The 227630-nt window shown below is 66.4% G+C and carries 201 protein-coding genes and 8 tRNA genes (2 of these 209 cut by a window edge); 77 read left to right on the forward strand and 132 right to left on the reverse strand.

What is annotated here, in order from left to right:
- Together arsC and arsH are read right to left on the reverse strand one after the other, a co-directional pair.
- Positions 1 to 160 carry the 5' portion of an arsenate reductase (glutaredoxin) gene (gene arsC, locus AC3IPM_RS12510; protein WP_489300200.1) on the reverse strand. The gene continues 266 nt to the left of window position 1, outside the view, so only the first 160 of its 426 coding nucleotides appear in the window; the start codon lies at positions 158 to 160; its stop codon lies off the left edge, out of view.
- The gene (gene arsH, locus AC3IPM_RS12515; protein WP_489300201.1) at positions 157 to 897 is read right to left on the reverse strand and encodes an arsenical resistance protein ArsH; all 741 of its coding nucleotides are present in this window, start codon (positions 895 to 897) and stop codon (positions 157 to 159) included. Before arsH ends, arsC begins: the two co-directional genes overlap by 4 nt.
- 39 nt (positions 898 to 936) lie before the next feature.
- Between arsH and AC3IPM_RS12520 the strand changes: the two genes are divergently transcribed.
- The 5 genes from AC3IPM_RS12520 to AC3IPM_RS12540 all read left to right on the forward strand — a co-directional run bounded on the left by AC3IPM_RS12520 (position 937) and on the right by AC3IPM_RS12540 (position 4953).
- Complete coding sequence (locus tag AC3IPM_RS12520) at positions 937 to 1251, forward strand: ArsR/SmtB family transcription factor (RefSeq protein WP_489304131.1); 315 nt, start codon at positions 937 to 939, stop codon at positions 1249 to 1251.
- 8 nt (positions 1252 to 1259) lie between these two features.
- Positions 1260 to 2303 (forward strand): ACR3 family arsenite efflux transporter, encoded by a 1044-nt coding sequence (gene arsB, locus AC3IPM_RS12525; protein WP_489304133.1) that lies wholly within the window; start codon positions 1260 to 1262, stop codon positions 2301 to 2303.
- Positions 2304 to 2582: 279 nt separating this feature from the next.
- Entirely contained in the window at positions 2583 to 3725 is a 1143-nt protein-coding gene (locus AC3IPM_RS12530; protein WP_489300202.1) for a nuclear transport factor 2 family protein, read from the forward strand.
- A 152-nt stretch (positions 3726 to 3877) separates the two neighbouring features.
- A complete protein-coding gene (locus AC3IPM_RS12535; protein WP_489300203.1) occupies positions 3878 to 4147 on the forward strand; it encodes a hypothetical protein in 270 nt (89 codons plus the stop codon).
- A 125-nt stretch (positions 4148 to 4272) separates the two neighbouring features.
- Complete coding sequence (locus AC3IPM_RS12540; RefSeq protein ID WP_489300204.1) at positions 4273 to 4953, forward strand: hypothetical protein; 681 nt, start codon at positions 4273 to 4275, stop codon at positions 4951 to 4953.
- Between the two features lie 66 nt (positions 4954 to 5019).
- On the opposite strand, the gene cydC is transcribed toward AC3IPM_RS12540, so the two are convergent.
- Positions 5020 to 6690: a thiol reductant ABC exporter subunit CydC gene (gene cydC / locus AC3IPM_RS12545; protein WP_489300205.1), complete on the reverse strand. Its 1671-nt coding sequence runs from the start codon at positions 6688 to 6690 to the stop codon at positions 5020 to 5022.
- Positions 6687 to 8417, reverse strand: a complete 1731-nt coding sequence (cydD, locus tag AC3IPM_RS12550; RefSeq protein WP_489300206.1) for a thiol reductant ABC exporter subunit CydD — start codon at positions 8415 to 8417, stop codon at positions 6687 to 6689. The genes cydC and cydD overlap by 4 nt, the downstream gene beginning before the upstream one ends.
- 229 nt (positions 8418 to 8646) lie before the next feature.
- Here cydD and AC3IPM_RS12555 point away from each other — a divergent pair, with 229 nt between their 5' ends.
- From AC3IPM_RS12555 to pgaD, 10 genes are all read left to right on the forward strand, one after another.
- Entirely contained in the window at positions 8647 to 10230 is a 1584-nt protein-coding gene (locus tag AC3IPM_RS12555) for a cytochrome ubiquinol oxidase subunit I (protein ID WP_489300208.1), read from the forward strand.
- A 15-nt stretch (positions 10231 to 10245) separates the two neighbouring features.
- Complete coding sequence (cydB, locus tag AC3IPM_RS12560; RefSeq protein ID WP_489300209.1) at positions 10246 to 11400, forward strand: cytochrome d ubiquinol oxidase subunit II; 1155 nt, start codon at positions 10246 to 10248, stop codon at positions 11398 to 11400.
- 55 nt (positions 11401 to 11455) lie between these two features.
- Positions 11456 to 11569, forward strand: coding sequence for a cytochrome bd-I oxidase subunit CydX (gene cydX / locus AC3IPM_RS12565; protein WP_489300211.1), 114 nt, complete (start codon positions 11456 to 11458; stop codon positions 11567 to 11569).
- 66 nt (positions 11570 to 11635) lie between these two features.
- Positions 11636 to 11712, forward strand: a tRNA-Pro gene (locus tag AC3IPM_RS12570).
- 138 nt (positions 11713 to 11850) lie between these two features.
- Positions 11851 to 11927, forward strand: a tRNA-Pro gene (locus AC3IPM_RS12575).
- A gap of 237 nt (positions 11928 to 12164) precedes the next feature.
- Complete coding sequence (locus AC3IPM_RS12580) at positions 12165 to 13376, forward strand: CynX/NimT family MFS transporter (protein WP_489300212.1); 1212 nt, start codon at positions 12165 to 12167, stop codon at positions 13374 to 13376.
- A gap of 338 nt (positions 13377 to 13714) precedes the next feature.
- Positions 13715 to 15751 carry a poly-beta-1,6 N-acetyl-D-glucosamine export porin PgaA gene (gene pgaA, locus AC3IPM_RS12585; protein WP_489300214.1) on the forward strand — a complete coding sequence of 679 codons (2037 nt, stop codon included), beginning with the start codon at positions 13715 to 13717 and terminating at the stop codon, positions 15749 to 15751.
- 16 nt (positions 15752 to 15767) lie between these two features.
- A complete protein-coding gene (gene pgaB, locus AC3IPM_RS12590; RefSeq protein WP_489304135.1) occupies positions 15768 to 17654 on the forward strand; it encodes a poly-beta-1,6-N-acetyl-D-glucosamine N-deacetylase PgaB in 1887 nt (628 codons plus the stop codon).
- A 7-nt stretch (positions 17655 to 17661) separates the two neighbouring features.
- Positions 17662 to 18909 (forward strand): poly-beta-1,6-N-acetyl-D-glucosamine synthase, encoded by a 1248-nt coding sequence (gene pgaC, locus AC3IPM_RS12595; protein WP_489300215.1) that lies wholly within the window; start codon positions 17662 to 17664, stop codon positions 18907 to 18909.
- Entirely contained in the window at positions 18906 to 19382 is a 477-nt protein-coding gene (pgaD, locus tag AC3IPM_RS12600) for a poly-beta-1,6-N-acetyl-D-glucosamine biosynthesis protein PgaD (protein WP_489300216.1), read from the forward strand. Before pgaC ends, pgaD begins: the two co-directional genes overlap by 4 nt.
- A 151-nt stretch (positions 19383 to 19533) precedes the next feature.
- On the opposite strand, the gene AC3IPM_RS12605 is transcribed toward pgaD, so the two are convergent.
- The 12 genes from AC3IPM_RS12605 to AC3IPM_RS12660 all read right to left on the reverse strand — a co-directional run bounded on the left by AC3IPM_RS12605 (position 19534) and on the right by AC3IPM_RS12660 (position 31417).
- On the reverse strand, positions 19534 to 20781 hold the full coding sequence (locus AC3IPM_RS12605) for a glutamate-5-semialdehyde dehydrogenase (RefSeq protein WP_489300218.1): 1248 nt from the start codon (positions 20779 to 20781) through the stop codon (positions 19534 to 19536).
- 23 nt (positions 20782 to 20804) lie between these two features.
- Entirely contained in the window at positions 20805 to 21953 is a 1149-nt protein-coding gene (gene proB, locus AC3IPM_RS12610; protein ID WP_489300219.1) for a glutamate 5-kinase, read from the reverse strand.
- Positions 21954 to 21964: 11 nt separating this feature from the next.
- The gene (locus tag AC3IPM_RS12615; protein ID WP_489300221.1) at positions 21965 to 22225 is read right to left on the reverse strand and encodes a YciI family protein; all 261 of its coding nucleotides are present in this window, start codon (positions 22223 to 22225) and stop codon (positions 21965 to 21967) included.
- A gap of 63 nt (positions 22226 to 22288) precedes the next feature.
- The gene (gene argH / locus AC3IPM_RS12620; protein ID WP_489300222.1) at positions 22289 to 23584 is read right to left on the reverse strand and encodes an argininosuccinate lyase; all 1296 of its coding nucleotides are present in this window, start codon (positions 23582 to 23584) and stop codon (positions 22289 to 22291) included.
- Positions 23585 to 23656: 72 nt separating this feature from the next.
- Positions 23657 to 24613 carry an N-acetyl-gamma-glutamyl-phosphate reductase gene (gene argC / locus AC3IPM_RS12625; RefSeq protein ID WP_489300224.1) on the reverse strand — a complete coding sequence of 319 codons (957 nt, stop codon included), beginning with the start codon at positions 24611 to 24613 and terminating at the stop codon, positions 23657 to 23659.
- Positions 24610 to 25209: a GNAT family N-acetyltransferase gene (locus tag AC3IPM_RS12630; protein WP_489300226.1), complete on the reverse strand. Its 600-nt coding sequence runs from the start codon at positions 25207 to 25209 to the stop codon at positions 24610 to 24612. The genes argC and AC3IPM_RS12630 overlap by 4 nt, the downstream gene beginning before the upstream one ends.
- A gap of 5 nt (positions 25210 to 25214) precedes the next feature.
- Positions 25215 to 26543 (reverse strand): acetylglutamate kinase, encoded by a 1329-nt coding sequence (locus AC3IPM_RS12635; RefSeq protein ID WP_489300228.1) that lies wholly within the window; start codon positions 26541 to 26543, stop codon positions 25215 to 25217.
- A gap of 73 nt (positions 26544 to 26616) precedes the next feature.
- Positions 26617 to 27705: an acetylornithine deacetylase gene (locus AC3IPM_RS12640; RefSeq protein WP_489300230.1), complete on the reverse strand. Its 1089-nt coding sequence runs from the start codon at positions 27703 to 27705 to the stop codon at positions 26617 to 26619.
- A 5-nt stretch (positions 27706 to 27710) separates the two neighbouring features.
- Positions 27711 to 28160, reverse strand: coding sequence for a GNAT family N-acetyltransferase (locus tag AC3IPM_RS12645; protein WP_489300231.1), 450 nt, complete (start codon positions 28158 to 28160; stop codon positions 27711 to 27713).
- Between the two features lie 63 nt (positions 28161 to 28223).
- The gene (locus AC3IPM_RS12650) at positions 28224 to 29417 is read right to left on the reverse strand and encodes an argininosuccinate synthase (RefSeq protein ID WP_489300233.1); all 1194 of its coding nucleotides are present in this window, start codon (positions 29415 to 29417) and stop codon (positions 28224 to 28226) included.
- Positions 29418 to 29510: 93 nt separating this feature from the next.
- Positions 29511 to 30521 carry an N-acetylornithine carbamoyltransferase gene (locus tag AC3IPM_RS12655; protein WP_489300234.1) on the reverse strand — a complete coding sequence of 337 codons (1011 nt, stop codon included), beginning with the start codon at positions 30519 to 30521 and terminating at the stop codon, positions 29511 to 29513.
- 329 nt (positions 30522 to 30850) lie between these two features.
- Entirely contained in the window at positions 30851 to 31417 is a 567-nt protein-coding gene (locus tag AC3IPM_RS12660; protein WP_489300235.1) for a hypothetical protein, read from the reverse strand.
- A 191-nt stretch (positions 31418 to 31608) separates the two neighbouring features.
- Here AC3IPM_RS12660 and cysS point away from each other — a divergent pair, with 191 nt between their 5' ends.
- From cysS to AC3IPM_RS12675, 3 genes are all read left to right on the forward strand, one after another.
- Positions 31609 to 32979 (forward strand): cysteine--tRNA ligase, encoded by a 1371-nt coding sequence (cysS, locus tag AC3IPM_RS12665; RefSeq protein WP_489300236.1) that lies wholly within the window; start codon positions 31609 to 31611, stop codon positions 32977 to 32979.
- 95 nt (positions 32980 to 33074) lie between these two features.
- Positions 33075 to 33524: a SufE family protein gene (locus tag AC3IPM_RS12670; RefSeq protein ID WP_489300237.1), complete on the forward strand. Its 450-nt coding sequence runs from the start codon at positions 33075 to 33077 to the stop codon at positions 33522 to 33524.
- Complete coding sequence (locus AC3IPM_RS12675) at positions 33521 to 34774, forward strand: MFS transporter (protein WP_489300238.1); 1254 nt, start codon at positions 33521 to 33523, stop codon at positions 34772 to 34774. Before AC3IPM_RS12670 ends, AC3IPM_RS12675 begins: the two co-directional genes overlap by 4 nt.
- 79 nt (positions 34775 to 34853) lie before the next feature.
- On the opposite strand, the gene dksA is transcribed toward AC3IPM_RS12675, so the two are convergent.
- Entirely contained in the window at positions 34854 to 36098 is a 1245-nt protein-coding gene (gene dksA, locus AC3IPM_RS12680; RefSeq protein WP_489300239.1) for an RNA polymerase-binding protein DksA, read from the reverse strand.
- 272 nt (positions 36099 to 36370) lie between these two features.
- On the opposite strand from dksA, the gene yidD reads away from it, so the two are divergent.
- From yidD to AC3IPM_RS12695, 3 genes are read left to right on the forward strand one after another with little or no spacing between them, the layout of a single operon-like run.
- The gene (gene yidD / locus AC3IPM_RS12685) at positions 36371 to 36628 is read left to right on the forward strand and encodes a membrane protein insertion efficiency factor YidD (protein ID WP_489300240.1); all 258 of its coding nucleotides are present in this window, start codon (positions 36371 to 36373) and stop codon (positions 36626 to 36628) included.
- A 1-nt stretch (position 36629) separates the two neighbouring features.
- Entirely contained in the window at positions 36630 to 37976 is a 1347-nt protein-coding gene (locus AC3IPM_RS12690; RefSeq protein WP_489300241.1) for a dihydroorotase, read from the forward strand.
- Positions 37976 to 38821 carry a M23 family metallopeptidase gene (locus AC3IPM_RS12695; protein ID WP_489300242.1) on the forward strand — a complete coding sequence of 282 codons (846 nt, stop codon included), beginning with the start codon at positions 37976 to 37978 and terminating at the stop codon, positions 38819 to 38821. The genes AC3IPM_RS12690 and AC3IPM_RS12695 overlap by 1 nt, the downstream gene beginning before the upstream one ends.
- A gap of 69 nt (positions 38822 to 38890) precedes the next feature.
- Here the strand turns inward: AC3IPM_RS12695 and AC3IPM_RS12700 are convergent, their stop codons facing one another.
- The 5 genes from AC3IPM_RS12700 to efp form a co-directional block, all read right to left on the reverse strand.
- Entirely contained in the window at positions 38891 to 39598 is a 708-nt protein-coding gene (locus tag AC3IPM_RS12700) for a squalene/phytoene synthase family protein (RefSeq protein WP_489300243.1), read from the reverse strand.
- 55 nt (positions 39599 to 39653) lie between these two features.
- A complete protein-coding gene (locus AC3IPM_RS12705) occupies positions 39654 to 40343 on the reverse strand; it encodes a phosphoglycolate phosphatase (RefSeq protein ID WP_489300244.1) in 690 nt (229 codons plus the stop codon).
- Positions 40336 to 41067 carry a bifunctional 2-polyprenyl-6-hydroxyphenol methylase/3-demethylubiquinol 3-O-methyltransferase UbiG gene (ubiG, locus tag AC3IPM_RS12710; RefSeq protein WP_489300246.1) on the reverse strand — a complete coding sequence of 244 codons (732 nt, stop codon included), beginning with the start codon at positions 41065 to 41067 and terminating at the stop codon, positions 40336 to 40338. Before ubiG ends, AC3IPM_RS12705 begins: the two co-directional genes overlap by 8 nt.
- Before the next feature lie 16 nt (positions 41068 to 41083).
- Positions 41084 to 42427: a TRZ/ATZ family hydrolase gene (locus AC3IPM_RS12715; RefSeq protein WP_489300247.1), complete on the reverse strand. Its 1344-nt coding sequence runs from the start codon at positions 42425 to 42427 to the stop codon at positions 41084 to 41086.
- 156 nt (positions 42428 to 42583) lie between these two features.
- Positions 42584 to 43150, reverse strand: coding sequence for an elongation factor P (gene efp, locus AC3IPM_RS12720; RefSeq protein ID WP_489300248.1), 567 nt, complete (start codon positions 43148 to 43150; stop codon positions 42584 to 42586).
- 124 nt (positions 43151 to 43274) lie between these two features.
- Here efp and epmB point away from each other — a divergent pair, with 124 nt between their 5' ends.
- Positions 43275 to 44279: an EF-P beta-lysylation protein EpmB gene (gene epmB, locus AC3IPM_RS12725; protein ID WP_489300249.1), complete on the forward strand. Its 1005-nt coding sequence runs from the start codon at positions 43275 to 43277 to the stop codon at positions 44277 to 44279.
- Between the two features lie 10 nt (positions 44280 to 44289).
- On the opposite strand, the gene AC3IPM_RS12730 is transcribed toward epmB, so the two are convergent.
- Genes AC3IPM_RS12730 through AC3IPM_RS12740 form a run of 3 tightly spaced genes read right to left on the reverse strand, consistent with a single transcriptional unit; the run spans position 44290 to position 48164 of the window.
- Positions 44290 to 46416: a putative bifunctional diguanylate cyclase/phosphodiesterase gene (locus AC3IPM_RS12730; RefSeq protein WP_489300250.1), complete on the reverse strand. Its 2127-nt coding sequence runs from the start codon at positions 46414 to 46416 to the stop codon at positions 44290 to 44292.
- The gene (locus AC3IPM_RS12735; protein ID WP_489300252.1) at positions 46413 to 47345 is read right to left on the reverse strand and encodes a phosphate/phosphite/phosphonate ABC transporter substrate-binding protein; all 933 of its coding nucleotides are present in this window, start codon (positions 47343 to 47345) and stop codon (positions 46413 to 46415) included. Before AC3IPM_RS12735 ends, AC3IPM_RS12730 begins: the two co-directional genes overlap by 4 nt.
- Before the next feature lie 51 nt (positions 47346 to 47396).
- Complete coding sequence (locus tag AC3IPM_RS12740; protein ID WP_489300253.1) at positions 47397 to 48164, reverse strand: RNA methyltransferase; 768 nt, start codon at positions 48162 to 48164, stop codon at positions 47397 to 47399.
- A gap of 119 nt (positions 48165 to 48283) precedes the next feature.
- Here AC3IPM_RS12740 and AC3IPM_RS12745 point away from each other — a divergent pair, with 119 nt between their 5' ends.
- Complete coding sequence (locus AC3IPM_RS12745) at positions 48284 to 49111, forward strand: inositol monophosphatase family protein (RefSeq protein WP_489300254.1); 828 nt, start codon at positions 48284 to 48286, stop codon at positions 49109 to 49111.
- 710 nt (positions 49112 to 49821) lie between these two features.
- Here the strand turns inward: AC3IPM_RS12745 and htpX are convergent.
- Entirely contained in the window at positions 49822 to 50694 is an 873-nt protein-coding gene (htpX, locus tag AC3IPM_RS12750) for a protease HtpX (protein ID WP_489300255.1), read from the reverse strand.
- A 93-nt stretch (positions 50695 to 50787) separates the two neighbouring features.
- Between htpX and gluQRS the strand changes: the two genes are divergently transcribed.
- From gluQRS to phaR, 3 genes are all read left to right on the forward strand, one after another.
- Entirely contained in the window at positions 50788 to 51672 is an 885-nt protein-coding gene (gene gluQRS / locus AC3IPM_RS12755; RefSeq protein ID WP_489300256.1) for a tRNA glutamyl-Q(34) synthetase GluQRS, read from the forward strand.
- Positions 51673 to 51747: 75 nt separating this feature from the next.
- Complete coding sequence (gene phbB / locus AC3IPM_RS12760; RefSeq protein WP_489300257.1) at positions 51748 to 52488, forward strand: acetoacetyl-CoA reductase; 741 nt, start codon at positions 51748 to 51750, stop codon at positions 52486 to 52488.
- Between the two features lie 133 nt (positions 52489 to 52621).
- Positions 52622 to 53158, forward strand: coding sequence for a polyhydroxyalkanoate synthesis repressor PhaR (gene phaR / locus AC3IPM_RS12765; RefSeq protein ID WP_489300259.1), 537 nt, complete (start codon positions 52622 to 52624; stop codon positions 53156 to 53158).
- Between the two features lie 87 nt (positions 53159 to 53245).
- On the opposite strand, the gene AC3IPM_RS12770 is transcribed toward phaR, so the two are convergent.
- From AC3IPM_RS12770 to AC3IPM_RS12795, 6 genes are all read right to left on the reverse strand, one after another.
- On the reverse strand, positions 53246 to 54199 hold the full coding sequence (locus AC3IPM_RS12770; protein ID WP_489300260.1) for a TraB/GumN family protein: 954 nt from the start codon (positions 54197 to 54199) through the stop codon (positions 53246 to 53248).
- A gap of 3 nt (positions 54200 to 54202) precedes the next feature.
- Positions 54203 to 55141: a DUF1684 domain-containing protein gene (locus AC3IPM_RS12775; RefSeq protein ID WP_489300261.1), complete on the reverse strand. Its 939-nt coding sequence runs from the start codon at positions 55139 to 55141 to the stop codon at positions 54203 to 54205.
- Between the two features lie 10 nt (positions 55142 to 55151).
- Positions 55152 to 57029, reverse strand: coding sequence for a DNA mismatch repair endonuclease MutL (gene mutL, locus AC3IPM_RS12780; RefSeq protein ID WP_489300262.1), 1878 nt, complete (start codon positions 57027 to 57029; stop codon positions 55152 to 55154).
- 93 nt (positions 57030 to 57122) lie between these two features.
- Complete coding sequence (locus tag AC3IPM_RS12785; RefSeq protein WP_489300263.1) at positions 57123 to 58697, reverse strand: N-acetylmuramoyl-L-alanine amidase; 1575 nt, start codon at positions 58695 to 58697, stop codon at positions 57123 to 57125.
- 82 nt (positions 58698 to 58779) lie between these two features.
- Positions 58780 to 59262 carry a tRNA (adenosine(37)-N6)-threonylcarbamoyltransferase complex ATPase subunit type 1 TsaE gene (tsaE, locus tag AC3IPM_RS12790; protein ID WP_489300264.1) on the reverse strand — a complete coding sequence of 161 codons (483 nt, stop codon included), beginning with the start codon at positions 59260 to 59262 and terminating at the stop codon, positions 58780 to 58782.
- 2 nt (positions 59263 to 59264) lie between these two features.
- Positions 59265 to 60743, reverse strand: coding sequence for an NAD(P)H-hydrate dehydratase (locus tag AC3IPM_RS12795; protein ID WP_489300266.1), 1479 nt, complete (start codon positions 60741 to 60743; stop codon positions 59265 to 59267).
- Positions 60744 to 60814: 71 nt separating this feature from the next.
- On the opposite strand from AC3IPM_RS12795, the gene queG reads away from it, so the two are divergent.
- Both queG and xseA read left to right on the forward strand, forming a co-directional pair.
- On the forward strand, positions 60815 to 61903 hold the full coding sequence (gene queG / locus AC3IPM_RS12800; protein WP_489300267.1) for a tRNA epoxyqueuosine(34) reductase QueG: 1089 nt from the start codon (positions 60815 to 60817) through the stop codon (positions 61901 to 61903).
- Between the two features lie 55 nt (positions 61904 to 61958).
- A complete protein-coding gene (xseA, locus tag AC3IPM_RS12805) occupies positions 61959 to 63305 on the forward strand; it encodes an exodeoxyribonuclease VII large subunit (RefSeq protein WP_489300269.1) in 1347 nt (448 codons plus the stop codon).
- Positions 63306 to 63314: 9 nt separating this feature from the next.
- Here xseA and AC3IPM_RS12810 read toward each other — a convergent pair whose 3' ends face one another.
- Positions 63315 to 64217, reverse strand: coding sequence for a M48 family metallopeptidase (locus AC3IPM_RS12810; RefSeq protein WP_489300270.1), 903 nt, complete (start codon positions 64215 to 64217; stop codon positions 63315 to 63317).
- A 92-nt stretch (positions 64218 to 64309) separates the two neighbouring features.
- Entirely contained in the window at positions 64310 to 66220 is a 1911-nt protein-coding gene (locus tag AC3IPM_RS12815) for a formylglycine-generating enzyme family protein (protein WP_489300271.1), read from the reverse strand.
- 91 nt (positions 66221 to 66311) lie between these two features.
- Between AC3IPM_RS12815 and rnd the strand changes: the two genes are divergently transcribed.
- The 5 genes from rnd to AC3IPM_RS12840 all read left to right on the forward strand — a co-directional run bounded on the left by rnd (position 66312) and on the right by AC3IPM_RS12840 (position 72114).
- Positions 66312 to 67391, forward strand: a complete 1080-nt coding sequence (gene rnd / locus AC3IPM_RS12820; RefSeq protein ID WP_489300273.1) for a ribonuclease D — start codon at positions 66312 to 66314, stop codon at positions 67389 to 67391.
- A 94-nt stretch (positions 67392 to 67485) separates the two neighbouring features.
- Positions 67486 to 69552 (forward strand): DUF4034 domain-containing protein, encoded by a 2067-nt coding sequence (locus AC3IPM_RS12825; RefSeq protein ID WP_489300274.1) that lies wholly within the window; start codon positions 67486 to 67488, stop codon positions 69550 to 69552.
- 15 nt (positions 69553 to 69567) lie between these two features.
- Positions 69568 to 70320, forward strand: coding sequence for a hypothetical protein (locus AC3IPM_RS12830; RefSeq protein ID WP_489300275.1), 753 nt, complete (start codon positions 69568 to 69570; stop codon positions 70318 to 70320).
- A 13-nt stretch (positions 70321 to 70333) separates the two neighbouring features.
- The gene (locus AC3IPM_RS12835; protein WP_489300276.1) at positions 70334 to 70819 is read left to right on the forward strand and encodes a hypothetical protein; all 486 of its coding nucleotides are present in this window, start codon (positions 70334 to 70336) and stop codon (positions 70817 to 70819) included.
- A 125-nt stretch (positions 70820 to 70944) separates the two neighbouring features.
- Positions 70945 to 72114 (forward strand): serine hydrolase domain-containing protein, encoded by a 1170-nt coding sequence (locus AC3IPM_RS12840; RefSeq protein ID WP_489300277.1) that lies wholly within the window; start codon positions 70945 to 70947, stop codon positions 72112 to 72114.
- 95 nt (positions 72115 to 72209) lie between these two features.
- Here AC3IPM_RS12840 and AC3IPM_RS12845 read toward each other — a convergent pair whose 3' ends face one another.
- Complete coding sequence (locus AC3IPM_RS12845) at positions 72210 to 74555, reverse strand: TonB-dependent receptor (protein ID WP_489300278.1); 2346 nt, start codon at positions 74553 to 74555, stop codon at positions 72210 to 72212.
- Positions 74556 to 74884: 329 nt separating this feature from the next.
- Here AC3IPM_RS12845 and AC3IPM_RS12850 point away from each other — a divergent pair, with 329 nt between their 5' ends.
- The 3 genes from AC3IPM_RS12850 to AC3IPM_RS12860 all read left to right on the forward strand — a co-directional run bounded on the left by AC3IPM_RS12850 (position 74885) and on the right by AC3IPM_RS12860 (position 76908).
- Complete coding sequence (locus AC3IPM_RS12850; protein WP_489300280.1) at positions 74885 to 76204, forward strand: acetamidase/formamidase family protein; 1320 nt, start codon at positions 74885 to 74887, stop codon at positions 76202 to 76204.
- A gap of 57 nt (positions 76205 to 76261) precedes the next feature.
- Positions 76262 to 76337: transfer RNA gene (locus AC3IPM_RS12855), tRNA-Ala, on the forward strand.
- A gap of 205 nt (positions 76338 to 76542) precedes the next feature.
- Complete coding sequence (locus tag AC3IPM_RS12860; protein ID WP_489300281.1) at positions 76543 to 76908, forward strand: DUF6713 family protein; 366 nt, start codon at positions 76543 to 76545, stop codon at positions 76906 to 76908.
- A gap of 98 nt (positions 76909 to 77006) precedes the next feature.
- Here the strand turns inward: AC3IPM_RS12860 and AC3IPM_RS12865 are convergent, their stop codons facing one another.
- The 10 genes from AC3IPM_RS12865 to AC3IPM_RS12910 form a co-directional block, all read right to left on the reverse strand.
- On the reverse strand, positions 77007 to 77276 hold the full coding sequence (locus AC3IPM_RS12865) for a hypothetical protein (protein ID WP_489300283.1): 270 nt from the start codon (positions 77274 to 77276) through the stop codon (positions 77007 to 77009).
- A gap of 199 nt (positions 77277 to 77475) precedes the next feature.
- Positions 77476 to 78666, reverse strand: coding sequence for a CaiB/BaiF CoA transferase family protein (locus tag AC3IPM_RS12870; RefSeq protein ID WP_489304137.1), 1191 nt, complete (start codon positions 78664 to 78666; stop codon positions 77476 to 77478).
- A gap of 116 nt (positions 78667 to 78782) precedes the next feature.
- Positions 78783 to 80648: a glycoside hydrolase family 127 protein gene (locus AC3IPM_RS12875; protein ID WP_489300285.1), complete on the reverse strand. Its 1866-nt coding sequence runs from the start codon at positions 80646 to 80648 to the stop codon at positions 78783 to 78785.
- A complete protein-coding gene (locus tag AC3IPM_RS12880) occupies positions 80645 to 82834 on the reverse strand; it encodes a formylglycine-generating enzyme family protein (protein WP_489300286.1) in 2190 nt (729 codons plus the stop codon). Before AC3IPM_RS12880 ends, AC3IPM_RS12875 begins: the two co-directional genes overlap by 4 nt.
- 37 nt (positions 82835 to 82871) lie before the next feature.
- Positions 82872 to 83825: a ribokinase gene (locus AC3IPM_RS12885; protein ID WP_489300287.1), complete on the reverse strand. Its 954-nt coding sequence runs from the start codon at positions 83823 to 83825 to the stop codon at positions 82872 to 82874.
- On the reverse strand, positions 83822 to 85039 hold the full coding sequence (locus tag AC3IPM_RS12890) for a serine hydrolase domain-containing protein (protein ID WP_489300289.1): 1218 nt from the start codon (positions 85037 to 85039) through the stop codon (positions 83822 to 83824). The genes AC3IPM_RS12885 and AC3IPM_RS12890 overlap by 4 nt, the downstream gene beginning before the upstream one ends.
- A 146-nt stretch (positions 85040 to 85185) precedes the next feature.
- Positions 85186 to 87360: a TonB-dependent receptor gene (locus AC3IPM_RS12895; protein ID WP_489300291.1), complete on the reverse strand. Its 2175-nt coding sequence runs from the start codon at positions 87358 to 87360 to the stop codon at positions 85186 to 85188.
- Positions 87361 to 87601: 241 nt separating this feature from the next.
- Positions 87602 to 88468, reverse strand: coding sequence for a LysR family transcriptional regulator (locus tag AC3IPM_RS12900; RefSeq protein WP_489300292.1), 867 nt, complete (start codon positions 88466 to 88468; stop codon positions 87602 to 87604).
- A 108-nt stretch (positions 88469 to 88576) separates the two neighbouring features.
- Positions 88577 to 91027 (reverse strand): sodium:solute symporter, encoded by a 2451-nt coding sequence (locus tag AC3IPM_RS12905; RefSeq protein WP_489300293.1) that lies wholly within the window; start codon positions 91025 to 91027, stop codon positions 88577 to 88579.
- 85 nt (positions 91028 to 91112) lie between these two features.
- Positions 91113 to 91970: an HpcH/HpaI aldolase/citrate lyase family protein gene (locus AC3IPM_RS12910; RefSeq protein WP_489300295.1), complete on the reverse strand. Its 858-nt coding sequence runs from the start codon at positions 91968 to 91970 to the stop codon at positions 91113 to 91115.
- A gap of 370 nt (positions 91971 to 92340) precedes the next feature.
- Here AC3IPM_RS12910 and AC3IPM_RS12915 point away from each other — a divergent pair, with 370 nt between their 5' ends.
- Entirely contained in the window at positions 92341 to 92868 is a 528-nt protein-coding gene (locus AC3IPM_RS12915) for a DUF3011 domain-containing protein (protein WP_489300296.1), read from the forward strand.
- 55 nt (positions 92869 to 92923) lie between these two features.
- Here the strand turns inward: AC3IPM_RS12915 and AC3IPM_RS12920 are convergent, their stop codons facing one another.
- On the reverse strand, positions 92924 to 93946 hold the full coding sequence (locus tag AC3IPM_RS12920; protein ID WP_489300297.1) for an NADP-dependent oxidoreductase: 1023 nt from the start codon (positions 93944 to 93946) through the stop codon (positions 92924 to 92926).
- A gap of 216 nt (positions 93947 to 94162) precedes the next feature.
- On the opposite strand from AC3IPM_RS12920, the gene AC3IPM_RS12925 reads away from it, so the two are divergent.
- Positions 94163 to 94561 (forward strand): hypothetical protein, encoded by a 399-nt coding sequence (locus AC3IPM_RS12925; protein ID WP_489300298.1) that lies wholly within the window; start codon positions 94163 to 94165, stop codon positions 94559 to 94561.
- A 25-nt stretch (positions 94562 to 94586) separates the two neighbouring features.
- On the opposite strand, the gene AC3IPM_RS12930 is transcribed toward AC3IPM_RS12925, so the two are convergent.
- Complete coding sequence (locus tag AC3IPM_RS12930; RefSeq protein WP_489300299.1) at positions 94587 to 95423, reverse strand: AraC family transcriptional regulator; 837 nt, start codon at positions 95421 to 95423, stop codon at positions 94587 to 94589.
- 75 nt (positions 95424 to 95498) lie between these two features.
- Here AC3IPM_RS12930 and AC3IPM_RS12935 point away from each other — a divergent pair, with 75 nt between their 5' ends.
- The 4 genes from AC3IPM_RS12935 to AC3IPM_RS12950 all read left to right on the forward strand — a co-directional run bounded on the left by AC3IPM_RS12935 (position 95499) and on the right by AC3IPM_RS12950 (position 98079).
- Positions 95499 to 96686 carry a YbfB/YjiJ family MFS transporter gene (locus AC3IPM_RS12935; RefSeq protein ID WP_489300300.1) on the forward strand — a complete coding sequence of 396 codons (1188 nt, stop codon included), beginning with the start codon at positions 95499 to 95501 and terminating at the stop codon, positions 96684 to 96686.
- Between the two features lie 198 nt (positions 96687 to 96884).
- A tRNA-Phe gene (locus AC3IPM_RS12940) sits at positions 96885 to 96960 on the forward strand.
- A gap of 177 nt (positions 96961 to 97137) precedes the next feature.
- A complete protein-coding gene (locus tag AC3IPM_RS12945; RefSeq protein ID WP_489300301.1) occupies positions 97138 to 97473 on the forward strand; it encodes a hypothetical protein in 336 nt (111 codons plus the stop codon).
- Positions 97474 to 97545: 72 nt separating this feature from the next.
- Positions 97546 to 98079, forward strand: a complete 534-nt coding sequence (locus AC3IPM_RS12950) for a lipocalin family protein (RefSeq protein ID WP_489304139.1) — start codon at positions 97546 to 97548, stop codon at positions 98077 to 98079.
- Positions 98080 to 98095: 16 nt separating this feature from the next.
- Here AC3IPM_RS12950 and AC3IPM_RS12955 read toward each other — a convergent pair whose 3' ends face one another.
- Genes AC3IPM_RS12955 through AC3IPM_RS12975 form a run of 5 tightly spaced genes read right to left on the reverse strand, consistent with a single transcriptional unit; the run spans position 98096 to position 106394 of the window.
- On the reverse strand, positions 98096 to 99544 hold the full coding sequence (locus tag AC3IPM_RS12955) for an amidohydrolase (RefSeq protein WP_489300303.1): 1449 nt from the start codon (positions 99542 to 99544) through the stop codon (positions 98096 to 98098).
- A 24-nt stretch (positions 99545 to 99568) separates the two neighbouring features.
- A complete protein-coding gene (locus AC3IPM_RS12960; RefSeq protein ID WP_489300304.1) occupies positions 99569 to 101392 on the reverse strand; it encodes an amidohydrolase family protein in 1824 nt (607 codons plus the stop codon).
- Positions 101393 to 101406: 14 nt separating this feature from the next.
- Positions 101407 to 102408 (reverse strand): FecR family protein, encoded by a 1002-nt coding sequence (locus AC3IPM_RS12965; protein WP_489300305.1) that lies wholly within the window; start codon positions 102406 to 102408, stop codon positions 101407 to 101409.
- On the reverse strand, positions 102392 to 102976 hold the full coding sequence (locus AC3IPM_RS12970) for an RNA polymerase sigma factor (protein WP_489300307.1): 585 nt from the start codon (positions 102974 to 102976) through the stop codon (positions 102392 to 102394). Before AC3IPM_RS12970 ends, AC3IPM_RS12965 begins: the two co-directional genes overlap by 17 nt.
- Positions 102977 to 103034: 58 nt before the next feature.
- A complete protein-coding gene (locus AC3IPM_RS12975) occupies positions 103035 to 106394 on the reverse strand; it encodes a TonB-dependent receptor (RefSeq protein ID WP_489300308.1) in 3360 nt (1119 codons plus the stop codon).
- Positions 106395 to 107170: 776 nt separating this feature from the next.
- On the opposite strand from AC3IPM_RS12975, the gene AC3IPM_RS12980 reads away from it, so the two are divergent.
- The 4 genes from AC3IPM_RS12980 (at position 107171) to dxs (ending at position 112386) form a co-directional block, all read left to right on the forward strand.
- Complete coding sequence (locus AC3IPM_RS12980) at positions 107171 to 107659, forward strand: hypothetical protein (RefSeq protein WP_489300309.1); 489 nt, start codon at positions 107171 to 107173, stop codon at positions 107657 to 107659.
- Positions 107660 to 107704: 45 nt separating this feature from the next.
- Positions 107705 to 109492, forward strand: coding sequence for an acyl-CoA dehydrogenase C-terminal domain-containing protein (locus AC3IPM_RS12985; protein WP_489300310.1), 1788 nt, complete (start codon positions 107705 to 107707; stop codon positions 109490 to 109492).
- A 212-nt stretch (positions 109493 to 109704) separates the two neighbouring features.
- Positions 109705 to 110364 (forward strand): HNH endonuclease, encoded by a 660-nt coding sequence (locus tag AC3IPM_RS12990; RefSeq protein ID WP_489300311.1) that lies wholly within the window; start codon positions 109705 to 109707, stop codon positions 110362 to 110364.
- Positions 110365 to 110475: 111 nt separating this feature from the next.
- Entirely contained in the window at positions 110476 to 112386 is a 1911-nt protein-coding gene (dxs, locus tag AC3IPM_RS12995; protein WP_489300312.1) for a 1-deoxy-D-xylulose-5-phosphate synthase, read from the forward strand.
- 71 nt (positions 112387 to 112457) lie between these two features.
- Here the strand turns inward: dxs and AC3IPM_RS13000 are convergent, their stop codons facing one another.
- Positions 112458 to 112661 (reverse strand): hypothetical protein, encoded by a 204-nt coding sequence (locus tag AC3IPM_RS13000; RefSeq protein WP_489300314.1) that lies wholly within the window; start codon positions 112659 to 112661, stop codon positions 112458 to 112460.
- A gap of 97 nt (positions 112662 to 112758) precedes the next feature.
- Positions 112759 to 113325, reverse strand: coding sequence for a DUF3011 domain-containing protein (locus tag AC3IPM_RS13005; protein WP_489300316.1), 567 nt, complete (start codon positions 113323 to 113325; stop codon positions 112759 to 112761).
- A gap of 328 nt (positions 113326 to 113653) precedes the next feature.
- Between AC3IPM_RS13005 and AC3IPM_RS13010 the strand changes: the two genes are divergently transcribed.
- Positions 113654 to 114130: a MarR family winged helix-turn-helix transcriptional regulator gene (locus AC3IPM_RS13010; protein WP_489300317.1), complete on the forward strand. Its 477-nt coding sequence runs from the start codon at positions 113654 to 113656 to the stop codon at positions 114128 to 114130.
- Here the strand turns inward: AC3IPM_RS13010 and AC3IPM_RS13015 are convergent.
- Entirely contained in the window at positions 114121 to 114324 is a 204-nt protein-coding gene (locus AC3IPM_RS13015; protein WP_489300319.1) for a hypothetical protein, read from the reverse strand. The genes AC3IPM_RS13010 and AC3IPM_RS13015 overlap by 10 nt on opposite strands.
- Positions 114325 to 114598: 274 nt before the next feature.
- Between AC3IPM_RS13015 and AC3IPM_RS13020 the strand changes: the two genes are divergently transcribed.
- Positions 114599 to 115024, forward strand: a complete 426-nt coding sequence (locus AC3IPM_RS13020) for an NUDIX hydrolase (RefSeq protein WP_489300320.1) — start codon at positions 114599 to 114601, stop codon at positions 115022 to 115024.
- A gap of 15 nt (positions 115025 to 115039) precedes the next feature.
- On the opposite strand, the gene AC3IPM_RS13025 is transcribed toward AC3IPM_RS13020, so the two are convergent.
- Both AC3IPM_RS13025 and AC3IPM_RS13030 read right to left on the reverse strand, forming a co-directional pair.
- Complete coding sequence (locus AC3IPM_RS13025) at positions 115040 to 116101, reverse strand: linear amide C-N hydrolase (RefSeq protein WP_489300322.1); 1062 nt, start codon at positions 116099 to 116101, stop codon at positions 115040 to 115042.
- A gap of 101 nt (positions 116102 to 116202) precedes the next feature.
- Positions 116203 to 117090 carry a LysR substrate-binding domain-containing protein gene (locus AC3IPM_RS13030; protein WP_489300323.1) on the reverse strand — a complete coding sequence of 296 codons (888 nt, stop codon included), beginning with the start codon at positions 117088 to 117090 and terminating at the stop codon, positions 116203 to 116205.
- 131 nt (positions 117091 to 117221) lie between these two features.
- Between AC3IPM_RS13030 and AC3IPM_RS13035 the strand changes: the two genes are divergently transcribed.
- The 3 genes from AC3IPM_RS13035 (at position 117222) to AC3IPM_RS13045 (ending at position 119207) form a co-directional block, all read left to right on the forward strand.
- Entirely contained in the window at positions 117222 to 117842 is a 621-nt protein-coding gene (locus AC3IPM_RS13035; protein WP_489300324.1) for a glutathione S-transferase family protein, read from the forward strand.
- A complete protein-coding gene (locus AC3IPM_RS13040; RefSeq protein ID WP_489300325.1) occupies positions 117832 to 118857 on the forward strand; it encodes an LLM class oxidoreductase in 1026 nt (341 codons plus the stop codon). The genes AC3IPM_RS13035 and AC3IPM_RS13040 overlap by 11 nt, the downstream gene beginning before the upstream one ends.
- A gap of 77 nt (positions 118858 to 118934) precedes the next feature.
- Positions 118935 to 119207, forward strand: a complete 273-nt coding sequence (locus AC3IPM_RS13045; protein WP_489300327.1) for a peptidase — start codon at positions 118935 to 118937, stop codon at positions 119205 to 119207.
- Positions 119208 to 119231: 24 nt separating this feature from the next.
- Here the strand turns inward: AC3IPM_RS13045 and AC3IPM_RS13050 are convergent, their stop codons facing one another.
- From AC3IPM_RS13050 to AC3IPM_RS13065, 4 genes are all read right to left on the reverse strand, one after another.
- Positions 119232 to 119483, reverse strand: a complete 252-nt coding sequence (locus AC3IPM_RS13050; protein WP_489300329.1) for a hypothetical protein — start codon at positions 119481 to 119483, stop codon at positions 119232 to 119234.
- A gap of 89 nt (positions 119484 to 119572) precedes the next feature.
- Positions 119573 to 119722 carry a hypothetical protein gene (locus AC3IPM_RS13055; protein WP_489300330.1) on the reverse strand — a complete coding sequence of 50 codons (150 nt, stop codon included), beginning with the start codon at positions 119720 to 119722 and terminating at the stop codon, positions 119573 to 119575.
- A gap of 50 nt (positions 119723 to 119772) precedes the next feature.
- Positions 119773 to 121128, reverse strand: a complete 1356-nt coding sequence (locus AC3IPM_RS13060; RefSeq protein ID WP_489300331.1) for a sensor histidine kinase — start codon at positions 121126 to 121128, stop codon at positions 119773 to 119775.
- Positions 121125 to 121799, reverse strand: coding sequence for a response regulator transcription factor (locus AC3IPM_RS13065; protein WP_489300332.1), 675 nt, complete (start codon positions 121797 to 121799; stop codon positions 121125 to 121127). The genes AC3IPM_RS13060 and AC3IPM_RS13065 overlap by 4 nt, the downstream gene beginning before the upstream one ends.
- Before the next feature lie 226 nt (positions 121800 to 122025).
- Here AC3IPM_RS13065 and AC3IPM_RS13070 point away from each other — a divergent pair, with 226 nt between their 5' ends.
- The 4 genes from AC3IPM_RS13070 to AC3IPM_RS13085 all read left to right on the forward strand — a co-directional run bounded on the left by AC3IPM_RS13070 (position 122026) and on the right by AC3IPM_RS13085 (position 124323).
- Complete coding sequence (locus AC3IPM_RS13070; protein ID WP_489300333.1) at positions 122026 to 122748, forward strand: MipA/OmpV family protein; 723 nt, start codon at positions 122026 to 122028, stop codon at positions 122746 to 122748.
- A 2-nt stretch (positions 122749 to 122750) separates the two neighbouring features.
- Entirely contained in the window at positions 122751 to 122984 is a 234-nt protein-coding gene (locus AC3IPM_RS13075) for a hypothetical protein (RefSeq protein WP_489300334.1), read from the forward strand.
- A gap of 46 nt (positions 122985 to 123030) precedes the next feature.
- Entirely contained in the window at positions 123031 to 123468 is a 438-nt protein-coding gene (locus AC3IPM_RS13080) for a hypothetical protein (RefSeq protein ID WP_489300335.1), read from the forward strand.
- 84 nt (positions 123469 to 123552) lie between these two features.
- Entirely contained in the window at positions 123553 to 124323 is a 771-nt protein-coding gene (locus AC3IPM_RS13085) for a transporter (protein WP_489300336.1), read from the forward strand.
- A 59-nt stretch (positions 124324 to 124382) separates the two neighbouring features.
- Here the strand turns inward: AC3IPM_RS13085 and AC3IPM_RS13090 are convergent, their stop codons facing one another.
- Both AC3IPM_RS13090 and AC3IPM_RS13095 read right to left on the reverse strand, forming a co-directional pair.
- Complete coding sequence (locus AC3IPM_RS13090; RefSeq protein WP_489300338.1) at positions 124383 to 124556, reverse strand: DUF1328 family protein; 174 nt, start codon at positions 124554 to 124556, stop codon at positions 124383 to 124385.
- 118 nt (positions 124557 to 124674) lie between these two features.
- Positions 124675 to 125139 (reverse strand): GNAT family N-acetyltransferase, encoded by a 465-nt coding sequence (locus tag AC3IPM_RS13095; protein WP_489300339.1) that lies wholly within the window; start codon positions 125137 to 125139, stop codon positions 124675 to 124677.
- A gap of 135 nt (positions 125140 to 125274) precedes the next feature.
- On the opposite strand from AC3IPM_RS13095, the gene AC3IPM_RS13100 reads away from it, so the two are divergent.
- Positions 125275 to 125727, forward strand: coding sequence for a hypothetical protein (locus tag AC3IPM_RS13100; protein ID WP_489300341.1), 453 nt, complete (start codon positions 125275 to 125277; stop codon positions 125725 to 125727).
- A gap of 370 nt (positions 125728 to 126097) precedes the next feature.
- Here the strand turns inward: AC3IPM_RS13100 and panB are convergent, their stop codons facing one another.
- Entirely contained in the window at positions 126098 to 126949 is an 852-nt protein-coding gene (gene panB, locus AC3IPM_RS13105) for a 3-methyl-2-oxobutanoate hydroxymethyltransferase (RefSeq protein WP_489300342.1), read from the reverse strand.
- Positions 126950 to 127149: 200 nt separating this feature from the next.
- Here panB and AC3IPM_RS13110 point away from each other — a divergent pair, with 200 nt between their 5' ends.
- A complete protein-coding gene (locus tag AC3IPM_RS13110; protein ID WP_489300343.1) occupies positions 127150 to 128130 on the forward strand; it encodes a DUF2268 domain-containing putative Zn-dependent protease in 981 nt (326 codons plus the stop codon).
- A 61-nt stretch (positions 128131 to 128191) separates the two neighbouring features.
- On the opposite strand, the gene AC3IPM_RS13115 is transcribed toward AC3IPM_RS13110, so the two are convergent.
- Complete coding sequence (locus AC3IPM_RS13115) at positions 128192 to 129064, reverse strand: alpha/beta hydrolase (RefSeq protein ID WP_489300344.1); 873 nt, start codon at positions 129062 to 129064, stop codon at positions 128192 to 128194.
- 208 nt (positions 129065 to 129272) lie between these two features.
- On the opposite strand from AC3IPM_RS13115, the gene AC3IPM_RS13120 reads away from it, so the two are divergent.
- On the forward strand, positions 129273 to 129944 hold the full coding sequence (locus tag AC3IPM_RS13120) for an ArsR/SmtB family transcription factor (protein ID WP_489300346.1): 672 nt from the start codon (positions 129273 to 129275) through the stop codon (positions 129942 to 129944).
- A gap of 33 nt (positions 129945 to 129977) precedes the next feature.
- Here the strand turns inward: AC3IPM_RS13120 and AC3IPM_RS13125 are convergent, their stop codons facing one another.
- The 10 genes from AC3IPM_RS13125 to thrS form a co-directional block, all read right to left on the reverse strand.
- On the reverse strand, positions 129978 to 130649 hold the full coding sequence (locus AC3IPM_RS13125; RefSeq protein WP_489300347.1) for a hypothetical protein: 672 nt from the start codon (positions 130647 to 130649) through the stop codon (positions 129978 to 129980).
- A 307-nt stretch (positions 130650 to 130956) separates the two neighbouring features.
- Positions 130957 to 131033 (reverse strand) — tRNA-Pro (locus tag AC3IPM_RS13130).
- A gap of 67 nt (positions 131034 to 131100) precedes the next feature.
- The gene (locus tag AC3IPM_RS13135; RefSeq protein WP_125361692.1) at positions 131101 to 131457 is read right to left on the reverse strand and encodes a MerR family transcriptional regulator; all 357 of its coding nucleotides are present in this window, start codon (positions 131455 to 131457) and stop codon (positions 131101 to 131103) included.
- Positions 131438 to 131737: an integration host factor subunit alpha gene (locus AC3IPM_RS13140; protein ID WP_005410432.1), complete on the reverse strand. Its 300-nt coding sequence runs from the start codon at positions 131735 to 131737 to the stop codon at positions 131438 to 131440. Before AC3IPM_RS13140 ends, AC3IPM_RS13135 begins: the two co-directional genes overlap by 20 nt.
- Before the next feature lie 26 nt (positions 131738 to 131763).
- Complete coding sequence (gene pheT, locus AC3IPM_RS13145; RefSeq protein WP_489300348.1) at positions 131764 to 134145, reverse strand: phenylalanine--tRNA ligase subunit beta; 2382 nt, start codon at positions 134143 to 134145, stop codon at positions 131764 to 131766.
- Between the two features lie 103 nt (positions 134146 to 134248).
- Positions 134249 to 135244 (reverse strand): phenylalanine--tRNA ligase subunit alpha, encoded by a 996-nt coding sequence (gene pheS, locus AC3IPM_RS13150; RefSeq protein ID WP_489300349.1) that lies wholly within the window; start codon positions 135242 to 135244, stop codon positions 134249 to 134251.
- Positions 135245 to 135440: 196 nt separating this feature from the next.
- Entirely contained in the window at positions 135441 to 135800 is a 360-nt protein-coding gene (rplT, locus tag AC3IPM_RS13155) for a 50S ribosomal protein L20 (RefSeq protein WP_011037598.1), read from the reverse strand.
- 10 nt (positions 135801 to 135810) lie between these two features.
- Complete coding sequence (gene rpmI, locus AC3IPM_RS13160; RefSeq protein WP_017355265.1) at positions 135811 to 136008, reverse strand: 50S ribosomal protein L35; 198 nt, start codon at positions 136006 to 136008, stop codon at positions 135811 to 135813.
- Between the two features lie 347 nt (positions 136009 to 136355).
- A complete protein-coding gene (gene infC, locus AC3IPM_RS13165) occupies positions 136356 to 136895 on the reverse strand; it encodes a translation initiation factor IF-3 (RefSeq protein ID WP_172407481.1) in 540 nt (179 codons plus the stop codon).
- A 48-nt stretch (positions 136896 to 136943) separates the two neighbouring features.
- Positions 136944 to 138848, reverse strand: a complete 1905-nt coding sequence (gene thrS, locus AC3IPM_RS13170; RefSeq protein ID WP_489300350.1) for a threonine--tRNA ligase — start codon at positions 138846 to 138848, stop codon at positions 136944 to 136946.
- 367 nt (positions 138849 to 139215) lie between these two features.
- Here thrS and AC3IPM_RS13175 point away from each other — a divergent pair, with 367 nt between their 5' ends.
- The 5 genes from AC3IPM_RS13175 to AC3IPM_RS13195 all read left to right on the forward strand — a co-directional run bounded on the left by AC3IPM_RS13175 (position 139216) and on the right by AC3IPM_RS13195 (position 144683).
- A complete protein-coding gene (locus tag AC3IPM_RS13175) occupies positions 139216 to 141342 on the forward strand; it encodes a TonB-dependent siderophore receptor (RefSeq protein ID WP_489300351.1) in 2127 nt (708 codons plus the stop codon).
- A complete protein-coding gene (locus AC3IPM_RS13180) occupies positions 141339 to 141635 on the forward strand; it encodes a hypothetical protein (RefSeq protein WP_489300352.1) in 297 nt (98 codons plus the stop codon). The genes AC3IPM_RS13175 and AC3IPM_RS13180 overlap by 4 nt, the downstream gene beginning before the upstream one ends.
- Positions 141635 to 141898 carry a hypothetical protein gene (locus AC3IPM_RS13185; RefSeq protein WP_489300353.1) on the forward strand — a complete coding sequence of 88 codons (264 nt, stop codon included), beginning with the start codon at positions 141635 to 141637 and terminating at the stop codon, positions 141896 to 141898. The genes AC3IPM_RS13180 and AC3IPM_RS13185 overlap by 1 nt, the downstream gene beginning before the upstream one ends.
- A gap of 10 nt (positions 141899 to 141908) precedes the next feature.
- Positions 141909 to 143489, forward strand: a complete 1581-nt coding sequence (locus tag AC3IPM_RS13190; protein WP_489300354.1) for a PepSY-associated TM helix domain-containing protein — start codon at positions 141909 to 141911, stop codon at positions 143487 to 143489.
- 117 nt (positions 143490 to 143606) lie between these two features.
- Complete coding sequence (locus tag AC3IPM_RS13195) at positions 143607 to 144683, forward strand: serine hydrolase domain-containing protein (protein WP_489300355.1); 1077 nt, start codon at positions 143607 to 143609, stop codon at positions 144681 to 144683.
- Here the strand turns inward: AC3IPM_RS13195 and AC3IPM_RS13200 are convergent.
- The 32 genes from AC3IPM_RS13200 to AC3IPM_RS13355 form a co-directional block, all read right to left on the reverse strand.
- The gene (locus tag AC3IPM_RS13200; RefSeq protein ID WP_489300357.1) at positions 144652 to 146223 is read right to left on the reverse strand and encodes a winged helix-turn-helix domain-containing protein; all 1572 of its coding nucleotides are present in this window, start codon (positions 146221 to 146223) and stop codon (positions 144652 to 144654) included. The two genes, AC3IPM_RS13195 and AC3IPM_RS13200, sit on opposite strands and share 32 nt — an antisense overlap.
- A 34-nt stretch (positions 146224 to 146257) precedes the next feature.
- Positions 146258 to 147436 carry a glycoside hydrolase family 18 protein gene (locus AC3IPM_RS13205; protein WP_489300359.1) on the reverse strand — a complete coding sequence of 393 codons (1179 nt, stop codon included), beginning with the start codon at positions 147434 to 147436 and terminating at the stop codon, positions 146258 to 146260.
- Positions 147437 to 147609: 173 nt separating this feature from the next.
- Positions 147610 to 148521: an alpha/beta fold hydrolase gene (locus AC3IPM_RS13210; protein ID WP_489300360.1), complete on the reverse strand. Its 912-nt coding sequence runs from the start codon at positions 148519 to 148521 to the stop codon at positions 147610 to 147612.
- 2 nt (positions 148522 to 148523) lie between these two features.
- Entirely contained in the window at positions 148524 to 149156 is a 633-nt protein-coding gene (locus tag AC3IPM_RS13215) for a DUF2239 family protein (protein ID WP_489300361.1), read from the reverse strand.
- A gap of 107 nt (positions 149157 to 149263) precedes the next feature.
- Complete coding sequence (locus AC3IPM_RS13220; RefSeq protein ID WP_489300363.1) at positions 149264 to 149614, reverse strand: GIY-YIG nuclease family protein; 351 nt, start codon at positions 149612 to 149614, stop codon at positions 149264 to 149266.
- Positions 149615 to 149879: 265 nt separating this feature from the next.
- Positions 149880 to 151991, reverse strand: coding sequence for a polyribonucleotide nucleotidyltransferase (gene pnp / locus AC3IPM_RS13225; RefSeq protein ID WP_489300364.1), 2112 nt, complete (start codon positions 151989 to 151991; stop codon positions 149880 to 149882).
- 149 nt (positions 151992 to 152140) lie between these two features.
- Positions 152141 to 152401 carry a 30S ribosomal protein S15 gene (rpsO, locus tag AC3IPM_RS13230; RefSeq protein WP_017355941.1) on the reverse strand — a complete coding sequence of 87 codons (261 nt, stop codon included), beginning with the start codon at positions 152399 to 152401 and terminating at the stop codon, positions 152141 to 152143.
- A 151-nt stretch (positions 152402 to 152552) separates the two neighbouring features.
- Positions 152553 to 153476 carry a tRNA pseudouridine(55) synthase TruB gene (truB, locus tag AC3IPM_RS13235; protein ID WP_489300366.1) on the reverse strand — a complete coding sequence of 308 codons (924 nt, stop codon included), beginning with the start codon at positions 153474 to 153476 and terminating at the stop codon, positions 152553 to 152555.
- Positions 153477 to 153595: 119 nt separating this feature from the next.
- The gene (rbfA, locus tag AC3IPM_RS13240) at positions 153596 to 154018 is read right to left on the reverse strand and encodes a 30S ribosome-binding factor RbfA (RefSeq protein WP_489300367.1); all 423 of its coding nucleotides are present in this window, start codon (positions 154016 to 154018) and stop codon (positions 153596 to 153598) included.
- Between the two features lie 123 nt (positions 154019 to 154141).
- Complete coding sequence (gene infB / locus AC3IPM_RS13245; RefSeq protein ID WP_489300369.1) at positions 154142 to 156775, reverse strand: translation initiation factor IF-2; 2634 nt, start codon at positions 156773 to 156775, stop codon at positions 154142 to 154144.
- Positions 156776 to 156870: 95 nt separating this feature from the next.
- On the reverse strand, positions 156871 to 158382 hold the full coding sequence (nusA, locus tag AC3IPM_RS13250; protein WP_489300370.1) for a transcription termination factor NusA: 1512 nt from the start codon (positions 158380 to 158382) through the stop codon (positions 156871 to 156873).
- 4 nt (positions 158383 to 158386) lie between these two features.
- Positions 158387 to 158977, reverse strand: coding sequence for a ribosome maturation factor RimP (rimP, locus tag AC3IPM_RS13255; protein ID WP_489300372.1), 591 nt, complete (start codon positions 158975 to 158977; stop codon positions 158387 to 158389).
- Positions 158978 to 159367: 390 nt separating this feature from the next.
- A tRNA-Met gene (locus AC3IPM_RS13260) sits at positions 159368 to 159444 on the reverse strand.
- A 174-nt stretch (positions 159445 to 159618) separates the two neighbouring features.
- A tRNA-Met gene (locus AC3IPM_RS13265) sits at positions 159619 to 159695 on the reverse strand.
- Positions 159696 to 159821: 126 nt separating this feature from the next.
- Entirely contained in the window at positions 159822 to 161282 is a 1461-nt protein-coding gene (gene nuoN / locus AC3IPM_RS13270) for an NADH-quinone oxidoreductase subunit NuoN (RefSeq protein ID WP_489300374.1), read from the reverse strand.
- A 36-nt stretch (positions 161283 to 161318) separates the two neighbouring features.
- A complete protein-coding gene (locus tag AC3IPM_RS13275) occupies positions 161319 to 162827 on the reverse strand; it encodes an NADH-quinone oxidoreductase subunit M (protein WP_489300375.1) in 1509 nt (502 codons plus the stop codon).
- A gap of 23 nt (positions 162828 to 162850) precedes the next feature.
- The gene (gene nuoL, locus AC3IPM_RS13280) at positions 162851 to 165040 is read right to left on the reverse strand and encodes an NADH-quinone oxidoreductase subunit L (protein WP_489300376.1); all 2190 of its coding nucleotides are present in this window, start codon (positions 165038 to 165040) and stop codon (positions 162851 to 162853) included.
- A 7-nt stretch (positions 165041 to 165047) separates the two neighbouring features.
- A complete protein-coding gene (gene nuoK / locus AC3IPM_RS13285; RefSeq protein ID WP_313344589.1) occupies positions 165048 to 165353 on the reverse strand; it encodes an NADH-quinone oxidoreductase subunit NuoK in 306 nt (101 codons plus the stop codon).
- Positions 165350 to 166009, reverse strand: a complete 660-nt coding sequence (locus AC3IPM_RS13290) for an NADH-quinone oxidoreductase subunit J (RefSeq protein WP_489300377.1) — start codon at positions 166007 to 166009, stop codon at positions 165350 to 165352. The genes nuoK and AC3IPM_RS13290 overlap by 4 nt, the downstream gene beginning before the upstream one ends.
- Positions 166010 to 166015: 6 nt before the next feature.
- Complete coding sequence (nuoI, locus tag AC3IPM_RS13295) at positions 166016 to 166504, reverse strand: NADH-quinone oxidoreductase subunit NuoI (protein ID WP_489300378.1); 489 nt, start codon at positions 166502 to 166504, stop codon at positions 166016 to 166018.
- A gap of 3 nt (positions 166505 to 166507) precedes the next feature.
- Positions 166508 to 167599 carry an NADH-quinone oxidoreductase subunit NuoH gene (nuoH, locus tag AC3IPM_RS13300; protein WP_489300380.1) on the reverse strand — a complete coding sequence of 364 codons (1092 nt, stop codon included), beginning with the start codon at positions 167597 to 167599 and terminating at the stop codon, positions 166508 to 166510.
- The gene (nuoG, locus tag AC3IPM_RS13305) at positions 167596 to 169839 is read right to left on the reverse strand and encodes an NADH-quinone oxidoreductase subunit NuoG (RefSeq protein ID WP_489300381.1); all 2244 of its coding nucleotides are present in this window, start codon (positions 169837 to 169839) and stop codon (positions 167596 to 167598) included. The genes nuoH and nuoG overlap by 4 nt, the downstream gene beginning before the upstream one ends.
- The gene (gene nuoF / locus AC3IPM_RS13310) at positions 169836 to 171176 is read right to left on the reverse strand and encodes an NADH-quinone oxidoreductase subunit NuoF (protein WP_489300383.1); all 1341 of its coding nucleotides are present in this window, start codon (positions 171174 to 171176) and stop codon (positions 169836 to 169838) included. Before nuoF ends, nuoG begins: the two co-directional genes overlap by 4 nt.
- Positions 171177 to 171179: 3 nt before the next feature.
- Positions 171180 to 171707 (reverse strand): NADH-quinone oxidoreductase subunit NuoE, encoded by a 528-nt coding sequence (gene nuoE / locus AC3IPM_RS13315; protein WP_121038421.1) that lies wholly within the window; start codon positions 171705 to 171707, stop codon positions 171180 to 171182.
- Positions 171708 to 171801: 94 nt separating this feature from the next.
- A complete protein-coding gene (locus AC3IPM_RS13320; RefSeq protein WP_489304141.1) occupies positions 171802 to 173031 on the reverse strand; it encodes an NADH-quinone oxidoreductase subunit D in 1230 nt (409 codons plus the stop codon).
- Positions 173032 to 173108: 77 nt separating this feature from the next.
- Positions 173109 to 173861: an NADH-quinone oxidoreductase subunit C gene (locus AC3IPM_RS13325; RefSeq protein WP_489300385.1), complete on the reverse strand. Its 753-nt coding sequence runs from the start codon at positions 173859 to 173861 to the stop codon at positions 173109 to 173111.
- 32 nt (positions 173862 to 173893) lie between these two features.
- Positions 173894 to 174448, reverse strand: coding sequence for a NuoB/complex I 20 kDa subunit family protein (locus tag AC3IPM_RS13330; RefSeq protein ID WP_019182677.1), 555 nt, complete (start codon positions 174446 to 174448; stop codon positions 173894 to 173896).
- On the reverse strand, positions 174439 to 174795 hold the full coding sequence (locus AC3IPM_RS13335; protein WP_038691968.1) for an NADH-quinone oxidoreductase subunit A: 357 nt from the start codon (positions 174793 to 174795) through the stop codon (positions 174439 to 174441). Before AC3IPM_RS13335 ends, AC3IPM_RS13330 begins: the two co-directional genes overlap by 10 nt.
- A gap of 112 nt (positions 174796 to 174907) precedes the next feature.
- Positions 174908 to 174992, reverse strand: a tRNA-Leu gene (locus AC3IPM_RS13340).
- Positions 174993 to 175041: 49 nt separating this feature from the next.
- Positions 175042 to 175482, reverse strand: a complete 441-nt coding sequence (secG, locus tag AC3IPM_RS13345) for a preprotein translocase subunit SecG (RefSeq protein WP_489300387.1) — start codon at positions 175480 to 175482, stop codon at positions 175042 to 175044.
- A 30-nt stretch (positions 175483 to 175512) separates the two neighbouring features.
- Positions 175513 to 176268: a triose-phosphate isomerase gene (tpiA, locus tag AC3IPM_RS13350; protein WP_489300388.1), complete on the reverse strand. Its 756-nt coding sequence runs from the start codon at positions 176266 to 176268 to the stop codon at positions 175513 to 175515.
- 169 nt (positions 176269 to 176437) lie between these two features.
- Complete coding sequence (locus tag AC3IPM_RS13355) at positions 176438 to 177373, reverse strand: isopenicillin N synthase family dioxygenase (protein ID WP_489300389.1); 936 nt, start codon at positions 177371 to 177373, stop codon at positions 176438 to 176440.
- Positions 177374 to 177570: 197 nt separating this feature from the next.
- On the opposite strand from AC3IPM_RS13355, the gene AC3IPM_RS13360 reads away from it, so the two are divergent.
- Genes AC3IPM_RS13360 through AC3IPM_RS13370 form a run of 3 tightly spaced genes read left to right on the forward strand, consistent with a single transcriptional unit; the run spans position 177571 to position 181463 of the window.
- Positions 177571 to 179436, forward strand: a complete 1866-nt coding sequence (locus AC3IPM_RS13360; RefSeq protein WP_489300390.1) for a DUF3413 domain-containing protein — start codon at positions 177571 to 177573, stop codon at positions 179434 to 179436.
- 34 nt (positions 179437 to 179470) lie between these two features.
- Positions 179471 to 180622 (forward strand): glycosyltransferase family 4 protein, encoded by a 1152-nt coding sequence (locus AC3IPM_RS13365; RefSeq protein WP_489300391.1) that lies wholly within the window; start codon positions 179471 to 179473, stop codon positions 180620 to 180622.
- Complete coding sequence (locus AC3IPM_RS13370; protein ID WP_489300392.1) at positions 180609 to 181463, forward strand: polysaccharide deacetylase family protein; 855 nt, start codon at positions 180609 to 180611, stop codon at positions 181461 to 181463. Before AC3IPM_RS13365 ends, AC3IPM_RS13370 begins: the two co-directional genes overlap by 14 nt.
- 68 nt (positions 181464 to 181531) lie before the next feature.
- Here AC3IPM_RS13370 and glmM read toward each other — a convergent pair whose 3' ends face one another.
- The 5 genes from glmM to trpB all read right to left on the reverse strand — a co-directional run bounded on the left by glmM (position 181532) and on the right by trpB (position 186657).
- Positions 181532 to 182899: a phosphoglucosamine mutase gene (gene glmM / locus AC3IPM_RS13375; RefSeq protein ID WP_489300393.1), complete on the reverse strand. Its 1368-nt coding sequence runs from the start codon at positions 182897 to 182899 to the stop codon at positions 181532 to 181534.
- Positions 182899 to 183783: an acetyl-CoA carboxylase, carboxyltransferase subunit beta gene (gene accD, locus AC3IPM_RS13380; protein WP_489300394.1), complete on the reverse strand. Its 885-nt coding sequence runs from the start codon at positions 183781 to 183783 to the stop codon at positions 182899 to 182901. The genes glmM and accD overlap by 1 nt, the downstream gene beginning before the upstream one ends.
- 138 nt (positions 183784 to 183921) lie before the next feature.
- Complete coding sequence (trpA, locus tag AC3IPM_RS13385) at positions 183922 to 184734, reverse strand: tryptophan synthase subunit alpha (RefSeq protein WP_489300395.1); 813 nt, start codon at positions 184732 to 184734, stop codon at positions 183922 to 183924.
- A 1-nt stretch (position 184735) separates the two neighbouring features.
- Complete coding sequence (locus AC3IPM_RS13390) at positions 184736 to 185425, reverse strand: hypothetical protein (RefSeq protein ID WP_489300396.1); 690 nt, start codon at positions 185423 to 185425, stop codon at positions 184736 to 184738.
- Entirely contained in the window at positions 185422 to 186657 is a 1236-nt protein-coding gene (trpB, locus tag AC3IPM_RS13395) for a tryptophan synthase subunit beta (protein WP_489300397.1), read from the reverse strand. Before trpB ends, AC3IPM_RS13390 begins: the two co-directional genes overlap by 4 nt.
- Positions 186658 to 186752: 95 nt before the next feature.
- Between trpB and AC3IPM_RS13400 the strand changes: the two genes are divergently transcribed.
- A complete protein-coding gene (locus AC3IPM_RS13400) occupies positions 186753 to 187640 on the forward strand; it encodes a LysR family transcriptional regulator (RefSeq protein WP_489300398.1) in 888 nt (295 codons plus the stop codon).
- Positions 187641 to 187705: 65 nt separating this feature from the next.
- Here the strand turns inward: AC3IPM_RS13400 and AC3IPM_RS13405 are convergent, their stop codons facing one another.
- The 13 genes from AC3IPM_RS13405 to prmB all read right to left on the reverse strand — a co-directional run bounded on the left by AC3IPM_RS13405 (position 187706) and on the right by prmB (position 206113).
- Entirely contained in the window at positions 187706 to 188812 is a 1107-nt protein-coding gene (locus AC3IPM_RS13405) for a toxic anion resistance protein (RefSeq protein ID WP_489300399.1), read from the reverse strand.
- A 43-nt stretch (positions 188813 to 188855) separates the two neighbouring features.
- Entirely contained in the window at positions 188856 to 189560 is a 705-nt protein-coding gene (locus AC3IPM_RS13410; RefSeq protein WP_489300401.1) for a hypothetical protein, read from the reverse strand.
- Entirely contained in the window at positions 189557 to 194926 is a 5370-nt protein-coding gene (locus AC3IPM_RS13415) for a DNA repair ATPase (RefSeq protein ID WP_489300403.1), read from the reverse strand. Before AC3IPM_RS13415 ends, AC3IPM_RS13410 begins: the two co-directional genes overlap by 4 nt.
- Positions 194927 to 195022: 96 nt before the next feature.
- Positions 195023 to 197041 carry a hypothetical protein gene (locus AC3IPM_RS13420; protein ID WP_489300405.1) on the reverse strand — a complete coding sequence of 673 codons (2019 nt, stop codon included), beginning with the start codon at positions 197039 to 197041 and terminating at the stop codon, positions 195023 to 195025.
- On the reverse strand, positions 197038 to 197718 hold the full coding sequence (locus tag AC3IPM_RS13425; RefSeq protein WP_489300406.1) for a hypothetical protein: 681 nt from the start codon (positions 197716 to 197718) through the stop codon (positions 197038 to 197040). The genes AC3IPM_RS13420 and AC3IPM_RS13425 overlap by 4 nt, the downstream gene beginning before the upstream one ends.
- 199 nt (positions 197719 to 197917) lie before the next feature.
- Positions 197918 to 198574 (reverse strand): phosphoribosylanthranilate isomerase, encoded by a 657-nt coding sequence (locus tag AC3IPM_RS13430; protein ID WP_489300408.1) that lies wholly within the window; start codon positions 198572 to 198574, stop codon positions 197918 to 197920.
- Positions 198571 to 199344, reverse strand: a complete 774-nt coding sequence (truA, locus tag AC3IPM_RS13435; protein WP_489300410.1) for a tRNA pseudouridine(38-40) synthase TruA — start codon at positions 199342 to 199344, stop codon at positions 198571 to 198573. The genes AC3IPM_RS13430 and truA overlap by 4 nt, the downstream gene beginning before the upstream one ends.
- A 34-nt stretch (positions 199345 to 199378) precedes the next feature.
- Positions 199379 to 201313, reverse strand: a complete 1935-nt coding sequence (locus AC3IPM_RS13440; protein ID WP_489300411.1) for a motility hub landmark protein FimV — start codon at positions 201311 to 201313, stop codon at positions 199379 to 199381.
- 87 nt (positions 201314 to 201400) lie between these two features.
- Positions 201401 to 202426, reverse strand: coding sequence for an aspartate-semialdehyde dehydrogenase (locus AC3IPM_RS13445; RefSeq protein ID WP_489300413.1), 1026 nt, complete (start codon positions 202424 to 202426; stop codon positions 201401 to 201403).
- A 150-nt stretch (positions 202427 to 202576) separates the two neighbouring features.
- Entirely contained in the window at positions 202577 to 203641 is a 1065-nt protein-coding gene (locus tag AC3IPM_RS13450; protein WP_489300415.1) for a 2-hydroxyacid dehydrogenase, read from the reverse strand.
- Positions 203595 to 204698 carry a chorismate synthase gene (aroC, locus tag AC3IPM_RS13455; RefSeq protein WP_489300417.1) on the reverse strand — a complete coding sequence of 368 codons (1104 nt, stop codon included), beginning with the start codon at positions 204696 to 204698 and terminating at the stop codon, positions 203595 to 203597. The genes AC3IPM_RS13450 and aroC overlap by 47 nt, the downstream gene beginning before the upstream one ends.
- On the reverse strand, positions 204688 to 205197 hold the full coding sequence (locus tag AC3IPM_RS13460) for a hypothetical protein (protein WP_489300419.1): 510 nt from the start codon (positions 205195 to 205197) through the stop codon (positions 204688 to 204690). Before AC3IPM_RS13460 ends, aroC begins: the two co-directional genes overlap by 11 nt.
- Positions 205187 to 206113, reverse strand: coding sequence for a 50S ribosomal protein L3 N(5)-glutamine methyltransferase (prmB, locus tag AC3IPM_RS13465; protein WP_489300421.1), 927 nt, complete (start codon positions 206111 to 206113; stop codon positions 205187 to 205189). The genes AC3IPM_RS13460 and prmB overlap by 11 nt, the downstream gene beginning before the upstream one ends.
- Before the next feature lie 420 nt (positions 206114 to 206533).
- Between prmB and AC3IPM_RS13470 the strand changes: the two genes are divergently transcribed.
- Together AC3IPM_RS13470 and asd are read left to right on the forward strand one after the other, a co-directional pair.
- On the forward strand, positions 206534 to 207184 hold the full coding sequence (locus tag AC3IPM_RS13470) for an SCO family protein (protein ID WP_489300423.1): 651 nt from the start codon (positions 206534 to 206536) through the stop codon (positions 207182 to 207184).
- The gene (gene asd, locus AC3IPM_RS13475) at positions 207181 to 208023 is read left to right on the forward strand and encodes an archaetidylserine decarboxylase (protein ID WP_489300425.1); all 843 of its coding nucleotides are present in this window, start codon (positions 207181 to 207183) and stop codon (positions 208021 to 208023) included. Before AC3IPM_RS13470 ends, asd begins: the two co-directional genes overlap by 4 nt.
- An 81-nt stretch (positions 208024 to 208104) precedes the next feature.
- On the opposite strand, the gene AC3IPM_RS13480 is transcribed toward asd, so the two are convergent.
- Entirely contained in the window at positions 208105 to 208446 is a 342-nt protein-coding gene (locus AC3IPM_RS13480; protein WP_489300427.1) for a ribonuclease E inhibitor RraB, read from the reverse strand.
- A 123-nt stretch (positions 208447 to 208569) separates the two neighbouring features.
- Positions 208570 to 210180, reverse strand: coding sequence for a transglycosylase SLT domain-containing protein (locus tag AC3IPM_RS13485; protein WP_489300428.1), 1611 nt, complete (start codon positions 210178 to 210180; stop codon positions 208570 to 208572).
- A gap of 136 nt (positions 210181 to 210316) precedes the next feature.
- Here AC3IPM_RS13485 and AC3IPM_RS13490 point away from each other — a divergent pair, with 136 nt between their 5' ends.
- Both AC3IPM_RS13490 and greB read left to right on the forward strand, forming a co-directional pair.
- The gene (locus tag AC3IPM_RS13490; RefSeq protein WP_489300430.1) at positions 210317 to 211822 is read left to right on the forward strand and encodes a helicase HerA-like domain-containing protein; all 1506 of its coding nucleotides are present in this window, start codon (positions 210317 to 210319) and stop codon (positions 211820 to 211822) included.
- A gap of 31 nt (positions 211823 to 211853) precedes the next feature.
- The gene (gene greB, locus AC3IPM_RS13495) at positions 211854 to 212360 is read left to right on the forward strand and encodes a transcription elongation factor GreB (protein ID WP_489300432.1); all 507 of its coding nucleotides are present in this window, start codon (positions 211854 to 211856) and stop codon (positions 212358 to 212360) included.
- 78 nt (positions 212361 to 212438) lie between these two features.
- Here greB and AC3IPM_RS13500 read toward each other — a convergent pair whose 3' ends face one another.
- Both AC3IPM_RS13500 and rimO read right to left on the reverse strand, forming a co-directional pair.
- A complete protein-coding gene (locus AC3IPM_RS13500; protein WP_489300433.1) occupies positions 212439 to 213278 on the reverse strand; it encodes a DUF3025 domain-containing protein in 840 nt (279 codons plus the stop codon).
- Complete coding sequence (rimO, locus tag AC3IPM_RS13505) at positions 213275 to 214636, reverse strand: 30S ribosomal protein S12 methylthiotransferase RimO (protein WP_489300434.1); 1362 nt, start codon at positions 214634 to 214636, stop codon at positions 213275 to 213277. The genes AC3IPM_RS13500 and rimO overlap by 4 nt, the downstream gene beginning before the upstream one ends.
- A 178-nt stretch (positions 214637 to 214814) precedes the next feature.
- On the opposite strand from rimO, the gene AC3IPM_RS13510 reads away from it, so the two are divergent.
- From AC3IPM_RS13510 to AC3IPM_RS13520, 3 genes are read left to right on the forward strand one after another with little or no spacing between them, the layout of a single operon-like run.
- Positions 214815 to 215489 carry a dienelactone hydrolase family protein gene (locus AC3IPM_RS13510; protein WP_489300435.1) on the forward strand — a complete coding sequence of 225 codons (675 nt, stop codon included), beginning with the start codon at positions 214815 to 214817 and terminating at the stop codon, positions 215487 to 215489.
- On the forward strand, positions 215486 to 215908 hold the full coding sequence (locus tag AC3IPM_RS13515; RefSeq protein ID WP_489300436.1) for an HIT domain-containing protein: 423 nt from the start codon (positions 215486 to 215488) through the stop codon (positions 215906 to 215908). The genes AC3IPM_RS13510 and AC3IPM_RS13515 overlap by 4 nt, the downstream gene beginning before the upstream one ends.
- A gap of 15 nt (positions 215909 to 215923) precedes the next feature.
- Positions 215924 to 216091 (forward strand): LiaI-LiaF-like domain-containing protein, encoded by a 168-nt coding sequence (locus tag AC3IPM_RS13520; protein ID WP_489300437.1) that lies wholly within the window; start codon positions 215924 to 215926, stop codon positions 216089 to 216091.
- 117 nt (positions 216092 to 216208) lie between these two features.
- Here the strand turns inward: AC3IPM_RS13520 and dcd are convergent, their stop codons facing one another.
- Both dcd and apbC read right to left on the reverse strand, forming a co-directional pair.
- Complete coding sequence (dcd, locus tag AC3IPM_RS13525; protein ID WP_489300439.1) at positions 216209 to 216781, reverse strand: dCTP deaminase; 573 nt, start codon at positions 216779 to 216781, stop codon at positions 216209 to 216211.
- Positions 216782 to 216868: 87 nt separating this feature from the next.
- Positions 216869 to 217726: an iron-sulfur cluster carrier protein ApbC gene (apbC, locus tag AC3IPM_RS13530; RefSeq protein ID WP_489300440.1), complete on the reverse strand. Its 858-nt coding sequence runs from the start codon at positions 217724 to 217726 to the stop codon at positions 216869 to 216871.
- Positions 217727 to 217937: 211 nt separating this feature from the next.
- Between apbC and AC3IPM_RS13535 the strand changes: the two genes are divergently transcribed.
- The 3 genes from AC3IPM_RS13535 to AC3IPM_RS13545 all read left to right on the forward strand — a co-directional run bounded on the left by AC3IPM_RS13535 (position 217938) and on the right by AC3IPM_RS13545 (position 226027).
- On the forward strand, positions 217938 to 220751 hold the full coding sequence (locus AC3IPM_RS13535; RefSeq protein WP_489300441.1) for a TonB-dependent receptor domain-containing protein: 2814 nt from the start codon (positions 217938 to 217940) through the stop codon (positions 220749 to 220751).
- A gap of 253 nt (positions 220752 to 221004) precedes the next feature.
- Complete coding sequence (locus AC3IPM_RS13540; RefSeq protein ID WP_489300442.1) at positions 221005 to 222966, forward strand: alpha/beta hydrolase family protein; 1962 nt, start codon at positions 221005 to 221007, stop codon at positions 222964 to 222966.
- A gap of 190 nt (positions 222967 to 223156) precedes the next feature.
- Positions 223157 to 226027 carry a TonB-dependent receptor plug domain-containing protein gene (locus tag AC3IPM_RS13545; protein WP_489300444.1) on the forward strand — a complete coding sequence of 957 codons (2871 nt, stop codon included), beginning with the start codon at positions 223157 to 223159 and terminating at the stop codon, positions 226025 to 226027.
- Positions 226028 to 226141: 114 nt separating this feature from the next.
- Here the strand turns inward: AC3IPM_RS13545 and AC3IPM_RS13550 are convergent, their stop codons facing one another.
- Positions 226142 to 227630: the 3' portion of a phytoene desaturase family protein gene (locus AC3IPM_RS13550; protein WP_489300446.1), read on the reverse strand. 110 nt of this gene lie beyond the right edge of the window; 1489 of the gene's 1599 nt are visible here — the last part of the coding sequence; its start codon lies off the right edge, out of view; its stop codon occupies positions 226142 to 226144.

Raw genomic sequence — 227630 nt, forward strand, 5'->3', positions numbered from 1 at the left:
CCGTCAATCCAGCCCTCTCAATCATGTCCAGCAGGCGTGCCTTGGTGGGGGTGTCGGTCAGGTAGTCGACGATCACCGGATCGATTCCCGCATGCCTGATCAGAGCCAGCACGTTCCTGGAGGTGCCGCAGTTGGGGTTGTGGTAGATCGTCGCCTTCATGATGTGGCTCCTGCGGCCGCTGGACGCGTGGTAGCGCCGGACGCCATCGCCAAGGCGGTGGCCTCAGCGTCGCCCTTGCGCTCGCTGTAGCGGTCAACCAGGTAGTCACTGCGATCGCGGACCAGCAGCGTGAACTTCACCAGTTCCTCCATGACATCAACGACCCGGTCGTAGTACGCCGAAGGCTTCATCCGCCCTTGCTCGTCGAACTCCTTCCAAGCCTTGGGCACCGACGATTGGTTCGGGATGGTGATCATGCGCATCCAGCGCCCGAGCACGCGCAACGCGTTCACCACATTGAAGGACTGCGAGCCCCCGCTGACCTGCATCACCGCGAGCGTGCGGCCCTGGGTGGGGCGCATGCCGGCGTCCTCCAGCGGCAGCCAGTCGATCTGGTTCTTCAGCACGGCGGTCAACGTCCCGTGCCGTTCCGGGCTGACCCACACCTGCCCTTCAGACCACATGGAAGCCTCGCGCAGTTCGCGGACCTTGGGATGATCAACAGGCACGGCGTCCAGCATCGGCAGGTCATGCGGGTCGAACAGCCGCGTCTCCGCACCGAAGTGCTCCAGTAAACGCTGTGCCTCCACCGCGAGCTTGCGGCTGAAGGATTGCGGCCGCAACGAGCCATACAGGATAAGGATGCGCGGCCGGTGTGCGGCCGGGTTGGCCACGTCCAGGTCCGCATGCGAAGGCAATTGGAGGGAGCCGGCGTGAATATTGGGGAGGTCGAGCATGGCGTTGTTTCCTTCTATCGTTTCGACTATTCTAGAATTATGGAACATAACACTGCAACGCGGGCGCTCGCCGCACTCGGCCATGCAACACGGCTTTCCATCTACCGACTGCTCGTCCAGGCAGGTCACGGCGGCAAGCTGGCTGGCGAGATCGCCCAGGCGCTGGAACTACCCGGTGCCACGCTGTCCTTCCATCTGAAGGAGCTGGCGGCAGCTGACCTGGTCACTGCCGAGCAGCGCGGCCGCACCATCTGCTACCGCGCCAACTTTGACGCCATGAATGGCCTGGTCGGCTACCTGACAGAGAACTGCTGTGCGGGCGACCCGTCCTGCGACACACCAGGGCGTTGTTGATGAACGACATGACGGTGGCGCCGCCTGCGCGCCTGTCCTTCCTGGATCGCTTCCTGACCCTCTGGATCTTCGTGGCCATGGCGGTTGGTGTAGCGCTTGGCGTCGCCTTTCCAGGCCTTCAGCGCCAAGTGGATGCGCTCAGCATAGGCACCACGAATGTGCCGATCGCGTTGGGCCTGATCCTGATGATGTTTCCCCCACTCGCCAAGGTGGACTACGCGCAGCTGGGCGTGGTGTTCAAGGACAAGCGCGTGTTGGTGCTGTCGCTGGTCCAGAACTGGGTGGTCGGGCCCTTCCTCATGTTCGCCCTGGCGATGATCTTCCTGCGTGACCAGCCAGGTTATATGACGGGCCTTATCCTGATCGGTCTGGCCCGCTGCATCGCGATGGTTCTGGTCTGGAACCAACTGGCAAAAGGTGACAACCAATACGTCGCCGGGCTGGTCGCATTCAACTCCATCTTCCAGATCGCGTTGTTCAGCGTGTACGCCTGGTTCTTCCTCTCCGTGTTGCCTACGGCCCTGGGACTACAGGGCGTGGTGCTCAACGTCGGATTCTGGCCGGTAGCCGAAGCGGTTCTGGTCTACCTCGGCATCCCCTTTGCTGCCGGATACCTGGTGCGCCGATTGCTGACCAGGTCGAAGGGAACTGATTGGTATGAGCAGCGATTTCTTCCTGCAATTGGACCGGTAACCCTCGTCGCACTGCTTTTTACCATCGTGGTGATGTTCGCGATGAAGGGCGCCGATGTGGTCAGGCTCCCGTTGGACGTTCTGCGAATCGCTGTCCCGCTGGCGATCTACTTCCTGGTCCAGTTCACCGTCAGCTTCTTCATGGGCAAGCTGATCGCCAAGGATTACCCCCGCACGACCGCCATCGCGTTCACCGCTGCGGGCAACAATTTCGAGTTGGCCATCGCCGTTGCCGTGGCAGCCTTCGGCATCAGCTCGCCTGTCGCGTTCGCAGCGGTTATTGGCCCACTGATCGAAGTGCCGGTCTTGATCCTCCTGGTAAACGTCGCGCTACGCCTGAAGCAACGCTATTTCGCGTAAGGACGCGAAGAAAGGCGGACATGCAGCCTTGCTGGCCCTGTTCACGCCGGCAAGTGGAACGAGCGACTCCCGCTGCATGCCAGCGCATCCAGTCGCACCTGGTCACCATCTCCTAAAAAACGTTCCAGCACTCCACGAATACGTCTCAGGAGATTGATTAACAAGGAAATCCACCAGACTTCGGGACACACACCCAACGGAGCCCCCTGCATGTCAGCAACGCGTTCCAAGCCGGCAACGGCCGCCGTCATATCGCTGCCAGCCCGCCTCATCAGAGGGGTGGCAGTCGCCTGCTTCGCGCTGCTGTTCGGCCAATCTGCCCATGCCGATCCGGCTACGGAAGGACGTGCGGTCTCCGCGGTGATCCAGGACTATCTGGACGGCAGTTCCTACAACCGGAGCGACCAGCTCAGGCGCGCCTTCCATCCCGATGCGCGCCTGTACCTGAGCCAGGGAACGGATGGCATGCGCGAGGTGGGCATCGCCGAGTACGCCGGGTGGTTCGGCAAGAACCCGGGGCAGTTCAATGGCCGTATGGGTCGCCTGCTCGGCGTCGAGGTCGATGGCACTATCGCCACCGCCAAGGCGGAGATTCTGATCGGCAAGGACCAGGCGCGCTTCGTCGATCTGTTCCTGCTCAAGAAGCTGGAGGGGCAATGGCAGATCATCAGCAAAACCGCCACCCGCGAGTCGGCACCTGCGCATGGCCGCCAGGTGCTGCTGGTGGTGTCGAATGTGGACACCATGCCCGGCACCCAGCTCAGCGCCGGCAACAGCTTCTCCGAACTGATCCACGCCTATGCCGGCTTCCGTGAGGCGGGCTATGGCGTGCAGTTCGTCAGCCCCGAAGGCGGCGCCGTACCGCTGGCCTATATCGACACCCGCAATGCCGAGCACAAGGCCAGGATCTACGACGGCGACTTCATGTGGGCGCTGGCCAACACGCGCCGGCCCGACGAGGTGAATCCCTCCGACTACGCCGCGCTGATGTACATCGGTGGCAGCGCCGCGATGTACGGCGTTGCCGAACACGCGGGCCTGCAGTCACTGGCGGTGCGCATCTACGAGCGGCCCGACGGCATCGTCTCGGCGGTGTGCCACGGCAGCGCCGGGCTGGTGAACCTGACCTTGTCCGATGGCGCCGCGCTGGTGGCCGGCAAGCGTGTCACCGGCTATCCCGACGCCTACGAGGACATGCAGGCGCCCTACTACAAGACCTTCCCGTTCTCGATCGAACAACGTCTGCGCGAAGGCAAGGGCCGCTTCAGTCACGGTGCCCGCGGCACCTCGCATGTGGAGGTCGACGGCCGGTTGATTACCGGCATGAACTGGGAATCCACCCGCGGCGTGGTGGCTGCGATCATCCAGCGCTTGGACGCCGAAAGCAGTGCGGCAGGCAATGGTGCGAACGCTGGCGGCTGAGTCGCTGGATCCTCACCGGAGGGCCTGATTCTGTGATGGCCGGCATCATCTTCACGCTCTCTCTACCTTCTCCAACTCCAGCTGAAAGCCCTTCATGACTACGGCGAAAAGGCCGCTATAGTCCGGGTTCCCCAGACAAAGGAGGGAGTGCAATGTTACTGACCAAACAACATATGACCATCGCGCGTACGCTTGCTGTGGCGATCGTCGCCACCGTGGGTTTGAGCTCCTGCGCCACCTATAAAGACGAATTTGCAACGATCAACTCACGCCTCGATCAACTCGACGTGAAGGTGCAGGGTGCAGCCCAGAGCGCCGAGTCCGCCAACCAGTCCGCACAGCAGGCCAACCAGCGTCTGGATCAGATCGAAGGCCGCGTCCAGCAGCTCGAACAGGCACCCCGCCGCAAGCCGCGCGGTTGATTGCCCGGTAGCCGGTGGCCGTCTCGGCCACCGGCTGCTTTGATCACAACACCTTCACTTCAGGGAGCTACCCCATCCAAACGCACCCATCCCCTGCACTCCGGGCCGCCGGTGCCGCGCTGGCAATGGTGCTTGCGCTCACGAGTATCAGCGTGGCCAGCGCAAAGGATGACGTCGCCCAGCCGGTAGCCGCCGTCGATGAGCTGCCACAGGGCCAGGAAGTGTCCGACACCGTGATTGAACTGGCCGGCTGGGTGGTCGCAAGCAAGGACAGCCAAGGCTATCCGTTCGCGATCATGGACAAGGCCGCTGCACAGATACTGGTATTCGGCGGCGATGGCCGGCTTCGCGGCGCGGCGCCGGCGCTGTTTGGCTCAGCGATCGGCGATCATTCGGCCCCCGGCGTTGCCGGTCTCGCGCTTCACGCGATTCCGGGCCGCGATCGCACCACCCCCGCCGGTCGCTTCGTGGGCGGCTACGGCCCGTCCATCGACGCGGGGCGCGTGCTGTGGGTGGACTACGAGACCGCCGTTTCCATCCACCCCACCCCGCCTGGCACCCCGGCCGAGAAGCGCGCCGAACGGCTTGCATCGGCTACGCCGGACGACAACCGCGTCACCCACGGTTGCATCAACGTTTCATCCGATTTCTACGAGCAGATCATCCACGCCACGTTCGAGCGCGGCGGGGTGTTCTACGTGTTGCCGGACAAAGCATCGATAGCAGAGACCTTCCCGGAGTTCGCGAAGAGTCGCGCGGCTACGCAGCACGACGATGAAAAAGACGCACGTCCCGCCCGCAAGTAAAGGGCCTGCCAGCGCAGCGGATGACGCTGCGCGTGGCCCGGCTTTCCATGCCGACGATCGCATCCGCTACTGCAACCGCCCATCACGCAACCGATAGCTGCGATGCACGATGCCGTCCGGCAGTTCGTCATGGGTAATCATCAGCAAACTGCGTTCACCCAGCGCGGCCACCATGTCCTGCAGCAGCGCATGGGCGGTGTCCACATCCAGGCCTTCGGTGGGCTCGTCCAATACCAGCAGCGGCGCGTTGCGCAGCAGCGCGCGCGCCAGCGCCAGTCGGCGCGCCTGGCCAGCCGACATGGTCGCGCCATTCTCGCCCACCCACGCTGACAACCCGCCGATCTGCTCGGCCCAGCCCTGCAGCCGTACGTCGGCCAATACCTGCCACAACTGCGCATCGCTGGCCGCCGGATCGCCCAGGCGCAGGTTGTCAGCCACGGTGCCCGCAAATACCGGTGCATGCTGCGGCAGCCACGCGATCTGCCGATGCCACTGTGCCTGCGCGATGTCACGCAGGTCGACACCGCCGTAGCGCACCGCCCCCGATTCGGGGTCCCACAGGCGCAGCAGCAAGGACGACAGCGTGGTCTTGCCACTGCCGCTGTCGCCACGGATCGCGATGCGCTCGCCCGGCTGCAGCTGCAGATCCACACCATCGAGCAGCGCACGCGCCTGGCCCGGCCAACGGAAGGTCACCGCCTCGAACGACAGCGTGGCTGCCGTGTCCGGCACCGCCAGCGGTGCCGATGCTTCAACTACGCCCGGGGCTTGGTCAACGATGGCTTCCAGCCGCACCGCCGCCACCCGTCCGGACAACCACGACTGCCAGGCCAGCCCGATCGCCGCCCACAGTTCCAGCAGCGCCACGGTCAGGAACACCAGCGCGGCAGCCAGCGCGGCATCGATTGCACCGCGTTGGAAGCCGTGCAACGCCAGCCACAGCATCGCTACCAAACCCACCGCCGCGCACAGGCCATGCACGGTATTGCCGCCAATCAAGCGCCAGCGGCGGCGACGGTCGCGCGATTTCAGCTGTTTGGCTGCCACCAGCACGCGCTGGTTCCAGTGTTCGCGCGCCTGCAATGCGGTAAGGTCAGCCGCGCCTTCCAATCCTTCGAAGGACTGCGTGCGCAGCTGCGCGCGATGCAGCGCGCGGTCGCGTTCCTGCTCACCGGCACCGCGCACGGTCAGCCACGGCACACCCACACCGATCACCACCGCGAGCAGCGCCAACAGCACCGCGGCCGGCGGGTAGATGATCGCGGCCGACAGCACGCCCACCAGCGACACGCCGCCCAGCGCCAGCAGCGGGCCGATCGCGCGGACCAGCAGGCCATCGACCTCGCCGATGTCGGACATCAGCCGCGCCAGCAGTTCACCGGTGCGTACCCCGGCCAACCGCGCCGGGGCCAGCGGCAATGCGCGGCGGAAGAACCACACGCGCAGATCGCGGGCGATGCGCAGGGTGACGTCGTGGCCGACGAGCTTTTCGAAATAGCGCGAGACGATCCGCGCCATGGTCAGCCCACGGATGCCGGCCGAGGGCGAGAAGAAGTTGAAGCCGCTGCCCAGCCCGGCCGCACCGGCCAGCGCGGCGGCGGTCAGGAAACCACCGGACAAGCCCAGCAATGCGGTGCCGGCCAGCATCGTGGTCCACAGCAGCAGCACGGTGAGCAGCAGGCGGCCGCGATGGCGGCGGAATACCTGTTTGAGCGAATCGGTACGCGCGACGCTCATGCCGACACCGCCGTATCCTGCGCCGCACCGGACGCGCTCAGCACCAGTTGCGTATCCGCCCAGCGCATCGCCACCTCGCTGTGGGTGGCGATCACCACGCTGCGCCCGCGCGCAAAGGCGCCCAGCGTGCGCAGCAGGTCGGCTTCGGTGTCCGGGTCGAGGAAGGCGGTGGGCTCATCCAGCAGCAGCAGCTGCGGGTCGCGCAGCAGCAGTCGCGCCAGCCCGATGCGACGCGCTTCACCGCCGGACAAACCAAAACCGCGCTCACCAATCACCGTGTCCAGCCCCTGCGGCAGCGCCGCGGCGAAACGCATCACCTGTGCGGCTTCGGCCACCGCGCGCAGGCGTGCATCGCTGGCACCGGGATCGGCCAGGCGCAGGTTGTCGGCGATGCTGCCATGGAACAGATACGGCCGTTGCCCGGCATAGCCCACTTCCAGCCCCGGACGCAGCACGATGCTGCCCGACTGCGCCGGCAGCCAACCGGCCAGTGCTTCGAGCAAGGTGCTTTTGCCACTGCCACTTGGGCCAATCAAGGCCAGCCGCTGGCCCTGCTCGATCTGGAACGACAGCTGCCGCACCACATCGTGGCGGGCACCGAGGGGACGCAGGCTCAGCGCCCGTACCACCACCGGCGGCGCGTGCTGTTCCAGCAGCTCCGGCACGCGTGCCGTCACCGCTGCTGCATCGCCCGCATCGTCGGCCGCCGGCAGCTCGCCGAGCAGGCGCTCCACTTCGGCGGCGGCGGCCAGTGCGTTGGCGCGGTCGTGGTAGTGGGCGGCCAGGCGACGCAGCGGCGCGTAGAACTCCGGTGCCAGCAGCAGGCAGAACATGCCCACGCCCAGCGTCGGCACCTGCGCATGCAATGACATCAAGCCCAGATAGCTCAGGCCGAAGTACAGCGCGACCATCGCTACGCTGACCGAGGCGAAGAATTCCAGCACGGTGGAGGACAGGAAGGCGATACGCAGTACTTTCAGGGTGCGCTCGCGCACGCCTTCGGCCGCCGCGGCAACGCCTTCCAGCTCGGCCTCGCCCCGCCCGTACAGGCGCAGCAGGCCCAGGCCCTTGATGCGATCGGCGAAATGCCCGCTCATCCGCGCCAACTCCCCGAGCTGGGCACGGCCGGCGGCTTCGGCGCCCCAGCCGACCAGCATCATGAAGAACGGCACCAGCGGCGCGGTGAACACCAGAATCAGCGCCACCACCCAGTCCGTCCAGGCCACCGCCAGCGCGATCAGCAGCGGCACCACCACCACTTCGATGCGGACCGGCTGATAGCCAGAGTAATAATTCTCAATCGCATCGGCGTGGGCCAGCATCAGTTCGCCCAGCTCACCGGTGCGTTGTTGGCGCAGCCACAACGGGCCCCGCCCCAGCAGGCGCCGGTACACCCGCTCACGCAGCGCCAGCCGTGCGGCATCGGCCACATCGCCTGCCGCAGCCTGGGTCGCACTGCCCAGCAATGCGCGGATGGCCAGCACCGCCAACAGACCCAGCAGCACGCCGGTGGCCTCGCCTAGCGGCCGGTGTTCGACCAGCACCGCCTGGATCAACCAGGCGATCGCGGCGGCCTGGCCGATCAGCAATGCGCCGGACAGGCAGATGCACACGGCCGCCCAGCGCTGCCGGCCGCGCGCGGCCAGGCCCAGCCCGCCCAGCCACTGCAGGCGTCGGCGGCGCAGCGCGGTGGTCTCAATGGCGGTGGCATCTGGGGGTATGCTCAAGGGGACTCACTGGCGGACATGGGGATTTCCGTCGATTGTAGAGGGTGCAGGTGGGGCTCTCCTGCGGCACGCGGTCGCAGGCCGCCTCGGATTGCATACGATTCCTTCGCGAGACCGTTCGTACATTGATCTGAATCAAGGCTATTTGAAGTTGCTGGTCACAGAATTCACTCCGTAGACCCCCCTTCCCGCCACCTGTAACGGCAAAACCCAACGAGGTAGCCAGGCCATGATTGATCAGACAGTCGTAGAACTGTCGCGGCTGCAATTCGCTCTGACCGCGATGTACCACTTCCTTTTCGTACCGCTCACGCTTGGCCTGTCCTTCATGGTGGCCATCATGGAGAGCGTGTACGTCATGACCCGCAAGCAGGTCTGGCGCCAGATGACCCTGTTCTGGGGCACGCTGTTCGGCATCAACTTCGCCATTGGCGTCGCCACCGGCATCGTGATGGAATTCCAGTTCGGCATGAACTGGTCGTACTACAGCCACTACGTGGGCGATATCTTCGGTGCGCCGCTGGCGATCGAAGGCCTGATGGCGTTCTTCCTGGAAGCAACCTTCATCGGCCTGTTCTTCTTCGGCTGGAAGCGCCTGAGCCCGGTCAAGCATCTCACCGTGACCTGGCTGATGGCGTTGGGCACCAACCTGTCCGCGGTGTGGATCCTGATCGCCAATGGCTGGATGCAGAATCCGACCGGTGCGGTGTTCAACCCGGAAACCATGCGCATGGAAGTGGTCGACTTCGCCGCGGTGGTGTTCAACCCGGTGGCGCAGGCCAAGTTCGTGCATACCGTGAGTGCCGGCTACGTGACCGGTGCGATCTTCGTGATGTCCATCAGCGCCCTGTTCCTGCTGCGCAACAAGCACAGGGACATGGCACGCCGCTCGTTTGCGGTGGCCGCCGCGTTCGGCCTGCTGTCCTCGCTGTCGGTGGTGGTGCTGGGTGACGAGAGCGGTTACGCCGCCAGCGAACACCAGAAGATGAAGCTGGCCGCGATCGAAGCGATGTGGGAAACCGAGCGCGCCCCGGCCGACTTCACCGCCTTCGGCATTCCCAACCAGACCACCCACCAGAACGACTACGCGATCAAGATCCCGTACCTGATGGGCCTGATCGCCACCCGTTCGCTGGACCAGCCGATCCCGGGCATCCTGGAACTGGTGGACCGTGCCGAACACCGCATCCGCGGCGGTCAGCTCGCCTACGGGGCGCTGGAACGCGTGCGCAAGGACAAGAACGACGTCGAAGCGCGCGAGATGTTCGACCGTCATTGGCAGGATCTGGGCCACGGCCTGCTGCTCAAGCGTTACCGCGAGGACATCCTCAACGCCACGCCGGAGGAAATCGCCAAGGCCGCGATGGATACCGTGCCGCGCGTTGCCCCGCTGTTCTGGACCTTCCGGATCATGGCCGGGCTGGGCTTCTACCTGATCGCCTTCTTCGCGCTGGCCTTCTACTTCTCCTGCCGCAACAACTTCCAGGACAAGCGCTGGTTCCTCAAGCTGGCCGTGTGGTCGCTGCCGGCCCCGTGGATCGCGATCGAATGCGGTTGGTTCGTCGCCGAGTACGGCCGCCAGCCGTGGGCCGTGGATGGCGTGCTGCCCACCTTCTATGCGGCATCGGGCCTGGCCCTGCACGAAATCCTGACCACCCTGGCCGTGTTCACCGGCTTGTACACGGTGCTGCTGGTGATCGAAGTGAAGCTGATGCTCAAGGCCATCAGGAAGGGGCCGGACGAGATCCTGCCGTCGCTGCAGGCCGATATCCGCCCTGTTTCCCCCACTGCCGTCGCCCCCGGCCAAGCCTGAGGCAGGAGAACCCAGATGGAATTCATTGCACTTGATTACACCACGCTCCGCGTGATCTGGTGGCTGCTGCTCGGCATCCTGCTGGTCGGCTGGGCCGTCATGGACGGCTTCGACCTTGGCGTTGGCACCCTGCTGCCGTTCGTGGCACGCACCGATGAAGAGCGCCGGCTGGTCATCAACACGGTCGGCCCGGTATGGGAAGGCAACCAGGTGTGGCTGGTACTGGGCGGCGGTGCGATCTTCGCCGCCTGGCCGCCGCTGTACGCGGTGAGCTTCTCCGGTTTCTACCTGGCCGTGTTCGTGATGCTGTTCGGCCTGATCCTGCGCCCGGTCGGCTTCAAGTACCGCAGCAAGTTGCCCAGCAAGCGCTGGCGCGACAACTGGGACCGCGTGCTGTTCGTCGGCGGCCTGCTGCCGGGCCTGATCTCCGGCGTCGCCGTAGGCAACGTGCTGTTGGGCGTGCCGTTCCACTTCGATGACAGCATGCGCATCTTCTACACCGGCTCGTTCTTCGGCCTGCTCACCCCGTTCGCGCTGGTCGCCGGCCTGGTCAGCGTGGCGATGCTGGTTTCGCACGGTGCGGCGATGCTGGTACTGAAGACCGACGGCCCGGTGGCCGAACGCGCGGCCCGCTACGGCAGTGTTGCCGCGGTGATCAGCTTCGTCCTGTTCGCCGCCGCCGGCGCCTGGGTGGCCTTCGGCCTGCCCGGCTACCAGATCACCTCTCAGGTGGTCACCGACGGCCCGACCAACCCGCTGCTCAAGACGGCCGAGCTGGGCACCGTGGCCGGCGGCTGGCTGCGCAACTACAGCTCCATGCCGGCCACCCTGGTGTTCCCGATCCTGGGCCTGGTGGGTGCTCTGGCCAGTGCCGTACTGCTGCGGGCCCGTCGTGGCGGCCTGGCCTTCATCGCCTCGGGCACCTCCATCGCCGGCATCATCCTGACCGTCGGCTTTGCGATCTTCCCGTTCCTGCTGCCCTCCTCCAGCCAGCCCGGCTCCAGCCTGACCGTGTGGGACAGCTCCTCCAGCCACCTCACGCTGTGGATCATGCTGCTGGCCACCGGCATCTTCCTGCCGATCATCATCGCCTACACCACCTGGGTGTACCGGGTCATGAAGGGCAAGACCACCGCCGAGGAAATGGGCAGCAACCCCAACGCGTACTGATCCTCCGTGTGCCGACCGCTGGTCGGCACCGACCCCGCACATAGGAGAAACGAACATGTGGTATTTCGCCTGGATCCTGGGCGCCGGACTGGCGTCGGTCGTGGCCATCCTCAACGGCATGTGGTTCGAAGCCCGCGAACAGAACCGCGCGGACGACGACGCGGGCTGAACAAGCAAAAAGAGGTAGAAAAAGGTTGCCGACCCGGTCTTCACACCGTATCCTTGTCGGCTCCTTCGGGGTGTAGCTCAGTCTGGTAGAGCGCTACGTTCGGGACGTAGAGGTCGCAGGTTCGAATCCTGTCTCCCCGACCACTTCGGTGGTCGCATTGAAGCCTGGAAACATTCGCCAGGCTTTTTTGTTTAAAGGCCGTGGCAACACGGCACCGAAGGAAGAATGAAACATCCCCCTTGCCGCCGAATGCGGGGATGGATACAATAGGCGGCTCCTTACGGGGTGTAGCTCAGTCTGGTAGAGCGCTACGTTCGGGACGTAGAGGTCGCAGGTTCGAATCCTGTCTCCCCGACCATACAAGTGGTCACATTGAAGCCTGGAAGACGAAAGTCCTCCGGGCTTTTTTGTTTTTGTTTTTTCATTGCACCGGCGGCCGTCAAAGGCGCGGGTACAATGCCCGCCTGTGGGATGCGCGCGCGGTCTGCCCCATCCCTGCCATCGCATTCCTGCAGACACCGGCGCGGCGCCGGTGCCTGCGTTTCCGCACATCCGGCCCCCACCGTGATCGCGCCACCTGCAAGAGATCCACGCCATGACCCATACCGATCCCCACGACTCGTCCCTGCTCCGCGGACGCGTGCTCGCCTTTGCCGCCATCCTGCTGGCCGCGCTCAACCTGCGCACCGCCGTCACCTCGGTGACCCCGCTGCTGGACCTGCTCGGCACCACTTTCGGCTTCGGCACCACCATGACCGGCGTGCTCGGCATGCTGCCCACCGCTTCGTTCGCCCTGTTCGGCGTCACCACCCCGATGCTCGCCCGCCGCATCGGGCTTGAGCGCACCGCCCTGCTTGCCATGGCCCTGGCCGCTGTCGGCCTGCTGCTGCGCTCGATGGCTGGCGGTATCGGCAGCCTGCTGTTCGGCTCCATCGTTGCCCTGGCCGGCATGGGCATCGGCAACGTCGTCGTGCCGCCGCTGGTGAAGCGCTACTTCGCCAACCGCGTCGGCACCATGAGCACCCTGTACATCACCGTGCTGCAGCTGGGCACCATGATGCCCGCCCTGCTCGCCGTGCCACTCGCCGAACAGGCCGGCTGGCGGGTCTCACTGGGCATCTGGGCGCTGCTCGCCATCGCCGCCGCGCTGCCCTGGATGATGCTCGCCCGCAGCCGCCCGCACCCGGACACCATCAGCGCCGCCAACGACCCCAGCACCCAGCCGCACGGCAAGGTCTGGCGCACCCCGCTGGGCTGGGGCATGACGCTGATGTTCGGCATGACCTCGCTGATGACCTATTCCATGTTTACCTGGCTGCCGCGCATCGTCGTTGAAGCCGGTGCCAGCCCCGGCTTCGGCGGCATCATGGTGGCCATCTTTGCCGCCTGCGGCCTGCTGCCTTCGCTGACCATGCCGGCCCTGGCCGTGCGCCTGCAAAACCCCTTCCCGCTGGTGCTGATCGGCTTCAGCGCGTTCCTGATCGCCTTCGCCGGCCTGCTGTTCGCGCCCATGAAGGCGCCGTGGCTGTGGGCCATCCTGCTCGGCATCGGCCCGTCCACGTTCCCGCTCGCGCTGACCCTGATCAACCTGCGTACCCGCACCCCCACCGGCTCGGCCGCGCTGTCCGGCTTCATGCAGGGCGTGGGCTACGCCTTCAGCTGCCTGGGGCCGTTCCTGTTCGGCTGGCTGCATGAAATCAGCGGCGGCTGGCACCTGCCGTTCGGCTTCCTCGCCGTGTGCGCGGTGGTCCTGCTGACCGCCTCGTGGGTGGCCTGCAAGCCGCAGAAGCTCGAAGACCAGTGGTAACACGCGGCACCTCTACACACCCTCTGCGCATCTACTGACGTAGCGTGTCCACAACTGACCTGCCCGGACCGGGCAGGCGGTTCGTGACGGCCCAGGCGCGCGCGCCTTGCTGAACGGTTTCAGGGTGTACAGACCCCGGGGACAACGCCGTGGCGGCGGCCGGATGGTCTTTTCAATCAAGACATTGCGACCTGTTTCGAGCGTGGCTCGACAGGTCGTTGTGCTGAATTTTCGTCTTAACAATTTGTAAACAATTGCGAAGTCAGGCACGATTGGCATGTGATGTGCGTCACAGTTTTACGCGGATCACTTCTCTGAAAGGACGCTTTGGGGGTTTCATGTACAACCATCGGCTGCTGGCGCTGGGCGTCAGCCTGGCATGCGCCACACTCTGCCTCACCAGCATTCCGGCCCACGCGGCCACTTCCCGCGAGGACCAGCTGGCTGAGATCAGCCGCTATCGCGACCACGCCCAATGGCTGGACGCCCTGGCCGCGATTGAACGCGCCCAGCAGCAGACACCGGACGACACCTTCCTGTACCGGCTGCAGGTACTGAGCCTGTCGGACATCGGCAATGCGCACCGTACCTGGCAGCTGTACCAGGCCCGCCCGGAGCTGTTCGACGCGGCCCAGAAGCAGCGCTTCGAAACCAACTATCTGGCCAAGCTGGTCGGCTGGAGCCTGGCTTACGGCGCCAGCGAAGACACCCGCCTGGACGAAGCCGATGCCGCGCTGGCACAGATGCAGCGCTACCTCGAGCGCGAGGGCACGACCGGCCCGGACACGCCGCTGCGGATCCGTTATGACCGCCTGATCCTGCTCAACCGGCTCAGCCGCCACACCCAGGTGCGCGACGAATACCGCGCCCTGCAGGCCGAAGGCCACGTCGTTCCGGAGTACCTGCTGGCCGCCATCGGCGACTCGCTGATGGCCACCCAGCATCCCGACGAAGCCATTCCGGTGCTGGAGGCGGCGCTCAAAGCCGACCCCAACCAGCCCGAGGCCCGCTCCGAGCTGGCCTACGCCTATCTGGAAAACGAACAGGCCAACACCGCCCTCGCCCTGCTCAAGAAGTGGCAGGCACAGGAGCCGGCCTGGCGCTGGGCCAACGGTGCCAAGTCGCCCTATGCGAACTGGCCGCGCTACGAAGCCGACCTCAACCTGGCGATGGTGCGCGCCTACAGCGGCGACCTGCCCACCGCCCAGCGCGAGCTGGAGCACATGGTGGAACTGGCGCCGGGCAACGGCGGCACCCAGTCCTCGCTGGGCAACGTGTACCTGATGCGCGGCTGGCCGCGGCGGGCGCTGGAACGCTACAGCATGGCCAACACCCTGGACCCGCGCGATGTGCCGGCGCGGCTGGGCCAGTACGACGCCTACATCGAACTGCAGCGCGACGACCTCGCCCGGCCCCTGCACGACAGCCTGCTGGCGGGCTATCCCGGCCAGCCTTCGGTGCAGCGCATGGACCGCAGCTGGCGCGCCCATCGCGGCTGGCAGCTGCATGCCTATGCCGAAAGCGGGCGCAGCTCCGGTGGCGGCGGTGCCTCGCCGCTGGGCAACGACGATGGCCGCTATGGCGTGGAAGTGCAGTCGCCGGTGCTCGACGACCGCTGGCGCATCGTGGCCTTCGCCGACCGTCGCAGCGTGGACTTCCAGGACCAGACCATCGACCCGCTGCGCTTCGGCCTGGGTACCCGCTACCGCTACGGCCAGGCCGACGCGGAAGCCTTCGTCAACCGCGCCAACGACCACATCGGCGATACCGGCCTGAGCGCCGGCGTGGGCTGGCAGTTCAACGACCGCTGGCATGCCGGTGTCACTGCCGCGCGCAACGACGCCGATGCCTCCATGCAGGCACGCGTGGCCGGGATCACCGCCGACAGCGTTGCGTTGGCCGTGGACTACCGTCGCAACGAACGCACGCACTGGAGCATCGGCGCCAGCCAGTTCCGCTATGACGACGGCAACCGCCGCGAGACGATCAACAGTGCGATCGAACAGCGCCTGCTGACCCGCCCCACGGTGCTGCTCGACGGCCTGGGCAGCGTCTACGCCAGCCGCAGCAGCCGCGACGATGCGCCCTACTTCAATCCCTCTGAAGACCACTCGGTGGAGATCGGCCTGCGCGTGGACCAGCAGCTGTGGCGTCACTACGAACGCCACTTCCGCCATCGCCTGACCGTCTCGGTGGGCCAGTACTGGCAGCAGGGCTACGGCAGCGCGATCGTGCCCTCGGCCGAGTACCGCCACGAATGGCAGCTCGGCGAAGGCCGGATCTTCGAATATGGCGTGAGCTGGTCGCGACCGGTTTACGACGGACAACGTGAGCGGCACATCGGCCTGGATGCCGGTCTGCGCTGGGGGCAATGAGATGCGACACATGGATTTGAAGCGATGGATGACCGGGCTGCTGCTGGCCCTGCTGACGGTGTGCGGCAGCGCGTATGCGCAGCCCAAGCCGACCCTGGATGCGGCCGACAACGGCCTGCTGGTGCTCAGCTACCACGACATCCGCGATGACGTGGCCACCACCGGCGACCCGGATGCCTATGCGGTGAGCACGCAGAACTTCGCCGCGCACCTGGACTGGCTGTCCGCGCACGGCTACCACCCGGTGTCGCTGTCGCAGTTGATCACTGCCTCCCAGGGTGGCACGCCGCTGCCCGCCAAGCCGGTGCTGCTGACCTTCGATGACGGCCTGCGCAGCGTGTACAGCAAGGTCTACCCGCTGCTGCGCGCCTACAACTATCCGGCGCTGGTGGCAGTGATCACCGACTACGTGGACATGCCGGCCGGCCGCCAGATCGACTATGGCTACCGCCCGTTCACCCGCGATGATTTCCTCACCTGGGCGCAGCTGCGCGAGATGCAGCACAGCGGCCTGATCGAACTGGCCAGCCACACCGACAACCTGCACCACGGCGTGCAGTCCAATCCGCAGGGCAACTCGACCCCGGCGGTGATCACCCGCATCTACGATCCGGTGGCGCACCAGTACGAAAGCGAAGCCGCCTACGAGGCGCGCCTGCGCGCCGACCTGGGCCTGAGCGTGGCGCGTATCCAGAAGAACGTGGGCGTTTCGCCGAAGGCGATCGTGTGGCCGTACGCGGCCTACAACGCCCTGAGCAACGGCATCGCCGAACAGCTCGGCATGCCGGTGTCGTTCGACCTGGAAGGCCGCAGCACCCCGGTCACCCGCGACCTGCACGGGCTGGCGCGGTTGCTGGTGACCAACAACCCCACCGTGATCCAGCTGGCCTACGAGCTGCGCCGCGATGTCGAACGCGATGGTATGCGCGCGCTGCAGATCGACCTCGATGCGGTCTACGACGCCGACCCGGTGCAGCAGGGCAAGAACCTGGACGCGTTGATCGAGCGGGTCAAGAAGGTCGGCCCCACCCACGTGTTCCTGCAGGCCTTCGCCGACCCGGACGGCAATGGCTCGGCCGATGCGCTGTACTTCCCGAACCGGCACCTGCCGATGCGCGCGGACCTGTTCAACCGCGTCGCCTGGCAGCTCAAGACCCGCGCCGGGGTGAAGGTGTTCGCGTGGCTCCCGGTGCTCGGCTATGAGCTCAAGGACCCGGCGATCCGCAGGGGGCTGGCCATCCAGAGCCCGGAGAGCGACGGCATCTTCCGCCTCGATTTCACCCGGCCGCAGGTGCGCCAGGTGATCGCGGACATCTACGAAGACCTGGCCATCAACTCCTACTTCGAAGGCCTGCTGTTCCACGATGACGCCTACCTGCGCGACACCGAGCTGACCCAGCTGCCGCCGGAAGGCAGCGACGGCGCCCGCACCCAGGCGCTGATCGACTTCACCCTGGAACTGCGCAACGCCGCGCAGCGCTGGCGGCCCAAGCTGGGCACCGTGCGCAACCTGTACGCGCAGCCGGTGCTGGAGCCGCAGAGCGCGGCCTGGTTTGCCCAGCGCCTGGACCTGTTCAACAAGGCCTACGACCACACCGCCCTGATGGCGATGCCGTGGATGGAAGGCAGCCGCAATCCCGAACGCTGGTTGGATCAGTTGGTGGTGGCCGTGCGCCAGCACGACCCACAACTGTCCCAGACCATGTTCGAGCTGCAGACGGTGGACTGGCGCACGCAGAAGCCGATTCCCGGCGAACGCCTGCGCGCGCAGATCCGTCGCCTGCAGGCGCAGGGCGTGCGCCATTTCGCCTGGTATCCGGATGATTTCATCGCCGGACGTCCCTCGACGTACGACGCCCGGGCTGCGATGTCCGCGCGCAACTTCCCTTACGAGGAGAAGTGAGGACGCCATGCATCCCTTCCTCTACGCACTGTTCCAGTTCGCCTTCTTCTATCCGATGGTGATGGCCTTCTTCTGGATGTCCGGCGGGCTGTATTACTTCTTCCGGCGCGAGCGCAAGGCGCGCGATCGCAACGATCCGCCGCCGATGCCGGTCTATCCGTTCGCCTCGATCCTGATTCCCTGCCACAACGAGGCCGACAACCTGACCGACACGCTCGGCGCGGCGCTGCGGCAGAACTACCCGGACTTCGAGGTCATCGCGATCAACGATGGCAGCAGCGATGACACCGGCGCACGCCTGGATGCGATGGCCGCACTGCACCCGCGGCTGCGCGTGGTGCACCTGGACCGCAACCTGGGCAAGGCCAATGCGCTGCGCATGGGTGCACTGGCCGCACGTTCGGAATACCTGGTGTGCATCGATGGCGATGCGATGCTGGAGGAGTACGCCACCCATTGGATGGTCTGGCACCTCACCTCCGGCCCGCGCGTGGGCGCGGTCACCGGCAACCCGCGCATCCGCAACCGCTCCACCCTGCTGGGGCGGCTGCAGGTGGCCGAGTTCTCCTCGATCATCGGCATGATCAAACGCGCGCAGCGCGTGTACGGGCGCATCTTCACCATCTCCGGGGTGATCGCCGCGTTCCGTCGCAGTGCCCTGCACCGCATCGGCTACTGGGCCGATGACATGGTCACCGAAGACATCGACATCAGCTGGCGCCTGCAGCTGGACTACTGGGACATCCGCTACGAACCCAATGCGCTGTGCTTCATCCTGATGCCCGAAACGCTCAAGGGACTGTGGCGGCAGCGCCTGCGCTGGGCCCAGGGCGGCGTGGAAGTGCTGCTGCGGCACGGTCGCTCGCTGTTCGACTGGCACAAGCGGCGCATGTGGGGCGTGCTGCTCGAATACATCCTGAGCGTGCTGTGGGCCTACACCATGCTGGCGATCATCGTGCTGTGGGCGTTGGGCAAGTTCATCACGCTACCGCCGGACCTGACCATCGCCACCCTGCTGCCACAGTGGCACGGTGTGATCCTGGCGCTGGTGTGCCTGCTGCAGTTCGCCAGCAGCCTCATCATCGACCGCCGTTACGAAACGCATATTGGACGCAATTATTTCTGGGTGATCTGGTACCCGATGGCGTACTGGCTCATCAGCCTGTTCACGACCCTGGTGGCCCTGCCCAAGACGCTGCTCAAGCGTCGCGGCAAGCGGGCGGTCTGGGTCAGTCCTGACCGGGGTATCCGATGAACACCGTCAAATCCACCCGCCGTTTCGACTCGCGCCTGATCCAGAAGCCGCGCCAGCAACCGCGCCTGCAACGCACCGCCTGGGGCTTTGTGACCATCGCGTTCTGGGCGTTCTACTTTTACCTGTGGGCACCGCTGGTGACGTTGGTATCCTGGCTGCTGGGCGGCCGCCTGGCCTGGTTGCAGCTGTACGAATACAAGCAGACCGTGGACCCGTTCGTGGTGATCGCCCTGCCGGTGATGCTGATCGGCTGCGCGGTCGTGCTGATCGCCTGGGCCGAGTACAACCGCCTGCGCTTCACCGGCAAGGAACGCCGCAGCCCGCACGAGGATGTGCCGCACGCGGAGATCGCGCGCGACCTGGGCGCCAGCCCGGCGCTCGCCGCGCAGCTGGCCGAAGGCAAGTCGGTGACGCTGCATATGGACGACCACGCCAGGCCGGTGGGAATTACGCAGCAGGTGCTGGCGGGCTGACGTAGCTGCGGTAGTGCCGGCCGCTGGCCGGCTCCTCGCATCCCCAACCAGGCTGAAGAGCCGGCCAGCGGCCGGCACTACCGGCTCTGCGACACCGACAATCTGCGGTGGGTGCCGACCGTTGGTCGGCACACTCCAGCCACGCAGTGGATCAAGCCCGCGTCTGCCCTTCCCCGCGCACCACGAAGCGTTCCACCGTGAGCGCTTCCAGGCCCATCGGGCCATAGGCATGCAGGCGGGTGGTGGAAATGCCGATCTCCGCCCCCAGCCCCAGCTCGCCACCATCGGAGAAGCGCGAGGAGGCGTTGACCATCACCACCGCCGAGCGCAGGGACTGCACGAACTGCTCCGCCGCCGCCGCATCTTCGGTGGCGATCACTTCGGTGTGGTCGGAGCTGTACTGCTGGATGTGCGCCAGTGCCTGCGCCAGGTCATCGACCATGCGCACGGCGATGATCAGGTCCAGATACTCGGCGGCGTAGTCGTCCTCGGTCGCTGCTTCGGCCTCGGGCAGCCACTGGCGTGCACGCGCATCGGCGCGCACGCGGACCCCGCGCTCGCGCAATGCGGCCGCGGCCAACGGCAGGAAATCCGCGGCGATGTCGGCATGCACCAACAGCGTCTCCAGCGAATTGCAGGCCGAGGGGCGGCTGCACTTGCCGTCCACCAGCAGGCCCAGTGCCAACGCGGGATCGGCGCTGCGGTCCACGTACAGGTGGCACACGCCCTTGTAGTGTTTGATCACCGGCACGCGCGCGTGCTCGGCCACGAAGCGGATCAAGCCTTCCCCACCGCGCGGGATCGCGAGGTCCACCAGGTCGTTGAGCTGCAGCAGTTCCAGCATGGTCTCGCGGCGCAGGTCTTCGACCAGGGTCAACGCGGCATCGGCGATGCCCGCCTCGCGCAGGGCGCGCTTGAGCGACGCGGCGATCGCAGTGTTGGAGTGAATGGCCTCGGAGCCGCCGCGCAGGATCACGCCGTTGCCGGCCTTGATGCACAGCGCCGCCGCATCGGCGGTCACGTTCGGGCGTGCTTCGTAGATCATCGCGATCACCCCCAGCGGTACGCGCACCTTCTGCACGCGGATGCCGTTGGGGCGTACATCGTCACGGGTGATGCTGCCCACCGGGTCCGGCAACGCGGCCACTTCACGCAACGCCGCACCGATGGCGGCGAGCCGCTTCGGGTCCAGCGCCAACCGGTCCAGCATCGCCGTGCCGGTGCCTTTGGCGCGTGCGGCCTCCAGGTCGCGCGCATTGGCCGTCAGGATGGCATCGGTATCGGCGTCGAGCGCGGCGGCCATCGCCACCAGCAGCTCGGCCTTCGCCGGGGATGACAACTGCGCCAGCTGCTGTGCGGCGGCACGGCAGTGCTCGGCCTGTTCGCGGATGCTGCTCATGCGGGTCTCCTCGTCGGTACCGCTCACAGCAGCACCAGATCGTCGCGGTGGATCACATTGCCACCGTAGTTGTAACCGAGCACGCCCTCGATGTCGCGCGAGTGGCGGCCGGCGATGCGGCGGATGTCGCTGGCCGAATACTGGCTCACCCCGCGCGCCAGGCAGGTTCCACCGTCGGCATCGCGCAGGCGCACTTCGACCATGTCGCCACGGCGGAAATCGCCATCGGCCGCCACCACGCCACCGGGCAGCAGCGAGGCGCCCTTGCCGCTCAGCGCCGCCGCGGCCCCGGCATCGATCAGGATCGCGCCAGGCTCCAGCGGCGCATGCCGCAGCCAGTATTTGCGCGCGGCCACGCGGGTCTGCGCGGCGTGGATGCGGGTGCCGAACAGGCGCCCCTGCGCCAGCGCGCGCACCACGTCGCTGTTGCGGCCATTGAACAGGCAGGTGTCGATACCGACCCGGCCGGCCTTGGCTGCCGCTTCCAGCTTGGTATGCATGCCACCGGTGCCGGCGCCGCTGCCGGCGCCGCCGGCCATGGCCAGCACCTCGGCAGTGAGCTCGGGCACGTCGTGAATCGGGCGCGCCTGCGGGTCGCGACGCGGGTCGGCGCTGAACAGGCCATCGATGTCGGTGGCGATGAACAGCACATCGGCGTCGATCAGTGCGGCCACGGTGGCGGCCAGGTTGTCGTTGTCGCCCAGCTTGAGCTCGTCCACCGAGACCGTGTCGTTCTCGTTGACCACCGGCAGCGCGCCCAACCGCAGCAGCTCATTGAGCGTGGCGCGCGCATTGAGGTAGCGGCGGCGGTTGCGCAGGTCGTCATGGGTCAGCAGTACCTGCGCCACCGGGCGTTCGAAGAAGCGCTGCCACAGCCCGATCAGCTGGGCCTGGCCGAGCGCGGCCAACGCCTGCCGTGCGGCCATCGCCGCACCGGCCTCCAGTGCACGCGGCACGATCGCGCGGCCGGCGGCCACTGCACCGGAGGACACGATCACCACTTCGCGCCCGGCCAGCACATGGGCCGAGACGAACTGGGCCAGGCCCAGCGCATGGCGTGGCGACAGCCCGCCGCCATCGGCCGCCAGCAGGCTGCTGCCAACCTTGAGCACGGCGCGCTTCCAGGGCGGCAGCGTCTGTTCGGGGAACGGGGATGGCACGGTCTGGGTCATGGGGCTGCGCCTCAGCGCGTGTTCCATTCGTGGATGCGCGCGGTGGCACTGCCGTGCACCAGCAGCGGGTCGGTCTCCACCAGCGCCTGCGCGGCGGCCAGGTCGGCCACGTCCTGCAGCACGTAGGCACCGCCGCTCTTGTCGTTGAAACCGCCGGTCAGCAGCAGCTGGCCGCGGCTGCGTACGTCATCGAGAAAGCGCGCGTGCTCAGCGCCGACCTCATCACGGAACGCCGGGGTGCGGGTCACCAGTACCAGGAAGCAGGTTTTCATTACAGGTCCTTTCAAACGTGCGTGTTGTCATGAAAGACGGCGGCCTCGCGGCCGCCGTCGTGATTACACCAGCGCCGCCCAGCGCGCGCGCAGTTCATCCAGCCGCAGGTCGGCCGCGGCACCGGGCGAAACCCGGGCGGCCAAGCTGCCTTCGGGGGTGCGGCCCTGCCCGGCCGTGTCGGCACCGGCCGCTGCGGCCTTGTAGGCCTCCCGGAACGGCACGCCGGCGACGGCCGCTTCAACGGCGACGTCGGTGGCATACATGCCCGAGTCGATCGCCGCGCGCAGCTTGTCATCGCGCCATTCCAGGTTGGCCAGCAGCGCCGGCAGCAGTTCCAGCGCGGCCAGGCCACGGCCGAAGCCATGGAAGATCGCACCCTTGCTGCTCTGCAGGTCGCGGTGGTACCCGGACGGCAGCGACAGCAGCTGTTCGATCTCGGTACGTGCAGCGGCCACGCTGGCGTGGGTGGCGCGCATCAGTTCGATCACGTCCGGATTGCGCTTGTTGGGCATGATCGAACTGCCGGTGGTGTACTGCGCGGGCAGCGCCACGAATCCGAATTCGGCGCTGGTGAACAGCGACAGATCCCAGGCGATGCGGCGCAGGTCCAGGGTCGCACCACCCAGAGCTTCCAACGCGGCCAGCTCGAACTTGCCGCGCGAAAGCTGCGCGTAGATCGGCGACACCTGCATGCGCGCAAAGCCCAGCGCCGCGGTGGTGTGGGCGCGATCCAGCGGCAGGTTCACGCCGTAACCGGCGGCGGTGCCGAGCGGGTTGGCGTCGATCAGCGCGAAGGTGTCGTGGGCACGGATCGCGTTGTCGATGAAGGCCTCGGCCCAGCCGGCCCACCACATGCCCGCCGAAGACACCACGGCGCGCTGGATGTGGGTATAGCCCGGCAGCGGCAGGTCCTTTTCGGCCTCAGCACGGTCCAGGGCGACCTTGGCCACTTCGCGGCTCAGTCCGGCCACGTGCAGCAGCTTGTCCTTCAGCCACAACCGGGTGGCGACCAGGATCTGGTCGTTGCGGCTGCGCCCGGTGTGGATCTTGCGCCCGGCATCGCCAAGACGTTCGGTGAGGCGTGCTTCGATCGCCGAGTGGCAATCCTCGAAGCGTTCGTCGAGCACGAAGGCACCGCTGCTGAAATCGGCGGCGAGCAGGTCGAGCTCGCGCAGCAGGCCGTCCAGCTCGTCGCTGGAAAGAATGCCGATGTGCTGCAGGCCCTGCGCGTGCGCCTTGCTGGCAGCAACGTCGTACAGGAAGAATTCGCGGTCCAGAATCACATCATCGCCGGCCAGGAAAGCCTGGATTCTGGCGTCTACCGCCACGCCGGGCTTCTGCCATAGAAGGTCTGCCATGTCTTGCTCCATGGGCGGATTCGCTCCGCCGGATCGGGAGGCGCGCCGGTGGGCCCGTCGCGCCGGAAAGGGTCATTGCGGAATCGAGGCCAGTTCGTCCAGGCCCAGCGCCAGGTTGAGGTTCTGCATCGCCTGGGTGGCCGCGCCCTTGAGCAGGTTGTCCAGGGTCGCCACCACCACCACGCGCTTGCCGCCCGGGGCGACGTCGAAGCCACCGATCTGCACCCCGTGCCGGCCGGCGATGCGGCTGACCCACGGTGCTTCGTCGATCACCTCCACCAGCGGCTCGTCGGCATAGAACGCCTGGTACAACGCCTGGATCTGTTCGCGCGTGTGCACCTCGTTCAACCACAGGTTGACAGTCATGGTGATGCCACGGAAGTGCGGCGCCACGTGCGGCATGAACTCCACCGGCACCCGCAGGTGCGCGGTGACTTCGCGCTCGTGCACGTGGTTGGTGAGTGCGTACGGCATCAGGTTGTCGCGCAGCAGCTCGGGGTTGTTCTTGTCCGAAGGCGAGGTGCCCGCACCGGAGTACCCGGACACGCCAAAGCACTGCGGCGGCCCGGCCAGCTGTTTGAGCAGCGGGCTGATCGCCAGCTGCATCGCGGTGGCGTAGCAGCCGGGGTTGCTGATGTGCTTCTGGCCCAGGTAGTCACCACGGCCCAGCTCCGGCAGCCCGTAGTACCAGCTGCCCTCGAAGCGGTGGTCGGCCGACAGGTCCACGATCACCGTGTCCGGCTTGGCCGCGTCCAGCGCGGTGACAAACGGCGCGGACAGGCCATTGGGCAGCGCCAGGATCACCGCGTCCACGCCCTTGGCGGCGACCGCGTCGGCGTCGAGATTCTCGAACTGCAGCTCGCCCGCATAGTCGGCGTGCTGGTCGGCCACGCGCTGGCCGGCCAGCTCACGCGACGACACGAAGCCCAGCTGCAGCTGCGGGTGCGCGGCGATAAGCCGGATCAACTCGGCGCCGGTGTGGCCGCGGGCACCGACGATGCCGACAGTGAAGGAGGGGGAAGTACTCATGCGTGGGCGTCCAGACGGTCCTGCAGGTGGCGCTTCACGTCCTGCCATTCCGTATCGATAATCGAGAAAATGACGGTGTCGCGCGGGCTGCCATCGGGATGGCGCTTGTGGTTGCGCAGGATGCCGTCCTGCTTGGCGCCCAGCCGCGCGATGGCGGCACGCGAGGCGGTGTTGAACGAACTGGTTTCCAGCACCACGCTCAGGCATTCCAGCCGCTCGAAGGCATGCGTGAGAAGCATCAGCTTGGTTTCGGTGTTGATGCCGGTGCGCTGCGCGGTCTGCGCATACCAGGTGTAGCCGATGCTGAGCCGCGGCACGCCGGGCTCCAGGTCGTAGTAGCGGGTGGTGCCCACCACCTGGCCGTCGGCATCGAGCACCGCGAACGGCAGCACCTTGCCCTCGGCCTGCGCCTGCAGCGCGGCCTGCACGTATTGGGTGGTGGTCTTGGCGCTCGGCACCTGGGTGTACCAGAGCTTGGACAGCGTGCCGTCGCCCAGCGCGCCGCGCAGGCCGTCGATATGGCCCATCTGCAACGGCTCCAGCCGCGCATGCGTGCCATCCAGCGTCGGAACTTTGGTCCAGTCAGCGTGATTCATGGGGTTCAGCCCTCCAGGCTCGGCGTGCGCACGGCGCAATGGTCCACGTAGGTCTTGATCTGCTCGAAGCCATCGGCCCCGAACCAGAACACCTTCCAGTGACCCTGCTTGTAGCAGCCGTCCGATTCCGCATAGTAGAAATGATTGATCGGGTTGCCATGGCGCGAGCGCCAGAACAGCTGCGGGGTTTCATCCAGCATCACGTTCCATACCGCACGCCCCAGGCCTTCGCCCTGCGCGTCATCGAGCACCGCGAACTTGTCCAGGTACACGCCTTCGGCTTCGTCGGTGAGGATCACCGCGGCGCGGTAGTTCTCACTGACATAGGCACGCAGCAGGCGGGTCTTGTCGAAGTAGTCCGGCACCAGGGTGCGGCCGAAGCTGGACTCGATCAGCTGCTTCAGGCGCGGCAGGTCCAGTTCGGCCCAGGTGGTGGCACGCAGCACCTTCTCGCCCTTGCGTACCAGCGTGCCCGAGCCCTTGTGGGTGAACAGTTCCTTGGCCAGGTCCGAGGGCCGGGTGATCGACACCGAAGACTCCAGCGGCAGCCGGTCGAGCAGGTCCTTGATCTGTTCGATCTTGACCCGCATGCCACCGTGGATCCACGGCTGCTGCATCAGCTGGTCGTACTCGGTGGACAGGTTGATCGAGTCGATCACCTTGCCTTCTTCATCGAGCAGGCCACCGGTGCCGGTGAGGAAGATGATCTTGTACGGCTGCAGTTCCTGCACCAGCTCGTTGGCGGCGAAGTCGGCGTTGACGTTGAGGATCTGCCCGCAACGGGTTTCGCCCAGGCTGGTGATCACCGGAATCGAGCCGGCGCGCAGGCTGGCTTCGATCGGGGCGAGGTTGACCTTCTTCACCTCGCCGACCAGCCCGTAGGTGGCCTGGTCCAGGTACTCGGCTTCGAACACGCCGCCGGTGATCGAGGTGGCACGCGCACCGTTCTGCTGCAGGGCTTCGACCAGCTGCAGGTTGGAGGCCTGGAACACCCGGCGCACGATCGCCAGGCCTTCCGGCGAGGTCACGCGCAGGCCGTTGACGGTTTCCTTGATGATGCCGGCCGCCGACAACTCGGCATCCAGCTGCGGGCCAGCGCCGTGCAGCACGATCGGGGTGAGCCCGACTTCCTGCAGGAACGACAGCGAGGACGTCAGCGCGTCGAGGTCATCACGCAGCACCGCGCCGCCGACCTTGACCACGGCAAAGCGCTTGGCGTCCAGCTGCGAGAAACGCTTGAGGTACTGGCTGATCTCCTTCGCGCTGGCCATGCTCGAAAGCAGGCGCACGATGGTCTGACGGGTCTGGCGGTGGGGCTGGAGGGAAGAAGGCATTTCAGTATCGTCACTGGCGGCCGAGGCCGCGATGGGGGTTCCGTCAGGGGTGGCCCGCGACGGCGTCATGGGCTCAGGCGCCCTGCGCGATGATGCGGTGGACCGATTCGGCGTAACGCTGCAACTGCTCCAGCGTGACGAACTCATCGGCGGTATGCGCCTGGGCGATATCACCCGGGCCATACACCAGCGTGGTGTAGCCGCCGGCCGAGAACAGTGAGGCTTCGGTCCAGAAGTCCACCGCGTTGCCGATCGGGATATCCAGCGCGTCGGCCACGTCGCGCGCGGCCAGGCGACGGTTTTCCGCTTCGGCGATGTCGCCAGCCGGGAAACTCGGGCCCCGGAACGTCTCGGTGAACACGGCCGCCTCGGGCTCGGCGAAGCCGGCGAAGGTGGCCAGCAGCGCATCGATATCCATCGACGGCAGCGGGCGGAAACCGAAACGCAGTTCAGCGGCCGGGGCGATCATGTTGGCCTTGATCCCGCCTTCGACCCGGCCGATGTTGAAACGCAGGCCGGTCAGCCCGCCGAAGCGTGCATGCGACAGCGATTCCACGTGGTCCAGCGCGCGGTTGCCCCAGCGCATGGCCTGGTGCAAAGCGCTGGCGGCCGCATCCTGCTTGCCGGAGGCATGCCCGGCACGGCCGGCGAACTGCATCAACACCGAGCTGATGCCCCGGTGCGCAAGCACCGCTTCGCTCATCGTCGGCTCGGCCACCAGCACCGCTTCATAGGGGATGCCCCGCGCCAGGAACGCGGCGATGCAGCGCGGATCGTTGGCTTCTTCGTCGCTGGAAAACAGGAATGCAGCATCACCATCGCTGGCATTGGCCGCGGCCACCAGCGCGGCCGCCGCGCCCTTGATGTCGCACACGCCCAGCCCGATCACGCGATCCTCGGCACGCCGCATCACATGCGGGTCGGCACTCCAATGCGGCGAGTCCGGCACGGTATCCAGGTGCACGTTGAACAGGTACTTCGGCGTCCCCCGCACCGCGTACAGGCTGACCGCGCCGTCGCCATGATCGATCACCTCCACGGTGAACCCGGGCAGGTTCGCGCGCAGGTAATCGAAGATGCCACCGGTGGTGATCGCACGCGGCGGATTGCGCGTGTCGAACGACACGAGGGCCTGCAGGTGGGTAAGGGTGTTCTCGAGCATGCGGGTCAATCCTTCACTGCGGCAACGGCCGCATCTTGGTAGATCGTGGGTCGCGCTATTTCCATCAGCAGCTCCGGACGCGCCGGAGCAGCGAACCCGAAACGCGCGTACAGGCCATGCGCGTCGCGGGTGGCCAGCATGAAACGGCGCAGACCCTGCAGCGCCGGCTGCGCCAGCAACGCCTCGATCAACGCCGTGCTGTAGCCGCGCCCGCGGTGGGCGGGCAAGACGAACACATCGGCCAGGTAGCCGAACGTCGCACCGTCGGTGATCACCCGGGCAAAGGCCACCTGGCTGCCATCGTCCAGGTAACCGCCAACGCACAACGAGCCGTCGATTGCCCGCTGCACGGTTTCGCGTGGAATCCCTTCGCTCCAATAGGCCTGGGTCGAGAGATACTTGTGAATCAGCGCGACATCGAGCCGCTGTTTATCGGTGCAGACGTGCAGGTTCATGGTCTCGGTCCGGTTCAACGCCCGGCGGGTAGCGCGCACCCGCCGGACACGTCGATCAATCGATCAGCGATTGACCTGCGCATACAGCGTGGAGCTCATACCGAACAGCTTGATGAAGCCTTCCGCTTCCTCCACGCCCCAGTCGGCCGACTGCGCGTAAGTGGCACCCTTGGTGTTGAGCAGGTGCGGCGAGCTCACCGCCACCGCATCGACACGGCCACCGCGGGTTTCCAGCACCACTTCACCGTTGACCTTGGCCTGCGAGGACTTCAGGAAGGCTTCGATGTCGGTCTTGAGCGGGTCGTGGTAGAAGCCTTCGTACACCAGCTCCACCCACTTGCGCGCCACGTCCGGCTTGAAGCGGTTCTGCTGCTTGGTCAGCACCGCATCTTCCAGCGCGCGGTGCGCGGCCAGCAGCGAGACCAGGCCCGGGGCTTCGAACACGATGCGGCCCTTCAGGCCGATCACGGTGTCACCGGTGTACACGCCGCGGCCAACGCCATACGAGGCGAACAGCTTGTTGAGCTTGGCCAGGATCTGCTCACCCGGCAGGGCCTTGCCGTCCAGCTCGACCGCTTCGCCTTCGACGAACTTCAGCTTCACCGTCAGCGGCTCGATCGGCCAGGCGCTGCGCGGTGCGCACCAGCCACGGGCACCCTCGCCCGGCGCTTCCCAACGGTCGATCTCGCCACCGGACATGGTCAGGCCGAGCAGGTTCTCGTTGATGGTGTAGGCCTGCTGCTTGGCACGCACGCCGAAACCGCGCTCTTCCAGGTATTTCTGCTCGTAGGCGCGGGTCTGGGTGTGTTCCTTCTGGATTTCACGGATCGGCGCGACGATCTGATAGTCGCCCAGCGCCTTCACGGCCAGGTCGAAACGGACCTGATCGTTGCCCATGCCGGTGCAACCGTGGGCAATGATGTTGGTGCCCAGTTCGGCAGCGCGCTTGAGCGCGGCATCCACGATCAGGTAACGGTCCGAGACCAGCAGCGGGTACTGGCCCTGGTAGCCTTCGCCGGCCCACACGAACGGCTTCACGAAGCCGTTCCAGATCGCCGGGCCACCGTCGACGGTGACGTGGCTGGTGACGCCCAGCTCGGCGGCGCGCTTCTCGATGAAATCGCGCTCTTCGTCATCCACGCCGCCGGTATCGGCGAACACGGTGTGCACGTTGTAACCGCGCTCCTGCAGGTAGGGCACGCAGAAGCTGGTGTCGAGTCCGCCGGAGAAGGCCAGGACGATGTCTTTATTGCTCATGGGGGTCAGGTCCAGTAGGGGAATGCGGTAATGAAATTCGGGTGGGGCAGGTAGAGCCACGCCACGCGTGGCTGCACCGTTGGATACGTTCGATCAACGCCCCATCAAGGCCGACATGATCGCCTTCTGCACATGCAGGCGGTTCTCGGCTTCGTTGATGGCGATGCACTGTTCGGAGTCCATCACCCCGTCGGTGGCCTTCACATTGCGGCGCAGCGGCAGGCAGTGACTGAACACGCCGTTGTTGGTCAACGCCATCTTGGCCTCGTCGACGATGAAGTGCTTGAACTGGTCGCGGATCGGCTTTTCCGGCTCCCAGTTGCCGAAGAACGGCAGCGCGCCCCAGCTCTTGGCGTACACCACGTCGGCACCGGCGTAGGCGCTGTTGATGTCGTGGCTGATCTTCAGCGAGCCACCACTCTCGGCCACGTTGTCCTCGGCCCAGCCCATGTAGCGGTCATCCAGGATGTAGTCGGCGGTCGGGCACAGCAGGGTCACGTCCATGCCCATGCGGGTGGCGATGGTCAGCGCCGAGTTGGCCACCGCGGTGTTCAGCGGCTTGGGGTGGTAGGTCCAGGTCAGCACGTACTTCTTGCCGCGCAGGTCCTGGGTACCGAAGTGTTCCTGCAGCGCCATCACGTGGGCCAGTTCCTGGCACGGGTGGGTGATGGTTTCCATGTTGATCACCGGCACCGGCGAGTACTTGGCGAAGCTCTTGAGCACCAGGTCCTGGCGGTCCTGCGCCCAGTCGATGAACTTCGGGAAGGCGCGCACCGCGATCAGGTCGCAGTAGCGGCCCAGCACCTTGGCCACTTCGGCGATGTGCTCCTCGGTGTCGCCGTCCATCACCGTGCCCAGGTTGAACTCGATCGGCCATGCGTCCTTGCCCGGCTGCAGCACGATGGCGTGGCCGCCGAGCTGGAACGCGCCCAGCTCGAAGCTGGTGCGGGTGCGCATGGACGGATTGAAGAACACCAGGGCAATCGACTTGCCCTTGAGTTCGTCGCCCAGCTTGTTGCGCTTGAACAACGCGGCCTGGGTCAGCAGGGCATCCAGGTCAGTGCGGCTCCAATCCTGGGTGTTCAGGAAGTGCTTCAGGGACATCGATCGATCCTTTCGGGGGCGCCGAAGCGCGTTCATGGCTCAGGAAAACAAATACAGATGAAACTTTTCAAAACGCAGAAACGAAAAAACCCAGCACGGGGGCTGGGTTTTCCGAACAGACAGCACGAAGCTCCGGTTACCCAGCGAAAATGTGGGGTTCCGGTCGGCGGGCACGCGACGTCATGCCCGTAGCCATACGGGCGGCGCTGGTGTCGTGCTGGAAGTCGGTGAGTTTCATGGCCGCCCATCTTTGCATGCACCCGGGGCGGGTGCAAGACCTGAATGTCGCATCCGGCCGCCGGCATCTACCGATGGCCGCTACACCGGCGCTAGGGCGTGCCGACGCCGCCCTGCTCGGCACCGATCCAGGGGGTGACCGAGACCCGGATCTTCAGCCGGTTGCCCGGATCCTCGGGCAACCGCGAGCGGTACTTGGTGCCCTTGTAGACATAGTCCACGTCATAGGCGATCGGGCGGCGGAACTCACGGCCGACCGGGATGATGCGGCAGTCGCGGGTCAGCAGGGGGCCGTTGTTGGCAGCCGGCGCGTGGGCCTCGGCGACCGGGGCCATCTCTTCCTCGGTACCGTCTTCACGGCGGAAGATCGAGCGCACCGAGTCCATGAAGCGGCCGAAGCGGCCCTTGTCTTCCTGGGGCTCTTCCCCGGTCACGTTGACCGGGGCCAGCGTGCGGGTGGAGATCGGCTCGCAGTGTTCTTCGGTGCGGGTGGCCCGCAGGGTCTGGAACACCGGCTCGACGTTGAGCACCTGCGCGTAGTCGAACTTGACGTTCTCCACGATCACCACCCGGTTACGGGACTCGCCCTCCTGGGCGCACGCCATGAAGGCGGCGCTTCCCAGCAGGCAGGCCAGCGTCAACAACGAAGCGGATTTCATTGGCAACAGGAATGAGGACAAGGTGGATAGTTTAGGCAGTGACAGGCACAAGGGGCTGAACATTACCCTTCCGCGACGATTCTGCCCATAGCCCCCCACCCACCGGCCCGGCCCTTCAGGCGCCCAAGGGCCAGCGCTGGCCGCCGTTGTGCTCTAAAATCGAAGGCTTGCCCCCCTGCCCCACGGCCCCCATGACCTTGCGCCTGCACAACAACCTGACACGCCAGCTCGAACCGTTCACCCCGATCGATCCGGCTTGTCCGACCCTGTATGTCTGCGGCCCCACGGTCTACAACTACGTCCATATCGGCAATGCCCGTGGCCCGGTGGTGTTCGGGGTGCTGGCCGACCTGCTGCGGCGCCGCTTCGGCGGCCTCCGCTACGCCCGCAACATCACCGACGTGGACGACAAGATCAACACCGCCGCGCGCGAGCAGAACGTGCCGATCTCCACCATCACCGACCGGTTCGCCGCGGCCTACCGTGAAGACATGGCCGCGCTGGGCGTGGTGCCGCCGGACATCGAGCCGGAAGCCACCGCGCACATTCCGCAGATCGTCACGATGATCGACCAGCTGATCGCCGCCGGCCATGCCTATGCCGCCGAAGGCCACGTGCTGTTCTCGGTGGCCTCCTATGCCGACTACGGCAAGCTCTCCGGCCGCGACCCGGACGAGATGCTGGCCGGCGCGCGCGTGGATGTGGCGCCCTACAAGCGCGACCCGGGCGACTTTGTGCTGTGGAAACCCTCCAGCGACGACCTGCCCGGCTGGGACTCGCCCTGGGGCCGCGGCCGTCCGGGCTGGCACATCGAGTGCTCGGCGATGGCCGCCGCGCACCTGGGCGAAACCATCGACATCCATGCCGGCGGCGTCGACCTGCAGTTCCCGCACCACGAGAACGAGATCGCGCAGAGCGAATGCGCCCATGGCGGCCGCACCTTCGCCCGGTTCTGGCTGCACAACGGCATGCTCAACTTCGGCGGCGCCAAGATGAGCAAGTCGATCGGCAACATCGAGCGCGTCCACGACCTGGTCCGCCAGCACGCGCCCGAGGCGCTGCGCTATGCGCTGCTGTCGGCCCACTACCGGCAGCCGCTGGACTGGTCCGATGGCCTGATCGAACAGTCGGTGCGCACCCTGGACCGCCTGTACGGCACCCTGCGCGACCTGGCGCACGTCGCGGCGGTTGCTGCGATTCCGGCCGAGATCGAGGCCGCGTTGAACGACGACCTCAACACGCCACAGGCGCTGGCCGAACTGGCCCGCATCGCCGGCGAAGCGCGCAAGGCCGCGCCGGCCGAGCAGGCCCGCTGGAAATCGGCCCTGCTCGGCGCCGGCCTGGCGCTGGGCCTGCTGCAGCAGGATCCGGCCACGTGGTTCGGCAACGCCCCGGGCGACGCCGACGACGATGCCCGCATCCAGGGCCTGATCGACGCACGCAGCGCGGCCAAGCAGGCCCGCGACTTCGCCGGTGCCGATGCCATCCGCGACCAGCTGGCCGCCGAGGGCATCGTGCTGGAAGACACCGCGCAGGGCGTGCGCTGGGTGCGCAGGCGCTGATCGACCCCCACACAGACCCGGCCACGGACGGCCGGTGCATCCCTTGAACCATCACGGCCCGACCACGGAAGGCGAACACCGGCCTGGAGTCCCCCATGACCACCGCATCCCCGTTCCCGCTTGAAGCTACGGCTGCCGAAGCCCAGGCCGCCATCGCCGATGAATTCGCCTTCTTCGGTGACTGGTCCGAGCGCTACCAGTACCTGATCGACCTGGGCCGCAAGCTGCCGACCTTCCCTGAGGCCTGGAAGAGCGAAGAGCACCGCCTGCTCGGCTGCCAGTCGATGGTCTGGATCGTGCCGGAAGGCAACGCCGAGACCCTGCGCTTCCACGCCATCAGCGACTCGGCCATCGTGTCCGGGCTGATCTACCTGGCCCTGCGCGTCTACTCCGGGCGTTCGGCCGCCGAGATCCTGGCCACCGAGCCCAGCTACATCCAGGACATCGGGCTGTCGCGCCATTTGTCGCCCACCCGCAGCAACGGCGTGGCGGCGATGCTGGCCTTCATCCGCGAGACCGCGCAGTCGCAGCAAGCGCAATCGTGAGTGCCGGCCCGGTCGCCGAAGAAGGCGAAAGTACGCTGCAGCTGCTGGCACGGCCCGGCTTCTCGCTGGTGCTGGCCTACCGAATCTGCGCGATGCTGTCCTACCAGGTGGTGGCGGTCACGGTCGGCTGGCACATCTACGAAGTCACCCGCAATCCGTTCTCGCTGGGCCTGGTCGGCCTGGCCGAGGTGCTGCCGTTCTTCTGCGTGGCCCCGTTCGCCGGCTACCTGGTGGACCACCTGCCGCGGCGCAGGCTGGGCATCGCGGCCTGCAGCGGGCTGGTCCTCACCGCCGTGGTGCTGACCGCCGTCGCCCAGGGCTGGCTGCCCTTCCACGGCGTGTGGCCGATCTACGCCGCCGTCGCGTTGACCGGTATGGTCCGCGCGTTCCTGTCGCCGATCTACAACGCCTTGTTCGCCCGGGTGCTGGAACGCCGGCAGTACGCCCGTGGTGCGGGCGTGGGCGCGGTGGTGTTCCAGGCCGGCATGGTGCTCGGCCCGGCCTTGGGGGGCGTGCTGGTGGCCTGGGGCGGCAAGGGCGTCGCCTATGGCGTGGCTGCCGCCGTGGCCACGCTCGCACTGGGCTGCCTGGTGGCGCTGCGCGTGTCCGAACCGGTCCACACCGGCCCGGCCGCGCCGATCTTCAAGAGCATCGCCGAGGGCGGCCGCTTCGTGCTGGGTAACCGGATCATGGTCGGCGCGATGGCGCTGGACATGTTCTCGGTACTGCTCGGCGGCGTGGTGGCGATGCTGCCCGCGTTCCTGCATGAAATCCTGCACCACGGCCCGGAAGGCCTGGGCATCCTGCGCGCAGCCCCGGCGCTGGGCTCGGTATGCGTGGGCCTGTGGCTCGCGCGCCGGCCGCTGCAACGCAACGCCGGGCGCGTGCTGCTGTTCGCCGTGGCCGGCTTCGGCCTGTGCGTGATCGGCTTCGGGCTGTCGCACAGCTTCTGGCTGTCGGCACTGATCCTGCTGTTCTACGGCGCCTTCGATGGGGTCTCCGTCGTGGTCCGCTCGACCATCCTGCAGCTGGCCACCCCGGAGGAAATGCGCGGCCGGGTGTCCTCCATCAACGGCATCTTCATCAGCTCGTCCAACGAACTGGGCGCGTTCTACGCCGGCACCATGGCCAAGCTGCTCGGCCTGGTGCCCGCCGTGGTGCTGGGCGGGTTCGCGGTGTTGAGCGTGGCCGGCATCACCGCCTGGAAGAACCCGACGCTGCGGAAGTTGAATCTGCGCGATCTGCAGTGATCCAATCCGCGGCCCGGATCGCTCCCACGAAAAAGCCCGGCCGAAGCCGGGCTTATTCATGTCACAACGCAGGTAACGGTCAGTCGCCCTGCTGCTTCTGCATGTGCTCCCAACGCTCCTGGGCGTCGATGGTGCGTTCTGCAGTCAGGCGGGCTTCCAGACGATCCAGGCCGATCTCTTCGCCGGTGTCCACGCAGTAGCCGTAGTCACCATCTTCCAGACGCTTGAGCGTGCTGTTGATCTTGCCGATCAGCTTGCGGTAACGATCACGGGTACGCAGTTCCAGCGAGTTCTCGGTCTCGCGGGTGGCGCGCTCGGCCTCATCGCCGATGTCACGCACTTCTTCCTGGAGGTTCGCGATGGTCTGCTTGGATTCCTCGACCAGATCATTGCGCCAGTGCTGCAGGCGCTGGCGGAAATACTCCAGCTGCAGCGGGCTCATGTATTCCTCTTCCGCACTCGGCTTGTAGCCTTCGGGCAGGATCGGACGACCGGTGGCTTCGTCAGTCTTGTATTCCACCACCTTGACCTTGGTGCGCGGGGCCGGGGCGGACGAACGCGCTGCCACGGCAACGGCGACCTTGCCGACCGGACGCGACACGGGCTTGGGGGCGGACTCGGACTTGGCGGGGGTTTTTGCAGGCGATTTCGAAACGGGCACGGGATTCTTGTTTTGCGGGGCCTTGGAGGCGGCGGCAGCCTTCACCGGCACCGGCGCGGACGCCGGCGGGGTAACAGGTTTGGCCGCGCTCTTGGCCGGGACAGACTTGGCCGGTGCCGGCGGAGCCGGCTTCGGTGCGGACTTCACTACGGGTGCTGCAACCGGCTTGAGCGCCGGCTTGGCTGCCACGGGCTTGCTGGCAGTCTTGCTGGCCTTCACCGGCTTGGCGGGCGGCTGCTTGGCTGCCACCTGCTTGACCGGTGCGGGCTTGGAGGCCGGCTTGGACATTGCCGGCTTCACGGATTTCTTCACCACCGGCTTGCTGGCGGCGGCCTTCTTGACCGGCGCCTTGGCGACCGGCTTGGACGGCTTGGCCACGGCAGCCTTCTTGGCAACCGCCGGCTTGGTGGCCGCGACCTTCTTGACCGGCGCCTTGGCGACTGGCTTTTTGGCCACGGCTTTCTTCACTGCCTTGGCCGGGGCCTTGGCGGTCGATTTTTTCACGGGTGCCGTCCTGGCCGCCGGTTGTTTGGATGCAGGCTTGCCAGCCGGCTTGGGGGCCGGTTTTTTGGCAACGGACTTGGCCGCCAACTTCTTAGCAACAGGCTTGGCGGTTTTCTTGGCGGCCTTGACGGCCTTCTTTGCAGTTTTTTTAGCAGCCACGAAACGCTCTTCCTTGGATTCCCCGGGGCCCGGGAAAGCGGGCCTTTATAGCCTACCCGACCAGCAGCAGCAACCACACCGCCTGCTCCGTTCAGCCCCGGAGTCAAAGGCGTGGCGCCGGTCGCCCTGGTGGGCGGACCGAGCTGCGCAGTTCGGTACCTGACCCGGTGACAACACCGGGGCGACCCCGCCGCGCGCGTGGATGCGGACGGAGCCAACGTCCCATCCTGCGACAAATGCGCCCTTCATGCCAACTGCCTTAAGATTGGCAGGTGATCTCACGCCTGCTCATCGCCCTGCTGCGCTTCTACAAGCGCTTCATCAGCCCGCTGCTGGGGCCGCGTTGCCGCTTCATGCCCAGCTGTTCTGAATACGCCATGCAAGCCATCGCCACCCATGGTCCCGTACGCGGCAGCTGGCTGGCCGCGCGCCGGCTGGGCCGCTGCCATCCCTTCCATCCCGGTGGTATCGACGAGGTGCCACCGCGCGCCGCGCACGATCCTGCCTGCCGCTGCACAGGAAAACACTGAAATGTCCTCCACGCTCATCGTCAACGCCCGCCTGGTCAACGAAGGTCTCATCACCCAGGGCGACCTGCGTATCGAAGATGGCCGCATCGCGCAGATCGGCGCCGGCCTGGAACCCCGCCCTGGCGAAACCGTGGTCGACGCCGCCGGCCGCTGGCTGCTGCCGGGCATGATCGATGACCAGGTGCATTTCCGCGAACCGGGCCTGACCCACAAGGGCGACATCGCGACCGAATCGGCCGCGGCCGTGGCCGGTGGCCTGACCAGCTTCATGGACATGCCCAACACCAACCCGCCCACGCTCAACGCCGAGATCCTGCAGGCCAAATACGACGCTGCGGCCGGGCGTGCGCGCGCCAACTACGGCTTCTACATGGGCGCCAGCAACGACAACCTGGCCCACATCCAGTCGCTGGACCCCAAGACTGCACCGGGCATCAAGGTGTTCATGGGCGCTTCGACCGGCAACATGCTGGTGGACAACCCGGACACCCTGGACGCGATCTTCCGCGACGCGCCCACGCCGATCATCACCCACTGTGAAGACACACCGATGATCGACGCCAAGGCCAAGGAGTACGCCGAGAAGTACGGCGATGCGCTCAGTGCCGAACAGCACCCGGACATCCGCTCGCGCGAGGCCTGCCTGAAGTCCTCCGAGCTGGCGGTGTCGCTGGCGAAGAAGCACGGCACCCGCCTGCACGTGCTGCATATTTCCACGGCCGACGAACTCAAGCTGTTCGAACGCGGCCCGCTGATCCGCGCCGATGGCAGCCGCAAGCAGATCACCGCCGAAACCTGCATCCACTTCCTGCGCTTTGACCGCACCGATTACGCGCGGCTGGGCAACCTGATCAAGTGCAACCCGGCGATCAAGGAAGTCAGCGACCGCGAAGCGCTCACCCGCGCCGTGGCCGAGGACGTGATCGATGTGCTGGCCACCGACCACGCCCCGCACACCTGGGAAGAGAAGCAGAAGCCCTACTCCCAGGCCCCGTCCGGGCTGCCGCTGGTGCAGTACGCACTGGTCGCCGCGCTGGAGCTGGTGCACGAAGGCAAGCTGGAGATCACCCAGGTGGTGCAGAAGTTCGCGCATGCCCCGGCGCAGCTGTTCGACGTGAGCCAGCGCGGCTATCTGCGCGAGGGCTACTTCGCCGACCTGGTGCTGGTCGAGGATGTGCCGTTCACGGTCAAGCGCGAGGACGTGTTGTCCAAGTGCGGCTGGTCGCCGTTTGAAGGCACCACCTTCCGCTCGCGCATCGCCTCGACCTGGGTCAACGGCCAGCTGGCCTGGGACGGTACCCAGCTGGTGGGTGCGCCGAACGGCCAGCGCATGAGCTTCGACCGCTGATGCGGGCACGGGTGTTGAGTGCGGCCCTGGCGGCCGTAGGTGTCGCGGTGATGGGCAGCATGCTGCCCTCGCCCGCCGTGGCCCAGGCCGACGCACGCGTGGTGTTCCCGGCCAGCGCCTCACAAGGTGCGATGGTCATCGGCAAGGTGCCGGCCGGCAGCGTGGTGCAGTACGCCGGGCGCACGTTGCGGGTGAGCGGCTACGGCAGTGTCGTGTTCGGCATCGGTCGCGACGAAAAGGGCCCGCTGCAGGTGCAGGTGCAGCGCCCGGATGGCGGCAGTGACACGGTCAGCATCGCGGTGACCGCGCGTGACTGGCCCACCGAACGGGTCAACGGCGTGCCGCCCAAGACGGTCAATCCGCCACCGGCGATTGCCGAACGGATCAAGCGCGAGCAGGCCCAGGTTACCGCCGCACGTGTGCGCGACGACAACCGCGCCGACTTCGCCCAGGCCTTCATCTGGCCGGTGCAGGGTCGCATCAGCGGCCGCTTCGGCAATGCGCGGGTCTACAACGGCCAGCCCGGCGCGGGACACTCGGGGATGGATATCGCGGTGCCGACCGGTACCCCGGTCAAGGCGCCGGCGGCCGGCGTGGTGACTTTCGCCGGCCCGGACCTGTACCTGACCGGCGGCACCCTGCTGCTGGATCACGGCTTCGGGATCAGCTCGAATTTCCTGCACCTGTCACGCATCGACGTGAAGGTGGGCGATCGGGTTGAGCAGGGCCAAGTGATCGCCGCGGTGGGTGCCACCGGGCGTGCGACCGGCCCGCATCTGCATTGGGGCATGAACTGGTTCGATACCCGCATCGATCCGCTGCTGGTGCTCGAACGCGGCAAGTGAGTAGTGCCGGCCGCTGGCCGGCTCCTCGCATCTCTACCGGCAGCCACCGACCGTTGGTCGGTGCTTTCCTCAGCCCCGCCCCGCCCACCAGGTGCGCAACAACGTGCGCATCGGCGTGGCCTGCAGTTCACGCCCCTGGGCGCTGGCCTGCAGGCGCGTGCGCGCCAGCGAGGCATACATGCGGCGCGGACGCGGGCCGGCCACGCGGGCGGGCCATTTCGCCAGCAGCTGCTGCGCCCACTGCTGGGCGGCGTTGCCGTCATCGGCGGCCAGCAGCGAACGCGGCACTGCCGCCACCCCCGCCTCGTGCAGGCGCTGCGCCAGCGTCTGCAGCAGCACCGGGCTGGCCACGTCGCCGCGCGCGGGCGTATCAAACATCACCGCTTCCACCGCGGCCACGGCCGCGGCATAGGCCTGCAACGCGCGCATCGCCTGGGCCGGGTCGAGTGGCGCGGCACGCGCCTCGATCAGGTCCGGCAAGGTTTCGGCCAGCGCCGCCCACGGCGCACGCACCGGCTCCAGCAACCGCCCCAGCGGGTGCCGCGAACGCTGCGCCGACCAGCTACGCAGCTCTTCGCCCCACCAGGCCAGCTTGGCGTCGGACGGCATCGGGTCGCCGCTGGTGTTGAGGATGTCGTCGAATTCCTGCAACAGGGAAAACCAGGCCACCACGGTGTTGCGCTGAGCCTCGGGCACGAAGGGTTCGGCCACCGACCATTCCGGCCAGCGGGTTCGCCACTTGTCCAGGAAGCTGTCGAGGGCGCTGGAAGTACTCACGGGGAATCCTTTGAAGAGCGTGCCGACCAACGGTCGGCACCTACCAAATCTGTGTTCAGCGGGCCAGGGCGCGGGCCGGTGGCCAGCTGTCGGCGCGCTGCAGTTGGGCGGGGTGTTCGACCATGCGCTCGGCGCCCCATGCCAGCGGGTCGTCGGCGTCGAGCCGGTAGCCCCACAGGGCCGCCACCGAGGCCATGTCCGCAGCATTGGCGGCGACGATATCGCGCTCGTCGTCGCCGACATAGATGCAGATGGCCGGGTCGATCGCCAGGCGTTCGGCCGCGGCCAGCAGCGGCAGCGGATGCGGCTTGCGCTGGGCCAGGGTGTCGCCGCCGATCAGCACCTTGCAGCGCTGTTCCCAGCCCAGCTGCGGCACGATCAGCCGCGCCAGGTACTCCGGCTTGTTGGTGACGATGCCCCACACGCAACCGGCCGCGTCGAGCGCATCGAGCATCCCGGCCACGCCGTCGAACAGCACCGCATGCTGGCCGATCAGCGCTTCGTAGCGCTCCAGGAACTCGGGCACCAGCGCGTCGCGCTCCACCTGCCCCAGTTCCGGGAAGGCTACCGACACCATCGCGCGCGAGCCCTTGGACACCACCGGGCGCAATGCGTCCAGATGGATCGGTCCGCGCCCGCGCGCGGCCAGCATCGCATTGGCGGTGGCCAGCATGTCCGGGGCGCTGTCGAGCAGGGTGCCGTCCAGGTCGAACAGTACCGCCTGCGGGAAACCAGACTCAGCCACGGGCCGTCTCTTCGGGCTTGACCGCATGGGCCAGGTAATTGATGTCGGTACGGCTGCTCAGCCGCGCGCGGTTGCGCCACGGCTCGTAGGCCATGCCGCTGACATCGCGCAGGTTGAAATCGGTCTCGCGCAGCCACTTGCCCAGCTCGGCCGGCTTGATGAAATCCTGGTAGTGGTGGGTGCCCTTGGGCAGCAGCCGCGCCACGTACTCGGCACCGATGATCGCCACCGCGAACGCGGCCGGGGTGCGGTTGACCGTGGACAGGAACAGCTGGCCACCGGGCTTGAGCAGACGATGGCAGGCGGCGATGATCGCGCCCGGGTCCGGCACGTGCTCCAGCATTTCCATGCAGGTCACCACGTCGAAACTGCCCGGCTGTTCGGCAGCCAGGTCCTCGGCGGCCTGCAGGCGGTAGTCCACCTTCACGCCCGATTCCAGGCTGTGCAGGCGCGCCACCTTGAGCAGTTCCGGGGCCAGGTCGACTGCGGTGACATCCGCGCCTTCCTTGGCCAATGCTTCGCTGAGCAGGCCGCCGCCACAGCCGATATCCAGCACGCGCGCACCGCGCAGGCTGGCGCGCTGGGCCACGTACTGCAGGCGCACCGGGTTCAGCGCATGCAGCGGCTTCTGCGGGCCGTCGGCATCCCACCAGCGGTTGGCGAGGGCGGCGAACTTGTCCAGCTCGGCCTGATCGAAATTGGTGGAGGCGTGGGGGGTGTTCATGGGGATCCTTGGTGCGTCAAGCACGGATGTGTCGGATACGCTCGCGCCACTGGCGGGCATTGGCGACGATCGCGGCGGTGTCCATGCCGATCAGTTCGCGCTGCACCAGCTTGGGCTGTCCGGCGATCCAGACGTCGGTGACCTGGTGGCGGCCGGTGGCATACACCAGCTGCGAGAGCACGTGGTGCAGCGGCTGGGTTTCCAGCGCCGACAGGTCCACGCAGATCAGGTCGGCCTGCTTGCCCACTTCGATCGAACCGATGCGCTCGCCGAAGCCCAGTGCGCGGGCACCGCCCAGGGTGGACGCACGCAGCGTAGTGGCCGCATCCAGGCCGGTGGCATCGTTGGCCACGGCCTTGGCCAGGATCGCCGCGGTGCGGTTCTCGCTGAACATGTCCAGGTCGTTGTTGCTGGCGCAGCCGTCGGTGCCGATCGCCAGGTTCACCCCGGCGCGCTGCAGGGCGCAGGCCGGGCAGAAGCCGGAGGCCAGCTTGAGGTTGGATTCCGGGCAATGCACCACGCTGACGCCGCGCTCGGCGCACAGGTGGATTTCCGCGTCGGTCAGCTGGGTCATGTGCACCGCGATCAGGCGGTCGTTGACCAGGCCCAGCCGGTCCAGCCGCGCCAGCGGACGCTGGCCATGCAGCTTGATCGAGTCACTGATTTCCTGCGCGGTTTCATGCGTGTGCAGGTGCACCTGCATGTCCAGCTGGTCGGACAGCATGCGCACGCGTTCAAAGTTGGCGTCGTTCACCGTGTACGGCGCGTGCGGCGCGAACGAGGTGCCGATCAGCGGGTCGTTGCGCCACTGGTCGTGCAGCTCGCCGGCCTTGGCGAAGTACTCGTCGTCGGTCTTGGCCCAGGCGGTCGGGAAATCGATGATCACCGCGCCCACCAACGCACGGAAACCGTGCTGCTTGTAGACCGCGGCCTGGACGTCGGAGAAGAAGTAGTTTTCGTTGGCGCAGGTGGTGCCACCGCGCAACATCTCGGCGATCGCCAGGGTGGTGCCGTCGGCGACGAACTCCGGCCCGATCACTGCCGCTTCCACCGGCCAGATGTGCTGCTGCAGCCACACCATCAGCGGCAGGTCATCGGCCACGCCGCGCAGCAGGGTCATCGGGTTGTGGGTATGCGCGTTGACCAGGCCCGGCATCAGCGCCGCCTCGGGGCGCGAGACCACCTGCTTCGGTGCGAAGCGCGCACGTGCCTCGGCACGCGGCAGGATCGCGATGATCTCGCTGCCACGCACGGCCACGGCATGGTCTTCTAGCACCACCGCATGCGGTTCGATCGGGACCACGTAACCGGCTTCGATCAGCAGGTCGCAGGTTTCGGGAATGCTGGGGGCGTCGCTCATGCGGGGCTCACTGTAGGGGGCGGGCGACCCGAAGGCATGTGCGACCGGGAGGCTATGGAGGTAGAGCCGAGCCATGCTCGGCTGCACGGCTCGGCTGCGCGGTCCGGCAGACAGCCGAGCATGGCTCGGCTCTACCCGTAATCCGGCTTCGCCGGATTACTTGACGCGTGCGGAGTATTCGCCCGAACGGGTGTCGACCTTGATGATTTCATCCTGGTTGACGAACAGCGGCACGCGCACCACCGCGCCGGTTTCCAGGGTGGCCGGCTTGCCGCCGCCGCCCGAGGTGTCACCACGGACGCCCGGATCGGTTTCGGTGATCTTCAGCTCGACGAAGTTCGGCGGCTGCACGTAGATCGGCTCGCCGTTCCACAGGGTCACGATGCAGGACTCTTCGCCCTTCAGCCACTTTTCCGCGCCGCCCATGCCGGACTTGACGGCCTGGAACTGCTCGAACGATTCCGGGTCCATGAAATGCCAGTGCTCACCGTCGCTGTACATGAAATCCATGTTGGTATCCACGACGTCGGCCTTCTCCACGTCGTCGGTCGCCTTCATGGTCATTTCGACCACGCGGCCCGACTTGATGAAGCGGTACTTCATGCGGGTGAAGGCCTGACCCTTGCCCGGCTTGACGTACTCGGTCTCGGTGATGACCGCCGGTTCGTTGTTGATCAGGATCTTCATCCCGTTCTTGACATCGTTCATGCCAACAGTGGCCATGCTGAAACTCCTGAATGGGCAAACGCCGCGCAGGCGCGGCGAGCCGGATAGAATGGAAAACCCACCGGCACCGGTGGGGTGACTCGTTTTTCTGACCGACATGATAACCGCAGGCCCCCATTCCATGCAGCTTTCCGCCACGCCCCTGCCCACCCCCGTGCGCTGGCAACAGCTGTGGCGCCAGGCGGTCCGCGACCCGCGGATCCTGCTGCAGCAGCTGGGTCTGGAGCCGGACGCCCTGCCCCTGTCGGACGCGGCGGCCAGCCAGTTCGCGGTCCGCGTGCCGCAGGGTTTCATCGCCCGCATGCGCCCCGGCGACCGGCATGACCCGCTGCTGCGCCAGGTGCTGCCGATCAGCGACGAAATGCAGGTGGTGCCGGGCTTCAGCCTGGACGCGGTCGGCGACGGGCTGGCCAAGAAGGCCACCGGGGTGATCCAGAAGTACCGCGGCCGGGCCCTGCTGGTGACCACCGGCAGCTGCGCGATCAACTGCCGCTACTGCTTCCGCCGGCACTTCGACTACGGCAGCGAAAACGCGGCCCGCGAGGGCTGGCGCGAGGCAGTGGACGCCATCGCCCAGGACCCGGACATCGATGAGGTGATCCTGTCCGGCGGCGACCCGCTGTCGCTGGCCACCCACAAGCTGGTCGAACTCACCGATGCGCTGAGGACGATTCCGCACCTGCGCCGCCTGCGCATCCACAGCCGCCTGCCGGTGGTGCTGCCCGAGCGCGTGGACGACGAACTGGTGCAGTGGATGGCCAGCCTGCCGTGGCCACTGGCGTTCGTGATCCATGCCAACCACGCCAACGAATTCGACGCCAGCGTGGACACCGCGATGGCCCGGCTGCGTGCGGCCGGGGCCACCCTGCTCAACCAGGCGGTGCTGCTGCGCGGGGTCAACGATTCGGTGCAGGCCCTGCAGGACCTGAGCGAGCGCAGCTTCGCCGCCGGGGTGCTGCCGTATTACCTGTACCAGGTGGACCGGGTGGAAGGTGTGGCCCATTTCGAGGTCGCCGATGACACCGCCAAGGACCTGCACGCCCAGCTGACCGCGCGCCTGTCCGGCTACCTGGTGCCCAAGCTGGTCCGCGAGATCTCCGGCGACAGCAGCAAACGCCCGGTCTGAGCCGCGCGCCTCAGGCCCCCGATTCGATCAACGCCACCACCTCGGTGGCGCTCACCGGGTGGCTCAGCCAGTAGCCCTGGCCCAGGTCGCAGCCGCGCTGGGCCAGCAGGTCGAACTGCACTTCCTGCTCGATGCCCTCGGCCACCACGGTGATCCCCAGCGCGTGCGCCATGGCGATGATCGCCGTGGTCAGCGCAAGGTCGTCGGGGTCGCGCTGCATGTCGGCGACGAAGCTCTTGTCGATCTTGACGCCGTCCACCGGTACCTGACGCAGGTGACTCAGCCCGGAGAAGCCGGTGCCGAAGTCGTCCAGCCAGACCTTCACGCCGGTGCGGTGCAGCTTGTCCAGCAGGGCCGCCGCCAGCATTTCATCGCCGATCACCGCCGTTTCGGTCAGCTCCAGGTGCAGCCGCGACGCCGGCAGCCCGGTGTCGCGCAGGCAGTCGGCCACCAGGTTGGGCAGCTCGCCCCCGCGCAGCTGGCGCGGCGAGACGTTGACCGAGACGAACAGCCCCTCGCCGTCCACGCCATGCGGCCACTGCACGGCTTCCATGCAGGCCGCGCGCAGCACCTTGGGACCGATCACTTCGATCAGCCCGCTCTGCTCGGCCACTTCGATGAACACCGACGGCGGAATCGTGCCCAGGGTCGGGTGCTGCCAGCGCAGCAGCACCTCCACCCCGACCATGCGCCGGTCGCGGGTGCGGAAGATCGGCTGGTAGACCAGCCGCAGCTCGCCGCGCTCCCAGGCCCCGCGCAGCTCCTGCTCCATGTGCACGCGACGCTCCACCGCATGGTCCATGGCCCGGCTGTAGTAGCGGTAGCAGTTCTTGCCGGCCATCTTGGCCTGATACATCGCGATGTCGCCGTTCTTCAGCAGCGTGGTGGCATCGGCGGCATCGTCGGGGAACAGGGTCACGCCGATCGAGGTGCCCAGGAACAGCTCCCGGCCCTGCACCACCAACGGTTTGCCCAGCTCGCGCACCAGGATCTCCGACAGCTGGCGGGCACTGGAGGCCACATCGCCATCGCCCATCAGGATCACGAATTCATCGCCGCCAAAGCGTGCCAGCAGGGCCTCGTCGCCACCGGCCTGGGCCACCGCGGCGCTGATCCGCTGCGCGAACTGCAGCAGCGCCTCATCGCCAGCCTCGTGGCCGAGCGTGTCGTTGACCCGCTTGAAGTCGTCCATGTCGGCGAACAGCAGCGCCAGCCGATGGTTGGAGGCGCGCGCGGCCATCAGCCGGTGGTCCAGTGCCTCGCGGAAGGCCAGCCGGTTGGTCAGCCCGGTGAGCGCATCGGTATAGGCCATGTGCCGCACTTCGCGGTCATGCCGGGCGATCGACTCGCTCATCCGGCTGAAGGCGCGCACCAGTTCGCCCACCTCGTCGCGACGTTTGCTTTCGCGCAGCTGCGGGCGGTAGTCGCCGGCCTCGATCTGGCGCGCGGCGGCGGCCAGCCCGCGGATCGGGGCAACCAGGGTGCGCTGTACATAGATGATCACCACCACGCCGATCCCGACCAGCAGGCCCAGCATCAGCAACAGCCAGCCCAGGTGACGCTTGCCCACCTGCTCGAGGCGCTGGCCCAGGGTCTGGCTGGCACGTGCCTCCATCGCCTGCACGTCATCCAGCGCCATGCCCACACGGACCCCGCCAATGCGCTGGTTGCCGAGCATGATCGGCATCGCATTGTCGATCACCTTGGGCGATTCCTGCACCACCAGCCGCCGTGCCGACACCGCGCCGGCGGCAAGCGGATCGGTCATCGGCCGGCCGAAGTCGAGCACTTCGGTGGAGCCGTCGTGGATCAGCTTTCCGTCTTCGTCGAACACCAGCACGTAGCGCACCACCTGCTGCCGCGAGGTGTTGCGCACCAGCGCGCCGACCTGCTCCAGGTCGTTGTAGTACAGCGGGTTGGCCAGTGCATCGGACAGCTCGCGCGCCAGCGCTTCGCCGCGGCTGCGCACACTGCGATCGAACAGATCGTGGATGACGTTGCCGCTGAGGTGCTGCACCTCGTCCTGCATCGTGGCTTGGCGCCCGAGCACCACGGCCACGATGGCGACCACCACCAGCATCGCGCCGCCCATCGCCAGCACGAAGCGGGCCTGCATTCCGGAACCCAACGGCCTCATTCCACTTCCATCCGCACGCGTGCCAGTCCTTGTTTCAATTCATCCAACCGGCGCTGCATCTGCGCATCGACCCGGTGGAACCCGGAAGTACCAAAGAACTTGTCCAGCGCATCCTGCGCCTGTGGATCCCCTGCGGCTTCCAGCAGCACCTGCTGCAGGCGGTCGCGCACCCTGGGGTCGAGCCCGGCACGCACCACTTCCACGGCACGCGGGTACGGCTCGGTGCGGTGGATGACGCGGAAGTCGCGCAGGAAGCTCGGCGGGATGCGGTGCGCATCGGACCAGTCCACGCTGCTGACCGCACCGGCATCGACCACGCCCTTGTGCACGTAAGTGGCGATATTGCCTTCGGTACGCGCGAACACATAGCCCACGGTGTCCGGGGCGGCGGCATCGCGCGCCGACAGCAGGATTTCAGGGGTCAGGCCCTGCTGCAGCAAGGTCATCACCGGCACCAGGTAAGCACTGGTGGAGGCCACGTTCTGCAGGGCCAGCGTGCGCCCCTTGAGGTCGGCCAGGCTGACGATGGGGCTGTCGCGGCGGACGAAGAACAGGGTCTGGTAGTCGCGCACGCCGCTGCGCTCGGTCAGCAGCAGCGGCTGGGCACCACTGCGCAGGCCCAGCGCGACGGCGGTGCCGGAGGTCTCGGTAACCCAATCCACGCGGCCACGGCGCAGGTAACTGGCCATCTGCTGGGCATCGGGCGCCATCAGGATGCGGCCTTCGGTGATGCCGACATCGCGCATGCGCGGGACCACATAATCGAGCAGGGGTTGCAGTTGCGCATAGTGGGACTTGGGGTTGTCGCTGATCCGGCCCAGCACCAGCACGTTGCGGGGATCTGCGTTCGCCGGCCCGGTCATCAACGCGATGACCAGACACAGCAGCCCCCCCTGCAACAGCCAGCGCAGACCAGACAATCGCATCACTCCCCCGAGGTATCCGAACAGCCTACCCGAAAAAGTGAGAACTGCGTCAGCTCATTCGGGCTTATTTGTCGCGATTCTCGCCATGCGCTGGGCATCGGCAAGGATGCCGCGCAGCAAGCGTACTTCCTGCTCGCTCAGGTCGGTACGCAGGAACAGGCGGCGCAGCTTGCGCATCGCCGAGTCCGGGGCGCGGCCCTTGTGGAAGTCGATCTCGTCCAGGGTCTGGCCGAGCTGTCCGAACAGGCCCTCGACCTGCGCATGGCTGGCCGGCTGCTCACGATGTTCCGGGTCGGCCGGGGCGGCACCCGCCGCGCCACCGAGGTGGGCCATGCGCAGTTCATACGCCAGCACCTGCACGGCGGCCGCCAGGTTCAGCGAACTGAAATCGGGGTTGGAGGGGATGTGCACGGCCAGGTGGCACAGCTGCAGCTCTTCATTGGTGAGCCCGGTGCGCTCGCGGCCGAACACGATGGCCACCTCGGCCGGCTCGGCGGCCATGGCCAGGGCGCGCTGGGCGGCAACGGTGGGCAGCAGCTCCTCCAGCTGGACCCGGCGGGCCCGGGCGGTGCAGCCCAGCACGAGCCGGCAGTCGGCCACGGCCTCGGCCAGGGTGGCCACCACGGGGGCGTCGCCGAGCACGTCGTCGGCGCCGGCCGAGCGCCGGAAGGCCTCTTCGTCCAGCGGTTTTTCCGGTGCGACCAGCACCAGCCGGGCCAGGCCCATGGTCTTCATGGCGCGCGCGGCGGCGCCCATGTTGCCGGGATGCTGGGTGCCGACGAGGACGAAACGGATGCGGGTAGGAGCGGTTTGTGTGGACATGAACAGGCCAGACGCGAGCAGGACAGCCACAAATGGTAAACTGTGTGACCGGCCTCTGCGCCGGGACCGCTCTTTTCCCCCGCCAAACCCCTACTCTGCCTTTACGGGAGCTTTTCGCCATGCAGAAACCCGCCGTCACCGTCATGGTCAAGGCCGCCCGCCTCGCAGGAAACGTCCTGTTGCGCAACATCAACAAGCTCGAGGCGTTGAACGTCGTGCAGAAGGGCCGCATGGACTATGCCAGTGAAGTCGATGCGGACGCGGAAAAGGTCATCGTCAAGGAGCTCAAGCGTGCCTATCCCGAATACGGGATCATGGCCGAAGAAGGTGGCGTGCAGGGGGCGAACCGTTACATGTGGGTGATCGACCCGCTGGACGGCACCAGCAACTACCTGCGTGGCTTTCCGCACTACTGTGTCTCGATCGCCCTGGTCGAAAATGGCGAGCCGATCGACGCGGTGATCTTCGATCCGCTCCGCAATGAACTGTTCACGGCCAGCCGCGGCGCTGGTGCGGTGCTGAACGACCGTCGTATCCGTGTGGCCGACCGCAAGGACATGGCCGGTGCGATGATCCACACCGGTTTCGCCCCGCGCGAGCGTCAGCGTACGAGTGCACAGCTGAAGGCCGTGGATGCCCTGCTGGTGCACGCCGAAGACGTGCGCCGCACGGGTTCAGCCGCCCTGGATCTGGCCTATGTGGCCTGTGGCCGTGCCGATGCGTACTTCGAGGCCGGCGTGAAGGCCTGGGACATCGCCGCTGGCGTGCTGCTGGTGCGCGAGGCCGGTGGCCGGGTCTGCGATTTCAAGGGCGCGACGCCGGCCCGGATGGACAGCCGCGGCCCGGAAACCCAGCAGATCGTGGCTGGCAACGTGAAGAACACTGATGTGCTGCAGAAGGTTCTGGTCAACACGGGCTACGCGGCCGAGTTCGACGCGAAGTTCTGATCGACTGCAGAAGCAAGACCACGAAAACGGCGCCCTCGGGCGCCGTTTTCGTTTGGGTCGATTTCTGCTGGCACCTAACATCAAAAGCAAAAGCAACAGCAACAGCAACAGCAACAGCAACAGCAACGGCAACGGCGTCGTTTGCGCCTTCTTCCTGGCTAGGGCTGGCAGGTTTGGGGGCAGCGGGACACGCCGTGAACCCGTCCATGGGGGCTTGTTCACAACATCCATGTTGTGAACAGTCCCGCCGCCCCCAAACCCGCCAGCCCTTAGATAGAGGGTTGGTGGCCCATGGGAAAGCGGACTGCTCCACTGCGCCTTGCAGCGCGGGCGGATGAGCGGATGAGCGGATGAGCGGATGAGCGGATGAGCGGATGAGCGGATGAGCATGAACAGCCTGCGAGGTTTCGCGCCGGACGTCCCGGTCTACCTGGCGGCGTTTGGTTGGTGCCTTTGCTGGCTCCAGCCGCCCACATGAAACCGTCGAGAGGAGGGTGGGTTTCCCAACCCAGGACTGTTCACAACATGGATGTTGTGAACAAGCCCCCATGGACGGGTTCACGGCGTGTCCTGGGTTGGGAAACCCGCCCTCCTCCCGTCAGGAACAATCAAAACGCTGCTTTGGCTCTGGCTTTGGTTTTGGGCTCCAGACGCAAAAACAAAGCGCCCGGCCAAGGCCGGGCGTCCAGTCTCTCAGGTCAAGTGCAACTTCAGACCACCGTATTCCCGGCAGCACGCAGCGCGGCGATGCGCTCGTCCAGCGGCGGGTGGCTCAGGAACAGCTTCTTGGCCGTCGCCCCGGCAATACCGAACGCTGCGATCTGCGTCGGCAGCGTGCTCTGGCCGTGGTTGACCTTCAGCCGCTCCAGCGCCGCGATCATCTTCTGGCGACCGGCCAGATGCGCACCGCCCGCGTCCGCGCGGAACTCGCGGTGGCGCGAGAACCACATCGTGATCATCGTTGCGAAGATACCGAACACCATCTCCAGCACGAACACGATGATGTAGTAGGCGAAGCCACGCCCGCCGCCCTCACGGTTGCCCGACAGCGCACTGTCGATCACACCGCCCACCACCCGCGCCAGCACGATCACGAACGTATTGAGCACGCCCTGCAACAGCGCCATCGTGATCATGTCACCGTTGGCCACGTGTGCGATCTCGTGGCCCAGCACCGCCTCGGCCTCGTCTTCGCTCATGTTCTGCAACAGGCCCGTGGAAACGGCCACCAGCGCCTTGTTGCGGTTGGCGCCCGTCGCGAACGCGTTGATTTCCGGGCCCTCGTAGACCGCCACCTCCGGCATCCCGATACCGGCCTCGCGCGCCTGGCGCTCCACCGTGGCCAGCAGCCAGCGCTCGGTCGGATTGCGCGGCTCGGTGATCACCACCGCGCCCGTCGACCGCTTGGCCATCCACTTGGACAGCAGCAGCGAAATCAGCGAACCGCCAAAGCCGAAGATGGCCGCAAACACCAGCAGGCCACTCATCTGGCCGGAGTTTACCCCCAGCAACGACATCACCACGCTGGCCAGGGCCAGCACGGCGAAGTTGGTCAGAAGGAAGAGACTAATGCGAGTGAACATGGCGAAATAACGCTCTAAAGAGGTTGATGACTGCAAATCTGCGGGGACAACCGGTTGAATTCAAGTCGCAAACTGACCGACGATTCATAGTTCATGCCCAACGCCCCCTACCACGGCCGCTTCGCGCCCTCGCCCACCGGCCCCCTGCACCCCGGCTCGCTGCTGGCCGCGCTGGGCAGCTGGCTGCTCGCCCGCCACGCCGGCGGCCAGTGGCAGGTGCGGGTGGAGGACGTCGACCCGCCGCGCACCGTCCCCGGTGCCGTGCAGCAGCAACTGGCCACGCTGGCGGCGTTCGGCCTGACCGGCGATGGCCCCATCGTCCACCAGAGCCAGCGCGGCGCGCTGTACCAGGCCGCCGTGGACCGCCTGCTGCGCGAGGACAAGGCCTTCGCCTGCCACTGCAGCCGCAGCGAGCTGGCCGCCCAACAGGGCATCCACCACCACTGTGTGGCACGCAGCGCGCGCGCCCAACCGGCCATCCGCCTGCGGGTGCCGCCGGGCAGCGTGGTCGGCTTCGTGGATGGCCTGCGCGGCCCGATCCAGCAGGACGTGCATGCCGATGTCGGCGATTTCGTGCTGCGCCGTGCCGACGGCTACTGGGCCTACCAGCTGGCCGTGGTGGTCGACGATGGCGCCCAGCACATCACCAACGTCGTGCGCGGCGCCGACCTGCTCGACTCCACCCCGCGCCAGATTCTGCTGCAGCAGGCGCTGCGCCTGCCCACCCCGGCCTACCTGCACCTGCCGCTGCTGCTGGACGCGCTCGGGCGCAAGCTGTCCAAATCCGATGCGGCCACCCCGATCGATCCCGCCCACCCCCTGCCCGCGCTGCGCCAGGCCTGGGCCCAGCTGGGCCAGGCGCCCGCCGCGCTGGCGCGTGCCGACAGCGTTGCCGAGGCCCTGCGGCAGGGCCGCCGCCACTTCGATCCTGCCCACCTGCCGCGCTCGGATATCAGCTTGACCGACGTCGGCCGCTGAGCCGCCCCATTTTCCGCGCCGATGTTGCAGAATCGCTTTCCCCCTTGTTGGCCCTGCCTTTCGGAGTAGCTGCTCATGACATCTCGCGTCGCACTGGTCACCGGCGGTACCGGCGGCATTGGTACTGCCATCTGCCAACGCCTGGCCGACCAGGGCCATCGGGTCGCCACCAACTACCGTGACGAGGCCAAAGCCCGCGCCTGGCGCGAGATGATGCTGACGCGCGGCTGCGATGTGGCCATTTTTCCGGGCGATGTTTCCGATCCGGACACCGCCGAGGCCATGGTGCACGCCGTTGAAGCCGCGCTCGGCCCGGTCGAGATCCTGATCAACAACGCCGGCATCACCCGCGACACCACCTTCCACCGCATGCGCGCGGACCAGTGGCACGACGTGATCAACACCAACCTCAATTCGGTGTTCAACGTCACCCGCCCGGTCATCGAAGGGATGCGCCGCCGCGGCTGGGGCCGGGTCATCCAGATCAGCTCGATCAACGGCCTGAAGGGCCAGTACGGCCAGGCCAACTACGCGGCGGCCAAGGCCGGCATGCACGGTTTCACCATCTCGCTTGCGCGCGAGAACGCCGGCTTCGGCATTACCGTCAACACCATCTCGCCCGGTTACGTGGCCACCGACATGGTGATGGCCGTGCCCGACGAGGTGCGCGCCAAGATCATCGCCGACATCCCCACCGGCCGCCTCGGCAAGCCGGAGGAAATCGCTTACGCGGTGGCCTTCCTGGTCAACGAAGAAGCGTCGTGGATCACTGGCTCCAACCTGGATATCAACGGTGGCCACCACATGGGGTGGTAATGCTGCACCGCGCGCAAATCCATGCTGCGCAACATGAATTGCCCGCTATACCCCACCGCATGGGCCTTCCGGCGGTTGCAACCGCTGCTGCACTGCGCCATGCTGCGCGCCTACTGTGATGAGTGACCGTTTCATGGCTGCGAACCGCATTATCAAGAAATACCCGAATCGCCGGCTCTACGACACCGAGATTTCCAGCTACATCACCATCGAGGATGTGCGCCAGCTGATCCTCGACGGCGAAGACTTCGAAGTCCGTGACGCCAAGAGTGGCGACGACCTGACCCGCTCGGTGCTGCTGCAGATCATCGCCGACCAGGAGCAGGACGGCGAACCGATGCTGTCCACCCAGCTGCTGAGCCAGTTGATCCGCTTCTACGGCGACTCGCTGCAGGGCTTCATGGGCAACTACCTGGAGCGCAGCATGCAGGTGTTCCTGGACCAGCAGCAGCAGTTCCGCCAGCAGATGGGCAACCTGCTCGGCCAGACCCCCTGGGCGATGATGAACCAGCTGACCGAGCGCAACCTGGAGCTGTGGCAGGACTTCCAGCGCAACATGGGCAACGGATTCGGCCCGCGCCCCGGTGGCACCTCCACCGGCACGGGTACGGGCAGCAGCACCGGCAAGCCCGAGACGCCCGCCCCTGGCGCAGGCAAGACCCGCCGCTGAATCCAGCGGCAGCACGAAAAAAGGCGCAGCCCGCGGGTTGCGCCTTTTTTGTATCCGGCCGGCCGGTCCGCAGACCGTCCCCGCGAGTCAGCGCTTGGCTTTGGCGCAGCCCGTCGTGCACACGCGTTCGACCTGGAAGCCCTTGGCGCGCAGCTTCTCCACCACGCCATCGTTGCCCAGCAGGTGCAGCGCGCCCACCACCACCAGCGTGCTGCCTTGCCCGGCCTGCAGGTAGGACTGCAGCTTCGGTACCCAGGCGTCATTGCGTTCGGTATTGATCCGCTTGTACAGCTGCGGATACTGGCCGCGCATCTCCACCGCCATCGAATTCCACAGCAGCTTGTCATCGCCACGGCGCCAGGCATCGTGCAGTTTGCGCCCGACCACGTCGGCCAACGCGGCCTGGTCCAGCGCCTCGGCCACCATCTGCTGCTGCTCCTGCGCCGACATGCCTGCCAGCACCCCGACCTGGGTATCGATGTCTTCCAGCCCCGCGGTGGCCTTGCCTGCACTGGCCGCGCGCGTCATGAAATGACGGTCCAGGCCGAGCTCCGGGTCCAGCCCCATCTTGGTGAACTGCGACAGGGTGATGGTCAGCCCGACGAACCACGGCTTCATGCCCTGCAGCTGCGCCAGCGGCAGCTGGTTCTCGCGTGCGTAGTTCTGCAGCTTGGTCCAGGTGGCGGCGTCGAGATCGCGTTTGAGCTCGGTGCCATCGGTGCGCATCGCCGCCTGCAGCATCTTCTGGGTGAGCTGTGGCGACTGCATGTCCTGCGGTGACAGCTCGAACACCACCCGCTTGGATGCGGCGAAGGCCTGCTCGACATCGGTCGACAAGGGGTAGTCGGTGCTGCGCAACAGGTGGAACGAGCCCAGCAGGTAGACCCGGCTGTCACCGGGGCCGGTCACTTTCCACAGCAGCGGCACCGGCGGCGTGGCCTTGGTTGCCGGGGCATCGTTGCGCGCCTCGGCGCTGGCGCTGCCGAGCAGCAGGCCGGCGGCGATCAGCAACGGGGACATCACACGGGACAGCATCGTCATGGTTCAACCCTCTCCTGCGGGGGCGTGGTACGCCTTTTCACCTGCATCGATGCGCAGGTCCAGACGGTTTTCCGGCGGCGACAACGGGCAGGTCGCAAACGGGGTGAAGGCACACGGTGGGTTGTAGGCCTGGTTGAAATCGATCATGACATTGCCCTCGGCGTCCGGCGCGGGCAGGTCGAGATAGCGCCCGGCCGGATAGCTGCCATGGCCGCTGGTGCGGTCGGCGAAGATCACGAACAGCTCGCGGCCAGGCTCGCCAATCGCCTCCAGCGTCCACGGGCGACCGTCGCGCTCGAAGGTCAGCGCACCGGCATTGGGCATCTCGTTGGTCAACCCGGTGATGTCCACGATCGGCAGGGTCTTGCCCGGCGCATGCGGCACGAAACGCGCCTTGAGCTGCCAGTCCGGCCCGCCCGGCCAGTATTCGATGCCGGTGAAATCGCGCCGGCTTGGCGCATCGGCATGCTTGACCCGCAGCGCGAAGCGTTCGCCGCGATGGATCAGGCTGAGCTGGCCCTTGCCGTCGTCGAACGCGATCAGGGTCGGGGTGGGATCACGGTCGCTGGAAAAACGGATGCGTCCGGCGACCGGCTTGCCGTCCACGCTCAGGGCGACGCCGCGCTCGGGCGTGAACCAGACCGCATCGCCGTCGCGCGCGACCATGCCCATTTTCGCCGGCCCGACCGCCAGGCGGATGCCACTGCCGGCGCCACTGCCGATGAAGTGCGCCTTGTGCTCAAGCCAATGCAGGCCGACCAGACTGGTCCAGCCGTCGGCCGCATGCAGCGATGCATAGCGCTGCTGGCGCCACTGCTGTTGTTGTGCGGCGAATGCCGGATCGGTGGCGGCCACCTCGGCCTTGGCCGGCGTGCTGTCGCCACAGCCGGTCATTGCCAGTGCCAGGCACACTGCGCCCAGCCCTGCTCCCCATTTCCCCATGGTGATGTCCTCAACGTCCGCGCAGGAACCAGCGGTCGATTTCCGCCAGTGAAAAACGTGCCCAGGTCGGTCGGCCGTGATTGCACTGACCCGAGCGTTCGGTGATTTCCATGTCGCGCAGCAGGCCGTTCATTTCCGGCACGGTCAGCCGCCGGTTGGCGCGCACGGCGCCGTGACAGGCCATGGTCGACAGCAGTTCGTCGCGCGCGGTAGCGATGCGCCGGCTCTGCCCGTGCTCGCGCAGATCGGTGAGCACGTCGCGCAGCAGGCCTTCGGGTTCGGCATTGGCCAACAGCGCCGGAATGCTGCGCACATGCAGCGAGCCCGGGCCGGAACGGGTGATCTCAAAGCCCAGCGCCACCAGCGTCTCGGTTTCGCGCTCGGCGGTATCGGCATCGCGCTCGCCCACGGCCAGGGTGATCGGCACCAGCAGCGGCTGCGCGTGCAGGCCCATGCCATCGTGCGCGGTCTTCAGCCGTTCGTAGCCGATCCGTTCGTGCGCGGCGTGCATGTCCACCACGATCAGGCCTTCGGCGTTCTCGGCCAGGATGTAGATGCCATGCAACTGTGCGATGGCGTAGCCCAGCGGCGGCACGCCACTGTCGGCGGCGGTCAGCGGCAGGCCGTTTTCGCTCGGCATCGGCGGCAATCCAGCGGCGTGCTCACCACCGGCCGGTGCGGCGTACAGCGCGGCATACGCCGACGACGCATCGGCCACGCGCAGGCCCAACGGCGACTGCTGCGGCCGCCAGTTGCCGGACATGCCACCGCCACCGCCTCCGCCACCGACGCCACCCAGCACATAGCTGCCCCCCATGCTGGCGTAGGCACCGCCAGCAGGCGCACTGCCCGCATCGGGATGCGCCTCGGCACCGGCACCGACCGCGGTCATGCCGGCGCGGGTTTCGGCCAGCGCTTCCTTCAGCGTGCGGTAGACGAAATCATGGATCAGCCGCGCATCGCGGAAGCGCACTTCGTGCTTGGCCGGGTGCACGTTGACGTCAACCCGGGTCGGGTCCAACTCCAGGAACAGCACATAAGCCGGCTGGCGCCCGTGGAACAGCACGTCGCCGTAGGCCATCTTCACCGCATGGGCGACGCTGCGGTCACGCACCGAGCGGCCGTTGACGTACAGGTACTGCTGGTCGGTACTGGCGCGCGAATAATGCGGCTGTGCGATCCAGCCGTGCAGGCGCAGGCCGGCGCCGCTGTGGTCCACGCGCAGCGCCTGCGCAGCGAAATCCTCGCCGAGGGTTTCGCCCAGGCGCGTATCCGAATACAGATCGCCGGGCTTGTAGCGGCGCGAGGCCTTGCCGTTGTGCGACACCCGCAGTTCCACGTCCGGCCGTGCCAACGCCAGCGAGCGCAGCCACTCTTCGATATGGCCCAGCTCGGTGCGCTCGGCGCGCAGGAACTTGCGGCGTGCCGGTACGTTGTAGAACAGCTCACGCACTTCCACCGTGGTGCCCGGCGCCTGCGCGCGCGGAGTCACTTCGCCGAGCTTGCCGCCTTCGATCTGCAGCGCCGAGCCATGCGCATCGCCAGGGCGGCGCGAGGACAGGGTGAAGCGGCTGACCGAGGCGATCGAGGGCAGCGCCTCACCACGGAAACCGAGCGTGGCCACCGCTTCCAGGTCATCCAGGCTGGCGATCTTGCTGGTGGCATGCCGCGACACCGCCAGCGCCAGCTCGTCCGGTGCGATACCGCCACCGTCGTCGCGGATCCGGATCAGGCGCACACCGCCTTCTTCCAGGTCGATATCGACGCGGGTGGCACCGGCATCCAGCGCGTTCTCGACCAGTTCCTTGACCACCGAGGCCGGGCGTTCGACCACCTCGCCTGCAGCGATCTGGTTGATCAGGATCTCGGGCAGCTGGCGAATGCTCATGCGCCGCCTCCGGTAACGGAAGTGGCGGGCTCAGGTGTGCAGGGAATTCGGGAAACGGACGTCATCCCGTGATGATAACGTGCGCCGGGCGGATTACTTGCTGCCGCCGGCCACGGTACTGGCCGCGTCGATCTCGGCCTGCGCGCGCGCCGCATACAGCGTACCCGGCGGCGGCTGGCGGCTGAAGAAGGTATGCACGCCATCCAGCACCGCACCGGCGATCTGGCGCTGGTAGGCCGGATCGATCAGGCGGCGCTCTTCATCCGGGTTGGAGATGAAGGCGGTTTCCACCAGCATCGCCGGCATGTCCGAGGTGCGCAGCACCGCGAAGTTGGCGCGCTCGATGTTCGGTTTGTGGTTCTTGCCAATCCGCTTCAGCCCACCCAGCACATGCCCGGCAGCGTCTTCGGAGGCTTTCATGTAGCCGCTCTGGGCCAGATCCAGCAGCACGTTGGCCAAGGTGCCTTCGGTCTGCTGCAGGCGCACGCCACCGACCAGATCGGCGGCGTTTTCCTTGTCGGCCAGCCAGCGCGCACGTTGCGAGGACGCGCCCTTGGTCGAAAGCACATATACCGACGAGCCGGTCGCGCTGCGGTTCTCGGCGGCGTCGGCATGGATGGAAATGAAGATGTCGGCCTTGGCCGCGCGCGCCTTCTGCGCCCGCATCGGCAACGGGATGAACACGTCGCTGTCGCGGGTCAGGTAGGCCTTCAGGCCCGGCGTGGCATTGACCTGGCGCGCCAGTTCGCGCGCCACGGCCAGGGTGATGTCTTTTTCGCGCTTGCCGGTCGGGCCGACCGCGCCCGGGTCCTGGCCGCCGTGGCCGGGATCGATGGCGACCACCAGCGGGCGCATGCCCGGGCGCATTTTGATGCGCGAGGCATCGCTGGGCATGCTCGGGCGCGGGGTGTCGGCGGTGACCACCGGCTGCGGCACCGGTGCGGGCACCACGGCGGGCGTGGGCTGGCCGGCCAGAATGGCCGCCGGCGAGGCGCTGTTGCTGGCTGCGTTGGCCGTGCCGGCCACGGCCACATTGGCGGTGGTCACGGTCGGGGTCGTCGGGGTGGGCGCGCTGCCCGCCGCGCTGGCACTGGCCTGCTGGCGCACGGCGGCGGTCAGCAAGGCGGTGGCGCGCGCGGCATCGCTGCGCGCCTGTGCGCTTTCAGCGGGCGTCGGGGCTGGCTGGCTTGCCACCGGCGCGGCGGTGGGCACGGAGGTCGGTGTCGGGGTTGCAGCAGGCGCAGGCGCGGGCGTGCGGGCCACGCTGGCCGGCGCATCGCCCGGCCATTCAATCACCAGCCGCGACTCATCGCCCTGCTTGACCATCTGCGGACGGAACGGGGCCACCGATTCGGCCAGATCGAACACCACCCGGAACGTGCCCGGCACCGGCTGACCGGTACGCACGGCGGTAACCACGCCCTTGGGCGCAGGCAGTTTGAGGTTGCGTACCGCGCTGGAGTCCGGGAAATCCACCACCAGGCGGTTCGGACTGGCCAGCGACAGGGTCTTGTAGCCGCCACTGCCGGCCAGTGCGATCTCGGCCCGGGTGCCGGTGGCGCCGGTGTCCAGCGCGACCTGACGGACCTCACCGGCCCACGACAATGCGCTCGCCAGACAGAGTCCGACGGCGGCGCAGATGGCAGTGAGTGGTTTCCCCATTCGCATGGGTCTGGATTCAATCACCGCGCTGAACGAAATGCAACACCTTTTCCCTTAATAATCCGTAACCTGCCGGTGTTTCCTAGTGTCAGCCGACAGAAAGGGCCTGCAAGTCGCCCCCTTGCGGCAGCCGACCGAGCCATTCGCGACCCGCGTCGCTGGTCGCCGTGAGACGGACACGTCGCCCATGGCCTTCGATTTCCAGGGCCACGAGCAGGTCACTGGGCGGCAGCGCACCGGCCCCGCGCTCGGGCCATTCCACCAGCCACAGCGAGGCGCTGCCTTCATCCAGGCCGAGGAAATCCAGCTCTTCGGCCTGCCCGATACGGTACAGATCCAGGTGCCAGGCCTCGTGGCCGTCGGCCAGCGGATAGCGCTCGACCAGGGTGTAGGTGGGGCTGCGGATGGAGCCCTGCACACCCAGCGCACGCAGCAACGCCCGCGCCAGCGTGGATTTACCGGCGCCCAGGTCGCCCTGCAGCTGCATCACCGCCTGTGGCGGGCGGGTGGCGGCCAGCCACTGCCCCAGCAGGTCGGTGTCTTCGGTCTGGGCAAGGAAAAACTCGATCATGTTCAACGGTCCGGATTGACCCGCCGGCGCAGCGGCACCAGCAGGTCGGTGGGAAGCAGGCCACGCTGGCCCTCGCTGGCGGCGTCGTCGCCGGCCAGGCTGTGCAGCAACGCGCCGCAGCTGGCCGCGTCGAAGGCGTCCAGCCCCTGCGCGCGCAGGGCGGCGATCACGCCGGTGAGCAGGTCGCCCATGCCACCCACAGCCATGCCGGGGTTGCCGGCGGTGATCACCCGCGGCCGCGCGTGCGGTGCGGCGATGATGGTGCCGGCGCCCTTGAGCACCACCACCGCATGGAAACGTTCGGCCAGCGCGCGCGCCGCGGCGTAGCGGTCGGCCTGGATCTGCGCGGTGTCCACCCCGAGCAGGCGCGCGGCCTCGCCCGGATGCGGGGTGAGGATCGCGTCGTGCAGCGGCTGCGGCGCGGCGGCCAGCAGGTTCAGGGCGTCGGCATCGATCACCAGCGGCTTGCCGCTGGCCAACACCTGGCGCCACAGTTCATGCGCCCAGTCGTCCTGACCCAGGCCCGGACCGATCGCGATCACCTTCGCGCGCGGCAGCAGCGTGCGCAGGTCCTGCGCATCGGCCACCGCATGCGCCATTGCCTCGGGCAGGCGCGCCAGCAACGGCGCCACATGCGCGGCCTGGGTGGCCACGCTGACCAGGCCGGCACCGGCACGCAGCGCCGCTTCACTGGCCAACATCACCGCGCCGCCACTGCCCAGGTTGCCTCCCACACACAGCACGTGGCCGGATTCGCCCTTGTGGGTATTGGCGCGGCGTGGCGGCAGGTGTGCCTGCAGCTGCGCGGGTTGCCACAGCGTGGCGCTGGGCAGCACCCCCGCAGCCGCGTCGGCAGGCAGGCGCAGCGCCGCCAGACGCCGGCCACCCACGTGTTCCAGCGCCGCGCCGGTATACAGGCCCTGGTGGCGCACGATGAACTGCAGGGTCACGCTGGCATGCACGGCCACACCCGGTGCAGCCCCGCTACCGGCATCAATGCCGCTGGGCACATCCAGTGACAGCACCGGCACCCCGGCCTGGTTGATCGCCGTGATCAGCTGCGCCGCGTCACCGTCGGGCGCGCGATTCAGGCCGATCCCAAACAGCGCATCGACGATCACCTCGCAGCCCGGCAGATGGCCATCGAAAACCTGCGCGGTGCCGCCGGCGGCACTGAATCCGGCCTGCGCATCCTGTGCCAACGCGGTGGCAGGGGCATCGTCGGCCAATCGCAGCACATGCACCGTTCGCCCGGCCGAGCGGGCCAGCCGGGCCAGCACATAGCCGTCACCGCCGTTGTTGCCGGCCCCGACCACCACGCACAGCCGCTGCGCCTGCGGCCAGCGCTCCAGCAGCAGCTGCCAGGCGGCCGTACCGGCCTGCGCCATCAGCGCCGCGCCGGCATCGCCCAGCAGCGTGCTGGCCTGGGCATCGATCCGGCGCGCGGCAGCACTATCGAACAGTTCAGCAAGCTCTGACATGCCGGGATTCTATACTTGTCACCCCCGGCCCCGCCCTGCCGCACTCTTTCCCCAGGCTTTCCGCTCCGGCCATGTCCGCTGTTCCGCTCCCTGCTCCTGTCCACCTGGCCCGTGCCGCCGAGCGCGTGCGCGCCATTGCGCGCACGCACGGCTTCCAGCGCTGCGGCGTGTCCGGCATCGACCTGGGCGAGGACGAGGCGCACCTGGCCGACTGGCTCGGCAAAGGCCTGTACGGCACGATGGACTGGATGGCGCGCCACGGCACGATGCGTGCGCGCCCGGCCGAGCTGCTGCCCGGCACCGTGCGGGTGATTTCGGTAGGCATGGATTACGGCCACAAGGACGACGCGCAGGCGTGGGACACCCTGCACGATGGCGATCGCGCCTACGTGGCGCGCTATGCGCTCGGCCGCGATTACCACAAGCTGATGCGCAACCGGCTGCAGAAATTCGCCGACAGCATCGCCGCCGAGATCGGCCCGTTCGGCTACCGCGTGTTCGTCGATTCCGCACCGGTGCTGGAGCGTGCCCTCGCGCGCAACGCCGGGCTGGGCTGGATCGGCAAACACACTTGCCTGATCGACCGCCAGGGCGGTTCCTGGTTCTTCCTGGGCGAAATCTACATCGACCTGCCGTTGCCGGTGGATACCCCGGCCAGCGCGCATTGCGGTACCTGCACGCGCTGCATCGACGTGTGCCCGACCCAGGCGATCATCGGCCCGCAGCGGCTGGACGCGCGCCGCTGCATTTCCTATCTCACCATCGAACACGACGGGGCCATTCCCGAGGACATGCGCCCGCTGCTGGGCAACCGCATCTACGGCTGCGACGACTGCCAGCTGGTATGCCCCTGGAACAAGTTCGCGCGGCGCACCGACGAGCCGGATTTCCGCGCACGCAACGACCTCGACACCGCCTCGCTGGCGCAACTGTTCGGCTGGGACGAAGACGAGTTCCTGCGCCGCACCGAAGGCAGCCCGATCCGCCGCAGCGGGCATGAACGCTGGCTGCGCAACATCGCCGTGGCGCTGGGCAACGCGCCCACCCATCACGACACCCTGGCCGCGCTGCACGCCCGCCGGGAGCATCCCTCGGCGCTGGTGCGTGAGCATGTGCAGTGGGCGCTGCAGCAGCACCAGCGGCGCAGCGACGCGGGGTGATGCGTTCACCCTGACGTGCGACCATGGGCGCCCGTTCGTACCGTTTGACCCTTCCATGGACCGCACCGCGCAGATTCTCACGCCCAGCCAGCTCAACATCCTGGCCCGCGACCTGCTGGAAGGCAGCTTCCCGATGATCTGGGTGGAGGCCGAACTCGGCAGCGTCACCCGGCCGGCGTCGGGCCATATGTATTTCACCTTGAAGGATGCCCGTGCGCAGATCCGCGCGGCCCTGTTCAAGCCGAAGAGCCAGTGGCTGAAGTTCGTGCCGCGCGAAGGCATGCGCGTACTCGCGCGCGGCCGGCTGACCCTGTACGAAGCCCGCGGCGAGTACCAGATGGTGCTCGACCACATGGAAGAGGCCGGCGAAGGCGCACTGCGCCGCGCCTATGAGCAGCTCAAGGCGCGGCTGGAGGCCGAAGGCCTGTTCGCCCCGGAGCGCAAGCGCCCGCTGCCTGCCCATGTGCGGCGGCTGGCGGTGATCACCTCCCCTACCGGCGCGGCGGTGCGCGACGTGCTCAGCGTGCTCGAGCGCCGCTTCCCGATGCTGGAAGTGGACCTGCTGCCCAGCCTCGTCCAGGGCGACAGCGCCGCGCCACAGATCACCTCGCTGTTGCGCGCCGCCGATGCCAGCGGCCGTTACGACGTGATCCTGCTGACCCGTGGCGGCGGTTCGATGGAAGACCTGTGGGCGTTCAACGATGAACACCTGACCCGCGCGATCGCGGCGAGCCACACCCCGGTGGTGTCGGCGGTAGGCCACGAAACCGACTTCAGCCTGGCCGACTTCGCTGCCGACCTGCGTGCCGCCACACCCTCGATCGCCGCCGAACTGCTGGTACCCGACCAGCGCGACCTGCTGCTGCATGTGCGCCGGCTGGATGCGCGGCTGGCCCAGCTGCAACGGCACCATCTGGGCCAGGCCATGCAGCGCGCCGACCGCGCCCTGCTGCGCTTGAACGCACAGAGTCCGCAATCGCGCCTGCAGTTGCTGCAGCGCCGCCAGCAGGACCTCGCACGGCGCCTGGCCGGCGTGTGGCGACAGCAGCACGAGCGCCGCCTGGCCCAGCTGCGCCACGCCGCCATGGTGTTGCGCAATGGCCATCCGCAGCGACGCCTGGAGGCACTCCGCGAGCGCCTGGAGCGCCTGCAGCCGCGTGCCGACGGCGCCATGGCCCGCCAACTGCAGCGCGACAGCCTGCGCCTGCGCGGCCTGGCCCGTTCGATGGAAGCGGTGAGCCCACTGGCCACCGTTGCCCGTGGCTACGCCATCCTCACCCGCGAAGACGACGGCAGTCTGGTGCGTTCGCCGCTGCAGGTGCGCCCCGGCGATGCGCTCAAGGCGCGCGTTGGCGACGGCGACATCGCCGTGACTGTAAGCGAGCCCAAACCCGCCCGGTAATCCCCGGCGTCAGGAACGCGCGCTTTCGCAGAACCGCGCGCGGTACTCCATCGCCTTGGGCATCAGCGCCTGCAGGTTCTGGATGCGGGTGCCCGGGTTGGGGTGTGTCGAAGAGAATTCCGGCGGTGCCTGACCACCACTGGCCTGGCCCATGCGCTCCCACAACGGCACCGCTTCGCGCGGATCGAAACACGCGGCGGCGGCCAGCATCAGGCCCACTTCATCGGCCTGGGTTTCGTGGCTGCGCGCATACGGCAGCAGGTAGCCGTAGCCCATCGCCGACATCATCATCTGTTGCTGCTGCGGGTCCATGCCGCTGGCGGCACCGGCCATCTGCCCGATCTGGGTGAGCTTCTGCTGCGCCATCCGCTGCGCGCCATGCCGCAACAGCGCATGCGCGATCTCATGGCCCATCACCACCGCCATCGCATCCTGCGTGCGCGCCACTGGAATCAACCCGGTGTAGACCGCCATTTTGCCGCCGGGCAGGCAGAACGCATTGGCCTGCTCGGACGGAATCACGTTGACTTCCCACTCGAATTCGCGCGAGAAGTGCTTCGGCTCCTGCCCGTGTTCCTTGGCCAAGGCAGTTTCAACCACATCCACCTTGGCGATCAGTCGCCGGGCGATGTCCTGGATCTGGCGGGACTGCGGCGCATTGGGATCCAGCGGCCGCTCCTGCTGCAGGATCTCCTGATAGGCCTGCAGGCCCAGCGCCTTTTCCTGGTTGGCGTCGAGCGAGCTGTCGATCAGCACGCTTTCGCCGGTATAGGGGTCCACCGAGCGGTTGGAGAACCAGTAGAACGCCGCATAGCCGGCGAACGCCAGCAGCACCCACCAGCGGATGTTGCCGAGCAATCCGGGCCGCCGGGTCCGCGCCTGCTGTTGGCCGCCGAAGGGATCATTGCGCATGTTGCAGGTTCCTCGCTGGACCGGCGCACCCGTGGCCGGCACGGCGCCATCTTAGGGGGTGCGGCGGGATTTGAGGTGAGTGCCGGCCCGGCTCAGATGCCGCGGACCAGACGGAAGCCGATCCGGGCGCTGGTGCTGTCCGAATCCTGCGACTGGCGCCAGGCCGCGCGGGTCTGTTCGGGGGCGTTGGCCCAGTTGCCGCCGCGGATCACCCGCTGCCGGCAGCCCGGGTTGAACCAGGCCAGACCATCGGCCGGTGCGCGCCGATAGCTGGCATGCCAGCAGTCGGCCACCCATTCGCTGAGGTTGCCGGCCACGTCATGCACGCCCCAGGCATTGGGCTCGAAGCTGGCCACCGGCGCCGGCCCCCAATAGCCATCGCCATAACCGACGAAGGCATTGAACCAATGCCGCCCGCTTGGCGACACGTCCTCGGCACCGGTGAAGTTGCCCGAAAGCGGCGGCGGTGTGCCTGCATCGCCCCATGGATAGCGGCCACTGCTGCCGGCGCGCAGTACGTATTCGAACTCGGCCTCGCTGGGCAGGCGATACGAACGGCCGGTCTGTTCGGACAGCCAGACCGCGTAATTTTCAGCATCGCGCACGCTCACGTGCATCACCGGTGCGTTGGCAATCGCCTTTGCACCGACGTAGTCCGTTTGCCAGTCCGCACCATTGCGACGCGTGAAATTGCCACTGCGCTCGTCATACACGATGGAGTGGCCGCGCCGCGTGGCCCGGGTGCGCGCCTTGGTGGCCTGCACGAACCGCCCGAAATCGGCCACCGTCACTTCAGTGATCGACAACGCAAAACCACGCTCGAAACGCACGTAGTGCGCGGGTTTCTCGGCATCGCTGGCACCGGGCTCGCTGTCACTGGCGCCCATCTGGAAGCCGCCGTGCGGCACCACGATCATGCGCGGCCCGCGCCCGCCATCGCGCAGCGCATCGCTGAACACCTGGCGCGGCCGGAAGCTGCCGTAGTGGGTCACCAGCTCGATACGCTCACGCAACTGCCCCACCACTGCATCGCCGGGCAGCGCGATGCGCAGCGCATCTTCCAGTTTTTCACGGGCGGCCTTGAGCCCCTGCGGGCTGGCCAGATCGCGCAGGCCCTCGTCACGCAGACGGGCCAGGGTCTCGCTGCGGATCTGTTCGATCCGTTCGAACGCATCGGCCACGGTTGCGGCGGAATCGCGCACCTTGGCCGCTTCGGCGAGCCAGGTACCGGCACTGGCGAAATCGGCACTGCGCGCGGCGTTCTCGGCACGCCGGATCAGCGCGCTTTCGGCCGCCGCCAGGCCCTGCCGGGCCCGCGCGTTGGCCGGGTCCAGCGCCAACGCTTCACGGAAGTTGGGGATGGCGCCGTCGCCGTCTTCGCCGATCCGGTCGGCGCGCAGATCCTCTTCGCCGGCCCGGTTGTAGGCGATGGCGCGTTGCGCGATCTCCACCTTCGACTGCAGCTGGCGCACCCGCGCATCGTCCGGGGCCAGGGTCAGCAGCACCAACGCCATTTCGCCGGCCTGGGCCACCGCTTCACGCTGCTTCAAGGGCCGCACCAGCAGCGCAGCGGCGTCATCCAGCAACCGCTGGCGGGCCCGCTTGATGCCGGCCAGGGCCTGACGGTCCTTGCCATCGCGCTGCAACAGGGCCAGCCAGATCGGAATCGCGTCATCGGCCCCCGCGTACAGGCGCCCTTCCTCGAAGGCCTGCGCGGCACGCCGCCGGGCCTGGGCCACGCCGTCGTCGGCGATGGCCACCAGCGGCGGCTGCCAGCGCTGCACGGTCTCGGCGGCGTCTTCGCCGCCAATGGTCACCTGGGCCGGCTTGGCCTGCGCAGCAGGCGTGACGGGAGCGGCCGCGGCAGGCGCAGCCCGGGTCGGCGCCTCGGGTGCGGGCGCCGGCGTCGGCGCGGACGTCGGCGAACAGGCGCCCAGGCCCGCCAACAGCGCGGTCAGCAGTACGATCGGCAACAGCCGCTGGGGGGCTGGGGTAGACAACATCAGGTTCCTTGATCCATCCACGGCCTGGGCCGCATCGACGTTAGGCTATTCTCCCTCACCTGAGCAAACCCCTGCAGTTGACGGAACCCACGTGGCTTATTGGATCAAAACCCCGGCGGAACTGGACGAGCGCTACCGCCAGCGCCCCGCCCGCATCGGGCTGGACACCGAATTCATCCGCGAACGCACCTACTGGCCGCAGCTGGCCCTGGTGCAGATGGCGGTCGGCGAGGAGATCCTGCTGATCGACCCGCTGATCCCCGGCATGACCGAGGCGCTGGCGCCCTGGCTGGCCGACACCTCGATCCTGAAGATCATGCACAGCGCCAGCGAAGACCTGGTGACCTTCAAGGTCGCCTGCGGCGTGCTGCCGCGGCCGCTGTTCGACACCCAGATCGGCGCGGCGCTGGCCGGTATCGGCGGCGGCATGGGCTACCAGAAGCTGGTCACCGCCATCACCGGGGTCACCCTGGCCAAGGGCGAGACGCGCTCGGACTGGATGCGCCGGCCGTTGTCGGAGGCACAGCTGGAATACGCCGCCGACGATGTCGAATATCTGTTCACCCTGCACGACGCCATCGACCATGAACTGGGCGAGCGCGGTCGTCGCCAGTGGTTGCAGGACGATGCCGAGCGCCTGTTGGCCAGCGTCGAGAATGACGAAGACCGTTGGCCGCACGTGGCCATGCGCTCGGCGCAGTTCATGGATGCCGCCGCACAACGGCGCCTGCTGCGCCTGCTGCGCTGGCGCGACGTGCAGGCACGCGCCAGCGACAAACCGCGCAGCTGGATCCTGGACAACGAACTGGCCGCCGTGCTCGCGCGCACCCCGCCAGCCGATGTCGACGCGCTGGGCAAGCTGATGGAGGACTTCCCCAAGGCGCCGCGCAAGCTGGCCGACGCGGTCTGGCAGGCCTTGCAGACCCCGCTGGACGACGAAGCCGATGCGCCGCTGGCACTGCCGGCCAATGACAGCAACAAGCAGGCCTTGAAGCGCCTGCAGGATGCGGTCAGCGCGCGTACCGCCGAACTCGGCCTGCCCGACGGTGTGCTGGCGTCGCGCAAGCACCTGGAAAGCTATCTGGAAAGCCGCCAGTGGCCCGCGGCATTGTCCGGCTGGCGGCAGCGCGAGCTGGAACCGCACCTGCAGCCGTTGCTGCCGGCGGCCTGAGCCGTTTGCGTGCGACAGCGTGGGCCGTTGCTGGCCCACGCTGCGGGGCAATTGCCTAAAATGTGCGATTGCCCTACTACAAGGACGTTGTTCCATGCACGATCCCGTTTCCGCAGCGCTCACGCTGCGCCAGTCCGCGCGCGACGCCCTGCAACAGGAACGCTACGCGGACGTGGATCGCCTGCTCGATGAGGTCGAGCAGCGTTGGCTGGCCGGTGGCCCGGCGCGTTTCGGCTACGGCTGGTTGCTCAATACACTGCTCGACCCCACGCACGCGCTGCCGGCGCGCCTGCGCCAGGCCGAACAGTGGTGCGCGCATCATCCGCACAGCCCGCACCCGTGGGCCGTGCTGGGCACGTTGTGGGACACCACCGCCGGCTGCATCCGCAGCAGCGATACCGCTGACCTGATCAACGAAACCCAATGGGCCGCGGCCAGCCTGGCCCGCGACCACGCCCTCGCCGCCTGGTTGCAGGCGATCGCCCGGCATCCCCGCCCGGCGTTCGTACTCGGCCGGATCCTGCGCCTCACCTGCTACCTGGGCGAACCCCGCTGGCTGCAGCAGCTGCAACGCGGCGGGCGGGCCGAGCTGTACGCCGCGCAACAGCAGCAGGACCCGGCCGCATTCGCCGCGGCCGTTGCACTGCTTGCGCCCTACGGCACGCCGCTGGAGGCGTTGCCGGCCCTTCCCGAACGACTGGCCCGGCGCAGCGAAGAAGAACTCCAATACAGCGCCGACTACTGGCTGGAACAGGCGCTGGCGCTGCGCGCGGACGACATCGACCTGCTCGAGACCTTCCTGTACTACCTCTACCCGCGCTGGGGTGGCAGCCACGCCTTGATGCAGTCCTTCATCGAAGGCCCCCACGGTGCACGCCTGAATCTGGCGCAGCGCAACCGCCTGCGTGTCAGCAAGGAGCGCGACTGGCTGTGGTTCCAGCCCGACGTCGACGACGCCGAGGCGATTGACCGGCACGAGCACGCCTACGCGGCCCTGCTCGACCTGCACCTGGACCCGGAAACCCGCGCGCAGGTGCTCTGCTGGCGGGCCACGCTGGACTATCAACTGGGCCGCCACGAGCCACAGGAGAACGAGGTCCACTGGAATGCTGCGCGCATGGCGCATGCCCGTGACTGCCTGGCCGAGGCCTTCGCGCTGGATCCGTTCACGGTGCTCGACGAGGGCCTGACCACGCTGGAAGCCTGCGCGCTGTTCGCGCGGATCGAGGGAGCAGATGCGTTGTTCGCGCAGGTACTGGCACAGACCGAAGCCTGCACAGACAGCGCCCATGCATTGGGCTGGCTGGCCGCCGCCCGCCAGTTCGGCCTGTTCGGCTTCCCGGTCGACGTGCCGCTCGGCCAGCAGCACCTGCAGCGCGCACTGGCCCATGCCGACGACGAGGAACTGAACCTGTCGACCCTGGCCGCGAACCTGTTCAGTGACGTCAGCCCCGAGGCCGGCCACCAGCTGCTGGTGCAACTGGCCGAGGCTGGCGACGCCGGTTCGATGGCCACCCTGGTCGACCTCTACAACGGGCGCATTGCCGGCAGCGACGCGCCCGATTTCATCGACCCGGCCCAAGCCACGGTCTGGACCGAACGCGCCATCGCCGCGGGCGATCTGGTGGCCACCTACAACTACGCCTGGCAACTCAGCGGCACCTTCGAACATAGTCCCGATCCAGCACTGCGCCAGCAGATACGTGCGCTGTATCGCCGCTGCGTGGACCAGGCTGCGCCGCACGAGCGGGTGTGGCGGCCGGCGCACAAGAACCTCGCCGTATTGCTCTACCAGGACGACAACGACACCGACAAACAGGAAGCCGTGTTCGACCTGCTCGGCCCCCTGTGGTGGCGCGGCGATACCGCCACCCAGGCCTGGGCCGCCGGATTCCTGGCCGACGTGTTCCACTTCGGCAACGGCGTACCCGCCAACGCCTTCCTGGCCAAAGTCTGGCTGGAGCGCACCGCCGAGGCCGAGCCGGATAACGACGACGTGCAACGCCTGCGCCCGTTGATCGATGGCCAGGGCAAGCTGTTCGGTGCCAGTCGTGCGGCGCGACAGCAGGGCCGCGACCGCGAGCGCGTGGATCTGCGCAGCTGGCAGCTCACGTTCGGGTTGGACACCGTGCCGGACCACCTCGATGTGCAGGCGCTCTGAGCGCATGGATACCTGATGTTGACCGAAACCCAGATGCACGACGCATTGGCCACCGCCGACCTGGATGCAGCGATTGCGCTGCTGCAGGCACCGGCGCAGTACCGCGCCCTGTTCAAGGACGATCAGGGTGGCGTGCGTTTCATCGCCCACGCCCGGCAGGTGGCCGATGCGGCCGACCACGGCCACGTCGTGGCTCCGGCCGCGCTGCTCAACGCCTACGCGGTACTGGCCAGCGGGTTGGATCTGGACTGCTCGGTGCATTACCTCGCCCTGGCCGCGCAGGTAATGGAAGGCAACGGCGACGCCGACAGCGTTGAGCGGCTGGCCTTGACCCTGCACCCGCATGCACTGATGCACGGCTACTTCGCGGCTGGCGGCACGCTGGATCTGATCGACACCCGGCTGGACGTCAGCCGCGATGCCATGGCATCGGCTTCCAACGGTGACGTGCGCCTGGCCTACGAGCGCGGAACGATGGTCTGTTTCCCGCTGCGCCTCAGCACCGCAGACCGCGATCGTCTGTTCCGGCACGGCGGCTTCGCGTTGTTGCCCTCCAAACACTGGCACGACCACGACGCGCTGCGCGAGGTGATGCAGGGCAGCGCCTACCTGGAGTGGCTCGATGCCCGTCCGCTGTATCTGTCACAGGTGCTGACCTGCGCACTGGAAGAACTGACGTCACCACCGTGGGTCCGCGCACTGCTCGCACACGGCTACCCGGTAAGCGCCGATGCGGACGCGCGGGGTGACGATCACGACTTCAACTGATTCCAGGATATCCATGCCCATCACGACGCGCCTGCTGTTCACCCTTGCGGCATCGCTGATGCCCTACTGCTCGGCGACTGCGACAACCGCCACGCCGCCGGCGTCCACGGCACCCGCCAGCAGTTGCCAGGGCGATGCGTACAGCTGCCCGGCATGGATGCCCTCGCAGGCCGAGATGCGCAGCACCATCGCCGACTACTTCTGCGAGCTTGCCGACCGGGGCGTGATCCAGCTTCGGGTAAAACCGGTAATACGCGCGGAGTCCTCCCCGCTGAACTGCGCGGCGCTGGGGCAGGCGCCGGATTCCAACTTCGTCTGCGGCGGTGAAATGCATTTCATCGGCCAGGGCACCGACATCGACGCCATCACCTTCAGCCCCACCCTGCACCGCGACGCGGAGGGACGCATTACGTTCTACGAAGGCGACGACAAGGACGGCGAAGAGGTTTGGCGGCCACCGGCCCGGCGAACCGCATCAAGCCTCTGCCCGACACGCTGACTACCTCACCGCAACGGCGGCGCACCACCACGCTCCGATACATGACTGCAGACACATTCCGTCTTTGCCACGCGCATGCAAGAGTGGGTCGAACGCACCGTTCGCCCCACTTCGCAAGGACTCCCATGCGCCAGACCGCAACACGAAGGACCGTTGTTTCCGCCCTGCGCCATTGCCTGGGCGCGGCCCTGCTGCTCTGTGCAGCCACCGCGGGCGCGGCCGACACGCTCGCCCCGAAACTGCAGCAGGCCCTGCAGGGCAATGCCACCCCGGCGATGGGCGTACTGGTGATCCGCGATGGCAAGATCGCCGAGCAGGCCGTGCACGGCGTGCGCCGCAACGATGCCAAGACGGTCGCCACGGTGGATGACATGTGGATGATCGGCTCGACCGGCAAGCCGATCACCGTCGCCTTGATCGCGCGCCTGGTCGAACAGAAGGTGCTGGCCTGGGATACCCCGCTGTCGGCGATGCTGCCCGACCTGAGCGCCACGATGCAGCCGGCCTACCGTGACGTCACCCTGGTGCAGCTGCTGTCGCATCGCGCCGGGCTGCCGGAGAACCTCACCGACACCGCCACGCTGGATGCGTTCTTCACCGACGCCCGCCCGCTGCCGGTGCAGCGCGAGGCCTACATCAAGACCGCGCTGACCGAAGCCCCGGTGCATGCGCCCGGCGGCGAGTTCGGTTACAGCAACACCGGCTTCCTGATCGCCGCGGTGGTCGCCGAACGTGCCACCGGCCAGACCATTGAAACGCTGATGCAGCGCGAAGTCTTCACCCCGCTGGGCATGACCGGTGCCGGCTTCGGTCCCACCCCGGCCGGCCAACCGCTGGGCCACCGTGCCGGCAAGCCGGTCACCCAGGCACCGCGCAAGTCCGACGACGGCGTGCCGCCGCTGTACACCGCCGCCGGCAACCTGCACATGCGCCTGCAGGACCTGGCGCTGTTCGCGATCGATCAGCTCGCTGGCAGCCAGGGCAAGGGCAAACTGCTCTCCCCCGCGTCCTACGCGCTGATGCAGACCGCCCAGCCGGGCAGCCCGTCCGGGCTGGACTGGGGTGTGCAGCCGTCCATCGCCGGCCGCCAGGGCCCCGTGCTGGTGCACGGTGGCTCGGATGGCAACTGGCTCGCTTGGGTGGTGCTGTTCCCGGGCCAGAACAACGGCGTGATCGCCATCGCCAATGCGGCTGAAGACATGGGCGCCGACCAGGCCACGATGGGCGTGCTCGGTGGGTTGTTCGCCGACCTCGCTCCCGCCGCTGCGCCGGCACCTGCCGCAGCCGCCAAGTAAGCGGTCTGACAAACAAGAACGCCCCGCAATTGCGGGGCGTTTTCGTTTCCACGTGGTGAGCCGGCGCTGCACTGCGCAGCGCCGGCCAACCTCGATTACTGCCAGTTGAGGTTCAGCGAAACACCCACGGTGCGCGGCTCGTTGTAGACCGCGGCCATGTAGTTCTCGATCACACCCTTGAGGTTCTTCTCGTTGGTGATGTTGCGCGCGAACAGCGCCACTTCCCACGCACCGTAGTTGCCCGAATAACCCAGCTTCAGGCCGCCTTCGAAGCTGCCCTTGGAGTTGAACTCGGCCGAGTCGTACAGCACGAAGCTGGTGTAGCCCTGCTTGTTCCAGTCGGTGGAGACGAAGAACACATCGCTGTCGTTGACCGGCACGTCATAACGCGCGGCCAGGTTGATGTTGTACTTCGGCGCGTTCGGCAGCGGGTTGCCGTTGATCTGGGCGAAGGTGTTGGCACCGACCTTGATGGTCGGGTCGTTCACCGTGCACACCACCGCGCCGTTCAGCGCGCAGACCTGTGCATACACGCGGTCGTCCTGGATTTCGCTGTGCAGCAGGCTGACGCCGGCGCTCAGGCTCAGGTTCGGGATCGGGCGCAGCTCCATGTCCGCTTCCAGGCCGTAGGCCTTGGCCTTGTCGGCGTTGAACAGCACGCCGTTGCCGTTGGAGTCGTTGCCGTTGAGCTGGATGTCGTTGACGGTGTAGGTGAACGCGGCGGCATTCAGGCGCAGGCGGTTGTCCCACAGGCTGCTCTTGATGCCGGCTTCCCAGGACAGAATGGTTTCCGAATCGGCGGTGGTGAAGTCGGCGTTGAACACGGCCGAACGGCCCTGGATGGTCGGGCCACGGAAGCCGCGGGCAACGCGCGCGTACACGCTGAACTGCGGGTTGAACGCATACATCGCGCTCAGGTCCCAGCTCGGCGTGGTATCGGACATCTCCACGTACGTGCGGCCCTTGTAGGTCACCAGGCCGGCGGCGGTATCGGCACTCTTGACCAGGCGGGTCTTCTTCTCGTCCTTGGTCTGGCGCAGGCCGGCGGTCAGGGTGAACTTGTCGGTCACGTCGTAGCTGAGCTGGCCGAAACCGGCCCAGGACGTGTTGACGTTGCGCAGCCGCACCCAGTTGTTCGGGTTGCGTGCGTTGCCCTGCAGGAAGTAGGCGCGCTGGTAGAAATCGGTGGTGTCGCGGCCGTCGAAGTAGAACGCGCCGACCTGCCACTTCAGGCGGTTGTCATCGCCATTGGCCAGGCGGAACTCCTGGGTCCACTGGTCCAGATCACGAATCTGGCCCATCGACTGGCCGTAACCGTTGGGCACGCCGTTGACCGGGAAGTTCACCGCCGCGCCGCCATCGGTATCACCGCGGCTGTAGCCGGAGGTGGTTTCGTAGGCGGTGATCGAGGTCAGCGAGATGTTGCCGAAGTCGTAGATCGCCTTGAGCGAGCCACCGTAGGTCTTGTAGGCCTGCGGGTTGTTGTCGGCTTCGTCGTAGGCCACGCGGTCGCGCGCCACGTCGGTCTTGTTGGAGCCCTTGGTGATGGCATTGCGCAGGAACAGCGTGGAGGTACCGCTGTAGTCGCGCGCATGCGCCGAGGCCAACAGCGAGAAGTTGTCGCTGGGCTGCAGCAGCAGCTGCGCGCGCACGTTGCGGTCGTCGAAACCGCCCATCGCGTTCTTCTTGGGCGACACCGTGCCATCGGCGCTGGGGCCGGTGTAGGTGTTGTCGACGTAGTCATCGCGGTGCTGGTACAGCGCCGACACGCGGAACGAGGCGATATCGTTGATCGGGCCGCCGAAGCCGCCGTCCACCGCCACGCTGCCGTAGCTGCCATAGCTGGCCTGCACGCGGCCGTTGTACTCCTGGCTCGGCTTGATGGTGTCGAACTTGACGATACCGGCGGTGGTGTTGCGGCCGAACAGCGTGCCCTGCGGGCCGCGCAGCACTTCGATCTGGTCCACGTCGTAGACCGGATTGGACTTCAGCACCACGTGTTCCAGCACCACGTCGTCCTGGATGATCGACACCGGCTGCGAGGCACCCAGGTAGAAATCGATATTGCCCAGGCCACGGATGTAGAAGCGCGGGAAGATGCGCCCGGTGGTGGTTTCGGCGTAGAAGCTGGGCACCTTGCCCGACAGCGCCAGCAGCGTGTCATCGCCACCGGCGGTGTATTCGCGCATGCGCTCGCCCTGCACCACGCCGACCGAGACCGGCACTTCCTGCAGGTTGCGCTCGCGGTGGTCGGCGGTCACGGTGATCGCGTCCAGCGCGGTCGGGCTGGCCGGTGCGGCGTCCTGCGCCATGGCGGTGCCGGCCAGGCCGAACAGCGCGGCGGTGGCGCAGGCCAGCGCCAGCGCGTGGCGGCGCGGCAGGGCAACGGGGTGGCGGGAAAGGGAACGCGTGAACACGGAGGTGGTGCGATGGACAGGCATGCAAGGGTCTCGGGCAGTACTGATCAGGGTGGCGTGCGCGGTGCACGCGGGAAAACAACAGCAGCACCGCTGTTTTCGCAGCGATGCAGCACGGTATTGCGTGGATGTTTCAAGCGGGTTGCAGGGAGCTGCGGGGGACGGCCGTCCGTCCCCGCCCCTGACCGGATGGCAGGCTGCCGGGCGTCGTGGCGCGAATTATGCCCGGCCCGTGCGCAGCCCGGAAGAGCCGGTGCCGTCGCCCATCGCCATCGGCGGGGAGGCACTTCGGCACTTGCCCGGCCCCGGCGGCGATGCAGACTCTGAGGCTCTGCCCACTCAAGACCCCCTCCATGCGCCGTTGCCTGCTTGCTCCGCTGGCCCTGCTGGCATCCGCCCCCTTCGCCCATGCCGCCGAGGTGAAGTACCTGGTCACCACCGACCTATGGGGCAACCCGGCCTACCAGCTGCTCAGTGTTCCCGACACCGACGGCGCCCTGGTCGGTCGCTTCGATGGCGACCCGCTGCAGGGCCAACGCGACGGCCGCGAACTGCGCTTCACCGTGACCGGCAGCGATGGCGCGATCTACCGCTTCCGCGCCGAGCAGACCACCGACGGGTTGCGCGGCAACGCCGACTACCCCGATTCCAACATTCCCGGTGAGCGCGCCGAGCACCCCTTCACCGCCCGGCGGCTGCCCGAGCGCCCCGCCGGTGGCCCGCGCCAATACGACTTCGTGCCGACCGACTATGCCAACGCCTTCTCGCCGCACCGTACCCCGGTCCTGACCGTCTGGCCGGGCGACAGCATCCGCACCACCACCGTGGACTCCGGTGGCGTGGACGCGCACAACAAGACCCGCGCCCTGTTCGGCAACCCGCAGACCGGCCCGTTCTACGTGATGGATGCCGAGCCGGGCGACCAACTGGCCGTGCATATCGTGAAGCTGCGCTTGAACCGCGATCACGCCGACAGCCTGGACAGTATCGTCGGCCGTGCGCTGACCCCGGCCCTGGCGGCCAAGGCCACCGCGTTGGGCAAGCCGGTGCGCTGGCGCCTGGACCGCACGCGCGGGGTGGCCCAGATCGAGCAGCCCAGCGCCCGGCTCAAGGATTTCCGTGTCCCGCTGCAGCCGATGCTGGGCGGCCTGGCGGTCGCCCCCGGCTTCGGCGACGCGCCCATCTCCACCGGCGACACCGGCCGCTTCGGCGGCAACATGGACTTCAATGAAATCCGCGAAGGGGCCACCGTGTACCTGCCCGTCTACCAGCCCGGTGCCCTGCTCTACCTCGGCGATGCGCACGCCCGGCAGGGCGACGGCGAGACCTCGCAGTACGCGCTGGAAACCTCGATGGACGTGGAGGTGCGCGTGGAAGTGATCAAGTCCAAGCTGCTGTCCGCGCCGCGCGTGGAGTCGGCCACCCACTTGATGGTGCTCGGCCAGGCCGGTTCCCTGGACGATGCGCTGCGCGCGGCCACCGCCGGCATGGCGCAGTGGCTGGAGCAGGATTACGGCCTGGACCTGTCCGAGACCGCCCAGGTGATGGGCAGTTCGGTGCAGTTCGTGGTGGCCAACCTGGCCGGGCGCAGTGTCGGCGTAGCCGCGAAGCTGGACAAGGCGCTGCTGGCGCCCTTGCCGCGCAGGACGTCGGCTGCCGCGCCCGCACGTTGAGCCCGACCCTCTTGGCAGCCGCCATCCGGCAGCGCTAGACTAGGGCGGTACCACCCTGGGGCCATAGCTCAGCTGGGAGAGCGCGTCGTTCGCATCGACGAGGTCAGGAGTTCGATCCTCCTTGGCTCCACCAAACATCAGCCCGAACGGGCACGAAGAAGGCCGGAAACCCTGCAGAAACAGGGGTTCCGGCCTTTTTTATTGGACCGCAGAGTACCGCCGATTCGTCCAGACCCCCGATCCGTGAGCCCGCCTGCCTTGCCCCCCTGCTCGTGGGCAAGCTGCTGTTGCAGCCTGCAAATGGCTAAAATTGCCGTCCTATATTGAGGGGGTGCAGCGTGGAACGTTGGTATCTGGCAACACTCCTGGCCTTGATCCTGCACCAAATAGATGCAGCCTTCTGGCAGGAATGGAAGATGTTCCATGTGCCCGGCGGAGTACAAGGCTTCCTGGTGTTCAACCTGCTTGCCGTTGGCGCCCTGCTGCATGGCTACCGCCAGGTTCTGCTATCCCGTCCCAGCGCACGCGCCTACGCCGCCCTATGCGGCGCCGTAGGGGTTGCCACCGCTGCAATCCACCTGGGGTTCGCAGCAGCTGGCCACGATGAGTTCCATCTGCCGCTGTCCATGCTGGTCATCCTGGCCAGCCTCATCGCCGGTACCGGACTGCTGGTGCAATCCCGGCAGCGCGGGTCCTCTCGCTGATGGAGGCCTATCCCGTCAGCTGGTCGGTGAACAAGCCCACCAACAACGGCGACGGGCTGTGGGCGGCTCTGCGCGTATCGTGCCGGGCTGTCACGCGATCAGTGGTTCAATCGAAACACGACCCGATTCCGGAATAGACCGTTCAGGCATGCGCCGCCTACGGAAAGCAGAAGGAAAAAGCTGACCCATCCCAGCCAACCGGCGAGAACGGCGCCAACCCAGACCCCGAACGTCAGCGACAGCAGGAAGAGCATCACCAGCGTCCAAGGCGGGATCCCGTACTCGATGCGCGCCTGGCACCCGCGGCATACCACAGCGCCACGCGGGACGGGGCCAAAACACATCGGGCACTGCATCAGATCGTCCATGTCCAACATTCCAGATAGCGGGATACAGGAAGCCATATCGGCTGGGCCCGTGGCTTCTTGAGAGATTCACCCGCCCGACATTCGCTGGTCGAAAAGGCGATGGGATGCTGGACAGGCAACCGACCGAAATTGGAAGTGGGCCTTCACCATCGGAAACGAAGACCGGTTGGGAAATCACGCCATGCGGTCGTCGCTCCCGTCAATCCTCCGCCAACGGTTCCAGCAGCGCGCTCACCGCAGCAGTGTCCTGGTCGAAGACCGGCGCGGCGAACGGCTCCGGGCCCGGGGTTCGGCCGAACACGATCGGGCGGGTGATGCCGCGGTAGCTGCCGAGCAGCGGATGCTGCAGCGCGCCGATCATGTTTTCGGCCAGCACCTGCGGGTGGTCGAACATGTCCTCGACCTTGCGGGCGGCCGCGCACGGCACCTCTTCCCCAAACAAGGCCTCCCACGCCAGCGCACTGCGCGTGGCCAGCGCGGCATGCAGCTGCGGCAGCAGGTCATTGGCCTGCGTGGCGCGCTTGCGCACGCTGTCGTAGCGCGCATCGGCGGCCAAGTGCGGCAAACCGGTTTTCTCGCACAGCGCCTGCCAGAAACGCGGGGTGTTGGCGGAGAGATACAGGTAGCCGTCGGCGGTGGGATGGATGCCGGTGACGCCGCCCGAGCGCATGTCCCGGCCCACTGCCGACGGCTCGTCCTCGGCCCATACCATGCGCGCGGACTGCATGGTCAGCGCGCTGCGCAACAGCGACACGCCGACGAACTGCCCCTCCCCGCTGCGCTCGCGCTCATACAGTGCCGAGGATACCCCTGCGGCCACCAGCGCGGCGGCGTAGTAATCGACCACCGAGCCATACAGGATCTCCGGCGCGCCCCCTGCTTTGCCCTGCATGGTGCACATGCCGGTCATGGTCTGCAGCACCTGGTCGTAACCGGCCTTGTCCTTGAGCGGCCCCTGCTCGCCGTAGCCGGTGACCGAGCAGTACACCAGTCGCGGATTGAGCTTGTGCAGGCTGTCGAAATCGATCCCCAGGCGGGCGGGCACGCTGGGCCGGAAGTTGTGCACCAGCACGTCCGCCTCACAGACCAGGCGCATCAGCACCGCGCGCTGGTCCGGTTGCTTCAGGTCAAGCACCACGCCGCGCTTGGAGCGGTTCACGCCGAGGAAGGCCCGGCTTTCCGCTTCCAGGGTGGAGGGATACCGGCGCAGGTTGTCGCCCACCGGCGGCTCCACCTTGATGACCTCCGCGCCCTGGTCGGCCAGCAGCGTGCAGCCATACGGGCCGGCGATATAGGCGCTCAGGTCCAGCACGCGGATGCCGCTCAGCGGCCCGGTGGCGCCCTCCCGGCGGGCGATCGCAAAGGGAGACAGTCTGTTGCTTGCGGTCATGGTCAATGCACTCGATTCCTTGATTGCAGTTTCCTCCTGGCCTTCCAGAAGAAACAGATCGCAGGGGTATGTTCTGCGTGGACAAAAAACACGCTGCGACGGCGTCGGCCGCGATCTCAGTCCGTGGGTGCCAGCGACAGCCAGGTCAGGCGCCAACTGCCGTGGTCCCGGCCGCCGCAACGGTAGTAGGGCTCGAACGGGAGCGGCGCACGGCCGTGCAGCTGCAGGGTGATCGTGGCGCCTTCACCCAGGTCCTCGCCCACTGCCAGCCAGTGCGCTGCGGGCCCCTCCGGCAAGCGCACGGTCTCCTCGGTCTTGTAGCCGTCGATCAAGCCGGTGGCATACACCAGTGGACCGTAGCTCACGCCCACATACTCCCAGCGCAGCACCTCCTGCACCACCGGCGAACCGTCGGGCGCACGGGATTGCTGCAGGTTGATGTTGGCCGCACGGTGCAGCCGCGGCTGCATCGGCAGGGACACATCGATGATGTCGCCGGCCTGCCAGGTGCGCTGCAGGGAAATGTATCCATCGGCACCGATTGTCGCCGGTTGCCGGTGTCCGTTGACCTCAATATCCACCGCCTCGGCCCAGCCCGGCATCCGCACCCCGATGCTGAACGTCGCGCGGCGTTCGGGGCCGACCGTAATGGTGATCCGGCCGTCGAAGGGGTAACGGGTGGCCTGCTGCAGGGTTACGTTGCCGGCGTCGGCATGCACCAGCGTGGCCTGCCCGGGACCGTACAGGTTCACCCGCAGCCCACCGTCGGCGGCCGTGCCATAAGCAACCTGTGGCAGCTCTTCCACCGCCATCGCACCACTGGATTTGCAGCAGCGCCAGTACGTGGTGTGCACACGTTTACCGTTGGGGTAGGTGTAATAGCACCAGTCCTCGCCATTGGGCGCCATTGCCGCCATCAGGTCGTTGTAGGCGCTGCGTTCAAGCTCGTCGGCGTAGCGCGCGTGGCCGCTGATGGCCAACAGCTCGCGGTTGAGCTGCATCCACGCCAGCACCGAACAGGTCTCCACGTAGGCCTGCGGGAAGAAGGTGCCGGGGGCATTGAACACCTCGCGCGAGCGATGCGCCACGCCCCCCCACGGCCCTCCTCCCAGGGTGAGATGCCGGTCGCGGATGCTGTGCCACAGCGCGTCCACGGCCAGGCGGTAGTCGTCGCGCCCGGTGGCCTTGTACAGCTTGGCCAGCCCCACCAGATTCCAGCTCAGCTGATAGGCCTTGCCGGTGGCGATGAAGGCCGCATCCTCGCCGGCGAGGGCCTTGTCGAGCAGCGCCAGGCGCGGATTCGCATTGGCCTGCTGCACGATGCGTTCGGCCAGGGCCAGATAGCGTGGCTCGCCGGTGGCCAGGTACAGATCGGCTGCCGGGTCCAGCAGCACCGTGGCCGACATCCCGTGGTGGTTGCCCAGCGTGGTGATGTCGATCCCCGACTCCAGCGCCTGCCAGCACAGATCGGCAATCCGGCGTGCGGCCTGCAGGTAGGCGTCGTCTCCCAGCGCACGCCAGGTTTCCAGGAAACCCAGGATCAGATAGCTGTGGGTCCAGACGTCCCAGGTGCGCAGCGCCGGTTCGCCATTCCAGCTTTCCGGCGTGGGCGGCTGCGGCACGGTGAAGCGGCGCGGTGCGGCGTAGGTGCCCAGGTAACCGTCTTCGTCCTGCTGGCTGATCAGCCAGTCGGCGACACCGCGCAACGCGGCCTGCAGTTGCGGCTGCCCGCCCTGTGCCACTGCGCGTGCGGTGGCCGACAGCCACTTGCCGGCGTGTTCACCGTACCAGTCGCCTTCCTGGTTCTGCTGCTTGTGGGATTGGCTGAAAATACGGATCGCCGCACTGTGCTCATCGACGATGAACGTGCTCAGCCGACCACGACGATTGGCGGCCAACGCCTCGCCGAGCACACCGTGCAGCGTGACCTGCTGCGGCGCGACCAGGGCCATGCCGCGTGCGGCGCGATGCAGACGGTTCATGCCGCATCCACCACGCAGCGGAAGCCGACCGTGCCGGAGCGGTCTTTGGACGGCCCCATCAACAGGTACTTGCCGTGCTGGTCCAGACGGTAGGCCTGCGGGAAGTACCAATGCGAGGTCTGCGGCTGGTAGCTGCTGCCGCCGCGCAACACCGCCGCGCGCGTGTGCGCGTCACTGAATTCGTCGGTCCACTGCCATACGTTGCCGACCAGGTCCTCCACCCCGAACGGGCTGGCCCCCTGCGGATGCGCATCGACATCCGCAGGCGGGGTCAGGCGGCGACCGCGGTTGACCCGCGGCATGCGTGCCGGGTCCCAATCGTTGCCCCACGGATAGGCGCGTTCGTCGGTGCCCTGCGCGGCGTACTGCCATTCCCACTCATGCGGCAGGCGTTTGCCGGCCCATGCAGCGTAGGCACGCGCGTCTTCGATCGACACCCAGGTAACCGGCTTGTTGTCCCAGCCCGCACGCGGCGCGCCGTCCTTCCAGTCGGCCAGGAAGTTGTGCGTGTCCGCCGGTTGGTAGCCACTGTCATCCAGGAACGTCTTGAACGCGGCATGGGTGACCGGGTAACGGTCGATATGGAATGCACGCAGTGTCATGCGGCGGCGATGGTGACGGCGCGCGCAGTCCTCCCACGGGTACTGGAAATCCAGACCCGCCCAGGTGAAGCCTTCAATCTCGATGCCACCGACCTTGAACAGGAATTCGCCGGCCGGGATCGTCACCATGCCGGCCGGCGCATTGGCCTGCGCGGGCGTGTCCGCGATCTCCAGCAGCTGTTGTGGAATTGCCGCCCAGGTACCCGAGAAGGCGTTGAGCGGCCGCTGCGCGCCCGCTGCGGTGGCGGCCAGGAACGTATCCAGGCCCTCCACCGTGGTGCCGGCGGCCACACTCAGCAGCGCACCGAACCCGCGCGCCTCCAGTGGCACCTCGATGTAGGCCAGGTCGTCGATGACCCGCGGCGCCAGGGCTCGGCCGTGCCACACGTCGAAGTACTGCGTGCCCTCGACATGTCGCAGCGCGATCTGTTCACCGTCCACCGCGTACTCGTTGCGGTTGATCAGGGTATGCAGGGTCAGGCCGTCGACGGGGAACCGGCTGGCAAAGATGCCCCCCTGCAGGCAAACCTGGTACGGCTCCCACGCCATCGACACCACCAGCTGCGGGAACCGGCGGTAGAGCGTGGCGATCCGGCGCAGGGCTTCGCCATCGCGCTGGGTGAACGGGTTCCAGACGCCCCAGATGTTCTCCCACGCGTTGTAGCCGATGCCGTTGAAGAAGCAGTACTGCAGGTCGTGATTGCGGTTGCGTCCCCAGCGGTTCTCGTAGTTGACCATGTGCCGCGGCTCCAGCCACTTCCACTTGGACACCGGCGGCACCGGACCATCGGGCGCCTTTTTGCCCCAGCTCTGCACGTTCCAGATCAGCTGTTCTTCTGAACTGATGGTGGACTCGGGCTGCACCACCACCGGGTTGCCGCGGGCATCGCAGGCGTCGAAGAAAGCGCGGGGCACGCCGTTGAACGTGTCACCGTTGATGCCATCGGCGCCGACCGCCTTGACGATGTCGGCCAGCCCGTCCCAATGGCTCACGCCCGGGTCGCGGGTGCCGTGATCCCAGGGTTTGGCGGGCAGGAATACCTTCACCCCGCGCTTCTGGAACGCCTGCACGGCAGTCCTGAGACCGTCCAGGCCACCGGGCATGTCGTGGGCCAGGTCGAACTGATTGCGGTCGTCGATGCCGATGTTGGGGTAGATGTACCAGATCAGGACCGAATCCAGCCCGCCGTAGCGTGCCGTCACATCGTCCAGGTAGCGGTCGACCGTGTACTGGCCGGTCGCGGCATCGAAGAAATACCGGTCTTCGACCATCATCTGCGCATGCACGAAGTTGCGCTGCGCCCACAGCAGTTCAGGGCGGCGATAGTTCACATCGGTGTAGCCGATGCGCACCAGGTGTTCGCGACGCCAATCCTTGAGCTCGTCGAGCCAATCGGCGGCGCTGGCGTTGGGGTCGATCATCCAGCTGCCGATGTCGGCAAACGGCCACGCCGGTGGCTTGCCCGGTGTTGGCAGGTAACGGCCGGTAGTCACGTGGGAAAACTTGTACTCGGTTCTGACCGCCTCACGCCCGTAGTCGGCTGCTTCGTTGTCATGGTCGGGGCTTTGATAGGGCGTGGTCATGGGCAGGGCATCCAGCAGGAAACAGGAAGATAGGGCATCAGCCGGCACACCACGCAGCCAGTGCGGCGTGGGCGTCGGCGTCGGGAAGGCGCGCGCGGTCGGACAGCAGCGCCTGGACGTCGGATTGGGCAGGAATGCTGGTCTGCGCCCCGAGCCGGGTGCAGGCCAGCGCAGAGGCGGCGGTGGCGGCGAGCAGCGCATCGGCCAGGGGCTGGTGGCGGGCCAGCGCGGCCACCAGTGCGCCACAAAAGGTGTCGCCTGCCGCGGTGGTATCGATCGGTTCGATGCCGAAGGCAGGTTGCAGCAGGCGCTGGCCGTCCACGCGGGCCAGGCAGCCGCGCGCGCCCAGGGTCACGATCACGCAGGGCACCGGCACCCGCGCCAGGCCCGTGGCCAGGTCCGGCGGATCGCCGGCCACCACCGCCAGCTCACCCTCATTGACGATCAGCACGTCCAGCAGCGACAGCAGTGGCTCGGACAGCCGCTGCGCCGGGGCCGCATTGAGCGCGACCTTGATGCCTGCCGCGCGTGCGCGGCGGGCGCAGGCGGTGACCACGTCCAGCGGGGTTTCCAGCTGCAGCAGCAGCCAGCCGATGCCGTCCAGCGGCGGCAGGTGCTCGCTGCGCAGCGCGGTGTTGGCGCCGGGGGCGACCGTGATGGCGTTCTCGGCGTTGTCGGCCAGGCAGATGAAGGCGGTGCCGGTCGGCAGCGCAGCGTCGCGCACGATCGACAACGCTACACCGGCATCCCGCAACGACGCTTCGATTGGCACGGCGACATCATCCTCACCCAGCGCCAGCAGCATCCGCGTTGTGACGCCCCCGGCACGCGCGCAGGCCACGGCCTGGTTGGCGCCCTTGCCGCCGGGGAACGTGGCGAATCCGTGACCAAGCACGGTCTCTCCCGGCGCGGGGACATGCGGGGCACGCACGACGAAATCCAGATTGGCCGACCCCACCACCAGTACCGCCGAAGGTGCAGCCACCGTCATGGTTGTACCGCCCCATCAACCAGGTTGTAGAACGCGGTGCTGATGCGTGGCAGGTCGTCCTTGCCGCCCGGCAGGTGCTGCAACATCAGGATCGCGACCAGCCGGCGCGGCGGGTCGATCGTGTAGTAAGTCGAAGCGGCACCCGACCAACCGAACGCCCCCACCGAAGCGGTCCGTCCCTTCATGGCCGGATCCAGCAGCACCGAACCACCCAGGCCGAAGCCTTCGGCATCGCTGAACTCGGTGACCGGCCTGGGCAAGGCGGTGTGGATCAGCTGGTTCTGCATCATCGAGGCCACGGTCGCAGGCTTGAGCAGCTGCACGTCGCGGTAGCGGCCCTGGTCCAGCAGCATCTGCGCGAAACGACCAACGTCATCGGCGCTGGAGTAGAGCCCACCGGCGCCGCTGGGGTACGCGCGCAGCGCGATACCGGGATCACGCGCATGCGCTTCATCGGCGAGCACCCGCTCGCCCTGCCCGCTCGTCGTGGTCAGTTCGACCACCCGCGCGCGATCCTGCACAGGCACCGCGAAGTGAGTGTCACGCATGGCCAACGGGCTGAAGATGCGCTGCTGCAGGAACTGCTCGAACGGCATGCCCCCCACGACTTCCACCAGCCGCGCCAGCACCTCGGTGGAGGTGCTGTCATAGCGGAAGCGCGTGCCGGGCTCGGTCGCCAGCGGTACCCGGGCCAACCGTTGCGTGTAGTCGGCCAGGCTGGCGGCCGCCTGCACGTGCTGCTGTTCCAGCAGCCGCGTCACCGCCTCGAACCCCTCCCCGCCCGCAGCGAAGCCGGCGGTGTGGGTGAGCAGATGGCGGACGGTCAGCGGTGTGCCGCTCGGGCGCAGTTGCGGGGCGTCGTCGCTTCCGCCGACGAACACCTGCAACCGTGAAAATTCAGGGAGATGCCGCGCCACAGGATCGTCCAGGCCCAGCCTGCCGTCATCGACCAGCATCAGGGCCGCCACCGAGGTGATGGTCTTGGTCATCGAATAGATGCGGAACAGGCTGTCGCGCTGCATGGGCCGGGTGTGCGCCCGGTCCTGCCAGCCGTAGCTGGCCCAATGCACGGTGTTGCCGTCGTGCAGTACCAGCGCGACCGCACCGGTGTAGCCATTGGCATCGGTCGCGTCACGCAGGAAGTGATCCACCTGGGGCAGATGCGGCGGTGGCGCCTCGGCGGCCATCACCGTGCCGCTGCCAGACAACGCCATCCACAGGGCCACCACCGCGTGACCACGTAACCGGCGTCGGCAAGGGCCAGCGTAGGGTTGTCCACGTGCCAGGCTGTACATCCGTGCTCCTGTGTCAAAGACAACGGCGCTGCAGTAAGCCCGCAGCGCCGCGTCCCTCTCGTCGATCAGAATGTGAAGGTGTGGGTCAGCGACACCATGCGGCCCCGGCCGGAGAAGAAGTTCTGCCAGCCCGGCAACTGCGACCAGGTCAGTACGTACTGCTTGTCCAGCAGGTTCTCGATGCCCAGCGACAGCTTCCCGTAGGAACCGGTGTCGTAGTTCACGCTCAGGTCCCACAACGCATAGCCGTAGGTATCCTCTTCATTGAGGTAGACCGCACCGTTGGCCGGATTGACGAAGGTCTCGCGCAGATCGCGGCTGAAGGTCCGGCTCACGCCCAGCGTAGCGTCCAGGCGATCATTGGGCGTCCAGGTGAGCGATGCGTTGACCTTGTCCGGCGAGATGTCCAGGATGCCCATCTCCTTGTTCAGCCCCGAGCCGTCGTAGTACTGCGTCTGGCCGCGGATCCGCGAGTACAGCAGCGTGGCCTTCCACTGGTCGTTGAACGTCCAGGCACTGTTGAGCTCGACGCCTTCGATCCGGGTGGGCGCGCGGGTGAGTATGAAGTCTTCGGTCACCTTGTCCACGGTCAGCGACGAGCCGAACTCGGAGGTGGAGCGGTACGCCGAAATACCCACCTGGGCCTGCGCGCCGCGCCAGTTGAACCCCACTTCCTTGTTCTTGGTGATCAACGGCTGCAGATCGGCGATGCAGGCCACCGCCTTGCACGGGCTGTTGGCCTGGATGTTGCGCAGCGGGATGCCGACGTTGGCGATACCGAAGCCTTCCGAATAGGCGGCGAACACCGACCATTCATCGCTGATGCGCCAGATCGCGCCGAAATTGGGCAGGTTCGCCTTGTAGTCAAGCTTGCCGCCCTGCACCGGAGTGAAGTCGCGGTAGGCGGTGGTGGTGTAATTGTCGATCTCCAACTGACCGTCTTCGCGGCGGATGCCCGCATCCAACGTCACCGGCCCGATGTCCCAGCTCAGCTGCGCGTACGGCGCTAGGCTGGTGTACTTCATCGGCGGTACCCAGACCCGGTTGGTCAGTGCCAGGCGCTGCTCGGCGGTGTCTTCCACCAGGTCCAGGCCGGCCCGCAGGCGCAGACCCTCCACCGTGAACAGGTCGCCATAGGCGTATGCCACGCGCAGGCCCTTCTTCTCGGACTTGATTTCCGACTGGTCCCAGATCCGCTGCGCTTCCGGCGGTGCCGGCTTCACCAGCTGGCGGTCCGCGCCATTCTCCGGCACATACCGCATCGCCTGCTGGGCCCAGTACAGGTCCACGCTCAGGTCGCCGCCAAAGAAATCGGCGTTGGTGTACTTGGCCGCGAACTGTTCGAAGTCGTTGAATTCGGCCAGCGCGCCGGCGATGGACCCCTTTTCGGCGGTGTTGGTGCTGGGCACCGGGCAGTCGACGGCATCGTAGCGGCAGCCTTCCACCGGAATGTAATTGTGCTTGCCGCCGATGTGGAAGTTGCTGTAGCTGGCCTGGATGCGCTGCATCTGGCCTTCGCCAAAGGTGTAGCCGCCCTTCAGGAACAGGTTCTTGCTGTACGAATCGGACAGCGAGCCCGAGGTGTTCAGCCCGACGCGACGGCCATCGCCATCGTAGGCGATGCCACGATCGATGTAGGCCCCGCTGACCAGGAAATCGGCCGCATCGCCCTTGTAGGTGTGGGTGATGCCGACCTTGGATTGCCCGCTGTCGTCCTTGAACTGCGTGCCATAGCGGGTCGATACGGTGGTCTGGTGGCCGTCCACTTCCGGGTTCTTGGACAGATAGTTGATCACGCCACCGGCACCGCCGATGCCCTCGGCTGCCGAGGGACCGTTGATGACTTCGATCCGGCCGATGACGCCCATGTCGGTGAATGTACCGTTGCGGCTGCCTTCGCGCAGCGGCGAGCCCTGCGGCACGCCATCGAACAGGCGCAGCGCGACGCGGCCACGCAGCGTTTCACCGCTGTTGCTCATCGCCTGCGAGGACTCGGAGTAGCCGGGGACCATCCGGGCAAGCACCGCAGTCGCATCTTCGGTCAGGTTGAGCGTGCGTTGCACCTGCTCCTGGTTCACCACCGTCACCGCGCCGGGAACCTTCTCGATGGCGATCGGCGTACGGCTGCCGGTCACGATCACCTGATCCAGGTCCGTGGGCGTTGCGTTCTGGGCCATGGCCGGGCTGATCGCGCAGGCAAACAGTGCAGTGCTGATGGCCGCAGAAAGTGGCTTGATCATTGATCTCTCCCCCCCGATATGGAAATGCGGGACAGCCGGCCGGGGAGCCGTCGCCACCGATGATGCACCTGGGCATTCGCCCTTCCGCCGGTCGGTGCGATCCCCTTGCGGCGATCGGCGGCCTGTCCAGCAACGAGGCGAGCCTAGGCGCGGCTCGGTGGCGATAGAACTGCAGTTTTGTATGTTCACTGCCTAGGATTTGTTTGCGCCCGCGCGGCAAAGCACGGGGAAACCCGTGGTATCAGCGTTGCGGCTCGACCAGCGCCGCGCGGCCTTCGTCCAGCAGCACGTTCACCAGCCGCATGCGCACCGACGAACGCGACCACACCACGCCGATCCGACGCGGTTCGCTGCACTGCGGCAAGGGAATGCGCACGACGTTCAATCCCTCCGGCCACGGTTTGGCCCAGTCCGGCACCAATGAAACACCCAGGCCGCGGTCGACCATCACCGCGATGGCGTTGAGCGCATTGAGTTCAAAACGCTCGCGCGGCACGATGCCCGCCTGCCGCAGATAGTCATCGGCCAGGCGCCCGCCCCACTGGTGGCGGTCGTATCGAATCAACGGCTGCTCGCGCAGCAGTTCGTGCGGGTCGCGGCTGCCCAGGCGGGCCGGCGCCAACACCACCAGCGGCTCTTCGCGCAGCAACTGCCATTGGCAGGTCTTGGGCAGGGCGAACGGCGCCTGCAGCACCATCGCCGCATCCAGGTCGCCCGCTTCCACGGCACGGTACAGGTCGGCCGAGTATCCCGGCTTGATGAAGACATTGATCTGCGGGAAGGTCACCACCATCCGCGACAGGATGTCCGGCAACAGGCCGGCCAGCGCCGTCGGGCATGCGCCCAGCCGCAGCTCGCCGGCGATGTCGTTTTCGTTGGCCACGCTGCGCAGGTCGGCGACATTTCGCAGCAGATCGCGCGCCCGTTGCAGGATGCGCGCGCCTTCCTCTGTCACGCTGACGGTGCGCCCAGCGCGGGCGATCAACGGCGCGCCCAGCTCACGCTCCAGCGTCCGTATCTGCTGGGCGACTGCCGCGGGCGTGATATGCAGCAACCGGGCCGCCGCGGCCATCGAGCCCCGGTCCACCACTGTCACGAATGTATTCAAAAACTGGGTTTCCACAGATAGACCTCTCAGCGCCTCAGCACGCTATACCAGCGGCGGGCGTAATGCGACACACCCCACATCGGGCAGGCGCCGGCCGACGTGCCGGCGTCATGGCGCCACCACGTCGGCAGGCGCATCACGGTAGATGGTCAGACCCTGCAGGGACTGGGCCGGTGCCGGGAAGAACAGGCTGGCCACATAGCCGATCACGATGCACAGCAGGATCGAGATGGCCAGGTAGAAGTACGGATGGACCAGATTCATGCTCCAGCACACCAGGGTGATGAGGATCGAGCCGGTCACGCCGATCGCCACGCCCTTGGCATTCGCGCGGCGGGTGAACATGCCCAGGGTGTAGGCACCGGCGAAGCCACCGCCGAGCAGCCCGGCCAGTTCGATGGAAACATCGAACAGCGAATGGATGTCATACCGGCTCATCACCAACGCGATACCGATACCGATCACGCCCACGCCCACCCCGGACCATTCGGCGACCCGCACGGCGGTCTTCTCGTTGGGGTCCTTGGCCAGCTTCTGGTAGAAGTCCACCGACACCAGGGTCGAGATGGAGTTGATGATGCTCGACAGGGTCGACATCGCCGCGGCGAAGATGCCGGCAATGATCAGCCCGGTTACGCCTGCCGGCAATTCAGCGGCGATGAACAACGGGAAGGTGGCATCGATGGGCAGCAACGGATTCAGCCGCTCCGGATTGTCGCGGTAGTACATCCACAGCGCGGTGCCGATGCCGTAGAACACGAAGCCTCCCGGCACCATGATCGCGGCGAAGGTCCAGATCGAGCGCCCGGCTTCCCGGTCCGAGCGCGTGGACAGGGTCCGCTGCATCAGCACCTGGTCCTTGGGGAAGGTCAACACCACGTCGAACACCACCAGGAAGATGAAGCCCCACACCGTGGCTTTGGTCAGGTCGAAGCTGAAGTCAAACAGCCGGATCTTGTCCTCGGCGGCAACGGCGCTGAGCAGTTGCGGCAGATCGCCGCTGGTCTGCATGAAGATGAAGCCGATCGCAAACAGCGCCCCGCCGAACATCACCAGTACCTGCACCACATCGGTCCAGATCACCGCCTTGGAGCCACCCACGGTGGAATAGATGATGGTGAACACGCCCATCACCAGGATCGACCAGACCACGTCGACACCGGTGATGGTGGAGATCGCCAACGCCGGCAGGAACAGGATCACGCTCATGCGGCTGCCGATCTGCATCACGATGCACAGCGCGCTGGACAGCATGCGGATGGCGGGGTGGAAGCGCGTCTCCAGGTAGGAGAACACGCTCATCAGGTCCAGGCGACGCAGCAGCGGAACGATCCAGACGGCAACGAACATCAATCCCACTACGGCAATGATGTTGTTGGTCATGTACTGCCAGTTGGTATCAAAGGCCTTGGCCGGGATGGCAATGAAACTGATCGAACTGGTGTTGGTGGCATACAGGCTGATACCGGCCGCCCAGAATGGAATCGAGCGCCCGCCGACGAAGAAGTCGGCCGTGCTGGCCGTCTGGTCGCGCAGGTAGAAGTAGAGCCCCATGCCAAGCATGGCCAGCAGATAGACCGCAATCACCACCCAGTCGAGCCAACGCAGCAGGTGCTTGCCCCCTTCGATCTCGGCGTAGTGGAACGGGCTGCCGGTGGCACCGGCGGTCGCCCACAGCAGGCCGTTGCCCCAGGGCGTGACCGCCACCGGCTCGCCCATCCCGGCATCCTCGCCCAGCGTGGCCCACGCGTTGGTGATGGTGTGGAAGGTGCGCGCATGCACCTGGCCTTCTGCATTCTTCACCAGCATCAACAGGTGTGCCTGCCCCAGCGGCCGCATCGATCCGGCAATGATCCGACCGTCAGGCGAGGCCAGCGCCTGCCAGCCGGTGTCCGCGCTCCACCGCCACAACCGGTCGCTGCTGCCCGGCACGCTCGCCCCGACATACAGCGCGCCCTTCTGCGCCTGCAACGCACTGGGCACCCCTGCCTGCGGCCAGGTCTGCAGCGGTTGCCAGGACCGGTCCGCGGCGGTGAGGCTACGGCGGTAGAGGTGGGTGACACCGGCCACGTCGGTACCGGTCACATACAGTGCGTCATTGAACGCGGCGGCATGGGCCGCACGCAGTGCGCCCGGCAGCGCGATCGCCTCCCCGACCACCAGCGCACCGTTGTGCAGGCGCACCGACTGCAACGTCGAGGTGAAGGCATCCTGCCCTTCCAGCAGATACGTCCGGCCGGCCACACTCACACTGCCCTGCAGTACCCCGCCCTTGTCCGCGGCCTGGCGCGCCAGCGGCTGCCAGGTGGTGGTGTCGGCGCCCAGCACCCAAGCGTTGTCCTTGCTGAAGGCCACCGTGCGCCCTTCAATCGGCACCAGGCCGGCGACCGTGACCGGTTCCGGCAACGCCGGCAGGCTGCCGGAGGTCACCGTCGTCAGACTTTCGGCGGCAACCGTGCCGCTGCCGATCAGCAGGAGCATGGCGGCAAACAGCTGCAGGCTGCGCGCGCAGCGGCGGAACAGCGTGGAAGTGAGCGCGGACGGTGCAGGCTTGAACATGAAGTCACCCGGGAAACGCGCGACAGGGCCGGTGCAGGCCGTCACGCTGGAAAAATGGAGATACTGAATGTGCCCGATGCCGCGGTCAGTCCACCGATCCACCGGCCGCGGCGAGGATGGCTTCGGCCCTGCGCAGGAAAGGCAGGTCGATCATCCGTCCTTCGAACAGGAACGCACCATGCCCGTGGCGGCTGGCCTGCACGGACGCGGCGACGATCCGCCGGGCTTCCTCGACCATGGCCGCCGGCATGCTGAAGATCGCGTTGGCGATACCCACCTGGCGCGGGTGGATGCAGCTTTTGCCGATGAATCCCAGCGCCTGCGCCATCTGTGCTTCGGCACGGAATCCCTCGATATCCTCCACGTCCGGATACGCACCATCACAGGCAAACACATTGGCCTCGGCTGCAGCGATCTTCATCGCAAACAGTGTGGCATGCACATTGACCCGGTCACGACGGATGCCGTTGGGCGCGAACAGATCGCCCAGGCCCACCTGCAGGCCGGTCACGCGCGGGTGCGCAGCGGCCAGTTCCGCGGCGATGCGCAGGCCCCGGGGCGACTCAATCGTGACCAACAGGTCAATCGGTCGCGCCACGGCGTTGTCCCGCTCGACCTGTTCCAACCGCGCGATCGCCGCCAGCAACTGCGGCACCGATTCGATCTTGGGGAAATTGAGCAGCGCTACCCCGGGCAGCGCCACCGCGGCCAAGTCGGCCTCGAAGTGCGGGCCGTCGGTGGCATTGGTCCGCACGATCAGCTGTTTGCCGTTGGCAAGGGTTTCGGGGCAACCCAGGAAATCGGCAACCTGACCACGTGCCTGATGCTTGCCCGCCTCGGGAACAGAGTCCTCCAGGTCGAACGACAGTGCATCGGCGTCGCCGGCCAGGGCCTTGCCGAACAATTCCGGGCGGGCGCCAGGAACGAAAAGCTTGCTGCGCATGATTTCCCCTCGTCAACCCGCGCAGTTTGCAGAATTGAAAAGCTTTGAAAAGCATGGTCCGCGACATTCATTGAATAGCATTTGTTTCGACCGGAACGGCACGGCGTGGCGCGCCGTGCGCTGACGGGCTCCCTCACCCCGGTTTCGACCCCGCCCGGTCATCCCCTGGGCGCGGTCAGCCCGCTAAAAATGTAAACAACTGCATACCCGCGCCGTCCAGAACCGCCCGAATGTAATCAGATGTAAGCAACTGTTTTCGCATGTATTCAAGCGATAAACACGCAGTTAATCGCAACGCGCACCCGCGCAAAAACCGCAGAAAGTACTGCCTATACTCGCCGCCCACAACAACAATGGCGACGAGGTGAACATGATCCGCGCAGCAAAACCGCACCACTACGCAGCCGCATTTGTTTTCATGCTGCTGACGATCACCGCCGTCGGCCACGCCACCGCCGAAGACCGCGACGTCTACATCGACGATCCGGTGCGGTGCGAATCGCACGACAACAAGACCGCCCAGTGCCCCATCCGGGGGCGCGCACGCATGGTCCACCAGCTCTCGCTCACCCGGTGCGTTGAAGGGGACAACTGGGGCCAGGCACGGGGTGCGGTCTGGGTAACGCGCGGCTGCCGCGCCGAGTTCATCGCCGAGCGCCCCCGCCGTGATCGTTGGCGTGACCGGGATCGCGACTGGGATGATGAAGAGCACGGCAGGACCGTGATCTGCGAGTCCTACAACTTGCGCGAGAACCGCTGCGACATCCGCGCACCACGCCGGGTGCAGCTGGTGAAACAAAAATCCACCACGCGCTGCCGCGAAGACCACAACTGGGGCTGGGATCGCAAGGGCATCTGGGTCAGCGATGGCTGCCGCGCGGAGTTCCGCGTCTACTGAGACCGCTGCGTACCGGGACGGGCGCACACCGCGCCCGCCACCGGTCGTCAACCGTTCAATCCAGCTTCACCACCAGCTTGCCGAAATTGCGTCCCTTGAGCAGGCCGAAGAACGCCTCCGGCGCATTGGCCAGACCCTCCACGATGTCCTCGCGATACTGCACCCGGCCATCCTGCAGCCATTGCTGCATGTCGATCAGGAACTGCGGGAACAGCGCATTGAAATCGGACTGGATGAAGCCACGCACATTCAACCGCTGGCGCAGTACCTGGCTCATGAACCCGGGCAGGCGATCGGGCCCGGGCAGCACCGCATCGCGTGCGTTGTAGCTGGCGATGGTGCCGCATACCGGGATGCGCGCGAAGTCGTTGAGCAGCGGCACCACGGGCTCGAATACGTGGCCGCCGACATTCTCGAAATACACATCGATACCGTCAGGCACAGCGGCGCGCAGTTGTGTGGCGAAGTCCTCTGCACGGTGGTCCAGCGCCACATCGAAGCCCAGCGTTTCCAGGTAGCGGCGTTTTTCTTCACCACCGGCGATGCCTACCGTGCGTGCGCCCTGCAGCCGCGCGATCTGGCCTACCGTCGCGCCAACCGGGCCGCTGGCAGCGGCCACCACCAGGGTTTCGCCGGGCTGCAGGCGGGCGATTTCCTGCAGGCCCGCATAGGCGGTGAAACCCGGCATGCCATACACCCCCAGCGCCGTACTGATCGGCAGGCCGTTGTCGTGCAGGCGGCGGGTCACGCTGTCGGCATCCACCACCGCATGGGTCTGCCAGTTGCCGGTAACCAGCACCTGCTCGCCCACCTGTACGCGCGCATCATTGGAGACCAGCACCTCGGACACCGTGCGCCCGTCCATCACCGCACCCAGCGCCACCGGGGGCGCGTAGGAACGGCCTTCCTCCATGCGACCGCGCATGTAAGGATCCAGTGACAGGTAGCGATTGCGCACCAGCACCTGGCCGGGGCCCGGCGTCGGCACGGGCACCTGCTCCAGGCGGAAGTTGGCGGCCACCGGTTCACCGGTCGGGCGCGCGGCCAGCACAATGCGGGTAGAGGTGAGGTCATTCATCGCGATTCAACTCCGAAGACATCCAAAGGGAAGGGCGACAGTAGGCGTTTGGGCACTGCAGGGGGCATGGGTAAAACAGCGTTCCATTGGCGTGCTCCCGGCGATGCAGCGTCAGCCCCTGTGCGGCCGTCGTTGGAGGTGCAGGCAGGGTCACAGCATTCCAACGATGGCACCCCGCTGTAGCCACACCACCTGCGCGTGGCGCATCATCGCCCGATGACGCCCCTTGCCGCCCACCTGCGCCGAAACGCGCTGCGCTACGTGATGCTGGTGATGTCCGCCACCACGGCCCTGGGCCTGGTGCTGTGGGCACTGCTGGGCACCGAGCCGGGTTGCGCGGTACGCGGGGGCCATTGGGGATCTACCGCATCCACCTGCTACACGCCGCGCTGCTTCGAGCAGGGCGACTGTGGCGAGTGGGCCACGCCGCGTGCGCGCTGCGACCGCGTCGCCCCCGGCGATCCGCGCGCGGCGGTGTACTTCCAGCTCGGCAATCCCCCGCCCGGCAACCCGCAGGTGGTGCGCTGGCCAGCGGACAAGGTCTCCGGCGATACGATCATCGCGCGCTTCGAGGGCGACCGCCTGCTCAGCCTGGCCTGCCCGGCCACGCCCTGACACCAACGCCGCGACACCGCAGCCTTCAGCCCGGCAGCGCCTCACTGTCCTGCCGCGCCCGCCGCCACTGCAGCGGGCTCATGCCCATCTCGATGCGGAACATGTAGTTGAACGCCGACGCCGAGGCGTAGCCCAGGTCGTGCGCGATCCGCGTGGGCGTGTGCCCCTGCGCCAGCCCTTCCATCGCACGCAGCAGGCGCAGGCGGATCCGCCAGGTGCGCAGGGTCATGCCGGTCTCGCGCTCGAACTGACGTGCCAGCGTGCGTGCCGATGCGCCCAGCAACACCGCCCATTCGTGCACCCCGCGCGGATCGCCGGGCTGGTCGTACAGCGCCTGGCACCAGCGCTGCAGGCGCGCGTCCTGCGGCCAGGGCAGATGGCGTGCCTGCCGCGGCTGGCGACACAACTGCACGCGGATCAGGCCGCACAACTGTGTGTAGTAAGGCGCGTCGGCGGCGGGTTGCACGCGGCCCAGCTCCACGATCAGTTCGCGCAGCAACGGCGACACGTCCAGCACCACGCACTGCGCGGGCATGTCCAGCGCCGCGTCGTCGGCGACATACAGATTGCGGAATGCCGCATCGCTCAGCGCGCCGGTGTGGTGGTACGTGCCGGTGGGTACCCACAGCGCCTGCTGCGGGGTGATCACGTGGCGCGCGTGCGCCGCGCTGACTTCCAGCACGCCGGCGGTGGCGTACACCAGCTGGTTCCAGCCATGCACATGCGGCGGGAAGCGTTCGCCTGCCGCGAGCTGCTGGCTGCGCGCCACCACCGGCCAAGGCAGGCGCTGCAGCGGCGGCACCGGCACTTCGCGCCAGCGGGAGGGCGCGCCCGCAGCGGTGGCGTGGCGTCTGGTCGACATGATGAGGCATTCTATCGAAAGACAGCCGCGGCGCACTGATTGAGGATGGCCCTGCCCTCCGCTTCTGGCCGCCGCATGCCTACCCCCCTCCCCTCCCCACCGCTGCAGCCCTGGCAGGTGATCGGCGCCGGCATCTGCGCCCTGGTGCTGACCGTCGGCCTGGCCCGCTTCGCCTACACCCCGCTGCTGCCATTGATGCGCCTCGATGCCGGGCTGAGCGCGGCGCAGGGCGGCTGGCTGGCCACCTTCAACTACCTGGGCTACCTGCTCGGCACCCTGCTGGTCGCCCGGGTCGGCGACCTGCGGCAGAAGTTCCGTTTCTACCGGGTCGGCCTGGTGCTGGCGGTCGCGGCCACTGCCCTGATGGGCGCCACCACTGCGCCGTGGCTGTGGAGCCTGCTGCGCTTCGTCGCCGGGCTGTCCAGCACCGCCGGGCTGCTGCTCGCCTCCGGGCTGGTGTTGAACTGGCTGCTGGCGCAACAGCGACGGCCTCGCCTGGGCCTGCATTTCACCGGACTGGGGCTGGGCATCGCGGTCTCCGGGCTGGCCACCGCCGCCTTGGCCGGACATGCCAGCTCCAGCGGCCAGTGGCTGTGGCTGGGCGCGCTGGGCGTGTTGTTCCTGGTTCCGGCATGGCGTTGGATGCCGGCCCCGATGGCCGGGTCGGCCGGCCAGGCCACCCCGGCACCCGCCCCGCCCGGCCCGCGCTGGCGTCGGTTGCTGGTGGCCGCCTATTTCTGCGCCGGCTTCGGCTTCGTGGTCAGCGCCACCTTCATCGTCGCCATCCTGGAGCAGACCGCCGCCTTCCGTGGTCACGGCAGCGCGGTATGGGTACTGGTCGGGCTGGCCGCCGTACCTTCCACGTTCGGCTGGGACCGGCTGGCCGCGCGCGTGGGCATGATCCGCGCCCTGATGCTGGCCTTCGCGCTGCAGGCCGTGTCGTTCGTGCTGCCACTGCTCGACGACGGTCTGGCCGCCGGGTTGGGCAGCGCCTTGCTGTTCGGGCTCACCTTCGCCGGCATCGTCAGCCTCACCCTCACCGTGGTTGGCCGCCACTACCCGCACAACCCGGCCAAGGCGATGGCCACCCTCACCCTGAGCTACGGCGTAGCCCAGATCGTCGCCCCCGCACTGGCCGGCACGCTGGCCCGCGACAGCGGCTCTTACCAGGCATCCCTGCTGCTCGCCGCGATCATCATGGTCATCGGCATCGTGCTGCTGTGGTGCATGCCCGATGACGCGCAGGACCGCATCGCGCACTGATCGTGCACCGCGCGCGCTGCGCATGAACCGATGTTCATGCGCAGGAAAACCATGCCGCCCCACACTGGATCAAGCACTTGGCCCCGTACTGCCAAGGCCGCAGCCACAAATGTGAAATTTTTTGCACGAAAGGCTTGCCGAACCCTGCATACCTCCGTATTATTCGCGTCCTCGCCAGCGGCAACGCAGCGATGAAGTGGCCGAGTAGCTCAGTTGGTAGAGCAGGGGATTGAAAATCCCCGTGTCGGCGGTTCGATTCCGTCCTCGGCCACCATTAATCAAGGGTTCTCAGCAATGAGAGCCCTTTTTTATTGGGCGATTGCACTGCACTTGCTGCCGCCCTTCCGTTCTGACGCGAAGGGTGAACGCGTAATAAAACGCCGTCCGCACAACGGCGGCCGCAGCTCAGATGATCCCCTATCGTGATGCCACCACCGTGTGGAGTTGCCTCATGTTGATGTTCGCGATTGCCCTGAACGCTGCCTTGTCCGGACTTCCTGATATCACCTGGGAGCGTGATCGCGCAGAGGATGCCCATCAGCTCACGCTTTGCCGGATCCATCTCGACCAGCTGAGCGGCACTCCGGAAAAACGTGAAGTGCATCAGCAGGCGAAGGCGATCTGCGACCTTCTTGCACGCGACTACAAGGAAAAGTGGGACTTCGATGCCCAAGATGCGTTGGCTGCGCAAGCCCAACTGACAGATTGGGATGCGCTGATCCGGCGCGGCGATGTGGTTGAAGTGCCTTACGGTAGCGTTGGCGATGCAGTCGCCCCCGCCTTCTGACAAAAACTTCACACCTCGCCCCCGCCCTGCCCCTAAGCTCGGGCGGTCCCGCCAGGAGTGTTGTCGATGCGCATGTGGCGTTCGTGGAGTGCCCTGATCGTGCTGCTGGCCAGCGCGTCCGCTGCGGCGCAGGCACCGGTTGCCTCGGTGGACACACTGGACATGGGCCGCTACGCCGGCCAGTGGCATGAGATCGCGCACCTGCCGGTGTCGTTCCAGAAAAAGTGCGTGGGCGATATCACCGCCACCTATGCGCTGCGCGCCGATGGCCGCATCAGCGTGCACAACGCCTGTCGCGTTGCCGATGGCGACCTCATCGCCGCCGAAGGCGTGGCGCGGCCGGTGGAAGGCGAACCCGGCCAACTGCAGGTTCGCTTCGCGCCGGACTGGTTGTCCTGGGTGCCGCTGGTCTGGGCCGACTACTGGGTGATCGCGCTGGACCCGGAGTACCAGTGGGCGCTGGTCGGCGACCCGGATCGCAAGTACCTGTGGATTCTGTCGCGCTCGCCGCGCATGGACAGCGCACTGTTTGCGTCGATCAAGGCCAAAGCCGAAGCCATGGGCTACGACCTGGCCCCGCTGCGGGTGATGGCGCCGCTCGACTGAGCGACGCCCGCGCCCTTCATTCCTTCGCGCGCTGGCGGTAGTCCAGCGGCGGATCCTTGCGCTCCAGCAGCGGCACATAGGTGAACTGTGCACCCCGACGCTGCTCGAATTCCGCCTTCGCCTCACGCACGGTCTGCGGCGATTGCAGCAGCGCCACGGTGGTCAGTGCCAACACCCGCGCCGCATTGAGCGCGCCCTTGTCGCCAATCGGTGTACCTGACGCGGCAACGGCCTGCCAACTGTGCGCGGGTGTGCCCGGCACCCAGGTGGCGGTGCTCAGGCCGACCGTGGGGACGTTCCAGCTGACATCGCCCACATCGGTGGAGGCGCCCCCGGCACGATCGGCCTGGTAGGCCTGCAACGTGGCAGCGCCATCCAGCGCCGGGCGCCGTTCCAGGCTCTGCTGCAGCTGCTGGGCGAATGCAGTATCGGCGGCGTCATAGACCACCCCGCCCACGCGCTGCAGTGAACGCTGCATCACCTGCCCCAGCACGTCATTGGGCAGCAACGAGTACACGCCGCCGGTCGGCTCGAACGCCACCTCGGTGCCGGTGCCCATCGCCGCACCGCGCGCGGCCAGCTGCAGGCGCTCGATCACATCGCGCACAACCGCCGGATCGACATGGCGCACGTAGTAGTAGGCTTCGGCAGCGTCCGGCACCACATTCGGCGCGGCACCGCCGTTGCTGATCACGTAATGGATGCGGGTGCCGTCGGGCACATGCTCGCGCATCATGTTGGCCATCACGTTGAGCGCTTCCACGCCATCCAGTGCGGAGCGCCCGCGATCAGGTGCGAGCGCGGCGTGCGCGGCGACTCCCTTGAAGCGGAACTTGCCGCTGATGTTGGCCAGGCTGGTGCCCTGCGCGGCGGAGTTCTCCGACGAGGGATGCCAGTGCAGCGCCACATCCACATCCTTGAACAATCCGGCGCGGGTCATGTAGACCTTGCCGCTGCCGCCCTCCTCCGCCGGCGTGCCATACACGCGCACCTCGCCATCCTGGCCACTGGCCTTGAGCCACTGCGCCACGGCCTGCGCAGCGCCCACCACAGCCGCGCCGAACAGGTTGTGGCCGCAGGCCTGGCCGGCAGACTGCCCCACGATCGGGCTGCGCGTGGGCAGCGCGGCCTGCGACATCCCCGGCAATGCATCCATCTCGGCCAGCAGCGCGATCACCGGGCCCTTGCCACGGTGTCCGTAGCGGGCCACGAAGGCGGTGGGCATCCCGGCCGCGCCGGCCTCGATCTGGAAACCAGCCTGGCGCAGCTCCTGTTGCAGCAGCGCCGACGAGCGCGTCTCCTGGTAGCCCAGCTCCGGCTGCGCCCACAGCGCCTGGCCCACCTCGGCCTGGCGCACCGCATAGGCATCCACCGCCTGCAGCACCGCCGTGCCCTCGTCGGCGTAAGCCGCGGGCACTGCACTGGCCAACAACAGCGCCAGCACGCGGCAGCGAGGTGAGTTCATGCTCGATCCCATCGGGGTGGTGCCTCAGTAGAAACGCAGGTTGTCGATCTCGAACCAGACTGTCTGGCCCGGCGTACCGCGTGCGGACAGCACCAGCTGCTGCACGTCATCGCCACGCCACACCGGCACCGGTCCGGTCGCCCGATACGGTGGCTGGCCCCGGAGTGCACGGAAGGGGATGTCCACGGTCTGCCATGTGTCACTGGCCGTTACCGGTGCCGTCCAGCGGCGGCCGTCCAGGCCACGCGCTTCCAGCTGCAAGGGGCTGCCACCGGTGCGTACATCCACGCGTACGCCTTGCCACTGGCGCAGATCGGCCGGTGCCACCGAGCCCCGGCTCAAGGGCACGATCACCGCCGCGAACGCGTCCGGCTTGCTCGACAGATGCGCCTGCATCGAGAGCGCCTTGCCGCCCTGCTCGCGATCCACCACCGCGGTGACCTGCACGGTGCGGTCGTTGCCGCCGTCGGCCTCGTCGGTGCGCAGGGTGTCCAGCGCCGTGCGCTGGTCGGCGCGCTCGAAGTCATCCACCAACGCGGCGATATGCAGCGGCGGCAGCGATTCGGCGCGGTTGCCGGCGGGCACCTTCACGCCCTTGCCCACCACCTGGCGCCCGGCAACATATACCTGCTCGGTATTGCGCACATCGGCGATGCGCTCCCACGGCCGTCCCTTGACCAGCAGCAGGTCAGCGCGCTTGCCCACTTCCAGGGTGCCACGGTCATCCAGCGCCAGCGCTTCGGCACTGGCGGCGGTACCGGCGTGCAGCGCTTCGGCGGGGGTCAGCCCGGCCTGCACGAACAACTCCAGCTCGCGCAGGGTGGACGCGCCGTGCGGTGTACCGGTCATGCCGGCATCGGTGCCCAGCACGATCGGAATGCCCGCGTCATGCAGCGTTTTGACGTTGCGCAGCGCGTTGGCGAAGTTCGCTTCACGTTGCCGGTAAGCCTCGGTGTTGGCGCGCGCCTTGCCGCTGCCATCCACGCGCTCGGGCAGATATACCGCCAGCGACGGCGAGTAGCGGGTGCCATGCTGTTTCATCAGCGCGATCAGTTCGGCATCGGCCGGGCCGTCCTGCACGCTGTGCGCCAGCGCATCCACACCGGCACGGGCGGCGGTCTTGCCGCGCTTGACCATCACGGTATGGGTGAACACGCGCAGCTGATGGCGGTGGGCTTCCTCGACCAGTGCGCCCAGCGTCTCTTCGTCCATGCTGCTGTTGTCGGCGGCATTGGAATAGCGCCAGCCGTCGGTGAAGGCCTTGATGAAATCCGGCTGATACGCCGCCACAAGTTTGACCGCGGCGGTAGCGGCCTCCGGCGAGTTGACCCAGCGCGTGGTGTTCTCATCGCCCCAGTCCGCCCCGTGCCCGAGCGGCGTGCTCATGCGCGCAGCGAACTTCACGTCCGGTGCGTTGATTGTTTTCAGCCATGCGCGGCGCGGCGCATAGGCCTCCGGCGGCTGGTGGAAGTCGCTGACGGTGGTGACGCCCGCCGCCAGGTAGCGGTTGGCGATCTGCGGCAGCGTCGAAGGCTGTGCATTCGGGGTCCAGTGGGTATGCAGGTCGAACAGGCCCGGCAGCAGCGCGAGGCCCTTGGCATCCACGCTGCGCGTTCCTGCCGGCGCCTTCAGGTCGGGGCCGATCGCCGCAATGCGGCCATCCTGGACCAGCACGCTGGCCGCGTAGGCCGCGCGCCCGGTGCCATCAAACACCATCGCGTTGCGGATCAGCACATCGTTGTCGGCAGCGCTGGCCACCATGCAGGCCTGGCCAGTGGCCAGCAGCACGGCGGTGAGCAGCGACAGCCGACGGGCGCGCAGCCCGGTCAGGGGCGAAGTCGAATGCATGCGGACATCCTGGTTCATTGCAGTGAGCGCGGGGCGCTGTGGAAGGCGTTGTGCGGGGTGCGCAGCCAGACATCGTTGCCCTGCTGCTCCACGTCCAGCCCGAGGCTGAGCGCGACGCTGCGGGCAAACCCGATCGGGTCGTTGGCCGAGTACAGGCCCACGATGCGGCGGCTGCCGACCAGCGGGTCGTCGATCATGATGCGCACGTCGCTGTAGCGCAGGAACTGCGCGGCGGCCACCGACAAGGTGTCGCCATTGAACGAGAGCATGCCCTCGCGCCAGGCCAGCTGTTGATCCAGGTCGTCGTGGGCCACATTCTCGATGCGGATGCCGTGGCTGCGATTGGCCAGCGCGCGATGGTTGGCCTGCAACCGGGTCGGCGCGATGGCACCGCTGGCATTGGCGACGTCGACGATGCCTTCGCGTACCAGCACCTCCACGCCGTTGGTGCGCTGCTCGTTGAGGCTCACCGAGAAACTGGTGCCCACCGCGGTCACCGCGGTATCGCGCGCGGTGACCACGAACGGACGCGCCCGGTTCTTGGCCACATCGAACAGCGCCTCGCCACGCAGCAGGGTGATCTCGCGACGCTTGTCGGTGTAATGCACGCGCACCGCCGCACCGGAATCCAGGGTCACCGCCGAGCCGTCGGCCAGCGGCACCCGCAGGATCTCGCCCTTGCGGGTGAGGTGGTAGTCGCCGGCATCGCTGTGTTCGTGCACCCCCAGCGCCATCAGGCACAGCGTGGCCGCCAGCCCCATCGCCCACTGCAGCCGCGGCGGCGGCCCGGCAACCGGGCGTGAGTGCGGCACGCGGTCGGCGCTGCCCAGTGCACGGGCACGGCCACTGCGCGCGTACACCGCATGCGCGCGGGCGTAGGCGCCGAAGTGGCGACGGTCGGCATCCAGCCAGGCATCGCGCTCGGCCGCCTGCGCCGCATCGAGCGGGCCGCGATCTTCGCAGGCCACCCAGCGGGCGGCCTCGTCATCGATCCGGTTTTCAACGGCGCCGTGCATGGACCGCCTCCGTGTTGTCCGGTTTCCCTGTGGACCCTGCATGTCCTGCATCCTGTTTCATCGACTCCATCAACAACCGAATACCCTTGCACACGTGCTTTTCCACCGTGTTCTCGCTGATCTGCATGCGTTCGGCAATCTCCCGCTGGGAGAACCCTTCCACCCGTCGCAGCACGAATGCCTGGCGGCATTTGTCCGGCAACTGCGCGATCAGCGCGGTGACCTTGTTGAGTTCCTGGCGCGAAGACGCCAGCCGTTCCGGTGATGCTTCCTCACCGGTGATCGGCAGCCGATCGAACTCGGCCACCATTTCAATCGATACCACCTGCGCGCGACGCAGCTGCTGCAGCACCACCGATTGCGCCACCTGGTAGACATAGGCGCGCGGCTGGCGCACATGCGCCACGTCGGCCATGGCGGCCAGGATCGCGTAGGTTTCCTGGATCACGTCGTCCACATCCTGGGGTTGCGCCATGCGCCGCCGCAGCCAGTCGCGCAGGCCCTGCTCACACGGCAGGACATGCTCGGCCAACCACAACGCCCGCTCTGCTGCCAATCTAGCGCCCATCGAAACTCCTGCTGCGGTGCCCGGCCGGAGCCGGGCCCGCGTGGAAGGGAACTGCCACTCAGAATGCCTTGGTCACGCTCGCATACCAGTAACGTGGATACGCCTGGTACACCGCCGAGGAGTAACCATAACTGTCATCGGACACCGGCGGCCGCTTGTCGGCCAGGTTGTTGGCGCCCAGCTTGATCGAGACCCCGTTGAACAGGCCCTCGTGCTGGAAGTCGTACTTGACGAAGGCGTTGGCCAGGGTCTGTGACTTCACCGTCCACGGTGTGCCATCGGCCAGGGTCAGGCTGGTTTCGCTGTAGCTGCTGGCATAGCGCGCACTGGCTCCGACAGTGACGTTCGCATAGCGCCAGGTCAGGTTGCCGCTCCACTTCCATTGCGGGTTGCCGCCATCGCCGATCAGGTCGCCACCGCCGGTGATGGCGATGGACGGATCGACCAGGCCGCTGGCCTTGGCGTCTTCCAGTGCCTGTAGTGCCGGCGAGCGTTCGCGGTAGAACTCGATCAGGCGGGTGCCATTGATGCCCACATCGAAACGCCCCACGCGGGTTTCCGGCGAGCTCCAGGCGAAGCTGTAGTCCACGCCGCGCACGGTCTGCGGCTGCATGTTGACGTACTGGTCGGTCACGTACAGCACCTTGCCGGCCGGATCCAGCCCGCTGCCGGCGAAGCGCGCGATGTCGTCCACGCTGGGGGCCGCACGCACCACGTTGGGGTTGCTGCTGCCCTGCTGGCGCAGCATGTAATCCAGGATCAGCCCATTGCCCTCACCGAACAGGCCGATGATGCCTTCCTGTTCGTACTTGTAGTAGTCCACCGCGAAGGTGAAGCGGCCGTACTGCTCGGGAATGAACTGCGGCTGGAACACGATGCCGGCGCTGGTGTTGGTCGAGGTTTCCGGCTTGAGGTCCGGGTTGCCCGAGCGCCGTGCGGTGGTGGAAGAACGATAGGTACTGCCGCAGGCATTGATCGAGGCCAGCGCACCGGAGCGCACGTCGGCTTCGCACTGGATGTAGTCGGTGCGCGTATTGGAACGGCTGACCACGGTGGCGTTCACCTGCTCCAGGTTCGGCGCACGGAAGCCCTTGGCCCACGATGCACGCACGGTGAGCCCATCGATCACGGTCCAGCCCAACGCCAGCTTGGGCTTGGTCACGTTGCCGAAATCGCTGTAGTGCTCGGCGCGACCGGCCACCTGCAGGTCCAGCGCGCGCACCAGCGGAATGCCCATCGCGCGCGACACCAGCGGCACCGAGAACTCGGCGAACAGGCCGGCCACGGTACGCGAGCCCTCGGTATCCGGGGTCGGGCTGACCCCGTACATGTCGCTGGGGTAGCCGATGCCGGTGATCGGATCGGTGTAGGTGATGCTGCCGTCCACGCGCGCATCGCGGTCATCGCGCTGGGTTTCGCGGCGCACCTCCAGCCCGGTGGCCATGCCGACATCGCCGGCCCAGGTACGGAACAGGTCCGGACGCGAGGCCTTGATGTCCCACAGGTACAGCTCGGTCTCGCTGATACGCGAGGCCTTGTAGAAGAACCGGTCCAGCTTGCTCCAATCGTTGCAGCCACCACAGAACGGGTTGTAGGCCGCCGCAGTTGAATCCGTCAGCGCCTGCTGGAACAGGGTCATGCTGACCGCATCCTGGGTATCCACAACCTTGGCCTTGGAGTACAACGCAGCGGTTTCCCAGTCGAAGCCGAAGTGGAACCCGCGCAGGCCGCCCAACGCGCGCACCTGGGTGTTCTTGACGTCGATCGCCGTGGGCCGCTCGAAGCGGTAGCTGCTGATGCTGACCGGGATGCCGCCGGCGGCCACATTCAGGTTGGCCAGGCGATTGGGATTGAGGCTGCCATCAGGCAGGCGGGTAGCGCCGAAGGGGTTCCAGTAGTTGCTGGCGGCTACCGTCATCGGCAGCGCGGAAATGGTGTTGACGCCCGACTGCAGGCTCTGCGCCTTGGACTGGTACCAACCGGCCTCACCAAAGGCGGTGATGCCGTTTTCGAAATCATGTTTGCCAGTGAGGAACAGGTTGACCCGGCGCACATCGGGGGTGATCGACAGCGGGAACTGCGCCTGCTGGTTGTCCAGCAGGTTGCGGTCGGCGCCGGCGGTGGCCTTGCTGCCGGACTGCACGCACAGGCCCTGGCCGAGGGCGGCGTTGCAGCCCTCGTTGGTGTTGGGCTGCACGTGGAAGGCGCCGGCCGCGGTGGTCAGGAAGGTACTGCCCTGGCGCACGCGCGGGCCGATCGCAGTGAAGTTGCCCCAGGGGCTGTTGCTGTTGCGGTTGTCGGTGCCGCTGAGCCCTTCAAACGCGGTGCCGACGAAATCCGGGCCACGATCGGCGCTGCGGGTCCAGTCCTGGTCCAGCGAATTGAGTCCGGTGGTGTTGTAGAAATTGAAGGCCAGGGTGACGTTGCTGCGCAGGTCCTTGGAATTCTTTCCGACCAGGCCGTTGATGCCGAGGTCACGCAGATTAGTGCCCTCACCGATACCGCGCTGCACGCTGATGGTGCCGCCATCGACGTCGTCGCGCAGCACGTTGTTGACCACACCGGCCACCGCGTCGGTGCCATAGATCGCAGCCGCGCCATCGAGCAGCACCTCCACCCGGCGCAGGTTGGCCACCGGGATGGTGTTGGCGTTGTAGGTCAGCACCGGCACCAGGTTGCCATCGGCCTGGCTGGTGGGATGCACGACGGTGCGGCGGCCGTTGATCAGCAGCAGGGTGTTGCCCACCCCCAGGCCGCGCAGGTTGACCGAAGCGATGTCACCACGCGCGTAGTTGGAGCTGTTGCCGCCGTTGGTGCCACTGAAGGACACATCGCCCATCTGCGGAATCGAGCGGTACAACTCGTCGCCGGAGACGGCGCCGGTCGCTTCGATCTGTTCGGCCTGCAACGTGGCCACGGGCAGCAGCGCGGCGCTCTTGGCGCCCTTGATCTGGGTACCCACGACGGTAATCTGGTCGAGCGTGGTGGGCGGGTCGCGCGGCGCTTCCGGCGCCGGCGCTGCTTGTGCCACCACCGGTGCAGCGCTCTGCGCGGCCAGCAGCGCGCTGCCACCCAGCGAAGCCAGCAGCGGACGATTGGCACGCAATGTAATCGTACGGCCATCATCGGAGGCGACACTGAGCCCCGTGCCGCTCAGCAGCTGCTCCAGGGCTTGGCGCGCATCCATCTGGCCCTTGAGGCCGGCCACGGCGACGCCGCCTTCGCGGTCGCCCACGGCCGGGCTGATGATCTGGATGCCGGCCTGGCGCGCAAACTCGGGCAGGGCTTCTTCAATGCGCCCCCCGGCGATATCGAAACTGGCCTGCTGCGCCAACACCGGCGCGGTCACGCCCAGTACCGACACCAACAGGCCCCCGCGGATGGCCTGGGCCAACGGCTGCAACTTGTACGAACGCATGGATACTTCCCCGTGAAAGTGAACATGAGCGGCGATGTTTCGTACCCCCCTGAACAACCAAGATGCGCTGGCGTGCGTCTTCCGCCATTGGTTCGCCGTGAAGCCGTGAAGCCTTGAAGCACAAGCAAGATCAAAAGCGGCCGCTCGCCTTCTGCGGGCTTGGGGCGGGGCATTGGGCTTTGCAGGACACGCCGTGAATCCATCCATGGAGGCTTGTCAGCGGCATCCATGCCGCCGACAGTCCTGCCAAGCCCAATGCCCCACCCCATCGACAGTTGGCTGATGCGCACAGGAATGCCAACGCAACGTCCACAGCCTAGCCCAAGGCTGTCTCGTGGCCACCCGCACGAGGCTTGTCACGGATGGAATGCGCTGGCCTTCGGCAGATGGTTGCCCCGCACAGAAGTAGCCACTGGTGGCATGGCAGCGAATCCCAACGCAGCCCACCGCTTTCCCGTGGCCACCCGCACAGTGTCGGAGGGCGGGCGTGGGTGGAGAAGCGGGACTGTCGGCGGCATGGATGCCGCTGACAAGCCTCCATGGATGGATTTACGGCGTGTCCCGCATCTCCACCCACGCCCGCCCTCCTCCCGCCAGCAACCAAGCCACGACGCTCTGCGCTCTGCAGCTTTGCACCTCGCGCTCTCCGCATTCAGCCAGACCCCAAACGCCCCTATACCCACTACCCTTCCCCACAGCCGCCCGCAAAGGCAGCACAACCACCATACGCCGTAGTATGCTTTCAACCACGCAGCACCCGCACGAGGATTGCGCCCATGCACCACCGCTTCCGTACCGCCCTGCTCATCGCCCTGGCCACCGGCACCGCCCTGGCCCTGGCCGCCTGCAACAGCGGCGTCGTCAAGCGCGTCTCGCCCCCGGCCGCCAGCGTCCAGCAGCTCACCGTACGCGCCGATGGTGGCTGGGATGTTGCCCTGCGCCTGCAGAACTTCAGCTCCATGCCCATGAGCTTTGACAACGTCAACCTGCAGTTCACGGTTGGCGATCAAGCGGCCGGCACCCTCAGCACCCAGCCCAAACTCTCCATCGGCGGCGTCTCCGCCGACGTCATCACCCTGCAGCTGCAGCCCAGCTCCGGCGCCCGCCTGGTCATGGCCGATGCCCTGGCCGGCAACCGCACCCTGGGCTACGCCCTCAAGGGCACGGTCAGCGCCACCCCGCAGGAAAAGAAACAACGCAGCTTCGATATCGACAGCCGCAGCACCCTCAACCAGGCCCCCGGCCTGCCTGGCGTGCTGCGCTGACCGGCGAACACTCCGCCTCCCCTTGCACCTGATCGAGACCTGACGATGAGCAGCTACACCGCCCCGCTTTCCGATATCCGTTTCGCCCTGCATGACGTACTCAAGGTTGAACCGCTGTTCGCCCGCCTGGGCTTCAGCGATGCCACCGCCGACGTGGTCGACGCCGTGCTCGAAGAAGCCGGCCGCTTCAGCACCACCGTGCTGGCGCCGCTGAACAGCGTGGGCGATGAGATCGGCTGCGTGCTCGACCAGGCCACGGGCGAGGTGACCACCCCGCCCGGCTTCAAGCAGGCGTATGCGCAGTTCGTGGACGGCGGCTGGACCGGCCTCACCGCCGCCCCCGAACTCGGCGGCCAGGGCCTGCCGCACACCCTGGGTGTGCCGCTCAACGAAATGATCAACGCCGCCAACCTGGCCTGGGGCAACTTCCCGCTGCTCTCGCACGGCGCCATCGAAGCGCTCAAGCAGCACGGCGAGGCCTGGCAGCAGGACGCCTTCCTCAAGCCGCTGATCGAAGGCCGCTGGACCGGCACCATGTGCCTCACCGAACCGCATTGCGGCACCGACCTGGGCCTGCTCAAGACCAAGGCCGAACCGAACGCCGATGGCAGCTACGCCATCACCGGCACCAAGATCTTCATCACCGCCGGCGAGCACGATCTCACCGACAACATCGTGCACCTGGTGCTGGCCAAGCTGCCCGATGCCCCGGCCGGTGCCAAGGGCATTTCGCTGTTCGTCACCCCCAAGTTCAAGGTCGATCGCGACGGCAAGGTCGGCGAACGCAACGCGCTGCGCTGCGGCTCGATCGAACACAAGATGGGCATCAAGGGTTCGGTCACCTGCGTGATGAACTTCGACGGCGCCGAAGGCTACCTGGTCGGCCAGCCGCACAAGGGCCTGCAGGCCATGTTCACCATGATGAACACCGCGCGTCTGGGCGTCGGCCTGCAGGGCATCGGCCTGTCCGAGCGCGCCTACCAGAATGCCCTCAAGTATGCCCGTGAGCGCCTGCAGTCGCGCTCGCTGAGCGGCCCGAAGAACCCGGAAAAGCCGGCCGACCCGATCCTGGTCCACCCGGACGTGCGGCGCATGCTGCTCACCATCAAGTCGCTGGTGGAAGGCAGCCGTTTGCTGGCCCTGCACGCGGCCACCCTGGTCGATGTCGCCCACCATGCCGATGACGCGGGTGAACGTGAGCGCGCCGATACCCTGGTCAGCTTCCTGACCCCGATTTCCAAGGCCTGCCAGACCGAATGGGGCATCGAGAACACGTACAACGCCCTGCAGTGCTTCGGCGGCCACGGCTATATCCGCGAGCACGGCATGGAGCAGCTGGCCCGCGATGCGCGCATCACCACGCTGTATGAAGGCACCACCGGCATCCAGGCGCTGGACCTGATCGGGCGCAAGACCGCGTCCAGCCAGGGCGCCGGGCTGAAGCTGATGCTGGCCGAGATCGAGGCCTTCGCCCAGGCCAACGAGGGCAACCCGGCGCTGGCCGAGTTCATCGCCCCGCTGCGCGCCAAGGCCGACGAATGGGGCAAGCTGACCCTGGCCACCCTGCAGCGCGCGGCCGCCAACCCGGAAGAACTCGGCGCGGCCAGCTACGACTACCTGTTCTATTCCGGCTACGTGGTGCTGGCCTACTGGTGGGCCCGCAGCGTCGCCGCCGCCGATGCCTCCGCGCAGAGCGAGGCGTTCAAGCAGGCCAAGCGCGAAACCGCGCGTTTCTACTTCGCCCGCGTGCTGCCGCGCACGCTCGGCCACGCCGCCGCGATCCAGAGCGGCGCCGAACCGCTGATGGCGATGACCGACGCGCATTTCGGCTGATCGGCTGATCAGGTAGTGCCGGCCGCTGGCCGGCAACCTCGCACGCGATTCCGAAGGTTCATGGGGTGCCGGCCAGCGGCCGGCACTACCCCCGTGATCCGTCCGGCGCGGGGTTTTGGGGGGAATGCGCGGACCGGATTCATTGCGATTGGGATATTGCCGCCGCTGGTGATACCCAAATCGCAATGAATCCGGTATAAGCTGTTTTCCCGATGGAGACAGACACTACACGCTTAGGTCTGATCGATACCGGAGCCTCATCCGCCCCGGTCGCCGAGGCGTCGCCGATCGTTACGCTGCATCGGCCCGGCACCGTCCGCCTGCTGTCCCTGGATGCCCACGGACGCGTGCTGGACTGGATCAACTGGCAGGATGCCGCCTGCCTCTACGCCCGCGATGCCGTTGCCTGGACTCTGGGCGATCCCTGCCTGCACATCCATGGCGGCACCAGCCGCATGACCGGCCTGCAGAGCGGCATGGACCTGCATCCGATCATCGCCGCGCGCGGACATGCCCGTTCACGCGCGCTCGACCCCACCCCGAACCTGTCCAATCAGGCGCTGTTCGCCCGCGATTCGCACCTGTGCCTGTACTGCGGCCAGCAGTTCAATCGCCCGCAACTGACCCGCGACCACGTCATGCCGATCTCCAAGGGCGGCCGGGACATCTGGGAGAACGTGGTCACCGCCTGCTTCCACTGCAATTCGCGCAAAAGCGACCGCACCCCGCAGCAGGCCGGCATGCCGCTGCTGGCCGTGCCGTACCGGCCCAGCTGGATCGAACACATGATCCTGTCCAACCGCAACATCCTGGCCGACCAGATGGCGTTCCTGCGCGCGCAGCTGCCCAAACGCTCCAAGCTGGCGGCCTGAACTGCGACCATCTGACGCAGCCCCGTCACCGTTTGCTCACTGCAAAGGCGGTTTGCTTGCCCCACCCCCGTTTGGGGGCGAAAATAGGCGCTCAGAAGAAGCGCGATAAACATGATCGACTCCGCCCGCTATCCCCGCCTGTCGCGCATCCAGTCACCGGATGACCTGCGCAGGTTCGAAGAATCCGAACTACCCGCCATCGCGGATGAACTGCGTGCCTACCTGATCGAGTCGGTGGGCAAGAGTGGCGGCCATTTCGGCGCCGGGCTGGGCGTGATCGAACTGACCGTCGCGCTGCACTACCTCTACCAGACCCCGGTCGACCAGCTGGTCTGGGACGTGGGCCACCAGACCTACCCGCACAAGATCCTGACCGGCCGCCGCGACGAGATCCACACCGTCAAGCAGAAGGACGGCATCGCGCCGTTCCCCAAGCGCGAGGAAAGCGAGTTCGATACCTTCGGCGTCGGCCATTCCTCGACCTCGATCTCGGCCGCGCTCGGCATGGCCATCGCGCGCCAGCTCGAAGGCGACGACCGCAAGGTGGTCGCGGTGATCGGTGATGGCGCGATGACCGCCGGCATGGCCTACGAGGCGCTCAACCACGCCGGCGGCATGGACAGCGAGCCGAACCTGCTGGTGATCCTCAACGACAACAACATGTCGATCTCCGAGGCGGTCGGCGGGCTCACCAAGATGCTCGGCCGTGCCACCGGCAGCCGCACGCTCAACGCGCTGCGCGAAGGCGGCAAGAAGATCCTCGGCGACAAGAAGAACAACCCGACCGCGCGTTTCGTCAAGCGCTGGGAAGAACACTGGAAAGGCATGTTCGTGCCGTCCACGTTCTTCGAGGAAATGGGCTTCCATTACACCGGCCCGATCGATGGCCACGACATTCCGGCGCTGGTGTCCACGCTGAAGACGCTCAAGGGCCTCAAGGGCCTGAAGCTGCTGCACGTGATGACCACCAAGGGCAAGGGCTACGAGCGCGCCGAGGGTGACCAGATCGGTTACCACGCGGTGGGCCCGTTCGACCCGGACAAGGGCCTGATCGCCAAGGGCGGCGCCAAGAAGCCGACCTACACCGATGTGTTCGGTGACTGGTTGTGCGATGCCGCCGCCGCCGAGTCGCGGCTGGTGGGCATCACCCCGGCGATGCGCGAAGGCTCCGGCCTGGTCCGTTTCAGCAAGGAATACCCGCAGCGCTACTTCGACGTGGCCATCGCCGAGCAGCATGCGGTGACTCTGGCCGCCGGCATGGCCACCCAGGGCGCCAAGCCCGTGGTGGCGATCTACTCCACCTTCCTGCAGCGCGCGTATGACCAGCTGGTCCACGACGTGGCCGTGCAGGAGCTGGACGTGCTGTTCGCGATCGACCGCGCCGGCGTGGTCGGCCCGGACGGCGCCACCCATGCCGGCAACCTGGACCTGAGCTTCCTGCGCTGCGTGCCGCACCTGGTGGTGATGGCGCCGGCTGATGAGGCCGAGTGCCGCAGGATGCTGTCCACCGGCCTGCAGTACGCCGGCCCGGCGGCCGTGCGTTACCCGCGCGGCAGCGGCACCGGTGTCGCCGCCGGTACCGACCTGTCCACGCTGGAAATCGGCAAGGCCGAGCTGCGCGTGCCGGGCCGCCGCATCGCCCTGCTCGCCTTCGGCAGCACCGTCCCGGCCGCCGAAGCGGTGGGCCGCGAACTGGGCCTGAGCGTGGTCAACATGCGCTTCATCAAGCCGCTGGACCGGGCGCTGCTGCTGGAGCTGGCCGCCAGCCACGAAGGCTTCGTCACCATCGAAGACAACGTGGTGGCCGGTGGTGCCGGTTCCGGCGTAGCCGAACTGCTCAATGCCGAAGACGTGCTGCGCCCGTTCCTGCACCTGGGCCTGCCGGACGGCTTCCAGCACCACGCCAGCCGCGAAGACCTGCTGGCCGAAGCCGGGATTGATGCCGCCGGTATCCGTGCGGCCGTGCTCAAGCGTTGGCCGACGCTGGCCAGCAATGGCCAGCCGCTGAGTGCGGCGAGCTGATCGTATGTGGCCGCGTCGGCATGACGCGGCCATCGCGGGCCGGGGGCCTCGCCGTCAGGGCCCCCTCGCCGTCAGCCGTAGCTGACCGCCTCCACGCAGGCACCCCCGGCTTCCACGCGTACCGCGCTGCGCTGGCCGGTGTCGGCATGGTGCAGGCGTGCCAGCGCATCGGCGAAATCGTAGGCCTTGGCGCTGTCGCGGAAACGCAGCGGCATGGCCTTCTCAGGATGCAGCACGCGCCACAGGCACTGGTCCAACTGCAGGCGGATCAACATGTGGTGCTCTCTCCATTGCCCAGGGCTTCCTGCCCCGGACAATAGCGAATCCAAACTGTGACCTGTATCAGATTTTTCTGATATCGCGCCGCTCGGCTCAGTTGACCTGGAATTCGCCGCGGCAGCCGCCGTTGACCCAGACGCCATCGCGGTCCCAGCCCCAGGAACGCCCTTCGATACAGGCCGTGCGCGAGGTCTGGCGCACCAGCCGCGCATCGCGACGGATGCTGACGTTGCAGCGTTGCAGGCGATGGTCGTTGGAGTCGCAGCTGATCACCTGGCCACGCCCGCCACCCCAACCGCCGCCGTTGCCACCGCCATTCCCACCCCAGCCACCGCCGCCACCATTCCAGCCGCCGCCGTGCGAGGGACGCCCGCGCTCGGCGATGAACTCGGCCCGGCAGCCTTGGGTCACCCACACCCCGTTGCGGGCCTGGCCCCAGGTCTCGCCTTCCACACAGGGCGAGCCGGAAATCTGCCGCACCAGGCGCGCACGGCCCTGCAGCGGGCACTGCTGGGTGCGGCCTTTGATCGATTCACAGCGCACCGGCCCGCTGTTGTAGCCATCGTCATAGCGATCGTATTGCTGCGCCTGCGCCGATGCGCCCAGCAACAGCATCGACGGCAGCGCCGCCCACAGCCACTTCTGCGTTCCCTGTTTCATCGTGTTGCTCCTCATGCCCGCCTCGGTGCCGTGTGTTCAATGGCGACAGGATGTGGCAAACGCTCGGAACGCGACATAGGCCGGAAGTCGCTGATTTCATCCCCTATTTAGGTAACCGACGGTTGGCTGACTGGGCGGTGGGGCGCTGCGTCACATCACCCTGCTGGCCCGGTCCGGTCTCCGCTCCTCCCGCTGAGGCACCGCCTGCTGCTTGACCGAGCATGTTCCCGTCGATGGATCCCCCCAGCAGTAGCGCGCGCACGGGTCGCTTCATAGGGGCCTATGCTTGATATCATAGGTCCCTATGACTTCTCCCCAAAGCGCACTCATGGACACCCCCGATCCGAGCAATGTCCCCTCGTTCCTGATCAAACGGGTGGCCCGCGAATTGTCGCGCCGTGCGGAAATTCAATTGCGCCCGCTGGGCCTGGGTATGGCCAGCCTGCCGGTGCTCGACGCCCTGCGCCGTGGCAAGGCCCACACCCAGAGCGAGCTGGCCCGGCTGCTGCGGGTCGAGCAGCCTTCAATGGCGCAGACCCTGGCCCGATTGGAGCGCGACCAGCTGATCCAGCGCTCCCCCGATCCGCATCACCCGCGCGCGCAGCGCATCGAACCCACGCCTCTGGGTCTGCAGCGGCTACCGCAGGCGCGCGAGATCCTCAATGAAGGCAATACGCGCATGCTGGCCGGCTTCAGCGTCGATGAAACCATGCTGCTGGGCGACTTCCTGCAGCGGCTGAGCCGCAACCTCGATGACGGCGAAAATGCGCCCTCGCCAGCCGTCAAACGCAGGCCTCAGCCGTAGCGCACCGCATCAACGAACGCATCGTGCGCTTCCACCCGTACCGCGCTGACCCGGCCGGTTTCGGCGTGGTGTTCACGCGCCAGCGCGTCGGCGAAATCGAAGGCCACCGTCCCATCGGCGAAGGCGATCGGGTCGGGATGAGTGGGGTGGACAACGCGCCAACGGCGGTCCAGGCATTGCACTTTGATCAACATGCTGATCGCTCCTGCGGGGCATCCTTGCGGGGGGCACAGCGGCGCCTCGCCCACTGGGCGACGGCACCACGACGGGTTACGCACGACGGGAGGCGTCCTTCCCTCGATGAGCACGATACGGCTGCCCGCGGTCCAGGAATATCGGATTAGTCTGAATTTGGTCCGCTACCGACGCGGCCACGAGGAATAGCCTGATGGCGGAGTCGGTGTAGGCCGTCTTTGCAGGTGCCCCAGTTGCTGCCACCCTGCACGCTCCCATCGACCGCGCCCTGGCATGACAGATTCTCCCTTCAGCGGCGCCAAGCTCGCCCTGCTCTGCTCTGACCAGGTACTGGTGTATCTGCGCGACGCCACGCCCGGGATCCCCTTCCCGGGAAGCTGGGATCTGCCGGGCGGTGGTCGAGAGGGCCATGAATCACCTCTGCAATGCGTCCTGCGCGAGCTGCACGAAGAATTCGCGCTGCGGTTGCCAGATGGCTGCATCCGTCACCGGCAGGTGTATCCGCCCCTTCGTCCCGGTGGCCTGCCCACGTGGTTCTTTGTGGCGCGCTGGAACCCGGCCGACGTTGCGGACATCCGGTTTGGCGATGAAGGCCAGTGCTGGCGCTGGATGCGCCAGCGCGACTTCCTGGATCTTCCCGACGCGGTCAGCCCGATGCAGGCTCGGCTGCGCGCGTACCTGGGCTCAGCCGCCGCATGACGGCCATGGCCCTGTTCACTCGCCCGTGCCCAGGAACGCAAACGGAGCCGAGGGCTGGAACTGCGCCAGCGCATCGCCGGCGAACACGTTGCGCTGGTCCGGGCCGAGATCGAGCTTGAGCACGCGGCCGCTGCCCGGGGAGAAATCGATCTTGTTCAGATCCACCCAGAAGGTATTCGGGGTCAGCGCCGACTCGAAGAAGTACAGGCGCCGCTTGTGGTCGGCCACCGTGCGCCAGCGCGTGGAGGAAATGTTCGGTTCGTCCGCGGTGGTGATGCCGTAAGGCACCGACACGTTGCGGATCACACTGAACACGCTGGCCAATGCCACCACCGGGTCTTCGGCCTTGGGAATGGCGTTGACGTAGAACTTCGCACGCGCGAAGCGATCGGCCGAGCGGTTGGTGCCGGGCAGCATCACCGTGCCGCCGATCTGCTGCCAGTAAGCGTTGAGCGCCAACTGCTGGTCGAACACCGGCGAGTTGGTCATCACCTGGTAGGCGCGGTCGTGATGGATCACCTGCTTGCCGTCGATGTACTCGACGATGGCGCTGTCGCCACTGGCATCGGACAAGGACAGATGCAGCGTGGCCAGCCGCGATTCACCGGGCAGCTTGTCGGTCACCAGTGCGTACGGCTCGCGTTGCAGCGCCGCCACCGCCTCGGCGACGGTGCCGAAATTGTCGAGCATGTACTGCGCCCACAGCGAAATGGCCAACCCGGGTTTGCGCCCACGCTGCTGCGGATATCCCGACTCCACCAGCCACAACAGGTTGGCCGACAGCCCAGCCTCGTTCATGCCATCGGTGGTGGAAATATCGTAGCCGCTGGCAATCACGCTGCCATAGCGTGAGGTCCAGTGGATCGCGTCCTTTCCGGTCTGCCCCGTGCGCGCCATGCCGCGCGGAAACACCCACAGGTTGGTGGCGATATCGCTCTTCCAATCCATCGACCGCGCGGTGATCACATCCTGCCCCGCGCCCAGATAGACCACTCGGGTGCAGGCATCGGCCGGGGCGATCAACGTGGCAAGGCCAAGCGCCAACAGGGTGTTACGCAGGCACGCGAACGACGTCATGGGAATGCTCCTGGCAGACGGACGAGCCGATGGCGCCGCGCGCTTCCCCCGCGGCACCTGCCCGGATCACACGCGATGGGCGGTGATGGAGGGGTGAACCGTCAGGCCTGCGCGGCCTGCTCGCGCAGCCAGTCCACGAATGCCACCACTTCAGGGCGCGCCAGCCCTTCGGCGGTGGTGACCGCGTAGTAGGCAAAGCGCGAGGGCCACGGCCGGTCCAGCACCTTGCACAGCCGCCCTTCCTGCAACTCGTGCTCGACATGCAGGTTGCTGAGCAGCGCGATGCCCTGCCCGGCCACGGCCGCGCGCACCAGCAGCAGGTCATCATCGAAGGCGCTGCCATGGCGGCTGCGCGGGTCATCGGGCACGCCCTCGGCCTGCAACCACAGACGCCAGTCGGCGCGTTCCACATCGTGCAGCAGCGGATGCGCCAGGCAATCGGCGGGCGCCAGGATCGGCCCGGCCTGCGCGCACCACGCCGGGCTCGCCACCGGCACCAACACCGGCGCCATCAGCCGCGTCACCTGCAGGCCCGGGTAGTGGCCCAGGCCATGCCGGATCGCCACGTCGACTGCATCGCGCTGCAGATCCACCAGACGATTGCTGGCCTCGATGCGCACATCCAGCTGCGGGTGCGCCGCCGTAAAGCTGCCCAGCCGTGGCACCAACCAGGACGCCGCGAAGGACGGCACGGTGCTGACCGTCAGCCGCGCCCGGCGCTGCGCCGGTTCCAGTTCGTCCAGGCATTGCTGGATCTGCTCGAAAGAGCGCAGCAGCCGCGCATGCACCTGGCCGCCGATCTCACTGGGGTGCACGCCGAATCGGGTACGCACCAGCAGCGGGGCGCCGACCCGATCTTCCAGCACACGGATCTGCTGGCTGACCGCCCCCGGGGTCACACCCATCGCATCGGCGGCGGCCTTGATGCTGCCCAGCCGGCCAGCCTCGACAAAGGCCCGCAGGGCCAGCAGCGGCATCACCTTTCCCATCAGCCCAGCTCCTCCCTGCCCACAGAAGCTATCGATTCTAGTCCTGCCTTTAAAGGCTCACCATGGATTTATCGCCAGCGCAGGCATCAGCTGCGCTAACGCCTGCATTCACCTGTAGAGAGGGTTCCCCCATGCTCCACCTGTATACCGACGCCTCGCCCAACGGCTACAAGATCAGCATCGCGCTGGAAGAACTGCAGCTACCCTATGTGGTGCACCACGTCCGCATCGGCGCAGGCGACCATCAGCAGCCGGCCTTTCTGGCGCTCAATCCGCATGGCCGCATTCCGGTGCTGGTGGATGACGAGCACGGCATCACCCTGTTCGAATCGGCTGCAATCCTGTTGTACCTGGCCGAGCGCAGCGGCCGCCTGCTCCCGGCCGGCAACGCGCGCTGGGCGGCGATCCAGTGGCTGGCCTTCCATGCCAGCAGCATGGGACCACTGCTGGGTCAGCGCGTGCACTATGAAATGTTCGCCGAGCCGCCACTGCCGGTGGTGACAGACCGCTTCCGTGCACTCACCGAGCGCGGCTTCGCCACCCTGGACGGGCAGCTGCGCACGCACCCGTGGCTGGCCGGCGACAGCTATTCCATCGCCGATATCGCCACCTTTGGCTGGACCCATATCGCCCGCGTGTGCGCATTCGATTTTTCCAGCTACCCGCATCTGTCCGCGTGGCACGAACGTGTGGCGGCACGCTCTGCGGTGCAGCGCGGCATCGCGATTCCGGAGGTGGCCATTGGACCGTGAACCCCTGCACGGCGCTTCCTCCGAAGCGTTCGCCGCCCATCCCGGCTACCGGCGCATGTTCGCGCCCGGGCAGATGACCCTGGGCCTGTTCCTGCCGCTGCGCTTTTACCGGGGCGACATGCGCGTGCTGGAGGGACAGACCGCGCTCGTCCAGCAGATCGACCGCCACGGATTCGCGGCCGTCTGGGTGCGCGACGTGCCGTTGTACGATCCGGCGTTCGGCGATGCCGGCCAGCTGTTCGATCCCTTCACCCACCTGGCCTGGCTGGCCGCCCATACGCGCCAGCTGTCACTGGCCACCGGCAGCGCGATCTTCTCGTTGCGCCATCCGATCGATCTGGCCAAGGCCGCCGCCAGCATCGACCAGCTCTCCGGCGGACGCCTGGTGATGGGTATCGCGTCGGGCGACCGGCCTCTGGAATTCCCGGCGTATGGCATCGATCTGGAGCAACGTGGCGAACGCTTCGCCAGCGCGGTTGAGGATGTTCGGCGGTTGCTCGCACCCGGGCAGGCCCACCTGCAGTCGCCGCTGACCCGGTTGCAGGGTGCCGAGCTGCTGCCCAAGCCGGTTGCCGGGCGCGTGCCATTGATCGTCACCGGCTCCAGCCGCCAGGACCTCGACTGGATTGCCGAGCATGCCGACGGCTGGCTGACCTATCCGCATGCCACCCACCATGCGCAGGGCCCCCTGCAGCTGGGCCAGCGCATCGCCGACTGGCGCCGCCGGATTGCCGATGGCGGTTTCCGCCCGCATATGACCAACGAATGGATCGACCTGGTCAGCGACCCCGACCATCCACGCACCCCGATCGATGGCGGCTACGCGTTGCGCACCGGCCGCCACGGGTTGATCACGCTGCTGGAGCAATGGCGGACCGCCGGTGTGAACCACGCGGCGCTGGGCATACAGTTTTCGCAACGGCCGGCCGCCGAGGTGATCCAGGAACTGGCCGAAGAGGTGCTGCCGCTGTTTCCCTCGCTGCCGGGCGTCGCGCCGGCCCCGATGCACTGGTAAGGGCGCGCCACGGAGAACTCACCTGACCTTGCCCTGGTCTGCGGCTAGGCTATGCGCACTTCCCCTGGAGCCCGCCGATGAAACGATCACTGCCCGCCCTGCTCCTGGCTACCACCCTGGCCGCCTGCAGCACGCCTACCCCGACGCCAGCGCCTGCAGCGATGCCCGGTTCGGACCGCGACGCGCATGGCTGCATCGGGTCGGCGGGCTACAGTTGGTGCGCGCATACCCAGCAATGCGAACGGCCCTGGGAGCTGGCCAAGGCCAAGGGCCTGGCCAACACCGCCACGGCCATCGACGCCTGGTGTGCGCAACCGCCGGCCACGGGCACGGCGCCGCCACGGCCGTGAGCCGCGGCGACGCCAGGGCGTTGCTCAGTTGTCTTTTTTCTTGCCGCTGAAATCCAGCGGCGGGTCATTCTTGTTGCGCCCTTCACTGTTCCAGACTTCCACGCTGTCCTTGCAGCGGCTCTCGCGCTTGGCGGCTTCCGGCGGCAGGTCCTTGACCCAGCCCGGCTCCTCGCAGCGCGCGTGAGCGCCGCTATCGTCGTAGGTGGCGCAACCGACCAGCGGCAACAGGATCACGCCGGACATGGCCAGGGTACGAAGCAAGCGAGCTGTACGCATCGGGGCAACCTGCAGGGAGGGGGACGACGCCTGCGTTGTCCCACGCGCCCGGCCCGGCTTCGCCTGCCATAGGTCATGCCTGGCCGCGTTCAGCCCGGGCGCAGCAGCTCCAGCGACACGGTCAGCAGCACCACGTAGACCCCCACCCAGAACACCGCCTTGGCGGTGCCCTGCAACATGTTGCCGCCGAACAGCAGCTGGCCAAGACGCGAGAGGAACGACGGGCGCTGGGAGGACATCGTGGTCTGCCTGGCTATGCAAGGGGTGCACACATGCTACGCCCCCGGGATCAGGCGCGGACGCTGTCGCTGCGGTCCACCGGCAGCACCAGCACGAAACGCGCGCCCCCGCCGGCGGCACTTTCCGCGGCGATGGTGCCGCCGTGGCGCAGCATGATCTCGCGCGCCAGATACAGGCCAAGACCGCTGCCGCTACCACTGGGGCGCAGCCGGTGGAACGGCTCGAAGATGGATTGCCGCGCCTCTTCCGGCACGCCATCACCTTCATCGCTCACCGCCAGCACGCCATCGCCCTGCAACGCCACCGCGATCATGCCGTGGTCGCCGCCATGGGCGATCGCGTTCTGCAGCAGGCTGGCAATCACCCGGTGCAGCGCATGAGGATCGCCGCGCACCCACACCGGTTGGTCGGGAGCATCCACCGCGAAGGTGTAACCGGCGTCCACCACCAAGGGCGCGACATCGGCCGCGACCTCGCGGGTCAGCGCCGCCAGATCCACCCGCTGCGACTGGCTGCGGTGGTGATCCAGCCGCTGCAGGTCCAGCAGCTGTTCGGCGATATTGCTGAGCCGGCTCAGGTCGCGCTGCAGACGGGTCCGTGAAGGTCCGGCCGGCAGATCGGCGATGCGCGTGGCGAGGATTGCGATCGGCATGCGCAGCTCGTGCGCGGCACCGACCAGGAAGCGGTCCTGCGCGTCGTAGCTTTCCCCGATGCGGCGCACCGCGGCGTTGAACGCGTCCACCAGCGGGAAGATCTCCAGCGGCACGGCGTGTGTGTCCAGCCCACCGCCGCGCTCGTTGATCTGGATCGCCGCAGCCTGCGCCGCCACCCGGTTCACCCCCCGCAGCGAGCGATGGATCGCCCACGGCGCCACCACCAGCGTGATCACGATCAACGGCAGCGTGATCCATCCACCGAGGTAGCCGATCACCACCAGCATCTGCCGCCACAGGCCGCGCGAGGGCATGCCGCCGATCATCACGTGGATGCGCCCCTCGGGCACATCGCGCACCCATACGCGCAAGGCCAGGTCCACACCCCGGGTGCGGGTGCGGATATCCAGCGGTTCGAGATGCTGCAGTTCGCCCACCAGCGGGCGGTAGATTTCCGGCACCGTGCCGTGCGCCAGGCGATGGCCTTCCTCGTCGGTGGCCACGAACCAGAAGGTGGCCGGGCGGTCCGGCACCGCCTCATCCAACGCGTCCCAATCCACCACCAGCGCCTCGCCCCGGATGTCGATCGCCTTGGCGATCGATTCGCTCATGCGCCAGTCGATATAGGCCGCACCGCGATCGCCGTACATCAGCACCATGGCGATCAGCCCGGCGCCGACCATGGTGATCTGGATCAGCGTGATCTTCCAGGCAAGGCTGAACGACAGCGAGCCGGGTTTGAGAAACTTCATGCCACGTCCTTCAACAGATAGCCGATGCCGCGCATCACATGGATCTCCACCCGCGCATCGGCCTCGGTGAGCGCGCGACGCAGTTTGGAGACGTGCGCATCCAGTGCGTTGGACTGGATCGCATCATCGAAGCCATACACCGCTTCCAGCAATGCCGCACGCCCGACCGTGCGCCCTTGCCGCAGTGCCAGCGCCTCAAGCACCAGCAGCTGCCGGCGCGGCAACACCAGCAGCACACCGTCCACCGACGCCTGGCGCGCCACGAAATCGAACTGCAGCCGGCCCAGGGCCAGCACCGGCAAGGCGATCTGCGAGGGCCGCCGCGAGATCGCACGGATCCGTGCCAGCAACTCCTCCACCGCGAACGGCTTGGTCAGGTAGTCGTCGGCGCCCACGTCCAGCCCGACCACGCGGTCAGCCACCGAATCGCGTGCGGTCAGCATGATCACCGGCAGATTGGGCACTAGGCTGCGCGCGGTGCGCACGAAGTTGGCACCATCGCCGTCGGGCAGTTGCCGGTCCAGCAGCAGGATGTGGTGCACCGCCGCCTTCAGTGCCTCGCCCGCCTGCGCCATGCTGCCGACCACGTCGACCACCATGCCGTGCCGGCCCAGGCTCACCTGGATCGCGCCGGCCAGTTCCGGATCGTCTTCGAGCAGCAGGATGCGCATGGGGCGTCAGGAGGATCCGGGGGCGACGGCTGCCGATGGTACCGCGCCGGCCGACGCAACGTTCCGACAATGTAGCCACGGCACCATGCGCCATTGGCTTTCCGTGAGTAGCAGGTAGATGCGCGTCCGCTTCATTCCACGCCTCCCCGGCGCAGGTAACTGCGCTCCCCTCCCGTCCCAGGCTCCCCGTCGTTCACAGGCTGCACTCTGCCTGGTTGCCGCCACCGTGCTGGCCAGCGCCCCGGCGCTCGCCGAAGATCCCGCCACCAAGCCGCGCAGCAGCCTGGGCGTGGCCGTGGTGGCGCTGAAGTCGCCGTATGCCGGCTATGACACCGACACCCTGGCCGCGCCGATCATCAGCTACGAAGGCAAGGCCTTCTACTTCCGCGGCGGCAGCGTCGGCTACAAGCTGCTCAATACCGGCAGCACCGAACTTTCGGTGATGGCCTCGCCGTACATGATGCGCTTCAAGCACAACGACAGCGACGATCTTCAGATCCGCCAGCTGTCCAACCGCAACTTCTCGGCAATGGCCGGCATGGCCGTGCGCCACAGCGCCACCTGGGGCGTGCTGCAAGCCAACGTGCAGGCTGAAGTCAGCGGCCATGGCGGCGGCATCGCGGCCGATGCCAAGTACGCCTACCCGCTGCCCACCGGCCGGGTCACGCTGGTGCCGGGCGTGGGCGTGAGCTACGCCGGCAGCGCGCTCAACGACTACTACTTCGGCATCAGCGACAACGAAGCGCGGCGCAGCGGCCTGTCGCGTTACCGCGCCGGCAGCGGCGTGTCGCCGTACATGGACCTGTCGGTGGTGATGCCGCTGGGCCCGCGCTGGACCGCTGCCGCATCGCTACGCCGCACCCTGCTCTCCGACGCCGTCGAAGACAGCCCGATGACCGTCGGAGACCACATGGATTCCGCCGCCCTTTCACTCAGCTACGGATTCTGACCATGCGCCAGGGAATCGTACGTCGTGTGGCAAATCTGGCCCTGCAGATCGAGCCGGACCGCCACCGCGTACTGCAATGGATTCTGCACACCCCGCTGCCCGCCCTCGGCGGACAGACCACCTTCGAACTCGCCTGCAATGGCGAAGGCGAACGGGTGATCGCGTTGTTGAACACCGTGCTGGCCCAGCCCGGCCAGCTGCCACCGCAACTGCCACCGGGCAGCGTGGTGCATTGAACCGGGCGTGCCGCACCCGCACTCCCCCTTGCTGTCAGGAACCTGCATGAGCCGTCCCTTTCCATTGACCAGCATGGCCGAACAGGCCGACGATCCGAACGCCGACACCCTGGTCGATTTCGACCGCGCCGTGCAGGCCCTGATCGCACAGGACCCGATGGCGCACGGCCGGTTCTCGCGCGCCTATGTCACCGCGATCTTCCAGGCCTGCCTGGCACCGCGCGACGCCGAGAGCGTGCGCGGACGCCCCGACCCGGAGATCGCCCAGGCGCTCAAGTGCTGGATCCAGGCGCAGTTGGTACTGCACCCCAGCGAAGGCAAGGACCCCTGCCTGACCGCTGCGCGCCGTGCAGCGCATGGCTTCTGGCTGCAGTCGCTGGCCGATCCGATCGACAGTGATGGCCGCCCGCGCGTGACCCGCCTGCTCGATGGCCTGCTGGCCCTCACCCGCCCCGCCACACGCGACGGCATGCGCGAGCGCTGATCGCGCACCCCGCGCCAACCGGTATCCTCACGCCGCGCTGCGCGTCGTTCCACGACGCTATGCGCTGCCCCCTTGGAGACCGTGATGCGCCTGATTGCCGCCGTTGCCCTGTTGTTGTGCACCTCGCCCGTCCTGGCCCAGGACGGCGATGCCGAGATTCCCGCGTTCGACCGCCCGGGGATCGGCTTCTCGCCTTCGACCCTGCCTCGCGGGGGTGTCGCGCTGGAGCTCGGGCTGCCCAGCCTGACCCGCGACCGCGATGGCGAAGGCACGCTGTCCACCCAGTACAGCACCGACCTCAATGTGCGCATCGGCCTGGGCGCCAACCTTGAACTGCAGGCGTTCGGCACGCCCTGGAACCAGCTGCGCACCCGGCCGCGCGACGGCGCTGCCAGCACCGAACACGGCGCCGGCGACAGCGGACTTGCCCTCAAATACGCCCTGCCGCTGAACTCGGACAAACACGCCGTGGCCCTGCTGGCCAGCACCACGCTGGACACCGGCGCGGCCGCGTTCACCGAAGGCGGCACCCAGTACGCCCTCGGCGCCAGCTACGAATACAGCTTCAACGATCGCTGGAGCAGCGCGCTGTACGCCAATGCCACCCGCGGCGCAGGGGCAGACAGCTTCACCTGGTCGCCCAGCCTCAGCCTGGCCCTCAATGATCAGGTGAGCACTTACGTCGAGGCCGGCTTCACCCATACCGATGGCGAACCCAACACCGCTATTGCCGGCGCCGGCCTGACCTGGATGGTCGCGCGCACCGTGCAGCTGGATGCCTCGTTCGACGTCGGGCTGGACAACCACAGTCCCGACCTGCAGGCCGGGCTGGGCGTGTCGTTCTACTTCCAGTAACCGTGGAAAAAGGTAGTGCCACGCCATGCGTGGCACTCCACCCCAACCATGCGCTGCGTCTAAGTGACCTTCTTCGCCACCGTCATGCCAAGCACGAACAGCACCACGGCAATGATGATGCCGGCCCAGAACAGGAACTTCGCAATCCCGATCGCCGCGCCGCCAATGCCGGCGAAACCCAGCGCACCGGCGATCAGGCCGATGACCAGGAAAATGATGGCCCACTTGATCATGTTGATCCTCTCCCGCAACCGGGATGACTGACAGGCCTCCATGCTAGCGCTGCGTGCGTCGCGCCATCGTGAGCGCAACGCCCGAAGCACGTGAAACGGCGATGCGATCAGCGTGTGGTCAACGCACTTGCGACAGGTGTTTCGGCATCAGCAGCTGCATCGGCTGATAGACCAGGCCAGAGGATTCGGCCACGTCTCCAGCGCACGCAAAACCGTATCGTTCATAGGCGCCCACCGAACCAAGCGACGCACTCACCGTCACCATCGGTTCGCGCACCTGTGCCAACAGTGCCGCCATCAATGCCGCGCCAACGCCCTGGCGCTGACTGGCCGGATCGACGAACAACATCGCCACATGGCGGCCCTGTTTGAGCTCGGCGTAGCCTTTGAGCCCGCCGTCGTCCTCGAACACCCGCATCACGTTGTCGTTGTGCATCCGCCGTGCAATGGCCTCCACGGTAGCCAGCGCACGAAAAGTATCAACACCCTGTGGCGACAGCGATGTGGCCACCGACGTCATGAAGGCGGCCATGCAGATGGCACCGACACGCTCGATATCCGTCGCTTGCAACGCCCTGATCATTACCATCTCCCTTCAACGCGCGCGCCCGGCGGCGAAAGCACGACTGTAGGGGATTCGTGGTGCGCGTGGCATCGCCAATCGCGACAAACCCAACGCAATCTGCTGAGATGGTCACTCCCGTTGTCGTCTGTACTCATGTCTTCCTGCTCATACCGTCGGCAAGCACTGCTTGCCTGCACCGATCTCGCACTGCTGTTCACCGCCGCAATGGCCTACGCCGGTCTGCTGACCGCCAGGATCAGCGCGGGGCGCTTCGGCTGGCAGCTGCCCTCGGGGGCGTACACCTACGAGCACAACGACGTCGTGCTGCACGCCATTGCGGCCGCATTGGTGGTGATGCCCATACTGTTGTTGGCGCGATGGCCGCGCCTGCGCCGCCCGGCGTGGTTGCAACACGCCGCATTCGCGGTCGCCGTCTTGCTGGTACTGCGACTGGGCCCGCCGGATGCCACCGTGTTCGGCACTACTTGGACGACCTGGGAAGTCACCCGCGACCTGTGGCTGCTGCAGTGGCCACTCTTGGTTCCGGTGGTGGTGGCAACGACCGCGTTGCGGGCAGTTCTGCGGGCCCGGCTGGTGCGACCGTGACTGCGCAGTTCACCGCCGGCCCGGCCCCGGGGCGTCGCTCCTGCCCGATACAGAGCGTGGCCCGCGCACCCACACACCACTGGATGCCCTTGCAGGACAAAGGTTTCAAGCCAGCCAGCGACGCTTCCGAAGCCGCCTTGACATCCCTGATCCGTTCAAAAACGTGATGATTGCCTCAAATTCACACCTCCGTCACAATCGGGGCGTCCAATCCACACACTCACGCCCATGCGCGCGCTCCTTACCAAGCAAAACCCCGCATTGCTGAAGGTCTATTTCGTGGCCTGCTATGTGGTGCTGATCGAAGAAGTGATCCGCGCGATCGGCTAGGACGGCCGAGCAACGCGGATCCATTCAACCTCGCGATTCCTCAGCTGTGGAACATGTGTTCCGCGGCCGGGAACGTGCCCGCCTCGACCTCCGCCGCGAAGTCGCACGCAGCTTTGTGCAGCAGGCCGTGCATATCGGCGTACTGCTTGACGAAGCGCGGCAGCGGGCCGGTACGCAACCCGGCCATGTCCTGCCAGACCAGCACCTGCGCGTCGCACTGATCGCCCGCACCGATCCCCACGGTGGGCACGGACACGGCGGCGGTGATCTGCGCGGCAACGTCGGCCTGCACCATCTCCATCAACACCGCAAAGGCGCCCGCCTCTTCCAGCGCAAGCGCGGCCTCGACCAGGATCGCCCCGCTGTCACCGCGCCCCTGCACGCGGAAGCCGCCGAGCTGATGTTCCGATTGCGGCGTGAAGCCGATATGCGCCATCACCGGGATGCCCGAGCTGACCAGCTTGCGCACCTGCGGCACCATTTCGATGCCACCTTCCAGCTTGACCGCGTGTGCGCCGCCTTCCTTCATGAAGCGCACCGCCGTGTGGAAGCACTGCTCCGGTGAGGCCTGGTAGGAACCGAACGGCAGGTCGGCGATCACCAGCGGCCGGCGCGTGCAGCGGCTCACCGCACGCACCAGCGGCATCAGCTCATCCACGGTGACCGGCAGCAGGCTGTCATTACCGAACACGTTGTTGGAGGCCGAATCGCCGATCAGCAGCACCGGAATACCGGCATCTTCAAAGATCGCAGCGGTGTACATGTCGTAGGCGGTCAGCATCGCCCACTTCTCGCCCCGTTCCTTCATCTGCTGCAGATGCGGAATGCGCACACGCTTGGCCTGTGCCAGCGGGCTTTGGGGAGAGGCGTAGGGAGGGGCTTGTTCGTTCATGGCGTTGGCTCGGAATCGATTGGGGTACATGGACGCTGCCGCCGTGCAGTCGGCAGCAGGCGCACTGGACCTTACGAGCTGCAGCGCAGCAACGCAATGCGATTCCCAGCGTAGACGCGCGAACCCTATGATCACGCGTGTTTAAACCTTCTCAGCGTTGCCCGCATCCAACCTTCGCCCCTTGAACCGAGCAGATCGACATGAAGGTATGGATGCTTGCCCTGCACGCCGTGCTCCTGCTGGGCGCTACAGCCCCGATCAGCGCCACGGCCGCCACCCGCGACGCGGCGGGGCGACAGGTGGTAGCCGACGACATCGCGCACTTCTGGAATGCGTACGATGCCCTCCGCGCCGAACCGGATCGCGCACAGCGCCTGCACCTCATCAACACGCTCTACTTCGAGAAAGGCACGCCCGGCCTGCACGCGTTGATGCAGGCGCGTGGCTACACTGCCGAACAGTACGTCGATGCGATCGACGCCTGGCCCCGCTACTGGCAGTCGGTTCGCCCGCTCACCGACCGCGCCTTCCAGGCCAGCGCCAGCCTGGAAGCGGACCTCGCGACCTTCAAGCAGCTGTATCCGGCGCTGCGCCCGGCCAGCATCACCTACGCCATCGGCGTGCTGCGCACCGGCGGCACCACCCTGCAGGACAAGGTCCTGATCGGTGCCGAACTCGCGCTTGGCGATGCCAGCGTCGATGTTTCCGAACTGCCCGAACCGCTGCAATCGCGCCTGCGCACGTTCTACGCCTCCCAGCCCTATGCCAACAACGGCCAGAACAACATCCATGAATATGTGCATACCCAGCAGCGCGAGGCCGGCGACAGCCTGGCCCAGTACGCCCTACGCGAAGGCGTGGCCGAACTGGTGGCCGAACGCGTGACCGGCAGAAAACCCGCATTGCCGCTGTACACCTATGGCCCCGCCCATGAGGCGGTGATCAAGCAGCGCTTTCAGGCCGACCGCGCGGGCAACGACTACCGCGATTGGCTGTACAACAACAGCCGTAACACGTTCGGCGTGAGCGACCTGGGCTACTACGTGGGCTATCGGATTGCGCAGACCTACTTCGATGCGCAGCCGGACAAACAGAAAGCGGTGGCGACCTTGATTGAACTGCCGTACGACGACCGGCAGGCTATCGATGCGTTCATGGATGCGACGGGGTATCTCAAATAGCCGCTGCGCGTAGCTCAGTCAGCAACACGCGCATGCCGCCCGTGCTGCGCCCTTCATCCGTTCAAATCCCCTTGAGGAAGCTGCTCACCTCCGCCCACAACGCCACTCGACGCGGCTGCAGGTGGAGCCAATGATTGCCTCCCGAAATCTTGACGTCGCGCTTGTCCGGGCACCCGGTCAAACCATTGAACAGGCGCCGCGCGTCCTCGTCCGTGGTGACGTGATCCCATTCACCCCGAATGATCAGCACCGGCTCGCGGATCCGCGCACTGTCGACGAGCTGCTGCCCTGCCCAGCAGGCCGCAACGTCCGCAGCGGGGCCCCCTGGAATTTTGGCGGAAGGCGGTGTCCGCTGCGCCGCGGTGGCATCGCTGGCGAGATAGGCCTGGCACCAGCGGTCGAGCTCGGCATCATCCACCGGCGTCGGCACGTCGTCGGGCAGGCCGGTGCGCTGGCGCGGTCGCTGTGCGTACTCGTCCATCAGGCTCCACGCAGGGTTGCTTCCGCCTTCCTCACCGCCATCGCGCGGTACCACGGGCCCGAACAGCACCAGGCGTGACACCTCCCCGGGATGCTCGATGACAACATGCTGTGCCGGCAATGTCCCCCACGAATGTGCAATCAGATGGATACGGGCGTTGGGCCGGACACTGCGGATATGGCGCAGCGCCAGGACGATCTGCCCGGCAGCAGCATCGAACCGACCGAACGGTGCTGCCGACGTGGCCGCCTGTGAGAACACCGCAGGGCGTGACGAGTCGCCGTACCCAGCGAAGTCCAACGCCCAGGCATCGAATCCGCATCGCTGCAGGTCATCCATCCAGGACACGCCGTCCATCTTCCACCCGGCCGCCAAGGCGCTGGGGAAGGTAGCGCCATGGACGTACAGCACCGCATCCCCCGCCGCAGGCCGGCGATGCAGCGCCAGCGTCAAGGACTCTCCTTGATGGCGCCACGGCAGGACAAACGACTGTGGTGCGGTTGGCAACGGCTGACCGCCGCAGGCCGCCGGAAACATCCCCGCGCATAGCGTGAGGCCGGATGAGGCAAGCATCTCTCTGCGATTCATCGGATGAGGTATGTGGGGAAGAATCAAAGTATCTGCCCTGTTCTTCCGTCAACGTTTCGGCGACCATCGAAGCATGCCCACCCTGCCTCCCATTGCCAGAGTCGCCCGCCTGATCGGCGACCCTGCGCGTGCACTGATGCTGGGCGCCCTGATGGACGGCCGCAGCCGGACCGCTGGCGAACTCGCCCGGGAGGCCATGGTCACCCCGCAGACCGCCAGCGCGCATCTCGCCAAGCTTGTCGAGAACGGTCTGCTCGCCATCGAGAAACAAGGGCGTAGCCGCTATCACCGGCTGGCCAATGCCGAGGTGGCACATGCACTGGAAGCGCTGCACCTCGTGTCAGCGCCTTCGCACGGCCCACATCGATTGGGACCTACGGACACCGGGCTGCGACGCGCACGTGTCTGCTACGACCACCTGGCGGGAGAGATCGCCGTGCAACTGACCGAGCGTTGGCTCGGCCTGGGCTGGATCGTCACCGAAGGTGAAGCGTGGAGCATGTCCGCGTGTGGACGTGAAGGCATGCAGGCACTTGGCATCGCCTTGCCCGATACGCGGCTGCGTCGGCCCGCCGTGCGCGGTTGCCTGGACTGGAGTGAGCGGCGCTGCCACCTGGCCGGGCAGCTTGGCATGACCGTACTACAGGCGATGCTGACGCAGGATCTTGTTCGCCGGACGCCGGGCTCGCGGGTGCTGAAGATCACCGCGCGTGGCGAGGGTGAGCTGGCACGCTGGTTGCGGTAGCAAGTTGCTGCCCAACAGAACGCCCCGGGAATGCTAATGGGCGGAAGATACTACCGGGAATTTTGCGAGCAATCCGTGCCCAGAATTCAGAACGACCAAGCCGGGAACCGGAGCAGCAAGTGTGCGAGCGCTGTGCTTCTCCTTGTGCTCCCGCAAGTATTCAGGGGGAAATATCTCATCAAGGGTCTTCCCACCAATTCGCGAACGCACGAACTTGAATTCGACTGCTCCGGAAAGGTACCCGTAAACCTCAGAAGTGATCTCCCCGATTTTGTCACCCAGTTCTTCACTGAATTCTGTTTGGCCCTTGGGGAGATAACCTAAGTCGAGATCTACCCAGACCGTTCCCGTATCGGGGTCAGGCGTGATTCTGACTACTACTCTGGGCTCCTGCCCCTCCAGCCTCTCCTGGCGATCAACAAATTGCTGCAGCTCAGGTTCAAGTTGACGAAAGATGGCCATGCTTTCGGCCACGGATGGCAACTTTGACGTGCCGTCATGTTTCATTGCTTGGGCGTTGAAGCAGGCCATGACAGCCAGTACCAGGATCAAGATTGTGGCCCGGATGATTCTGGAAGTACGTGCGAGTGCAAACATCCCGCATCTATGTTGGAAGCGGCGTGCGCAGCTGGCATTACCTGACGAACGGGCACAGCGCAGATCAGGTGTGCCGTAATAGAACAGCGACGCCAGATAGCTGATCACTGAAGTTGACCCCTTTGAATGCGCGCGGCGGTGCGCTGAAAACAACGCACATCGAACGGTCCGTCGTTGCACCTACATTGATGAATGCACGGAAGTCGTGCCATCAGGCGTCACTGGAAATCGACTAGGAGATCACCTGGCTGCAGCGTCAGATGAGTGCGATCACTAAGCGCCAGGATCCAAAGCGCATGCGCCGCCGCAAGCACCCCACACAGGCTCGGGGTGAGGAGAGTGTCGGGAACACTCCCCGACACAACGAAAAAGGGCCCATGCATCGCTGCACAAGCCCTTGATCTGTTGCCAACAATGGTCGGGACGGCCGGATTTGAACCGACGACCCTCTGCCCCCCAGGCAGATGCGCTACCAGGCTGCGCTACGCCCCGATGATGCTGGCACTGTCCCCGCCTCTCAGCGGGCCGACGAGTATAACGGTTTTATGCGCGCAATGGTTCAGCGTCGCAGCAATTGCAGCACTTCTTCCAGTTCCATCCGCGTCTGCTTGATGATCTGGTTGCTCAGCGCCGATTCCTCGCGCGCACCGGCCCCTTCCAGGCGCAGGCGCGCGCCGCCGATGGTGTAGCCCTGCTCGTAGAGCAGGCCGCGGATCTGGCGCACCATCAGCACGTCGTGACGCTGGTAGTAACGTCGGTTGCCGCGGCGCTTGGCTGGCTCCAGGCTGGGAAATTCGGTCTCCCAGTAGCGCAGCACATGCGGTTTGACATCGCACAGTTCGCTGACTTCACCAATGGTGAAGTAGCGCTTGGCCGGTATCGGCGGAAGTTCGCGGTTACTGCCCGGATCCAGCATATGCCTCTACCCTTTCCTTGAGCTTCTGGCCCGGACGGAAGGTGACCACCGTGCGGGCGGAAATCGGAATTTCCTCACCGGTCTTGGGGTTGCGGCCCGGGCGCTGGTTCTTGCGCCGCAGGTCGAAATTGCCGAAACCGGACAGTTTTACCTGACGTCCCTGTTCCAATGCCTCACGCAACACATCGAAGAACGCGTCGACAAACTCCTTGGCCTCGCGCTTGTTCAGACCGACTTCGTCGAACAGCTTCTCGGCCATCTCCGCCTTGGTCAATGCCATTGCCTGCTACCCCCCATGCTGCCCGCTCAACCGCGGATCCTGGCGTGATGTTCATGCGCCATGGCGGAGACCGCCTCGGCCACCACCGAATCCACGTCGCGATCCGTGAGAGTGCGCGACTTGTCCTGCAAAATCAAGCCCATAGCGAGACTCTTGAATCCCGGCTCGACGCCCTGGCCGACGTAACGGTCAAACAGGGTGACTTGGCGCAGCAGCGGGCCGACGGCGCGGCGCAAGGTCGCCTCCAGGTCGGTCCAGGCGGCCGCTTCGGGCACCAGGAAGGCCAGATCGCGGCGCACCGAGGGGAAGCGCGACAGCTCGCTGGCCCGCGGCAGCTGGCGTGCAGCCAGCGGGGCCAGGTCCAGCTCGAAGGCAAACACGTCCACATCGATGTCCATCGCCTTGGCCAGACGCGGGTGGACCTGGCCGATCCAGCCCAGGCTGACCCCGTCCCGGAGCACCTCGGCCGAACGTGCCGGATGGCCATACGCACGGGTCGAGGGCTTGAACTCCAGCTGCGCGCCAGTGGCGGCGGCCAGCGATTCCAGGTCGCCCTTGAGGTCGTGGAAGTCGACCTTGCGGGTCGCCAGGCCCCACTGCTGCGGGTCGGCGTCACCACACACGGCGGCGGCCACGCGCTGGGTCTCCAGCGGCGCGGGCGCGCCCTCCCCGGCCTGCGGATGGAACACCCGGCCCAGTTCGAACAGGCGCACGCGGCCGAGCTGGCGCGCGGCATTGCGGCCCAGCGTGGCGACCAGGCCGGGCAGCAGCGACGGGCGCATCACCGCCAGTTCGGCCGACAGCGGATTGGCCAGCGCCACCACGTCCTCGTGCATCTGCCACTGGCCCAGCAAGCCGGCATCGACAAAGGCGTAGTTGATGGTTTCCTGCAGGTCGCGGGCGACAAGCTGGCGACGCACGCTGAGATCCTCCAGGCGCGTCTCGGTCGGCATCGCCACGCGCGAGGCACCGCCCGGCAGCGTGGTCGGGATGCGCTCGTAGCCGTGGATACGCGCCAGTTCTTCGATCAGGTCTTCTTCGATGGCGATGTCGAAGCGGCGGCTCGGCGCGGTCACCTGCCAGCCCTCGGCGGCGGCGACCACGTCCATGCCCAGCGCGCGCAGGATGCGCTCGACGTCGGCATCGGCGATCTGGATGCCGAGCACACGGCTGATCCGGGCGCGGCGCAGGCCGATGCTGGCGGTGGCCGGAAGATCGGCGGCGCGCACCGCCTCGGTCACCGGCGCGGGGGTGCCGCCGGCCAGGTCGATCACCAGCCGGGTGGCGTACTCGATGGCGGTCCGCGGCAGCGCCGGGTCCACGCCACGCTCGAAGCGGTGGCCTGCATCGGTGTGCAGGCCCAGCTTGCGGCCACGGCCCATGATCGCGGCCGGGGCGAAGTGCGCCGCTTCCAGGAATACGGCGGTGGTGTCGTCGGTGACGCGGGTATCGAAGCCGCCCATCAGGCCGGCCAGGCCGACCGGACGGTCGGCGTCGGTCACCACCAGGAAGCTGTCGTCCAGCGCGGCATCGCGGCCATCGAGCAGCTTGAGGGTTTCACCGGCACGCGAGCGGCGCACGCCGATGCTGCCCTGCAGGGTGCCCAGGTCATAGGCGTGCATCGGCTGGCCCAGTTCCAGCATCACGTACTGGGTGATGTCCACCAGCAGGGACACCGGGCGCACGCCGCTGCGGCGCAGGCGCTCGGCCATCCACAGCGGGGTGGCCGCACGCGGGTTCACGCCGTCGATGACGCGGCCGAGGTAGCGCGGCGCTTCGGCACCGGCCCCCAGGGCGATCGACAGCTCACGCGTGCCCACCGCCGCCACCGGCGCCGCATCGAACGGCACCACTTCGCTGGCGCAGGCGGCGGCCACGTCGAAGGCGATGCCGCGCAGGCTGAAGCAATCGGCGCGGTTGGGGGTCAGTTTGATCTCGATGCTGGCATCGGGCAGGCCCAGGTACGCCACCAGCGTCTGGCCGACCGGTGCGTCATCGGGCAGTTCGAACAGGCCCGAGGCATCGCTGTCCAGGCCGAGTTCCTTGGCCGAGCACAGCATGCCGTTGGAGTCCACGCCACGCAGCTTGGCCGGCTTGATCTTCAGATCACCGATCTGCGCGCCAACCAGGGCCAGCGGTGCAACCAGGCCGGGGCGGGCATTGGGGGCACCGCAGACGATCTGCAGGTGCTCGCCCTGCCCGGCATCGACCTGGCAGATCTGCAGGCGGTCGGCCTCGGGGTGGCGCTCGGCCGAGACGATCCGTGCGACCACGACGTGGTCCAGGCCGCCGCCCAACGCGGTGACCTCTTCGACCTCCAGGCCGATCGCGGTCAGCACCGCGCTGAGTTCATCGCGGGAGACCGAGGTCGGGACGTGGCTGCGCAGCCAGTTTTCAGAGAATTTCATCGTGTCACCCTGGAGTGGGCCGCGGCCCACCATTGCCTTCTGTCGTTGTCGTCCGCCGGGCAGCGCTGCGCGCCGGGCACCGGTGGACGGTACCGTGTCGTGATTACGCGAACTGCTTCAGGAAGCGCACGTCGTTCTCGAAGAACGCACGCAGGTCGTTGACCCCGTAGCGCAGCATCGCAAAACGCTCCACGCCCAGCCCGAACGCGAAGCCGGTATAGCGCTCCGGGTCGATGCCCACGCTGCGCAGCACGTTCGGATGGACCATGCCGCAGCCGAGCACTTCCAGCCAGCGGGTGCTGCCATCGGGTTGCTGCCAGGCGATATCCACTTCCGCGCCGGGTTCAACGAAGGGGAAATAGCTGGGGCGGAAGCGCATCTCGAAATCGCGCTCGAAGAACGCGCGTACGAACTCGGACAGCGTGCCCTTGAGGTCGGCGAAGGTGGAATGCTCGTCCACCAGCAGGCCTTCGACCTGATGGAACATCGGCGAGTGGGTCTGGTCGCTGTCGCTGCGGTAGACCTTGCCGGCGGCGATCATGCGCAGCGGCGGCGCGTGCTCGCCCATGTAGCGCACCTGCACCCCGGAGGTATGCGTGCGCAGCAGGCGGCCGTCGCCGAAATAGAAGGTGTCGTGCATCGCACGCGCCGGATGGTGCGGCGGGAAGTTCAGCGCTTCGAAGTTGTGCCAGTCATCTTCGATTTCCGGGCCTTCGGACAACTCGTAACCAAGCCGGCCGAAGATCTCGGTGATGCGCTCCAACGTGCGCGTGACCGGATGCAGGCCACCACGTTCGCCGCGACGGCCCGGCAGGGTGATGTCGATCGCTTCGGCAGCCAGACGCGCGTCCAGCGCCGCGTCTTCGAGCACGGCCTTGCGTGCGCCCAACGCCGTGGTCAGTGCATCGCGGGAAAGATTGATGGCTTCGCCGGCGGCTTTGCGCGCATCGGCCGGCAGTGCGCCGAGCTGCTTGAGCTGGGCGGTGATGCTGCCACTCTTGCCGAGCAGGGCCACACGCAACGCTTCAAGCGCGTCGGGGGTCTGCGCGGCGGCCACGTCGGCCAGTGCCTGGGTGGTCAGGGATTGGATGTCACTCATGGATAGCCGGGACCTCGCGTCGGAATGCCTTCGCGATATGCGCCGGGCCGACACCCGTCGCCACCGCTGTCGGGTCGATGGTCCGTTGCCGGCCACCGCCACCACAAAAAAGAATGGGGAAGGACTTGCGCCCTTCCCCATGCATTTGCCTTACCCACCACCGTTGCGCGTGAACGGCAACGGCAGGGGAATGGACTTATGCCGCCAGTGCGCCCTTGGCCTTTTCGGCCAGTGCAGCAAAACCAGCTGCGTCGTGCACGGCGATGTCAGCCAGAACCTTACGGTCCAGGGTGATACCGGCCTTCAGCATGCCGTTCATGAAACGGCTGTAGCTCAGGCCGTTGATGCGGGCAGCTGCGTTGATACGGGTGATCCACAGCGAGCGGAAATTACGCTTCTTCTGCTTACGACCGATGTACGCGTACTGCTGGGCCTTGATGACGGCCTGCTTGGCAACGCGGAAGACCTTACGGCGAGCGTTGTAGTAGCCCTTCGCCAGGGTCAGAATTTTCTTGTGGCGGCGGCGCGCCTGCACACCACGCTTTACTCGTGCCATGGTTCAGTCCTCAGAGGTAGGGAAGCATACGGTTCAAACGGCCTGCGTCTTCTGCACGAACATGGTTCGTCTGACGCAGATTGCGCTTCCGCTTGGTCGACTTCTTCGTGAGGATGTGGCTACGGTTGGCATGGCCAGCCTTGAACTTGCCGGAGGCGGTCTTGCGGAAACGCTTGGCCGCCGCCCGGTTGGTCTTGATCTTGGGCATTGCAATGTCCTTGATGATGTTTTGTCACTGACCAGGGCGGTGGCATTGCCACACTTTCCGTCCGTGCCCTTGCCTGCTTGTAAGCCCGGGATCCCCAATGGGAACCAGGCCGGTCCTGTTGCCGTTGAAAACAGCATCCCCCAGAAACGGGGCCGCCCATTATGCCCGTGAATGCGGGAGGTTGCAAACCGTTCGATGGCCCCCCTGCCAGCGCCTCGGCCAGGCCATAAGCGCGGAAAACGGCAGAAGGCGCCGGGGGGCGCCTCTGCTTTCACGCGAATCTGAAGTGGTGGCTTCGGGGGTGTTCACAGCCGAGCATGGCTCGGCGCTACCTCCCCGAGGGCCGGTTACTTCTTCTTCGGCGCGATCATCATGACCATCTGCCGGCCTTCAAGGCGCGGACGGGACTCGATCACGATGTCCTCGCCCAGATCACCCTCGATCCGGTTGGCCATTTCGCGACCCAGTTCCTGATGGCTCATTTCACGGCCACGGAAGCGGATGTTGACCTTGATCTTGTCGCCCTCTTCCAGGAAACCGCGCATCTTGCGCAGCTTGATCTGGTAGTCGCCTTCGTCGGTGACCGGACGGAATTTGACTTCCTTGATCTCGACCTGCTTGGTCTTCTTCTTGGCCTCGTTGGCCTTCTTCTGCGCTTCGAACTTGAACTTGCCGAAGTCCATGATCTTGCACACCGGCGGATCAGCCTGCGGCTGAATCTCGACCAGGTCCAGACCTTCGTCTTCGGCCATCGACAGCGCTTCGTCACGCGTCAACACGCCAATCATTTCACCGTCACTGCCGATCACGCGTACGCGCGGCACCCGGATTTCCTGATTCTTGCGGTTCTGTTTGTTGTCAGGGGTACTGATATTGCAATCTCCCAGAGGAATCAAACCGGCCCTGAGCGGATCATCCGCAGGGCCGGGACTTTCTTACACGGACTGTTCTGCCTGCAACCGCTCGATGAAGGCCTGGACGGACATGCTGCCCAGATCCTCGCCCGAGCGCGTACGCACGGCCACGGCGCCATTTTCCTTCTCACGGTCGCCAACCACCAGCAGGTACGGGACCCGCTGCAGCGTATGCTCGCGAATCTTATATCCGATCTTCTCGTTGCGCAAATCGGCGTTTACCCGGAAGCCTTGATCTGCAAGGGTTTTCCTGACCTGGCTCACGTATTCAGCCTGGGCATCGGTGATGTTGGCCACCACCACCTGGGTCGGAGCCAGCCAGGACGGGAAGGACCCGGCGTGGTGCTCGATCAGGATGCCGATGAAGCGCTCCATCGAGCCGACGATGGCCCGGTGCAGCATGACCGGGTGCTTTTTCTGGCTGTTTTCATCGACATACTCGGCGCCGAGGCGGCCAGGCATCATGAAATCGACCTGCATCGTGCCCAGCTGCCAGGTGCGGCCGATGGCGTCCTTGAGGTGGTACTCGATCTTCGGGCCGTAGAAGGCGCCCTCGCCCGGCAGCTCCTGCCATTCCACGCCACAGCTGCCCAGCGCCGAGCGCAGCGCGGCTTCAGCCTTGTCCCAGGTGGCGTCATCGCCCAGGCGCTTTTCCGGGCGCAGGGCGATCTTGATCTGGATGTCCTCGAAACCGAACGTGGTGTACACCGCCAGCGCCTGCTGGTGGAAGGCGGTCACTTCGGCTTCGATCTGCGATTCGGTGCAGAACACGTGGCCGTCATCCTGGGTGAAACCGCGCACGCGCAGGATGCCGTGCAGCGCGCCGGACGGCTCGTTGCGGTGGCACGAACCGAACTCGCCGTAGCGGATCGGCAGGTCGCGGTAGCTGTGCAGGCCCTGGTTGAACACCTGGATGTGGCCCGGGCAGTTCATCGGCTTGACCGCGTAGGTGCGCTTCTCCGACTCGGTGAAGAACATGTTCTCCTGGTAGTTGTCCCAGTGACCGGACTTCTGCCACAGCGACACATCCAGGATCTGCGGGCAACGCACTTCGCCGTAGCCGCTGTCGCGGTACACGCGGCGCATGTGCTGCTCGACCACCTGCCACAGCGCCCAGCCCTTGGGGTGCCAGAACACCAGGCCCGGGGCCTCTTCCTGCAGGTGGAACAGTTCCTGCTGCTTGCCGATGCGGCGATGGTCGCGCATTTCGGCTTCTTCGATGCGCTTGATGTAGGCCTCAAGCTGCTTCTTGTCGGCCCAGGCGGTGCCGTAGATACGCTGCAGCTGCTCGTTCTTGGCATCGCCGCGCCAGTACGCACCGGAAATGCGGGTCAGCTTGAAGGCCTTCAGGAAGCGCGTGTTGGGCACGTGCGGGCCGCGGCACATGTCCACGTATTCCTGGTGGTAGTACATGCCCATCGCCTGGATTTCCGGCGACATGTCTTCGATCAGACGCAGCTTGTAGTCCTCGCCACGCGCCTTGAAGATCTCGATGACCTCTGCCCGCGGGGTGACCCGCTTGACCACGTCGTAGTCCTGCGCGATCAGCTCGCCCATGCGCTTTTCGATGGCGGCCATGTCATCGGGCGTGAACGGACGCTCGGAATGGATGTCGTAATAGAAACCTTCGGCGATGACCGGGCCGATCACCATCTTGGCATCCGGGTACAGCTGCTTGACCGCATGGCCGACCAGGTGCGCGGCCGAGTGGCGGATGATCTCCACACCCTCCTCGTCCTTGGCGGTGATGATGCGCAGGCTGGCATCGCGGTCGATGACATCGCTGGCATCGACCAGCACGCCATCCACCGAACCGGCGATGGTGGCCTTGGCCAGGCCGGCGCCGATCGACTGGGCGACGTCCATGACACTGACGGGGTTTTCGAACTCACGGCGGCTGCCGTCTGGGAGCGTGATCGCGATCATGACTGGGCTTTGTGCTGGTGGGCCTGCGCGGCAGGCCGGGGATGCGGAACCGGGAAACCGGGAGGGAACAACCGGGCAATAAAAAAGCGCCACGAAGGCGCCTGCGTCAGGGGCCGTCGGGGACGTCAGCGGTGGGCGGTGGTAGTGCTCATGTCACACGCTAGACCGGCGCTGGGCGCGGGCCACCTTGTTGCCTCGGTAAAGAGGCCTTGATCTTACCCCAATCCTCGGTTTCCTGCCGCTGCGCGGGGGCTGAACGCACTGCCGGACGCCTGAACGTGATCGTGTGGCGAACAAAAACAGCAATGATTACCATGCGCAGATTGCCGTCCGTTGACCGCAAAGCCTCCTCCCCCAAGGACCTGCCATGAGTTCCGCTGCCCGTCCGGCCCGCGCCGCCCTGCCCCGCATCCTGCCCTTGGCCCTGCAGGTCGCCCTGTTCACGGTGCCGGCCGTGGCCGCCGCCCAGGACGCGGCCCGCACCCTGGACACGGTGCAGGTCACCGCGCCGATCGCGACCGACTCGGACAGCGCCACCAAGACCGACACCCCGTTGCGCGAGATCCCGCAGTCGATCTCGGTGATCACCGACCGCCAGATGCGCGACCGAGGCCTGCATGGCGTCGAAGAGGCCGTGTGGTACACCGCCGGCGCCCAGGGCGGCCAGTACGGCGATGACACCCGCAGCGACTGGCTGCTGGTGCGCGGCTTCAAGCCGGCGCGCTACCTCGATGGCCTGGCTTCGGTGGAAGGTACCTGGACCGGCGAATCGCGGATCGAGCCCTACGGGCTGGAGCGTATCGACGTGCTCAAGGGCCCGGCCTCGGTCAACTACGGGGCGATGCCGCCGGGCGGCCTGGTCAACTTCGTCAGCAAACGCCCGCGCGCCGACCAGGTGCAGGAAGTGGAGCTGCAGGTGGGGAACCATGACCTCAAGCAGGCCGCCTTCGACCTCGGCGGCGCGCTCAACGACAGCGGCACCGTGCTGTACCGGCTGACCGGCCTGGCGCGCAACAGCGACAACATCATCGACCACGTCCACGACGACCGCTATTACCTCGCCCCGGCCATCACCTGGACCCCCAACGCGGCCAACAGCCTGACCGTGCTGGCCCGCTACCAGAAGAACGACACGGTGGAAGCCGGCGGCTTCCTGCCCAACCAGGGCACGGTGGTGCCCGGCGCCAACGGCCGTTACATCGCGCGCAGCTTCTTCGGCGGCGAGCCGGGCGTGAACGACTACACCAAGGAAAATGCGTCACTGGGCTACGAGTTCCGCCACGACTTCGGCGACGGCACCGTGTTCCGCCAGAACGCGCGCTACACCTGGGCCGAAGTGGATGCCAGCGCCGGCACGCTCGGCCTGTTCGGGCTGGCCAGCCCGGACAGCACCGCGCTGGTGCGTTACTACTACCCGCGCATGGACAAGTCCGAAAGTGTCGCCATCGACAACAACCTGACCTTCCAGTTCCGCACCGGCCGCGCCGAGCACACCCTGCTGGCCGGGTTGGACTACCGCCGTTCGCGCGATGACTACGCCTCGGCGTTCGCCTTCGGCGCGCCCCCGATCGATGCCTACACCCCGGTCTATGGCGCGCCGGTGACCATTCCCGATTACACCTCGCGCCAGGTGCAGACCCAGGGCACGCTCGGGCTGTACCTGCAGGACCAGATCCGCATCGACCGCTGGCTGGTCACCCTGGCCGGGCGCCAGGACTGGGTGGGCACCGATACCGATCAGCGCATCGGCACGCCCAGCACGGCGCACCAGAGCGATGACAAGTTCTCCGGCCGGGTCGGGGTGAACTACCTGTTCGACAACGGGGTCAGCCCGTATGTCAGCTGGTCGCAGTCGTTCCAGACCACCATCGGCACCGACCGCTTGGGCAAGGCATTTGTACCGACCACCGGTGAGCAGATCGAGGCCGGCGTGAAGTACCAGCCCGACGGCGGCAAGCTGCTGCTGACCGCGGCGATCTACCAGATCGACCAGGACAACACCCTTACCGTCGACCCCGTTGCTCCCCTCCAATCGATCCAGCAGGGCCAGACCCGCGTGCGTGGCGGCGAGCTGGAAGGGCGCTGGAACATCGGCCAGGGCCTGAGCGTCTATGGCGCCTATACCCGCCTGGACGCCAAGGTCCGCCAGAGCACCGATGCCGCCTCGCTGGGCAAGCGCGTGGCACTGGTGCCCAAGCAGACCGCCTCGTTGGGCGCCGACTACACCTTCACCGCCGGGGCACTGAGCGGCTTCGGCTTCGGTGCGGGCGTGCGCTACAACGGCGGCATCTATGGCGACATCTACAACGACTGGTACACCCGCTCGTTCACCCTGATCGACGCTTCGCTGCACTACGACCGTGGCCCGTGGCGCCTGCAGGTCAACGCCAGCAACGCCACCGACAAGAAGTACGTCTCGGCCTGCAACAGCAGCACTTGGTGCTACTACGGCTACCCGCGCATCGTCACTGCCAGCGTGCGCTACCAGTGGTGAACAACGCGACGCTGGCGCTGCTGTACTGCGCGCTTGCCGGTTCCGCCTCGGCGTTCTCCGCCCTGGCTTTCTATGCCGCCTCGGCGCACTGCCGCTGGCCACGGCTGCGCCGTGCCGGGCGGCTGGGCCGACAGCTCGGGCTGGTCGCGGCGGCTACCTCGCTGTGGCTGTGGATGGGCCAGCTGGGCCTGGCCACCGGGCTGTGCGTGACCTTGGCCGGCTGGATGCTGACCGCACTGGTGCTGCCTTACCTGGCCGCCTGGACACGCCCGGAACGCGAGGCGCGGTCCTGATGTGGGCACGTGCGCTGGCCGGCCTGTTCGCAGGCTTCTTCGTTGCCGCAGCGGCCACCGGGCTGATCGCCTGGCTGCCGCCCGGCCCGTGGCAACGGGCCATCGTGCCCAGCCTGGTCGCCTTCATCCCGCTGTGGATGCTGGCCGCGCTGTGGGCGTTCGCCTTCCGCACCGGCCTGCGCGCCTGGGCATGGCTCAGTGCCAGTGCCCTATCCCTGTTCGCGCTGCTGTGGCTGCTGCGCAGCGCCCACTGGGTGCAGTAAGAGACCGCCGATGAAATTCAGTTCGCTCACCCTGCGTACCTTCACCACGCTGCACACCTGGGTCGGCCTGGTGGCTGGCTTCGCCCTGTTCGTGGCGTTCTATGCCGGTGCGATCACCGTGTTCCACCACGACCTGCCGCTGTGGCAGTCGCCGCATGCGATGGAGCAGCCCGCGCAGACCCTGGGTGATGCACAGCGCCTGCTCGACGGCGTGCTGGAACGACACCCGGAAGCGCGCAAGCACATCGGCATGACCTTCCCGGGCGCGGAAACCCCGCAATCGGTGGCCTACTGGCAGGACGCCAAGGGCACCTGGCTGTTTGCCTGGGCCGACCAGTTCGATGGCAGCCCCACCCCGCCGCAGGCCGGGCTGGCCGAGCTGGTCAATGAGCTGCACTACACGCTCGGCCTGCCGGTGGCCGGCATCTATCTGATGGGCGTGGTGAGCCTGCTGTACGGGCTGGCCCTGCTGTCCGGGCTGGTGATCCACCTGCCCAAGCTGCTCGGTGACCTGTTCGCGCTGCGCCCGGGCCGCAACCTCAAGCAGATGTGGCAGGACGCGCACAACGTGATCGGCGTGCTCAGCCTGCCCTTCCACCTGCTGTTCGCAGTGACCGGTGCCCTGCTGTGCCTGGTGTTCCTGCAGATGGCCGCGCTCAACCCGCTGATCTACAACGGCAAGCTGCTGGACGCCCTGCCTGCGGCGATGGACACCGCACCGGTCCGCACCGCCGCCGGCGAGCCGGTGCGTCCGGGCAGCCTGGTGATGCTGCACGCACGCGCCATCGCCGTGGCCAACGACATGGGCCAGAAGCGGTTCGAGCCGGCCTACCTGAAGCTGGCCAATGCCGGCGACGCCAATGCGGTGATTGAAATCACCGGCGATGGCGGCGTCTCGCTGGGCCCGCTCGGTGCAGTGGCGCTGGATGCCAATACCGGCGAAGTGCTGCACACCCAGCTGCCCGGCCACCGCGATGCCAATCACGCCACCCTGGCCACGGCGTACGCGTTGCACTTCGGTGAGTACGGCAACGCGCTGGTGCCGTGGCTGTACTTTGCCCTGGGCCTGGGCGGTGCGTTCCTGTTCTATTCGGGCAACCTGCTGTGGATCGAGTCGCGCCGCAAGCGTCGCCAGCAGGCGCAGGGCCGCGCCCAGATCAACATGGCGCGGGCGACGGTGGGCGTATGCATCGGCCTGTGCGTAGCGGTGTCGGCGGCCTTTGTCAGCGTGCAGCTGCTCGAACACCTGGCCCCGGCCTATGCGGACCGTGGCATGCGCTGGACCTGCTTCCTGGTCTGGGGCGGCTGCGCGCTGTGGGCGGCGCTGCGTGCACCGTGGCAGGCCGCACGCGAGCTGCTGTGGTCGGCGGCGATCGTCACCGCACTGATCCCGCTGGTGCATGGCGCGATGAGTGGGCTGTGGCTGTGGACGAGCGCGCAGCGTGGCTACTGGCCACTGTTCTGGGTGGACGGGGTTGCGCTGGCGATGGCGCTCGGCTTCGCCGCGATGGCGCGTGCCAGCAGCCGGCGCGCACGCCACGGCGAACCGAACAGCGTGTGGGCGCGCCCGCTCGAACCCACGGCGCACTGACCAGGGCGCGTCGCGGCGCGCCTTGTCCCAGCTCGCTTTCAGAAATCTTCAGCCTGCTTTCCAGCACTTCAGCCGCGGTCATGGCCTAGTCGTTTCCTCACTCCGAGGAACCCGACCATGCACCTCCACGCACACCGATTCGCCCCCCTGCTGCTGTCACTCGCGGCCGCGCTGCCCGTTGCCGCCTGGGCCGGCCCCGCCCGTCTGGACCCCGCCCCGCTGGCTGCACTGGAGTCGGCGATCGCCGACGAGGAGATCAAACAGGTCACCAGCGTGCTGCTGATGGTGGATGGCCAGGTGGCCTACGAGAAGTACTTCAACGAGGCCAATGCGGACACGCTGCATGACGTGCGTTCGGCCAGCAAGAGCGTCACCGCCCTGCTGGTGGGCGCGGCCATCGGCGCCGGTCGCCTGCCGGATGTGCATGCCCGCATCTACGACTACTTCCCCGAATTCACCGCGCAGCACCCGGTGGACCCGCGTCTGCGCGCCACGACCCTGGAGGATCTGCTGAGCATGAGCAGCCTGTGGGAATGCGATGACGAGAATGCGTTCTCGGCGGGCAACGAGGAACGCATGTACGTCACCGAGCGCTGGCTGGACTTCACCCTGTCACTGCCAGTGAAAGGCTTTGCGCCGTGGATGACACGGCCGGAAGACAGCCCGCATGGCCGCGCGCATGCCTACTGCACCGCCAATTCCTTCGTACTCGGGGCGGTGCTCGAACGCGCCACCGGCATGCCCCTGGCCGACTACGCCGCCCAGGCCCTGGAACATCCGCTGGGCATCACGGCCAGCCATTGGAACCGCTCACCGGAGGGCATCGGCATGGGCGGCGGTGGCACGCGCTACCGCAGCCGGGACCTGGCCACGCTGGGCCAGCTGGTGCTCGATGGCGGGCGCTGGCAGGGACGGCAGTTGATCCCCGCCGACTACGTGGCGGCGATGATCAGCGCGCAGGCGCGTACCGGCGACGGCAGCGACTACGGCTACCAATGGTGGGGCCTGAAACTGCCGGTGCAGGGCCGCGAGACCACGGTGTGGGCGATGTCGGGCAATGGCGGCAACTATGTGTTCCTGCTGCCGGAGCGCAAGCTGGTGGCTGTGGTCACCAGCCGGGCCTACAACCGCAGCTACGCCCATCCGCAGTCGCGCCGCATCCTCACCGAATTCCTGCTACCCGCATTGCACTGAGGCCATCCAGGTCCTCGGGGCGCCACGGTGCCCCGAGCACCTGCAACCGCTGCGCGGCCACGTCCGCATCGATCCTGGCCAGCAGGGCCGGCCATGTCGCCGCGCCATGCAAGGGCGCGAACAACGGCGTCACCCGCAGCCAGGCGGCATCGCGGAAACCGCTATCCACCGCGCGATGCAGCGCGGTGATGGCCGCATCGTTACGGCCCTGTGCCTGCTGCAGCAGGGCACGTTCCAGCGCCGTGTCGGACCAGCCATCCTCGGCCTGCCCGTCCAGCGCCCGCAGGCGCGAGGCGATCCAGCCCGGGCTTGCCGCCGTGCTGCCATACAGACCGGAAAGGGTCTGCCCCATCGACTGCTGCGGGCGCAGTTGGTGGCTGCGCTCGAACGCCTCCGCCGCGCCCTGCGTGTCGCCCTTCAACAGCCGCAATTCACCCAGCAGGCGCAACAGCTCCGGGTGCGGTGTCCCACGCGTGAGCGCTTCATCGAGCGCCGCCTGCGCCCTGCCCTGCTCGCCCATGGCCAGCAGGCTGCGCGGCCAGGCGATATTGGCGAACACGTTGTCCGGATACAGCTGGAAGCTGCGCTGGTGGCGGCGTGCGGCCGCCTCGGTGAATCCCAGAAGCTCCAGCTCGCGTGCGACCTGGACATCGCGGAAGCGGATACGTTCGGGTTCGCGCAGTGTCAGGTTGGCCTGCAGCGCCTGCGCCAGGTGCCCCTTCTCCTGATGAAGGTAGGCCAGCGAGGCACGGGTGCGCTCGTCCTGTGGATCGCGTTGCAGCGCCTGTTCGTAGTCGGCGATCGCCTGCGGCATCGCGCCCAGGCAGTCTTGCGCGTAGCCGCGTGCGGCGAAGGCGGCGGCATCGTCCGGCGCTGCCTGCAGCACCTGCTCGGCCAGCACCAGCGCCTCCTGGGCACGGGCCGGCGTGCCATTGAACAGGCAGGCATCGGCGGCAAGCGCGCGGGCGAGCCCACGACGGGCAGGCAGCGAGTCAGGATCGATCTGCAGGGCCTGCCGATACAGGTCGATGGCGCGCCTGTTGTTGCTGGCCTGGCCGATGCTGGCGTAGTGGCCCGCGCGCTGCAGCAAGGGGTCCGCTGGCGAAGGCGCACCACCGCGTGGCCATGCCATCACCAGCACCAGCGCAGCGCTGGCCGCCACGGCCGCACCCAGCCACAGCACGCGACGGGAGCGGCCAACCTGGTTGGGCGGGGCGACCGCGGGCGCAGCCACCTGCAACGGCGCGCACAGCTGATAGCCGCGGCCGCGTACCGAGCGCACGTAGCGCGGACGACGGCTGTCGTCGCCCAGCGCGTGCCGAAGCAGTTTCACGCGCTGGCTGATGGCATCCTCGCCGACAATGGCCGGGGCCCATACCTGCTGCGCGAGGGTGTCGAAATCCACCACCTCACCATTGTGTTCCAGCAGGCAGTCGAGCAACCGCCAGCTGAGTCCGCTCACCGGCAGGACCGCGTCGCCACGGCGAACCGCCTGCCGGGCGCGGTCGATGTCAAGATCCAGCAGGCGGATGGTGTCCATGCGCGCAAGCATAGGGCACGGCGCGTGCGTGCGATCACTCGGCCAGGAACGGCTTCGCCATCGCCTGCAGCAGGCTGCCCTGCGCGTCGTCGCCGGTCAGCTCCCAGGTGAACACGCCGCGCAGCTGATGCGCCTTGGCGAAATCGGCACGCAGGCCGATCGAGGTGGGGTCTTCATAGCTGATGAACACGCGCTCGGTCGGGTTGTACAGCCACGGCGTCTGCGCCACCGGATGCCAGTGCCGCTGCCAGCCGGGCTTGCCAAGGAATTCACTCGCGATCCGGCGCCAGTCACCGGCATCGAACGGCGCGCTGTAGGGCTGGTACAGGCCGTCAGCGGCGTCGGTGGTGACGCGGAAGCCGCGACCATAGAACGGCACCCCCAGCACCAGCTTGTCGGCCGGCACGCCGTGCTGCTGGTAATAGGCTACTGCGCCTTCCACGTTGTTCCAGCGCTTGAGCGCCGGGTCCAGTGGATCGGCCGGCACCGCGTGCAGGGGGGCGTTGAAGGTGGACACCTTCGAGAAGCCGGTGCCCATGTCATAGCTCATCAAGGTGATGAAATCGAGCGTGCGCCCGAGTTCCTTCAGCTCGTAGCTGCGCGCCGGATCATAGGGGCCATCGGTCTGCATGCGCCCGGCCGGCAGTGCGGCGGTCACCAGCAGGTGCTGGCCGCGCGCCTTGCCCAGCACATCCAGCTGGCGACGGAATTCCTGCGCCAGCAGGGTCATGTTGCGGCGGTCCTGCGGACGGTCGGTGATCTCGACCGGGCCACCGTAGACCGGAAACTCCCAGTCGATGTCCACGCCATCGAAGCTGCCGCGATGCTGTTCGAAGAACAGCGCGATGCACGAGCGTACGAAGTGCTCGCGACTGCTCGCCGTCAACGCGGCATCGGAGAAGCCGCCAGCGTTCCAGCCACCGATGGAGATCAGCGTGTGCAGCTTGGGATGTGTGCGCTTGAGTTCAGCCAGTGCCGCGAAATGCGCCGCCGCCTGCGGATCGATCACGCAGCGGCCGGCGTCGATACGTGCGAATGCATAGAACAGATGGGTCAGCGTATCGGCCGGGATCGAGGCCACCGGATAGCGCTCGGCCGAGCCGCCGGGATAGTACGCACCAATGACCTTGGGCAGGGGCTCGGCGGCCATGCCGGCAAACGGCAACAGGCTGGCCAACAGCACGGCAACTACGGTCGTGGTCTGGCGGTACATGGGGTCTCCCGGAACGAAGTCGGGGCCACGTTAGCAGACGTGCAAGGCCCTGCAGTCGAAGTCCTGCAAACCTGTCTTGCGGACATCGGCATGACGTGCATGAGGGTCATGCGCGAGCCAAAGAACCGCAACACCAGCCACATCACGCACCCCACCACAGGCCAGCGCGTGGCCTATGTCCCCGGATACTGTCGGCGCGCCGTCCTGACAATCGCATCGGCCACGGAGTGATACAGCGCGGCGGGAAGATCGTGGCCCATACCAACAACCGGCATGAACGCCGCGCTGCGGATGGAGTCGGCCGTATCCCTGCCGCAGTCCAGCGGTATCAATGGATCATCGGTCCCATGCACGACCAGGGTTGGCGCAATGATCCGCGCAAGCCGTGGACGGATGTCGCCGGTTGCAGCGATCGCCGCGATCTGCCTTCCGAATGCAGCCGGATCGTAGGCACGCCGGGTTTCTTCCAGGACCAGCAGACGGTGTGCCTGCTCATTGAGCGGATAGCCAGGGCCGGCGATGCGTCTGGCAAAGGCAAGGCTGTGTTCCAGGAACCCCGCTTCGTCCTCGACAGGATGCGGCGCGCGCCGGGTCAGCATGGCCATGACATCTGGCGCAGCCGCGGGAAGCGTCGGATTGCCCGTACTGGACATGATGGACGTCAATGACAAGACGCGTTCCGGGTGCTCACTGGATATCAGCTGGGCAATCATCCCGCCCATTGATCTGCCCACGACGTGCGCCCGGTCGATGCGCAAGGCATCCAGCAACCCAAGCGTATCGGCGACCATATCGTAGAGCGTGTAAGGCACCTGCGGTGTTCGACCAGCGGCGATCGCCCCCGCCAACGCCGCGAAATCCGGCGTCGCGGCGTCGCTGAAGTGTGTCGAATGGCCGGCGTCCCGGTTATCGAAACGGATGACCCGAAACCCTTTGTCCACCAGGATTCCACAGAAGGATGCAGGCCAGCGAAGCATCTGAGAGCCGAGGCCCGAGATCAATACAATCGCCTCTGCATCTTCGCGACCGTAACTTTCGCAGGTGACCGCAATGCCATTCACCGCAATGGCGTTCAACATCTGCATCGTCAAGTACCCGCGGATGGCACGACAGGCCCATCACGCGATGCCATCTGCAGGGCGTGATCCCGCACATCGCAAGGCCACGCGGCAATCAGGTCGCGAAGCATCATGGGTTCATTGGCGAAAAGTGCCCGCGTCGCTTCTTCAAACCCGGGCAGATCGCCAGCCATGGCAAGCATGAAGTGATAGGCCCGCTCGTGCGCCTTGCGAAGCGTGTCCTTCTCGCCGCCGGCTCGCCGCGCTTCCTCGACCAACTTCCTCAACGCCACCGAGGCTCCGCCCGGTTGCCCGGCAAGCCACTCCCAGTGGCGGGGAAGCAACGTCACTTCGCGCGGAACCACGCCCAGTTTGGGGCGCCCCCGGCCTCTGCGCCCGGCAGGTTCCAGCGCATCGCGCTGGTCAGAGGATTCCAGCCCAGCGCGTGCAATGGCCGCCAGTCTTGCAACGACCTCCTCATCCGACCCTCGCGTATCAACATCCACCGAACGGCCCGTCGCATCATCGAAGATCAGAATTGGGCCAGCCGAGCCACGCTCGCGCGCCCGCTTCACGGCCAGGGCATTGGTTTGCAGCGACCCGGTGGCGATGCGCCGATGGGCATCGAAACTTGTGTAGCAATCTGAAAATGATTCACTCATGAAGGGGCGTGCTCGTGGTGATGGTCGCGGGCTGTCGACTGGGGCGTGGAGCGAGGGAGAGGACAAGGCCTTCCCTGCCCGTGTGTCCGCCCCGGGACGACAACCCATCAAACGTAGGAAGCGGGCGAACCGAACGGGACCTTCAGTTGCCAGGCGGCCATGCATCGTTCCAGTTCGGATGCGTAGTCAAAGTCAGGCGCTGGACGTTCCTGGATCTGTTCCAGGATTTCGAAGGCGAATTGTTCCTCTCCGAGCACACGCCAATCCGCCATCAGTTCCCGATTTCGGTGAACGCCTTGACGCAACTCCAATCGATGACGATTCAACGCACCATTCAAATTGTTGCTTTGCCCTATCAACTGCTTGCCCGTTTTCCTGTTCCTGATGGAAAAAATCCCCATGCAGGGGAATGACAACTTGTACAGAGTGACAAGCGCTTTTCTCTTAACTTTGTCCATCAGCCCTTCCCCGCGTTTGAGATATCGCGTTGGCCGGTGACGTTGAGAGGTCACTGCGCCGCGCGTGATTCAATAATATCCGGGTATAAATACGACCGTCAATAATACCCGGGTATAAAAAGCGCGCCATTGCCGCGGGCAACGACGGATCGGCTCGGCAGGCAGACAAAAATCCAATAAAAAAAGCGGGCCGAAGCCCGCTTTTTTCTTTTTCGAAAGCGTGAGGGCCAGCGGCCCTCCGCTACAGCGTCATCGGCGTGGCCGATTACTCGGCTGCAGCCACGCCCTCGCCTTCTTCGACGGCCTTCATCGACAGGCGGATACGGCCCTGCTTGTCGACTTCCAGCACCTTGACCTTGACCACATCGCCTTCCTTCAGCTTGTCGCCGACCTTCTCGACGCGCTCGCTGGAGATCTGCGAAACGTGGACCAGGCCGTCCTTGCCCGGCAGGATGGTGACGAATGCACCGAAGTCCATGATCTTGGCGACCTTGCCTTCGTAGATGCGGCCCGGCTCGACGTCCGAGGTGATCTGCTCGATGCGGGCCTTCGCAGCCTGGGCAGCGATGGCGTTGACCGAGGCGATGACGATGGTGCCGTCATCCTGGATGTCGATCTGGGTGCCAGTTTCCTTGGTGATCGCCTGGATGGTGGAACCACCCTTGCCGATCACTTCGCGGATCTTGTCCGGGTGGATCTTGATGGTCAGCAGGCGCGGCGCGTAGTCCGACAGCTCCTCACGCGGTGCGGTCAGGCCGTGGGCCATTTCGCCCAGGATGTGCAGGCGGCCAGCCTTGGCCTGCAGCAGTGCCTGCTTCATGATCTCTTCGGTGATGCCTTCGATCTTGATATCCATCTGCAGGGCGGAGATGCCCTCAGCGGTACCAGCGACCTTGAAGTCCATGTCACCCAGGTGATCTTCATCGCCCAGGATGTCGGACAGGACGACGAAGCGCTCGCCTTCCTTGACCAGACCCATGGCGATACCGGCAACCGGCGACTTGACCGGCACGCCGGCGTCCATCAGGGCCAGCGAGGAACCGCACACCGAGGCCATCGACGAGGAGCCGTTGGATTCGGTGATTTCCGACACCACGCGGATGGTGTACGGGAAGGCTTCCAGCGACGGCATCACTGCCAGCACGCCGCGCTTGGCGAGGCGGCCGTGGCCGATTTCGCGACGCTTCGGGCCCATCATGCGGCCGGTCTCACCCACCGAGTAGGGGGGGAAGTTGTAATGGAACAGGAAGTTTTCCTTGTACTCACCGGCGACGGCATCGATCACCTGACCATCGCGGGCGGTGCCCAGCGTGATGGTGACGATGGCCTGCGTTTCACCGCGGGTGAACAGCGAGGAACCGTGGGTACGCGGCAGGATGCCGGTCTTCACGGCGATCGGGCGGACGGTGTCCAGCGCACGGCCGTCGATGCGGACCTTGGTGTCCAGCACCGAGTTGCGCATGGTGCTGTATTCCAGCTCGCCGAATTCCTTGGACAGTTCGGCCGGGTTCCAGCCTTCAGCAGCCACGCGGCCAGCCAGCGACTCGACCACGTCCTTCTTGATCGCCGAGATGGCGTCGCGACGCTGCAGCTTGTCGCGCACCTGGAAGGCTTCGCCCAGACGCGGGCCGATGGCTTCCTGCAGGGCGCTGATCAGCACGTCGTTCTTGGCCGGGGCAACCCAGGTCGACGGCCTGGTGCCGGCTTCCACGGTCAGCTCGTTGATCGCGTTGATGACCTTCTGCATTTCGCGGTGACCGAAGGTCACGGCGCCCAGCATCACGTCTTCGGACAGCAGCGCGGCTTCGGATTCCACCATCAGCACGGCGTTGGCGGTACCGGCAACAACCAGCTCCAGCTCCGAATCCTTCAGTTCGGTCACGGTCGGGTTGAGGATGTACTCACCGTTCTTGTAACCGACCTTGGCAGCGGCGATCGGGCCCTTGAACGGGGTGCCGGCCAGCGACAGGGCGGCCGAGGCGCCGATCAGGGCAGCGATGTCGCCATCGATGTCCGGGTTCAGCGACATCACCGTGGCGATGATCTGAACTTCGTTCTTGTAGTCTTCCGGGAACAGCGGACGGATCGGACGATCGATCAGACGCGAAATCAGCGTCTCCTTCTCGGTCGAACGGCCTTCACGCTTGAAGAAGCCACCCGGGATGCGGCCACCGGCGTAGAACTTCTCCTGATAGTCGCAGGTCAGCGGGAAGAAGTCCTGGCCCTCACGCGCGCTCTTGGCGGCAACGGCGGAGACCAGCAGCACGGTGTCGTCGAACTTGACGATGACGGCGCCACCGGCCTGGCGGGCGATTTCGCCGGTCTCAAGCGTGACGGTGTGCTTGCCGTACTGGAAGGTTTTGGTGATTTTTGCCACGGGGGATTCCTTGGGAGGATGCTGTCTTCGAATGGACCGCGGGCGACCCTTGCCGCCGACGGGTGACCGGTGGTCCGGTCCTGGCGTTTATTGCGGTACTACCAAAACAAAACCGCGGCGCATTCCTGCGCCGCGGTCGGGATTCTTGCTTAGCGACGCAGGCCGAGCTTTTCGATCAGGGCCTTGTAACGCACGCCGTCTTTCTTCTTCAGGTAGTCGAGCAGGCTGCGGCGGCGGTTGACCATCTGCAGCAGACCACGACGGCTGTGGTGATCTTTCTTGTGGGTCTTGAAGTGGCCGGTCAGCAGTTCGATGCGGGCGGTCAGCAGGGCCACCTGGACTTCCGGGGAGCCGGTATCGGCCGAACTGCGCTTGTTGTCTTCAATAACCTTCTGGGTGTCGATCGACATTTCTATTTTCTCTTGGATGCGTGGCCCGCAGAAACGCCCCATTGGCGTACCGCGTGACTCGCCGTGAACGAAAGGATGAACCCGCAGAACGCGGGAAGCCTGAAAAGGCCGCGAAATTGTAACGGTCGCGGCCCTCCGGGACAAGGACCGGCTAGTGCGCCGGCCCCAGGTTGAAGCGTCGCTGCGGGGCCAACAGGCCCGTCTCGTCGACCTGGCCCAGACCCTGAATGGCCTCTTCCGGCCCGTAGACCACCACCCCGCCCTGCGCCCAGTCGGGGTCGCGCAGGCGCTGGCCCACGCAGAAACGCGCGGTCTGCGCCGCATCCAGGGTCACCCGCGGATAGTGCGCCAAGCCCGCGGCCAGGGGCAGCAGCAGGGCCTCCATGGCGGTTTCGTCACCCTGCTCGCGCAAGGCATGCAGGGTGTCCAGGGTGACCATCGGGGCGCCCTGGAACGGGTCCACCCAGAGCCGGCGCAGGCCGGCGATGTGCGCCCCACAACCCAGGGTTTCGCCCAGGTCGCGGGCCAGGCTGCGGATATAGGTGCCTGAACCGCAGGTCACGCGCAGCTGCAGGCGGCTTGGCTGCTGGTCCATTACGTCCAGCGCATGCACCTCGACGTCGCGCTCTGGTGCCTCGATCACCTCACCCCGGCGCGCCTTCAGATAGAGCGGCTCGCCGCCCTGCTTGAGCGCGGAATAGATCGGTGCGCGCTGGCGGATACGGCCGCGCAGGGGCGCCAGCGCCGCCTCCAGCTGGTCTGCGCTGATCGCCGGCACCGGGCGCTCACGCAGCACCGTGCCATCGGCATCATCGGTATCGGTGGTCTGGCCCAGCACCACGTCGGCGTCATAGGCCTTGGCCGCGCCGAGCAGCAGCCCGGCAATCTTGGTCGCCTCGCCGAAGCACAGCGGCAGCAGCCCGGTCGCCAGCGGGTCCAGGCTGCCGGTATGGCCGCCCTTCTCGGCACGGAACAGGCGGCGTGCAACCTGCAGTGCGGCGTTGGAGCTCATGCCGGTGGGCTTGTCGAGCAGCAGGATGCCGTCCAGGCGACGGAAGGAAATTCGGGTGGTCATGCAGTCAATTCAATCGGCGCCGTGCGGCGCTGCCGGGAAATCCGGCCTTTGACGGTGCGGTCGCGTGTCGACCCGGGCACCGCCCCATAAGACAACAGCCCTTTCGGGCTGTCGGTCCATCATGCGTTCTTGTCGCTCTCGTCGGCGTGCGTTTCATCGCCGTCGTCGTCGGCTTCACGGCTCTTTTCCGCCGCGAGGGTATCGGGCAGGTCGCGCAGGATGTTGTCGATGCGCTCGCCACGGTCCACCGAATCATCGTAGTGGAAATGCAGCTCCGGAACGTGGCGCAGCTTCATGGCTCGCGCCAGCTCCATACGCAGTTCCCAGGCCAGTTCCTTCAGGCCCTTCATCGCTTCAACCGAGCGCTCCGGCATCAACGCCGTGACGAAAATCTTGGCATGCGCCATGTCACGGGTGATTTCCACGTCGGACACACTCACCGAAGGCAGGCCGTGTACACGCACCGCGTTGTGCACGAGCGTTCCCAGTTCACGGCGGATCTGGGCGGAAACACGGTCGGTTCGATGAAAGGTCTTTGGCACGGGAGGCTCTTGATTCAGGTGTCGCCCGACCAACGGTCGGGCGCTACAGGTACACGGGTCCCGACCACCGGCCGGGTTCTACATCACGGGAGGCCCGACCATGGGTCGGGCCACGCCGCGGTATTACAGGGTGCGCGGCACTTCGATACGCTCGAAGCACTCGATCTGGTCACCCGGCTTGACGTCGTTGTAAGCCTTCACGCCGATACCGCATTCGGTACCGTTGCGGACTTCCTCGACGTTCTCCTTGAAGCGACGCAGCGATTCCAGCTCGCCCTCGAACACCACCACGCTGTCGCGCAGCACGCGGATCGGCTTGTTCCGCTTCACCGTGCCTTCGATGATCATGCAGCCTGCAACCGCACCGAACTTGGAGCTGCGGAACACGTCGCGGACCTGGGCCACACCGATGATCTCTTCGCGGATTTCCACGCCGAGCAGACCGGACGCCACCTGCTTCACCTGATCGATCACGTCATAGATGATCGAGAAGTAACGCAGGTCAACGCCGTTGGCTTCGATGATGCGACGCGCCGAGGCGTCGGCACGCACGTTGAAGCCGATCACGGTGGCCTTGGAGGCAACCGCCGAATTGGCGTCCGATTCGGTGATGCCGCCCACGCCGGAGTGGATCACGTTGATGCGGATGTCTTCGTTGGACAGACCGACCAGCGACTGGCTCAGTGCCTGCACCGAACCCTGCACGTCGGCCTTGATCACCAGGTTCAGCACCTGCTGGCCATCACCCTTGCCCAGGGTGGCCATGATGTCTTCCATGCGGCTGCCGGCAGACTGGACCAGGCGCGATTCACGACGCTTGGTTTCGCGCTGCTGCGCCACTTCCTTGGCCAGACGCTCGTCGTCGACGACCACGAAGTCATCGCCGGCATCCGGCACGCCGGACAGACCCAGCACCTGCACCGGGATGGACGGGCCAGCGTGGTCGGGCTGTGCGCCGGTCTCGTCGAACAGCGCACGCACGCGACCGTACTGGATACCGCACACCAGGTAGTCGCCCTTCTTCAGCGCGCCCTGCTGCACCAGCACCGTGGCGATCGGGCCGCGGCCCTTGTCCAGCGACGATTCGATGACCACGCCGTTGGCGCGGCCGTCGGCCACGGCCTTCAGCTCCAGCAGTTCCGCCTGGATCGAAATCGCGTCGAGCAGATCGTCGATGCCCAGGCCAGCCTTGGCCGAGATTTCGACCATCTGGATATCACCACCGAAGTCTTCGGAGACGACCTGCTCGGTGAGCAGTTCGTTCTTCACGCGCATCGGGTCGGCGCCGGACTTGTCGATCTTGTTGATCGCCACGATCAGCGGCACACCCGCCGAACGGGCGTGCTGGATGGCTTCCTTGGTCTGCGGCATGACGCCGTCGTCGGCCGCCACCACCAGCACCACGATGTCGGTCAGCTTGGCACCGCGGGCACGCATGGACGTAAACGCCGCGTGGCCCGGGGTATCCAGGAAGCTGATCACGCCCTTCGGCGTTTCAACGTGGTACGCACCGATGTGCTGGGTGATGCCGCCGGCTTCGCCGGTCGCTACCTTGGTGCGGCGGATGTAATCCAGCAACGAGGTCTTGCCGTGGTCGACGTGGCCCATGATGGTGACCACCGGCGGACGTGCCACCGGCTCGCCCTGGTTGCCGCCGGCCAGTGCCAGCAGCGCGTCTTCGGCGTCGTTGGCGTTGGCACGGATCACGTTGTGGCCGAGTTCTTCGGTCACCAGCGCGGCGGTGTCATGGTCGATGGTCTGGGTGATGGTCGCCATGACGCCCATCTTGAACAGCGCCTTGACCACATCGCCGCCCTTGACGGCCAGCTTCTGGGCCAGATCGGCCACGGTGATCGTGTCGCCGATGGTCACATCACGCACGATCGGTGCCGTGGGACGCTCGAAGCCATGGCTGCCACCGCCGCTGCGCGACTGGTTGCTGTCACGGCGACCACCGTGCTGCACGCGCCCGGTGGGACGACCGCGCGAGTTGCTGTTGTTGCCGCGACGGGCACGGTCGGCGGCCGACAGGTGCAGCTGACCGGCGAAGCGGTTGCCACCCTCGTCGTCGCGCTTGGCGCCCGGACGGTTGTTGTTGTTGTTCGAATTGCGGTCGTCCGCGCGCGGGGCCGGACGGGCCGGCGACGGCGCCGCCGGACGGGCGGCACGCGCAGGCGCTTCGGCGGCCGGCTTGGGCGCAACCGGGGCCGGCGGCGCGTTCTTGGCGGCTTCAGCAGCTGCTTCGGCGGCCTTGCGCTCGGCTTCGACACGCTCCTTGGCGTCTACTTCTTCCTGACGCTTGCGGGCGATTTCTTCATCGCGTGCACGGTCCTTCTCGGCCAGTGCGCGCTGCTCGTCCAGATTGCGCTGGCGGGATTCCTCCAGCTTGCGCAGGATGTCGGCGCGCTCCTCATCCGGCGTCATCGCCTTGCCACTGGCGTCCTTCATGTAGGTGCGCTTCTGGCGCACTTCCACGTTGACGGTGGTCTTGCTGCGGCCGGCGCTGACGGTCACTTCCTGCAACTTGCGACGGTTGAGGGTGATCTTCTTTGCTGCCTCGTCGGCACTCTCGACGGGCTGCTCGGTCTTGCCGTGCGAACGACGAAGGAAGCCCAGGAGCTTCACCTTCTCGGTGCTGGTCACGACCTGGTCGGGACCGCTGAACTTCATGCCGGCTTCGGCAAGTTGTTCAAGCAGTTTCTCGACCGGCGTATTGACCAGTTCGGCAAGCTTGCGGATGGTGGTTTGCTGCGACATTCGGATCCTATGATCTGGTTGGCGCCCCCTCGAAACGTGCGAAGGCAGCGCGGAGTCTAAGCCCTGATCGGGTCAGGGCACTGTTCATCGCTGGCTCATTCGCCGCGCTCCAAGCGGGCGATCTCCTCGGCTCGGGCGGCAAGGATCAGAGCGGCGGCGCGCCCCTGGTCCATGTCTTCGATGCCGAACTCGAGGATCTCATCGGCGGCCAGGTCCGACAGGTCCTCACTGGTACGCACGCCGTGGCTGGCCAGGGCGTAGGCGGTTGCCTCGTCCATGCCTTCCAGGGCGAGCAGGTCTTCGGACGGCGAACCATCCTCCAGACCTTCTTCCACCGCGAGCGCTTCGTTGAGCAGCGCATCGCGGGCACGGGCACGCAGCTCTTCGACGATGTCTTCGTCGAAACCTTCCACGGCCAGCAGTTCGCCGACCGGGACGTAGGCGATTTCTTCCACGGTGTTGAAGCCTTCGGTCACCAGGATGGCGGCGATTTCTTCATCCACTTCCAGCTTGTCCATGAACAGCTGACGGGCAACGCCCTGCTCTGCTTCGGACTTGGCGGTCACCTGGTCCTGGGTCATCACATTGAGCTGCCAGCCGGTCAGGCGGCTGGCAAGGCGCACGTTCTGGCCGCCCTTGCCGATCGCCTGGGCCAGGCGCTCTTCCGCCACGGCCAGGTCCATCGAATGCTTTTCTTCATCGACGATGATCGACTGCACTTCCGCCGGCGCCATCGCATTGATGACGAAGTTGGCGGGGTTCTCATTCCACAGCACGATATCCACGCGCTCACCGTTGAGCTCGTTGGACACGGCCTGTACGCGCGAACCGCGCATGCCGATGCACGCGCCGATCGGATCGGTACGGGCGTCGTGGGCCAGCACGGCGATCTTGGCGCGGTCGCCCGGATCACGTGCACACGCCTTGATCTCGACCAGGCCCTGGCCGACTTCCGGCACTTCGAGCTTGAACAGTTCGATCATGAATTCCGGGGCGGCGCGGCTGATGAACAACTGCGGGCCACGCGGTTCCGAACGGACTTCGGCCAGGTAACCGCGCACGCGGTCGCCAGCGCGCAGCACGTCGCGCGGAATACCCTTGTCCTTCGGAATGAAGGCCTCAGCGTTGCCGCCCAGGTCGACATAGATGTTGCCGCGCTCGGCGCGCTTGACCACACCGGTGACCAGTTCGCCGACGCGATCCTTCCAGGCATCGACGACCTGCTGACGCTCGGCCTCGCGCACGCGCTGGACGATCACCTGCTTGGCGGCCTGTGCGGCGATACGGCCGAAGTCCGGGTTTTCGATCTGTTCTTCGATGTAGTCGCCCACTTCCACGCCGTCGGCTTCGTCGATGGCATCCATCAGACGCACCTGGCGATCCGGCGATTCCATGACGACGTCATCGGCGACGACTTCCCAGCGACGGAAAGTTTCGTAGGTGCCGTCCTTGTGGTCGATCGACACACGGGCCAGCACTTCTTCGTCCGGGTAACGCTTCTTCGCGGCCGACGCCAATGCTGCCTCGATGGCATCGAAGATCACTTCACGCGGAACGCCCTTTTCATTGGCGACCGCATCCACTACCAGCAAAAGTTCCTTGCTCATTGGCTCACTCCGCGCGCGGCTTCTTGGCCGTCGGCTCGTTGGATGGTTTCTTCTTCGCCTTGTCACCCTGTTTGGGTGCCGGGCCAGTCGGTTTGGTCGGAGCCAGGCCGAGGGCGGCCCAGTCCGGCATGATGCGTGCCTTGTCGATATTCTCGACATCGGCGGTAAACGGGGAATTATCGACCTTGAACGTCACCGTGCCCTGGGCGCCATCGACGCCGAGGATTTCGCCCTGCAGGCGACGGCGGCCGTCCTGCGGCAGCTTCAGGGTGACTTTGGCGGACTCGCCGATCGCGCGTTCAAACTGTTCGATGGTGAACAGCGGACGGTCCACGCCGGGCGAGGAGACTTCCAGCGTGTAATTGGCGCTGATCGGGTCTTCCACGTCCAGCTGTGCGGACACTTCGCGGCTGACGCGCTCGCAGTCGTCGATATTGACGATACGCTCGGGCTGTTCGGCCAGCGGCACGTCGATATACAGGCGCAGGGTGGCACCGCCCGGAGCGGTCAGATACTCCACACCCAGCAGCTCGAGACCCAGCGACTGAACGGTGGGGGCGAGCAGATTCGCGATTTCGGTTGCCTTGTCGCTCACAGTCTGCCTTGATTCGTTGAAAGAGGTACGGGTTTGGCCAGTCACGCTGGCCACCTGCCGGAAACAAAAAAGGACCCGCTGGGCCCCTTGTCCGGTACAACTCCGGTCATGCTGGATTCCGGTTGCGGAAACGCGCGGTGCGTTTCTGCGAGCCCAGCCTTCCGGGGGGTTACGGCGGCCTGGGAACAGGTGCCGATCCTGGAAGCCGGTAGCGGGACCAGTCACCTCCATGAATCAGAGGGGCCAGTCAGGTAGTCCGCTAAGCCGCTGATGATAGCCGTTGCACCGCGCTGGTGCAATGGCTGGGGGCAAGTGAATACACAACGAAAAAAGCGACCTCGTTGCCGAGATCGCTTCTTCGTCTACTGCATCTGCACTGCAGATTTTCTGTGGTAGCGGGGGCAGGATTTGAACCTGCGACCTTCGGGTTATGAGCCCGACGAGCTGCCAGACTGCTCCACCCCGCAGCAGAAGCGGAATTGTAAGGGAGTTTTCACACCCGTGCAACCCCTATTTAAACATTGCCAGAATATCTCCGGACGGTGCCACCTGGGCATCGACCGGACCTCCAACGAAAAAAGCGACCCCGTTGCCGGGATCGCTTGATTCGTCCACCGTCTCCGGCTTGCACCGGAGCTATATGGTAGCGGGGGCAGGATTTGAACCTGCGACCTTCGGGTTATGAGCCCGACGAGCTGCCAGACTGCTCCACCCCGCAACAGAAGTGAATGAGTCGATGTACCAACCAAGGTTGGCGCCTACCGCAACGATGTTCTGGCGAAACCGCTGCATCAACAACTCAGGAGACGAATATTACACTACTTGCGCAGTTTTGTATCGTTTTTTACGCAAGATGTGCAAATGCCTGCTGGCACCACACCATGATCGGGTTCCAGGCCAGGCCCAGGGCCAGCAGCGCCAGGGCATTCACGCCCAGCACCACGCCCAGCACGCGGTCGTTGTTGGCCGGCAGCGGCTCACCGACCGGCTCATCGAAGTACATGACCTTGATGACGCGCAGGTAGTAGAAGCAGCCGATCACCGCGCAGATCACGCCGACCATGGCCAGCCACAGCATGTCGCCCTGGATGGCGGCGCCGAGCACGGCCAGCTTGGTCCAGAAGCCCAGGAACGGCGGGATGCCGGCCAACGACGCCATGATGCACAGCACCAGGCCGGCCATCCACGGATTGCGTGCGTTGAGGCCCTTGAAGTCTTCGATCTTCTCGGCCTCGAAGCCGTTGCGCGACAGCGCGATGATCGCGCCGAAGGCCGCGGTGGACATGATCGCGTAGCTCAGCGCATAGAACAGCGCGGCCGAGTACCCGCGTTCGCCGCCACCGGCGATGCCCATCAGCAGGAAGCCGATGTGCGACACGGTGGAGAACGCCAGCATGCGCTTGAGGTTGGTCTGCGCGATCGCCATCAGGTTGCCGATCACCAGCGACAGTGCGGCCAGGCCACCAATGAGGTACTTCCACTCGTCCGACAGCGGGCCAACGCCCACTTCCAGCAGGCGGTAAGCCATGCCGAACGCAGCCAGCTTCGGTGCCGAGCTGATGAACAGCGCGATCGGCGCCGGCGCGCCCTGGTAGACGTCGGGCAGCCACATGTGGAACGGTGCGGCGCCGAGCTTGAAGGCCACGCCGGCGATCATGAAGACCGCGCCGGTCAGCAGCAGCACGCGCTCTTCGGAGTGCGGGATGGCGGCATGGATCGTGTCCAGGTGCAGCGAGCCGGTGGCACCGTAGATCAGCGACATGCCGTACAGCAGCAGGCCCGAGGCCAGCGAACCGAGCACGATGTACTTCATCGCCGCTTCCGAGGCCAGGCCGTTCTCACGGTTGCTGGCGACCAGGGCGTAGGAGCACAGCGCCAGCAGTTCCAGGCCCAGGTAGACCATCAGCAGGCTGCCGGCGGACACCAGGATCATCATGCCGGCGGTGCCGAACAGGATCAGCACCGGAATCTCGCCCTGGTACAGCTTGCGCTCGCGCAGGTAGCTCCAGCCGTAGATCAGGGTCAGGCCGCTGCACAGCACGATCACGGTCTTCATCACATCGGCCGCGGTATCGCGGACGAACATGCCGTGGAAGACCTCGCCCTGCCCGCCCACGCCAGTGGCGAGCATGAACAGGACGACGGCCAGGGCGGCCACCGACAACAGGTGGGTCCAGATCTTGTTCTTCTCACTGATGAACAGATCAAGCATCAACAGGGCGAACGCGCTGCCGATCAGCACCAGCTCGGGAGCGAGCGGCGGCAGGTCGGCGGCGGTCAGTGGCAACAGCGGCGAGGTGGTCATCATCAAATCCTGGAATCAATACTCTCGACGGCCCGATTACAGCAGCTTGCTGGATGCGATCTGCATCGCCAGCTTCGCGATCGAGGGCTCCATCAGGTCGGTCAGCGGCTTGGGGTACAGGCCCAGGGCAAGCGTGCCCACGGCGAATACACCCAGAACCAGCCACTCGCGACCGTTGATGTCCTTCAGTTCGGCGACATGGGCATTGGCCACTTCACCGAAGAACACGCGCTTGTACAGCCACAGCGTATAGGCCGCGGTGATCACCAAGGTGGTCGCCGCGCCCAGTGCCAGCATCGGATTGCGCTGGAAGCTGGCCATGATGATCATGAACTCACCCACGAAACCGCTGGTGCCCGGCAGGCCGGCGTTGGCCATGAAGAACAGCATGGCGAACGTGGCAAACCACGGCATCACATTGACCACGCCGCCGTAATCGGCGATGCGGCGACTGTGCATGCGGTCGTAGAGCACGCCGACGCAGGAGAACATCGCACCGGACACGAAGCCGTGCGAGATCATCTGCACCATCGCACCCTGCAGGCCCAGGCGGGCGGCATCGGCGTTCTGTGCATCGCGCACCAGCCACAGGGCGATGAAGGTGCCCAGGGTGACGAAGCCCATGTGCGCGATCGACGAATAGGCGATCAGCTTCTTCATGTCGTCCTGGACCAGCGCGACCAGACCGACGTAGATCACCGCGATCAGCGACAGCGCGATCACCAGCCAGGCCCATTCGTGCGAGGCATCCGGGACGATCGGCAGGTTGAAGCGCAGGAAACCGTAACCACCGATCTTCAGCGCGATGGCGGCCAGGATCACCGAACCGGCAGTCGGCGCTTCCACGTGGGCGTCCGGCAGCCAGGTGTGGACCGGGAACATCGGCACCTTGACCGCGAAGGCGATCAGGAACGCGAAGAAGATCCAGGTCTGTTCCTTGCCCGACAGCTGCAGCTGGTACAGGTCAGCCAGCTGGAAGCTGCCGCCCTTCAGGTACAGGTAGATCAGCGCCACCAGCATCAGCACCGAGCCGAGGAAGGTGTACAGGAAGAACTTCAACGCGGCGTAGATGCGGCGCGGGCCGCCCCAGACACCGATGATCAGGAACATCGGGATCAGCATCGCTTCGAAGAACACGTAGAACAGCATCGCGTCCGTGGCGGCGAAGATGCCCACGGTGACGCCTTCCAGGATCAGGAAGGCGGCCACGTACTGGTTGACGCGCTTGTCGATTGCGCTCCAGGCACCGATCAGGGCCAGCACCGAGACCAGCGTGGTCAGCAGGATCAGCGCGATCGCGATGCCATCGACACCGAGGTTGTAGCCGATGTCGTAAGCGGGGATCCAGGCGCGGGTTTCGACGAACTGCAGCGCGTCGTTGGCCACGTCGTAGCCGCTGAGCAGCAACAGGCTGGCCAAGAAGGTCAGCACCGCTACGCCCAGCGACGCCCAGCGGGCGGTTTGGGCATCACGGATGGCAAGGATCAAGGCACCGCCGAGGATCGGCAGCCAGATGAGAACACTGAGTAGAGGCCAGTTCGACACGTCTTCTTATTCCGTACAGGTCATCAACGCAGGTAATGCATCAGGACGCCCAGAAGGGCAATCAGGCCGATGATCATCGCGAAGGCGTAGTGATAGAGGAAACCGGATTGGGTGCGACGCAGCAGGTTGGCTGCCAGATCGACCAGGCGCGCCGAACCATTGACCACCACACCATCGACGATGTTCGTGTCGATCGCGCGGGAAACCTTGCCCAGCTTGATACCGCCACCAGCAAAACCACCGATCCAGAGCTTGTCGAAGCCGTACTTGTTTTCCAGCACCGACACCAGCGGCGCGAAGGTCTTGCGGGCCTTGCCCGCCAGCTCCGGCTTCCACAGGTAGAACAGTACCGCCAGCAGGAAGCCCGCCAGGGTCAACCAGACCGCCGGGCCCTTCATGCCGTGGAGGACGAACTGGACCGGGCCATGGAACTCTTCAGCCAGGGCACCAATGGTGTTGCGCGCCGGATCGTAGAAATCGACGATGCCGGTGAAGAACGAATGCACCTGGCCCGGAATCGCGTGCTCGGCATGGTGGCCGGCCCAGTCGGTGCCGTACAGCATCGGACCGATGCTGAAGAAGCCGATCACGATGGAGGGGATCGCCAGCAGGATCAGCGGCAGGGTCACCACCCACGGGGTTTCGTGCGGCTCATGCGGACCGTGGCCATGGCCGTGATCGTCATGGTGCGCGTCATCGTGGTGGGCATCGGCCGCGTGCGCGTCGGCGTGATGCGCGTCATGGCCGTGGCCATCGTCATCATGCGCATCGCGGAAGCGTTCCTTGCCATGGAAGGTCAGGAACAGCAGACGGAAGCTGTAGAAGCTGGTGACGATCACGCCGCCCAGCACCGCCCAATAACCGTAGGTCGCCACCCAGCTCGAAGACATCTCAGCATGGTGCTTGGCGGCCTCGATGATGGTGTCCTTGGAGTAGAAGCCGGAGAAGAACGGCGTGCCCACCAGGGCCAGCGTACCGATCCACATGGTCACGAAGGTGATCGGCATGTACTTGCGCAGGCCGCCCATCTTGCGCATGTCCTGCTCGTGGTGCATGGCGATGATCACCGAGCCGGCACCAAGGAACAGCAGCGCCTTGAAGAAGGCGTGGGTCATCAGGTGGAACACGGCGGCCGAGTAAGCCGACACACCCAGCGCCACGGTCATGTAGCCCAGCTGGGACAGCGTGGAGTACGCGACGACGCGCTTGATGTCGTTCTGCACGATGCCGATCAGGCCGGTGAAGAACGCGGTGGTGGCACCGATGAACAGCACGAAGTTCAGCGCGGTCTGCGACAGCTCGAACAACGGCGACATGCGGGTGACCATGAAGATGCCCGCGGTGACCATGGTCGCGGCGTGGATCAGCGCCGAGATAGGGGTCGGGCCCTCCATCGAGTCCGGCAGCCACACGTGCAGCGGCACCTGGGCGGACTTGCCCATTGCACCGATGAACAGGCAGATGCAGATGATGGTGGCGATCGACCAGATCACCGGGGTGTCAAACACCTGGAAGGTGGTCCCGAACAGGGTGATCGCGCCGGACCAGATCTGCAGCTGTGCCTGCGGGCTGCCCAGGATCGGGGCATTGGCGAACACGGTGGAGTAGTCCAGCGAACCGAACACCCACATCACACCGGCGATGCCGAGGATGAAGCCGAAGTCGCCGACGCGGTTGACCAGGAACGCCTTCATGTTGGCGAAGATCGCGGTCGGGCGCTTGAACCAGAAACCGATCAGCAGGTACGACACCAGGCCCACCGCTTCCCAGCCGAAGAACAGCTGCAGGAAGTTGTTGCTCATCACCAGGGTGAGCATCGAGAAGGTGAACAGCGAGATGTAGCTGAAGAACCGCTGGTAACCCGGGTCATCCTGCATGTAGCCGATGGTGTACACGTGCACCAGGAACGACACGAAGGTCACCACGACCATCATCATCGCGGTCAGCTTGTCGATCATGAAGCCGACGTGGGCCGAATACTGGCCAACCTCGAAGAACGTATAGAGGTTCTCGTTGTACGGCTGGGCACCGCCCCACAGCAGCATGTACAGCACGTAGCTGGACAGCACGCAGCTCACTGCGACGCCGAGGATGGTGACCGTCTGTGCGCCAACGCGACCGACCTGCCGGCCGAACAGGCCAGCGATGATGCTGCCGAACAGCGGTGCAAGCACCACTGCGATCAACAGACTCTTGGAGAGAGTGATTTCCATCTACGGATCAGCCCTTCAGCGAATCGACTTCGCCGACATTGATGGTACGGCGGGTACGGAACAGGGTTACCAGGATCGCGAGGCCGATGGCGGCCTCGGCCGCGGCGACGGTCAGGATGAAGAAGACGAACAGCTGTCCGGCCGTATCCCCCATCTCACGCGAAAACCCGACGAAATTGATGTTGACCGACAGCAGCATCAGCTCGACCGACATCAACAGCACGATGATGTTCTTGCGGTTGAGGAAGATGCCGGCAAGGCTGATGCAGAACAGCAGCGCGCCCAGCGCCAGGATGTGGCCGAGGGTGATCATGGCGTTGCCTCCTCATCGCTGGACGGCTTGGTCCGGGTATGCACCACCGGCTTTTCCACGTCCATCTTGACCACGCGCAGGCGGTCATGGCCCTTGACCATGGTCTGCTCGGTCGGGTTCTGGGTCTTCAGGCCGGTGCGGCGACGCAGCGTCAGCATCACCGCGGCCACCACGGCCACGGTCAGGATGACGGCGGCGAACTCGAACGGCAGCAGGTATTCGGTGAACAGGCTGCGCGCCAGCCAGGTGATGTTGGAACTGTCGGCGGCGAGCGCAGCGGCGTTGTCGGCCGGGAACGGGTTGACCGCCCTGCCCCGCACGCCGATCAGCACCAGCATCTGCACCAGCATGGTGACCGAAACCACCAGGCCGATCGGCAGGTAGCGGACCCAGCCTTCACGCAGGTTGCTGGCGTCGATGTCGAGCATCATCACCACGAACAGGAACAGCACCATGACCGCACCGACGTAGACCAGCACCAGCGCGACACCGAGGAATTCAGCGCCGACCAGGATCCAGATGCAGGCCACGGAGAAGAAGGTCAGGATCAGGCACAACACGGCATACACCGGATTGCGCACGCTGATCACCGCCGCTGCGGAAATGCCCGCGACGATGGCGAAGACCCAGAAACTGATATTTACCCAATCCATCATGCGACCTCAGCGGAAAGCAGCATCAGCGGCACGGCGTTCGGCGATTTCGGCTTCAAGCCGATCTCCGATGGCCAGCAGCTGCGGCTTGGTAACGATGTTTTCGCCACGGTTCTCGAAGTGGTACTCGAGAATGTGGGTCTCGACGATCGAGTCCACCGGGCAGCTTTCTTCACAGAAGCCGCAGAAGATGCACTTGAACAGATCGATGTCGTAGCGGGTGGTACGGCGGCTGCCGTCTTCGCGCTTGGCCGAATCGATGGTGATCGCCAGCGCCGGGCAGACCGCTTCGCACAACTTGCATGCGATGCAGCGTTCCTCGCCGTTGGGGTAACGGCGAAGCGCATGCAGGCCGCGGAAACGCGGCGACTGCGGGAACTTCTCCATCGGGTACATCATCGTGTACTTCGGCTTGAACGCGTACTTCAGGGTCAGCCACAGGCCGCCGAGCAGCTCGAGCAGCAGCAGGCTTTTGAAGTAATGGGTAATTCTGTTCATCACTTAGACGCCCTTCTGGATCACGCCGTAAAACACCATCAACGCCGTCACTGCAATCCACACGATGGTGAGCGGGATGAAGACCTTCCAACCCAGACGCATGATCTGGTCATAACGGAAGCGCGGGAAGCTGGCACGGAACCAGATATAGGCACTGGCGAAGAAGAACACCTTCAGCAGCAGCCACGGTGCACCGCCCTTCCAGATCCAGTCGATCCACGGCGAGATGTCCGCCGTGATCCAGCCCTGGAGCGGGCTGAGCCAGCCGCCGAGGAAGAAGATCGCGATCAGGAAGCTGATCAGGATCATGTTGGCGTATTCGGCCAGGAAGAACAGCGCGAACGCACCGCCGGAGTACTCGACCATGTGGCCGGCGACGATTTCCGATTCACCTTCCACCACGTCGAACGGCGCGCGGTTGGTTTCGGCTACGCCGGACACCCAGTACACGATGAACAACGGGAACAGCGGGATCAGGAACCAGTCGAAGAAGCCGGAGCTGCCGGCCTGGGCCATCACGATGTTGCTGAGGTTCAAGCTGCCCGAGGCGATCATCACACCGACCAGGGCAAAGCCCATGGCGATTTCGTAGCTGATCATCTGCGCCGAGGCGCGCATCGCACCCAGGAAGGCGTACTTGGAGTTGGAGGCCCAACCGGCCAGGATGATGCCGTACACACCCAGCGAGGTCATCGCCAGCAGGTACAGCAGGCCGGCGTTGGCGTTGGAGAGCACGATCTTGGCGTCGAAGGGCACCACCGACCAGGCCGCGAAGGCCGGGCCCAGGGTGATCAGCGGCGCCAGGATGAACATCGCCTTGTGCGAGCTCGCCGGCTGGATGATTTCCTTGAACAACAGTTTGAAGACGTCGGCGAAGGCCTGGAAGATGCCCATGCCCACGTACATCGGGCCGTGGCGGACGTGCATCCAGCCGATCAGCTTGCGTTCCCAGACCACGTAGAAGGCCACCGAGATGATCACCGGCATGGCGATCACCAGGATCTTCAGGATGATCCAGAGCAGCGCACCGATCTCGCCCAGTGACAGCAGCCACTGGTGCAGCGGGTCGACCGCGTTCAACAGCAATTCGTTCATGCAGCCACCACCGTTACGCGTGCGGCACCCAGCGGCGCGGTTGCACCGTGGCCCGATTCAATCCAGACCGCACCCGCGGCGACGCGGGCGTCGACCACCACCGGCAAGGTGGCGCGGCCGGCATCGGTGCCGACCTTGGCCATCTGCCCTTCCACCAACTGCAGACGGGCGGCATCGGCGGTGTTGAGCACGATGCGCGGTGCGGTGTTGAGCGGATGCGATTGCAGCGCCTGGGCGCGACGGACCACCGCATCGGTGCGGTAGATCGCGGCGGTCAAGGCTACTTCCAGGCCCTCGCCGGTCACCGGCGTGGCTGCCGAAGCCGCCACGCTGACGCTGACCGGAGCCAGGCTGGCGCGCAGGCCGGCCAGGTCGGTGAAGTCGAAACCGGCCAGCGACATTTCGCCGCCCAGCGCACGCAGCACACGCCAGCCTTCACGCGCCTCGCCCGGCAGCTTGCCGCCGGCACGGGCCGACTGCTCGCGACCATCGAGGTTGGTCAGGGTGGCATCCACTTCCGGCAGCGCGCCGATCGGCAGAATCACATCGGCGAGGTCGCGGGTGGAGGCGCAGGCGTACTGGCTGAAGGCCACCACCTGGGCACCGGCCAGCGCCTTGCGGGCAGCGTCGGCATTGGCGAAGTCCAGGCCCGGCTCGATGCCGTACAGGGCATAGGCCTTGCGCGGCTGGGCCAGCATGGCGTTGACGTCCTTGCCGGCCGGCAGCACGCCGGCGCGGGTCAGGCCGATCGCGTTGGCGCCCTGCGGGATGCGGCACAGCTTGGCACCGGTGGCGGCGGCGAAATCACGCGCAGCGGCGCGGATCGCGGCAGCCTGCGGGTGGTTTTCGGCGATGGCACCGACGATCAGCACCGCGTTGCCGGTAACGGCAGCACGCAGCTCGGCATTGCCCAGCGCGTCCACGAACCGGGACGGCGCAACGATCTGCTTGCCGGCCAGCTTGAAGGCGAAGTCGAAATCGACCGGATTGACCGCGTGGATCTTCGCGTTGCGCGTGGTCTGCGCCTTGCGCAGGCGGGCGTGCAGCAGCGGCAGCTCGTGGCGGATGTTGCTGCCGAGCACGACGATGCTGTCGGCCGCTTCGATCTCGGCCAGCGGCAGGCCGAAGACTTCGGCGGTAGCGGCGTCGGAGAAGTCGCGGTTGTTGATGCGGTGGTCGATGTGGGTGGTGCCCAGACCCTGTGCGAGACGGGCCAGCAATGCGCCCTCCTCGTTGGAGGCCGACGGGTGCACCAGCACGCCGAGGTCGTCACCCTGGTGGGCGGCGAAGATGTCCTTGGCGGCGGCCAGGCCTTCGGCCCAGCTCACTTCCTTCCACTCGCCGTTGACCTTGCGCAGCGGCTTGACCGCACGGTCTTCGCTGTACAGGCCCTGGTGCGAGTAGCGGTCGCGATCGGACAGCCAGCATTCGTTGACCGACTCGTTGTCACGCGGCACGGCGCGCAGCACTTCGCCGCGACGTACGTGCAGGAACAGGTTCGAGCCCATCGCGTCGTGGTAACCCAGCGATTCGCGCGCGGTCAGTTCCCACGGACGGGCGCGGAACTGGAACACCTTGTTGGTCAGCGCGCCGACCGGGCACACATCCACCACGTTGCCCGAGAGCTCGGTGGTCAGCGGCTTGCCGTCGTAGGTGCCGATCTGCAGGTTCTCACCGCGATACATGCCACCCAGTTCGTAGGTACCGGCCACGTCGGCGGTGAAGCGCACGCAGCGAGTGCACTGGATGCAGCGGGTCATTTCGGTGGCGACCAGCGGACCGATGTCCTCGTCGGGCACCACGCGCTTGCGCTCGTTGAAGCGGCTGACCGAACGGCCATAGCCCAGCGAAACGTCCTGCAGTTCGCACTCGCCGCCCTGATCGCAGATCGGGCAATCCAGCGGGTGGTTGATCAGCAGGAATTCCATCACCGAGCGCTGGAACTTCAGGGCCTTCTCGCTGCGGGTGGCGACCTTCATGCCATCCATCACCGGGGTGGCGCACGCCGGTGCCGGCTTCGGCGACTTTTCCACGTCGACCAGGCACATGCGGCAGTTGGCCGCGATCGGCAGCTTCTCGTGGTAGCAGAAGCGCGGGATCGGAATGCCGGCCTTGTCGGCGGCCTGGATGATCATCGACCCCTTGGGCACGACCAGGGACTGGCCGTCGATCTCGACGGTCACATGCCCCTCCGGCACGATGGCCGGGGTCACGCCAGGGTTGTTGGGTTGCGCGCTCATGCGGCGGCTGCCTCCACCTTCTTGCCGTCAACCATCGAATGACCGTTGACGATGTAGTACTCGAATTCGTCCCAGAACTGGCGCAGGAAGCCCTGGATGGGCCATGCCGCCGCTTCACCGAACGCGCAGATGGTGTGGCCTTCGATCTGGCCGGCCACTGCCTTCAACTGGTGCAGGTCTTCCATCGTGGCCTTGCCGGCGACGATGCGCTCCAGCACGCGGTGCATCCAGCCGGTGCCTTCACGGCACGGGGTGCACTGGCCGCAGGATTCCTTGTGGAAGAACTGCGAGATGCGGCAGGCGAACTTGACGCAGCACACGCTGTCATCCAGCACCACGATGGCGCCCGACCCCAGACCGGTGCCCAGGGCACGCAGGGTGTCGTAGTCCATCTGCAGGCCCTTGAGCTCTTCAGCCTTCAGCACCGGCATCGACACACCGCCCGGCACGGCACCCTTGAGGGTACGGCCCGGCTTGAGGCCGCCGGCCATTTCCAGCAGCTCGTCGAAGGTGGTGCCCAGCGGCACTTCGAAATTGCCGCCCTGCTGCACGCAACCGGAGACCGAGAAGATCTTCGGGCCGCCGTTCTTGGTCAGGCTCAGGCCCTGGAACCATTCCGGGCCGTTACGGATGATCGCCGGCACCGAGGCATAGGTCTCGGTGTTGTTGATCGTCGACGGCTTGCCGTACAGGCCGAAGTTGGCCGGGAACGGCGGCTTGTAGCGCGGCTGGCCCTTCTTGCCTTCCAGCGATTCCATCAGGGCGGTTTCTTCGCCGCAGATGTAGGCGCCAGCGCCGAGGGCGCCATAGATGTCGATGTCCACGCCGCTGCCCAGCACGTTCTTGCCCAGCCAGCCGTTCGCGTACGCGTCGGCCAGGGCCTGTTCGAAGTTCTCGAACGGTTCGTGGTGGAACTCACCGCGCAGGTAGTTGTAGCCCACGGTCGAACCGGTGGCGTAGCAGGCGATCGCCATGCCTTCCACCACCGAATGCGGGTTGTAGCGCAGGATGTCGCGGTCCTTGCAGGTACCCGGCTCGGATTCATCCGAGTTGCACAGGATGTACTTCTGCATGGTGCCCTTGGGCATGAAGGACCACTTCAGGCCGGTCGGGAAGCCGGCGCCACCGCGGCCGCGCAGGTTCGACTGCTTGACCATCTCGATGACCTGCTCCGGCGAGATCTTCTCTTCGAGGATCCTGCGCAGGGCGGCGTAACCACCGGTCTTGAGGTAGCTTTCGTACGACCACGGGGTGTCGTAGTGCAAGGTGGTGTAGACCACCTGGTGCGGCAACGGCGCAGGACCGACCGGACCACTGGGTGCGTGATGATGTGCCATGTCTTACTCCAACCCGTCCAGCAGCTCGTCGACTTTCTCGACGGTCAGGCGCTCGTGGTAATGGCCATTGATGACCATCATCGGCGCACCGGCGCAACCGGCCAGGCATTCTTCTTCACGCTTGAGGTAGATGCGGCCATCGGCGGTGGACTGGCCGGTCTTGCAGCCGAGCTTCTTCTCGGCGTGCGCGACCAGGTCCTCGGCACCGTTCAACCAGCAGCTGATGTTGGTGCAGAAGGCGACGTTGTGGCGGCCGACCTTCTCCAGCTCGAACATCGAGTAGAAGCTGGCCACTTCGTAGGCCCACACCGGCGGCAGGTCCAGGTACTTGGCGACGCCGGCGATCAACTCGTCGGTCAGCCAGCCCGCATTCTGTTCCTGTGCGGCGTGCAGGCCCTGCAGCACGGCCGAACGCTTGCGATCCGGCGGGAACTTGGCCAGCCAATGATCGATGTGCGCACGGGTCTTGTCATTCAAGACCACCATCGGGTCGACGTCGCGCGCCGCCTCGAAATTACCTGTCGCCTTCATCGGCCGACCTCAGCGAATACGAAATCATTAAGAACCAGAACCTGCAGCGCCGGCAGCAGCCGGCGGGTGTCAGGCATCGTGCATGCGGATGCGATCACCGGTCGACCTCACCGAACACGAGGTCGTAGGTGCCGATCATGGCCACCACGTCGGCGAGCATGTGTCCGCGCACGATCGAGTCGATCGAGGACAGATGGGCGAAGCCCGGCGCGCGCAGGTGCACGCGGAACGGCTTGTTGGCACCATCGGACATCAGGTAGCAGCCGAACTCGCCCTTGGGCGCTTCGACCGCGGCATAGGTTTCGCCGACGGGGACGCAGTAGCCTTCACTGAACAGCTTGAAGTGATGGATCAGCGCTTCCATGTCGTCCTTCATGTCCTCGCGGCTGGGCGGCGCGACCTTGAAGTTCTTGACCATCACCGGGCCCGGGTTGGCCTTAAGCCACGCCACGCACTGCTTGATGATGCGGTTGGATTCGCGCATTTCGGCCACGCGGCACAGGTAGCGATCGTAGCAATCGCCTTCCTTGCCCAGCGGGATATCGAAATCGACGGTGTCGTACTTGGCATACGGCTGCTTCTTGCGCAGGTCCCAGGCGATACCCGAGCCGCGCAGCATCACGCCGGTCATGCCCCAGGCATGCGCCAGTTCGGGGGTGACCACGCCGATGCCGACGGTACGCTGCTTCCAGATACGGTTGTCGGTCAGCAGGGTTTCGTATTCGTCGACGCGCTTGGGGAACTCCGCGGTGAAGTTCTCCAGGAAGTCCAGCAGCGAACCTTCGCGCGAGGCGTTGAGGTTCTTCAGGGCCTTGCCCTTGTGCCAGCGCGATTCCTTGTACTTGGGCATGTGGTCCGGCAGGTCGCGGTACACGCCGCCCGGACGGTAGTAGGCCGCGTGCATGCGCGCGCCGGAGACCGCTTCGTAGCAGTCCATCAGCTCTTCGCGCTCGCGGAAGGCGTACAGCATCACCGCCATCGCACCCAGATCGAGGGCGTTGGAACCCAGCCACATCAGGTGATTCAGGATGCGGGTGATTTCATCGAACAGGGTACGGATGTACTGGGCACGCTCGGGCGCTTCGATTCCCATCAGGGTTTCGATCGCGCGCACGTAGGCGTGCTCGTTGCACATCATCGACACGTAATCCAGGCGATCCATGTAGCCGATCGACTGGTTGAACGGCTTGGACTCGGCCAGCTTTTCGGTACCACGGTGCAGCAGACCCACGTGCGGATCGGCGCGCATGATGGTTTCGCCGTCCATTTCCAGGATCAGGCGCAGCACACCGTGCGCGGCCGGATGCTGGGGACCGAAGTTCATCGTGTAGTTGCGGATTTCCTGCCGGAGTTCGGCCGGACTGCTCGCAAAGGCCTGGTGGGCCTGGGGAAGTTGTGCACTCACTTGCTTGCCTCCGTCTGCGCGGATTCACCGGCAGCGGTCTGGAAACGCGCGTCGTCGCGGATCACGCGCGGCACGCCGACACGCGGCTCCACCGAGGTGACCGGCTCATAGATCACGCGCTTCTTTTCTTCGTCGTAACGCACTTCGACGTTGCCGATCAGCGGGAAATCCTTGCGGAACGGATGCCCGACGAAACCGTAGTCGGTCAGGATCCGGCGCAGGTCCGGATGGCCTTCGAAGATCACGCCGTACAGATCGAATGCTTCGCGCTCGAACCAGTTCAGGCCCGGCCAGATGTCGGTCAGCGAGGCGACCACCGGCAGTTCCTCGTTCGGCGCAAAGCAGCGGATGCGCAGGGTGAGGTTGTACTGGTAGGAACGCAGCTGGGCGACCACGGCGAAGCGCTGCAGCGGAATCGGTTGCGGCTGGGCGCCATCGCTGGTTTCGCGCGTGGGGAATTCACCCCAGGCGAAACGGCCGACGGACGCGCCTTCGACGCCACGGCTGAAGCCATGGGACGACACATCGGCCGTATCCCATTCGTCGCTGCCGTAGCCGAGGTAGTCCAGGCCGCACAGATCGACGGCCTGCTCGAAACCGAATTCGTCGCGCAGCGCCAATGCGGTGGCATGCCAGTCAGCAGCGGGCACTTCCAGCGTCACTTCGCCGCGGGGTTCGACCACGAAGACCTGCGCACCTGCGAAACGTGCGGACAGTCGGTCGATGAAGGAAGGTGCTTGCTCTGCCATGGGGGCTTGGCGTGCTCTTGTCAGGAGGAATGTCAGCGGGCGATGGTCTGCGTACGCCAGATCTTCTTCTGCAACTGCAGGATCCCGTACACCAGCGCTTCGGCGGTTGGTGGGCAACCGGGGACATAGATGTCCACCGGCACCACGCGGTCACAGCCACGCACTACTGCATAGGAGTAGTGGTAGTAGCCGCCACCGTTGGCACAGCTGCCCATGGAGATGACCCACTTCGGGTCTGGCATCTGGTCATAGACCTTGCGCAGCGCCGGGGCCATCTTGTTGACCAGGGTACCGGCCACGATCATCACGTCGGACTGACGCGGCGACGGGCGGAACACCACACCGTAGCGGTCAAGATCCAGGCGCGCGGCACCGGCGTGCATCATTTCAACCGCGCAGCAGGCCAGACCAAAGGTCATCGGCCACATCGAACCGGTACGTGCCCAGTTCAACAGGGCATCGACACTGGTGGTGACGTAGCCCTTTTCCAGCAGCGGGTTGTCGCCTTCCGGGCGCAGGATGTCGTCGACCCGCCCTTCCGGGACCGGGTTGTTCATCAGGCCGTCGAGCGTCTGAATTACTCCCATTCCAGCGCTCCCTTCTTCCAAACGTAAATGAAACCGAGGAAAAGCATGCCTACGAAGAGGCCCATCGTGACCAGCGAGCGTGCGCCCAGTTCCATGAAGACCTGGGTCCACGGCACGATGAAGATGATTTCCAAGTCAAATACGATGAACTGGATCGCGATCAGGTAGTAGCGCACATCGAACTTCATGCGCGCGTCCTCGAAAGCCTCGAAGCCGCATTCGTACGGCGAGAGCTTTTTCAGGTCAGGACGTCGGGGACCGAGGAATCGGCCAACCAGCATCAGCGAAACGCCGATACCGGTGGCAACGATCAGAAACAGCAGAGACGGCAAATATTCGGCCAGCACAGCGATTCTCTCTTGCCTCTGCCGCTGCGCCTGCAGGCGCTTTGGCATGGGGGAGTGGACGGGTACCGCTACCTGGCGCTGTGCGCGCCAGACGAACCCGCTTACAAACAAATGGTGCCCAAGAGGGGACTCGAACCCCTACGACTCTCGTCGCTACCACCTCAAGGTAGTGCGTCTACCAATTCCGCCACCTGGGCTTACGATGGCACTGGGTGTTTCCCAGTGCGCCGCATATTGTAACCGTCTTCAGCGAGTCTGGGAGCCTTCGGAAGGCTTTTCTTCACCCGATTTCGGCGTTTCCGCCTGAGCCGGCACAGTGGCCTGCGGAACCGGCTGCTGGACAGCGGTTTCCGGGGCCTTCGGCACGGCCGGAAGCTCACCTGCCGGTGCGGCCGGGGCCGTTGCGACCGGGGCCGACATCAGGCCCAGGCTCTGCTGGTCGGACGGGCGTGAGCCATGGCTGGCATACCAGGCCATGAACAGGCTGATGCCGAAGAACACCACGGCCAGCCACTTGGTCGACTTGGACAGGAAGTTGGACGCGCCACGCGCGCCGAACACGGTACCCGAGGCACCTGCGCCGAAACCCGAACCCGCGGCCGCGCCGGAACCACGCTGCATCAGGATGAGCGCGATCATGGCAACCGCCACCAGCACGTAGACCACATTGAGGATCAACATCAGCATTTCGAATCCGTCCTCGGACTGTAATTCTTGTTAGCGCCCGACCGCCGCATCGGCGATGGCCAGGAAATCCGCGGCTACCAGGGAGGCACCGCCCACCAGCCCACCATCGACATCGGGCTGCGCGAACAGTTCCGCTGCGTTGTCGGGCTTCACGCTGCCGCCGTACAGAATGGGCAACGAATCGGCAATTCTAGCATCCAGCTTGGCCACTTCGCCACGGATGAACGCGTGGACTTCCTGCGCCTGCTCCTTGGAGGCGGTCCGGCCGGTGCCGATGGCCCAGACCGGCTCGTAGGCGACCACGGCGTGCTGGAAGCCGGCAGGGCCCATCAGGGCCAGCACCGGGGCCAGCTGGCCGGCGATGACCTGCTCGGTCTGGCCGGCCTCACGCTGCTTCAGGGTTTCACCCACGCACAGCACCGGGACCAGGCCGGCATGGACGGCGGCGGCGAACTTGCGCGCGACCAGCTCACTGCTTTCGTTGTGGTATTGGCGCCGCTCGGAATGGCCGACCAGGCCATAACGGGCGCCGACTTCGGCGAGCATGGCGGCGGAGACTTCGCCGGTATAGGCGCCCTTCTCGTTGCTGCTCACATCCTGCGAGCCGAAGGCGATGGCCCGGCCCTCAAAGGCTTCCACCAGCTCCCCCAGGTACGGCAGCGGGGGCAGGATGACCACCTCGACACCGGCGCCCGGCAGGCTGGCGACCAGGTCGCTGACCAGGTCCGTGGCGAATTGGCGGCTGCCGTGCAGTTTCCAGTTACCAGCAACGATCTTGCGGCGCATGGCGGTGGCTCCTTTGGGTATCAGCCGGCCATGATAACGGATGAAACGAATGGGCGTTGCCGCGAAAACGCTTACATTTCAAATGGATATTGTGGAATTGCGCGCCATCCATGGCGCTCAGGCAGCCGCCACAACGAAGAAGGCCACCTCGCGGTGGCCTTCTTCGTGATTACTTCAGCTTGATCTCGCGCAGGCGTTCTTCCAGGAAGCCGTGGGCGGTGATCGGCTCCGGGTAGCGGCTGGGGTTTTCCGGGGTGATGCAGGTCGGCAGCACGTCGATCAGGTAGTCCGGGTTCGGGTGCAGGAAGAACGGCACCGAATAGCGCGGCTGGCGCGCCTGCTCGCCCGGGGGGTTGACCACGCGGTGGATGGTGGACGGGTACACGTGGTTGGTCAGGCGCTGCAGCATGTCGCCGATGTTGACCACGATGGTGTCCGCATCCGAGGTGAACGGCACCCACTTGCCCTCGTGCGACTGCACTTCCAGGCCGGCGGCACTGGCACCCACGAGCAGCGTGATGAAGTTGATGTCGCCATGGGCACCGGCGCGCACGTTGGGGATGTTCTCGGCGGTGATCGGCGGGTAGTGGATCGGCCGCAGGATCGAGTTGCCGTTGTCGGTCTTGTCGGCGAAGAAGGTCTCCGGCAGGCCGATGTGCAGGGCCAATGCCGACAGCACGCGCGACCCCAGGTTGTCCAATGCCTGGTACAGCGCGTAGCCGCGCTCACGGAAATGCGGGACTTCGGCCGGCCACAGGTTCGGGGCCATCACGTCACGGTACTTGGAGTCGTCCGGGATCTCGCGGCCGATGTGCCAGAACTCCTTCAGATCGAAGTGCTGGGAGCCCTTGGCGGTTTCCACGCCGAACGCGGTGTAGCCGCGGGCGCCACCGCTGCCCGGCACGTGGTACTGGCGCTTGGTGGCCTCGGGCAGGGCGAAGAAGGCCTTGAAGACCTCGTAGGCGCCGTCGATATCGGCCTGCGGGATGCCGTGGTTGCGGATGCCCGCGAACCCCCATTCACGGTAGGCCGCGCCCAGCTCTGCCACGAACGCGTCGCGGTCCGTGTCGAAACGGGTGATGTCGAGGGTGGGGATCTGGCTCACAGCGATTCCTGGCTTGTTCGGATGGGTCGAGGGCCACGTCGGTGGCCCGGCTGAACATTGTGCCAGATCCGACCAATGGCACTGCTGACCTGTTGATACAAACCGATACAATGCGCGGCGCCCGGCTACATGGACGGGACGACGACGCAGCCAACGCCACGTCCCCCCTCCCCTTTTTTGCCCCATCGATCCACCACATGGACGCATCCGCTCCCGTACCTGCCCCCTTTCCAAGCCCGCGCTGGCAGCGCCTGGCCTGGCTGAGCCTGTTCACCACGATCAACGCCCTGGTGTCGATCGCGATCGCGCTTGGCAACACCCCGCTGGACGACAACCCCGGCGGCACGTTGGGGCTGGGCTACCTGGCCCTGGCCCTGCCCGGCCATTTCCTGGCGTTCGGCGCGCTGGTCTCGGTGCTACCGCTGCTGATCGGCCTGTGGCCGCGCTCGCCGCGCCCGCTGCTGGTGTCCGCGGTGCTGCTGCAGGGCCTGTGGCTGTGCCTGCTGCTGGTGGATGCCAAGGTCTTCGCGCTGTACCGCTTCCACCTCAATGCCATGGTGCTGAACATGGTCTTCGGCGGCGCCCTGCACGACCAGGTGGCGCTGTCCTGGCAGACCTGGCTGCAGTCGGCCGGCGCGCTGGTCGCCACCGTGCTGGCCGAAGTGCTGCTGGCCTGGGCGTGCTGGCGGCTGGTGCCGGCGCAGGCACGGCGCCGGCCGGTGCTGCTGGCCTGGGCCGCGGGCCTGGTGCTGATGGCCAGCGGCCAGGTCGCGACGGCCTATTACGACGCCCGCGGCGAGCGCGCGGTCACCCGGCAATGGGCGTACCTGCCCTGGGCCCAGCCGATCACCGCCAAGAGTTTCATGCAGCGCCTGGGCGTGCACAGCCAGCCCCAGGCCGGCCTGCCCGATCCGCGCCACAGCCAGCTGCAGTATCCGCTGCAGCCCCTGCGCTGCCAGAGCCACCGGCAGCCGAACGTGCTGGTGGTGGTGCTGGAATCGCTGCGCCATGACGCGCTCGATGCGACCACCATGCCCAACACCTGGGCGCTGGCGCAGCGCTCGGACGTGTTCACCCACCACTACAGCAGCGGCAATGCCACCCGCTATGGCCTGTTTGGCCTGCTCTACGGCCTGCCGGGCGGTTACTGGGACAGCATGCTGAGCGAGCAGCGCGGGTCACTGCTGTTCGACGTGCTGCAGCAACAGGGCTACGACCTGCACCTGTATGGCAGCGCGCCGCTGTACAGCCCCGAGTTCGACCGCACGGTGTTCGCACAGGTCCGTGGGCAGCTGCGCACCGCGCCGTCCGCGCTGCCGGTGGCCGCACGCGACCGCCATATCGTGGACGCGATGCGCGCGGACATGACACGCGCAGACGACGGCCACTGGTTCGGCTTTGTGTTCCTGGACAGCACCCATGCGCCCTATCACCTGCCGCCGGGCTACCCCGCGCTGGCCACGCCGATGGCCGGGCGGATCGACTTCCTGGCGCTGGACAAGGACCACGACCCCACCCCGGAGCGCAATCGCTACCGCACCGCCGTGCACTACGCCGACGCGCTGGTCGGCGAGCTGCTGCAGGGCCTGCGTGACAGCGGCCAGGCCGACAACACCATCGTGCTGGTGACCGGCGATCACGCCGAGGAATTCAACGACCTGGGCCTGAACTACTGGGGCCACAACGGCAATTTCTCCGACTACCAGATGCGCGTGCCGTTCGTGCTGCATTGGCCGGGCCGCACGCCCGGCCTGCACGAGGGCAGCAGCAGCCATGAGGACTGGGTGCCGACGCTGATGCGCCACGGGTTGGGCTGCGAAAACGCGCTGGCCGACTACAGCACCGGCCTGGATCTGTTCGATACCCGCCCCGACGACCGCGCCCTGCTGGTTGAAAGCTGGTCCCAGCGCGGCATCCGCAAGGGCGATCACACCTACGTGTTCGACAAGTTCGGCAACGCCACCGCACTGGACCGCCACTACCTGCCCTTGACCGACCAGGAGCCGGATGCCGCGGCCGTGCGCGCGGCCTGGCAGGCCCTCACCCATTTCCGCAAGCCGTGAGGCTTGCCCTCGCCTACTCATGGACCGTTCTTCGATGGACAAGCCGCTGAAAATCCTCCACACGGAAGCTGCCAAGGGATTCGGCGGCCAGGAGATCTACATCTACCGCCACATGCTGGCGATGCGCGAGCGCGGCCACGATGTCTCGCTGCTGTGCCAGCCGGGCGCACGCCTGGGCGAGATGGCACGCGAAGCCGGCTTCACCGTGCATACGCTGAAGATGGGCGGCCTGCTCCGGCTGCTGCGCGGGATCTGGTCGGTGCGCGGGCTGGTACGCCGCCAGCACTATGACGTGGTCAACACCACCAGCCGCCGCGACGCGTTGATCGCTGCCGCCGGCGCGCGCCTCGGCGGTGCGCCGTTGGTGGTGCGTTCGCGTCACCTGATGAGTCCGGTCAATTCGCTGCTGACCTACACGGGCCTGCCGCATCGCGTGCTGACCGTGAGCAGCTTCGTCAAGCAGTTGCTGGTCCACCGCGGCATCACCGATGCCCGTATCGGCATCGTGCCGCCGATCGCGGTGCCGCCGCAGTGGTCGCAGACCCGCAAGGACGATCCGTGGCAATGCCTGCAGGACACCCGTGCCGAGGTGCGCCGCGAGCTTGGCTTTGACGATCAGCAGATCGTGGTGGGCTGCGTGGCGGTCCTGCGCGAACCGAAGGGCCATGCCGACCTGCTGCGCGCGATCGCCCCGCTGTGCCGCCAGCATCCGAACCTGCAGCTGGTGGTGGTCGGCGATGGCCAGCCGGTGATGGACCAGCTGATCGCGCTGCGCCGCGAACTGGGCGTGGAGGCGCAGGTGCATCTGCTCGGCTACCGGCAGGGCGCCTGCCGCTTGATGGCCGGCTTCGACATCTTCGCCCTGGCCAGCCACAAGGAAGCGGCCGGCACGGTGTTCCTGGAAGCGGCCTATGTGGGCGTGCCGATCGTGGCCACGCGCGTGGGCGGTGTACCGGAAATGGTGGTGGAAGGCAGCAATGCTATGCTCGCGCCGCTGGGTGACCAGCCGGCACTGACCCGTGCCCTGCAGGCGCTGGTGGAGCAACCCGAGCGGCGCCGGCAGATGGGCCTGGCCGGTTGGGAATGGATGCGCAGCGCGCATCGTTTCACCCCGGTTGGCCACACCGAGGCCACCGAACACTATTACCACCAGTGGTTGAAGGAACTGGGCCATGGCCAACGCTAGAACCGTGCCGGTACTGATGCATCACCACGTGTCGCCCTCGCCGGGCATGATCACGGTGTCGCCGGAGAATTTCGAAAGCCAGATTGCCTGGCTGGCCGCCAACGGCTGGACCTCGCTGACCCTGGAACAGTACGCCGGCTTCCTGGCCGGCAAGCCGGTACCGCGCAAGTCGATCGTGATCACCTTCGATGACGGCTACCTGGACAACTGGGTCTACGCGCACCCGATCCTGCTCAAGTACGGCATGCATGCAGTGGTGTTCGTGGTGACCGGCTGGATGGGCGAAGGCCCGGCACGCCCGCATGCCGGCCAAGCCGGCGCGACCCTGCCGGCGACGCCGGACCATCGCGGCTGCGAAGCAGCGATCCTGCGCGAAGACCGCCCCGATGACGTGATGATGCGCTGGAGCGAAGCCCGCGCGATGATCGCATCGGGCAGCTTCGAGATTCACTGCCACACGCATACGCATACGCGCTGGATGAAGCAGGACATCAGCCGCGAGGAGAAGTGCGAAGGCATCACCCGCGACCTGGCGATGGCGCGCGAGGTGCTGCAGCAGAAGCTGGGCGAGGTCTCGGACACGCTGTGCTGGCCGTACGGCGATTTCGACGAGGACTACCTGCCGATCGCGCGCGCGCAGGGGTTCAAATACCTGCACACCACGCACCCGTTCGGGCGCAACGTGGTGGGCGGTGATCCGGAACATATCTATCGCTTCGCGATCCGCAACCGCCCCGCCAGCTGGCTGCGCAAGCGCATCGCGTGGAGTTACAACCCGCTGATCGCGCCACTGTTCAACCGGTTCAAAGCCAAGCAGAAGAAGATGGTGCCGGGGCCATAAGGCCTTCGTGGGATCAACGAAAAACGCCCCGGTTTCCCGGGGCGTTTTTGATTGCGCAACCGCTTCGATCAGGCTGCGGCGGCGGCCTTCACTGCCTGCGACAGGCTGTCCAGCGTGGCCTGCATCAGTTCGGCACTGTCGGCTTCCACCGTGACGCGCACCACCGGCTCGGTGCCGGACGGGCGCAGGAACGCGCGACCGCGGCCCTTGACGGCCTGCTGCGCGGCGACCAGCGCCGCCTGCACACCGTCGGCCTGCACAATTGCCTTGGCCGACACATCGGCCAGGCGCACGTTGACGGTCTTCTGCGGCACCTTGTGCAGGCCCTGCTGCGACTCGCGCAGGCTCTTGCCTTCGCGACGCAGCACTTCCAGCACCTGCAACGCGCTGACGATGGCATCGCCGGTGGTGGCGCGATCCAGGCACAGCAGGTGCCCGGACGCTTCACCGCCGAGCACGCCGCCACCCTCTACCAGGGCCTGATGGACGTAGCGGTCACCGACGTTGCTGCGCACGAAGGCAATGCCCATCCGCTCCATGGCCTGTTCCAGGCCGAAGTTGGTCATCAGCGTGCCGACCACCGGACCGCGCAGGCGGCCATTGCGCTGCCAGGACGGGGCCAGCACGTACAGCAGGTCATCGCCGTCGACCGGGTTGCCCTGGTCGTCGGCCATCAGCACGCGATCACCATCGCCGTCGAAGGCGATACCCAGATCCGCACCAACCTCACGCACTTTCGCGGCGAGGTTGTCGATGTGCATCGAACCGACGCCATCGTTGATGTTCACGCCGTTGGGCTCGGCACCGATCGTGACCACGTCCGCGCCCAGCTCGCGGAACAGCAGCGGGGCGATGTGGTACGTGGCGCCATGCGCGCAGTCGAGCACGATCTTCAGCCCGCGCAGGTCGAACGCGCGCGGCACGCTGGCCTTGCAGAATTCGATGTAGCGACCGACCGCATCACGCGCACGCATCGCCTTGCCCAGGCGGTCCGACTCGGCGGTGGTGAAGTCACTGTCCAGCGCCGCTTCCAGCGCCAGCTCGGTGGCGTCATCGAGCTTCTCGCCATCGGCGGAGAAGAACTTGATGCCGTTGTCGTAATGCGGATTGTGCGAAGCACTGATCACGATGCCGGCGTCCGCACCGAGCGTGCGGGTCAGGAAGGCCACCGCCGGGGTCGGCATCGGGCCGAGCAGCTGCACGTCGGCACCGGCGGCAACCAGCCCGGCTTCCAACGCGGCTTCGAACATGTAGCCGGAAATGCGCGTGTCCTTGCCGATCACCACCACCGGGCGGTGGCCCGGGCGGTGGCCATTGCGTTCGGTCAGCACGCGGCCGAGCGCATTGCCCAGGCGCAGCACGAAGTCCGCCGAGATCACGCCCTGGCCGACCCGGCCACGAATGCCATCGGTGCCGAAGTACTTGCGCGCGCCCATCAGGCCGCCGCGTCCGCGGGGGGGGCCGGCTGGCGGCCGAGCATGGCCAGCAGCTCGGACAGGCGGTCACGCAGTTCGCGGCGGTCGCAGATCTGGTCGATGGCACCGTGCTCGAGCAGGAACTCCGAGCGCTGGAAACCTTCCGGCAGCTTCTCGCGCACGGTCTGTTCGATCACGCGCGGGCCGGCAAAACCGATCAGGGCCTGCGGCTCGGCGATGTTGATGTCGCCCAGCATCGCAAACGAAGCCGACACGCCACCGGTGGTGGGATGGGTAAGCACGGAGATGTACGGCAGCCCGGCATCACGCAGGCGACCCAGCGCGGCCGAGGTCTTGGCCATCTGCATCAGCGAGAACAAGCCTTCCTGCATGCGCGCGCCGCCGCTGGCGGAGAAGCACACGTAGGGGGCACGCAGTTCCAGCGCCTTTTCCGCGGCGAGTGCGAAGCGCTCACCCACCACCGAGCCCATCGAGCCGCCCATGAAGGCGAAGTCGAAGGCCGAGGCGACCAGCGGACGGCCCTTCATCTGGCCGTGCATGGCGATCAACGCATCGTACTCGCCGGTGTTCTTCTGCGAGGCCTTGATGCGCTCGCTGTACTTCTTCTGGTCCTTGAACTTGAGCAGGTCCGTCGGCCCCAGCCGTGCGCCGATTTCGGTGGTGCTGTCGGCGTCGAACAACGCCGCCAGACGCGCACGCGCGCGGATGGCCATGTGGTGGCCACACTTGGGGCAGACTTCCAGATTCTCTTCCAGCTCAGGACGGTAGAGCGCGCTGCCGCAGCTGCTGCACTTCTCCCACAGGCCCTCGGGGACGCTGCGCTTCTTGCTGGGGACATTGTCGGTGCGGATGCCCGACGGCATCAACTTGCTGAGCCAACTCATGCGGGATGCTACTTCCGTTCAGGGCGGCCCGAGGGCCGCAAAGGCGGACAGTCTAGCTCACCGTTTCCATGCTCGGGCACCCCCCGGGCATTGCCGGGGGGCTGGCGTAAACCATTCTGGTACGTACGTTTATGTGCTTCAGGCGGCGTCGAGAGCGCGTCGCAACGGTGTGAGGAACGCCTGTGCGGTATCCGCGGCGGCGCTGGCGTCGGCGGCCTCGGCCAGCGCGGCCACCAGGGCACTGCCCACCACCACGCCATCGGCTTCCACCGCCATGGCCGCGGCGCTGGCCGCATCCTTGATGCCGAACCCGGCCACCACCGGCACCGTCGAGCGGCCGCGCAGGTCGCGCAGGCGGGCACTGGCGGCGCTGCTGTCCAGGCGCTCGGAGGCCCCGGTCACGCCGGCGAAGCTGACGTAATAAAGGTAACCCCGCGCCATCGCCGACAAGGTATCCAGCCGCGCATCGGCCGTAGTCGGCGAGGCCAGCAGGATCAGCGCCAGCCCGGCGGCATTGAAGATCTCGCGGGTTTCGGCGGCTTCTTCCGGCGGCAGGTCGACCAGCAGCACACCGTCCACGCCGGCGGCGATGGCCGTCTGCGCGAAGCGTTCGGTGCCGTGGATCTCGACCGGGTTGAGATAGCCCATCAGCACCACCGGGGTGGTGGCGTCGTCGCGGCGGAATGCGGCGACCGTTTCCAGCACGTAGCGCAGCCCTGCCCCGCGTGCCAGCGCGCGCTCGGAGCTGCGCTGGATGGTCGGGCCATCGGCCATCGGGTCGGAGAAAGGCACCCCCAGTTCGATCACATCGGCACCGGCGGCAGCCAGCGCGTGCATGACCGGCACGGTTGCCTCCAGCCCCGGGTCACCGGCGGTGATGAAAGGAATCAGCGCCTTGCGGCCGGAGGCGCGCAGGCGGGCGAAACAGGCATCGATACGGTCAACGGACATCTCAGGCACATCCTTCAATCAATTCAACGGCGCCGCTGGCGCCCCAGTACAGCTTCGCTATCACCCCGTCGAAGATCTCCAGCCGGATCGCCAGATCCGAACCGGGGTCCTGCCAGGTCAGGTATTGCCCCGTTTCCGGGTCGTAGGCATGCGGTTGCACGGTACTGCCGGCCGGCAGGCGCTTGAGTGCCGCCTCGCGCGACATGCCCAGCCGCAGGCCGAACGGGCCGGGCTGGGTGATCGCCTCGTCCGAGCCGTCGATCAGGGCCAGGTCGAAGCGCGCCACGTGGTCGTCTTCCACCATCATCGACACACCCTCGGGCAGGCTGCCGCGCTCGTAGTACTCGCAGCTGCCCTGCATGGCCTCGCGCAGGCCGGCCGAATGCCATTGGTTGTCGGCGTCGGCCTCGGTGAAGCGTTGCCCGATCAGCATCTCACCAGCATGGTCCAGCGCCACGGTCGCCGCCGATGCGGCCGCTTGCGCGGCATGCTCGGCCGCCAGTGCGGGCACCGGCTCGTCCTCGATCGGGCGGTTGGCAAGATCGTCGTCATTGCTGGCCGGCTGCCTGGCCGGTGCCAGGGTGGCCGGTGCGCTGGCGGCGGCCGGCAGCAGCGGCGGATCCGGTGGCGTGCAGGCGCCCAGGCCAAGCACGACCAGCAGCGCAGTTCCATTGCGCAGGCGTGGATTCACAGCATCAAGCCCTCGCGCGCGGCGATGGTATGCACGTCCTTGTCGCCACGGCCGGACAGGTTGCACAGCACCAGCTTGTCGCGCGGCAGTTCGCGCGCCAGCTTGATCGCCTGGGCCACCGCATGGCTGGATTCCAGCGCTGCCAGGATGCCTTCGCTATGGGCCAGCTGATGGAACGCGGCCAGCGCCTCGTCATCGGTGATGCCGACATACTCGGCGCGGCCGGCATCGGCCAGGAAGGCGTGTTCCGGACCCACACCGGGGTAATCCAGGCCGGCGGAGACCGAATGGGTCTCGATGATCTGGCCATCGTCATCGCAGATCACATAGGTGCGGTTGCCGTGCAGCACGCCCGGGCGACCGGCGGCGATGGAGGCGGCGTGGCGGCCGGTCTCGATGCCATCGCCAGCCGCTTCAGCACCGACGATGCGCACATCGCGATCGTTGAGGAAAGCATGGAACAGGCCGATGGCGTTGCTGCCGCCGCCCACGCAGGCGGTGATCGCATCGGGCAGGCGGCCGTAGTCGGTGAGCATCTGCGCACGCGCCTCGCGGCCGACAATGGCGTTGAAGTCGCGCACCATGCGCGGATACGGATCCGGGCCGGCCACGGTGCCGATGATGTAGAAGGTGTCGCGCACGTTGGTGACCCAGTCGCGCATCGCTTCGTTGAGCGCATCCTTGAGCGTGGCCGAGCCGGACGTTACCGGGATCACGGTGGCACCCAACAACTTCATGCGATAGACGTTGATCTTCTGCCGCTCGATGTCGGTGGCGCCCATGTACACCACGCACTCCAGGCCCAGCCGCGCGGCGACCGTGGCGCTGGCCACGCCGTGCTGGCCGGCGCCGGTCTCGGCGATGATCCGGGTCTTGCCCATCCGCGCGGCCAGCAGGGCCTGGCCGATGGTGTTGTTGATCTTGTGCGCGCCGGTGTGGTTCAGGTCTTCGCGCTTGAGCAGGATCTGCGCGCCGCCGACCTGCTTGCTGAGACGTTCGGCGTGGTAGATCGGGCTGGGCCGGCCCACGTAGTGGGTCAGGTCCTTGTCGTAGGCGGCGATGAAGGCCGGATCGCGGCGCGCCTCGTCATAGGCCGCCGCCAGCTCCTGCAACGGCCCGATCAGGGTTTCGGCGACGAAACTGCCGCCGTAGCGGCCGAAATGGCCCTGGGCGTCAGGGTAGGCGTGGAAATCGAGGATGGGGGATGCGGGCGTTGCAGGGGATGCGGACATGACACGACAGCCGGTGGAGACAGGCTGCCAATTTAACGCACATGTCATGACAGGAATATCGATATTATCTGGCCATATCTGTCAGAAAAACTCACATGACCGAGACGCCCCTGCCGTCGCTCAACGCCCTGCGCAGCTTCGAGGCCGCCGCCCGCCTGGGCGGGGTCGGCCGCGCGGCCGACGCGCTTCACGTGACCCATGGCGCGATCAGCCGGCAGCTGCGGCTGCTGGAGGAGCACCTGGGCGTGGCCCTGTTCGAGCGTGAGGGCCGGGGACTGCGCCTGACCCCGGCCGGCCAGGCCATGCAGACCGCCTGCGCGGCCGCGTTCGGGCAGATCCGGGAGGCAGCAACGGCAGTGCAACGCCAGCAACGCCCCGAAGCGCTGGTGCTGGGTTGCAGCGGCAGCATCCTGGCGCGCTGGATGATTCCCCGCCTGCAGGCGCTGCAGAACGCCCTGCCCCAGCTACCACTGCACTGGTCAGCCCAGGACGGTAGCTTCACCCCCGGACAGCAGGATCTGGACGCGGTCCTGCTGCTGGCGCAGCCACCGTGGCCACAGGGCTGGCAGATCCAGGAACTGGCCCCGGAACGGATCGGCGTGGTGGTCAGCCCGCAGCACCCGGCAGCGGCACGGCTGCGCCGGCAACCGCCGGCGGCATTGCTCGGCGAAGCCCTGCTGCACACCACCTCACGCCCGCAGGCGTGGCCGCAGTGGGCACTGGCACACGGGCTGGAGCCCACCCAATTGCAGCTGGGCACCGGCTTCGAGCATCTGTATTACCTGCTGGAAGCGGCCGTCGCCGGACTCGGGGTAGCGATCGCCCCGGAACCGCTGGTGGCCGATGAACTGGCCGCGGGACGGCTGTTGGCACCGTGGGGATTTGGCGCCACCGGCGGGTTCTGGGTGCTGGCCACGCCCGAGGGTGCACGCGATGCGCGGGTGGACGCGTTGGCGGCCTGGTTGACCACACAACTGGGGTGATGACGCGGCGCCCCGACCGTCGGTCCAGGCCCCGCCATTTCGTCATGCGTTCGTCGGGTTGCCGCTCAGCCGGCGGTGGGGGCCGCCAACCGCGCCTGCACGTCCTCGCGCAGGCGGGCCAGTTCCACTTCGGCCTGCTGGCGCTGCTGCATGCCCTCGCGATGGATGGTGCGCACTTCCTCGACGGTGGCGATCAGCTGTTCGTGCACGTGCCGCAGCGTGGCCACATCGATCACCGCACGCTGGTTCGCCTTGGCGGTATCCACCGTGGTCTGGCGCAACAGATCGGCGTTGCGCCGCATCATCTCGTTGGTGGCATCGTCGATGGCGTTGGACAGTTCCACCGCGTTCTTCTGTTCGCTCAACGACAACTGGATGGCGAACTGGCGCTTCCACGACGGGATGGTGATGTCGCGGACGGTGTTGAACTTCTCGATCAGCAGGATCGCGTTGGCCTGGATAAGGCGGATCATCGGCAGCGACTGGTCAGCCGCATGCTGCATCACCACCAGGTCGCCCACGCGCTTGTCGATCAGGCGGATGGCATTGTCCACTTCGCTCTGGCGCAGGCGCTGCTGTGGCTCGTCCTGGCCGGCGCTGGCCTGTTGTTCGCTGCGCAGTCCAGCCAGGCGGCGCTTGGCGGCGGCGATGTGCAGGCCCAGCGCATGCCGCTCATCGCGCACGATGTCGTGCATGCGGTCGAACTCGCCCACCCGTTGTGACATCAAGGTCTGCTGGCTGCCGACATCGCCCATGAGCTGCTCGATCTGGCGATTGGTATCGCTGAACTTCTGCACCAGCTCGCCCTTGGACGCGCGCAGGCGGTCGATCAGGCCGCCGATGAGCGGCACCCTGGAGCGCTCCGCCAGGCCATCAAGCTTCAACGAACGTGCGATCCGCACCACTTCACCGAGCTTGTCGCCACTGGCATCCAGATCACGGTTACGCACCTGGTCGAGCAGTTGCGAGGAAAACGCGGCGGTCTTGGCGGCCGCATCGCGCCCGAACACCTGCAGGTTGCCCGGCCGGATGTCTTCCAGGCCGCGCCCGATCTCCTCGATCCGGGGCACGTCCTCACGGCCCAGTCCCAGTGCCTGCAGCGCGGTGTCATCGAGTGGATCGGCGTTGGCTGCCACCGTCAGTGCGCTCGGGGCCGGGGTGTCCTGGGTCATGGGTGGATCTCCTTGGAAAGGGCAACGGATGAAGAACAATCGCTCACGGGAGTCTAGCCTGCGCGGCGGCAACCTCGGCAGCGATCCGTGCCTGCAGTTCGACCGCCTGCTGGTTGCGTTGCGCATGGTCACCGGCCTGGCGGGCCAGCACGGTCTGCCGCCATGCAGGCAGCAACACCTCGGCGATCTGCTGGAAGCGCGCCAGCAGCGCGGCATCCTGCGCCTGCAGCAGGTGCTGTTGGCCAGCCTCGATCCGCTGCAGTGCGGCCAGCCGATGCAGATGGTCCAGCCGCGGCACCAGCACGCCCCGCAGCGCTTCGGGCAGTGTCGGCAACTGATCGCGACCGGCATCGGCCCAGGCCTCCAATGCACCGGCCGCCTGCGCGGCCTCGGCGATCGTCTGCTCGCGCACGCCAAGCTGTGCAGCCAGCGTATCGGCGCAGGATTGCGCCTGCAGCAGCAGCGCGCCCAGCCGTGGTTGCAACGCATCGGCATCCAGTTGACGCTCGATGTCACGGCCCAGCAACCGCCCCCACCAGCCGGTCTGTCGGCGCAACGTTGCTGGATGGGCGGCCTGCACCGCGAGAGCGAGCTGTGCCAGCGCCTCGACCAGGCGCCGGCCGGCGCTTGCATCGACCACGGCGGGTGCCGGTAGCGCCTGCAGCAGCGCAGCACCGTAGCGGGAAAGCGCCACGGCGCCCTGCCCGGCCAGCGCCATCGGTGCGGGCAGTGGCGGCGCTGCACTCATCCGTGGGCGTCCTCCTGGTTGCCCGTGGCATCGCCCCGGGGGGGCACCGACTCCCCGTAGAAGTGGCGCATCAATGCTTCATCCAGCGCGCGCTCTTCCGGCGTGGCGGCACGACGCGGGCGTGGACGTTGCCGCGCCGCCGGCTCGGCGTCCATCTGCTGACGTACCCAGCCCGCCAGCAGCGCCAGCGTTTCACCGGTGCGGACCTGCTGGGTATGCGATTGCCCGAGCAACTGCAGCAGCGGGGCCAATCCAGCCTGCAGGCCGTCGGCCAGTGGTCCTGACAGCGGCTCTGCCGCTGGCAGCGCGGCCGGCGCGGCGATCACCGGCTCCGCACGCACCTCGGCCAACCGCTCCAGCGCTGCCAGCAGTGCCGGCCAAGGTGCGGCCTGCGGCGTGGCCGCCGGAGCAGCCGTGGGCAGTACAGGCTGCAGTGCGCTGGCGATGTCGGCCAACTGCGCCACCACGCGCCCGCCCACGTCGGCGTCGTCGGCCCCCATCGCCTTGTTGCGCAGGAAATCGCGTTTGATCTGCTGCCAACGCGCCTGCTCGTCCGGCTGCAGCGTGCCGCGCATCTCCCCCAGCTTGAGCAGGTTCTCCTCGGCCCCGGTGGTAAGCAGCTGCGCTTCGCCGACATAGTGGTCCGAGACCAGCTGCTGCAGCTCGGCATCGTTCATCACCGGCGAGATCTTCTCCGACAGCTTGTTCATGTTGCGATAGCTGCCCTGCAACCGGAACGGCGGCTCGGTGCGGTAGCGATCGTCCTGTGCGGCACTGGCGATGTACTGCTGATTGACCCGGTAGACCACGTCGCGCACGCGCAACATGCGCTGCAGGGTGGCGACGATCTCGTTGATCTCCGCGCCGCTGTAAGCGTGGCTGAGCGTATTGGTGGATACCTCTTTGCCCATCGCCCGCTCGACCAGCAGATACAGGTCGGCCATGTCACGGGTTGCCAGCGGCGCCAGCACCGGATTGGAGGTCAGGCTGTTTTCGATATAGCTCAGGATGAAGGCCGCCTCCATGCCACCCAGCACATCACCGAGGTTGTAGATGTCGGCACGGTTGGCCAGCATGTCCGGAATCTTGAACACTTCGCCGGATTCGGTGTACGGATTGCCGGCCATCACTACGCAGAACTTCTTGCCGCGCATGTCGTAGGTGCGGGTGCGTCCGCGCCAGACACCTTCGATACGGCGGGTGCCGTCGCACAGCGAGATGAACTTCTGCAGGAACTCCGGATGCGTGTGCTGGATGTCGTCGACATACAGCATGGTGTTGTTGCCCATTTCCAGCGCCAGGTTGAGCTTCTCCAGCTCCTGCCGCGAGGTGGCATCGGGGGCCTGTTCGGGATCGAGCGATCGCACCTCGTGGCCCAGGGCCGGCCCGTTGATCTTCATGAAGACCAGGCCGAGCCGGTGCGCCACGTATTCCATAAGTGTGGTTTTGCCGTAACCCGGTGGCGAGATCATCATCAGCAGTCCCATCAGGTCGCTGCGTTTGTTCTCGCCCACGGTGCCCATCTGCTTGGCCAGATTGTCGCCGATCACGCCGAGGTAGACGTCGTTGATCAGCTTGTTGCGCACGAACGAGGACAGTGGCCGCGCCTTGAACTCGGACAGGCGCAGGCTGTCGCGCTCGCGCACGGCGATGCGTTGGCGCACCGCCTGGTAGGCCTGGAACGCCGGTACGAAGACGGTGTTGTGGTGCTGCAGGCGGGCCAGGAAATCATCCAGCGACAGATTCATCCGGCCGTGTTCGATGCGCGGATGTTCGCCCAGCAGGCCCTCCACGGTCACCCGCAGCGCGATGTTGCTGCCGCGTGTCCGCAGCGCGCGCTGGACCAGCAGCAACGCGGCGGCTTCATCAACAAAGCCGGCGTGCTCGGCGAATGCCGGCAGCCTGCACAGCGCACGCAGCCATTGCCCGGCCAGCGCCCAGCGCGCGGCCCAACCATCGTGCTCACGCTGCAATGCGCGCGCTACCGTTTCGCGCTGGCCAGCGCCCTGCAGATGCTGGTCAAGTGCTTCGATCAGGGCCTGCGCATAGCGGCTGGTACTGAACACCGGTTCGCCAGCGGCCAGCTCGGCAGCAAGATAGGCCGCCGCTGCATCGTGCGCGGCGCTGTCGAATGGCAACACATGCTCGGCACAGAACGCCGCCAATGCAGCGGCAATGTCTTCGCGCAGGGCCTGCTGGCCTTCGCCGGAACCGAACAACTGGGCAATGGCATCGGCACCGGCCTGGCGCGCTGGCCATTGCAGGACGTCCTCGCGCCGCTGGCAGGCGGCCCAGAACAGCAGTGCCAATGCCCGCGCGTGCGGTGCATGCAGCAGCGTGCCCGCTGCCTGCTGCAGAGGCAGCAGCGCACGCAGGATCGCGGTGGCGTCATGGTCGTGGATGCCACGTTCGTAGCCCTCACGGTAGCGCGGTGCGGCAAAGTCTCGGACGCTACGGTCCAGCACCTCCGGCTCGGCCGCGCTGTGCTGCAGGCTGGCCAGATCCAGCCCGTCGCGGCCTTGCATCGCTGCCAGCAGCACGCTGCCGGCCAGGTATTCACCGCGGTACAGCGCCGGCGACTCCGAATCCAGGCTGACCTGCCAATACGCCTTCAGCTCGGCCAGCTCCGGGTCGTGCAGCACCTCCAGGAAGTCGGTACCGGTCAAGTGGATGGCCAACGCATCGCCACGTGGCAACAGGGTCAGGTCCAATGGCTGGGTGTTGACGCTGAACCGATGCCGCGGCCCAAGCCGCACCACGTTGCCGCCCGCCTCGAACAGCTCGCTGCGGTCGCGCAGCGCGCGCACTGCCTGGTCACGCACGCCCTTCAACCGCGACTCGATGTCATCGGCCTTGACGCTGTCGCGCAAGCCGCGCAGGCGCTCGGCCAACTCGCGCAGCTTGAGGATCAGCGGATCACCGGCGAAGAAGGCGTTGAGCTCGTCGGCCGTGCCGAAGCGCTCGGTACGCTTGGCCAGGCCATCCAGGATACGGTTGGCGGCATCGAGCACCGAGCGTGCCTTGCGCTGGCGTTCGTCCAGCAGGGCCTGCTTGTGGGTTTCGAAGGCTTCGATCAGCTCCTCGCGCTTGGCCAGGATATCGCCGAGGAACCGTTCATGCTCCCCGAACTGGCTCTCCAGCTCCTCCAACTGCACCAGCAGCCGCGACATCTGCTCGTCGGCGCGCTCGGGATCGGTGGCCATCGCCAGCGCACTGGTGATGGCCTGGGAGAACAACGCGAACTGTGCGGCGAACTGGGCCACCGCCTCGGCCGAACCGAGGGTGCGGCGGCGCTGCTCGGCACGGGCGCGGCTCTGGTTCAGGCGCGCATACACCGCCGAGATCGCCTCGACCACGCGGGTCCGCGCCGTGGCGTCATCGACCTTCAGCCCGGCCATCAGCGCCGACAGCATGTCCAGGTCGGCGGACATCGTGCGCATGCCCTCCAGCTGCGCGTCCAGCACCCGCGCGCTTTCGGCCTGCTGGGCCGCTTCGTCCAGCGCCTGGAGGCGCGTGGTCAGCGGCGCCAACGCAGCATCACCGGCCAGGAAAGCACCGGTGGCGGCACCGATGTCCTCGTGCGCCTGCTGCAGGGTGGAGGTCATCGCATCGATGGCAGCGGTGTCGATGTAGCGCAGTTCACGGATGGTCAGCAGGTGGCCGCGCTGCGTCGAAATCGCATTGAGCGCTTCGACGAAGGCCTGCACCTCCTGCCAGTTCTCCGGTTGCAGGCGGGCCAGCAATGCCTTCTGGCCGGCCTGGGCCTGCGTCATCGCCTGGGTCGACTGCTGCCGGATCGACTGGACCTTTTCATACTCGTCCAGCACCGACTCGCCGGTGCCGCTGATCTCGCGCAGCAGGCTGACCGCCCCTTCGCATTGCGTATCGTCGAGCCAGTGGTGTGCGTCGAACAGCCGACGGGTGTCCTGGACCAGCCGCTGGTAGCGCTGCACCGAGGCGTCTTCGCCTTCGATGGTGCGGGCCAGGTCGAGCAGGTTGGAGATGCCGCGGACCAGTTCGGCATTGCCGATCCTGCCCATGAAGGTATTGCCCGGCGGCCGGCTGGCGGCAAACTCATCGCTGCTGAACGGGGTCTGCCAGATCTGCATGGCGTGGATGCGCGTGGGTTCGTTGCCTTCGGCATGGAACAGCACCATGCGTCCGTCATGCAGGAACGCATAGCCGTGCCCGAACACCGGGTTCTGCAGTACGCGCTGGATGGTGTTGTAAACGAACAGCGCCGAGCGCCCGCCCTCGCGCTCGTAGAAGATGTACAGCACGTCCTCGCCGTTCGGCGAGCGGATGGCCCGCTTGAACTGCATGCCATCCATCGCCGCATCGAACGCCTTGTGTTCCCCGCTCTGCAGGTAGTAGCCACCGGGGAAAATGATGCCGTGGTCTTCGGGCAGCTGCACGCAGGCCTGCACGATCGCGTCGTTGCGGATGATGCCGCCGGTGAGGGTGTTGTAGATCAGCCCACGCCATACTGTTTCGCGGTAGGGCAGCACCTTGAGCAGGACCAACGAGCCGACCCGGGCGAAATCGAACTGGGCATCATCCAGCGACTGGGTGCTGTCTTCGACCGGTTCGGAATGAATGCCCTGCCCGCTCTCGGTGTTGTTCTCCACCTTGATGGTCAGATCGCCCCCGGTGGTTTCCACGAACAGCGTGTCGAGGATGTTCAGGTGTGCATGGCGGCCGTTGACCGCCATGTCGCGGGTGGCGCGCGTCCACTCGAAATCGAATGGCGGTGGCAGCGCGATGTCCCGTTCGCCGCGGGCATCCAGGTAACTCAGCGTGCCATCGGGGGCCAGCGACCAGCGGAACACGCGCACGTCGCTGCTGCGCTCGCCGATCTGGAAGGCCGCCAGCAGCTTGTCGCCAACCACGATCAACTGCAGCAGGCGTGCATGCTTGTAGTAGGCGTACAGCTCACCGAAGTCATGCACGAAGCCAGGCTGGGCCAGGAAGCTGCCCTTCAGCTCGACCGCTGCCACGTCGTAGCCTTCGTTGGATTGCACGAGGCGGTAAAGGCCGAACACGTCCTCGACCCGGGTCTGGGTTTTCAGGCCGATGAAGACGTTGTAGCCGAACAGCAGCAGGTCCGGGCCGACCTGGACGATGTCGCGGCCGACGCAGTTGTTCTCGCTGCGGATGCGGAAGCGCCCCGCCACTTCCAACCGGCTGTCGCCGAACTCGGCCAGGCGCTGGCCGTTGAGCGTATCGGCGATGCCGCGCAGGCGATTGCCCTGCTCGCCGAGGCGTCGGCGCAGCACCTCGTAGGCTCCGCCCTGGGCGACGGCCTGGTCGACACTGGCGGTGGCATCCGCGACGGACGGCGCGGAACGTTGAGGGGTATCAGACATCGGCTTCCTTCCGGCTCACGGACAACCGGCCGGACGTGCCGGCCGGTGATGACGCGGCCGTGGCGCGCTGGCCACGGCCTGCTTGCTGCATTGGGCTCAGCGGGTTTCGACCACGGCCGTGGTCACAGTGGCCACGGCCTCGGCAGGCTGCTCGGTGAGCTTGCGCGGTGCCGGCTCGCGGTGACCCACGCCCAGGTAGCGCTGCATCAGCTCCTGCACGATCGGGCTCTTGTCGGCCAGCCCTTCGATGGACTTGCCCAGCGAAACGGCCTTGATCAGGTTTTCGAACATGCCACCGTCGCCGCCGACCAGGTCGATATCGGCATTGCTCAACGCACTGGCAATGACGCCGGCGTTCTCGCGCGAGACCTCCTTGCCCGCTTCAATTGAAGCCAACGCCTGCTTGAGGCTGTTGTCGAGCATCATGCGGAACTCTTCATGGCCGCGTGCGGAATCACTGAGCGAGGCGATGGCTTCGAACTTGCGGACCAGGCCCTCGGCCTCGGCCAGCAGCTTCTTCTGCACCACGCCGGCTTCGGCGCCACCGACCGACTCGGTGGCCGTGGCACGGGCCCGCCCCATCTGCTCTTCGCCCTGAGCCTGCGCCTGCAGGTTCTCGGCCAGCACGCGGGCCTCGTTGGTGCCCTGCTTGAGATGCGCCTCGGCCTTGGCCTCGATCACGCGTGCCTCGGCGATACCCACCTTCTCGATGGCCAGTGCAGACGCTTCACGTACCTGCGCTTCGGCCAGGCCAGGTGCGGCCTGCTCGGCGCGGGTACCGTCGGCGAGCAGCCGCTTGGCCTCGGCCTGCTTGCCAGCCGCTTCGTGCTCGGCCTGGGCCAGCGTGGTGATCTCCACCGCGCGGTGCTTGGCGGCCGTCTCGGCGGCCAGCGCCTGCTTGACCTGGCGCACCAGCAGTTCCTGCGCCTTGGCTTCGGCATCCAGGATCAGCACCTGCTTCTGGCGGTCGGCCTCGGAGACTTCGCGCACTTCCTTGATGCGCTCCTCTTCCTGGGCCACCGTCTTGTCGATCGCGATGCGCTCACGGGTGATGTTGGCCACGTCCATCTTCCCGGACTCGACCACCTTGTCGCGCTCCACCCCTTGCAACTGCACTTCGCGCTGGGTGGTGACCTGTTCCAACTGGCGCGCACGCTCGACCCGCTCGGATTCAATCGCCACCGCACGCTGGCGGTTCTGCTCGGCCACTTCCACCTCACGCATGCGGTTCTGCTCGCGGATGTCGATCACTTCCTGCGCTTCGATGCGGGCCTGCTCGGAGAGCTGACGCTGCTCTTCCTGGACCTTGGCGGTCTCGGCTTCCTCGCGAGCACGGATGGTCTCGATCTCGCGCTTCTGCCGCGCCTCGGCTTCGGCCTGCTGCCGTTCCAGTGCCAGCAGTGCTTCGCGCGCCTCGACGTTTTTCTTGGTGATCGCCAACCGCTCGTTCTGCTCCAGCTCGTTGGTTACCACGTTGTGGGTGGCAGTCAGCTCGGTGATCTTACGGATGCCCTGGGCGTCGAGGATGTTGTTCTGGTCCAGCAGCGCCTTGGGGGTCTGCTCCAGGTAGTCGATGGCGACGTCCTCCAGCGCATAGCCGTTGAGGTCGTTGCCGATCACCGCGATGATCTCGTCGCGGAATTCCTGACGCTTCTCGAACAGTTCGGTGAACTCGAACTTCTTGCCGACCGTCTTCAGCGCCTCGGAGAACTTGGCGTTGAACAGTTCATCGACCGCCTGCCGGTCCGAGGCGCGATCGGCGCCAATCGCCTTGGCCACGCGCAATACGTCGGCCTGGGTTTCATTGACGCGCAGATAGAACGCCACTGCGATGTCGGCACGCATGTTGTCGCGGCAGATCAGGCCTTCCTTGCCGCGGCGGTCGATCTGCAGCGTGATCAGGCTGATCCGCATCAGCTCGGCGCGGTACAGCACCGGCACGATCAGCGCACCGGTGAAATGCACCTTGGGCTGCGCGCTCATGTCATTGACGATCAGGGCCACGCCCTGGTCGACTTTGCGGTAGAAGGCCTTGAACAGGCCGGCCAGGCCAAGCAGCAGGACCAGCAGGATGCCGACCCCGATCACGAAGGGGGCCAAGGTCGCAAAGCTCATCGGTGGATCTCCTTGTCGCCCGAAACCAGGCTGTCTTGAAAAGTAAGTGCATGGTGGTCACGTTCGCGGGCCACCCGATAGAGATTGGCCTCGGCCAGGTATTCCAGCAGCACGACGCGGTCACCGCGTGCGGCATGGTCGGTCCCGTGCAGGCGCACGTGCAGGATCAGCCCGGCGCCACCGTCATCGACCGTGGCGTAGCCCACGTGTGCATCGGCGCGTGGCGAGCTGACCACGCCCACCCGCCCCAGCAGCGAGGCCTGCGGCACCGGGCGCAGGCGCAACAGCAAGCGCCGTATCGGGCGCAGCACCAGCACGCTCAGCGGAACCGCTGGCACCAGGGCGAGCACGGCAGTGACCGCGCCGGCCAGCCAACGCAGGGACCCTGGCAGCGGCTGCAGCACGAACAGGTGCACGAAGTAGGTAACCGTCCAGGCGAAGAAGGCCAGCAGCGCGATGACCAGCATCACCGGTGCCCCGCCCAGGCCAAGCCGGGAGAACATGCCGGAGATGCCGTGCAGGCCGTCATCGCCCAGATGCAGATCCAGCCCATCGCCACCGATGCCGTCATCCACCACACCGAACGCAGCCAGCATCCAGTAGAGCGTGGCGAACGCCAGCACGATGCTGTAGGGCAGCGTGGGGAAGCTAAGTGCGACGTTGAGGAACTCGTTCATTCCGTTGTCTTCCCTGCAGCCGCGCCGCCCGATTGCCACGGCGACTTCCAGTGGGAAGCACTCCGACTTCCCGCGAGTACGCGCCCTCCCGGCCGCGCCATGTCCTGTCGATGCTACGTGAAATCAGCCGCTGCGCCCATAGCAGCGGCCCAGGCCTTGTCCTGCAAGGCCTGGGCGGTGTCGGAAGCAACCGGTGCGCTCAGTCGGCCTCGTGGCAATCGGCGCGACGGACTTCCTCGACGAACTTGCGCATCTTGTAACCGTCCTTGATGCCCGGCTCGGACTCGATCCCGCTGGACACATCCACGCCCCATGGCAGGGTCGCCACGATCGCATCGAAGACGTTGTCCGGGGTGATCCCGCCCGCAAGCAGGAACGGCCGGTGCAGGCCGGTCGGCAGCCGCGTCCAGTCGAACGCCACGCCGGTGCCGCCACCGCCGCCCGGGGCGTGGCTGTCGAACAGGAAACCGGCTGCGCTTGGATAGCGCAACTGCAGCTGGCGCGCGTTGACGTCATCCTTGCCGCCCATCGCCACCGCCTTGAGGTACGGCATGTTGAAGCTGCGGCAGAACGACTCGTCTTCCTCACCGTGGAACTGCAGCAGGGTGGGACGCACGGTGCGCAGCACCTCGCGCACCTCTTCCTTGCTGTTGTCACGGAACAGCGCCACCACATCCACCATCGGGGCGATCGCCTGGCGCATCGCGCGCGCTTCGGCCGGGGCAACCCGACGCTTGCTCTCGCGGGCGAAGATGAAGCCGACCGCATCCACGCCCAGCTCACCGGCCAGGCGCACATCGCCGGCGCGGGTCATGCCGCAGAACTTGATTCGGGTGCGATAGAAAGAACGGCTCATAAGGTGACCTCGGCGGGCAGATGCCAGTTGTCGGGGTACAAGGGTCCGATGAATACCAATCCCTGCGGGGGTGCGGTTGGCCCGGCCACGGTGCGGTCCTGGCCGGCCAGCAGTTCGGCCATCCACGACACCGGCTTGTCGCCGCACCCGATCAGGATCAATGAACCGACAATATTGCGCACCATGTGATGAAGGAATGCATTGGCCTGAACGCAGACCTCCACCACCTCGCCGTGGCGGGTGACGCTGATCGCCTGCAGGTTGCGGCGGGCATGCACGGCCTCGCACTGCACGCTGCGGAACGCGCCAAAGTCGTTTTCGCCCAGCAAGGCCTGGCCGGCGGCATGCATCCGCGCGGCATCCAGCGGGCGCCGCTCCCAGCTCAGGGTCTGCCGGTACAGCGCCGGACGCACCTGGCGGTTGAGCAGGCGGTAGCGGTAGCGGCGGGCGCGGGCGGAAAAGCGCGCATGGAAATCATCGGCCACCGGCACGCACCAGCGCACCGCGATTGAACGCGGCAGCCGGGTGGTGGTGCCCAGGGTCCAGCCGCGCGGGTCGCGCTGCACGTCGCTGTCGAAATGCACCACCTGGCATTCGCCGTGCACACCGGCATCGGTGCGCCCGGCACAGGTGACCTGGATCGGCGCATCGGCCACCGAGGACAGCGCCTGCTGCAGGCTGGCCTGCACGCTGGGGCAACCGCTCTCGCCCAGCTGCTGCCAGCCCTTGAACTCGCTGCCGTCGTATTCCACGCCCAATGCGTAGCGCATGGTCAACCTCTATTTCGTCGGGTGAAACCGGCCGTCATCCCAACCGTGCCAGCAGTTCGCGCGCCTGCGCCTGGCTGTGCGGATCGGCCACGGCGGCCACTTCCTGCAGCAGGGTACGGGCGGTTTCGGCGTCGCCAAGATCCAGGTAGGCGATCGCCAGCTCCAGCCGGTCGCGACCGGCGCTGGGCATCGGCGCGTCGTCATGGGCGTCATGCGCGTCGTCGGTGATCGGCGGGGCCACCGCCGATTCGTCCGGGAACTCGAAGACGCCACGGTAGGACGGCTGTGCCGCCGCTTCCAGCGCGTGCGCCGGCGGTGCGTCGAAGGCCTCCACGTCCGCTGCAGGTTCGCTGGCGGTGTCGGCATCGTCGATGGCCTGCACAGGCGCCACATCCGGCTCGACAGCGCCCTGCCCGGGCAACGGTTCCAGCATGAAAACCGGTTCGCGGCGGCCGTCGTCAAAGCGAGGCGCCTGCACGACGTCGTCGCCGGGCACTTCTTCGATCAGGTCTTCGCCGGTGTCCTGCTGCGCGGCCAGTTCGTCGACATAGTCGGCGGCGGGCGCGGCGGCGGCCAGACTGGCCGCATCCAGGCCACCACGTTGCAGCGGCGGCAATGGCGAGGGCTTGCGGCGGCGGGCCAGGGCCCAGCCGGCCACGACCAGCAGCAACACCCCCAGCCCCAGCCAGTACCAGCCACCGCCGGCATCGCGTGCGGCCGACGCCGGGGTCTGGCCCAGGCGCTGTTGCGCGGCGGCCAGGTCGCTGTCCTTCATCGCGATCAGCGACTGCTGTTGTTTCTGCAGCTTCTCCAGATCGGCGACACGTCCACGCAGTTCCTGGATCTCGGCATCGCGGGTGGCGACATCTTCCTTGGCCTGCCGCAGTTGTTCATTGCCCAGCATGTCACCCTCACTGCCGGCGGCGGTGCCGGTGGTTGTCCCTGCATTGTGGTCGGTGGCGGCAACCGCCGGGGCGATCTCCAGCCGTGCGCCGCTGGCGGCGACCGGCGCGGTGGCCGGGCCGGGCGCGGTGGCCACGCCACTGCTGGCCGGCTGCGGAATCGCACCGCGTGCCTGGCGCCACTGTGCGGCGTGCTCGCGCACGATCGCGGCCGCTTCGCTGGCATCGATCGGTGCAGCGCCCTGGGTGCCAGGGCTGCGCAGCACCGCGCCCTGCTTGAGCAGGTTGACGTTGCCGCGGATGAAGGCTTCGGGGTTGGCGCGCAGCAGCGCGATCATCGCCTGGTTGCGATTGATGCCCTGCTCGCGGGCCACGGCCCCGGCGATCTGCGACAGGGTCTGGCCACGCTGCACGGTCACGCTGCCATCGGCCGCCACCGTGGGCGCGGCTGCGGCTGCGGCTGCGGCCGCGGGTCGCGCCGGCGCAGCCGGAGTACGTGCAGGCACCGCCGAGGTGCGCGACGGTTTGCTTTCGGCAGGCGCGACCGGTGCGGTCGCAACAGGCGTTGCCGGTTCCGGCTCACGCACGATCGCGTTGGACATCGCGCCCGCGGGCGCGACGATTTCCGGTTCGGCCACGGCCAGGGCGCTGTTGGGCGCCTCGACCAGTGCCGAGTATTCGCGGACCAGACGGCCCTGCCCCCAATCGGCTTCGATCAGGAAATTCAGCGACGGCGTGGTCACCGGGGCCAGGGTACTGACCCGTACCACCGCCCGTCCCTGTGCATTGCGGGTGAGTTCGAACTGGAGTTCGCTGACCAGTCCGGCAGGTCGTTCCAGCCCGACCCGGGCAAAGGTCACCGGCGAAGCCAGTGCCACCCGCAGGTTCTGAAGCTCGGCCGGGTCGGCGGAAATGACCGGAATTTCAGCCAGCAAGGGCTGGCCGGGTTTGGAGAGTACCCGGATATCACCCAGCCCCAGGGCCATGGCGGAGCTGCTGGCCAAGGCCAGCAGCAGGGTCGACGCATACTTGAGCGGGCGCATAGCGCCCGGAGCCCGGTTGTTCATGGCGGCCAATATAACGGCTCCCCCCGTGATCGGCGATGATTGGATTGCAGCCGCCGATGGCATCCCCATGCCATCGGCGTCACACGATCAGCCTTCGGCGGCCACCAGCTCGGCCAGCTGCACGGCATTCAAGGCAGCACCCTTGCGGATGTTGTCCGAGACGATCCACAGGTTCAGGCCACGCGGGTGCGAGAGATCCTCACGGATACGGCCCACATACACCGCATCGGTGCCCGAGGCGTGCGTCACCGGGGTCGGATAACCGCCGGCTTCATGACGGTCGACCACTTCCACGCCGGGCGAGCGCGACAGCAGTTCACGCGCTTCATCCGGGGTGACCTTGTCGCGGGTCTCGATGGTCACCGCTTCGGAGTGACCGTAGAACACCGGCACGCGCACTGCAGTCGGGTTCACCAGGATGCTGTCGTCGCCGAGGATCTTGCGGGTTTCCCAGACGAGCTTCATTTCTTCCTTGGTGAAGCCGTTGTCCTGGAAGTCGTCGATGTGCGGGATCAGGTTGAAGGCGATCTGCACCGGGAAACGCTGCGGGTCGATTTCCTGGAAGCTCAGCAGCTGGCCGGTCTGCTTGCCCAGTTCCTCCAGCGCCGAACGGCCGCCACCGGATACCGACTGGTAGGTGGCCACGTTGATACGTTCGATGTGGTACTTGCGGTGCAGCGGTGCCAGCGCCACCAGCATCTGCATGGTCGAGCAGTTCGGGTTGGCGACGATGCCGCGCGGTCGCTGCTTGAGCGCCTCCGGGTTCACTTCGGACACCACCAGCGGCACGTCATCGTCGTAACGGAAGGCCGAGGAGTTGTCGATCACCACCGCACCGGCGGCGGCAAACGTCGGGCCGAATTCCTTGGACACACTGCCACCGGCGGAGAACAGCGCGATATCCACGCCGGCCGGATCGAAGTCCGCCAGGTCCTGGACGCGGATCTTCTCGCCGCGGTAGTCGATTTCGCCGCCGGCCGAGCGCGAGGACGCGAGCAGGCTCAGCTTGGCGATCGGGAAGTCGCGCTCGGCCAGGATGGCCAGCATGGTTTCGCCAACGGCACCGGTGGCACCGACAACGGCGACGTGGAAACGACGATCTGCATTGCTCATGGGGGAACCCTTCTAGGTGTACCGATAGGGGTATCGACCAACGGCCGGTACCTGTCGTATTGAATGAAATGGGCGCCAACCTGACGGCTGGCAACTACCACGGGCTGGGTTCGGGGAATCTCTCGGGCTCGGGAGGGCCGCGGAGACTCCCTATCGTTTTGCGTCGTCGGTTTTTTTCGCAGCCACGGCATCGGCGTTGATCGCGCTCGGCGGACGGCCAGCCTGCGGCCCCTTGCCCAACGCGGCCGTCAGGTTGTCCACCGCCAGCTGCACCATCGCCCGGCGCGTGGCCTGGCTGGCACTGCCGATATGCGGGGTCAGCACGATGTTGTGCAGCGCCAGCAGCTCCGGGCGCACGCTTGGCTCGCCTTCAAACACGTCCAGCCCGGCCGCGGCGAGGCGACCGTTGGCGAGCGCATCGGCGAGCGCGATTTCATCGACGATGCCGCCCCGGGCGATGTTCACCAGGGTGGCGCTCGGCTTCATCTTCGCCAGCGCGGCGGCATTGATCAAGTGGTGCGAGCTGGCGTTGTAGGGCAGCACCAGCACCAGGTGGTCGGCCTGCGCCAGCAGCGTGTCCAGATCGACGTACTGCGCGTCGACTTCGGCCTCGGTGGCCGCGGCCAGACGCGAGCGGTTGTGGTACAGCACGCGCATGCCGAAGCCCAGCGCGCCGCGGCGGGCAATGCCCTGCCCGATCCGACCCATGCCGAGGATGCTCAGCGTGCTGCCGTGGATATCGGCACCGAGCAGGGTCTGGAACGACCACTGGCCCCACTGGCCATCGCGCAGGAAACGCTCGGCCTCGGTGATGCGCCGTGCGGTGGCCATCAGCAATGCGAAGCCAAGATCCGCCGTGGTTTCGGTGAGCACGTCCGGCGTGTTGCTGGCCAGGATGCCGGCGGCGCTGAGCGCGTCGATATCCAGGTTGTTGTAGCCGACGCCGACGTTGGCGACCGCGCGCAGCTGTGGCGCGTGCGTGATCTCGGCGGCACCGATGCGTTCGTTGAGCGTGACCAGCGCACCATCGACCTGGGCCAGCTGCGCAGCCAGCATCTGCGGCGTGTAACGGGTGACCTCGGACGTCAGCGTCAACGCGAAATGCTGCCCGAGCTGTTCGACCACATCGTCGAACAGCGGTTGGCTGACCCAGACCCTTGGCCGCGTATCAGCCACCGATGGCTCCGGGAATGCGCGGGGCGATCTCGCCCACATCGCCGCACTGCGCGCGGTGGCGCAGCGCCTGGTCCATCAACACCAGCGCCATCATCGCCTCGGCGATCGGCGTGGCACGGATGCCCACGCAGGGATCGTGGCGGCCGGTGGTGATCACGTCCACGGCGGCGCCGGTAGCGTCCACGGTGGCACCGGGCAGGCGCAGGCTGGAGGTCGGCTTGAGCACGATCGAGGCGGTGACCTGCTGACCGGTGGAGATACCACCCAGGATGCCGCCGGCATGATTGCTGGCGAAGCCTTCGGGGGTGATCAGGTCGCGGTGTTCGGTGCCCTTCTGCGCCGCGCTGGCGAAACCGTCGCCGATCTCCACGCCCTTGACCGCATTGATGCTCATCAGCGCAGCGGCGAGGTCGCCGTCCAGCTTGCCGTAGATCGGCTCGCCCCAGCCCGGCGGCACGCCATCGGCGACCACGTTGACGCGCGCACCGACCGAATCGCCGGACTTGCGCAGTGCATCCATGTAGCTCTCCAGCGCGGGCACCTGTTCGGCGACCGGCCAGAAGAACGGGTTGTCTTCCACCGCCGACCAGTCGAACCCGGTCGGGGTGATCTCGCCCAGCTGGGAGAGGTAGCCGCGCACGGTCACGCCATGGCGCTGCAGCAGCCACTTCTTGGCGATGACGCCGGCGGCCACGCGCATGGTGGTTTCGCGGGCCGAGGAACGCCCGCCACCGCGCGGATCGCGGATGCCGTACTTCTGCCAGTAGCTGTAGTCGGCATGGCCCGGGCGGAACTGCTGGGCGATGGTGCTGTAATCCTTGCTGCGCTGGTCGGTGTTGCGGATCAGCAGCGCGATCGGGGTACCAGTGCTGCGCCCTTCGTAGACACCGGACAGGATCTCGATCTCGTCGGCCTCGCGGCGCGCGGACGTATGCCGGCTCTTGCCGGTTGCGCGGCGCTGCAGGTCGTGGGCGAATTCCTCGGCACTGATCTCCAGCCCGGGCGGGCAGCCATCGATCACGCAGCCGATCGCCGGACCGTGCGATTCGCCGAAGGTGGTGACCGAGAGCAGCTTGCCGAAGGTATTACTGGACATGGGATTCCGCGTGACGGGGGAAGGCGGCGCGCAGCACGCGCGGCAGGTGGCGCACGGCAACGATCGCCGGCAGCAGGGTAAAGCTGAGCACGAACACCGGGCGGCCCCAGCCAGCGCTCCAGCCACCGGCGGCCGTGGCACTGGCGATCACGGTAGCCACGGCGATGAACAGCCCCAGCACCAGCGCCACCGACAGGCCGCGCGACAACAGCGCGCGACGTTGCAGCAGCGGCGTATCGATCAGCGCGCAGACCAGCACCGCGGTGCCGGCCAGCACGCCACCGGCGCCAAAGCCCAGGCCCTTGAGGTGGTACCACAGCTGCGACGCCGGTTCGGCGTCGTAGCGGCACAACATGGCATCGCCGGTGAAGCAGGCGACGCCACTTTTCACGGCCATCAGGGCGATGACCAGTGCGAACGGCATCAACAGCACCATCGGCATCAGCATGACCAGTTCGGTCCAGCGGACGCGCCAGGCCGGGGCCGGTCTATCGGGCATTGGCCAGCTCGGTGATGCGGGCGCTGTGAGCGATCAGCTCACGGCATTCCACGGCAAAGATGCCCATCTGGCCGACCTTGAATTCGATCCAGGCGAAGTCGACTTCCGGCAGCACCTTGATCAGGTGCTGTTCGGACTCACCCACTTCGCAGATCAGCAGGCCATCCTCGCTGAGGTGCAGCGGGGCGTCGCGCAGGATCTTCAGGACCAGGTCCAGGCCGTCGTCGCCGGCGCGCAGGCCCATGTCCGGCTCGTAGGAGTATTCCTGCGGCAGGGCATCGGTCTCGTCGTTGGTGACGTACGGCGGGTTGGTGACGATCAGGTCGTAGTGGCGGCCGGTAAGGCCGTTGAACAGGTCGGACTTGAGCAGGGTGACGTTGTGGGCGTCCAGGCGGGCCTTGTTCTCGTGGGCCAGGGCCAGGGCGTCGTCGCTGAGGTCCACGCCGTCCACTTCCCAGTTGGGGTAGTAGTGGCCCATGGCGATGGCGATGCAGCCCGAGCCGGTGCACAGGTCCAGCGCGCGGCGCACTTCACGGCCGGCCAGCCACGGCTCGAAGCCGGTTTCGATCAGTTCGGCGATCGGCGAACGCGGCACCAGGGCGCGCGCGTCGCTCTTGAAGCTCAGGCCGGCGAACCAGGCTTCGCCGGTCAGGTAGGCCGCGGGCAGGCGTTCGTTGATGCGGCGCTCGAACAGCGCCAGAACTTCGGCCTTTTCCGGGGTGGTCACGCGGGCCGCGCCATAGGCCGGGCCGAGGTCATGCGGCAGGTGCAGGCTGTGCAGGACGAGCTGGGTGGCTTCGTCCAGGGCGTTGTCGTAGCTGTGCCCGAAGGTCAGCCCGGCGGCGTTGAAACGGCTGGTGCCGTAGCGGATCAGATCGATGATCGTATGGAGTTCGGCGGCCGTTTCGGCAGTCATGGCGGGGCAACAGACAAAGTGGCCCCCGATTATAGGCGTTGGGAAGGACCGGGGCATCCGTTGCAGGCGAAAGTGGTTGGGCCGAGGGCTTTCCAGCGAAATTCAACGGCGGCGGTTCACCTTTCACTGTGGGAGGGCCGGCACAGGGAGGCTACCGGGACACGCCGCAAGTACGTCCCTGTAAGCTCCGTCGCGCCATCCATGGCGCTCAGGGTCCCGGCAACCTCCCTGTGCCGCCCCTCTCGACAGGAGGTCGGTACGCACCGAAGTTCAGATCAAACACCAAAGCAGGCTCCTACGGCCGATAAAACGCCCAGACACCGGCAGCGCAAGGCCGTTGACGTTGATGTTGGCCTTAAAACAACCACCAAGGACGCCACGCCCCCTATCATGGTGGCCCCTTCCGCGAACGGGCCCGCAATGTTCAATCGCAACGCCGGCATCATCCTGCTCATCGCCCTGGCCGCCGGGCTGGGCCTGGTCGTGGCCCAGAAAGTGTTCGCCCCCAAGCCGGCCGGCGACCGCCCGGCCACCGAGTCGATCACCTTCTACCCGCAACCGCGCCCCCTGCCCGACTTCAACCTGTCCCAGTCCGACGGCACCCGCCTGATCCCCGGCGAGCTCAAGGGCCACTGGACCCTGGTGTTCCTCGGCTTCACCTTCTGCCCTGACGTCTGCCCGACCACCCTGGCCGACCTCGCCCAGGCCCAGAAGCAATGGGAAGCCCAGCCGGAAAGCCTGCGCCCGCGCCTGGTGTTCATCTCCGTGGATCCCGAGCGCGACACCCCCGCCCGCCTGGGCGAGTACGTGCACGCTTTCCACAAAGACACCCTGGCCGCCACCGCCGACGTCCCCTCGCTGGAACGTTTCGCCACCTCGCTGGGCTTCGTCTTCCAGAAAGTGCCCGGCAAACACATCGACGAAAACCCCGACGACTACACCCTCGAGCACTCCGCCAGCCTGGCCGTGCTCGACCCGGACGGCAAACTTGCCGGCCTGATCCGCCCCCCCTTCAATGCGCAGGCCATCGCCCGCGACCTGCAACTGTTGACCGAGAAGTCCGCCCCATGAGCCTGACCACCACGCTGAGCTACGTCCTGCCGCACCGCCTGCTGTCCTCGATGGCGCGCAGGCTCGCGTATTCCAGCAACCCGCGGATCTCGCGCTGGCTGATCGACACCGTCACCGCCAAGTTCGGCGTCAACCTCGCCGAGGCCGCCAATTCCGATCCGCGCAGCTACGCCACGTTCAACCAGTTCTTCACCCGCGCCCTCAAGCCCGGCGCGCGCGTGGCCGCGCCCGACCCGCGCACCCTGGTGATGCCCGCCGACGGCCGCATCAGCCAGCTCGGCGCGATCGAGGACGGCCGCATCTTCCAGGCCAAGGGCCAGTCGTTCACCGCTGCCGAACTGCTCGGCGACGCCGCCGACGCCGAGGTGTTCCGCCACGGCCTGTACGCCACCGTGTACCTCTCGCCCAAGGACTACCACCGCGTCCACATGCCGTGGACCGGCACCCTGCGCGAAACCGTGCATGTGCCCGGCCGGTTGTTCAGCGTCGGCCCGGCTGCGGTCAACACCGTGCCCGGCCTGTTCGCCCGCAACGAGCGCCTGGTCTGCCATTTCGACACCGATTTCGGCCCGATGGTCTCGGTGATGGTCGGCGCGCTGCTGGTGTCCGGCGTGGAAACCGTCTGGGGCGGTGAAGAAATTCCCGCGTACGGCGACACCATCACCCGCAAGGATTACCGCGGCCAGGGCATCACCCTGGAGCGTTTCGCGGAGATGGCGCGCTTCAATTACGGCTCCACCGTGATCGTGCTGTTGCCGCCGGGCGTGGCCGAGTTCGCCCCGCACCTGGATGCCGAACATGCCGTGCAGCTCGGCCAGCCGTTGGCGACGTTGAAATAATTCTTCCGCCGCGCGGGTCCCACTTGGCGAGGCCCCCAAACAAAAACGCCCCGCTTTCGCGGGGCGTTCTGGTTTACCCGGTCAGACCTCGACCGGTCCGACGTCCATGCCGTCGTAGTCTTCCACGCCGTTGGCTTCCGCCAGTGCCTGCAACTCGTGGTTGCGTGCGTCCAGCGAGGCTTCGGTGTGCACTTCGGCGCGCTCCACGTGCAGCACGTGGTACGGCGCCTCGTCCTCTTCCAGGTCCGGCTCGAACACTTCCACCAGCGTGTAGCCGGCAGCAACCAGCTTTTCGCCCAGCCCGTGCAGCGGCTCCGGCGTGGTGTTGACGAAGAAGTAGCCCCACAGCATCGGGCCGTTGAGGTCCCAATCGGTGTTTTCACGGATGTTGGTGAACATCTCGTTGATCGCGGTGATATCCATCTTGCTTCCCTGTGTCTGTGTCTCTGTCGGCCATGGCACGCAGGCCATGGCCGGTGATGGATGTGCCTTGCAGCGCAGCGGCTGCGGGCGTGATGCCGGCAGCCTACTCCATTCCGGTGGCGCTTACTTGTCGCAGCCCTGCAGCTTCAGCACCTGGCCCTGCTTGAGCGCATAACCGGGTGCCTTCAGGCCGTTGGCCCGCGCCAGCTCGCGTACATCGCACTGGAACTTGTCGGCGATCCGGCCCAGGGTCTCGCCCTTGCCGACCTTGTGGCTGCGCACCGGCTTGGCCTTGGCCTTCGGCTTGGCCGCCGGTACCGCCACCGGCGCGCTCGGGGTCACCGCGGCCGCACTGGCCTGCACATCGGCCACCGGCACCACGCTGCCCACCGCCACGTTGCCGGTGTAGCTGGCCGCGCTGGGCCGCACGATCGCCGCGTTGAGGTCGGCGGTGATCAGGGTCCGCGCCAGATCCGCACGCGGGCCGCTGACGCAGTAGCGGTTGTACAGCCCGGCGATGCGGGTGGTGGCATTGATGGTGGTGCCGGCCGGAATCCAGCCGTCGGCCTCATAGCGCGGGTTGAGGTTGCGCAGCGCGCGCATGTAGCCGTCGCGGGTGCCCACGCTGCCCAGGCAGATGGTCAGTTCGTAGATCGTGGTCGACTTGGCCAGGCGGATCGTCGCCGGCTGCGCGTTGATCTTCGGGAACTCCACGCCGTACTGCTGCGGGTGCAGGTAGATCCACGCCGCGGCGATCACCATCGGCACGTAGTCCTTGGTTTCGGCCGGGAACTGGTTGTACACGCTGTCGGTCCAGAAGCCCTGCCCGGCGCTCTGCTTGAACACGCGCGCGGCCCGGCCCTCACCGCCGTTGTAACCGGCCAGCGACAGTTCCACGTTCTTGTTGAGCTCACGCATGCGCTCATTGAGGTAGGTGGCGCTGGCTTCAGCGGCACTGCGCGCGTCGAAGCGGGTGTCGAACCCGGTGCCGTCCGGGCCCAGCCCGAAGCGGCGACCGGTAGCGGGCATGAACTGCATCAGCCCGGCCGCACCGGCGCGCGAGGACGCATGCACGCGGCCATTGGATTCCTTGGCCATGATCCCGAACAGCAGCGCCTCGGGCAGGCCGCGCTTCTCCCACTCCGGCCACATCACCGCACGCAGGTTCTGGTAGTTCTCATAGGTGGTCATCAGCGCCGGACGCATGTCGGTCAGCCAGCGTCGGATGCCGGCCTGCACCGCCGGGTTGTACTCCACCATGCTGTCGAAGGCGTGGCGCTTGTCGTTCAACAGCGCTGCGGCGCGTGCCGCTTCGGGCACATCGGCGGCCAACGGGCCTACGTGGTCCGGGTCGGCTTCGAGCAGGCCACCGTCGCTGGCGATCTGGTCGCCCTCGCTGTCCTGGGTATCGGCCTGGTTCTTGAGCAGGCGCTTGTAGGTGGGCAGCAGGTTGCTGACCTGGCAGCCCTTCTGGGCCACACAGGCGCTGATCACGTCCTCCATGTCCTCCAGCGCCGCGTCGCCCTCGTTCTTGCCCTTCGGATCGGCGTTGTTGACCAGCACCAGCGCGGCGCTGTAACGCTTTTCGGCAGCGGTCATGCGCTGCTCCAGCGCCTCGATCTTCACCCGATCGCGCGCGGAGACGCGCTGGGCATGTGCCTCCGGCACGAAAGACACCATCGCAGCAAGCGCCAACAGCGGCCAACCACGGACAAGCAAGACAGGAACGGGCATTTTTGGCACTGTGTGCGAAAGATGGGGCAGAGTAGCCGCGCCGCTTGCATCGGGGCAACCCGGTCAGCCGGGCGAACCCCGCCGACGTTTAGAATCCTGCCCATTCACATAGCAAGCCCACACTAGCGAGTTGACCATGGATCCGATCCTGCTCGGCAAAGGCATCACCGACGATATCGCCGTGACCCTGCAACCCCGCCTTGGCAACCGCCATGGCCTGGTGGCCGGCGCCACCGGCACCGGCAAGACAGTCACCCTGATGACCCTGGCCGAGGGCTTCTCCCGGATCGGCGTGCCGGTATTCCTGGCCGATGTGAAGGGTGACGTGTCCGGCTTGGCTGTGCCCGGTGCGGGCACCGAGGCCCTGCTGCAGCGCGCCGCCGAGATCGGCGTGGCCGATTACGCCCCGGCGGCCAGCCCGACCATCTTCTGGGACCTGTACGGCAAGCTCGGCCACCCGGTGCGCACCACCGTCAGCGAGATGGGCCCCACTCTGCTGGCGCGCATCCTGGAACTCAACGAAACCCAGTCCGGCGTGCTCGACATCGTGTTCAAGCTGGCCGACGACCGCGGCCTGCTGCTGCTCGATCTGGACGATCTGCGCGCCCTGCTCGGCCTGGTGGTCGAGGAGCGCAAGGACATCTCCACCGAGTACGGCCTGGTCAGCGCGCAGACCGTGGCGGCGATCCAGCGCTCGCTGCTGCGCCTGTCGCAGGACGGCGGCGAAGCCTTCTTCGGCGAACCGGCCCTGGAGCTGGCCGACATCATGCGGGTCAATCACGACGGCCGTGGCGTGATCGGCATCCTGGCCGCCGACCAGCTGGTGCTCAAGCCCAAGCTGTATTCCACCTTCCTGCTGTGGCTGCTGTCGGAACTATTCGAAACGCTGCCCGAAGTGGGCGACCTGGACAAACCCAAGCTGGTCTTCATCTTCGACGAGGCCCACCTGCTGTTCGACGATGCGCCGCCGGCCCTGGTCCAGCGCATCGAACAGGTGGTGCGCCTGATCCGCTCCAAGGGCGTGGGCGTGTACTTCTGCTCGCAGTTCCCCGACGACGTGCCGGCCAACATCCTGGGCCAGCTGGGCAACCGCGTGCAGCACGCGCTGCGGGCGTTCACCCCGCGTGACCAGAAGGCAGTGAAGACCGCTGCTGAAACCTTCGTGACCAACCCCAAGCTCGACGTCGCCGCGGTACTGGCCAAACTGGGCACCGGCGAGGCCTTGGTGTCCACCCTGCAGGACAAGGGCATCCCCTCGCCCGTGCAGCAGACCCAGATCGCGCCGCCGCGCTGCCGGATGGGCGCCATCACCGAGGCCGAACGTGCGCAGGTGCGCGCCGGCAGCCCGGTCGGCAGCCGCTACGACACCGCGATCAACCGCGAATCGGCGGCCGAACTGCTGGCCCAGCGCGCGCAGAAGACCGTCGAACAGGCCGCTGCGCCTGCCGCACGGACCCGCGAGCAGGACGAGCAGCAGGAAGGCGGTTTCGGGCAGTCGATCAAGGACGCCATCTTCGGCACCAAGCGCCGCCAGGGCATGATTGAAACCATGGCCAAGCAGACCACCCGCACCGTCGGCACGCGCCTGGGCAACCAGATCGTGCGCGGCCTGCTCGGCGGCATCTTCGGCGGCAAGCGCTGAGCGCGCCCGCCTTTACAGACAAGAAGACCTGATGTCGCGTTGGCGTCCCCCCGCGGAAAAAAGTACGGCCCTGATCACCGCACAGGGCCACCAGCGGCTGAAGACCGAGCTGGATGAACTGTGGCGGCACAAGCGCCCGGAAGTGGTGAAGGCGCTGGCCGCCGCTGCCGCCGAGGGCGACCGCTCGGAGAATGCCGAGTACACCTACCGCAAGAAGCAGCTGGGCGAGATTGACCGCCGTGTGCGCTACCTGACCAAGCGGCTGGAAGCGCTGCGCGTGGTCGACACCACGCCCAGCGATCCGCGGGCGGTGTTCTTCGGGGCCTGGGTGGAACTGGAGAACGTGGACAGCGGCGACACCAGCCGCTACCGCATCGTCGGCCCGGATGAGACCGACGCCGGCGCGGGCTGGATCAGCATCGATTCGCCGCTGGCGCGCGCGTTGTTGAAGAAGCGCGTGGATGACGAGTTCGAGGTCGAACTGCCCAGCGGCCGGCATGGGTTTGCCATCCTGGCGGTGGAATACACCGGCGGGTAGCGCCACGCCCTGCGTGGTTGCGCGGTGCTGCCGTGGTGATGGGTGCGCGATTGGGGGGCAGCCACGCATGGCGTGGCTCTACCTGGGGATCGCGGAGGGGTAGCTGCGTCCGTCGCGTCGCGGGCGGAAATACGCCACTTGCTGGTAGAAAGCCGCGTCCTGGGTGGCATGCCACCCGGGAATCCCGGCCAGCGGCAGCGGCCGCAGTTCCAGCGGATCGCACAGCACGTCGCCGGCGCTGATCGCGCGTGCAACCGCCGCGATGCAATCGGCATCGTCGTCCCCGTGCACCACCAGGCACTTGCCTACCAGCAAACGTTCCGGCAGCAACGTCTGCTCCATCAGCGCATGGCCGATCACCGCGGCAACCGCAATATCGCCCCTGTGCCAGTGCGCCGCGCCATCGACAAACAGTGCTGCCCACGCATGCCGATCCCAGGCCGCCAGCAGCGCCGGATCGCGCACGCGCACGATCAGCCCACTCTCATCGAACTGGGTCAGCGCGGCCTGCGCGCGATTGCGTTGGTCAGGCCCCTGGCGCTCGATATGCAGGCACTGGCGCGCGTTGAGCGCGTGTTTGATGGCCGGATGGCGCGCCCATACCAACGCATTGAACAGGTCATGCCAATTGCAGGCGCGCGTGGCGATCTGTCCACGCTCGGCAATACGCCGCTCGTAGTGCAGGCCATCGGCGAGCAACGCCTCGTCCTGGGTGACCAGCTGCTTGCCCGGCAATGCGAGTTGCGAATTGAGCGCGGCGACGGAGGGCCACGCCGCCGCGGTCAGCAGCGCACGGTACGCCGCCACGTCGGCGAATACGGGGTGCGCAAAGCACCCGGGCGCCACCGCCTCACGCGACGGCGCAATGAAGCGACGGTGGCGGCCACCGGTATCGGCCGCCGCCACCGCAGGGGTCACAGCACGCTGAGCTCGATCGTCTTGCCGGCCGGCACCACGATCGCATCCCCGTAGAGGTCATGCTCGTCGCTCTCGGTGATCTCGACATCGACGAACTGGCCCACGCGCAGGCGCGCTTCGTCGGCGTTCTGGATATGCACCAGGCCGTCGATCTCCGGCGCATCGGCCTTCGAACGCGCCACCGCGATGCCATCCTCGATCGCATCGACCAGGCACTGCTGCACGGTGCCGATCTTGGCTTCCAGCCGCGCCGCGGAGATTTCCGCCTGGCGGGCCATGAAGCGCGCCAGGCGCTCCTGCTTCACTTCTTCGGGCACTGCATCGGGCAGGTCGTTGGCCGTCGCACCGGTCACCGGCGAGTAGGCGAATGCGCCCACGCGGTCCAGCTGCGCCTCGTCCAGGAAGCTCAGCAGTTCCTCGAACTCGGCATCGGTCTCGCCGGGGAAGCCGACGATGAAGGTCGAACGCACGGTGATGTCCGGGCACAGCTGGCGCCAGCGCTGCACGCGCTCCAGGGTCTTGTCGACCGCACCGGGGCGCTTCATCAGCTTGAGGATGCGCGGGCTGGCGTGCTGGAACGGGATGTCCAGGTACGGCAGGATCCGGTTCTCGGCCATCAGCGGCACGATCTCGTCCACGTGCGGGTACGGGTACACGTAGTGCATGCGGGTCCAGGCATCCAGTTCGGACAGGCCTTCGCACAGCGCCTTGAGTCGGGTCTGGTAGGCCTTGTCGCGCCACATGCGCTCGGCGTACTTGACGTCCACGCCATAGGCCGAGGTGTCCTGGGACACCACCAGCAGCTCCTTCACCCCGCCGCGCACCAGCCGCTCGGCTTCGCGCAGCACTTCATCGACCGGGCGCGAGACCAGCTTGCCGCGCATCGAGGGAATGATGCAGAAGCTGCACTTGTGGTTGCAGCCTTCGGAAATCTTCAGGTACGCGTAGTGGCGCGGGGTCAGCTTGATGCCGTAGTCGGGCACCAGGTCCACGAACGGGTCGTGCTTGGGCGGCAGCGCCAGGTGCACGGCCTCCATCACGCTCTGGTAGTCCTGCGGTCCGGACACCGCCAGCACATTCGGGTAGGCCTCGCGGATCTGCTCCGGGCGCTTGCCCAGGCAGCCGGTGACGATCACCTTGCCGTTGGCGCTCATCGCCTCGCCGATCGCATCCAGCGATTCGGTCACCGCCGAATCGATGAAGCCGCAGGTGTTGACCACCACCACGTCGGCCGCATCGTAGGAAGGCACGATGTCGTAGCCCTCGGACCGCAGCTGGGTGAGGATGCGCTCGGAATCGACGAGGGCCTTCGGGCAGCCAAGGCTGACGAAGCCGACTTTGGGGTTCAGCTGGGACATGGATCGCAAAGACTCTGGGGGCCTGGGCCCATGCCGGAATGGCGTGGGGACCTGGGGCCGGAAACGGCGGCAAGTATACCGGCGTTGCGGGCCGGGCCCTGAATCGGATCGCCGCTGACACCCCGCTAACCCACACCCGGCCGATAATGAATGCCTGAATCAACAGGAGTCTCGCACCATGGGTGAGTGGGTCACGCTCGATACGCATCACGGTCCGGTCCGCGCCTGGCAGGCAACGCCGGACGGCAAGCCTCGCGGGGGGCTGGTGGTGATCCAGGAGATCTTCGGCGCCAATCCGCATATCCGCGAGGTGGCCGACGGCTTTGCCGCGCAGGGCTATGCGGTGCTGGCGCCGTCGTTCTTCGATCTGGCCGACACGGGCCGCGGCCCGCACCCGCTGCAGCTGGCCTATGACGCCGATGGGGTCGCCCAGGGGCGTGCCCTGGTCGATGCACTGGGCGTGGAGAAGGCACTGGAAATCGTCCGCGCGGCCGCCTCGAAACTGGCCCCGGCCGGCAAGGTCGGCACTGTGGGCTACTGCTGGGGCGGCAGCATCGCCCTGCTCTCGGCGCTGCGGCTGGGCCTGCCCTCGGTGAGCTACTACGGCGCGCGCAACGTGCAGTTCCTGGACGAGACGCCCAAGGCCGCGGTGATGTTCCACTTCGGTGCACAGGACAAGAGCATCCCGCCGGAGGCGATCAAGGCCCATCGCGAGAAGCTGCCGCAGATGGCCACCTTCGTCTACCCCGCCGACCACGCCTTCAACCGCAGCGTCGGACATGCGTATGATCCAGACAGCGCCACCCTGGCGCTGGAACGCACCCTGGACTTCTTTGCGGAGCATCTTGGATGAGCGAGTTCGAACTGGATTCACGCCTGGCCACCGACAGCGTACTGGTAGCAGAAGGGCCGTTATCGCAAGTGCGGTTGATGAATGACGAACGTTACCCCTGGTTGATCCTGGTGCCCCGCCTAGCCGGGGTGAGCGAGTGGATCGAACTGGACGGCGAGCAGCAGGACAAGCTGCGCACCGAATTGAACCGGGCCTGCAAGGCGCTCAAGGGCACCGACGGCGTGGAGAAGATCAATATCGGCGCGCTCGGCAACATCGTGCGCCAGCTGCATTTCCATGTGATCGGCCGCCACGTGGGCGATCCGGCCTGGCCGGGTCCGGTCTGGGGCCAGGGCCAGGCACACCGCTACGACCCGCAGGTGCTGGCCGAACGTGTCGCCGTCTGGAAGGAACGGCTAGGATATTCGCCCCACCCCTAGCGGACCTCGCCCCTGATGCGCTCCAACCTCATCGCCGCCATCGTCCTGATCATCGTTGGCCTGTTCCTGCTCGCCAGCAACCTGGGCTGGACCAACATGAACATGGGTCGGTTGATCCTCACCTGGTGGCCGGTGATCCTGGTCGCGGTCGGCATCGGGTTGTTGTTCGGCCGCGGCAAGTAAGCCCCGCCGCTGGCCAACCCACTGGTGACATGAAAAAAGCGCGGAGCAGTCCGCGCTTTTTTCTTGTACACGTTGTCGAGAGCGCTGCCGAGCATGCCGCGGCGCAACCCGCTGCACTCAGGTGCGCGGCAGGGTCACGCCGGTCTGGCCCTGGTACTTGCCGCCGCGGTCCTTGTAGGAGGTCTCGCAGATGTCGTCCTTGTCGGCCTGGAAGAACAGCATCTGCGCCACGCCTTCATTGGCGTAGATGCGCGCCGGCAGTGGCGTGGTGTTGCTGAATTCCAGGGTGACGTGGCCTTCCCACTCCGGCTCCAGCGGGGTCACGTTGACGATGATGCCGCAGCGCGCGTAAGTGCTCTTGCCCAGGCACACCACCAGGGTGTCGCGCGGGATGCGGAAGTACTCCACGGTGCGCGCCAGCGCGAAGCTGTTCGGCGGAATGATGCACTCATCGCCCACGATGTCGACAAAGCTGCCGGGATCGAAATGCTTGGGGTCCACGATGGTGGAGTTGATGTTGGTGAACACCTTGAACTCGCGCGAGCAGCGCACGTCGTAGCCGTAGCTGGAGGTCCCGTAGCTGACGATGCGCTGGCCATTGGCCTGCTTGACCTGGCCGGCTTCAAACGGCTCGATCATGGCGTGCTGTTCGGCCATCTGGCGGATCCAGCGGTCACTCTTGATGCTCATGCTCTGTCCTGGGGGATGCGGGGGGACGGTGGCGCCCGGGGCACGATTCTAGCAGTGCACCGGGCCCAGGCCAGCGGGCCGCCGCCGTTACAGCAGCGAGGACAGGATCGGGATGCTGGCGCGCGGGCGCTTGGCCATTTCCTCGACCAGCCGCTGCGCGGCACGCAGATACGCCTGGGCGGCCGGCGAGTCGGGCGCGGCGGCGACGATCGGGGTACCGGCGTCACCCTGCTCGCGGATGCTGATCTCCAGCGGCAGCGAGCCCAGCAGCGGCACGCCGTACTGCGCTGCCATGCGCTCACCGCCACCCTCACCGAACAGGTGCTCGATGTGGCCGCAGTTGCTGCAGGTATGTACGGCCATGTTCTCCACGATGCCCAGCACCGGCACCTCGACTTTCTCGAACATCTTCAGCGCCTTCTTCGCATCCAGCGTGGCGATGTCCTGCGGCGTGGTGACGATCACCGCACCGGCCAGCGGAATCTTCTGGGTGAGGGTCAGCTGGATGTCGCCGGTACCCGGCGGCAGGTCGATCAGCAGGTAGTCCAGGTCGTCCCAGAGCGTGTCGTTGAAGAACTGGGTCATGGCCGAGGTGGCCATCGGGCCACGCCAGATCATCGGCGTCTCCTCCTCGATCAGGTACCCGATCGACATGGTGTCCACGCCGAAGGCACGCATCGGTTCGATCGACTTGTTGTCCGGGCTTTCCGGACGCCCGGAAAGGCCGAGCATCGCCGGCACGCTGGGGCCATAGATGTCGGCATCGAGCAGGCCGACGCGGGCACCGAGTTTGGCCAGTGCCACCGCCAGGTTCACGGCGGTGGTGGACTTGCCTACCCCGCCCTTGCCCGAGCCCACGGCAATCACGTTGCGGGCGCGCGGATGCGGGGACAAACCCTTCTGCACCTGGCTGGCATGGGGACGACGCGACTGGCTGCTGCTCACTGCATGGACTCCGCAAAAACTGCTCGACTGAACCCAACACTATACAACCTTGATGGGGGCTGACTGAAATTCCCAATTGCTACGAATCCATGCAATTTTCGTTAAGTTCATGTTACGTTCGATGCGCACTACGTTGAGCGTTCTTCGTGCATTCCGGGAGGGATTCATTGGCGTCGGTGCTCTTTCTGTAATTGGCTCTTTGGACTATTTAATGAACTCACGTAATACCGCTCGACGCAGCACGCTCGCAGTTGCTCTTCTCTCCGCCCTGATCGCCACCGCAGCCGCTCCGGCCATGGCACAGGAAAAGGCCACGACGCTCGACAAAGTCACCGTCACCGGCTCGCTGATCCCGCAGACCGACATCGAAACCCAGACCCCGGTGATGTCGATCAGCGCGCAGGACATCCAGACCCGCGGTTTCACCAGCGTGGCCGAAGTCCTGCAGCAATCCTCGATGACCACCGGCGGCCTGCAGGGCGGCCAGACCTCGGCATCGTTCACCCAGGGTGCTGAAGCGGCCGGCATGTTCGGCCTCAACCCGGGTTACACCAAATACCTGATCAACGGTCGCCCGATGATGTCGTACCCGGCGCTGTACAACGGCGGCGATACGTTCAACAACATCAGCGGCATTCCGATTGACATCGTCGACCGCATCGAAATCCTGCCGGGTGGCCAGTCCTCCCTGTACGGTTCGGATGCGATCGCCGGCGTGGTCAACATCATCCTGAAGGAACGCATGGACGGTGGCACCATGACCATCCGTGGCGGCACCTACACGGAAGGTGGTGGCAACAACATCCGCTTCAGCGGCGCGCATGGTTTCAGCGCCCTGGACGACCGCTTCAATGCACTGGTCAACGTGCAGATCGAGTCGAGCAACCCGATCTGGGGCTACCAGCGCGACCTGACCCGCACCACCAACGCGCACGGCTACACCGCGCAGGTGCCGAGCAATGACTTCGCCGTCATCGATGCCGATACCAACCGCCTGTACATGCGCGATGCGACCAACTGCGCCGGCGTGGCTGGCCAGTTCGGCGGCACTACCGTGCTGGGCACCCGTGCCACCGGCCAGTCGTGCGGCTCGATCTACAGCGCCGGCTACAAGACCCTGAAGAACGGCAAGGACAGCGGCCAGGTCTATTCGGCGCTGACCTTCGACGTCAACGACAACCTGCAGCTGTTCGCCGACCTGCTGTACAGCAAGGAAAAGACCGAGTACACCTCCGGCTCGTCCTACCTGTGGTGGGGCACCAAGAGCACCATGGGCGGCTTCTACGACCAGGGCATCGGCAAGGTGGTCAACCTGCAGCGCTCGTTCGCGCCGGAAGACATCGGCGGCCAGGGCTACAAGGACGTGCTCAACAGCGATGAGAGCCGTTCCTACCAGGTGACCCTGGGTGCCAAGGGCATGTTCGGCAACTGGGATTACAGCGCCAGCTTCACCCGCGGTGAGTACAAGCTCACCGAGAACAAGTTCATGCGCTGGAAGGACCCGATCAACAACTACTTCGCCGAGCACGTGCTGGGCGCGCAGTTGGGGACCTACACCCACCCGACCACCGGCCAGCAGTTCGGCATCTACAACCCGAACTACGACGCGTTCTACTCGCAGATCTCGCCGGAAGATTTCGCCAGCTTCACCGGCTACGCCAACAACCACAGCCGCACCTGGCAGAACCTGGGCCGCGTGCAGATCACCAACGGCGCGCTGTTCTCGCTGCCGGGCGGTGATGCCGGCTTCGCCGTTGTCGCCGAAGGTGGCAGCGAAGGTTGGGATTACTCGCCCGACCAGCGCCTGCTTGATGGCCAGGCATGGGGCTCCTCGGCCGTGGCCGGCAATGGCCACCGCAGCAACTATGCGGTGACCTCCGAGCTGCGCATGCCGGTGCTGGAATCGCTGACCGTGACCGCGTCGGGCCGCTATGACGCCTTCAAGGTTGGCGGCAACACCATCGACAAGCCGACCTACAGCCTGGGCCTGGAATACCGTCCGATCGACAGCCTGCTGTTCCGCGGCAAGTACGGCACCGCGTTCCGCGCGCCGACCCTGTCCGATGCGTTCCAGGGCCGCAGTGGCTACTACGCCGCCAACTCGACCGACTACTTCCGTTGCGGCGAGCTGGGCTACGGCCCGGGCAACACCGCCGACTGCCGTTACGATGCCAACGTGTCGGTGTACTCCGAGCGCGCCGGCAACCCGGACCTGGAAGCCATCACCGCCGACGTCTGGAATGCAGGCTTCGTGTGGGCACCGATGCCGACCCTGTCGCTGGCCGTGGACTACTACAACTGGAAGATCGAGAACGAAGTCGATACGGCCAGCCCGGACCAGCTGCTGCTGGCCGAGTACTACTGCCGCAACGGCCTGCCGAACGCTTCCTCGGCCAGCTGCCAGAACGTCTCCGACTGGGTCGTGCGTGACAACGCCGGCAACCTGAAGAGCCTGTACACCCCGAAGATGAACGTCGCGCGCCAGAACCTGCAGGCCGTGACCGCCAGCTTCAAGTACCTGCAGGACATCGGCCGCTTCGGCGCGCTGCAGTTCTCGGGCAACTACACCAACATGCTCAAGCGTGAAGTGCAGTCGCAGCCGGGTGAGGACTTCCAGGACCTGCTGGGCAACCCGAAGGCGATGTGGAACTACGACAACTACGCCAAGGTTCGCGCCGACGCGTCGGTGGCGTGGTCGCTGGGCCAGTTCACCACCACCGCCTATGCCAACTACATCGGCAAGACGCCGAACTACCTGGCTGGCGTCAACGGCTACGGCTACACCCATGCCGCATCGGGCCAGCAGTCGGGCAAGTGGGGTTCCTACACCACGTACAACCTGAGCGTGAACTATCGCGCCCAGGAAGACCTGACCCTGTCGGTGATGGTCAACAACGTGTTCAACAAGATGCCCGACCAGGCCCATGGCTACCAGGGCACCTCGGGGGCGCCGTACAACACCGCGTTCTACAGCGTCTACGGCCGTGCCATCTACGCCCAGATGAAGTACGACTTCGGCAAGTAATTGCCGGCGTGTTGAAGTGACAGGAGGGCCCCGCTTCGGCGGGGCCTTTTTTGTGGCTGCGACCCGCCACACCCCGACACATCCCGTACAGCCCCCTTCGCGCCATGTTGACGACACCCCGACGTTCGTTCATCTTTTCGTCATCTTCGATGTCTTCCGACCGCGCAAAGGACTCCACGCAATGGAAATTCGTCACCGTCACCAGCTGGGCAGGATCGCCCTCGCCCTCGCCTCCCTGAGTTGCAGCCCTTTGATGGCAGCCCCCTTGCCCGTGGATGATTTCGCCAAGATTCCGGCCATCCAGTCGGTCACCATGAGCCCGGACGGCAAGCAGCTGGTCGCGATCATCGCCGCCCCCGGCAGCAATAACGGGGACACCGCGCTGGCAAACTGGAACATGGACAACCTTGCCGCCGGTCCGGTCGCGATCACCCCGTCCGGTGATCGCATGAAGTTCATTGCCGCCAGTGCGTTGAAGGCCGGCAGGAATCTGGTCATCGGCCGCCAGGAACTCACCGCGCAGCTGGCCGGCTGCGGAGAAGGCAATTCCGTGGGCTCCACCAAGACGTTCCTGACCAAGGCTTACCTGACCGATGCCAGCCAGGCGAAGTTCGACGAGGCCTTCGCCGACAACACCCGTAAACTCGGTATCGGCGAGCAGACCCAGCGTTGCCTGGAGATCGCCGGCACCGCGTCTCTGGTCCACGCGCTGCCACTGGACCCGGATCGGGTCATCATTTCCCAGCTCAACCAGACCACGCTGTCAGCAAACTACTACCTGTTCAACCTGAAGACCGGCCAGACCGAACTGCTGTTCCGCGGTGGTGCCCGCTCGGCGCCCGGCCTGTTCCATCCGCGCAATGGCGAGCTGCTGACCCGCAGCCAGATCGAGCCGTCCGGCTCGAACGAGTACGAACAGCAGATCCTGATCAAGAACAAGTCCACGGGGCAGTTCGAGAAGCACGACCCGTTGACCACGAAGCTGACCGACCGCTATGAGATGGAGATCGTCGGCATCGACGACAAGAGCGGCAAACTGTATGTGCTTACCGACAAGTTCTCCGAGCAGGTGCAGGCCCGGCAGTACGATCCGGCAACGCGCACCTTCGACAGCGAACCCCTGGCTGCGCATCCGCAGTACCCGATCGGCGGCCTGATCCTCGGCACCCGGCCAAGCAACTTCAACCAGGTCCTGGGTTTCTACGTGGATGGCGCGCGCCGCGAGGCGGTCTACGTGGACCCGCAGATGAAGGCGCTGCATGACGGGCTCAAGCAGGCCTATCCCGGCAAGTATGTCGCCATCACCGGCTACAACGATGACCTCTCACGCGTGCTGTTCACCACCAGCAGCGCCAGCACGCCGCCCACCTACTTTGTACTGAGCGACAGGAAGAACGTCACCACGCTTGGCAGCGAGCGGCCCTGGGTCGACAGCAAGCAGATCGGCGAACAGCGCTGGGTCAGTTACACCGCGCGTGATGGCCGCAAGATCCCGGCCATCCTCGACCTTCCCGTCGGCTGGAAGGAAGGCGATGCCGCGATTCCCGCACTCGTTCACCCGCATGGCGGCCCGTGGGCGCGCGACTACACCGGCTGGGACGTCTCGGGCTGGGTGCCGTTCTTCACCTCGCGCGGCTATGCCGTGATCCGCCCCCAGTACCGGGGATCGACCGGCTTCGGTCGTGAGCACTGGATGGCCGGCGACAAACAGTGGGGCCTGGCCATGCAGGACGACAATGATGACGCGGCCGCCTGGCTGGTCCAGCAGGGCATCGCTTCAAAGGATCGCATCGCCATCTTTGGCTACTCCTATGGCGGCTTTGCCGCCGCCGCCGCCACCGTTCGCAGCCCATCGCCCTTCCAGTGCGCCATTGCCGGCGCACCGGTAACCGACCTGGCACGGCTGGGCGTGTCCTGGAGCGAAAACCGCCTCCAGCGCATCCTGCAGGGACAGACGGTAAAGGGCATGGATCCGATGCAGAACACCGCAAAGGCGACCATTCCGGTGCTGCTGTACGTGGGCGACCGCGATGTGCGCACCCCGGCCTTCCATGCACGCGGGTTCTACAACGCCGTGCAGGGCAAGGTACCGGCCAAGTTCGAGCTCATCCCTGACATGCCGCACAGCATGCCGTGGTACCCGAGCCACTACCGCGCGACGCTGCCGCTGATGGCCGACTTCCTGGCCAAGGACTGCGGGCCCGGCGGCATCTGAACGCGGCCGAGTGACCCGAAAGACCCATCGAAACCCCCGTCGGCCTTGTCCGGCGGGGGTTTTTCCCATTTAACAAGTGAATCAACCCCTAACACCGCAACATTAAATTTCTACGATGTTCATATTGCATTTACATTTTTACGCACATAGACTCGGTTAACCGAAGCATAACAAACGGGGATCCAACAGCATGCGCATCGAAAACCGCCTCATTTCGCCAAGCCGCCTTCCGCTAGCCCTCGCAGTTCTCGCATGTCTGCAGGCAGTGCCGGCCCTGGCCCAGGAATCAACACAGCAGGAAGCGGCGGCGTCAAGCACCTCCAGCGGCACCCAGCGCGCCACTGACCTTGACAAGGTAACCGTCACCGGCTCGCTCATCCGCCGAGCGGACTACGAGACCGCCTCCCCCATCTTCACCATCGACACCGAGCGCAATGCCGCGCAGGGTCAGGTGAACATCGGCGAATTCCTGCAGCGCTCCGCGATCGGCGCGTCTGAAACCCAGATCACCAATCAGTTCGGTGGTTACGTGGTGGACGGCGGCACCGGCGTCCAGACCTTCTCGCTGCGTGGCCTGGGTGCCAATCGCACCCTGATCCTGCTTGATGGCCAGCGCCCCGGCCCTGCCGGTACACGAGGTGCCGTTGGCGCGTTCGATCTCAACGTGCTGCCGACCGCGATCCTCCAGCGCGCCGAGATCGTGAAGGATGGCTCGTCCTCCATTTACGGCTCCGATGCCGTGGCAGGTGTCGTCAACCTGATCACCAAGAAGAATTTCGAACGCCCGGAACTCGTCGTGACCGGTCGCGTGCCCACCGAGGGCGGCGGCGAAGTGTTCGCCGGCTCACTGGCCAATGGCTGGACCTTTGAACGCGGCAGTGTCGTCGCCGCTGTCGAATGGTATCGGCAGAACGAACTGACCCGTGGCGATCGCGACTTCTTCAAATGCAGCCAGGACCTGATCAAGGATGCCGATGGCAACCGTATCGACCGTCAGGATCGCTCGATCCTCGCCGGCACCGAGCTGGGCGGCTGCACCAACATGCTGCACAACGTGATCGATGAGTACGACTCCCCGATCCGCTACGTGCCTTCGGCTGATGGCAGCACTGTCGGCCCGTTCCCGGGTTATCGGCCGCGCGCCAACCAGACCTACGCCAACGGCAATCCGGTGGCGTTCTACCAGGAACCGAACAATTTCGCAGCGTGGGGCAAGGGTCACATCATCAACCGCCAGGAGCGCAAGTCCGCGTATCTGGCCACTGATTTCGGCTTCGATTCGTTCAACTGGAAGACCCAGTTCCTTTACAACAACCGCAAGACCGAGAACTTCCAGTGGCGCCAGTTCTTCCCGGTGGTGGAAGCACCCGGCACGACCAATGGCTACGCGCAGCCGGTGATGCCGTTCAAGTCGTCCTCCAGCGTCGACGTTGACTACTTCTACTTCGCCAACAAGCTGGACGGCATGTTCAAGGGCACCGATTCGTGGGGCTGGGAAGTCAATGCGAATTACAGCCGCTCCAGTGGCAAGTACAGCAGCCTGGGCATCCGCAACTCGATCACCGGCGACCTGACCAATCCGGACGCGGGTGAGACGCCGGCGGCGAACTACTTCGACCCGGGCTACCTGAATGGCTCCAAGGTCGATGAGCTGGTCGATATCCTGGGCATCATGGCCACAGGCAAGACCACCTACGACCAGACCACCATCAATGCCGTATTCACCGGTGAACTGTTCGACTTGCCGGCCGGCCCGCTGGGCACCGCGATTGGCCTGGAGTACCGCAACTACAAGATCAACGACCAGCCGGGCGCGGCATACAAGGATCTGTGGGGCGCTTCGACCGCCGATGTGACCAAGGGCGAAGACAAGGTCAAGGAAGCCTTCCTCGAACTGGATATCCCGCTGATCAAGGGCGTCACCGGCATCGAGTCGCTGACGGCCAACGCATCGGGCCGTATCTTCAAGTATGACTCGGTCGATGGCAGCGACAAGGTGTGGAAGTTCGGCCTGAACTGGCAGATCATCCCGTCGCTGCGTCTGCGCGGTACGTTGGGCACCTCTTACCGGGCCCCGGGCCTGTACGAGCTGTATCTGGGCAACCAGACCGGCTTCCAGAGCCAGACCGCGATCGATCCCTGCATCCGCTGGGGTGAGAGCAACAACACCAACCTCCGCGCCAACTGCGGCGCTGCCGGCATTCCCGACACCTATACCGGTGCCGGCTCCAGTGCCACGGTGTTCACCAGCGGCGGCGCGGGCCAGCTGAAGCCGGAAACCTCGCGCGCCAAGAGCGCAGGTATCGTCTTCACGCCGTCGTTCACCGATCTGAGCATCGCGATCGATTACTTCGACTACAAGATCATGGGGCAGATCACGGCGCTGGGTGCCGACGACATCGTCAGCGGCTGCTACTCCTCCTCCACCTACCCGAACCGCTACTGCGACCTGATGAAGCGCAACCCGACCACCGGTCCGGATGCGAACATGATCACGGAGATCTACGCGCAGTACCTGAACATCAACCAGCAGCGCACCCGCGGCTGGGACATGACGGTGAACTGGGAGAAGGAGTTCAGCTTCGGCAAGTTCGAGCTCGATTCGCAGGTTACCTACACGGTCGAGGATGTCGCGCAGCTCTTTGATACCGCCGAAGCCAGCGGCCTGTCGGCCTCCGACCAGCTGGGTTACATCGGCCGTCCGGACCTGGTTGGCAACCTCGGCCTGAGCCTGACCCGAGGCGACTGGACCTACAACTGGCTGGCCCAGTACATCGCAGAGACCAAGAACAAGGATCTGGACGAGAAGTTCACCTACCAGGGGCGTCCGAATTCCTATCGCGACATCACCGCCGAATCGCGCGTTTACCACACCGCATCGATCAGCTATGAGCAGGCGGACTGGGAAATCCTGGCGGGCGTATCGAATGTATTCAACGCAAAGCCGCCGCTGGTTTCCACTGGCGTCATTTCCACCCGTTACGGCAACACCCATCCGTTTGCCACCCAGTACGACTACTACGGGCGTACGCCGTTCGTGCGCTTGAAGTATCGCTTCTGATCGCAATGCGGACGTAGAACAGATGAGGGGCGGCAGCGATGCCGCCCCTTTTTGTTTGTAGCGGCCTGTTACCCATACCGGCTACGCCTTGGAGACGCCGCTCGCCGGCCCCGCTCAATCGCCCAGGATGACCTTGGCCGCGTTGTGCCCCGGCGCACCGGTCACACCGCCCCCTGGATGGGTGCCCGCACCGCACAGATACAATCCCGGCAGCGCACCGCGATAGTGCGCCTGACCCAGCATCGGGCGTGCACTGAACAGCTGATTGAGGCTGAGTGCACCGTGGAAGATGTCGCCGCCGATCAAGCCGAAGGTACGCTCCAGGTCCAGCGGACTGAGCACCTGCCGCTCCAGTACCGACGCGGCGAATCCGGGCGCATGCCGATCCACCGTGGCGATCATCAGGTCGGCCACTTCCTCACGATGGTCATCCCAGCTGCGCCCGTCGGAAAGCTGCGGCGCCACGTGCTGGCAGAACAGGCTGGCCACGTGCTGGCCGGGCGGTGCCAGGGTGTCATCCAGCGTGCTGGGTATCAGCAGCTCCACCACCGGCTGCTGCGACCACCCATGCGTGCGCGCATCCGACCAGGCGCGGTCCATGTACGCCAGCGATGGCGCAATGATGATCCCGGCGGTGAGGTGGTCGCCGGGCTGCGGCAACACGGTGAACGCCGGAAGTTCCGACAGTGCCACGTTCATGCGGAACGTACCGGATCCACAGCGCCAGTTCGCCATCCGCTCCCGGGTAGGCGCCGGCACCTGTTCCGGCGCCAGCAACTGTTCGTAGAGCAGCTTGGGGTTGACGTTGGCGACCACCGCGCGGGCACGGATCTGCTCGCCGGCCAGCGTCTCCACACCTACCACCTGCCCCGCCTCGACCAGCACCTGGCGCACCCCGGCATCCGTGTGGATGTGCGCGCCCGCGGCCTGCGCCGAGCGCGCCATCGCCTGGGTGATCGCGCCCATACCGCCAATCGCATGCCCCCAGGCCCCCTTCACTCCATTGCTCTCGCCAAACGCGTGGTGCAGCAGCACGTAGGCCGTACCCGGCGCATACGGGCTGGCGTAGTTGCCGACGATGCCGTCGAAGCCGAACAAGGCCTTGATCGGCTCACTTTCAAACCAACGCTCCAGATATTCGGCGGCGGAGATCGTGAACAGATCCAGCAGTTCCTGGCGCAGCGCCGGCGACAGCGCATGCAGTTGCCGCCCCAGCCGCCCGGCCCGCCACAACTCGGGGAGCATCTGCAGCCAGCCGCCCTCGGTGACATTGGGCGGCGGCTGCAGCGCCACGGCCCGGAGCACATCGGCGAACACACCCAGCCGCTGCTCGTACAGCGGCAGACGCTCGGCATCGCGCGTCGAGAATCGTGCAACTTCGGCCTGGGTGATGCCGTTGCCGGCCAGCAGGTACTGCCCATCGTCCAACGGCAGGAAATTGTTGATCCGGCGCGGCACCACGCGTAGTCCGTGCGCGGCCAGATCAAGGTCGGTGATCACCTTGGGCTGCAGCAGCGAGACCGTATAGGACGCCACCGAGTTGCGGAAACCGGGATGGAACTCCTCGGTGACCGCCGCTCCGCCAACCACGCCACGGCGCTCC

The sequence above is a fragment of the Stenotrophomonas sp. GL_111 genome (assembly GCF_057835245.1).

What these genes read in the sequence shown, in the direction of transcription:
- AC3IPM_RS13205 (WP_489300359.1), bottom strand. Translation starts at nt 147,436, where the DNA reads ATGTACCGCCAGACCACGACCGTAGTTGCCGTGCTGTTGGCCAGCCTG.
- AC3IPM_RS13190 (WP_489300354.1), top strand. Translation starts at nt 141,909, where the DNA reads ATGAAATTCAGTTCGCTCACCCTGCGTACCTTCACCACGCTGCACACC.
- aroC (WP_489300417.1), bottom strand. Translation starts at nt 204,698, where the DNA reads ATGTCCAGTAATACCTTCGGCAAGCTGCTCTCGGTCACCACCTTCGGC.
- efp (WP_489300248.1), bottom strand. Translation starts at nt 43,150, where the DNA reads ATGGCCACTGTTGGCATGAACGATGTCAAGAACGGGATGAAGATCCTG.
- AC3IPM_RS12535 (WP_489300203.1), top strand. Translation starts at nt 3,878, where the DNA reads ATGTTACTGACCAAACAACATATGACCATCGCGCGTACGCTTGCTGTG.
- AC3IPM_RS13110 (WP_489300343.1), top strand. Translation starts at nt 127,150, where the DNA reads ATGAAGGTATGGATGCTTGCCCTGCACGCCGTGCTCCTGCTGGGCGCT.
- truB (WP_489300366.1), bottom strand. Translation starts at nt 153,476, where the DNA reads ATGACCACCCGAATTTCCTTCCGTCGCCTGGACGGCATCCTGCTGCTC.
- AC3IPM_RS12605 (WP_489300218.1), bottom strand. Translation starts at nt 20,781, where the DNA reads ATGAGCAGCATCCGCGAACAGGCCGAGCACTGCCGTGCCGCCGCACAG.
- gluQRS (WP_489300256.1), top strand. Translation starts at nt 50,788, where the DNA reads ATGCCCAACGCCCCCTACCACGGCCGCTTCGCGCCCTCGCCCACCGGC.
- AC3IPM_RS13095 (WP_489300339.1), bottom strand. Translation starts at nt 125,139, where the DNA reads ATGATCAGGGCGTTGCAAGCGACGGATATCGAGCGTGTCGGTGCCATC.
- nuoI (WP_489300378.1), bottom strand. Translation starts at nt 166,504, where the DNA reads ATGAACAGAATTACCCATTACTTCAAAAGCCTGCTGCTGCTCGAGCTG.
- AC3IPM_RS12840 (WP_489300277.1), top strand. Translation starts at nt 70,945, where the DNA reads ATGCGCCAGACCGCAACACGAAGGACCGTTGTTTCCGCCCTGCGCCAT.
- mutL (WP_489300262.1), bottom strand. Translation starts at nt 57,029, where the DNA reads ATGAGCATTCGCCAGCTGCCCGAGATCCTGATCAACCAGATCGCTGCA.
- AC3IPM_RS13215 (WP_489300361.1), bottom strand. Translation starts at nt 149,156, where the DNA reads ATGAGTGAATCATTTTCAGATTGCTACACAAGTTTCGATGCCCATCGG.
- AC3IPM_RS13540 (WP_489300442.1), top strand. Translation starts at nt 221,005, where the DNA reads ATGGCAGCCCCCTTGCCCGTGGATGATTTCGCCAAGATTCCGGCCATC.
- AC3IPM_RS12745 (WP_489300254.1), top strand. Translation starts at nt 48,284, where the DNA reads ATGCAGAAACCCGCCGTCACCGTCATGGTCAAGGCCGCCCGCCTCGCA.
- pheS (WP_489300349.1), bottom strand. Translation starts at nt 135,244, where the DNA reads ATGAGTGACATCCAATCCCTGACCACCCAGGCACTGGCCGACGTGGCC.
- panB (WP_489300342.1), bottom strand. Translation starts at nt 126,949, where the DNA reads ATGAACGAACAAGCCCCTCCCTACGCCTCTCCCCAAAGCCCGCTGGCA.
- AC3IPM_RS13005 (WP_489300316.1), bottom strand. Translation starts at nt 113,325, where the DNA reads ATGAAACAGGGAACGCAGAAGTGGCTGTGGGCGGCGCTGCCGTCGATG.
- AC3IPM_RS13480 (WP_489300427.1), bottom strand. Translation starts at nt 208,446, where the DNA reads ATGGATATCACCGCGATCAACGAGATGTTCACCAACATCCGTGAAAAC.
- nuoK (WP_313344589.1), bottom strand. Translation starts at nt 165,353, where the DNA reads ATGATCACCCTCGGCCACATCCTGGCGCTGGGCGCGCTGCTGTTCTGC.
- AC3IPM_RS13460 (WP_489300419.1), bottom strand. Translation starts at nt 205,197, where the DNA reads ATGCCCGATAGACCGGCCCCGGCCTGGCGCGTCCGCTGGACCGAACTG.
- secG (WP_489300387.1), bottom strand. Translation starts at nt 175,482, where the DNA reads ATGCTGATGTTGATCCTCAATGTGGTCTACGTGCTGGTGGCGGTTGCC.
- AC3IPM_RS13425 (WP_489300406.1), bottom strand. Translation starts at nt 197,718, where the DNA reads ATGAACGAGTTCCTCAACGTCGCACTTAGCTTCCCCACGCTGCCCTAC.
- AC3IPM_RS13405 (WP_489300399.1), bottom strand. Translation starts at nt 188,812, where the DNA reads ATGACCCAGGACACCCCGGCCCCGAGCGCACTGACGGTGGCAGCCAAC.
- AC3IPM_RS13420 (WP_489300405.1), bottom strand. Translation starts at nt 197,041, where the DNA reads ATGAGCTTTGCGACCTTGGCCCCCTTCGTGATCGGGGTCGGCATCCTG.
- AC3IPM_RS13430 (WP_489300408.1), bottom strand. Translation starts at nt 198,574, where the DNA reads ATGAGCCGTTCTTTCTATCGCACCCGAATCAAGTTCTGCGGCATGACC.
- AC3IPM_RS12540 (WP_489300204.1), top strand. Translation starts at nt 4,273, where the DNA reads ATGGTGCTTGCGCTCACGAGTATCAGCGTGGCCAGCGCAAAGGATGAC.
- AC3IPM_RS13015 (WP_489300319.1), bottom strand. Translation starts at nt 114,324, where the DNA reads ATGTTGATCAAAGTGCAATGCCTGGACCGCCGTTGGCGCGTTGTCCAC.
- AC3IPM_RS12650 (WP_489300233.1), bottom strand. Translation starts at nt 29,417, where the DNA reads ATGAGCAATAAAGACATCGTCCTGGCCTTCTCCGGCGGACTCGACACC.
- AC3IPM_RS12980 (WP_489300309.1), top strand. Translation starts at nt 107,171, where the DNA reads ATGCACCACCGCTTCCGTACCGCCCTGCTCATCGCCCTGGCCACCGGC.
- AC3IPM_RS13200 (WP_489300357.1), bottom strand. Translation starts at nt 146,223, where the DNA reads ATGGACACCATCCGCCTGCTGGATCTTGACATCGACCGCGCCCGGCAG.
- AC3IPM_RS13445 (WP_489300413.1), bottom strand. Translation starts at nt 202,426, where the DNA reads ATGAGCAATGCAGATCGTCGTTTCCACGTCGCCGTTGTCGGTGCCACC.
- AC3IPM_RS12615 (WP_489300221.1), bottom strand. Translation starts at nt 22,225, where the DNA reads ATGAAAACCTGCTTCCTGGTACTGGTGACCCGCACCCCGGCGTTCCGT.
- AC3IPM_RS13520 (WP_489300437.1), top strand. Translation starts at nt 215,924, where the DNA reads ATGCGCTCCAACCTCATCGCCGCCATCGTCCTGATCATCGTTGGCCTG.
- AC3IPM_RS13135 (WP_125361692.1), bottom strand. Translation starts at nt 131,457, where the DNA reads ATGCTGGATCCGGGCAGTAACCGCGAACTTCCGCCGATACCGGCCAAG.
- nuoE (WP_121038421.1), bottom strand. Translation starts at nt 171,707, where the DNA reads ATGAAGGCGACAGGTAATTTCGAGGCGGCGCGCGACGTCGACCCGATG.
- AC3IPM_RS12770 (WP_489300260.1), bottom strand. Translation starts at nt 54,199, where the DNA reads ATGACGATGCTGTCCCGTGTGATGTCCCCGTTGCTGATCGCCGCCGGC.
- AC3IPM_RS12925 (WP_489300298.1), top strand. Translation starts at nt 94,163, where the DNA reads ATGACGCCCCTTGCCGCCCACCTGCGCCGAAACGCGCTGCGCTACGTG.
- argC (WP_489300224.1), bottom strand. Translation starts at nt 24,613, where the DNA reads ATGAGTACTTCCCCCTCCTTCACTGTCGGCATCGTCGGTGCCCGCGGC.
- htpX (WP_489300255.1), bottom strand. Translation starts at nt 50,694, where the DNA reads ATGTTCACTCGCATTAGTCTCTTCCTTCTGACCAACTTCGCCGTGCTG.
- AC3IPM_RS13440 (WP_489300411.1), bottom strand. Translation starts at nt 201,313, where the DNA reads ATGAACAACCGGGCTCCGGGCGCTATGCGCCCGCTCAAGTATGCGTCG.
- AC3IPM_RS12815 (WP_489300271.1), bottom strand. Translation starts at nt 66,220, where the DNA reads ATGTTGTCTACCCCAGCCCCCCAGCGGCTGTTGCCGATCGTACTGCTG.
- AC3IPM_RS13030 (WP_489300323.1), bottom strand. Translation starts at nt 117,090, where the DNA reads ATGGGAAAGGTGATGCCGCTGCTGGCCCTGCGGGCCTTTGTCGAGGCT.
- AC3IPM_RS12845 (WP_489300278.1), bottom strand. Translation starts at nt 74,555, where the DNA reads ATGCCTGTCCATCGCACCACCTCCGTGTTCACGCGTTCCCTTTCCCGC.
- AC3IPM_RS12875 (WP_489300285.1), bottom strand. Translation starts at nt 80,648, where the DNA reads ATGAACCGTCTGCATCGCGCCGCACGCGGCATGGCCCTGGTCGCGCCG.
- tsaE (WP_489300264.1), bottom strand. Translation starts at nt 59,262, where the DNA reads ATGATCGAGTTTTTCCTTGCCCAGACCGAAGACACCGACCTGCTGGGG.
- rplT (WP_011037598.1), bottom strand. Translation starts at nt 135,800, where the DNA reads ATGGCACGAGTAAAGCGTGGTGTGCAGGCGCGCCGCCGCCACAAGAAA.
- AC3IPM_RS13085 (WP_489300336.1), top strand. Translation starts at nt 123,553, where the DNA reads ATGCGCCTGATTGCCGCCGTTGCCCTGTTGTTGTGCACCTCGCCCGTC.
- AC3IPM_RS12930 (WP_489300299.1), bottom strand. Translation starts at nt 95,423, where the DNA reads ATGTCGACCAGACGCCACGCCACCGCTGCGGGCGCGCCCTCCCGCTGG.
- AC3IPM_RS12645 (WP_489300231.1), bottom strand. Translation starts at nt 28,160, where the DNA reads ATGAACCTGCACGTCTGCACCGATAAACAGCGGCTCGATGTCGCGCTG.
- AC3IPM_RS13365 (WP_489300391.1), top strand. Translation starts at nt 179,471, where the DNA reads ATGGACAAGCCGCTGAAAATCCTCCACACGGAAGCTGCCAAGGGATTC.
- AC3IPM_RS13210 (WP_489300360.1), bottom strand. Translation starts at nt 148,521, where the DNA reads ATGCAGATGTTGAACGCCATTGCGGTGAATGGCATTGCGGTCACCTGC.
- AC3IPM_RS12830 (WP_489300275.1), top strand. Translation starts at nt 69,568, where the DNA reads ATGTTGACCGAAACCCAGATGCACGACGCATTGGCCACCGCCGACCTG.
- AC3IPM_RS13415 (WP_489300403.1), bottom strand. Translation starts at nt 194,926, where the DNA reads ATGTCTGATACCCCTCAACGTTCCGCGCCGTCCGTCGCGGATGCCACC.
- AC3IPM_RS12955 (WP_489300303.1), bottom strand. Translation starts at nt 99,544, where the DNA reads ATGAACTCACCTCGCTGCCGCGTGCTGGCGCTGTTGTTGGCCAGTGCA.
- AC3IPM_RS12960 (WP_489300304.1), bottom strand. Translation starts at nt 101,392, where the DNA reads ATGCATTCGACTTCGCCCCTGACCGGGCTGCGCGCCCGTCGGCTGTCG.
- AC3IPM_RS13010 (WP_489300317.1), top strand. Translation starts at nt 113,654, where the DNA reads ATGGACACCCCCGATCCGAGCAATGTCCCCTCGTTCCTGATCAAACGG.
- cydC (WP_489300205.1), bottom strand. Translation starts at nt 6,690, where the DNA reads ATGAGCGTCGCGCGTACCGATTCGCTCAAACAGGTATTCCGCCGCCAT.
- nuoF (WP_489300383.1), bottom strand. Translation starts at nt 171,176, where the DNA reads ATGGCACATCATCACGCACCCAGTGGTCCGGTCGGTCCTGCGCCGTTG.
- AC3IPM_RS12890 (WP_489300289.1), bottom strand. Translation starts at nt 85,039, where the DNA reads ATGGCGTTGTCTGGCAGCGGCACGGTGATGGCCGCCGAGGCGCCACCG.
- AC3IPM_RS12975 (WP_489300308.1), bottom strand. Translation starts at nt 106,394, where the DNA reads ATGCGTTCGTACAAGTTGCAGCCGTTGGCCCAGGCCATCCGCGGGGGC.
- AC3IPM_RS12880 (WP_489300286.1), bottom strand. Translation starts at nt 82,834, where the DNA reads ATGACCACGCCCTATCAAAGCCCCGACCATGACAACGAAGCAGCCGAC.
- AC3IPM_RS13065 (WP_489300332.1), bottom strand. Translation starts at nt 121,799, where the DNA reads ATGCGCATCCTGCTGCTCGAAGACGATCCGGAACTGGCCGGCGCGATC.
- AC3IPM_RS12775 (WP_489300261.1), bottom strand. Translation starts at nt 55,141, where the DNA reads ATGGGGAAATGGGGAGCAGGGCTGGGCGCAGTGTGCCTGGCACTGGCA.
- AC3IPM_RS13035 (WP_489300324.1), top strand. Translation starts at nt 117,222, where the DNA reads ATGCTCCACCTGTATACCGACGCCTCGCCCAACGGCTACAAGATCAGC.
- AC3IPM_RS12950 (WP_489304139.1), top strand. Translation starts at nt 97,546, where the DNA reads ATGTGGCGTTCGTGGAGTGCCCTGATCGTGCTGCTGGCCAGCGCGTCC.
- AC3IPM_RS13325 (WP_489300385.1), bottom strand. Translation starts at nt 173,861, where the DNA reads ATGGCAGAGCAAGCACCTTCCTTCATCGACCGACTGTCCGCACGTTTC.
- argH (WP_489300222.1), bottom strand. Translation starts at nt 23,584, where the DNA reads ATGGCAGACCTTCTATGGCAGAAGCCCGGCGTGGCGGTAGACGCCAGA.
- AC3IPM_RS13090 (WP_489300338.1), bottom strand. Translation starts at nt 124,556, where the DNA reads ATGATCAAGTGGGCCATCATTTTCCTGGTCATCGGCCTGATCGCCGGT.
- AC3IPM_RS13080 (WP_489300335.1), top strand. Translation starts at nt 123,031, where the DNA reads ATGAGCCGTCCCTTTCCATTGACCAGCATGGCCGAACAGGCCGACGAT.
- AC3IPM_RS13470 (WP_489300423.1), top strand. Translation starts at nt 206,534, where the DNA reads ATGTTCAATCGCAACGCCGGCATCATCCTGCTCATCGCCCTGGCCGCC.
- AC3IPM_RS12740 (WP_489300253.1), bottom strand. Translation starts at nt 48,164, where the DNA reads ATGTCCACACAAACCGCTCCTACCCGCATCCGTTTCGTCCTCGTCGGC.
- AC3IPM_RS13175 (WP_489300351.1), top strand. Translation starts at nt 139,216, where the DNA reads ATGAGTTCCGCTGCCCGTCCGGCCCGCGCCGCCCTGCCCCGCATCCTG.
- greB (WP_489300432.1), top strand. Translation starts at nt 211,854, where the DNA reads ATGTCGCGTTGGCGTCCCCCCGCGGAAAAAAGTACGGCCCTGATCACC.
- AC3IPM_RS12895 (WP_489300291.1), bottom strand. Translation starts at nt 87,360, where the DNA reads ATGATCAAGCCACTTTCTGCGGCCATCAGCACTGCACTGTTTGCCTGC.
- AC3IPM_RS12655 (WP_489300234.1), bottom strand. Translation starts at nt 30,521, where the DNA reads ATGTCCCTGAAGCACTTCCTGAACACCCAGGATTGGAGCCGCACTGAC.
- AC3IPM_RS13050 (WP_489300329.1), bottom strand. Translation starts at nt 119,483, where the DNA reads ATGCGTACAGCTCGCTTGCTTCGTACCCTGGCCATGTCCGGCGTGATC.
- pheT (WP_489300348.1), bottom strand. Translation starts at nt 134,145, where the DNA reads ATGAAATTCTCTGAAAACTGGCTGCGCAGCCACGTCCCGACCTCGGTC.
- AC3IPM_RS12970 (WP_489300307.1), bottom strand. Translation starts at nt 102,976, where the DNA reads ATGGGCGCTAGATTGGCAGCAGAGCGGGCGTTGTGGTTGGCCGAGCAT.
- pgaD (WP_489300216.1), top strand. Translation starts at nt 18,906, where the DNA reads ATGAACACCGTCAAATCCACCCGCCGTTTCGACTCGCGCCTGATCCAG.
- AC3IPM_RS12690 (WP_489300241.1), top strand. Translation starts at nt 36,630, where the DNA reads ATGTCCTCCACGCTCATCGTCAACGCCCGCCTGGTCAACGAAGGTCTC.
- AC3IPM_RS13450 (WP_489300415.1), bottom strand. Translation starts at nt 203,641, where the DNA reads ATGTGGGCGAGATCGCCCCGCGCATTCCCGGAGCCATCGGTGGCTGAT.
- AC3IPM_RS13490 (WP_489300430.1), top strand. Translation starts at nt 210,317, where the DNA reads ATGGATCCGATCCTGCTCGGCAAAGGCATCACCGACGATATCGCCGTG.
- nusA (WP_489300370.1), bottom strand. Translation starts at nt 158,382, where the DNA reads ATGAGCAAGGAACTTTTGCTGGTAGTGGATGCGGTCGCCAATGAAAAG.
- AC3IPM_RS13370 (WP_489300392.1), top strand. Translation starts at nt 180,609, where the DNA reads ATGGCCAACGCTAGAACCGTGCCGGTACTGATGCATCACCACGTGTCG.
- AC3IPM_RS13410 (WP_489300401.1), bottom strand. Translation starts at nt 189,560, where the DNA reads ATGAGTGCAGCGCCGCCACTGCCCGCACCGATGGCGCTGGCCGGGCAG.
- rimO (WP_489300434.1), bottom strand. Translation starts at nt 214,636, where the DNA reads ATGTCCCAGCTGAACCCCAAAGTCGGCTTCGTCAGCCTTGGCTGCCCG.
- cysS (WP_489300236.1), top strand. Translation starts at nt 31,609, where the DNA reads ATGACCTTGCGCCTGCACAACAACCTGACACGCCAGCTCGAACCGTTC.
- AC3IPM_RS13220 (WP_489300363.1), bottom strand. Translation starts at nt 149,614, where the DNA reads ATGGACAAAGTTAAGAGAAAAGCGCTTGTCACTCTGTACAAGTTGTCA.
- AC3IPM_RS12580 (WP_489300212.1), top strand. Translation starts at nt 12,165, where the DNA reads ATGACCCATACCGATCCCCACGACTCGTCCCTGCTCCGCGGACGCGTG.
- AC3IPM_RS12915 (WP_489300296.1), top strand. Translation starts at nt 92,341, where the DNA reads ATGATCCGCGCAGCAAAACCGCACCACTACGCAGCCGCATTTGTTTTC.
- dxs (WP_489300312.1), top strand. Translation starts at nt 110,476, where the DNA reads ATGATCGACTCCGCCCGCTATCCCCGCCTGTCGCGCATCCAGTCACCG.
- epmB (WP_489300249.1), top strand. Translation starts at nt 43,275, where the DNA reads ATGCAGCTTTCCGCCACGCCCCTGCCCACCCCCGTGCGCTGGCAACAG.
- AC3IPM_RS13330 (WP_019182677.1), bottom strand. Translation starts at nt 174,448, where the DNA reads ATGGGAGTAATTCAGACGCTCGACGGCCTGATGAACAACCCGGTCCCG.
- accD (WP_489300394.1), bottom strand. Translation starts at nt 183,783, where the DNA reads ATGAGTTGGCTCAGCAAGTTGATGCCGTCGGGCATCCGCACCGACAAT.
- AC3IPM_RS13185 (WP_489300353.1), top strand. Translation starts at nt 141,635, where the DNA reads ATGTGGGCACGTGCGCTGGCCGGCCTGTTCGCAGGCTTCTTCGTTGCC.
- AC3IPM_RS12965 (WP_489300305.1), bottom strand. Translation starts at nt 102,408, where the DNA reads ATGCACGGCGCCGTTGAAAACCGGATCGATGACGAGGCCGCCCGCTGG.
- AC3IPM_RS12850 (WP_489300280.1), top strand. Translation starts at nt 74,885, where the DNA reads ATGCGCCGTTGCCTGCTTGCTCCGCTGGCCCTGCTGGCATCCGCCCCC.
- AC3IPM_RS13545 (WP_489300444.1), top strand. Translation starts at nt 223,157, where the DNA reads ATGCGCATCGAAAACCGCCTCATTTCGCCAAGCCGCCTTCCGCTAGCC.
- AC3IPM_RS13075 (WP_489300334.1), top strand. Translation starts at nt 122,751, where the DNA reads ATGCGCCAGGGAATCGTACGTCGTGTGGCAAATCTGGCCCTGCAGATC.
- AC3IPM_RS13045 (WP_489300327.1), top strand. Translation starts at nt 118,935, where the DNA reads ATGAAACGATCACTGCCCGCCCTGCTCCTGGCTACCACCCTGGCCGCC.
- phbB (WP_489300257.1), top strand. Translation starts at nt 51,748, where the DNA reads ATGACATCTCGCGTCGCACTGGTCACCGGCGGTACCGGCGGCATTGGT.
- truA (WP_489300410.1), bottom strand. Translation starts at nt 199,344, where the DNA reads ATGCGCTACGCATTGGGCGTGGAATACGACGGCAGCGAGTTCAAGGGC.
- nuoL (WP_489300376.1), bottom strand. Translation starts at nt 165,040, where the DNA reads ATGGAAATCACTCTCTCCAAGAGTCTGTTGATCGCAGTGGTGCTTGCA.
- AC3IPM_RS13400 (WP_489300398.1), top strand. Translation starts at nt 186,753, where the DNA reads ATGACCGAGACGCCCCTGCCGTCGCTCAACGCCCTGCGCAGCTTCGAG.
- phaR (WP_489300259.1), top strand. Translation starts at nt 52,622, where the DNA reads ATGGCTGCGAACCGCATTATCAAGAAATACCCGAATCGCCGGCTCTAC.
- arsH (WP_489300201.1), bottom strand. Translation starts at nt 897, where the DNA reads ATGCTCGACCTCCCCAATATTCACGCCGGCTCCCTCCAATTGCCTTCG.
- AC3IPM_RS12715 (WP_489300247.1), bottom strand. Translation starts at nt 42,427, where the DNA reads ATGAGCGACGCCCCCAGCATTCCCGAAACCTGCGACCTGCTGATCGAA.
- queG (WP_489300267.1), top strand. Translation starts at nt 60,815, where the DNA reads ATGTCCGCTGTTCCGCTCCCTGCTCCTGTCCACCTGGCCCGTGCCGCC.
- pgaA (WP_489300214.1), top strand. Translation starts at nt 13,715, where the DNA reads ATGTACAACCATCGGCTGCTGGCGCTGGGCGTCAGCCTGGCATGCGCC.
- AC3IPM_RS12640 (WP_489300230.1), bottom strand. Translation starts at nt 27,705, where the DNA reads ATGCTCGAGAACACCCTTACCCACCTGCAGGCCCTCGTGTCGTTCGAC.
- AC3IPM_RS13515 (WP_489300436.1), top strand. Translation starts at nt 215,486, where the DNA reads ATGAGCGAGTTCGAACTGGATTCACGCCTGGCCACCGACAGCGTACTG.
- AC3IPM_RS12695 (WP_489300242.1), top strand. Translation starts at nt 37,976, where the DNA reads ATGCGGGCACGGGTGTTGAGTGCGGCCCTGGCGGCCGTAGGTGTCGCG.
- AC3IPM_RS13120 (WP_489300346.1), top strand. Translation starts at nt 129,273, where the DNA reads ATGCCCACCCTGCCTCCCATTGCCAGAGTCGCCCGCCTGATCGGCGAC.
- dcd (WP_489300439.1), bottom strand. Translation starts at nt 216,781, where the DNA reads ATGAGCATCAAGAGTGACCGCTGGATCCGCCAGATGGCCGAACAGCAC.
- AC3IPM_RS12810 (WP_489300270.1), bottom strand. Translation starts at nt 64,217, where the DNA reads ATGCGCAATGATCCCTTCGGCGGCCAACAGCAGGCGCGGACCCGGCGG.
- AC3IPM_RS12520 (WP_489304131.1), top strand. Translation starts at nt 937, where the DNA reads ATGGAACATAACACTGCAACGCGGGCGCTCGCCGCACTCGGCCATGCA.
- AC3IPM_RS13485 (WP_489300428.1), bottom strand. Translation starts at nt 210,180, where the DNA reads ATGCCCGTTCCTGTCTTGCTTGTCCGTGGTTGGCCGCTGTTGGCGCTT.
- AC3IPM_RS12870 (WP_489304137.1), bottom strand. Translation starts at nt 78,666, where the DNA reads ATGACCGCAAGCAACAGACTGTCTCCCTTTGCGATCGCCCGCCGGGAG.
- AC3IPM_RS12935 (WP_489300300.1), top strand. Translation starts at nt 95,499, where the DNA reads ATGCCTACCCCCCTCCCCTCCCCACCGCTGCAGCCCTGGCAGGTGATC.
- proB (WP_489300219.1), bottom strand. Translation starts at nt 21,953, where the DNA reads ATGACCCAGACCGTGCCATCCCCGTTCCCCGAACAGACGCTGCCGCCC.
- AC3IPM_RS12635 (WP_489300228.1), bottom strand. Translation starts at nt 26,543, where the DNA reads ATGCCTTCTTCCCTCCAGCCCCACCGCCAGACCCGTCAGACCATCGTG.
- AC3IPM_RS13290 (WP_489300377.1), bottom strand. Translation starts at nt 166,009, where the DNA reads ATGATGGATTGGGTAAATATCAGTTTCTGGGTCTTCGCCATCGTCGCG.
- AC3IPM_RS13000 (WP_489300314.1), bottom strand. Translation starts at nt 112,661, where the DNA reads ATGTTGATCCGCCTGCAGTTGGACCAGTGCCTGTGGCGCGTGCTGCAT.
- AC3IPM_RS12785 (WP_489300263.1), bottom strand. Translation starts at nt 58,697, where the DNA reads ATGCGAATGGGGAAACCACTCACTGCCATCTGCGCCGCCGTCGGACTC.
- nuoH (WP_489300380.1), bottom strand. Translation starts at nt 167,599, where the DNA reads ATGAACGAATTGCTGTTGAACGCGGTCGACCCGCTGCACCAGTGGCTG.
- arsB (WP_489304133.1), top strand. Translation starts at nt 1,260, where the DNA reads ATGACGGTGGCGCCGCCTGCGCGCCTGTCCTTCCTGGATCGCTTCCTG.
- AC3IPM_RS13100 (WP_489300341.1), top strand. Translation starts at nt 125,275, where the DNA reads ATGTCTTCCTGCTCATACCGTCGGCAAGCACTGCTTGCCTGCACCGAT.
- AC3IPM_RS12885 (WP_489300287.1), bottom strand. Translation starts at nt 83,825, where the DNA reads ATGACGGTGGCTGCACCTTCGGCGGTACTGGTGGTGGGGTCGGCCAAT.
- AC3IPM_RS13140 (WP_005410432.1), bottom strand. Translation starts at nt 131,737, where the DNA reads ATGGCATTGACCAAGGCGGAGATGGCCGAGAAGCTGTTCGACGAAGTC.
- thrS (WP_489300350.1), bottom strand. Translation starts at nt 138,848, where the DNA reads ATGATCGCGATCACGCTCCCAGACGGCAGCCGCCGTGAGTTCGAAAAC.
- AC3IPM_RS12990 (WP_489300311.1), top strand. Translation starts at nt 109,705, where the DNA reads ATGGAGACAGACACTACACGCTTAGGTCTGATCGATACCGGAGCCTCA.
- ubiG (WP_489300246.1), bottom strand. Translation starts at nt 41,067, where the DNA reads ATGAACACCCCCCACGCCTCCACCAATTTCGATCAGGCCGAGCTGGAC.
- AC3IPM_RS12945 (WP_489300301.1), top strand. Translation starts at nt 97,138, where the DNA reads ATGTTGATGTTCGCGATTGCCCTGAACGCTGCCTTGTCCGGACTTCCT.
- glmM (WP_489300393.1), bottom strand. Translation starts at nt 182,899, where the DNA reads ATGGGCGCGCGCAAGTACTTCGGCACCGATGGCATTCGTGGCCGGGTC.
- nuoG (WP_489300381.1), bottom strand. Translation starts at nt 169,839, where the DNA reads ATGAGCGCGCAACCCAACAACCCTGGCGTGACCCCGGCCATCGTGCCG.
- AC3IPM_RS12985 (WP_489300310.1), top strand. Translation starts at nt 107,705, where the DNA reads ATGAGCAGCTACACCGCCCCGCTTTCCGATATCCGTTTCGCCCTGCAT.
- cydB (WP_489300209.1), top strand. Translation starts at nt 10,246, where the DNA reads ATGGAATTCATTGCACTTGATTACACCACGCTCCGCGTGATCTGGTGG.
- AC3IPM_RS12865 (WP_489300283.1), bottom strand. Translation starts at nt 77,276, where the DNA reads ATGGACGATCTGATGCAGTGCCCGATGTGTTTTGGCCCCGTCCCGCGT.
- AC3IPM_RS12555 (WP_489300208.1), top strand. Translation starts at nt 8,647, where the DNA reads ATGATTGATCAGACAGTCGTAGAACTGTCGCGGCTGCAATTCGCTCTG.
- AC3IPM_RS12920 (WP_489300297.1), bottom strand. Translation starts at nt 93,946, where the DNA reads ATGAATGACCTCACCTCTACCCGCATTGTGCTGGCCGCGCGCCCGACC.
- AC3IPM_RS12835 (WP_489300276.1), top strand. Translation starts at nt 70,334, where the DNA reads ATGCCCATCACGACGCGCCTGCTGTTCACCCTTGCGGCATCGCTGATG.
- AC3IPM_RS12730 (WP_489300250.1), bottom strand. Translation starts at nt 46,416, where the DNA reads ATGAGGCCGTTGGGTTCCGGAATGCAGGCCCGCTTCGTGCTGGCGATG.
- AC3IPM_RS12905 (WP_489300293.1), bottom strand. Translation starts at nt 91,027, where the DNA reads ATGTTCAAGCCTGCACCGTCCGCGCTCACTTCCACGCTGTTCCGCCGC.
- AC3IPM_RS13060 (WP_489300331.1), bottom strand. Translation starts at nt 121,128, where the DNA reads ATGAAGTTTCTCAAACCCGGCTCGCTGTCGTTCAGCCTTGCCTGGAAG.
- AC3IPM_RS12910 (WP_489300295.1), bottom strand. Translation starts at nt 91,970, where the DNA reads ATGCGCAGCAAGCTTTTCGTTCCTGGCGCCCGCCCGGAATTGTTCGGC.
- asd (WP_489300425.1), top strand. Translation starts at nt 207,181, where the DNA reads ATGAGCCTGACCACCACGCTGAGCTACGTCCTGCCGCACCGCCTGCTG.
- AC3IPM_RS13055 (WP_489300330.1), bottom strand. Translation starts at nt 119,722, where the DNA reads ATGTCCTCCCAGCGCCCGTCGTTCCTCTCGCGTCTTGGCCAGCTGCTG.
- AC3IPM_RS13320 (WP_489304141.1), bottom strand. Translation starts at nt 173,031, where the DNA reads ATGAACTTCGGTCCCCAGCATCCGGCCGCGCACGGTGTGCTGCGCCTG.
- AC3IPM_RS12660 (WP_489300235.1), bottom strand. Translation starts at nt 31,417, where the DNA reads ATGAAATCCGCTTCGTTGTTGACGCTGGCCTGCCTGCTGGGAAGCGCC.
- rpsO (WP_017355941.1), bottom strand. Translation starts at nt 152,401, where the DNA reads ATGTCGATCGACACCCAGAAGGTTATTGAAGACAACAAGCGCAGTTCG.
- AC3IPM_RS13535 (WP_489300441.1), top strand. Translation starts at nt 217,938, where the DNA reads ATGAACTCACGTAATACCGCTCGACGCAGCACGCTCGCAGTTGCTCTT.
- pgaC (WP_489300215.1), top strand. Translation starts at nt 17,662, where the DNA reads ATGCATCCCTTCCTCTACGCACTGTTCCAGTTCGCCTTCTTCTATCCG.
- tpiA (WP_489300388.1), bottom strand. Translation starts at nt 176,268, where the DNA reads ATGCGCCGCAAGATCGTTGCTGGTAACTGGAAACTGCACGGCAGCCGC.
- AC3IPM_RS12630 (WP_489300226.1), bottom strand. Translation starts at nt 25,209, where the DNA reads ATGAATCACGCTGACTGGACCAAAGTTCCGACGCTGGATGGCACGCAT.
- cydX (WP_489300211.1), top strand. Translation starts at nt 11,456, where the DNA reads ATGTGGTATTTCGCCTGGATCCTGGGCGCCGGACTGGCGTCGGTCGTG.
- AC3IPM_RS12825 (WP_489300274.1), top strand. Translation starts at nt 67,486, where the DNA reads ATGCACGATCCCGTTTCCGCAGCGCTCACGCTGCGCCAGTCCGCGCGC.
- nuoN (WP_489300374.1), bottom strand. Translation starts at nt 161,282, where the DNA reads ATGACCACCTCGCCGCTGTTGCCACTGACCGCCGCCGACCTGCCGCCG.
- AC3IPM_RS13510 (WP_489300435.1), top strand. Translation starts at nt 214,815, where the DNA reads ATGGGTGAGTGGGTCACGCTCGATACGCATCACGGTCCGGTCCGCGCC.
- infB (WP_489300369.1), bottom strand. Translation starts at nt 156,775, where the DNA reads ATGTCGCAGCAAACCACCATCCGCAAGCTTGCCGAACTGGTCAATACG.
- AC3IPM_RS13360 (WP_489300390.1), top strand. Translation starts at nt 177,571, where the DNA reads ATGGACGCATCCGCTCCCGTACCTGCCCCCTTTCCAAGCCCGCGCTGG.
- AC3IPM_RS12795 (WP_489300266.1), bottom strand. Translation starts at nt 60,743, where the DNA reads ATGTCAGAGCTTGCTGAACTGTTCGATAGTGCTGCCGCGCGCCGGATC.
- xseA (WP_489300269.1), top strand. Translation starts at nt 61,959, where the DNA reads ATGGACCGCACCGCGCAGATTCTCACGCCCAGCCAGCTCAACATCCTG.
- prmB (WP_489300421.1), bottom strand. Translation starts at nt 206,113, where the DNA reads ATGACTGCCGAAACGGCCGCCGAACTCCATACGATCATCGATCTGATC.
- AC3IPM_RS13020 (WP_489300320.1), top strand. Translation starts at nt 114,599, where the DNA reads ATGACAGATTCTCCCTTCAGCGGCGCCAAGCTCGCCCTGCTCTGCTCT.
- rpmI (WP_017355265.1), bottom strand. Translation starts at nt 136,008, where the DNA reads ATGCCCAAGATCAAGACCAACCGGGCGGCGGCCAAGCGTTTCCGCAAG.
- trpA (WP_489300395.1), bottom strand. Translation starts at nt 184,734, where the DNA reads ATGTCCGTTGACCGTATCGATGCCTGTTTCGCCCGCCTGCGCGCCTCC.
- AC3IPM_RS12670 (WP_489300237.1), top strand. Translation starts at nt 33,075, where the DNA reads ATGACCACCGCATCCCCGTTCCCGCTTGAAGCTACGGCTGCCGAAGCC.
- AC3IPM_RS13195 (WP_489300355.1), top strand. Translation starts at nt 143,607, where the DNA reads ATGCACCTCCACGCACACCGATTCGCCCCCCTGCTGCTGTCACTCGCG.
- trpB (WP_489300397.1), bottom strand. Translation starts at nt 186,657, where the DNA reads ATGTCCGCATCCCCTGCAACGCCCGCATCCCCCATCCTCGATTTCCAC.
- AC3IPM_RS13025 (WP_489300322.1), bottom strand. Translation starts at nt 116,101, where the DNA reads ATGACGTCGTTCGCGTGCCTGCGTAACACCCTGTTGGCGCTTGGCCTT.